At 62.4% G+C, this 168,396-nt stretch carries 149 protein-coding genes and 1 pseudogene (1 of these 150 running past the window's edge); 80 read left to right on the plus strand and 70 right to left on the minus strand.

The window, feature by feature from the left end:
• From ACYVNQ_RS34435 to ACYVNQ_RS34445, 3 genes are all read right to left on the minus strand, one after another.
• Positions 1-350, minus strand: the beginning of a protein-coding gene (locus ACYVNQ_RS34435; RefSeq protein WP_460909574.1) for a DUF2486 family protein. The gene continues 394 nt to the left of window position 1, outside the view; only the first 350 of its 744 coding nucleotides appear in the window; its start codon is at positions 348-350; the stop codon falls past the left edge of the window.
• Between the two features lie 90 nt (positions 351-440).
• Positions 441-857: a DNA polymerase III subunit chi gene (locus ACYVNQ_RS34440; protein WP_460909576.1), complete on the minus strand. Its 417-nt coding sequence runs from the start codon at positions 855-857 to the stop codon at positions 441-443.
• Positions 858-918: 61 nt separating this feature from the next.
• Positions 919-2,430, minus strand: a complete 1,512-nt coding sequence (locus ACYVNQ_RS34445; protein WP_460909578.1) for a leucyl aminopeptidase — start codon at positions 2,428-2,430, stop codon at positions 919-921.
• Between the two features lie 133 nt (positions 2,431-2,563).
• On the opposite strand from ACYVNQ_RS34445, the gene lptF reads away from it, so the two are divergent.
• The 3 genes from lptF to ACYVNQ_RS34460 all read left to right on the plus strand — a co-directional run bounded on the left by lptF (position 2,564) and on the right by ACYVNQ_RS34460 (position 5,284).
• Complete coding sequence (gene lptF / locus ACYVNQ_RS34450; RefSeq protein ID WP_460909580.1) at positions 2,564-3,685, plus strand: LPS export ABC transporter permease LptF; 1,122 nt, start codon at positions 2,564-2,566, stop codon at positions 3,683-3,685.
• Between the two features lie 3 nt (positions 3,686-3,688).
• Entirely contained in the window at positions 3,689-4,837 is a 1,149-nt protein-coding gene (lptG, locus tag ACYVNQ_RS34455; RefSeq protein ID WP_460909582.1) for an LPS export ABC transporter permease LptG, read from the plus strand.
• 72 nt (positions 4,838-4,909) lie between these two features.
• The gene (locus tag ACYVNQ_RS34460; protein WP_460909584.1) at positions 4,910-5,284 is read left to right on the plus strand and encodes a sirohydrochlorin chelatase; all 375 of its coding nucleotides are present in this window, start codon (positions 4,910-4,912) and stop codon (positions 5,282-5,284) included.
• A gap of 6 nt (positions 5,285-5,290) precedes the next feature.
• Here ACYVNQ_RS34460 and ACYVNQ_RS34465 read toward each other — a convergent pair whose 3' ends face one another.
• Positions 5,291-6,418: an aminotransferase class I/II-fold pyridoxal phosphate-dependent enzyme gene (locus tag ACYVNQ_RS34465; RefSeq protein ID WP_460909586.1), complete on the minus strand. Its 1,128-nt coding sequence runs from the start codon at positions 6,416-6,418 to the stop codon at positions 5,291-5,293.
• 200 nt (positions 6,419-6,618) lie between these two features.
• On the opposite strand from ACYVNQ_RS34465, the gene ACYVNQ_RS34470 reads away from it, so the two are divergent.
• The gene (locus tag ACYVNQ_RS34470; RefSeq protein WP_460909588.1) at positions 6,619-6,912 is read left to right on the plus strand and encodes a DUF4160 domain-containing protein; all 294 of its coding nucleotides are present in this window, start codon (positions 6,619-6,621) and stop codon (positions 6,910-6,912) included.
• Positions 6,899-7,330, plus strand: coding sequence for a DUF2442 domain-containing protein (locus tag ACYVNQ_RS34475; protein ID WP_460909590.1), 432 nt, complete (start codon positions 6,899-6,901; stop codon positions 7,328-7,330). The genes ACYVNQ_RS34470 and ACYVNQ_RS34475 overlap by 14 nt, the downstream gene beginning before the upstream one ends.
• Positions 7,331-7,407: 77 nt before the next feature.
• Here ACYVNQ_RS34475 and ACYVNQ_RS34480 read toward each other — a convergent pair whose 3' ends face one another.
• The gene (locus ACYVNQ_RS34480; RefSeq protein ID WP_460911213.1) at positions 7,408-8,163 is read right to left on the minus strand and encodes an SDR family NAD(P)-dependent oxidoreductase; all 756 of its coding nucleotides are present in this window, start codon (positions 8,161-8,163) and stop codon (positions 7,408-7,410) included.
• Positions 8,164-8,307: 144 nt separating this feature from the next.
• Between ACYVNQ_RS34480 and ACYVNQ_RS34485 the strand changes: the two genes are divergently transcribed.
• The 5 genes from ACYVNQ_RS34485 (at position 8,308) to ACYVNQ_RS34505 (ending at position 18,796) form a co-directional block, all read left to right on the plus strand.
• Positions 8,308-9,246, plus strand: a complete 939-nt coding sequence (locus tag ACYVNQ_RS34485) for a LysR substrate-binding domain-containing protein (RefSeq protein WP_460909592.1) — start codon at positions 8,308-8,310, stop codon at positions 9,244-9,246.
• Positions 9,247-9,558: 312 nt separating this feature from the next.
• Positions 9,559-10,797 (plus strand): efflux RND transporter periplasmic adaptor subunit, encoded by a 1,239-nt coding sequence (locus tag ACYVNQ_RS34490; RefSeq protein WP_460909594.1) that lies wholly within the window; start codon positions 9,559-9,561, stop codon positions 10,795-10,797.
• A gap of 30 nt (positions 10,798-10,827) precedes the next feature.
• The gene (locus ACYVNQ_RS34495) at positions 10,828-13,947 is read left to right on the plus strand and encodes an efflux RND transporter permease subunit (RefSeq protein ID WP_460909596.1); all 3,120 of its coding nucleotides are present in this window, start codon (positions 10,828-10,830) and stop codon (positions 13,945-13,947) included.
• Positions 13,944-17,321, plus strand: a complete 3,378-nt coding sequence (locus ACYVNQ_RS34500; RefSeq protein WP_460909598.1) for an efflux RND transporter permease subunit — start codon at positions 13,944-13,946, stop codon at positions 17,319-17,321. Before ACYVNQ_RS34495 ends, ACYVNQ_RS34500 begins: the two co-directional genes overlap by 4 nt.
• Positions 17,321-18,796: an efflux transporter outer membrane subunit gene (locus tag ACYVNQ_RS34505; RefSeq protein ID WP_460911215.1), complete on the plus strand. Its 1,476-nt coding sequence runs from the start codon at positions 17,321-17,323 to the stop codon at positions 18,794-18,796. Before ACYVNQ_RS34500 ends, ACYVNQ_RS34505 begins: the two co-directional genes overlap by 1 nt.
• Positions 18,797-18,862: 66 nt before the next feature.
• On the opposite strand, the gene ACYVNQ_RS34510 is transcribed toward ACYVNQ_RS34505, so the two are convergent.
• Positions 18,863-19,708, minus strand: coding sequence for a DUF3667 domain-containing protein (locus ACYVNQ_RS34510; RefSeq protein WP_460909600.1), 846 nt, complete (start codon positions 19,706-19,708; stop codon positions 18,863-18,865).
• A gap of 172 nt (positions 19,709-19,880) precedes the next feature.
• On the opposite strand from ACYVNQ_RS34510, the gene ACYVNQ_RS34515 reads away from it, so the two are divergent.
• Positions 19,881-20,687 (plus strand): alpha/beta hydrolase, encoded by an 807-nt coding sequence (locus ACYVNQ_RS34515; protein ID WP_460909602.1) that lies wholly within the window; start codon positions 19,881-19,883, stop codon positions 20,685-20,687.
• Between the two features lie 12 nt (positions 20,688-20,699).
• On the opposite strand, the gene ACYVNQ_RS34520 is transcribed toward ACYVNQ_RS34515, so the two are convergent.
• Positions 20,700-22,247: an MFS transporter gene (locus ACYVNQ_RS34520; protein ID WP_460909604.1), complete on the minus strand. Its 1,548-nt coding sequence runs from the start codon at positions 22,245-22,247 to the stop codon at positions 20,700-20,702.
• Positions 22,248-22,359: 112 nt separating this feature from the next.
• On the opposite strand from ACYVNQ_RS34520, the gene ACYVNQ_RS34525 reads away from it, so the two are divergent.
• Positions 22,360-23,265 carry a LysR family transcriptional regulator gene (locus ACYVNQ_RS34525; RefSeq protein WP_460909606.1) on the plus strand — a complete coding sequence of 302 codons (906 nt, stop codon included), beginning with the start codon at positions 22,360-22,362 and terminating at the stop codon, positions 23,263-23,265.
• A 58-nt stretch (positions 23,266-23,323) separates the two neighbouring features.
• Here the strand turns inward: ACYVNQ_RS34525 and ACYVNQ_RS34530 are convergent, their stop codons facing one another.
• Positions 23,324-24,646 carry a type II toxin-antitoxin system HipA family toxin gene (locus ACYVNQ_RS34530; RefSeq protein WP_460909608.1) on the minus strand — a complete coding sequence of 441 codons (1,323 nt, stop codon included), beginning with the start codon at positions 24,644-24,646 and terminating at the stop codon, positions 23,324-23,326.
• Positions 24,643-24,969: a helix-turn-helix transcriptional regulator gene (locus ACYVNQ_RS34535; protein ID WP_460909610.1), complete on the minus strand. Its 327-nt coding sequence runs from the start codon at positions 24,967-24,969 to the stop codon at positions 24,643-24,645. The genes ACYVNQ_RS34530 and ACYVNQ_RS34535 overlap by 4 nt, the downstream gene beginning before the upstream one ends.
• A gap of 270 nt (positions 24,970-25,239) precedes the next feature.
• Here ACYVNQ_RS34535 and ACYVNQ_RS34540 point away from each other — a divergent pair, with 270 nt between their 5' ends.
• Entirely contained in the window at positions 25,240-26,505 is a 1,266-nt protein-coding gene (locus ACYVNQ_RS34540; RefSeq protein ID WP_460909612.1) for a serine hydrolase domain-containing protein, read from the plus strand.
• Between the two features lie 369 nt (positions 26,506-26,874).
• Here the strand turns inward: ACYVNQ_RS34540 and ACYVNQ_RS34545 are convergent, their stop codons facing one another.
• Positions 26,875-27,348, minus strand: a complete 474-nt coding sequence (locus tag ACYVNQ_RS34545) for a hypothetical protein (protein ID WP_460909614.1) — start codon at positions 27,346-27,348, stop codon at positions 26,875-26,877.
• 797 nt (positions 27,349-28,145) lie between these two features.
• Here ACYVNQ_RS34545 and ACYVNQ_RS34550 point away from each other — a divergent pair.
• The 6 genes from ACYVNQ_RS34550 (at position 28,146) to ACYVNQ_RS34575 (ending at position 34,740) form a co-directional block, all read left to right on the plus strand.
• Positions 28,146-28,346 carry a copper chaperone gene (locus tag ACYVNQ_RS34550; RefSeq protein ID WP_460909616.1) on the plus strand — a complete coding sequence of 67 codons (201 nt, stop codon included), beginning with the start codon at positions 28,146-28,148 and terminating at the stop codon, positions 28,344-28,346.
• Between the two features lie 174 nt (positions 28,347-28,520).
• Positions 28,521-30,035, plus strand: a complete 1,515-nt coding sequence (locus ACYVNQ_RS34555; protein ID WP_460909618.1) for a CoA-acylating methylmalonate-semialdehyde dehydrogenase — start codon at positions 28,521-28,523, stop codon at positions 30,033-30,035.
• Between the two features lie 150 nt (positions 30,036-30,185).
• Positions 30,186-31,733 (plus strand): class I adenylate-forming enzyme family protein, encoded by a 1,548-nt coding sequence (locus tag ACYVNQ_RS34560; RefSeq protein WP_460909620.1) that lies wholly within the window; start codon positions 30,186-30,188, stop codon positions 31,731-31,733.
• A 230-nt stretch (positions 31,734-31,963) separates the two neighbouring features.
• The gene (locus tag ACYVNQ_RS34565; RefSeq protein ID WP_460909622.1) at positions 31,964-32,491 is read left to right on the plus strand and encodes an RNA polymerase sigma factor; all 528 of its coding nucleotides are present in this window, start codon (positions 31,964-31,966) and stop codon (positions 32,489-32,491) included.
• A 117-nt stretch (positions 32,492-32,608) separates the two neighbouring features.
• A complete protein-coding gene (locus ACYVNQ_RS34570; RefSeq protein ID WP_460909624.1) occupies positions 32,609-33,445 on the plus strand; it encodes a CmcJ/NvfI family oxidoreductase in 837 nt (278 codons plus the stop codon).
• 269 nt (positions 33,446-33,714) lie between these two features.
• The gene (locus ACYVNQ_RS34575; RefSeq protein ID WP_460909626.1) at positions 33,715-34,740 is read left to right on the plus strand and encodes a GlxA family transcriptional regulator; all 1,026 of its coding nucleotides are present in this window, start codon (positions 33,715-33,717) and stop codon (positions 34,738-34,740) included.
• Positions 34,741-34,764: 24 nt separating this feature from the next.
• On the opposite strand, the gene ACYVNQ_RS34580 is transcribed toward ACYVNQ_RS34575, so the two are convergent.
• Positions 34,765-35,601, minus strand: a complete 837-nt coding sequence (locus ACYVNQ_RS34580) for an alpha/beta hydrolase (protein ID WP_460909628.1) — start codon at positions 35,599-35,601, stop codon at positions 34,765-34,767.
• 47 nt (positions 35,602-35,648) lie between these two features.
• Between ACYVNQ_RS34580 and ACYVNQ_RS34585 the strand changes: the two genes are divergently transcribed.
• The gene (locus tag ACYVNQ_RS34585; RefSeq protein WP_460909630.1) at positions 35,649-35,882 is read left to right on the plus strand and encodes a hypothetical protein; all 234 of its coding nucleotides are present in this window, start codon (positions 35,649-35,651) and stop codon (positions 35,880-35,882) included.
• Positions 35,883-35,951: 69 nt separating this feature from the next.
• Here ACYVNQ_RS34585 and ACYVNQ_RS34590 read toward each other — a convergent pair whose 3' ends face one another.
• Both ACYVNQ_RS34590 and ACYVNQ_RS34595 read right to left on the minus strand, forming a co-directional pair.
• A complete protein-coding gene (locus tag ACYVNQ_RS34590; RefSeq protein WP_460909632.1) occupies positions 35,952-36,560 on the minus strand; it encodes a thioredoxin fold domain-containing protein in 609 nt (202 codons plus the stop codon).
• Between the two features lie 74 nt (positions 36,561-36,634).
• On the minus strand, positions 36,635-37,117 hold the full coding sequence (locus ACYVNQ_RS34595) for a YybH family protein (protein ID WP_460909634.1): 483 nt from the start codon (positions 37,115-37,117) through the stop codon (positions 36,635-36,637).
• A gap of 229 nt (positions 37,118-37,346) precedes the next feature.
• On the opposite strand from ACYVNQ_RS34595, the gene ACYVNQ_RS34600 reads away from it, so the two are divergent.
• Entirely contained in the window at positions 37,347-37,727 is a 381-nt protein-coding gene (locus tag ACYVNQ_RS34600; protein ID WP_460909635.1) for a DUF1090 domain-containing protein, read from the plus strand.
• A 55-nt stretch (positions 37,728-37,782) separates the two neighbouring features.
• Here ACYVNQ_RS34600 and ACYVNQ_RS34605 read toward each other — a convergent pair whose 3' ends face one another.
• The gene (locus ACYVNQ_RS34605) at positions 37,783-38,937 is read right to left on the minus strand and encodes an alkene reductase (RefSeq protein WP_460909638.1); all 1,155 of its coding nucleotides are present in this window, start codon (positions 38,935-38,937) and stop codon (positions 37,783-37,785) included.
• 83 nt (positions 38,938-39,020) lie between these two features.
• Here ACYVNQ_RS34605 and ACYVNQ_RS34610 point away from each other — a divergent pair, with 83 nt between their 5' ends.
• Together ACYVNQ_RS34610 and ACYVNQ_RS34615 are read left to right on the plus strand one after the other, a co-directional pair.
• Positions 39,021-39,398: a winged helix-turn-helix transcriptional regulator gene (locus ACYVNQ_RS34610; RefSeq protein ID WP_460909640.1), complete on the plus strand. Its 378-nt coding sequence runs from the start codon at positions 39,021-39,023 to the stop codon at positions 39,396-39,398.
• A gap of 81 nt (positions 39,399-39,479) precedes the next feature.
• Positions 39,480-39,953 carry a YybH family protein gene (locus ACYVNQ_RS34615; protein ID WP_460909642.1) on the plus strand — a complete coding sequence of 158 codons (474 nt, stop codon included), beginning with the start codon at positions 39,480-39,482 and terminating at the stop codon, positions 39,951-39,953.
• A 20-nt stretch (positions 39,954-39,973) separates the two neighbouring features.
• On the opposite strand, the gene ACYVNQ_RS34620 is transcribed toward ACYVNQ_RS34615, so the two are convergent.
• Positions 39,974-40,840 carry a helix-turn-helix domain-containing protein gene (locus tag ACYVNQ_RS34620; protein ID WP_460909644.1) on the minus strand — a complete coding sequence of 289 codons (867 nt, stop codon included), beginning with the start codon at positions 40,838-40,840 and terminating at the stop codon, positions 39,974-39,976.
• 113 nt (positions 40,841-40,953) lie between these two features.
• On the opposite strand from ACYVNQ_RS34620, the gene ACYVNQ_RS34625 reads away from it, so the two are divergent.
• Positions 40,954-41,844 (plus strand): DMT family transporter, encoded by an 891-nt coding sequence (locus ACYVNQ_RS34625; protein WP_460909646.1) that lies wholly within the window; start codon positions 40,954-40,956, stop codon positions 41,842-41,844.
• A gap of 57 nt (positions 41,845-41,901) precedes the next feature.
• On the opposite strand, the gene ACYVNQ_RS34630 is transcribed toward ACYVNQ_RS34625, so the two are convergent.
• Complete coding sequence (locus ACYVNQ_RS34630) at positions 41,902-42,666, minus strand: helix-turn-helix domain-containing protein (RefSeq protein ID WP_460909648.1); 765 nt, start codon at positions 42,664-42,666, stop codon at positions 41,902-41,904.
• A 102-nt stretch (positions 42,667-42,768) separates the two neighbouring features.
• On the opposite strand from ACYVNQ_RS34630, the gene ACYVNQ_RS34635 reads away from it, so the two are divergent.
• The 8 genes from ACYVNQ_RS34635 (at position 42,769) to ACYVNQ_RS34670 (ending at position 50,509) form a co-directional block, all read left to right on the plus strand.
• Entirely contained in the window at positions 42,769-42,924 is a 156-nt protein-coding gene (locus ACYVNQ_RS34635) for a hypothetical protein (RefSeq protein ID WP_460909651.1), read from the plus strand.
• A gap of 73 nt (positions 42,925-42,997) precedes the next feature.
• Positions 42,998-44,002, plus strand: coding sequence for a 3-oxoacyl-[acyl-carrier-protein] synthase III C-terminal domain-containing protein (locus tag ACYVNQ_RS34640; RefSeq protein WP_460909653.1), 1,005 nt, complete (start codon positions 42,998-43,000; stop codon positions 44,000-44,002).
• Between the two features lies 1 nt (position 44,003).
• The gene (locus ACYVNQ_RS34645; RefSeq protein ID WP_460909655.1) at positions 44,004-45,017 is read left to right on the plus strand and encodes an NAD-dependent epimerase/dehydratase family protein; all 1,014 of its coding nucleotides are present in this window, start codon (positions 44,004-44,006) and stop codon (positions 45,015-45,017) included.
• The gene (locus ACYVNQ_RS34650) at positions 45,014-45,865 is read left to right on the plus strand and encodes an MBL fold metallo-hydrolase (protein ID WP_460909657.1); all 852 of its coding nucleotides are present in this window, start codon (positions 45,014-45,016) and stop codon (positions 45,863-45,865) included. The genes ACYVNQ_RS34645 and ACYVNQ_RS34650 overlap by 4 nt, the downstream gene beginning before the upstream one ends.
• On the plus strand, positions 45,852-47,222 hold the full coding sequence (locus ACYVNQ_RS34655; RefSeq protein WP_460909659.1) for a F390 synthetase-related protein: 1,371 nt from the start codon (positions 45,852-45,854) through the stop codon (positions 47,220-47,222). Before ACYVNQ_RS34650 ends, ACYVNQ_RS34655 begins: the two co-directional genes overlap by 14 nt.
• The gene (locus ACYVNQ_RS34660) at positions 47,212-48,372 is read left to right on the plus strand and encodes an ATP-grasp domain-containing protein (protein ID WP_460909661.1); all 1,161 of its coding nucleotides are present in this window, start codon (positions 47,212-47,214) and stop codon (positions 48,370-48,372) included. The genes ACYVNQ_RS34655 and ACYVNQ_RS34660 overlap by 11 nt, the downstream gene beginning before the upstream one ends.
• Complete coding sequence (locus ACYVNQ_RS34665) at positions 48,369-49,484, plus strand: hypothetical protein (protein ID WP_460909664.1); 1,116 nt, start codon at positions 48,369-48,371, stop codon at positions 49,482-49,484. Before ACYVNQ_RS34660 ends, ACYVNQ_RS34665 begins: the two co-directional genes overlap by 4 nt.
• Entirely contained in the window at positions 49,481-50,509 is a 1,029-nt protein-coding gene (locus ACYVNQ_RS34670; protein ID WP_460909666.1) for a Rieske 2Fe-2S domain-containing protein, read from the plus strand. Before ACYVNQ_RS34665 ends, ACYVNQ_RS34670 begins: the two co-directional genes overlap by 4 nt.
• A 29-nt stretch (positions 50,510-50,538) precedes the next feature.
• Here ACYVNQ_RS34670 and ACYVNQ_RS34675 read toward each other — a convergent pair whose 3' ends face one another.
• From ACYVNQ_RS34675 to ACYVNQ_RS34705, 7 genes are all read right to left on the minus strand, one after another.
• Positions 50,539-51,429, minus strand: a complete 891-nt coding sequence (locus tag ACYVNQ_RS34675) for a YfaP family protein (protein ID WP_460909668.1) — start codon at positions 51,427-51,429, stop codon at positions 50,539-50,541.
• Between the two features lie 11 nt (positions 51,430-51,440).
• On the minus strand, positions 51,441-51,848 hold the full coding sequence (locus ACYVNQ_RS34680; RefSeq protein ID WP_460909670.1) for a DUF2300 domain-containing protein: 408 nt from the start codon (positions 51,846-51,848) through the stop codon (positions 51,441-51,443).
• Positions 51,833-56,674, minus strand: a complete 4,842-nt coding sequence (locus ACYVNQ_RS34685) for an alpha-2-macroglobulin family protein (protein WP_460909672.1) — start codon at positions 56,672-56,674, stop codon at positions 51,833-51,835. Before ACYVNQ_RS34685 ends, ACYVNQ_RS34680 begins: the two co-directional genes overlap by 16 nt.
• The gene (locus tag ACYVNQ_RS34690; RefSeq protein ID WP_460909674.1) at positions 56,608-57,294 is read right to left on the minus strand and encodes a DUF1175 family protein; all 687 of its coding nucleotides are present in this window, start codon (positions 57,292-57,294) and stop codon (positions 56,608-56,610) included. Before ACYVNQ_RS34690 ends, ACYVNQ_RS34685 begins: the two co-directional genes overlap by 67 nt.
• A complete protein-coding gene (locus tag ACYVNQ_RS34695; protein ID WP_460909677.1) occupies positions 57,267-58,952 on the minus strand; it encodes a DUF2138 family protein in 1,686 nt (561 codons plus the stop codon). Before ACYVNQ_RS34695 ends, ACYVNQ_RS34690 begins: the two co-directional genes overlap by 28 nt.
• A 248-nt stretch (positions 58,953-59,200) precedes the next feature.
• Positions 59,201-60,118 (minus strand): 2-dehydropantoate 2-reductase, encoded by a 918-nt coding sequence (locus ACYVNQ_RS34700; RefSeq protein WP_460909678.1) that lies wholly within the window; start codon positions 60,116-60,118, stop codon positions 59,201-59,203.
• On the minus strand, positions 60,119-60,385 hold the full coding sequence (locus ACYVNQ_RS34705) for a hypothetical protein (protein ID WP_460909681.1): 267 nt from the start codon (positions 60,383-60,385) through the stop codon (positions 60,119-60,121).
• 76 nt (positions 60,386-60,461) lie between these two features.
• Here ACYVNQ_RS34705 and ACYVNQ_RS34710 point away from each other — a divergent pair, with 76 nt between their 5' ends.
• Together ACYVNQ_RS34710 and ACYVNQ_RS34715 are read left to right on the plus strand one after the other, a co-directional pair.
• Complete coding sequence (locus ACYVNQ_RS34710) at positions 60,462-61,382, plus strand: LysR family transcriptional regulator (RefSeq protein ID WP_460911217.1); 921 nt, start codon at positions 60,462-60,464, stop codon at positions 61,380-61,382.
• A gap of 122 nt (positions 61,383-61,504) precedes the next feature.
• Complete coding sequence (locus tag ACYVNQ_RS34715) at positions 61,505-62,410, plus strand: alpha/beta fold hydrolase (protein ID WP_460909684.1); 906 nt, start codon at positions 61,505-61,507, stop codon at positions 62,408-62,410.
• Positions 62,411-62,873: 463 nt separating this feature from the next.
• Here the strand turns inward: ACYVNQ_RS34715 and ACYVNQ_RS34720 are convergent, their stop codons facing one another.
• Positions 62,874-63,101 carry a hypothetical protein gene (locus ACYVNQ_RS34720; RefSeq protein ID WP_460909687.1) on the minus strand — a complete coding sequence of 76 codons (228 nt, stop codon included), beginning with the start codon at positions 63,099-63,101 and terminating at the stop codon, positions 62,874-62,876.
• Positions 63,102-63,219: 118 nt separating this feature from the next.
• Between ACYVNQ_RS34720 and ACYVNQ_RS34725 the strand changes: the two genes are divergently transcribed.
• Together ACYVNQ_RS34725 and ACYVNQ_RS34730 are read left to right on the plus strand one after the other, a co-directional pair.
• The gene (locus ACYVNQ_RS34725) at positions 63,220-65,739 is read left to right on the plus strand and encodes an autotransporter family protein (protein WP_460909689.1); all 2,520 of its coding nucleotides are present in this window, start codon (positions 63,220-63,222) and stop codon (positions 65,737-65,739) included.
• A gap of 295 nt (positions 65,740-66,034) precedes the next feature.
• Positions 66,035-67,705: an ABC-F family ATP-binding cassette domain-containing protein gene (locus tag ACYVNQ_RS34730; RefSeq protein WP_460909691.1), complete on the plus strand. Its 1,671-nt coding sequence runs from the start codon at positions 66,035-66,037 to the stop codon at positions 67,703-67,705.
• 61 nt (positions 67,706-67,766) lie between these two features.
• On the opposite strand, the gene ACYVNQ_RS34735 is transcribed toward ACYVNQ_RS34730, so the two are convergent.
• Positions 67,767-69,476: a tannase/feruloyl esterase family alpha/beta hydrolase gene (locus tag ACYVNQ_RS34735; RefSeq protein WP_460909693.1), complete on the minus strand. Its 1,710-nt coding sequence runs from the start codon at positions 69,474-69,476 to the stop codon at positions 67,767-67,769.
• Positions 69,477-70,125: 649 nt separating this feature from the next.
• Here ACYVNQ_RS34735 and ACYVNQ_RS34740 point away from each other — a divergent pair.
• The 4 genes from ACYVNQ_RS34740 to ACYVNQ_RS34755 all read left to right on the plus strand — a co-directional run bounded on the left by ACYVNQ_RS34740 (position 70,126) and on the right by ACYVNQ_RS34755 (position 73,640).
• Entirely contained in the window at positions 70,126-71,751 is a 1,626-nt protein-coding gene (locus ACYVNQ_RS34740) for a tyrosinase family protein (RefSeq protein ID WP_460909695.1), read from the plus strand.
• A 65-nt stretch (positions 71,752-71,816) separates the two neighbouring features.
• The gene (locus tag ACYVNQ_RS34745; protein ID WP_460909696.1) at positions 71,817-72,563 is read left to right on the plus strand and encodes a copper chaperone; all 747 of its coding nucleotides are present in this window, start codon (positions 71,817-71,819) and stop codon (positions 72,561-72,563) included.
• Positions 72,560-73,063 (plus strand): DUF7868 domain-containing protein, encoded by a 504-nt coding sequence (locus tag ACYVNQ_RS34750; protein ID WP_460909699.1) that lies wholly within the window; start codon positions 72,560-72,562, stop codon positions 73,061-73,063. The genes ACYVNQ_RS34745 and ACYVNQ_RS34750 overlap by 4 nt, the downstream gene beginning before the upstream one ends.
• A gap of 199 nt (positions 73,064-73,262) precedes the next feature.
• Positions 73,263-73,640 carry a cupin domain-containing protein gene (locus tag ACYVNQ_RS34755; protein WP_460909702.1) on the plus strand — a complete coding sequence of 126 codons (378 nt, stop codon included), beginning with the start codon at positions 73,263-73,265 and terminating at the stop codon, positions 73,638-73,640.
• Positions 73,641-73,686: 46 nt separating this feature from the next.
• Here ACYVNQ_RS34755 and ACYVNQ_RS34760 read toward each other — a convergent pair whose 3' ends face one another.
• Positions 73,687-75,018 carry an alpha/beta hydrolase gene (locus ACYVNQ_RS34760; protein WP_460909704.1) on the minus strand — a complete coding sequence of 444 codons (1,332 nt, stop codon included), beginning with the start codon at positions 75,016-75,018 and terminating at the stop codon, positions 73,687-73,689.
• A 213-nt stretch (positions 75,019-75,231) separates the two neighbouring features.
• Between ACYVNQ_RS34760 and ACYVNQ_RS34765 the strand changes: the two genes are divergently transcribed.
• The 3 genes from ACYVNQ_RS34765 to ACYVNQ_RS34775 all read left to right on the plus strand — a co-directional run bounded on the left by ACYVNQ_RS34765 (position 75,232) and on the right by ACYVNQ_RS34775 (position 79,826).
• A complete protein-coding gene (locus ACYVNQ_RS34765; protein WP_460909706.1) occupies positions 75,232-77,901 on the plus strand; it encodes an excinuclease ABC subunit UvrA in 2,670 nt (889 codons plus the stop codon).
• 55 nt (positions 77,902-77,956) lie between these two features.
• Positions 77,957-78,589 carry a glutathione transferase gene (gene yfcF, locus ACYVNQ_RS34770; protein WP_460909708.1) on the plus strand — a complete coding sequence of 211 codons (633 nt, stop codon included), beginning with the start codon at positions 77,957-77,959 and terminating at the stop codon, positions 78,587-78,589.
• A gap of 484 nt (positions 78,590-79,073) precedes the next feature.
• The gene (locus tag ACYVNQ_RS34775) at positions 79,074-79,826 is read left to right on the plus strand and encodes a hypothetical protein (RefSeq protein ID WP_460909711.1); all 753 of its coding nucleotides are present in this window, start codon (positions 79,074-79,076) and stop codon (positions 79,824-79,826) included.
• A gap of 339 nt (positions 79,827-80,165) precedes the next feature.
• Here the strand turns inward: ACYVNQ_RS34775 and ACYVNQ_RS34780 are convergent, their stop codons facing one another.
• The 3 genes from ACYVNQ_RS34780 to ACYVNQ_RS34790 form a co-directional block, all read right to left on the minus strand.
• Positions 80,166-82,178 (minus strand): ATP-binding protein, encoded by a 2,013-nt coding sequence (locus tag ACYVNQ_RS34780; RefSeq protein ID WP_460909713.1) that lies wholly within the window; start codon positions 82,176-82,178, stop codon positions 80,166-80,168.
• A 239-nt stretch (positions 82,179-82,417) separates the two neighbouring features.
• Complete coding sequence (locus ACYVNQ_RS34785; RefSeq protein ID WP_460909715.1) at positions 82,418-82,780, minus strand: hypothetical protein; 363 nt, start codon at positions 82,778-82,780, stop codon at positions 82,418-82,420.
• 405 nt (positions 82,781-83,185) lie between these two features.
• Positions 83,186-84,139, minus strand: coding sequence for an AraC family transcriptional regulator (locus ACYVNQ_RS34790; RefSeq protein ID WP_460909718.1), 954 nt, complete (start codon positions 84,137-84,139; stop codon positions 83,186-83,188).
• 97 nt (positions 84,140-84,236) lie between these two features.
• Here ACYVNQ_RS34790 and ACYVNQ_RS34795 point away from each other — a divergent pair, with 97 nt between their 5' ends.
• Positions 84,237-84,542 carry a carboxymuconolactone decarboxylase family protein gene (locus ACYVNQ_RS34795; protein WP_460909720.1) on the plus strand — a complete coding sequence of 102 codons (306 nt, stop codon included), beginning with the start codon at positions 84,237-84,239 and terminating at the stop codon, positions 84,540-84,542.
• A gap of 118 nt (positions 84,543-84,660) precedes the next feature.
• Here the strand turns inward: ACYVNQ_RS34795 and ACYVNQ_RS34800 are convergent, their stop codons facing one another.
• Complete coding sequence (locus ACYVNQ_RS34800) at positions 84,661-85,191, minus strand: ATP-binding protein (RefSeq protein WP_460909722.1); 531 nt, start codon at positions 85,189-85,191, stop codon at positions 84,661-84,663.
• A gap of 127 nt (positions 85,192-85,318) precedes the next feature.
• Between ACYVNQ_RS34800 and ACYVNQ_RS34805 the strand changes: the two genes are divergently transcribed.
• Positions 85,319-85,654 carry an STAS domain-containing protein gene (locus ACYVNQ_RS34805; RefSeq protein ID WP_460909724.1) on the plus strand — a complete coding sequence of 112 codons (336 nt, stop codon included), beginning with the start codon at positions 85,319-85,321 and terminating at the stop codon, positions 85,652-85,654.
• A gap of 42 nt (positions 85,655-85,696) precedes the next feature.
• Here the strand turns inward: ACYVNQ_RS34805 and ACYVNQ_RS34810 are convergent, their stop codons facing one another.
• The 13 genes from ACYVNQ_RS34810 to ACYVNQ_RS34870 all read right to left on the minus strand — a co-directional run bounded on the left by ACYVNQ_RS34810 (position 85,697) and on the right by ACYVNQ_RS34870 (position 101,821).
• On the minus strand, positions 85,697-87,346 hold the full coding sequence (locus ACYVNQ_RS34810; RefSeq protein ID WP_460909727.1) for a Na/Pi symporter: 1,650 nt from the start codon (positions 87,344-87,346) through the stop codon (positions 85,697-85,699).
• A 151-nt stretch (positions 87,347-87,497) separates the two neighbouring features.
• Positions 87,498-87,887 (minus strand): response regulator, encoded by a 390-nt coding sequence (locus ACYVNQ_RS34815; RefSeq protein ID WP_460909730.1) that lies wholly within the window; start codon positions 87,885-87,887, stop codon positions 87,498-87,500.
• A complete protein-coding gene (locus ACYVNQ_RS34820; protein ID WP_460909733.1) occupies positions 87,884-90,382 on the minus strand; it encodes a response regulator in 2,499 nt (832 codons plus the stop codon). The genes ACYVNQ_RS34815 and ACYVNQ_RS34820 overlap by 4 nt, the downstream gene beginning before the upstream one ends.
• A gap of 10 nt (positions 90,383-90,392) precedes the next feature.
• Positions 90,393-91,598, minus strand: coding sequence for a PP2C family protein-serine/threonine phosphatase (locus ACYVNQ_RS34825; protein ID WP_460909736.1), 1,206 nt, complete (start codon positions 91,596-91,598; stop codon positions 90,393-90,395).
• A gap of 350 nt (positions 91,599-91,948) precedes the next feature.
• Positions 91,949-93,676: a flavin-containing monooxygenase gene (locus ACYVNQ_RS34830; protein ID WP_460909738.1), complete on the minus strand. Its 1,728-nt coding sequence runs from the start codon at positions 93,674-93,676 to the stop codon at positions 91,949-91,951.
• A 320-nt stretch (positions 93,677-93,996) separates the two neighbouring features.
• The gene (locus ACYVNQ_RS34835; protein ID WP_460909740.1) at positions 93,997-95,043 is read right to left on the minus strand and encodes a M29 family metallopeptidase; all 1,047 of its coding nucleotides are present in this window, start codon (positions 95,041-95,043) and stop codon (positions 93,997-93,999) included.
• Positions 95,044-95,168: 125 nt separating this feature from the next.
• Complete coding sequence (locus tag ACYVNQ_RS34840) at positions 95,169-95,348, minus strand: hypothetical protein (RefSeq protein ID WP_460909742.1); 180 nt, start codon at positions 95,346-95,348, stop codon at positions 95,169-95,171.
• 270 nt (positions 95,349-95,618) lie between these two features.
• Positions 95,619-96,398 carry a uroporphyrinogen-III C-methyltransferase gene (cobA, locus tag ACYVNQ_RS34845; RefSeq protein WP_460909744.1) on the minus strand — a complete coding sequence of 260 codons (780 nt, stop codon included), beginning with the start codon at positions 96,396-96,398 and terminating at the stop codon, positions 95,619-95,621.
• A 74-nt stretch (positions 96,399-96,472) separates the two neighbouring features.
• The gene (locus tag ACYVNQ_RS34850) at positions 96,473-97,786 is read right to left on the minus strand and encodes a sulfate adenylyltransferase subunit 1 (protein WP_460909747.1); all 1,314 of its coding nucleotides are present in this window, start codon (positions 97,784-97,786) and stop codon (positions 96,473-96,475) included.
• Positions 97,787-97,807: 21 nt separating this feature from the next.
• On the minus strand, positions 97,808-98,770 hold the full coding sequence (gene cysD, locus ACYVNQ_RS34855) for a sulfate adenylyltransferase subunit CysD (protein ID WP_460909750.1): 963 nt from the start codon (positions 98,768-98,770) through the stop codon (positions 97,808-97,810).
• 71 nt (positions 98,771-98,841) lie between these two features.
• On the minus strand, positions 98,842-99,582 hold the full coding sequence (locus ACYVNQ_RS34860) for a phosphoadenylyl-sulfate reductase (protein ID WP_460909753.1): 741 nt from the start codon (positions 99,580-99,582) through the stop codon (positions 98,842-98,844).
• The gene (locus ACYVNQ_RS34865; RefSeq protein ID WP_460909756.1) at positions 99,579-100,121 is read right to left on the minus strand and encodes a DUF934 domain-containing protein; all 543 of its coding nucleotides are present in this window, start codon (positions 100,119-100,121) and stop codon (positions 99,579-99,581) included. The genes ACYVNQ_RS34860 and ACYVNQ_RS34865 overlap by 4 nt, the downstream gene beginning before the upstream one ends.
• Positions 100,122-100,141: 20 nt before the next feature.
• Entirely contained in the window at positions 100,142-101,821 is a 1,680-nt protein-coding gene (locus tag ACYVNQ_RS34870) for a nitrite/sulfite reductase (RefSeq protein ID WP_460909762.1), read from the minus strand.
• Positions 101,822-102,058: 237 nt separating this feature from the next.
• On the opposite strand from ACYVNQ_RS34870, the gene ACYVNQ_RS34875 reads away from it, so the two are divergent.
• The 5 genes from ACYVNQ_RS34875 to ACYVNQ_RS34895 all read left to right on the plus strand — a co-directional run bounded on the left by ACYVNQ_RS34875 (position 102,059) and on the right by ACYVNQ_RS34895 (position 106,507).
• Positions 102,059-103,000 (plus strand): CysB family HTH-type transcriptional regulator, encoded by a 942-nt coding sequence (locus tag ACYVNQ_RS34875; protein ID WP_460909765.1) that lies wholly within the window; start codon positions 102,059-102,061, stop codon positions 102,998-103,000.
• A gap of 48 nt (positions 103,001-103,048) precedes the next feature.
• Positions 103,049-104,209, plus strand: a complete 1,161-nt coding sequence (locus ACYVNQ_RS34880; protein ID WP_460909768.1) for an ABC transporter substrate-binding protein — start codon at positions 103,049-103,051, stop codon at positions 104,207-104,209.
• Positions 104,210-104,289: 80 nt separating this feature from the next.
• Positions 104,290-105,588: an AAA family ATPase gene (locus ACYVNQ_RS34885; protein ID WP_460909770.1), complete on the plus strand. Its 1,299-nt coding sequence runs from the start codon at positions 104,290-104,292 to the stop codon at positions 105,586-105,588.
• Positions 105,585-106,244, plus strand: coding sequence for a retron system putative HNH endonuclease (locus ACYVNQ_RS34890; RefSeq protein WP_460909773.1), 660 nt, complete (start codon positions 105,585-105,587; stop codon positions 106,242-106,244). Before ACYVNQ_RS34885 ends, ACYVNQ_RS34890 begins: the two co-directional genes overlap by 4 nt.
• Positions 106,245-106,249: 5 nt before the next feature.
• Positions 106,250-106,507 carry a hypothetical protein gene (locus ACYVNQ_RS34895; RefSeq protein WP_460909776.1) on the plus strand — a complete coding sequence of 86 codons (258 nt, stop codon included), beginning with the start codon at positions 106,250-106,252 and terminating at the stop codon, positions 106,505-106,507.
• Between the two features lie 222 nt (positions 106,508-106,729).
• On the opposite strand, the gene ACYVNQ_RS34900 is transcribed toward ACYVNQ_RS34895, so the two are convergent.
• The 6 genes from ACYVNQ_RS34900 to ACYVNQ_RS34925 all read right to left on the minus strand — a co-directional run bounded on the left by ACYVNQ_RS34900 (position 106,730) and on the right by ACYVNQ_RS34925 (position 113,679).
• Positions 106,730-107,869: a Gfo/Idh/MocA family protein gene (locus tag ACYVNQ_RS34900; RefSeq protein ID WP_460909780.1), complete on the minus strand. Its 1,140-nt coding sequence runs from the start codon at positions 107,867-107,869 to the stop codon at positions 106,730-106,732.
• Between the two features lie 81 nt (positions 107,870-107,950).
• Entirely contained in the window at positions 107,951-109,000 is a 1,050-nt protein-coding gene (locus ACYVNQ_RS34905) for a sugar phosphate isomerase/epimerase family protein (protein WP_460909783.1), read from the minus strand.
• 76 nt (positions 109,001-109,076) lie between these two features.
• Positions 109,077-110,045: a substrate-binding domain-containing protein gene (locus ACYVNQ_RS34910; protein ID WP_460909786.1), complete on the minus strand. Its 969-nt coding sequence runs from the start codon at positions 110,043-110,045 to the stop codon at positions 109,077-109,079.
• Positions 110,046-110,188: 143 nt separating this feature from the next.
• Positions 110,189-111,205, minus strand: coding sequence for an ABC transporter permease (locus ACYVNQ_RS34915; RefSeq protein WP_460909789.1), 1,017 nt, complete (start codon positions 111,203-111,205; stop codon positions 110,189-110,191).
• The gene (locus tag ACYVNQ_RS34920) at positions 111,186-112,673 is read right to left on the minus strand and encodes a sugar ABC transporter ATP-binding protein (protein ID WP_460909792.1); all 1,488 of its coding nucleotides are present in this window, start codon (positions 112,671-112,673) and stop codon (positions 111,186-111,188) included. The genes ACYVNQ_RS34915 and ACYVNQ_RS34920 overlap by 20 nt, the downstream gene beginning before the upstream one ends.
• A gap of 13 nt (positions 112,674-112,686) precedes the next feature.
• Complete coding sequence (locus tag ACYVNQ_RS34925; RefSeq protein ID WP_460911219.1) at positions 112,687-113,679, minus strand: LacI family DNA-binding transcriptional regulator; 993 nt, start codon at positions 113,677-113,679, stop codon at positions 112,687-112,689.
• 396 nt (positions 113,680-114,075) lie between these two features.
• Here ACYVNQ_RS34925 and ACYVNQ_RS34930 point away from each other — a divergent pair, with 396 nt between their 5' ends.
• Positions 114,076-114,729, plus strand: a complete 654-nt coding sequence (locus ACYVNQ_RS34930) for a protein-L-isoaspartate O-methyltransferase family protein (RefSeq protein WP_460909795.1) — start codon at positions 114,076-114,078, stop codon at positions 114,727-114,729.
• Positions 114,730-114,779: 50 nt separating this feature from the next.
• A complete protein-coding gene (locus tag ACYVNQ_RS34935; protein ID WP_460909798.1) occupies positions 114,780-115,103 on the plus strand; it encodes a rhodanese-like domain-containing protein in 324 nt (107 codons plus the stop codon).
• Between the two features lie 169 nt (positions 115,104-115,272).
• Here ACYVNQ_RS34935 and ACYVNQ_RS34940 read toward each other — a convergent pair whose 3' ends face one another.
• Together ACYVNQ_RS34940 and aptA are read right to left on the minus strand one after the other, a co-directional pair.
• Complete coding sequence (locus ACYVNQ_RS34940; protein WP_460909801.1) at positions 115,273-115,872, minus strand: cysteine hydrolase family protein; 600 nt, start codon at positions 115,870-115,872, stop codon at positions 115,273-115,275.
• Positions 115,873-116,135: 263 nt separating this feature from the next.
• Positions 116,136-117,464: an omega-aminotransferase AptA gene (gene aptA, locus ACYVNQ_RS34945; RefSeq protein ID WP_460909804.1), complete on the minus strand. Its 1,329-nt coding sequence runs from the start codon at positions 117,462-117,464 to the stop codon at positions 116,136-116,138.
• Positions 117,465-117,898: 434 nt separating this feature from the next.
• Between aptA and urtA the strand changes: the two genes are divergently transcribed.
• From urtA to ACYVNQ_RS35015, 14 genes and pseudogenes are all read left to right on the plus strand, one after another.
• Positions 117,899-119,203 (plus strand): urea ABC transporter substrate-binding protein, encoded by a 1,305-nt coding sequence (gene urtA, locus ACYVNQ_RS34950; RefSeq protein ID WP_460909807.1) that lies wholly within the window; start codon positions 117,899-117,901, stop codon positions 119,201-119,203.
• A gap of 149 nt (positions 119,204-119,352) precedes the next feature.
• Entirely contained in the window at positions 119,353-121,011 is a 1,659-nt protein-coding gene (gene urtB, locus ACYVNQ_RS34955; protein ID WP_460909810.1) for an urea ABC transporter permease subunit UrtB, read from the plus strand.
• A gap of 1 nt (position 121,012) precedes the next feature.
• The gene (urtC, locus tag ACYVNQ_RS34960; RefSeq protein ID WP_460909813.1) at positions 121,013-122,224 is read left to right on the plus strand and encodes an urea ABC transporter permease subunit UrtC; all 1,212 of its coding nucleotides are present in this window, start codon (positions 121,013-121,015) and stop codon (positions 122,222-122,224) included.
• Positions 122,221-123,072 carry an urea ABC transporter ATP-binding protein UrtD gene (urtD, locus tag ACYVNQ_RS34965; protein ID WP_460909816.1) on the plus strand — a complete coding sequence of 284 codons (852 nt, stop codon included), beginning with the start codon at positions 122,221-122,223 and terminating at the stop codon, positions 123,070-123,072. The genes urtC and urtD overlap by 4 nt, the downstream gene beginning before the upstream one ends.
• 18 nt (positions 123,073-123,090) lie before the next feature.
• Positions 123,091-123,783, plus strand: a complete 693-nt coding sequence (gene urtE, locus ACYVNQ_RS34970; protein WP_460909819.1) for an urea ABC transporter ATP-binding subunit UrtE — start codon at positions 123,091-123,093, stop codon at positions 123,781-123,783.
• 83 nt (positions 123,784-123,866) lie between these two features.
• Positions 123,867-124,823 carry an urease accessory protein UreD gene (locus tag ACYVNQ_RS34975; protein WP_460909822.1) on the plus strand — a complete coding sequence of 319 codons (957 nt, stop codon included), beginning with the start codon at positions 123,867-123,869 and terminating at the stop codon, positions 124,821-124,823.
• A 212-nt stretch (positions 124,824-125,035) separates the two neighbouring features.
• Positions 125,036-125,872 (plus strand): transporter substrate-binding domain-containing protein, encoded by an 837-nt coding sequence (locus ACYVNQ_RS34980; protein ID WP_460909825.1) that lies wholly within the window; start codon positions 125,036-125,038, stop codon positions 125,870-125,872.
• Between the two features lie 222 nt (positions 125,873-126,094).
• Positions 126,095-126,397 (plus strand): urease subunit gamma, encoded by a 303-nt coding sequence (locus ACYVNQ_RS34985; RefSeq protein ID WP_460909828.1) that lies wholly within the window; start codon positions 126,095-126,097, stop codon positions 126,395-126,397.
• A gap of 34 nt (positions 126,398-126,431) precedes the next feature.
• Positions 126,432-126,779, plus strand: a complete 348-nt coding sequence (locus ACYVNQ_RS34990; RefSeq protein WP_460909831.1) for an urease subunit beta — start codon at positions 126,432-126,434, stop codon at positions 126,777-126,779.
• 53 nt (positions 126,780-126,832) lie between these two features.
• Positions 126,833-128,539 carry an urease subunit alpha gene (gene ureC / locus ACYVNQ_RS34995; RefSeq protein ID WP_460909834.1) on the plus strand — a complete coding sequence of 569 codons (1,707 nt, stop codon included), beginning with the start codon at positions 126,833-126,835 and terminating at the stop codon, positions 128,537-128,539.
• Position 128,540: 1 nt separating this feature from the next.
• Positions 128,541-129,161, plus strand: a pseudogene (gene ureE, locus ACYVNQ_RS35000) (urease accessory protein UreE); the annotation flags it as partial.
• 214 nt (positions 129,162-129,375) lie between these two features.
• Positions 129,376-130,056: an urease accessory protein UreF gene (locus ACYVNQ_RS35005; RefSeq protein WP_460909837.1), complete on the plus strand. Its 681-nt coding sequence runs from the start codon at positions 129,376-129,378 to the stop codon at positions 130,054-130,056.
• A gap of 83 nt (positions 130,057-130,139) precedes the next feature.
• On the plus strand, positions 130,140-130,775 hold the full coding sequence (gene ureG, locus ACYVNQ_RS35010; protein ID WP_460909840.1) for an urease accessory protein UreG: 636 nt from the start codon (positions 130,140-130,142) through the stop codon (positions 130,773-130,775).
• Between the two features lie 153 nt (positions 130,776-130,928).
• Entirely contained in the window at positions 130,929-132,158 is a 1,230-nt protein-coding gene (locus ACYVNQ_RS35015; protein WP_460909844.1) for a glycosyltransferase, read from the plus strand.
• Between the two features lie 28 nt (positions 132,159-132,186).
• On the opposite strand, the gene waaA is transcribed toward ACYVNQ_RS35015, so the two are convergent.
• From waaA to ACYVNQ_RS35035, 4 genes are all read right to left on the minus strand, one after another.
• Positions 132,187-133,521: a lipid IV(A) 3-deoxy-D-manno-octulosonic acid transferase gene (gene waaA, locus ACYVNQ_RS35020; RefSeq protein ID WP_460909847.1), complete on the minus strand. Its 1,335-nt coding sequence runs from the start codon at positions 133,519-133,521 to the stop codon at positions 132,187-132,189.
• 148 nt (positions 133,522-133,669) lie between these two features.
• A complete protein-coding gene (locus ACYVNQ_RS35025; protein WP_460909850.1) occupies positions 133,670-134,554 on the minus strand; it encodes a Kdo hydroxylase family protein in 885 nt (294 codons plus the stop codon).
• Between the two features lie 117 nt (positions 134,555-134,671).
• Positions 134,672-135,691: a lipopolysaccharide heptosyltransferase I gene (waaC, locus tag ACYVNQ_RS35030; RefSeq protein ID WP_460909853.1), complete on the minus strand. Its 1,020-nt coding sequence runs from the start codon at positions 135,689-135,691 to the stop codon at positions 134,672-134,674.
• Positions 135,692-135,904: 213 nt separating this feature from the next.
• On the minus strand, positions 135,905-137,299 hold the full coding sequence (locus ACYVNQ_RS35035; RefSeq protein ID WP_460909856.1) for a phosphomannomutase/phosphoglucomutase: 1,395 nt from the start codon (positions 137,297-137,299) through the stop codon (positions 135,905-135,907).
• 325 nt (positions 137,300-137,624) lie between these two features.
• Between ACYVNQ_RS35035 and ACYVNQ_RS35040 the strand changes: the two genes are divergently transcribed.
• From ACYVNQ_RS35040 to galE, 4 genes are all read left to right on the plus strand, one after another.
• On the plus strand, positions 137,625-138,899 hold the full coding sequence (locus tag ACYVNQ_RS35040; protein ID WP_460909859.1) for an oligosaccharide flippase family protein: 1,275 nt from the start codon (positions 137,625-137,627) through the stop codon (positions 138,897-138,899).
• 215 nt (positions 138,900-139,114) lie between these two features.
• The gene (locus ACYVNQ_RS35045) at positions 139,115-139,912 is read left to right on the plus strand and encodes a glycosyltransferase (RefSeq protein ID WP_460911221.1); all 798 of its coding nucleotides are present in this window, start codon (positions 139,115-139,117) and stop codon (positions 139,910-139,912) included.
• Between the two features lie 123 nt (positions 139,913-140,035).
• Positions 140,036-141,196, plus strand: a complete 1,161-nt coding sequence (locus ACYVNQ_RS35050) for a glycosyltransferase family 4 protein (RefSeq protein WP_460909862.1) — start codon at positions 140,036-140,038, stop codon at positions 141,194-141,196.
• Positions 141,197-141,207: 11 nt separating this feature from the next.
• The gene (gene galE / locus ACYVNQ_RS35055) at positions 141,208-142,230 is read left to right on the plus strand and encodes a UDP-glucose 4-epimerase GalE (RefSeq protein WP_460909865.1); all 1,023 of its coding nucleotides are present in this window, start codon (positions 141,208-141,210) and stop codon (positions 142,228-142,230) included.
• A 138-nt stretch (positions 142,231-142,368) separates the two neighbouring features.
• Here galE and ACYVNQ_RS35060 read toward each other — a convergent pair whose 3' ends face one another.
• The gene (locus ACYVNQ_RS35060; RefSeq protein ID WP_460909868.1) at positions 142,369-143,610 is read right to left on the minus strand and encodes an acyl-CoA dehydrogenase family protein; all 1,242 of its coding nucleotides are present in this window, start codon (positions 143,608-143,610) and stop codon (positions 142,369-142,371) included.
• Positions 143,611-143,945: 335 nt separating this feature from the next.
• On the opposite strand from ACYVNQ_RS35060, the gene ACYVNQ_RS35065 reads away from it, so the two are divergent.
• The 10 genes from ACYVNQ_RS35065 to ACYVNQ_RS35110 all read left to right on the plus strand — a co-directional run bounded on the left by ACYVNQ_RS35065 (position 143,946) and on the right by ACYVNQ_RS35110 (position 154,885).
• Positions 143,946-144,446: a DUF2165 family protein gene (locus tag ACYVNQ_RS35065; protein WP_460909871.1), complete on the plus strand. Its 501-nt coding sequence runs from the start codon at positions 143,946-143,948 to the stop codon at positions 144,444-144,446.
• 151 nt (positions 144,447-144,597) lie between these two features.
• Complete coding sequence (locus tag ACYVNQ_RS35070) at positions 144,598-144,918, plus strand: ArsR/SmtB family transcription factor (RefSeq protein WP_460909874.1); 321 nt, start codon at positions 144,598-144,600, stop codon at positions 144,916-144,918.
• A 344-nt stretch (positions 144,919-145,262) separates the two neighbouring features.
• The gene (locus ACYVNQ_RS35075; protein ID WP_460909877.1) at positions 145,263-146,657 is read left to right on the plus strand and encodes a cytochrome ubiquinol oxidase subunit I; all 1,395 of its coding nucleotides are present in this window, start codon (positions 145,263-145,265) and stop codon (positions 146,655-146,657) included.
• Between the two features lie 87 nt (positions 146,658-146,744).
• Positions 146,745-147,743 (plus strand): cytochrome d ubiquinol oxidase subunit II, encoded by a 999-nt coding sequence (gene cydB, locus ACYVNQ_RS35080; RefSeq protein ID WP_460909880.1) that lies wholly within the window; start codon positions 146,745-146,747, stop codon positions 147,741-147,743.
• Between the two features lie 39 nt (positions 147,744-147,782).
• A complete protein-coding gene (locus tag ACYVNQ_RS35085; RefSeq protein WP_460909883.1) occupies positions 147,783-147,938 on the plus strand; it encodes a hypothetical protein in 156 nt (51 codons plus the stop codon).
• Positions 147,939-148,079: 141 nt separating this feature from the next.
• On the plus strand, positions 148,080-150,413 hold the full coding sequence (locus ACYVNQ_RS35090; RefSeq protein WP_460909886.1) for an FdhF/YdeP family oxidoreductase: 2,334 nt from the start codon (positions 148,080-148,082) through the stop codon (positions 150,411-150,413).
• 394 nt (positions 150,414-150,807) lie between these two features.
• The gene (locus tag ACYVNQ_RS35095; RefSeq protein ID WP_460909889.1) at positions 150,808-150,954 is read left to right on the plus strand and encodes a DUF3563 family protein; all 147 of its coding nucleotides are present in this window, start codon (positions 150,808-150,810) and stop codon (positions 150,952-150,954) included.
• Positions 150,955-151,132: 178 nt separating this feature from the next.
• Positions 151,133-151,612, plus strand: coding sequence for a tellurite resistance TerB family protein (locus ACYVNQ_RS35100; protein WP_460909893.1), 480 nt, complete (start codon positions 151,133-151,135; stop codon positions 151,610-151,612).
• Positions 151,613-152,129: 517 nt separating this feature from the next.
• Positions 152,130-154,034 (plus strand): ATP-binding protein, encoded by a 1,905-nt coding sequence (locus ACYVNQ_RS35105; RefSeq protein ID WP_460909896.1) that lies wholly within the window; start codon positions 152,130-152,132, stop codon positions 154,032-154,034.
• A 188-nt stretch (positions 154,035-154,222) separates the two neighbouring features.
• A complete protein-coding gene (locus tag ACYVNQ_RS35110) occupies positions 154,223-154,885 on the plus strand; it encodes a response regulator transcription factor (RefSeq protein ID WP_460909899.1) in 663 nt (220 codons plus the stop codon).
• Positions 154,886-154,954: 69 nt separating this feature from the next.
• On the opposite strand, the gene ACYVNQ_RS35115 is transcribed toward ACYVNQ_RS35110, so the two are convergent.
• The 14 genes from ACYVNQ_RS35115 to ACYVNQ_RS35180 all read right to left on the minus strand — a co-directional run.
• Positions 154,955-155,326, minus strand: a complete 372-nt coding sequence (locus ACYVNQ_RS35115) for a response regulator transcription factor (protein WP_460909902.1) — start codon at positions 155,324-155,326, stop codon at positions 154,955-154,957.
• A gap of 227 nt (positions 155,327-155,553) precedes the next feature.
• Positions 155,554-155,910 (minus strand): BON domain-containing protein, encoded by a 357-nt coding sequence (locus ACYVNQ_RS35120; protein WP_460909905.1) that lies wholly within the window; start codon positions 155,908-155,910, stop codon positions 155,554-155,556.
• A gap of 152 nt (positions 155,911-156,062) precedes the next feature.
• Positions 156,063-156,476, minus strand: a complete 414-nt coding sequence (locus ACYVNQ_RS35125; RefSeq protein WP_460909908.1) for a DUF3331 domain-containing protein — start codon at positions 156,474-156,476, stop codon at positions 156,063-156,065.
• Between the two features lie 764 nt (positions 156,477-157,240).
• Entirely contained in the window at positions 157,241-157,555 is a 315-nt protein-coding gene (locus ACYVNQ_RS35130) for a hypothetical protein (RefSeq protein WP_460909911.1), read from the minus strand.
• 175 nt (positions 157,556-157,730) lie between these two features.
• Entirely contained in the window at positions 157,731-158,126 is a 396-nt protein-coding gene (locus ACYVNQ_RS35135) for a nuclear transport factor 2 family protein (protein WP_460911223.1), read from the minus strand.
• Between the two features lie 119 nt (positions 158,127-158,245).
• Positions 158,246-158,863: a tyrosine-type recombinase/integrase gene (locus ACYVNQ_RS35140; protein WP_460909914.1), complete on the minus strand. Its 618-nt coding sequence runs from the start codon at positions 158,861-158,863 to the stop codon at positions 158,246-158,248.
• Positions 158,864-159,021: 158 nt separating this feature from the next.
• The gene (locus ACYVNQ_RS35145) at positions 159,022-159,441 is read right to left on the minus strand and encodes a hypothetical protein (RefSeq protein WP_460909917.1); all 420 of its coding nucleotides are present in this window, start codon (positions 159,439-159,441) and stop codon (positions 159,022-159,024) included.
• Between the two features lie 462 nt (positions 159,442-159,903).
• The gene (locus ACYVNQ_RS35150; RefSeq protein ID WP_460909920.1) at positions 159,904-160,266 is read right to left on the minus strand and encodes a hypothetical protein; all 363 of its coding nucleotides are present in this window, start codon (positions 160,264-160,266) and stop codon (positions 159,904-159,906) included.
• Between the two features lie 185 nt (positions 160,267-160,451).
• Positions 160,452-161,168 carry a hypothetical protein gene (locus tag ACYVNQ_RS35155; RefSeq protein WP_460909923.1) on the minus strand — a complete coding sequence of 239 codons (717 nt, stop codon included), beginning with the start codon at positions 161,166-161,168 and terminating at the stop codon, positions 160,452-160,454.
• Between the two features lie 333 nt (positions 161,169-161,501).
• Positions 161,502-163,037: a PAS domain S-box protein gene (locus ACYVNQ_RS35160; RefSeq protein ID WP_460911225.1), complete on the minus strand. Its 1,536-nt coding sequence runs from the start codon at positions 163,035-163,037 to the stop codon at positions 161,502-161,504.
• Positions 163,038-163,118: 81 nt separating this feature from the next.
• Positions 163,119-163,583, minus strand: coding sequence for a response regulator (locus tag ACYVNQ_RS35165; protein WP_460909926.1), 465 nt, complete (start codon positions 163,581-163,583; stop codon positions 163,119-163,121).
• 665 nt (positions 163,584-164,248) lie between these two features.
• Entirely contained in the window at positions 164,249-164,557 is a 309-nt protein-coding gene (locus tag ACYVNQ_RS35170) for a hypothetical protein (protein WP_460909929.1), read from the minus strand.
• A gap of 1,531 nt (positions 164,558-166,088) precedes the next feature.
• The gene (locus ACYVNQ_RS35175; RefSeq protein WP_460911227.1) at positions 166,089-167,207 is read right to left on the minus strand and encodes a sensor histidine kinase; all 1,119 of its coding nucleotides are present in this window, start codon (positions 167,205-167,207) and stop codon (positions 166,089-166,091) included.
• 841 nt (positions 167,208-168,048) lie between these two features.
• Positions 168,049-168,396 (minus strand): hypothetical protein (locus tag ACYVNQ_RS35180; RefSeq protein WP_460909932.1); only part of this gene is annotated, 348 nt, incomplete at its 5' end.

Raw genomic sequence — 168,396 nt, forward strand, 5'->3', positions numbered from 1 at the left:
GCTGGTGCAGCGACAGGCGATTCAGCCGCGGGTGATCCGGCCTCTGGCGACGCAGCCGCAGCCTGCAAAGCCGCAGCCGTCGAGCCCACCACCGCCGCAGCCACCTCCGTCTGCACAGACTCCACCGCCTTCACATCACGCGCAGGCTTCGCCGACACAATCGCATCGCTCATCGGCAAATCGATCGGCGCGGCTGCCTCATCCTCCAGCAACGCGCCTTCGTCAGGCTCCGCGCCAAAGCCATCGGCAGGTTCGGGCGCGGTATCGCGCGCCTGTGCGGGGTCGCCCTGCACGAGCACTTCGTTCAGGACGGGAATCGCAGCATCTTGAGAATCGTTCGGATGAGGCACGGGAGCACTCCGTCAATAAGTCGGACGAACCGATGATCCGAAAAGATCTTGCACGCCACCGCATGCAAGACCCGCGAAGGCAAAGCGGTCTTAGCCGCCTTGCTTGTAGTTGTTCAGAGCATAGCCGCGATCGCGGTAAAAGCGATAGCGCTCTCGTCCCGCCACCAGTTCATCCGGTTCGTTGCCGACCACTTCGAGCAGCCGCTCGAAGCGCGCGAATTGCGCCGGCACCGCATCGCCCAGGTTCAGCAGGATCTGATGATGCGGCACGTCGTCGAGATTCGCGGCCAGCACCACCGGCGTTTGCGCAGCAAGCGGGCTGCCTGCCATGCAGTGCGGCACGAACTCGAGCGGCGCGAAGGTCCACAACTGCTCGTCGAACGCACGCAGCCGCGGCGGCTCAGCCAGCACGATCAGCGGCTGGCCGGCCAGATACGCCTTGCGCACGAGGCGGCAGGCGTACCCCAGCGAATCGCCGACGTTCGAATGGAAGTCGATGCGCGTCATCGCGAAGCCCGCCCGCGTGCAACGCAATCGCCTACACCGCTCACGCCGTTACCGCACCGCATCATTGGCCGGCGCGGTCGATCAGGAACTGCGACAGCAGCGGCACCGGACGGCCCGTCGCCCCCTTCGCCGCGCCGCTCTTCCACGCGGTGCCGGCGATATCGAGGTGCGCCCACGGATACGCGTCGGTAAAGCGCGCGAGGAAGCACGCGGCCGTCACGCTGCCCGCCGGGCGGCCGCCGATATTGGCGACGTCGGCGAAGTTCGACTTCAGCAGGTCCTGATACTCGTCGTCGAGCGGCAGGCGCCATGCCGGGTCCATCGCTTCCTTCGCGGCGTCGAGCAACTCGCCGGCGAGCGCGTCGTCTTTCGAGAACAGGCCGCTGTTGTGATGACCCAGCGCGATGATGCAGGCGCCCGTCAGCGTGGCGATGTCGACCACCGCAGCCGGCTTGAAGCGCTCGGCGTAAGTGAGCGCGTCGCACAGGATCAGGCGGCCTTCGGCGTCCGTGTTCAGCACTTCGATGGTGGTGCCCGACATGCTGGTGACGATGTCGCCCGGCTTCAGTGCATTGCCGGCCGGCATGTTCTCGCAGGTCGGGATGATGCCGACCACATTGAGCTTCAGGCCCATTTCCGCGACGGCGCGCAGCGTGCCGAGCACCGAGCCCGCGCCGCACATGTCGTACTTCATCTCGTCCATCGAGTCGCCCGGCTTCAGCGAGATGCCGCCGGTATCGAACGTGATGCCCTTGCCGACCAGCACCACCGGCGCGGCCTTGGCCGCACCGCCGTGGTACTGCAGCACGATGAACTGCGGCGGCTCGACCGAGCCCTTCGCAACCGCGAGGAACGAGCCCATCTTCAGCGCTTCGCATTGCTTCTGGCCGAGCACTTCGACTTTCAGTTTCCAGTCTTTAGCAAGCTTTTTGGCGGTGTTGGCCAGATAGGTCGGCGTGCAGACGTTGGGCGGCAGGTTACCGAGGTCGCGCGTCAGGTCCATGCCGTTAGCCAGCGCATTGCCCTGCTTCGCGGCCACCTTCGCAAGCTTCTCGTCATCCGGATCGACGCTGAACACAATGCGCTTCAACGCACGCGCGCCGTTGTCCGGCTTGCTCTTCATCTGGGTAAACTTGTACGTGAGCTCGCGCAGCCCGAGAATCGCGGCGCGCACCGCCCAATCCGACGAACGTTCCTTGATCGGCGCCTGAGCAAGCGTGAAGGTGACCTGCGCGATCTTGGTGGACAGGATCGCCCGCCATGCGGCGCGTACCGCGTCGCCGTACGCCTTTTGCGTGAAGCCATCTTGCTTGCCGAGACCCACCAGCAGCACGCGCGATGCGCCGATGCCCGACACCTCGTGCAGGAACAGCGTGCTGCCGTTCTTGCCGTCCATGTCGCCCGCCTTGATGATGCGCGTGAGCAGCCCCTTGGTGGCCGTGTCGATCTCCAGCGCAGCGCCGGACAAGGTCTGCGACTCGAAGACGCCGATCACGATGCAATCGGATTTTCCGGTGAGGAAGCCCTGGGTCGAGCCTTTGCTCCAATCACAGGCTTTTATGCTAAAGTCCATCGCGCTTGTCCTCGGATAAAATCTGGGCTTAGGATGAAAGCCGCAATTATCCGCTATTTTTCCTGTGGTCGCCGCATCGAGGCACGTACAACGCATACGGCGCCGCAGAAAGCGCGCCTTCTTCTCATCAACAATGATTTTTGAACGCTCCCTCCAGCGTGAACTGGCGTACACGGCTGGTGCCGTGTTCATGGTCCTGCTGACGCTCGTGCTGACCACGATGATGATCCGCATCGTCGGCTTCGCCGCGTCCGGCGAGATCGATCCGCGCGACGTGCTGGTGCTGATCGGCCTGACCGTGATCGGCTATCTCGCGATCATGCTGGTCGCCACGCTGTTCGTGTCGATCCTGTTCGTCCTCACACGCTGGTACCGCGATTCGGAAATGGTGGTGTGGCTGTCGTCGGGCGTCAGTCTCACGCAGTTCATCAAGCCGATCGCGGTGTTCTCCACACCGATCATCATCCTGATCGCGTTCTTCGTGTTCGTCGGCTGGCCGTGGTCGAACCAGCAGAACAAGCTGATCCGCGCGCGCTTCCAGCAACGCGACGAGGTGTCGCTGCTGGCCCCGGGGCAGTTCCGCGAATCGACGGTCAGCCACCGCGTGTTCTTCATCGAGAAGATGTCGCCCGACCAGTCGCACGTCGAGAACGTGTTCGTCACCAGCACCGAGAACGGCAAGGTGAACGTGGTGGTGTCGAAGAACGGCCACACCGAGACGCAGAAGAACGGCGACCGCTTCGTGGTGCTCGAAAACGGCCGGCGCTACGACGGCGAGCCCGGCCATCCCGATTTTCGCATCATGGAATTCGAACGCTACGGCGTGAAGATCCAGAGCCAGCCGGTGGTCAATACCCCCACTACCACCGGCACGCCGACCATCGAACTGCTGCGCAACCCGACCCGAGACAACCTCGCCGAATTCGCGTGGCGCGCCGGCCTGCCGCTGATCGGCATCAACCTGATGCTGCTGGCCATTCCGCTCGCGTACCAGAACCCGCGCCGCAGCCGCACGATCAACCTGGTGATGGCCGTGCTGATCTATCTGACCTATTCGAACGTGCTGAACGTCGTGCAATCGTGGATCCAGCAAGGCAAGATGTCGTTCCCGGTGGGGCTGGTCGGGCTGCATATCCTGGTCGCGCTGATCGTCGTATTCATTTTCTGGCTGCGGGTGCGCAACCGGCCGCTGTTCACGCGCGCGATGTTCAGCCGGCGCGGCACGCCCACGCCTTCGTCGTCGCAGGGAGCCTGACCGATGCGGATCTACGAGAAGTACTTCGCGCGCCAGGTGTATCTGACCTTCATCTTTATTCTGTTCGCGTTTTCGGGGCTGTTTTTCTTCTTCGACCTGATCAACGAACTGAATTCGGTCGGCCACGGCAACTACAAGTTCAGCTATGCGGTGCTGCGCGTCGCGTTGCAGACACCGTCGCGCTTCTACGAAATCATTCCGGTGGCGGCGCTGATCAGCTCGATCTACGTGTTCGCGCAGATGGCCGCGAACTCCGAATACACGATTTTCCGCGTGTCGGGTCTCGCGACCAATCAGGCACTGCGCTCGCTGCTGAAAATCGGCATTCCGCTGGTGATCCTCACGTATCTGATCGGCGAAGTGGTCGGGCCTTATACCGACCAGTTGTCCGAACGCGTGCGGCTCGAGGCGCTCGGCTCGTCGGTATCGAGCAACTTCGAATCGGGCGTGTGGGTGAAAGATACGCTGACCGCGCGCGCCGACGGCGAGCAGGTCACGCGCTTCGTCAACGTCGGCGAACTGAAGCCGGATGCGACGATCAGCAATGTGCGCATCTACGAATTCGACTCGAAGTTCCGGCTCTCCAACGTGCGCATCGCGAAGTCAGGTGTCTATCAGCCGCCCGGCCACTGGAAGCTGACCGACGTCACCGATACGCAGCTGATCGACGTGGTGCCGGCCGGCGCCAAGCCGACCGATGCGCTGAACCCGGTGTACCGCGCGCAGCAGGTCACGTTGCCCGAATACTCGCTGCGCTCGGAACTGACGCCGCAGATTCTGTCGGTGCTGCTGGTGTCGCCCGACCGGATGTCGATGTTCAATCTGTTCCGCTATATCCAGCATTTGACCGAGAACCACCAGGACACGCAGCGCTATGAAATCGCGCTGTGGCGCAAGCTGCTCTACCCGTTCGCGGTGTTCGTGATGCTGGTGCTGTCGCTGCCGTTTGCGTATCTGCATACGCGTGCCGGCGTGGTGGGTGTCAAGGTGTTCGGCGGCATCATGCTCGGCATGAGCTTCCAGTTGTTCAATACGCTGTTCTCGCACATCGGCAATCTGAATACGTGGCCGGCGCCGCTGACGGCGGCCACGCCCGCGCTGGTTTATCTGGTGCTGGGGCTGGGCGGGCTGAAGTGGGTCGACCGGCATTGAGCGGCACTAACCGGCATTGAGCCGGCGCCGGCGTACTGGCCGGCTGCGGGCGGCGCGTTGCGGAGATCGACGATGGCAACCCAGGGAATCGTGCTGTTTGCACACGGCGCGCGCGATGCGCGTTGGGCCGAGCCGTTCGAACGGCTCGCCGGGCGGCTGCGCGAATTGCGCGGTAGCGACGGCGGCCCTGTCACGCTGGCCTTTCTCGAGTTGATGTCGCCGGATCTGCCGGGCGCCGTAGCCGCGCAGGTGGCTGACGGTTGCACATCGGTGACCGTCGTGCCGGTGTTTTTCGGGCAAGGTGGGCATATCCGCAAGGACTTGCCCATCATCGTCGACACATGCCGCGCGGCTCATCCCGATGTCGAGATTCGCTGCGCGACGCCGGTCGGCGAAGACGACGCGGTGATCGAAGCGATCGCGCAGTATTGCCTGCGGCAGCCCTAGCCCACCTTATTGCGCATGGCCTTGGACGCTGCCTAGCCAGGCATCCACAATCGGCAGGATCTGCGACAGGTTTCTGCGACCGAAACCAATCCGGAAATTGCGGTTGCCGTAGTCGAGCAGCGTGCTCGGCAACAGCAGCACGCCGGTTTGGGCCAGCAGGCGTTCGCAAAAATCGTAAGCGTCATCGCTCTTCAGGCGCGGAAAGCCAATGGTTCCGGCAATCGGTCTGCGCCATTCGAAGCGCTTTGCATGCCGCGCGAAGAACTCATCCAGTAGCACGAGATTGGCCCGCGTGATGTCGGTCGCGCGGCGCGTCAACGCGTCGGTGTGACGCACGGCGATGGCCGCCAGATATTCGCTCGGCGCGCTATTGCTGATCGTCAGAAAATCCTTGAACACGCTGATGCGCTCGAGCACGTCGCGGTCTTGCGTCGCGATCCAGCCGACGCGCAAACCCGCGAGGCCATGCGACTTCGACAGCGCGCCGAGCGACACCGCCCTTTCATAGATATCGCACGCCGCAGGCAGGCGCTGCGCCGGATCGAGTTCGAGGCCGCGATAGACCTCGTCGCTGAACAGGATCAGCCCGTGGCGCCGCGCAAACTCGACGATCGCGTCGAACTGCGCGCGGGTCGGCAGAAAGCCGGTCGGGTTGTGCGGAAAGCAGATCACCAGCGCCTTCGTTTCGGGGCGCAGCAGCGTTTCCAGTTCTTCGATATCGAGCGACCACCCTTGCGCCTCGCGCGCCATCCACGGCGTGACGGCAATGCCGAGTGCGCTCGCCACCGAATAGTGCGACTGGTAGCCGGGCATATGCACGATCAGGTGGTCGCCCGCGTTGAACATCGTGTTCATGAACGAGAAGATCGCTTCCTGCGCGCCGGTGTGAACGACGATCTGGTCGGCTTGTGTGGCCGTGTAGAGCTGCTTCGCGAGTGCTTCCCGCAGCGCCGGCGCGCCAGGATATTCGGTGTAGCCGAGCCACGTCTGACCGAAGCCCTCCTTCGCGTCGGGCTCATAGGCGAGCAGTTCGTCGACCGTCATCGCCTCTGGATCGGAACTGCACAGCAGATATTGGGCAGTGAATTCGTGACGCGCAAAGTAGCGTTCGAGCTTGAAGGGAGGCAAGTGCATGGCGGGTTCGCGTAGGTGGGTCGATCGGATCGCGCCCGGCGCGACGCACCCCGCGACAACGCGGCGCGTCACACCCAGGCGGCAAGCTGAGACCCAGTTTGCGAAAAAAACGCTCGTAAGAGAAGCTACATTTCCTAATCTTACATTACACTTTCTAACTCACAAAATGCGCATCGCCCTGCGGCGGAAGCGTTGGGACGATGCATAGCCATAAACCGAACGTTAGGTTATCATCTCACTCGCATGCCAAGCTTTTTGAGACACACGGATACCGGGTCTACATCTACCGGAACGACCATCGGCCCGCGCACATTCACGTCCGCGAGCCAGATGGCACCGTCGTATTCATCCATAACTGCAAGACGAGCGGTCCCCTTGAAGTGCGCGAGCGTTGGGGAATCGCCGACGACATGGTCAGGAAACTTGCGCGGGCGATCACGCCGGAAATCAAGCGGCTTTGCGCCGCCTGGAGAAAAGACAATGGCAATTACTAAGCGCAGCCTGGACAAAGCGACCAAAGCGGAACAGGAGCTCGGCCCGCGCGTCACAGGTGCCCGCTACCTTCGCGCGACGAGCCGGATCGAGGTCACGTATGACAGTGGCGTAACGGTGACTGCACCAATCGCACTGATTCAGGATCTCGCGACGCTGCAGACGCCTGCAACTGCAGCCCAACTTGCAAAGATCGAAGTCTCGCCGGACGGGCGATACATCGACTGGCCAAAGATCGACGTATCGCTTTACGCGCCGGCGTTCATGAGACACATCCTCGGCAACCGCGCATGGATGGCAGAACACGCCCGCGGGATGGGTTCAGCGAAATCGGAAGCGAAGGCAGCTGCGGCGCGTGAAAACGGCAAGAAAGGCGGTCGGCCTCGTAAGACACAACCGCCTGCGCACGTGCCTGCATGATTCACATGGTCGATGGGCAAAGGCCACGACGCGACGACGAAAGCCCACAGCGGGCTTTCTGATTCACCGCACGCACGTCAAACCTGCGCCTGCGCACCGTCCGCAAAGATCTCCGTGCCGTCGATAAAGCTCGAATCGTCGGAAGCGAGGAACGTGACGACCCTGGCAATTTCCTCAGGCTGCGCGAGTCGGCCCATCGGGATGATCGAAGCCAGATAGGCCAGCAGCCCGTCCTGCCCTTCCTTCGTTTCTCCGCCAAGTTCCGCGAGCCCGACGGTCCTCGTCGAACCCGGGCTCACCACATTCACGCGGATCCCCCGGTCCTTCAGATCCATCACCCAACCACGCGCAAGGCTGCGCACCGCCGCCTTCGACGCGCTATAGATGCTGAACGCCGGCATCCCCTTCGATCCGGCAATCGAGCCGGCAAGAATGATCGAAGCGCCGCGTTGCATCAGCGGCAACGCCTTCTGAACCGTGAACACCAGCGCGCGCACATTGCGGTTGAAGGTGTCGTCGAAATGCTGCTCCGTGATGTTGCCCAGCGCCGCCATGGTGCCGCCGCCGGCATTCGCGAACAACACGTCGAGACGTCCTTCGCGCTCGCTGATGTGCTGCATCATTGCGTCGAGATCCGCCATGCGGGTGACGTCGCCCCGCACGCCTTGCGCACCGTATCCGATTGCTTCCACCGCGGCGTCCAGTTCTGCCTGACGGCGGCCGCTCACGTACACCCTCGCGCCCTCGCGCGCCAGATCCTGCGCCGCGGCAAGGCCAATGCCACTGGTGCCGCCGGTAACCAGCGCAATTTTGTGTTCGAGTCGCTTGCTCATCATGTACTCCGCTTCAAAGGATTGAATTGATGGAGTAACGATAGTTGTTTCCGCCAACGGAATAAACTGGCCTGAAGCTAAATGATTTTCTATACTGGTGAATAATAAAAATGGCAGCAAAACCCGCCGCAACGGAGAACGACGATGGACCAGTTGCTAGCCCTACGCGTGTTCGTGCGCATCGCCGAATCGGGCGGTTTCAGCAAAGCCGCCGACTCGCTGAACATGCCGAGAGCAACCGTCACCAAGCTGATCCAGGACCTCGAGGCGCATCTGCGGGTCAAGCTGTTTCAGCGCTCAACCCGCAAGGTGGCCGTGACCGAAGAAGGTCGCTCCTGCTACGAGCGCGCAACGCGAATCCTCGCCGACGTCGACGAAATGAACGCGCTGTTCGCCGATGCCCGCGGTGGCCCGCGCGGCCGCTTGCGGGTCGACATTGGTTCGTCGCTGGCCAATCTGATCTTGCTGCCGCACCTGCCCGAATTCCGGCGACGCTATCCCGACATTCAGCTTCAGCTTGGCGTAAGCGACCGCGAGATAGACTTGATCGGCGATGGTGTGGATTGTGTGATCCGGGGAGGCGAACTCACCGACACTTCGCTGATTGCAAGACGCATTGCAAGCCTCGATTGGGGGACTTACGCGTCCGCGTCCTATCTTGCCGCACGCACCACGCCGACACACCCTGACGCGTTGCGCGACGGGCACGATCTCGCCGGATACTTTTCGTCGCGGACCGGCCGCGTCTTCCCGATGTTGTACGAGCATGGCAAGCAGCGCATCCAGATCGACCCGAACGATAGCCTCGGTGTGTGTGTCAATGAAAGTACCGCGCATCTCACTGCACTCGTCAGTGGGCTGGGCATCGGGCAGACCTTTGCATTTATGGCGCGCCCGTGGCTGACAAGCGGCGATCTGGTTCAGTTGCTGCCGCAATGGACGCGGCCGCTGCACTCGCTGCACATCGTATTCGCGCGCTCGAAGCATGACAGCGCGCGCATGCGGGCCTTCGTCGATTGGGTGATCGAGGTGTTTCGACCTTACGATGATTTGCGCTTCGACAATGCAGCACGAGTCGCCTGATCGCACAGTGGCATCACACCGTCGCATTACATCGCGTTACGCAATTTCTGCGTCGGTCACACTCGACCGGTTAAAGTGATGGGTCACTACGGATACCACGTGAATTGCTAGCAAATCGTAAGGTATCCACGGCAAAGCAGCGTCGAAAGCTCGACTTGATTCTCGATCCTGGTTGGACGGGGCGCTCCTTCTCAACGGAGAACCAATCATGAGAATGTATATGCAACATGATTACGTGGTCGATATCGACCGATGCACTACAGCGTTCGCGCGCGGGCTTAAGCGGCCATCACTCTCACCTGCGAGGTCAGTGTGAGCACGGTGACGACCCCGCAAAACAAACCCCGCCGCCTCGGCCTCGTCGCGTTCATCGTGCTCGTGGTCGTGGTGGTGCTGATCACACTCGTCGTGCTGCATGTTCTGCACAGCAAGAAGCCGGCACGTGCGCCCGCCGCGCAAGTGGTGACGGTCGCGCCGGCCACGCTCGGCACGATGCCCGAAACGCTCAATGCGCTCGGCACGATCACGCCGATTGCCACTGTCACCGTGCTGCCGCAATTGAGCGGCTACCTGACCGCGGTCGGCTATCGCGAAGGCCAGGACGTCGAGAAAGGCCAGTTCCTCGCGCAGATCGATCCGCGTCAGTTTGAAATCAGCAAGCAGCAGGCGCAGGCGCAACTCGCCAAAGACAAGGCGTCGCTCGCCCAGGCGCGCGCCGATCTCGCGCGCTTCACGCAGTTGAACGAGCACAAGTCGATCGCCGAGCAAACCTACGTCGACCAGCAGTTCCTCGTGCAACAAGGCGAAGCGGCCGTGAAGGCCGACCTCGCGAATATCGCGCAGTTCGATCTCGACCTGGTCTACTGCCACATCACCGCGCCGGTCTCGGGCCGTATCGGGCTGCGGCTGATCGATCCAGGCAACTACGTGACCGCATCGAGCCAGCCCGGCATCGCGGTGATCACGCAGATGAAGCCGACCACCGTCGAATTCACGGTGCCGCAAAACGCACTGGAACAGGTGCTGCGCCGCTATAACACCGGCGCGAAGCTGCCGGTCACCGTCTATAGCAGCGACAACTCGAAGAAGCTCGCCACCGGCCAGCTCTACACGATCAACAACCAGATGGCGACCGCCACCGGCACCGTCACGCTGCGCGCGAGCCTGCCCAACGACGACGAAGCGCTGTTTCCGAACGAATTCGTCAACGTGACGCTACTGGTCGACACGCTGCAGAACGCGGTGCTGGTGCCGACCCCGGCGGTGCAGACAGGCGCGCCGGGCGACTACGTGTACATCGTGAATGCGAACAACACGGTATCGGTTCACAAGGTGACGACCGGACCGACCAACGGCTCGTACACGGCGATCGCGTCGGGCCTGAGCGCGGGCCAGCGGGTCGTCGTCGACGGCCTGGACCGCCTGTCGGATGGCGCGCACATCCGGCCGGCCGCCGCGCGGGCGACCCCCGCGAGCGGTGCCAGCGGTGCCGCCGCGCCCGCCGCATCCGATGTGCCGGCCGCGTCCGATGCTGCCGCGCAAGACTCGTAAGCCGTCTCCCAGCCGACCCGCACCGCGCCGATGAATTTTTCCCGCCTGTTTATCCTGCGACCGGTAGCGACCTCGCTGCTGATGATCGCGCTCGTGCTGGTCGGCCTGATCGCGATGAAGTTCCTGCCGGTGTCGTCGCTGCCGTCGGTCGACTATCCGACGATCCAGGTGCAGACCTTCTACCCGGGCGCGAGTCCGCACGTGATGGCAACCACCGTCACCGCCCCGCTCGAAGTGCAGCTCGGCGAGATCCCGGGCTTGCAGCAGATGGTCTCGTACAGCTCCGAAGGCGCGTCGATCATCACGCTGCAATTCGACCTGTCGCTGAATCTGGATGTCGCGCAGCAGAACGTGCAGCAGGCAATCAACGCGGCGAACAGCTTCCTGCCGGCCGGCCTGCCCGCGCCGCCGACCTATGCGAAGGTCAACCCCGCCGACCAGCCGATCCTGACGCTCGCGGTCACGTCGACCTCGATGTCGCTGACGCAATTGCAGGACGTCGCGAACAACCGGCTCGCCACCAAGATCTCCGAAGTACAGGGCGTCGGGCTGGTGGCGACCTCAGGCGGCAACGTGCCGGCCGTGCGCGTCGAAGCCGACCCGCAAAAGCTCGCCGCCTACGGCCTGAACATCGACGACCTGCGCACGCTGCTCGCCAACATCAACGTCAGCCAGCCGAAAGGCAATTTCGACGGTCCCGAGCTCGACTACACGATCAACGGCAACGACCAGATCGTCGATCCGGCCGACTACATGAACTCGGTGATCGCGTATCAGAACGGCGCGCCGGTGTACCTGCGCGACGTCGCGCACGCGAGCCAGGCGCCGCAGGACGTCGAACGCGGCGCGTGGTTCAACCGCACGCCGGCGATCGTGCTGAACGTGCAGCGCCAGCCCGGCGCGAACGTGATCCGCACCGTGAACCAGATCATGCAGCAACTGCCGAAGCTCGAATCGACGCTGCCGGCCGGCATGAAAGTGACGGTGGTCGCGGACAGTACCGGTGTGATCCGCTCGTCGGTGCGCGACGCGGCGTTCGAGCTGATTCTCGCGATCGTGCTGGTGGTCGGGGTGATCTTCGTGTTCCTGCGCAACGTGCCGGCCACGCTGATCCCGAGCATCTCGGTGCCGGTCTCGCTGATCGGCACGCTCGCGGTGATGTACCAGCTCAACTACTCGATCGACAACCTGTCGCTGATGGCGCTGATCATCGCGACCGGCTTCGTGGTGGACGATTCGATCGTGATGATCGAGAACATCGTGCGCTACCTCGAGGAAGGCCTGAGCCCGCTCGATGCGGCGCTCAAGGGCGCCGGCCAGATCGGCTTTACGATCCTGTCGCTGACCATCTCGCTGATCGCCGTGCTGATTCCGCTGCTGTTTATGGGCGGTGTGATCGGCCGCCTGTTCAGCGAGTTTGCGATCACGCTGGCGGTGACCATCGTGCTGTCGGCGGTCGTGTCGCTGACCGTCGTGCCGATGATGTGCGCGCGCATCTTGCGTGCGCAGGCCGAACGCCACCCTAGCCGCTTCGAGCGGATCAGCGAGGGCCTGTTCGACAAGACGCTCGCCGCCTACGAACGCGGGCTCAGATGGGTGCTCGACCATCAGACGCTGACGCTGTTCGTCGCGCTCGGCACCGTCGCGCTCACGTTGATCCTGTACATCGTGATCCCGAAAGGCCTGTTCCCGGTGCAGGACGTGGGCGTGCTGCAAGGCATCAGCGTGGCCGACAACTCGGTGTCGTACACGGCGATGGTCAAACGCCAGAACGAACTTGCACAAGCGATCCTGAAAGATCCGGATGTGACGTCGCTGACCTCGTACGTCGGCATCGACGGCACCAATACGACGCTGAACAACGGCCGCTTCCTGATCAACCTGCGCCCGCGCGACGACCGCTCGCTGTCCGCCGAGGAAATCGGCCGGCGCATCCAGCAGGAAGCCGACAAGGTGGCCGGCATCCGGCTGTACGTGCAGCCCGAGCAGGATCTGACGCTCGACACGACGGTCTCCAAGAACCAGTACAACTTCGTGCTGCGCGGCCCGAATCAGCAAGCGTTCCAGCAGTACGTGCCGGCCTTGATCGAACGGATGAAGCAGATCCCGTCGATCACCGACGTGGCCAGCGATCTGAATGTCGACGGCCTAGGCATCTACGTCGACGTGAACCGGCAGCTGGCCGCGCGTTACGGCATCACCGCGGCGACCATCGACAACGCGCTGTACGACGCGCTCGGCCAGCGCATCGTGTCGACCATCTTCCAGCAGTCGAACCAGTACCGCGTGATTCTGGTCGCGAAGCCCGGTTCGGTGCCGGACCTGCAGGGCCTCGGCAACCTGTATCTGCCGAGCCAGACCAGCAGCACCGGCCAGGTGCAGCTGTCGGGCATCGCGAAGCTGCGCATCGTGCGCACGCCGCTGGTGGAGAGCCACCTCGCGCAGTTCCCGTCGGTGACGATCTCGTTCAACCTCGCCAAGGATGCGTCGCTGAGCGCCGCGGTGCGTTCGATCCGCGACGCCGAGGCCGCGGTGAATCTGCCGCCGTCGATTACATCGACCTTCCAGGGCGCCGCGCAAGCGTTCGAAGATTCGCTGTCGAGCGAGGTGTATCTGCTGATCGCGGCGCTCGCTGCCGTGTATATCGTGCTCGGCGTGCTGTACGAGAGCTATATCCACCCGGTGACGATCCTGTCGACGCTGCCGTCGGCCGGCATCGGCGCGCTGCTCGCGCTGATGATCGCCGGCAGCGACCTGGACGTGATCGGCATTATCGGCATCGTGCTGCTGATCGGCATCGTGAAGAAGAACGCGATCATGATGGTCGACTTCGCGCTCGAGGCCGAGCGCGTGCACGGCAAGACGCCGCGCGACGCGATTTTCGAGGCATCGCTGCTGCGCTTCCGGCCGATCCTGATGACCACGCTCGCCGCGATGCTCGGCGCGCTGCCGATGCTGCTCGGCACCGGCACCGGTTCCGAGCTGCGCCGTCCGCTCGGTCTCGCGATTATCGGCGGCCTGACGCTGAGCCAGATCCTGACGCTGTTCACCACGCCGGTGATCTATCTGTTCTTCGATCGCCTCGCGCTGCGCTTCTCGCGCAAACGCCGTGAAGCAGCGCAGCAGAACGGCGAGCGGAGCGCGCCGTGAATATCTCGGCGCTGTTTATCCGGCGGCCTGTCGCGACCAGCCTGCTGGCGGTCGCAATTCTGCTGTCCGGGTTTCTGGCCTATTTCCAGTTGCCGGTCGCGCCGCTGCCGAACGTCGCCTATCCGGTGATCGTCGTACAGGCGCAGATGGCGGGCGCGAGCCCCGCGACGATGGCCGCGACCGTCGCGGAACCGCTCGAGCGGCGCCTGGGCACGATCGCCGACGTATCCGAGCTGACCTCGATCAGCTATGTCGGCCAGTCGATGGTCGTCGTCGTGTTCGGTTTGAACCACGATATCAACGGCGCCGCGCGCGACGTCGAAGCCGCGATCCAGGCGGCCCGCGCGGACCTGCCCACTACCCTGCGCGCCAATCCGACCTATCGCCAGTACAACCCGGCCAGCGCGCCGATCATGGTGCTCGCGCTGACGTCGGATACGCTGACCAAGGCGCAGTTGTACGACTCCGCGGATTCGGTGATCCAGCAGCAGTTGTCGCAGGTCGATGGTGTCGGCCAGATCACGCTCGGCGGCGGCGCGCTGCCGTCGGTACGCGTCGAGCTACAGCCCGGCAAGCTGAATAGCTACGGCATCGGCCTCGAAGACGTGCGCGCCGCGGTCGGCGCCGCCAACGCGGACAGCGCCAAAGGCCACATCGACACCCAGGCCCAGCGCTACGAGATCCTGTCGAACGATCAGATCAGCAACGCGGCGCCCTATCGCGACATCGTGATCGCTTATCGGGCGGGCGCGCCGGTGTTCCTGCGCGACGTCGCGAACGTGATCGACTCCAACGAGAACCTCCGCAACGCGGGCCTGTATAACGGCAAATCCGCGATTCTGGTGATCGTCTATCCGCTGCCGGGCAGCAATGTGGTGAAGTCGGTGGCGCAGATCCAGGCGCGTCTGCCCGCGATCGAGGCCGCGCTGCCGAAGGCAATTCACGTGAATGTCGCGGTCGACCGTTCGGAATCGGTTCGCGCGTCGACCGCCGACACCGAGCGCACGCTGTTTCTCGCGGTGCTGCTGGTGGTCGGCGTGGTATTCGTGTTTCTGCTGTCGCCGCGCGCGACGCTGATTCCAGCGGTCGCGCTGCCGCTATCGATTGTCGGCACCTTTGGGCCGATGTATCTGCTTGGCTACAGCATCGACAATCTATCGCTGATGGCGCTGACGATCGGTACCGGCTTCGTGGTCGACGATGCGGTGGTGGTGCTGGAAAACATCGTGCGCCATATCGAAGCCGGCCTCGACCCGAAGGAAGCCGCGATCCGCGGCGCCGGCGAAGTGGGCTTCACGGTGATCTCGATGAGCCTGTCGCTGATCGCCGTGTTTTTGCCGATCCTGCTGATGCCGGGCATCGTCGGCCTGCTGTTTCACGAGTTCGCCGTCACGCTGACCATTGCGATTCTGTTCTCGCTGGTCATTTCGCTGACGATCACGCCGGCGATGTGCGCGTATGTGCTGCGTCGCGAAGATAGCGAACGCCCGAAAGCGCGCATCGCACGCTGGATCGACAACGGCTTCAACCGCTTTCGCGATGCGTACAGCCGCTCGCTCGAGCGCGTGCTCGACCATGCATTGCTGATCTGCCTGTCGCTGATTGCGCTGCTGGTGGCCAACGTGTTCTTGCTGCGTTTCCTGTCGGCGACGTTTTTCCCCGAGCAGGACACCGGCATTCTGATCGGCCAGATCATCGCGGACCAGAGCATCTCGTTCAATGCGATGCAGAAGAAGCTCGCGCAGTTGCAGGCGATCGTGCAGAAAGACCCGGCTGTGGAGTCGGTGGCCGGCTTCACCGGCGGGCGCGCGCTGAACACCGCGAACGTGTTCATTGAACTGAAGCCGCTCGCGCAACGCCATCTGTCGGCGGAGCAGGTAGTGAACCGGCTGCGGCCGAAACTGAGCGGCGTGTCCGGCGCGCAGCTGTTCCTGCAGGCGCAGCAGGATCTGCGCATCGGCGGACGGCAGTCGGCTGCCGAGTATCAGTACACGCTGACCAGCGACGACCCCGATGCGCTGTTCAAATGGGTGCCGAAGCTGGTGGCCGAACTCGGCAAGCATCGCACCGAGATCACCGACGTCAATTCGGACCTGCAGCAAAACGGCTTGCAGGCGTACGTGAATATCAGCCGCAGCACCGCGATGCGTTACGGCTTCGTGGCGAACCAGATCGACAACGTGCTATATGACGCATTCGGCCAGCGTACGGTATCGACGATCTTCAATCCGCTGAACCAGTACTTTGTTGTAATGGAAGTCGCGCCCGAGTACTGGCAACATCCACAGTCGATCAACGGCCTTTATCTGAGCACCGCTGCCGGCAACCCGAGCGGCACGCAGCAGACGCAGATGTCGCGCGCCCTCGTTAGCGGCGTCACACAGCCGGTCGCGATAGCAGCGGCCGCGAGCGGCGCCGCTTCGACCAACTCGCTGAACGCCGATGCCGAAGCGAACTCGCAAACCAACAGCATCTCGAACAGCAAGGGCGGCAGCTCGAGCGGCAGCGCCGACAGCACGGCCGCCGAAACCATGGTGCCGCTGTCGACCATGATGACCTGGAGCAGCAGCCATACCGCGACGCAGGTGAACCACCAGGGCGGCCTCGTAGCGGGCACGATCTCGTTCAACCTGCCGCCGGGCGGCTCGCTCAGCGCGGCGGACGCGGCTATCGTGAAGGCGTCGAGCGACATCGGCATACCCGCGTCGGTGCACGGCGCGTTCGCCGGTGCCGCGCAGGCTTACGCGCAGTCGATGAGCACCGTGCCGCTGCTGGTGCTGGCAGCGCTGCTGGTGGTCTACATCGTGCTCGGCGTGCTGTACGAAAACACGATTCACCCGCTGACCATTCTGTCGACGCTGCCGTCCGCCGGCATCGGCGCGACGCTCGCGCTGCTGATCTTCGGCACGCCGTTTTCGGTGATCGCGATGATCGGCATCATCCTGCTGATCGGCATCGTGAAGAAGAACGGCATCATGATGGTGGACGTCGCGATCCAGTTGCAGCGCACCGAAAAAATGGATGCGCGCTCGGCGATTCATGCAGCGGCGGTAGTCCGTCTGCGCCCGATCATGATGACCACCGCGGCCGCCGTGCTCGGCGCGCTGCCGCTGGCAATCGGTATCGGCCAGGGCGCTTCGCTGCGGCAGCCGCTCGGCGTCACCGTGATGGGTGGGCTGCTGCTGAGCCAGGTGTTCACGCTGTACACGACACCGGTGATTTACCTGTATCTCGATCGCCTGCGTTCGAAGGTGGCGCGCTGGTCCGCGCGGCTGCCGTGGAACCGCGGGTCCGACACTCCGAACACCCCGAACCCGCCGGGAACACCGGGTAGCCCCGGCTCACCCGACGCACCGGACACGAGCGCACGATGATGAACACGACCCGCACGCTACTCGCGGTCTCGCTCGTCGCGTTGACGACGAGCGGCTGCATGGTCGGCCCCGACTATCAACGCCCCCAGGTAGCCGTGCCGGCCACCTGGCACGAGCTGCCGGGCTGGACCCAGGCACAGCCCGACGCGGCCGGCCCGAAAGGCGACTGGTGGACCGCGTTCGACGATCCGCTGCTCAACGAACTGGAACCGCAGGTCGCGGTGTCGAACCAGACGGTGCGCCAGAGCTATGCGAACTACCAGCAGGCGGTGGCCGAAGTGCGCATCGCGCGGGCCGGGCTGTTTCCGACCATCGGCGTGCAAGGATCGGCGACGCGCGAGCGCAGTCCGACCAGCACCTCCGGCAGTTCATCGTTTCTGCCGCAGGCAAGCGGCGCGCGGATCAACAACGGCGGCTCGCTGGAAGGCAGCGCGAGCTGGACCATCGACGTGTGGGGCCAGGTGCGCCGCACGATCGAAGAGAATGCTGCGACCGCGCAGGCGAGTGAAGCGACGCTGGCGAATGCGACCTTGTCGGAGCAGATTGCGCTGGCGAACGCGGTGATCGATCTGCGCATCACCGATGCGAATATCGACCTGCTCAACAAGACGGTCGAAGCGTTTCGCGAGTTTTTGCGCGTGGTGAGCGAGCAGGATCGGGCGGGCACGGTGCCGCCGTCGAACCTGGTGTCGGCGCGCACGCAGCTGGAAAGCGCGCAGGCTAGCCTGATTGCATTAGGCGTGTCGCGTGCGCAGTTTCAGCATGCGATTGCGGTGCTGGTTGGCAAGAACCCCGGAGAGGTGGTGGTTCCGCATAGCACTGCCCTGCCGACGCTGCCCGAGATTCCGGCCGGCGTGCCGTCGACCATACTGCAGCGGCGCCCGGATATCGCGACGGCCGAGCGGCAGATGGCGGCTGCGAATGCATCGATTGGCGTGGCGATTTCCGCTTACTACCCGACCATTTCGTTGTCCGCGCTCGATGGGTTTACGCAGTCGCCGTTGACCGGTTTGCTGAACGTCAGCAACTACGTGTGGTCGCTGGGCGCCAATGCGAGCGAGACGATTTTCGACGGCGGCCTGCGCAGCGGCCAGGTCGCGGCAGCGCGGGCTAGCTACGATGCGTCGGTGGCCAATTATCGGGGCACGGTGCTTAACGCGTTCGAGAATGTCGAGAACGATCTGTCGGGCTTGCGCATTCTTGCCCAGCAGGGGCAAGTGCTCGATGCCGCCGTGCAGGATGCGATTCGCGGTACCGAGATCGCGTTGAATGAATATCAGGCGGGTACGGTCGATTACACCACGGTAGCGACCGCGCAGGCGACGCAGTTGAACGACCAGCAGAGCGCGTTGAATGTGCAGCAGCAGAGACTGCTGGACGCGGCGGCATTGATCGGCGATCTGGGCGGCGGGTGGTCGGGCGAGCTGCATGATCCGCGGCATCCGCAGGCGGCGGCGGAGAATGTGGGCCGGTAAAGTGGCTTCCCAGGCTACGCGTCGGGGCGCGAGCTGTACGCGCGCTGCTCACGCATTATCTCGTCGTTACGCTGTGTACAACGTGATCAGAAAGACGGCGAACCGATAGCCTAGAACGATGAGGCCGGCCGCCAGCGCCATCGCTGCCGCCCTGACGACCCGCGTTATACCGTGAGAGCCGAAGACGGGTTTCAACGCGAGAAACACGTAGCCCGCACAACACCCAAGATTGACGATCGAAAGAAGCTTGTCGACGACAGGTGAAGCAAGTCCGAGGCCGCCCAGACGAATCTCGATGGCCGCAACGCCTAGCGCGAGCGAGAACAGCAGCAGCAGGAACACGTAGAGATGCAGCGAGAAATACACAAAGGTGACGAATGGCCTGCGCGCACGAAGGAAGGTCATCCACAGCAACACGGTGAACGGCATCACCATCAGAATGACGAGTGACTTAGCATTGAGCACCGCTGCGCGATCGAAAATGGATGTGTACTGCGGCAACTCCATCTTTAATCTCGCGACGCGTTCGGCCACCAACGACCGCGCGAACGGACTCCAGTCCTGATGATAAAGATGGGATTGCAGCGTCGAGCCGAAGACCTGGGTATCGGTCAGCGACTGCATCGCGAAGAAGAACGCGTTAGCGACAAGAAACAGCTGGAACGGCGGCACATAAGGCATGCGCTTTCCATTCAGATGCGCGACCGTCAGCTCGCCCGGATAACGTAGCAGAACCCAGAAGGTGCGAAGCAGGCGCCCGTCGATGCTCGTCGCCGCGTGCAGGAGCCTGGCTCCGATCGCGCGCAGCGTAAGGTCGGGCGGCCGAAGCGGGCTCTCGCCGCACATCGGGCAAAAAGGCGTGGTGACATGAATTGCACACGTCGGACAAACCCAGGGTTCGGTCGCAGACATGATTCCCTCCGTTGCACCGCTCGAGATCACAGTAGTACTTCATGAGGGCGGCCGCAGCCGGGTTTTACCTACGCCTTACCTGCACCGACAGCGCCGGTGACGCATCGCGCATGCGATTGTTATTTATACTTGCCCGAAAATTCTCCACCGTCGCCCCCGCGCGAGATACGGCATGCGCCTGCTTTCCTACGCTTTGGGCTTTGCCGTCGTCGCCTACCTGGGCGCGGCGCTGCTGCTGTATCTGATGCAGGACGGCATGCTGCTGCCCGGCGCGCCGAACGCGGCCGACTTGCGCACGCAGACGCACGCGGGCGACGCCATCGAAGTATGGAAAATCGGTAACGACTACGCGGGCTACGTAGTATCGCCGGCGGGGCGCCCCCCGCGCGGCACCTTCATCGTCTATCACGGCAACGCAGAATCGGCTGAAATGAAGCTGCCGCTCGCCGACGTATTCGTGCGTGCCGGCTATCGCGTCGCGATCGTCGAGTATCCGGGCTACGGCAGGCGCAACGGCACGCGCACGATGAAGACAACGCTCGACGCATCGCGCGAAGCACTGTCGGCCACGCTCGCGCAATGGCCTGGACCGGTGTACTTGGTCGGTGAATCGCTGGGCGCGGGCATGGCTTCGCAAGTCGTGCAAGGCAACGAACCGGCGATCGCAGGCGTCGTGCTGATTACGCCGTGGGATTCGCTTGCCAGCGTGGCCGCGGAGAAGTATCCGGTGTTCCCGGTGCGCTGGATGTTGCACGACGGGTTCGACTCCGTCGCGGCGGTGTCGCGCTATGGCGGGCCGCTCATCATCGTCGGCGCGCAGCAGGACACGCTGATTCCGGTCGAGCATGCCCGACGCTTCGCCGGTGAGCACGCTCACGCCCAGCTCATGGTATTGCCCGGCGCCGGTCACAACAGCTGGTTCAGCGCCATCACACCTCAAGACTGGCGGCAGATTCTGCAATGGCTTCGCGCTGAGTGACCGGGGCTCCTGTCACCCGGCGCAACTGCCCGTCGCCACGGCCCGCGTGCCCGGCCCAAACGCGACCACGCTGAGCAACGCCAGGATCCACGCTCCTGACGCGCCGTACAGCATTACATGCCCGAAGCCGTGCACCAGCGCTGCATGAACGATCACGCCTTGCGGATCGGCAGTTGCAAGTTCCGCACTGCGCTGCGTGAGATGCGCGGCCGTACCGGCGGCGACCTGCTCGGCGAGCAGGCGCAGCGACGAGGATTCGAAAGCGCCGGGTATGCGACGCGCCAGATACCCCAGCACGCCTTCGAGAAGAATGAAACCCATCAGCGCGATATTGACGGCGAGACTGATCAGTCTCGCGCTCATATCGATACCCGAAGCCATGCCGGCACGATTCGACGACACCGAGCCAGTGGCGGTATTGGTGACCGGCGTATTGGTGAGGCCAAGCCCCGTGCCGCACAGCAGGCAACCCGGCAGCACCGTCAGCCAGCTGGCGTGCTCGATGCCTGCGCCGAAGCGCATTAGCAGAAAGCCGAGACCGATGGTGAACATGCCGAGCGGAATGACCCTGCGTGCCTCGAACCTGAGCGCGAGCCGTTCGGCGAGCGGCGGCACGACGAGCGTCGGCAGCGTATAGGCCAGCAGCGACAATCCCGCGTTCACACTCGAGTATCCGAGCGCGCCCTGAAAGTAGATCGGCAGATAGATCATGAACGGCCAGTAGCTGAAATTCATGCCCATCGAGCCGAACATCGCCCCGGAAAACCTGCGGATCCGGAACACCGAGAAATCGAACATCGGCCGTGGACTGCGCTTCTCGACCCACAGGAACGCGACGAAACTCAGCACCGTCGCTGCAACGATGCTCAACGCGGCGGGACTGGAGAGGCCAAAATCCGGCCCTTGCGTAATGAAATAGACGAGGCCGAAGCACGACACCGAAAGCGTGACGATGCCTGGGATATCCAGGTGTTGCGCGTGCGGGTCGCGCGACTCCTGCACGCCGGCGAACGCGAGAGCCAGTGCCACGATCGAGATCAATACGTGGACCAGAAATACCCACTGCCAGTTGGCGACCGCGACGATCATGCCGCCGATGATCGGGCCGAAGCCCAGGCCGATACCGAAGATGATGCCCCACGCGCCAAACGCCCTGCTCCGCTCACGCCCTTGCTGAAACTGGTGCGAAAGCACTGCCACCTGGCAAATCAGCATCGCGCCGCCGCCCATCCCTTGAAGAAACCGGCTGACGATCAGCACCGACACGCTTTGTGCGAGCCCGCAGACCAGCGAGGTTATCGCGAACACCACAATGCTGGCGACGTAGATGCGTTTGCGACCGAACCGGTCGGCCAGCGCACCGGTAGCCATCAGCACGGTGGTACATGCAAGCGTGTACGCGTTCATGATCCATTGGATCTCCTTGAAGTCCGCGTGCAGCACGCTTTCAAGCGTTGGCAACACGGTCGGCACGCTGGATATTTCGAGGCCGAACATCAGCGAGGTCAGACAAACCGTCGCGAGTGCGACGGTGTTGTTGGGAGCGCGGGATAGCAACATGAATATCAGTCCAGGTGGCAGCGAGTGGCAACGAATTGGAATTACTATATCGGGAATTACTTTCCCTTTTGACGTGCGTTTTTCCCATTAATCGATCCCACAAGGACCCAATGTGACGGACAAACTCGATGGCGTAGCGGTCTTTGTTCAGGTGGTCGAAGCCGGCAGCTTTACGCTCGCGGCCGAGCGCATGCATCTGACGCGCTCGGCAGTCGGCAAGGTGATTGCGCGGCTGGAGAATCGTCTCGGCGCACGGTTGCTGCAACGCACGACACGCAGCCAGACGCTGACGGAGGCTGGGCAGGCCTATTACGACCGGTGCGTGCGCGCGCTAGCCGAACTCGACGCCGCCGAGGCCGAAGTCGAAAGCGGACACAGCGAGCCGCGCGGTCGTCTGCGAGTCAGCGCGCCGCTCGCGTTTGGTCACCTTTGCGTGGCGCCAGTGCTGTTCGGGCTCGCGCGCAAGCACGCAGAGCTTCAGATCGACATCTCGTTCACCGACCGCGCGGTGGATCTGGTCGAAGAGAATATCGACCTCGCGGTGCGCATCGGCGAGTTGCGCGACAGCGCGAGCCTCGCGGCACGGCGCCTGGGCATCCAACAGATGAGCATCGGAGCCGCGCCGTCGTATCTGGCCCGGCGCGGCACGCCTGTCGATAACGATGCGTTCGCAGGGCACGTGGGTATCGCTTACTCGCGCGCCGGCGTGGTGTCGCCCTGGCGTGTGCTCGACACGCACGGCGTCGAGTGCGAATTGCCGATCGTGTCTCAAGTGAGCCTCGACGATATTCAGGCGATTGCGGGCGCAGGCGTCGCAGGTTTGGGGCTGGTGCAGTTGCCGTGCTGGCTGCTGACGCGCTTTGTCGCGGCAGGACAACTCGCCTCGGTAAGGGAGCGTTGTGGCGTGCGGCCACAGGATATTCACGCGGTGTGGCCGAAGACGCCGTATCTGCCGTTGAAGACCCGTTGCGCGATCGATGCGCTGGTGACGGAAATTCGCGCGATGAACCTGGGGTGAAGGAAGCCTGCGTGGGTGGGTTTTTATCGCCGCCTCCCGTGGCGAGCGCAACCACGTGCTATCTGGACTTGTGGCTAAAAGCACCATCCGGGTTGGCGTAAGGGTTTACCTCCTTGCGCGCAGCAGCCGGATCAGGGGCTGACATGCCCACTTGCTCGCGCAGCGACGCCGGCTTGTATTTGCCAGGCCTGGCGTCAGGCTTGATGTCTTCGAGCCCGCAGGCCCAAGCGTTGAGCATGCGCTTGGCGACCTCGCGAAAAGCCGGGTATTGGTCAGCGAACTCCGACACCAAGGGTGTCACCTGATGTACCGCTGCGGTGACCTGCTCGAAAGCCGCCCCCATGTCCGTTTTGCTCAGGCCAAGCCGGGCGCCGCCATAGACCTGCAGCAATGCACCTGACGCCCACACTCTCTTGCCCTTCAGGGTTAGCGCAGGAATGGCCGTTTCGTACCTCGGATAGACCGTGTCGCTCAGCACGTCGTAGACAGGCGCGAGCCGCACGTCATCGCGATTGGTATAAGCGAGCGCGAAGTTCTTCAGGTGGGCATCCGGGTTGTGGACCGCATGGTTCAGCAACAACAGCGTAAAGAGACGCCGCGCATGCTCCTTGAAGGCCTCGCGCGGTATGTAGGTCGCCGTTAGCGTGGCGAGTTCCTCGAGCGAGCCTTTGTACTTGTTGACGGCGTCAAGGCCCTTTAGCGCGCAGTAGTCTTCCACCGCCAGCTTCCGACCATCGGCGGTGCGGTCAAAGCGTTGCACCGCCAGTACCTGGCCGTCGTCGGATAGCCGCGCACTGGGCACGTCGAGCCCGGCGTGACGCGCGACCTCGAGGCACAGGTATTCGTTGATCGCGAGACCCGGCAGGTCGTCGAAGCCGGTTTTGAGGATGAAGTCGTCGGTCCATATCGTGGCCTTGTCGCCCGACTGCATCAACGCCTTTGGCATCACCCCTGACACACCTTCTGCGATGCCCGTTTCGAGCAGACGCAGCAGGTTGTCGCGCGAGTCGGTCGAAGCCAGCAACTCCGCCATATTGGCGTTGCCGGCGGCGGCTTCGAGCGTCGTGCCGCGCGGTACCACCTGCACCCGCCCGATCGAGTTCGCACCCGTGAGCGCGAGCAAGCCGAAATCGCTGACGTCGGCGTGCGGGCCAAGGCGGCGAATCATGATGTCTTTCTTGACACCCTCGGGAAGATTCATCTGGAAGAACGGATGAAGATGCGGCCAGACATACGACTCGGCGCGTACGGGCATCAGCAGCGAAACCTGGTCTTCTTCCGCCACGTCGGGCAGATAGGTGAAGACGTACTGGCCAGCCTCTTGCGTGAGCGTGCCGACCGCTCGAGCATGAACATAGACGTCGAGCACAGGGTGGTTCATGGCTTGCCACCGGTTGCCTTGACGCGCCGCGCGACGCGCACCCTCACGTGGTGCACCGGGCGCGTGCCGCCCAGTTGTTCGCCGGGATCTACCCGCACGTCATCGAGCGTGCGCTGATGCCCACGGCGACGCGCAAGGATTTCCAGCCCGACGGCGTCGAACAGGCTAAGCATTTTCACTGCCCCTAGTTCGGGCAGCATGCCAGTTTCGAACATGCTGATGCGCCCGCGTGGCACGCCGCTCATCTCGGCGACCTGCTGTTGCGTGAGGTTTGCCGCGACGCGGGCTTGACGGAGCACTTCACCTAGTTCGGCAAGATTCATGTTCTGTATACGACACATAACGAGGTAGAACACGCTCAATGTAACGTATATCGAACATCGACGCCATAGAATAATGTCACGTATACGGAACATTATCTGTAAATTTCATCTTAATGTATCGTATACAGTACATTTCGACCGCCGTCGACGGCAAACTCCGCGCGTCGGGTTTCGTCGATCTAAAATCGCCGTCACTTGCCGGCTGGTCTGCCCCCGAACATTTGCCAGCCTGCAAGCCCCCCGAACGCACCATTCACCACAAGGTCCATCATGCCCGTGTCGCTCCACGCCGCCCGCCCGTCTCGTCCGAAGCACCTGCTCACCGTTGCGATCTGCTGTGCCGTTGCGCTGCTCGCCGGTTGCGCCAGCGATGCGAGCAAAACGGCTGACAGCTCCAACGACAACGAATCGATCGGCACCGTGCGCCAGATCTACGACGGCGCGCTCACGCCCGACATGGCCGTTCACACCTTCCGTCACATCGACAGGCTTTTCCCGACGCGCCGCATCGCGCGCGGCAACAGCGTGTCGCCGCTGCCTGAAGCGTCTCAACCCCTATCGCAGGTGCGATTCGTCTCGAACGGGAAGCACTACGACCTCGACGATTTCCTTGCGCTCGACCGCGTGTCCGGACTGCTGATCCTGAAGAACGATCAGATCGTCTACGAGACCTATCAGTACGGCAACACGCCTGCCACGCGCTGGATGTCGATGTCGCTGGCCAAATCGATCACGTCTACCCTGTTTGGCGCAGCTGTCAAAGATGGTTTGATCGGCAGCATCGACGATCCGGTCACCCGTTACGTGCCGCGGCTTGCCGGGTCCGCGTATGACGGTGTGACGATCCGCAACGTCCTGATGATGGCCTCGGGTGTGCGTTGGGACGAGACCTATACGAACCCGGCTTCAGACCGGCGCGCGCTGCTTGAAGTGCAACTGGCGCAGAAGCCGGGCGGAACCATCGACCTGATGAGCAAACTGCCGCGCGCAGCGCCGCCGGGCAGCCGTTTCAACTACAGCACGGGTGAGACGCAGGTCGCAGCCGAGATCCTGCACGGCGCGCTGAAAGGCAAGAGCATCTCGCAGTATCTGTCCGAGAAAGTGTGGAGCCCGGTTGGCATGCAGTCTGATGCGACGTGGTGGCTCGACTCACCGGATGGCATCGAGATCGGCGGCAGCGGTCTGAGCGCGACATTGCGCGATTGGGGGCGCTTCGGCGTGTTTATCGAGCACGGTGGCGTCGCCGGCGGCCAGCAGATCGTACCCGCGGGCTGGACAGCCGAAGCCGGTACGCCGAAGACGCTGACTACCGGCGCAGTCTCGCAGTATGGCTACTTCTGGTGGCCGGTAACGTCGGGACAATCGGTTCAGGATGGCGCGTACGCCGGACACGGCATAGAGGGGCAAGGGCTCTATATCAATCCCAAAGAGAAGGTGGTGATCGTGATGTGGGGCGCGCAGTCCAAGCCGAGCGGAATGGAAGTGGTCAACCGTGACGACTTTTTCAATGCGGTTTTAGCGGCGGTTAAACAATAAAAGTCATATACCCGGTGTTGAAGGGGCCCATCTTGCATCGCTATTGCTGCGCAGCCTGGGCCACACCGGGGAAATAGCGGGACAGGCATTTGTCCCGCCGTTTAGCCTTGCTATTGCGACACAGGCTCTGCCGGACTTACACCTAGCTCACGTCAAACTACTAAGTCCGGCTAGCGCCATTTCTATCTACCGCATCCATCGCCTCATATCGGCGATCGCCTTGCTTGATCAGGCTTTGCATTGGAAGTACGGGAATCACCGACCAAAGCTACGGGTCGGTCAAACATTGCGTAACGGCGGATCTTGCCGGGACGGGTGAATAGCGGCTCGCCGGAAGTGCACCGCACGGCGGCTGCGTGACGACTGCAACTACTTCGCAGCGCCCACCAGCGAAAACGCATCCCACTTCGGATCGACCGGTGTGCGCGGGTTATGCGACAGCGCCTCTGCGACGAGCGGCTCGCACGCGCCGTAGTCGGAACCGACGCTGTCGCTATGCGCTTGCGGGAAGTTGACGGCAAGCACCTTGCCGCCCCAGCGCTGGACCGTCGCCGTCATGCTGCATTTGCCTGCGCCGCCCACCTTCACGTCGAGCACAAGCGCGTTCACATCGAGCGCGGCGTCGGAGTTCGAAAAATTCCATTGCGTTTCCATCCGGTCATTCGCACCGCCGGTATCGACGAGTTTCATCGTCTTGTCGGGAATACCGACGGACTGCACCAGGTCGAGAATATTTGAACCGATCAACTGGCCTTGCGGATCGCGCGCTTCGTGAGTTCTAAACGCGCCGCACGCTGTTAGCGATGTCAAAAGAAAAGCAAAGGGAATTGTCAGGCGTCGCATGCATGCTCCCGTGTCGATGAGCGTATCGTTCAGTACGCGGTAAATAAGCAGCCCCGCTCTGGTGCGCAGTCATGCGAGAAAACACGGTGCGACCGGCGAAAACCGATAGTGCGACACGCACGTGTGGATGGGGTTCCGCGAATCGCGCGGGTACCGGGGCAAAACGCCCGGACAGGGAAAAAGAACGAAATCCTAACTAATTACTCGGGAAGGATTTTCCGATGCCGATGCAGACGGATGATGCAACCGGATGCCGACATCCGACAGCTCGCTGCTGAGTGCCCAGCAGGAGAAAAACGAGGCGGTAAACCGCCGCCATACGGCCCGATACCGCGGTTGATTAGTCGCGGCGAAACGTCTCTGCCAGTACGGCGCAATGCTGCAGGTGCAGATGCATCGCCTGGCTGGCCAGCGCGCGAAGCTTCGCGAAGAACCCGGGTTCCGAACGGACAGCTTGAGCAGGCAAGGTTTTCATGATGAGGTCTACGGTGACGTAAGGTGAATGATTAGGGGTTATTCCCTAAGGGATAACCCGTAGTTTATCAGAATTTCACCGCGCCAAAAAACAGAATATGCGGCGCCACGCGGCCGCGATGAAGCCACCGCGAGACGCAAACCGCCAGGTCCCCTCCTCCCGCCCCTTCACCCTGCCTCGATTAGTTCGCGTCACTCAATACTGTTTGTCCTGAGCGGGTATGCGAAACCCGGGTCGATGCGCCTACATTTGCTCCCATCGGACCAGCAGACCATCGAACCACCGGTCACCGGTCCCGCAACATGTACTGGAGAACTGAAAAATGAAATTCTCGGTGAAAAACGAAATGCGCCCCGACGATATCGGCCCTCTCGAACGCGCGATGAAAAGCGTCGATGGGGATGCGAAGGTCGCCGTGGACATCGATACGAAGACGATCAGCATCGATTCATGGCTGATGCCGGAAGAGTTTCTGGTCGCCTTCGCCGACGAAAACTACGACGTGACGATTGCCGAAGGGTAGCCAGACCCGAAACGCGCGCGAAATGTCCCCGAACCGATAAACATCGAGCTTCTGTCAGCAGTCGGGGAATCTAGACGGCTTTTCTGTCAGCGGTCAGTGGACCGATTTTTAACCTGGCGCGGGCCGCGGCGAGCCATGCCGCAGCCGCGCCCGCATTCCCTCCAGGAGGGACGTATGAGCGAAGCAGATCAAGGCGCTGCACGTGTGCGCGAGCTGAGTCATTTCATCGGTGGTCAACCTGTTGCCGGCACGAGCGGCCGCTTCAACGAAGTATTCGATCCGGCGCAAGGCCGACTGACGGCGCGCGTGCCGGTCGCGAGCACCACTGAAGTCGCCACCGCCGTCGCCGCTGCAAAAGCGGCCTTCCCGGCATGGAGCGAAACCCCGCCGCTCAGTCGCGCCCGTTTGATGTTCAGGTTCAAGGCGCTGCTCGATGAGCATTCGGACGAACTCGCCGAGCTGATCACACGCGATCACGGCAAGCTGTTTTCCGACGCAAAGGGCGAGGTACTGCGCGGCATCGAAATCGTCGAATTCGCGTGCGGCATTCCACAACTGCTCAAGACCGATTTCACCGACCAGACCGCAAGCGGCCTCGACAGCTGGAACTTGCGGCAGCCGGTCGGTGTAGCCGCAGGCGTTACGCCATTCAATTTCCCGATGGTGGTGCCGTGCTGGATGTTCGTGATGGCGGCTGCGACCGGGAACACCTTCATACTCAAGCCGTCCGAGCGCACCCCGTCGACCTCGATCCGGCTAGCCGAGCTGTTCATGGAAGCGGGCTTTCCCAAAGGGGTTTTCAATGTCGTGCACGGCGACAAGAGCGTGGTCGATGCGCTGATCGAACACCCCGATGTCGCCGCGATCTCGGTGGTCGGTTCGACGCCGGTCGCCGAATATATCTACAGCGAAAGCGCAAAACGCGGCAAGCGTGTACAGGCGCTGGGCAGCGCGAAGAACCATCTGATCGCAATGCCCGACGCGAATCTCGATCTGGTCGTCGATGCATTGATCAACTCGGCCTATGGCTCGGCCGGCGAACGTTGCATGGCAACCTCGGTCGCCGTCGCGGTTGGACGTGTCGCCGACCAACTCGTCGAGCGCCTCGTGCCGCGCGTGCGCGCGCTGCGGATCGGCGGTGGCATGGAGCCCGATCTGGACATGGGTCCGCTGATCTCCGCTGCGCATCGCACCAAGGTGACGGCTTATATCGAAGCGGGTGTCGTGCAAGGCGCGAAGCTGGTCGTCGATGGTCGTGGTCTCGTCGTGCCGGGCCATGAAGAAGGCTTCTTTCTCGGCGGCTCGCTGTTCGACGATGTAAAGCCCGATATGCGCATCTATCGCGAGGAGATTTTCGGGCCGGTGCTGTCGGTGGTTCGCGTGCCGGATCTGGCAAGCGCGATCGCGCTGGTCAACGCGCACGAACTGGGCAACTGTGTATCGCTTTTCACCACCGACGGCCCTTCCGCGCGCGCATTCACCCGGCAGATTCAGGTGGGCATGGTGGGCGTCAATGTGCCGGCTGCGGTGCCAGCTGCGTGGCATTCGTTCGGCGGCTGGAAGCGATCGCTGTTCGGCGACCAGCACGCTTACGGCGAGGAAGCCGTGCGCTTTTACACGCGCTACAAGAGCGTCATGCAGCGCTGGCCTGACAGCATCTCGAAAGGTGCGGAATTCGCGCTGAAGTAGCAGAGATACCGCGGCGCCGCTCGGGCATCCGATGACGTTCGACGTCAGCCATGCGAGCGGCGCGCGGTGTGGCGCCGCCCGCCGCTCATTCGCCCCTCATTCTGGGCGGGCACACTGCCTCCATGGATCATCAGGAACGAGAGGCAGATCATGGAAACGCATCGCAACGGCGCATTTCGCTCTTATGTCGAGCTCCTGCTCGAGCAGCTGGAACAACGCGCAGATCGCGCTGTGTTGCGCTACCTCGACGAGGATGTAAGCGGCCATGCGTTGCACGCTTCAATCTATCGTCACGCACACGCGCTCGCGACGCTCGGTATCGGGCGCGGTTCGCTGGTCGCGCAGTTCGCGCCGAATTGCCCGGATGCGCTCGCGATCCGTTACGCGGCAAACCTGCTTGGGGCGGCAACGATGTTCCTGCCCGCGATCGCGTCGGCGGCGCATCGCAAGGCATTTCTGGCCCGTATTCAGCCGACGCTGCTGGTCGCTTTCGCGCAGACCGCGTATCTCGTGCCTGACGGTGTCGACGCATGCGTCGTTTATGTCGACACGGGCCCCGCAGACGCGCGTCTGGACCTTCTCGTACGCCTGCAATCCGATCTCCCGATGCGAAGCTGCGCACAGCCCGACGATCTCGCCGTGATCGTCTCGTCGGGCGGCTCGACCGGCGTGCCGAAAGCGAGCCGGCGCAGCTTCGCCGCGTACTCGACGATGGTGAGTGCGCCAGGCGCGGCGGATCGTCGCCAGCTGGTCAACGGTGCGCTGGCGTATCTGTCGCAGGTGCTCGTCGACAACACGCTGCTGGGCGGCGGCACGGTCGTGCTGAAGCCTCGCTACGATCCCGCGGATACGCTCGCGACGATCGAAGCCGAGCGCATCACCGACTTGCTGCTGGTCGAGCCGCAGTTGTTCGAGACCATGGATCACCCGGACGTGCGCCGGCGCGACCTGACTTCGCTGCGTTCGATCGTGCATATCGGTGGCTCGGCGCCGGCGATCTTGCGACGCCGCGCGATCGCGCAGTTCGGCCCGGTGCTCACGCATCTATACGGTGCAAGCGAAGCGGGAGTCGTCAGCGTGCTGACACCATCGGCGTATCTGTCGGATCCGGCCTTGCTGGAAAGCGCGGGCCGCATCCGGCCAGGCGTCGACATGCGTATCCGTCGCGCGGACGGAACCTTCGCGCCCGAAGGTCAGGCCGGCGGCATCGAAGTGAAATCTGCCGCAGTGGCGCAGGGCTATCACCATCAACCCATCGAGGCGGCGCACAAGTTTCGCGACGGTTGGTGTGTGACCGGAGACGTCGGCCTGATCGATGCAGCGGGCAATCTGCATGTGCTCGGACGGGCCGCCGATGTCGCGCAGATCGACGGCATCGATATCGGTCCGGCGCAAATCGAGTCGCTGTTATGTGCGCTGCCGGAAGTGCGCTATGCCGTAGCCATCGCCACCGATGACATCGCGCGCGAACATGTATGGGATGTTGCGGTCGTGCCGTGGCGAGGCAAGCGGATCGATATCCGGCGCTGCACGCAAGCACTCGAATCCGCGTATAGCGTGAACGTCGCAAAAGCCGTACAGATGATCGCAACGCACCACGTCCCGCTCACCGAACAAGGCAAGGTAGACCGTGCCGCGATCGGGCGCATGTGTCGCGCTGCGAGCGCTGCGCCGCACGCCAGCCTGCTGACGCGATAGCACCGTTCCGTCCACTGCGCCGGCCCCGGCACCACAAGCGAACCGTTCCTCATACGCGCGAGCGCATTGTCTGAAAGTGTCGTGCACTTGGCTTTATTTCACATGCGTCAGCCGCGAGACAAATAAACCGGCCATATAGACTAAAGCGATGCAGTAAAGAATCGCTTTGTCTTCATTCCCCTATGGTCAGCGATGGTTACGACAATCGCTGTTTCTCGAGAAACGGTTCAATGACTGAAATTGATCTTCCCGGTCTGCTTCCTGGATTGTTGCCGCGGCTTCTGGTTTTCGCCAATCGTCTATCCACCAACCGGCACGACGCTGAAGATCTGGTCCAGCTCGCCTGTGTCCGCGCGCTCGAACGCAGCCACCAGCTAGACCGGGAATCCGGCGTGCTCAACTGGATGTACACGATCGTGCGTACCACATGGGTGAACGAAGTACGCACGAGGGCCGTACGCAAGCGCTCGGGCGTCGAATGGGACGATGAGTTACTCAACAACATAGCGGATCCCAACGCCGCACCACCCGAGCAAACCGTGTTTCTTCATCAGATGCTGGGCGCGGTACGGAGACTACCGGATTCTCAACGTATCGTGATGCAATTGATCGATGTAGAGGGATTCAGCTATCAGGAGGCGGCCAAAGCACTTGATGTTCGAACCGGCACGATTATGAGCCGGCTTTCCCGCGCCCGACAAAACATTCAGGAGAAGTTCAAGCTGCGAAAAATGCCGCCCGCAAATAGCCGCATCTGACATCCGGCCCGCGCATGCCACGCCGTTTAACGCGCGCTTGCGGAATAACGCACTGCTGCAGACGTTTTCTTCTCGTGTACTGGACGAATGCGCTTCATCTGCGAGGAGAAACAGTCAATGGGCAATCTGGTCGTCGGTCGACAAGCCGGAATGGTCGAAGCCGATCTCAACTATCTGGTCCCGACCGGTGAAAGACCTTCGCGTTACTCGAGTGAGCCATCGCTGGATGTGCCGCGGCAAGCCGGCACCTACAGCGCATACCGGATGCCGATCTTCGATGCACGTGTCACGCCGCCGCCCGGGGGCCTGTCGCTACACCGCAACGGCTTCGAACTGCATCACCATAGCAGCGCGCTTGAAGACTTCTCCGATCCGCTTGCGATCGAATCTGTCTACTATCCTGAGTCGGAACGCCTGCTCAAACGCCTGACCGGCGCGCGGCGTGTCGTCATTTTCGATCACCTGTTACGCGACGCCGATCCCGCGCGCACACGTGGCGCTCACGAGCCGGTCAAGGTGGTTCACAACGATCTGACCTTCGCATCCGGTCCTCGCCGCGTGCGCCAGCATGCGCCGGCCAGCGAAGTGGACGAATGGGTCAACGGCCGCACCGCATTCGTGAACCTGTGGCGCCCGATCGGCGCGCCGGTGGCATCGTTACCTCTTGCCTTATGCGATTCGCGCAGTATTGCGCCAAACGACGCTGTCGCGACGGATCTGATCCGGCAGCATGAGACGATCGAAGTGTTTACCTTTGCTTTCAATGCGGCGCACCGTTGGTACTATTTCCCGCATATGACGCCCAGCGAGGTACTGCTGCTGAAAATCCACGACTCGGCCAGCGAAGACGGCATCGCGCGGCTGACTCCGCATACGGCATTCGACGACCCCTCGTCGCCTTTCAATGCGGCTCCAAGGCGAAGCATCGAATTGCGCTCTGTGCTGCTGTTCTGACCGGTTCACGCACACGGTAAATGCGCAAGCGCCACCTTGCGCCACCGATGCGTGGAGAAGTCATGTCGGCCGCCCCGGCCGGCCTGCGTTCACCTGCGCAGCCAGGAATTCGTGCTGGGGCAAGCCCAATTCGCTTTTAGCGCAAGCTCAATTGTGCCTATCTTATCTGCCAGATAAACGGCAAATGCAGCCACTCACACAGGACGAACTTAATTTCAGGGCGCATTTCGATACTCTGTTGAATCCACTTGCACAGATCGATCGCTCCCATGAGAACCGTTGCGCTAGTCGTCTTTCCAGGCGTTCAGTCGCTGGACGTTTGCGGACCGCTTGATGTCTTCGCCGAAGCGAACAGGTTCCTGTTGCCTGACGCGTGCTACCGGCTTGAACTCATAGGGCTCGAGCACGGCGAGCTGCGATGCTCCAACGGCATACGAATGGTTGCCGACCGTCATTTCCGCGACGCCCATGCGATGTACGACCTGCTGCTTGTCGCAGGCGGCCCTGGGTTGATTCACCAGGAATTCTCCAGCGAGATCTACGCATGGCTGCGATACATCAGCCAGAGAGCACGGCGCTTTGGCTCTATATGCACGGGCGCTTTCATGCTGGCGCGCGCTGGCTTGCTGCATTATCGAAAAGTCACCACTCACTGGAGCCATGCCCATCAGCTTGCAGACCTGTGCCCGACCTCTCGCGTCGAGGCCGATCGGCTCTATGTCGAGGATGGCAGCCTCTATACGTCTGCAGGCGTCACCGCGGGAATCGACCTCTCGCTTTATCTGCTCACCCAGGATCAAGGTAGCGAAGTGGCGCTGAACGTAGCGAAACGGCTTGTTGTCTATGTCCAGCGCGCAGGGGGGCAGTCCCAGTACAGCCCCTACCTCACGCCACACGTGAAAGACACTTCACCCATTGCTCAGGTTCAGCAATATGTGCTGTCAAATTTGAGCGGCGACCTGTCGGTCGGTGTGCTGGCCAACGTCGCAAGTATGAGCGTTCGAACCTTTGCCCGCACGTTCACGCGAGATGCAAAAATTCCCCCTGGCGAGTTTGTCGAGCGTGCGCGTATAGATGCGGCTCGCGCGATGCTGGAGAACACCGCCATCCCTGTAAAGACGATTGCCTACGAATGCGGCTTTAAAGACGCTCATCGAATGTGGGCCAGCTTCAAAAGAAGGTTGGGCGTTTCGCCCCAGCAGTATCGCCGAAGCTTTTGCGCACCCACGGTGTACGCGCAGTCCGGCATTGCAGGGCACCCGCATGAAGCGCAGCCGGTGAAATGCCTCGACTGAACGACCCGCGCGTCACGCCCCGCACTACCCAGCAAACCAGCAACGCTCTCGCATCAGCGCGCTCATCAAGGTGCCCGCTGGTTGCGCAAGATCTTCGAGGATCGAAAAGTGCGTGCAGTTATCCACTGCGATGTACTGAGCCCGTTCTCCGGCTTCTCGCGCCGCGGCTGCGTAATCACCTGCATGCCGCACGAGTTCGGGCAGTTCAACCGCACCCACGGCGACGATCATCGGCACGCCTTTGCCGATGTGTCGCAACGGGCTGTATGTGCCGACTTCATCCGCTGTGAGCTGCAATTTTTCGTTTAGCCACGACAGGCTGATCGGTTCCAGATCGACCAGCGGGCTGATCGACATCACGTGCGTAACCAGCGGATGCGAACGATGCACGAGGCTCAGGTGCCCGCCTGCCGAATGCCCGCTCAGGCACACAGGCCCCTGCCCGATTCCCAGTTGATCGCGATGGGTCACAAGGTGATCGAGCAGATTGCCGATCTCATCGACGATCTGCGTCATCGACGACTGTGGCGCGAGCGTGTATTCAACCAGTACGACGTTGAACCCATGCGCAAGCGGACCCTCTGCAACAAACGAAAAATCTTCCTTGCTCAAGGTCTGCCAGTAGCCGCCGTGGATGAAGATCACGGTTGGCGCATTGGGCCTTCGGCTGCGGAACAGGTCGAAACGCTGTCGCGGGAGCGCGCCGTAACGGATATCTCTTTGACACGCTGCTGTCTCGTACAACCGCGCGCTGCGTGCCTGGAAACCGCTAAAGATGGCGGCAAAACCCGGTACCGCTTTCGTATTGTTGTAGGCTGCGTCCAGCGCGACGCGATCCATGCCACGATACAGCATCGTCATCTTCCGGTTTCCTGTTAGAGGCGGTGTTAAGCGCTGGCGCAGGTCTTATGATCGACGAGTCTTGCCACGGCCGCGGCGACATCATGCGGATTCGGCACAGCTTCCGCCGGAAACATCGCCACGAACTGCTTGAACATCGCGTCCGGAATCTGCCCAACCTCGCCGTATGCCTTTATACGCTCGCCGTCGGCGGGCAGTTGAATGTTCGAGTACATGTTTGTCGGATATGCACTCGGCTGAACCAGCGCAACGACGTGGACGATGTGGTTCTGGACGACTAGAGACAGCCGTTGAATGCAGCGCCATGCGAGGTCAGCGCCAGCGCCACCCTCGCACGACGCGCGGCGTTTTCAGCGGAACCGCTGAAGGGCGGGACTCTCTGGCTGTTCGGGCAGATTGAGCATTGCCGGCAGCCTTTTCAAACCCGGCATGCCACTCGTATCCGCCCAACGGCCATCGCTGGTCTTGTAGACGATCGTAGGCGTGCCGTCGAAGCCCATGTCCTTGAACAGGTTCGAGTTCTTGTTCAGCTTCGACTGGGCCGAGAACGAAACAGGATTCGCAGGCTTGATGCCGCCCGATTCGGTGGCTTCCGCGAACTTCGTTTCGTTCTCGCGCAATAGTGCAACAGCGTCCGCGGCATCGAGCAAGGCCGCGGCCTTGCCTTGCGAATCGGCTTTGAGGAAGCCCAAGGGGATCCAGCGCACTTGCAGCCCCACTGCCTCATAGGGCTGGAAGGCCTCCCATGCGTAGTGACAGAAAATGCAGTTGGGATCCATAAAGACATAGATCGTCGACTTCACCTTGTCACCGGTTGCACCCTCGACGATGACCGACGTCTTGTCCAGTTGCGCAACGGCGGAGGCGGGCAGATAGGTTTGCGCCGGCTGTGCGGCTGCGTGAGCGACGGGCGACATCGCCAGAAATGCCGCCAGAACGGCGGGTCCAAAAGCTTTCATTTGTCTACAACTCCACACGAATTCATGTCACCTGGTTTCCTTGATCTGTTTGCGCCCGACCGATACACACGCCGCTAGTCTTTGGCGACCGTGCTTGGCTCGACCACCCGGAAATGCCAACCGTCGCTCTCTTTTACGTACACCGCGACGATATGGCCGCCCTCTTGCCGGAATGTTCCATCGCCTTTCGGCACGTCGACGGAAAACTCCGCAATGCTGAATCCGCCGTCGCCTTGCGCGCGCGCATCGATGACGTGGATGTGATGCTGTTTCGCGCCCGAACTGAAGCGCTGCTCGTAGTACTGCTTGAGCGCCGCGCGCCCTTTGACGATCTTGCCGGCCGGCGATACCAGCGTACCGTCCTCGGCGTACAACTGCGCCATTGCATCGGCGTTCTTCGCAGCGTAGTTGCTGTCGTAGAGCTGGCCGAGTTTCGCAGCAGCGGATTGCGCTTCCTGCAGCGAAGGCTGGGAACCGCTTGCGTCAGGGGTTGCCGCACGGGCTAGCGGGCTTGCCGCCAACAGTGCGGCGAACAACAGCGGTAGGGTTCTTTTCACTTTCGAACTCCGGTGATCGAATGGCCTGGTGGTGCCTGTAAGGTCGGTCGCGTGCACGTATACATTGGATATCCGCGATGTGCTCCGGACGATAGCATGGACATGAGGCGCTAACATTTAGAATGGCTTTCGGCCCGGTCTGGCCAGGCTGGGCTTGAGCACACACATCTCCTTTCATCTGAAAGGAACCGCGATGGACAAACAGAAATCCACTCCCGTGAGGCTTCCAATGAACACGATGATCAAGGCAGCGATGCTCGTCGCAACGATCTATCCGATGCTTTGCCAGGCCCAAACCGGCGGTTGCGATACAAAGCGCATGTCGATAGAGAAAGAAATCACCTATGCGCAAGCACACAACAATGCGAGTCGCGTCGATGGCCTTGAAACCGCACTTGCCCAGATGAACGCGAACTGCACGGATGCCGCGCTACACAGTGCCGCGCAACGCAAGGTGGCTGCCGCACAAAAGAAGCTCGCCGAACGCGAGCACGACTTGCAGGACGCGAAGGCCAACGGCAAGAGCGGAAAGAAAATCGCCGAACGGCAACGCAAGGTCGAAGAGGCCCATGCGGACCTCGAAAAAGCGCTGGTGGAAGCGTCACAGTGATCGTCCCGGCGATAGTAAAGCGCCACGCGTGCTCTACAAGCCGGGACCCTGCAATTCAACGTTCTTCGACGCACTCGACCGAATAGGCCGGAAAGTCCGTATACCCGACCTCACCGCGGCGAGTGTAATAGGCCGATCGGTCCGCTTCCGCTAACGGCCAGCCGTGCTCGAGGCGCTCGGCAAGATCCGGGTTCGCGATATATGGTCTGCCCATCGCGATCAGGTCCACCAACCCGGTATCGAGCGCCACCTGCGCGCTCTCGCGATTCGTAAAACCTCCGCACCAGATGATGGCGCCAGAAAACGCCGCCCGGACCTTCGCCAGCAAAACGTGGTCGACATGGCGTTCCTTGAACTCGCTGTGCTCCACATTGCCCGCGGGCATCAGTTGATAGACCACATGTATGTACGCGACGCCGCGACGGCTCAGTTGCTCGCAGACGTACAGCAGGGTTTCCTCGACCAGCGGATCCACCGGCATCGAGCCGTACTTGCCGTATGGAGACAGGCGAACCCCGACGCGTCCCGGGCCCAGTTCGCTCATCGCCGCGTCGACGACCTCCATCAGGAAACGCGTACGGTCTTCTACGCGACGACCACCGTAGCGATCGATGCGAGTATTGAGCACCGAGTTCATGAACTGCTCGAACAGATAGCCGTTGGCTGCGTGAATTTCCACACCATCGAAGCCGGCCTCCCGGGCGCTGACGAAGGCCTCGGAAAACGTGTCGACCAGAGCCGACACTTCCTCGGTGTCGAGGCGCCTTGGCGTGCCCGCAGGAATAAAGGCCAACTTGCCCTCGGCGTCGTGATAAAACACATCGGAATGCTCAGCTCTTTTCCCGGTTACCCCCCAGGGGGCCTCGCCGTTCGGCATGGACGACGAATGCGCCATCCTGCCGACATGCCATATCTGGGAAAATATCGTACCGCCGTGGCGATGAACCTCATCGGTCACGAGGCGCCAGCCCTGCCGCTGGGCGTCCGTGTAGATTCCCGGCGTCAGCGCGTAGCCATTGCTGGAGGGTGCGACGTCGGTTGCCTCGGTTATGATCAGGCCAGCACCGGCCCGCTGCCCATAGTAGGTAGCCATCAGCGCATTAGGGACATCTCCGTCGGAGGTCCGCGTGCGGGTCATCGGCGCCATGACAAGGCGGTTTTTCAGCGGAACAATGCCGCCAAGCAGTTGATTTGCGAACAGGTCTACCATGTGTATTCCTCCGGTCGGGTATGATCGAAAGCTTACTTTTCGGTAATCTCCTCTTCTACACACCGTTTGGTCAGTCGTCGCAAATGAAGATCATCAACAGGCTACCGGGCTTGCCGGTCGAGCGAGCACTTGCAGTCCTTTCAGGGCGCTGGAAGGCGGTCATTCTTTATGCGCTGCTGGACGGCCCGCAACGCACGTGCGCGCTGGACAATCGCATTGCCGGCATCGCGCAGAAGGTATTGATCGAGCAGTTGCGGGCGCTAGAGGAACATGGCCTCGTGAGCCGGCAGCCCAGCGCCGAGGATAGCCAGGGAATCGAGTACCTGCTCACCCCGCTCGGCGAAAGCCTGCGGCCTATTCTGGATTCTCTGATCGAATGGGGAATCCATCATGCCAAAGAGCTCGACGAGGTCCAAAGGCTTGTGCCATGCAATGCCGTCGTTCGGGATCGTATTGTCTGACGCAAGGTGGCGGCCGCTGTGCTGGACGTGGTTTGAGGCAGTGATCTAAGCCAGCGGATCGAGGCGATTACGGGAGCTCAAATGAGACGACAGATACGCCTTATCTGCTGCGCATTGACCGCAATCGCCATCGCCGCACTCCCCAGTCTGTCGAGCGCGAAGACCGTGGCCGACGATCCCGCGGCGATCATTCGCACTGCGCTGGAACAATGGCGGGACGATTTCAATGCACGACGTGCCGCGCATATCTGCGACCTCTTCGCGCCGGACCTCCGCTACGATTTTCAAGGTTTGCCCGAGCAAACCTACCCGTTGCTTTGCGAACGCCTACATCGCGCGCTGGCCAACAAAGCGCAATCCATCCACTACGGCCTGAAAATCAAGGAGATCGTCGTCTCCGGGCGTCTCGCCATCGTCCGCCTCACGTGGATATCCACCGATACCGACGAGAGCGGCAAACAGGCGACCCATGACGAGACCGGGCTCGACGTGTTCGGCCGTCAACCTGACGGCAGCTGGAAGATCATCCGCTACATTGCGTATCCAGCAGACTAGATCTGCCGGCGTCATGTCGATCAAACGCGCCCGGTTGCCCGCGGGCCCGATGTATTCGTCGCAAGAACACGCCACTGCCCCGGCGTCACGCCGAACGCGCTTTTGAACTGACGCGTCATATGGCTCTGATCTGAAAATCCGCACTGCGCGGCCACGTCGATCAACTCGTGGCCGCTCGCAATCATGATCCTCGCACGCTCGAGACGGCGCGCCACCAGATAGCGGTACGGACTAATTCCGCAAAGCGCCCGGAAGTGTCGTGCGAGCGAGTAACGATCGAGGCCGGTCGCATTTTCGAGTGCCTCCGACGTTACGATGTCCGCCGAATGCGCGTCGAGAAGTTCTCGCGCACGGCCGACTGCGACCTTGCACACCGAGCGTCTGGAACGGGGCAACAAGCTCGGATCAAGCGACACGAGCGAGTCCGTCAGCATCAAGACGATCTGGTCGATGCGGAGATCTTCGAGCGGCGCGTCCAGTTCGCCCAGTGCTGCGACAAGCGCGGCATAAAGTCCTGGGGCCGCATGAATGGCCGAATGCGTCAAAGGAAGGCTTTGCCGGCCTGCGCCAAGCGCATCGAGAATGAAGCGCGGCTCGAGGTAGATCATCCGGTACAGAAAGCCCTCGTCGGTACCGGCGCAACCGTTGTGCGGCTCATCGGGGGCGATGATCATCACGTTGCCCGGCGTACTCACCGCCCGGCTTCCGCGATAGTCGAAGGTTTGAACGCCCGACAGCGTATAGCCCAGCGCATACGTATCGTGTCGGTGAGTATCGTATGCGTGCCCGCAGAAGAAAGCCTCGATGCGCTCGATTCCAGGGCGCCCGGATCCCACCCTCACCCAGTTTGCGCGCTGTTGCGTGCACGATCGTTCAAGACTCCGCATACCCACCCCGACGAGAATATCTGTGGACGCTTCGCTGCCAGGCGTCGAATCCGGCCTCGATTCTATGTCAAAGATGGGCAGTCTGTTTTTTCACGAAGTACACGGAGATTTGAATGCAAATGCAGGCAAGCGGCGCTGATCGACACACGCAACGCGGTGTCGCCGCGATTCTGCTGGTCGTGTTGATATGGTCTGGGTGGATCATCGTGTCCAGTTGGGGCGTCCACCAAACCCTCACCGCGTGGGACATCAGCTTTTTGCGGTTCACGTCGGCCGCCCTCGTTACGTTGCCGCTGTTGCTAGGAAAGAGGCATCAGCTTCGCGCGATTTTCAATTGGCGCACGCTGGTGTGCAGCCTCGGCTGCGGCTTCCCCTACACGATGTTGAGCTTTATCGGGCTTGAGCATTCGCCCGCCAGCAACGCGGGCGTGGTGGTCAACGGCCTGATTCCGATACTCGTCGCCTGCTTCTCGTTCGTCCTGCTCAGGCAACGCATCGCGCGCGCGAAACTGCTTGGCATTACGCTCATTGCCATCGCAAACGGCCTGATCCTTGTGGATGGAGGACTCCATCACCTGTTCGGCATGCTTTATTTCCTGCTCGCCGCGTTGTGCCTGGCGAGCTATGCAGTCTCTATGCGACTCTGGAACATTCCGACCGACGTCATGATCGTCTCCGTACCGTGGACGAATGCGATTGTGTTTTTTCCAATCTGGCTTTTTCTTGCGCCATCGGCACTTCACGATGCGGGCGCACCCGAAATCCTGCTGCAGGTGCTGTATCAAGGGGTACTGGTTAGCGTCGTCGCGCTCTATCTGATGACGCACGCAATCCATGCATTGGGATCGGTGACTGCTTCGACTTTCATGGGGCTGGTGCCGGTCGTGGCGGCAGGTCTCGCGTTCGTCATTCTGCACGAGCCGGTCAGTGCGTTGACCGCGATTGCGGTGATCACGTGCTCGGTAGGCATCGCTTTTTACAACCTGTGGGGCGCGCGGATATGAAGACCCTGCTGGTGATCTGTGCCGCCTCTGCAACGCAGTGACCGCAGGCATACGCCGCTAGCCGCTCTTCCTGGCAAGCGCGTCCCCCGCGGCACGTCTGAGCTTGCGGAACGCATGCGGCTCCCACACGCGCATTGCCAGCACCAGCGCAGTCCCTTTCCTGTCCGACAACGGTGCAGAGGACGATTGGTCGTGCAAAGCAGAAAACTTCGACCGAAGTCTGGACAACTCGTCGTTCAGCTGGTCGATTGCGCCTTTGGTCAACATGCCGTGAATGAAGCTCATCGATTCGTCCGGCGCGTCGAACCCGCTATCCATGAAGTCGGGCAAGCCGCGCTGCGAAAAGTATTGTCGAATCGGGCCGCCGGGCAACCAGTCGAACTCTCGCGCTACCAGCGGCTGAATCCGGTTCCCGGGTTTCAGCCTGATAAGACCCATGCGGTCGAGCACGAGCAGATACTTGATGCACTCCGCCGTGGTCATTCGATACGCGGTGACGATGTCATCCACCGACCAGTGGCTAAGCGCGCACACCGTCACCAGCAGAAACTTCTCGTCCGACACGAGCCTCGCCTCCTGCGCCGGCGTCAGCGTGTGCAAGCGAGACACCGACGCCTCGGCTTCATGCAGCAGTTCAGCCATCGTCAGGCCCAGCAATTCGCAGATCTGCGCGAGGCGCTCGACGCTAATGCGCCCGTTGCCCAACAGGCGCTTCACGCTGGGCTCGGACAGGTCTAGCGCGCGTGCAACCTCCCGATAGGTGAGACCGGCCGCTTTGAAGCGGCGCTTGAGCGTCGCGACCAGCTGGGTGATTTCGGTCATAAAAGTATCGAAATTCAGTACCCGATGGCGCATTCTAGGCCAAAAAAACTGCATCAGGTGCATATTGCGCGCCCTCGTGACATCCTGCACGCAACCACACCGATGAAAGAAATCGCGATGTTTTTCGTCTTCGATAGCGCGTGGAACCACGCTATCGAAGCGACCGACGCCATCGACGCGGATCGGGAAACAACACATCCGTTGCACATCGCAGACCTCGTGTCTGGGATGACAACAAGCAACGGCTCAAGGATATGATGCTCTACCGGGACTTAAATCACCGATAGACGGCCGATATCGAAAGCACGGCCCTCGATGCGGAGAAAGCACTATGACAAGACATCCGCGCAACATCCGGATTTGCGGCACCGGCATCTGCGTACCTGAGCAGGTTTTGACGAGCGACGAAATCGACCTTCGCTTCGGTCTGCCTGCCGGTACGATATTCAAGCGGTATGGCGTACGCACACGTCACCGCACGGTGCATGAAAACGCTGCGTCACTGGCCATTAAGGCCTGCGATGCGGCTCTGCTTCGGGCCGAAATGAGCTGGAGCGATATCGATTGCCTCGTTGCGGCCTCCGCGACGATGGACCAGGCCTTGCCCTACAATGCGGCGTTGATGCTCGCCGCGCTCGGCAAGCGTGCAAACACGATCACAGCCTTTGACGTCGGCGCGAGTTGCCTGTCATTTCTGGTCGCATTCGATACGCTGAGTTACCTCGTCGAAAGCGGCCGCTACCGAAACGTGATGATCGTGTCATCCGATATCGCCACCTTCTCGCTCGACTGGTCGACACTCGGTGAGGCCGCCATCTTCGGCGACGGTGCAGCCGCCGTCATCATCCGCAAGAGCGCACCGAGTGAGGCTTCGTCGATTCTGTCGTCGAGCGTCGAAACTTACGCGGAGGGCGCAGACTATTGCTCGATCAAGGCGGGCGGGTCGCGCTATCATCCGCGCCGGCTAAGCGAGAGCATCGACCCGTTGGCGCTGTTTCATATGGATGGGCCGCGCCTGTTCCGGCTCGTGTCGCGCCAACTGCCCAGCTTCGTGCAGAATCTGCTCGATGGCGCGGGGCTGACTTCGGAGCAGTTGCGCGTCGTCGTCCCGCATCAGGCCAGCCGTCTCGCGCTCGACCATCTCGCGAAGCGCTTGCGCATCGAACCGGCGCGCACCGTCGACATCCTCGCCAGCTTCGGCAATCAGGTCGCAGCGTCGCTACCCTCTGCACTGCATCATGCTATTGCGGGTGGGCGCGTCAATCGCGGCGACCCCATCATGCTGATCGGCTCCGGTGCGGGCGTGACGATCGGCGGCATGGTCATGGTCTACTGACATGCGCATACTCGTCACGGGCGGCACGGGTTTTCTGGGTCGGCATCTGGTATGGCGTCTCGTGCGCGCCGGACACGACGTCGTCTTTACCGGACGCAACCGCGATCAGGCATCGGAAGTCCTGATGCTGACGCACAGCGAATCCCTTGCGGGCAGCGCATCGTTCGTGGCGCTCGCCCATGGCGACCCGGGCAGCGCCCAGGCACTTTCCGCGGCCGCACGCGAGGCCGATGCCGTCATCCATTGCGCGGCATTGTCGTCGCCGTGGGGGCGCCGCGATGACTTCGAGCGCGCCAATATCGCGTCGGCACGCGAAGTGATCGCCGCATGCGCGACGCACAACATCGCGAGGCTCGTCCATATTTCGACGCCCAGCCTGTATTTCGACTTTCGCGACCGGCTCGACATCAGTGAAAACGAACCGTTGCCGTCGCCCGTCAATGAATACGCGCGCACCAAAGGGATCGCGGAACAACAGGTGATGCACTCGAAGATCGAATCGGTCATCGCGCTACGACCGCGCGCGATTTTCGGCCCGTGGGACAACACCTTGCTGCCACGCCTGCTGCGCGTCGCGCGCAAAACGCAGTTGCCGTTGATGCAAGGTGGCGCGGCACTGATCGATCTGACCTATGTCGATAACGTCGTTCATGCAGTCATGCTGGCGCTTGCCGCCGACCTTCGCCGCGCCACGTTCAATATCAGCAACGGCGAACCGATGCCGGTTATCGCGCTGTATAAGGCACTGGCTAGCGGATTCGGCTTCGACGCGCGCTTTCGCAGCGTGCCCTACCCGCTACTCGACGCCGTCGCGCGCACGCTCGAACTCGGAGCGAAGTTCGCACCGGGCTGGGAACCGCCGCTCACACGCTATTCCGCCGGTCTGTTGGCCTTTTCGCAAACGCTCGATCTGACGCAGGCGCGCGACGTGCTCGGCTACGAACCCAAGGTAGCGTTCTCCGATGGACTGCAACGCACCGCAACCTGGTTCGCGGCTCACAAGGACCGCGTATGAGCAGAATTGCGCTCGAATTTCATTTGCTGAAGGTGGGGCATTGCTCACACCCCGAGTGTGTCGCGCAGCGCGGCGGACGCCTGGCGTCGGTGCGCTTTCCTGCGCTGGCCGGTTTGCTGGTTCATCCGCAGCGCGGCCCGATGTTGTTCGACACGGGTTATAGCGACGCTTTTTTCGCGGCTACCACGCCGTTTCCGGAGCGCTTCTATCGCTGGGTGACCCCTGTGTCGCTTCGCGATGACGAAACTCTCGCCACGCAACTCGCGCAGCGCGGCTACCAGTTCGCCGATATCCGCCATCTGTTCATTTCGCATCTTCACGCCGACCATATCGCTGGACTTTCCGATTTCCCGCATGCCAGGCTCTTTGCGATGCGGGCGGAAGTGGATGCAATGCGCCGGCGTTCGCGGATCGGCGCATTGCGGCGCGGCTTCTTGCGCGCGCTGCTTCCCGTCGACTTCGATACCCGTTTGAGCTTTGCCGAAGACTTGCCGCGCGTGCCGCTGGCTGCGTCAATGCGGCCCTTCACGCAAGGCTTCGATCTGCTTGGCGACGGCAGCGTAGTTGGCGTCGCGCTGCCCGGACATTCCGCGGGGCAAATGGGCATCCTGTTTCGCGCGAGCGACGGCCGTGACGTGTTTCTGGTTGCCGACGCGTGCTGGTCGCTCGATGCCGTCCAACGCGACCGCCCGCCATCGTGGATCGCATCCCAGCTATTCGCGGACAAGCACGCTTATCTGGGCACGTTTGCCGGCTTGCGACAGTTGCTGTCTGCACGCAGCGATCTGCTGATCGTGCCGTCGCATTGCGAAGTAACCTGGGAACAGGTGCGCCATGAAACCGCTTGAAATGGCACGGCTCATCGTTGCGTTTATCCGCACGCGTTGGGGCTTGCGCTTTCGCGACCGCGAGTCGCTGGAACACTGGCAGTCGATGCAACTGGCCAGGTTTATTCGGACGTCACTACAGGAAGCACCGTTTTACCGGTCTTGCGCAGGCGGTGATCTTGCGTCGCTACCGATCGTGGACAAGGCGATCACGCTGGCCCAGTTCGAAGCGTTCAACACGCGTGGCATCTCGCTCGCCGACGCTACGTCCGCGGCGCTTGCCGCGGAACAATCACGTCGGCTCCCTGACGGGTTCGATCCCGCGCTGACCGCCGGTCTTTCGAGTGGCACGCAGGGCCCGCGTGGCGTATTTCTCGCGTCATCGCAAGAACGCGCGACATGGGCCGGCATTCTGCTTGCGCGCACGCTCGACCGCGCATTGCTGAAGGATCTGCTGATACGGCGGGCGCCGCTGCGCGTAGCGTTCTTTCTGCGCGCCAACAGTTCGCTCTATACGACGCTGAAAAGCCGCCGCATCGACTTCCGTTTTTTCGATCTGCAGTTGGGTGCGCATTCGCACATCGCAGCCTTGACGCAACTCAAGCCAGACGTACTGGTCGCGCCGGCCAGCGTACTCGCGTGGCTTGCCGCCGAATCGCTCGCCGGTCGAGCGCCGATCGCCCCACGTCGCGTGATCTCAGTCGCGGAAGTGCTCGAACCGGACGACGAACGGCTGATTCGCGATGCGTTCCGGACGACGGTTCACCAGCTCTATCAATGCACCGAAGGCTTTCTGGCTTATACGTGTGCGCATGGCGTCTTACATCTCAACGAAGAGTTCGTCCACGTCGAGCCCGAGTGGCTGGATGACCACCACACGCGGTTCGTGCCCATCGTCACGGATTTCACGCGGCGCACGCAAATGGTCGTGCGTTATCGGCTGAACGACATCCTGCGCATCCGCACCGAACCGTGCGAATGCGGCCGTGTCACGCGAATGCTCGCGGCTATCGATGGGCGTCTGGACGATGTTTTATGGCTGCCGTCGTTAGAGAATCCAACGCGGCTGATGCCGCTGTTTCCCGATGCACTGCGTCATCTGGTTGCGCGCGAGTTTGCCAGCGTAACGAATTACCGTGTCGAGCAGCACGGAGAGACCTTGCATTTTGCACTCGAAGGCGATGACGAAGCGCTCCGCACGCTACCGTCTGCGGTCGACCAGTTCATGCGTGCTCAACGGATGCAGCCGCTCGCATGGCAACGCATCGCGATGCCGGCACTCTCTCCCGCCGCCAAGCGCAGACGCATCGTTTGCGTGACGCGGCCGGCCGCATCTGAAGCCTTGTCGCCACCGGCCAGGATGCATCATGACGCGTAACGTGCTGATACTCGGTGGCCGCGCGCCCGTCGCGCTCGATCACGCTCGCCGCTTCGCGCACCAGGGGTGGAAAGTGTTCGTCGCGGATAGCATCCCTTGCCAGATCAGCGGTGCATCCCACGCGGTGACGCAGACATTGCGCATCGCCGCGCCGCGTCACGCCCCCACGCAATTCATCGACGATTTGCGTCGCGCGTCGCTGGCCCACGCCATCGACATGATCGTGCCCACTTGCGAGGAAGTATTCTTCGTTTCGCGTTATCGCGACCGGCTGCCCGCGCACGTTCGCGTGCTCGCCGACGACTTTGCCAAAATGCGCGACGTGCACAGCAAATGGCGCTTCCTGTCGCTCGCGCAGGATTGTGGCGTACAGGTTCCGCACTCCGCACGCGTGGTGTCGCTGGACGAAGCACGCGAATGGGCTGGCGCGCGGCCGGTGGTCCTGAAACCGGAGTTCTCGCGATTCGGCGTGCATGTGCGGATCTATAAGCGCGGCATTCCTGAGAACGCACCGCCTCTGGCATCGCTTGGCAACTGGGTCGTGCAGGCGTACGCCGAGGGTCGCGAGTTCTGTTCTTATAGCGTGGCGGATCGCGGCCGGCTGCTTGCGCACAGCCTCTATCATCCGAGCTGGCGCATGTCGACCAGTTCGAGCTTCTATTTCGAGGCCGCGCGCATCGACGGCATCCGTCGTTTTGTCGAACACTTTGCGCGCAAGCTGGACTTTACCGGGCAACTGTCCTTCGACTGGATCCAGCATGCGGACGGGCACGTGAGCGTGCTCGAATGCAACCCGCGCGCGACCAGCGGATGCCACCTGTTTGCACTCGACGATCCGCTGCCGGCTGCACTCGACGGTACGCTAGCCGCGCCGATCGAGCCGTCGTCGAGCCATCCACGTATGGTGAGCGCAGTGATGCTGAGCGCAGGGCTCGTCGACGCAATCGGGCGGCGCGACCTGCGACGCTGGTTGCACGATTATCGCGCCGCCTCCGATGTGATCGGCACGCCGGGCGACCGCGGGCCGATTGCCGGCGCGCTGCGCGATCTGGCTTCGTACGCGAGGCTTGCGCTCGCACAGCGCTGCAATATGCGAGAGGCCGCGACCCAGGATATCGAATGGGACGGCCAGGAGTTGCCCGAGCCATGAGTGAAGCGCTGCACGCGTCGCCGATGAGTTTCGCAGCCCGCGCTGACGCGTTTGCCGCATTGCATGCAGGCGTAGAAACGCGCGGCTTTGTCGCAAACATCGAAGCGCGTGTGGAGACCATCGAAGCGGGAAGCCTCGCGCTACCTGTCACGGTCAACGATGCGAACTCGCTCAACGCATGGGTCTGCTCGCCGTTGACGACGTATAGCCGCTATGCGCTCGAAGAAACCCGCCGGGTTGCGCCCCGTCTGATCGCGCCACCGCTAGCAGGCGTAATCGGTATCGCGGACCGGTGCTTGCGGCGAGCCGAGCTTGACAGTGCGGTGTCGATCAACAACTGGCTGATCAGCACGAATCTGTATCCCGCAGCGGACGGCATCGATTTCGACGCGCTGGCAAGGGCCTGTCAACATCGCTGGCCGCATCACGCGATATGGTTCCGTTCGTTGAACTTCGAGCAGCATGCGGACTGGTTGCATGCGCTCGTCGCAGCCGGTTTCGAACTGATTCCGACGCGACAGGTTTACCTCTTTCGCGACATGAAGCAAAAAGCGACCCGGCATCAAAACCTGCAGCGCGATCTGCAGCTTTTGCGCACGACGCCGCTGACACCGGTTGCGCACGACGCGTTCGCCGGCACCGACTTCGCGCGCGCCGAAACGCTCTACGCGCAGCTTTATATCGACAAGTATTCGCATCTCAATCCGCGCTACACCGCAGCATTCCTGCACGCGTGGCATGCCGCCGGTCTGCTCGAATTCGCGGGCTTCAAGGACCACACCGGAACGCTGCGCGCGGTAGTCGGGATGTTCGGGCAGGCATCGGTCTTGAGCGCGCCCATCGTCGGCTATGACACGAGTTGGCCGCAATCGGCCGGTTTATACCGCCTGCTGATGGCGCACGTACTGAAGACCACCATCGAGCGCGACGCCGAACTCAATCTGAGTGCGGGTGCCGCGCACTTCAAGCGGCTGCGCGGCGGTGAGCCCGCGATCGAATACAGTGCGGTGTTCAGTCGGCACCTGAGCGCGGCGACACGTCGCACGCTCAGCGGTCTGCGTATTCTGACGACCAGGCTCGGCGTACCCATCATGAGGCGCTTTCGGCTATGAGCACATGGAATCCGGCGCTGTACCGCAGCTGGTTCGTCGTCGCCGAGTCGCGGCGGGTTCAGCGCGCGCCATTGAGCGTCACCCTCCTCGATCGCAGATGGGTGATCGCACGGCTGCAGTCAGGCGAGCTGCTTGCGCTCGACGACTGTTGTCCGCACCGGCATGTTCCGTTGTCGATGGGACGCGTGACGCTTGCAGGGCTGCAGTGCTGTTATCACGGCTGGACCTTCGATGCGAACGGGCGTTGTACCGCCGTGCCGGGTCTGACGCCACAGGCTTGCATACCGACGATTCGCGTAGCGGCTGCACGGGTAATCGAGCGTGACGGCCTGATCTGGATAAAGACTGATGCGCAGGATGAAGCGGCAGCGTCGGCGCTTCCCGCGTTTGTCGGCGGTTTGCCGGTGGGCGGCCATCGGTTGACGTGGAGTTCAATATGGAATGCGCGAGCCGTCGATGCGCTGGAGAATTTCCTCGACCCCATGCACACGCACTTCATCCATCCGGGGCTGGTGCGCCGCGAAGGTGAGCGTCAATGCATCAAGGCAACTGTTACACGATTGGAAGGCGCGCTTCAGGTCGACTACGACGGGCAGCCACAGCAAAACGGCTTGTTATACCGATTGTTCGAATCGCCGCGCGACCGGGAGCGTGCGCATTTTTCGGCGGCGGCGGCAGGCTCGGCACAGCTCGAATACCGCTATAAAAACGGCAGTGCGCTGTTTTTCACCTTGCATTTCAGCCCCGAAAGCGAATCGGTGACGCGCGTGCACGGCACGTTTCACGTCGAGAATCGTTGGGCGCCGCGTTGGGCTGTGCGGATGTTGGCGTGGCCGTTCCTGCTTCGCGTCGTGCGTCAGGACCAGCGCGTGGTCGAAGCGCAGGCAGCAAACAGCGCGCACTTTCGTCGTAGTGCGGGCCTGTCGACCGAACTTGATCTGGTTCGGCCGAGCCTCGATCAAGTATGGTCGTCGCGTTCGCACCCGCTCGGCGATGAAAGCAAATGCATTGAAATCATGCTTTGAATAGCCCCGACTTGGTTAGCGTCGAGACTTCAATACACAAAGCTCGTCACAAGCGTCAATTCACCAGGCTTGCGCATCGGCACGACATAGCTCTGCTTCTTCTCGTTCACCGTGTTCTCGTTCTGGATCACGGTAATCGTCGCCACCGTGATCGTCGCGGGCTTGCCCCTGGCGCTCATCCCTTCGCCGCCGTAGTAATTCACATAGACGTAGTAACGCCCAGGCTCGGCAACCGGCGATTCAAAGATCTCAGGCCCGTAGCCGCTCGTCACATCGACATCGAGCGCAGCGCCATTGTCGAGCACGCGGTTGCCATAGAAACAATGCTGGCCGTCAGGCATCAGCACGTGCAGGTCGAGGTCGGTCTGGTCCGTGCTCCACGACAGCACGACGCGAAGCTTCGCGGGCAGCTGGTTCGGATTCGCCTCGTAGAATTGCGCGACCGCGCGGTGCGAACCGTCGGCGCTGCGCACCTCGACATTGTTCGCGCCTTTACCGAATGCGTAGGGACGCGAGAACCGGCCGTTTTCGTCGACCTTCAACGGCATCGCAACGCCGTTGACGATCAGCGTGTTGGGCGCGGTGCCGGGCGTATCGGCATCGCCCGATTCCGAAGCGGCCTTCGCGGGCTTTTTCTGTTTCGGCGCCTGTTTGACTTCGCCTGCGATCAGCGCGAACCGGCTCTGCCCTTCGCGCGTATTCACGTCCGATGCGGGATAGTGGACTTCCTGCACGAAGTCCTGCGGATCGGTATCGATCGAGCTGTTGCGCCAGCCTGATTCCGGCGCATCGAGATGGATCGCGCCAACTTCATTGGCGTCTGCAGCGTGAGCGAACTGCGGCAAGCCGGCCTGTGCCGCAAGCGCGGCAAGCAACGGCATCACCGGCAGCAACGCGCGAACAACGGATGATCGATGCATCAGGGATTCGCTCAAGGATAGTCGGCAATCAGCCGCCTCGCAGTCGTTTCAACGTAGTGTTCGTCGTGCCCGCTCGGATAGTGCTGGAACGCCAAATGCAGATACTCGTGCGCAAGCGTGATCTGGTCGTCGGTCGTCTCGAGACGGCGAACGAAAACGCGGTTCATATGGTTGTCGGCAAACGGCCAGCGTCCGTCGAGACGGCATACGTCGACGTGCGCGGGACGTTCGTAGCCAGGCTCCGCGCTCAGCACCGGATCCCAGCGCGCCTCGTGCAGCTTGAGCCATGACTCGAGCATCGGCAGGTGCTCGCAGCTGGCCGGGCCGATGCCTTCATGAGCGATCGATGCGGTCGCGAATATCAGGCTCGCGACGCCCGCGGCAAGCACGACAGCGCGGACCTTCACTGGATCGTCCATGTCGTCGGGCCTGCCGCATCGAACGCTTTCGACGACGGCTGGTACATCCGGTAGTAGCGCGCGGCCGGCAATACAAAGTGCCCGACCTGTCCGAGCCGGATCAGATGTCGTATCACCAGTTTGCCGTCGAGCTGCGCGACCGGCACCGCATAGTGGTTGCTGAACTGCTGGATCTTGTCCGCGCTCAGCACGCCTTCGCTGGTGAGCAGCGCATCGCCGTTTTCGGCTTGCGGCGCATCGGCGTCGCTGCTGTTGCCGTCGCTCGCGGCGCCTGAGTCTGATGCATTCGCGTCGCCCTTCCCCTTCGAGGGTTTCGCGAGCGCATCGAGGCCATCGATCTCGAAGCCGAACCGCTGCGACTCGATGTCGGCGCCCGCGGGCACCGGCACCTCGAGCAGGCCATAGCGATACGACTGCTTCGGACCGCGTGGCGCAAGTTCGACCTCGTCGACGTACAACGCATTCGCCGCCAACGTCCCGCCCTCCACCTTCGTTACGTTGAAAACACCGGCCTTCGCGGTCGGCGTCAAACGATAGAGGCGCCGTGTCACGCTGACCGGCAGATTCGGCGCAGACGCGTCCGTCGACTGATACGTGACGCGAAACGCCTGCGCAGCGGGCGGCGCCTTGGCGAACGGCAGCGGCGCGGGCACCGGCACGGGTGTCTGCAGGTTCCGGTAAGTCCAATACCCGCCGCCCGCCGAATCCACAAAGCGCCAGCTGTTTGCGAGCGCCCAGCTCCGCTTCGCGGCATCCGGCGCGACCGCATGGACACCGGCCTGCAGCCAGATCAACGCGAGTGCGCGATCCATCGTCGGTGACGAGTCGTCGAAGCGCGTGACGATATCCGCGATCGCGGGCGCATCGGATTTGCCGCTCAAGCCAACCGCCAGCGCCGCCATCGCCGGATTCGTGCTGGCCTGCAATTCGGTTTGCGCGGTAGCAGCCTTTGCCGTGAGCGCCGGATCGTCGGGCATCTTCTCGCGCCGTACGATGTCGCGCCACAGCAGCAGGCTCATCTGCCAGCGGATCCGCGGCCCCGGCGCACCCAGCACGATGCTCGAAGAATCGTCCGGCGCCGCTTGAGGCGATGGCTCCTTCTGTGCGTCAAGCACATGCTGGACACCGATGGCAAGCGTCTGCACAGGCAGATGCATGTCCTGCATCAACCACAACGTCAACGCACGCTCGAAGATCGACATCCGCGACGAGTAGCTTTGGTACGTATCGAACACATGCTGCCAGTGCTCGGGCGGCAAGCTGATGCCCAGGCGCTGCGTCGCGCGCCAGTCCGCGTAGTACGCATAGGTCGTCAGCAACGGATCGCCCGCCGTCTGATCGCCCCACCACGCGAAATCCGCCTTCGGCCCGGCCATCGCCATCAACCGGCCGCGCGCCGTTTCGAGACGCTGCTGCAGTGTGTCGCGCAGCGCGCGATTCGACGGATCGTCGGGGATCCCGTCGAGCGCCATCGTCAGTGGAATCATCTGGCTCGCGGTCTGCTCGACGCAACCGTACGGATAGTCGATCAGACTGTCGATGATCGAACCGAACGCCTGCTGCGAGCCGGTAGCCGGCTGCAGCCGGATCTCGCGCGCGTCGGCCGGCAATTGCAGCGTATCGGCCGCGTGCACGATCTGGCTCTGCGGCGCCGACCAGCCGGCGGCGTCGACCGTCAACGGCACGCGCAGATGATCGAGCGCGGCGCCGTCGCTGCCGTTGAGTTGCAGATCGAGCTCGGCATTTTGCGTGACGTTCAACGGCAGGCCGATGAAGTTATCGCCCCGCTTGAGCGTCAGATCGAGCGAAGACTTTTCGGGTTTATCGGTGGCAATACCGCCGACCTTCAGCGTGGCCAACACCGGCGTCGCGTTCTGGCTAAAGACGATCAAACCGATGGTCGGCGCATCGCCGGTGCGAAAATGCGTCGGACCGCTCCAGCGCAAATAGACCGGCTTGCTCGACGTAATCGACGCGCTGCGCTGACCGACCACGCCGTCGGCCGTCGTCGCGCGCACGGTAATCCGCCAGCGCGACAGCGAGTCCGGCATCGTAAAACTGAAGCTCACATGACCGTTCGCATCCGTCTTCAAGGTCGGCTGCCAGGCGGCGGTATCGATGTTCTCGCGACGCGGGCGCGTGAGGATCTTGAGCGCGCGCTGGTTGTAGTCGAACTTCGCCTCGCTGCCCGTATGCGGCGACCACGCGAGATCGTAACCATAGAAATTCAGGCTCGCCGTGGTCCGCACACTATCGCGCCGCGGGTGATAGAAGAAATCGAAGATCGACGGCGCGACCTCGGGCTGGAGCGTGTAGACCATATCGTCGACAACCCCCGCGCTCAACACCGCCTCGACCGGCTTGCCGGCAACCGTGCTGGTGAGATCGACGGTCACCTTGTCGCCGGGGCGGTAATCGCTCTTGTCCGTATGGATGGCGACATCGATTGCCGGCACCTTGACCTCGATCCCCGCGTTCTGGAAATTGAAGTCGCCGTTCTTCACGTAAAGCGCCGAGAACGTGATGTTCGGACCGTAGTCGTCCTTGACGGGGATATCGGCCTGCCACTGCGTCGGGCCCTGTTGCGTGAGCTTGACCCAGTCGTCGCCGTGACTCAGCAGCGCGCGATGCTCGACCTGATCGCGTTCGAGCGTGAACAACGCGTTCGCGATCGGCTCGGGAAACACCACCTTGACGTGCGCAACCTCGCCGGGTTGGTAGCGGGCCTTGTCGAGCGTGATTGCGATCGCGCCCGACAGCGCGCTGGCTGCGGGTGCGGCGATGCTGTAGTTCGCCTGGCCCAACAGGCTGCCATCTTTGCCGCGTACGAAGATGTTGTAGCCGCCGGGGCCCGGGAAAGCGATATCGAAGCTCGTTTTCCCGGCCGGCAGCGTGCCGTGCAGGCGTCGGCGGTCTTCGAGGCGGATCGCTTCCCAGCTGGCCGCGGCGTCGAACGAGGTCACGCCCTGGAACGCGAAGGTCACGCGTCTCGCCGCCGGCGCGGGTGAAGCGGATGAACCCGAGGCGGCGGACGCCGCAGAAGCCGCGGCGGCGCTGGGCGCCACGGCCTCATCCTTGACAGCCTTGAGAACGTACTTTGGCGGCGCCGGCTGAAGAATCAGCTCGCGATTCGCGCTGACCGGAAAAATCTCGTGCTCGCTCGCAACCGCCTGAATCAGGTAGCGGCTCGGCACCGCGGCCGACGGCAACGTGAAACGCGCGATGCCCTGCGCATTGACCGTCAGCGTGCTCTGTGCGAGCTTCTGCGGAAAGCGCGCGCCAAACTCCGGATCTCCGTTCGTCACCGAAAGCGTCTGCGACTTGAGATCGAGCGACACGCTCGCATCCTTGACCGGATTCCCGTTCGGATAGCGCAGCTCGACCTGGCCCGTCACCGGCTCGCCGACACGCAGGTCCTCGCGATCGAGATGGATCGACACATCGAAAGCCGGCTTTGCATAGTCGGCGACCCGGAACATCGCGCTATACGTCGCATCGCGGTAGTCGAAACGCAACTCATAGCCGCCCGGGTACGCGTTCGACGGCAGGCTGAGTTCGGTATCGCCACCGGTGTCCGCGCTGATCTGCAACGGTTGCGACAACAACGCCTGGCCCGACGGATCGACCAGCTTGAGCACCACCTTCGCCGGCTCGATCGGCTTCGACTCGCGTGCGCCGGTGAATTCACGGCCGTAGACTTTCAGATGGACGAGGTCGCCCGGCTTGTAGAGCGGCCGGTCCGTGAACAGATAGAGCTTGCTGTTGTAGATCTCGCTGTCGTAGTAGAAATTCTCCGAGACGAACACCCCGCCGTCCTTGTCCTGGCCGAGCGTGTAGCTTTTCTCGGGGACCTCGCGGCTGAAACTCGCGATACCGTCGTCGTCCGTGTGATCGCTTTTGAGCGTGCCGTTGCCGTCGGACCAGACCACGTCGACATCGCCGACCGGCTTGCCGGTCATGCGGTCGGTGGTCCAGACGAGCATCGACTTGCCGGCCGTCTTGGTAATCGCCACCGTGTTCGACACAAAGACCAAGGTCGTGGCGCGATGCGCGCCGACATACGCCTCGATGAAATAGAGCCCGGGCTTCAGCTTGCCGAGCGGCACATACACGTTGCCCTGCTGCGGCGAGATGAAATCGCTGCTGCTGCCCGCGAGCTTGACGTCCGCCGGCGGCGCGATCGGCGTGGCGTCGCCCACCGGATAACGGAACCGCTCGACCATGTCGAACTGCTTGAGAACACGGTACTGCGGCGGCGCGTGAAAGCGCGTCTGATAGCTGCCCGGCGCCGCCTGCGTCATCGACGGCGCCGCCGCCACCACCGATTGGCGCGCGGCGCCCGTGAAGATCTGCTGGAAGATCATCCGCGACTTCTTGAACCACTTGTCCCACAGGAAGCTGATCGTGTTGGCGAGGCCTTCGCCCGCATAGTCGCCGTTGACCTGAATCCGGTGCAGGTCTTTCTGCCCCTTCAGGAAATCGAGCGGCTTCGGCACGCGATACACGACGACATCGACGCCGCCGTAATCCTCGAACACAGCAGGATCGCCTTCGATCCGCACGCGCGCTTCGCTATCGCTGGTGAAACCGCTGTCGGCCAGCAGGAAGAATGGCGCGCCTTCGGTCCGATGGTAGCCGCTGGTTAGCGACGCGGGCTCGACCGGTGCCGACGCGGCGCTGGCGGTTTCGGCCGCAGACGGTTCAGACGAGGAGCCGCCGGGCGTCGAAGCACCCGATGCCGCCCACGGCGCGAACAGGCTCAGCGCGACAAGAAGCGCAGCCGGAACACGCCGATAAAGTTGGGATTGTCGCTGCGGGGTTGCCACCGGACATCGCTCCACGTCAGTAATTGTTGAACGCCCACCGCCCTGAGCCCCGTGTCGTCGCGGGTGCGTCGACCGTTGTGGTAGGCGATGTAGTTGCCCATCCAGATCATCAGATGCTGATCGTCGCCCTGGTCGAAGAACAGCAGATCGCCAGGCTCCGCGAGATTGATGTCGCGCGACACCAGCACACTGTTTTCCTGCACCAGCGAGAACGCCGTGACGAACGCGCCTTCGCTGCCGTCGATGCGGCGCCACCGCTGCGGCCACGACGCCTGCTGCGCCGCGGACAGTTCGAGCTCGGGCGGAAGACGGCGATTGTTCAGCCCGTTTTGCGCACGCCATTTCAGGTCGTGCGAACGCCAGGTTTCGCCGACAGCGAACCGGACGAGACCGGCGCAATCGCGGTGGTACCAGCGCGGGTTCGGGCCTCGGCGCAACTGCTCGGCGACCAGCAGCACGAACCACGCGCGAAAGCGGCGCGATTGTTCGGCGTCGAGTACCGGGGCTGCCGCCGTGTCGGCCCATACGGGCGCGCTGCGCGTCGCCGCGCCACCGAGCGCGGCGAACGTGACACCGGCACAAGCCGCGCGGATCACTTTGCGTCGCTGAGCGTTTGCCATTCGATCGGTTGCCACGCGCGTTGATCATCGTGCAGGGATTCAGGCAGGATCAGCGCCACCGGGGGGAACGCGGCCAACGCCTGCAAGCGCGGCGTCAAACGATTCTGCGCGGCTTCCCGCAGAATCGGCTCGGTCTGCTGCGGCAGCGAGCCGAGTGCAGCCTGCTCGAGCAAGGCCGACAAGGTACGCGGCGTGATCACCGTTTCGATCAGCGAGCGATCCGCCGGTAGCGAATCCGCCAGCGCCGGCCGCTGGTTCGTAAAGACCGCCAGCGCGTTCGTCACCAACTGTGCATTCGGAGAGAACACCAGCCAGTCGCCCTGCCGCGCCATCGTCACATCGAAACGGCCGAAGTCCGTCTTGACGAGCCGATGCCAGATCCGCGCGCCGCCCTGCGTGCTGACGTCGACATGCGAGACCGACGCGGACTTCGTCGCACCGCCCGCAGCGGCTTCGTCCTGCGATTTCGCGCTCAGGCTATTGCCGATCGACGCATCGAACAGCGCGTCGAGCGCGGCATCCGTCGTCGTGCGCGCATCGACGCGGCCAACCACGAGCGGACTATAGAGCCCGCCCGACGGATACCAGCAGATGGCGACCGGCGCGTGAATGCCGTCGAGCATGTCGGGGTCGCCAAGCGGCTCGACATCCTTTGTTCCTGCGAGAATCGGCGCGAGCCGGTGCGCTTCGAGCGGCATCGCCGTGCACAGCGACGCAGCCGTTGGCACGTGATGCCACAGATCCCGCGTGTCGAGCGTCGCGCGTGGCGCGCCACCGGCTACGCGGACATAGCTTGTCCAGTTCTGCCCATCGAAATCGAAACGCAACGCCTCGAGCGTCGGAAAGAACTGCTGATAGTTGAACGACAGATAGCCCGTCTCCGCGACCATCGTGTGCTTGCCCTTGAAATCCGCCAGACCGAAATGGCGGCGCAACGGACTGGCTTGCCAATGCGTATCGAGTAAGGCGGCCCAGACTTTCGCACGCTCCGCATCGGCGCCATAGCTGTCGCCTTCGATCATCGCCGGGTCGTCGAACACCACCATCTTGTCGCCGTTGCCCGCGAAGTACAGCACGTCCTGCGGCGTATATTGAAGCCGGTAGAGCGGCGTCGTTGCACCACCGCTGAGCGGCAACGTACCGACCTGAGCGAGTTGCCTGTCGCTCGCCGCGACCTTCGCTGCGAGTTCGAGCAACTGCGTCCAGCCGTTGCGATTCGCGTTGAGCAGCCAGTGCGTGAGCTTGCCGTCGGCCCCATGCCACAGCGCGACATCGGCGGGCTGGTCGAGCGCGAGCGCCACCACCTCATCGCCGATCGACAGCTTGTGCTCGTACGCGATACGCCGGATCGCGCCTTTCAGGCCGAGCACCGTATCGCGCTCCTCGTAATAGAAAACGAAGTCTTCGGTCAGCACCGACTTGAGCAGAGGCACATTGAGCATGTCGCGCGGCAGATCGCGCAGACGGCTCGAGACGACCATCGCGTCCGGCCGCGCCAGCCTGATTGGCGCAATGTCGAGCAAGCTTGCCGGGAACGGCACGCTCAGGCGCTGCCGATGCCGCCAGGCGGACCCGCCCAGGAAACCGGCAACCACGATGACAAGCACCACCAGCGAGAACAGCGCAATACGCAAAGGCCGGGATTCGGGCAGACGCATGGGCAGGCGTTGAGGCGTTGAGACGTTGGATAGGGGTCGGTCTATCGACTCTGGTCAAAAAACGGGCTGCGCTATATTAAGGCAAAGTTCTGGTTATCCGGATTCTGCGTGAGAAAAACCACAATCCCGTGAAAATGTTGACGACAACCGCGAGTTGCTATTGAGTAATCGAATTGCGGCGGCTGTTTTTTCAGTTTTAATATCGCCGCGGATGGAGCGGTTTTTTCAACGGTCTTCGCAATCGAAGCTCAAAGGTGTGAGCGTGCCGGAAAAGGCCTGACGTCCTGAGCTTGCAGCAGCGTCAACAGTGTCTGGTTGACAGGCGTCGGCACACCATACTGCTCGCCCATCCGGACAATAGACCCCGTTAGCGCATCTAGTTCAAGCGGGCGTCCTTCCATGCAATCGAAGTACATGGATGTCGTCTCGTTCGGAGGATAGGACAGCAGCCTGGCCATCACCCGTGATTGGATGTCCTCCCCCAGAACGACGCCGCTGGCGCGCGCAACCAGCACCCCTTCACGAATTATTTCCGACGCGAGCATGCAAATATCGGCGCGTTGCAGAACGACCAGACGTTGTCGTGTAAGCGCCGTAATCGGATTGGCCGCCGCATTGAGCAATAGCTTGGCCCAGAGCAACGCCTCGAAATCCGCACGAGGGGTCACCTTTAGCGAGGTCCCTTCGAACAGTTCTGCAAAGGCGTTTCCCGATGGCGTGTCGGGAATCGCGATATCTTCGCCCGCCGCATTGCGAAGGCGGAAATGATTCACGGCGCGTCGCTCCGCATTGAGGTAGACAACGGCTGGCACAACGGTTCGGTTCCCGACATAAGGCGCGACTCGCTGCTCGTGCCCAATGCCGTTTTGCATGACGGCGACGCGAGTCTTCGGGCCGCAGAGTCGTGCAAGCCAATCCGAAGCCGACGCGGTATCTTGCGCCTTCGTGCACACGAGGACCCAGTCGACAACACCAGCGTGCATGGGGTCTGTCAATACGTCGATGCACAGATTCTGTGTCCCCCCGGCCTGCTCCAGAACGACTTCGCGAAATCCTTTGCGCGCGCACGCGACGATTCGGTGACGCCCGGACAAACCAAGACAGCAAGCCACCACACCACCGATCCCACCCATTCCTATCACGGCTATTGACGCGCTTGCGGTCATTCAAAGCTCCTGCTTGGCCTGCCCCGCACAGCCAACATAGGCCAGACCTTCGGACGAGAAACGCATGCCACCCGAAGCGGCATCATGCGTATGGCATCGGAAATTCTCGCTGAATCGAGGACCGAAATGAAATGACATATACTCATCGAAGGCATAACGGATCGTTATAGCAATGAAGTGGCGCATCAAGATCGGCGGATCGTCGTGATAGAGCGCGACAGGACCATAATCAGCACCGATTTCACATGTATTTCCAACCCGACGCATGCCCAGGATCCGCCGTATCGCGCCACGGCTTACCATCCTTGCATATAGCTAACGCTTATAGGAGCGACACCTGGACATCCGCGCACTCCGCTATTTTGCCGAGGTCGTAAACTGCGGCGGCTTTAGCCGGGCGGCCGCGACCCTGCATGTCACCCAGCCTGCAATCAGCCGCGCGGTGCGGCTGCTGGAGGAGGAATTGGGCGCTGTGCTTTTGATCCGCGAGCCGAAGACCGTCAAACTCACTCGCGAAGGCGCGGTGCTCTATCGCCATGCCACCCGGGTGCTGCGTCAGGTACGCGAACTGAGCTCCGAGCTGGCGGACATGAAATCGGAGCTTAGAGGCGAACTCCGTGTTGGGTTGCCTCCATTGGTAGGGTCGACGTTTTTCTCCGATGTGATCGCCGGGTTTCGACGGCAATTTCCAGCCGTTGAACTCCACATCGCCGAGATTTTCTCTAGCCGCCTGGAGAGCGCGCTTCATGACGGAGAGATAGACATTGCAGCCGCGATGCTGCCAGTCGACACGGAACGCTTTGTAACGCAGCCGTTCGCGCAAGACAAATTAATGTTCGTTACAGTGCGCGAGCACAAGTTGGCTGCTCAGTCAGCGCTACGCATGCTGGCGCTGAAAACCGAACCGCTGGTGACGTTCACCGAAGAATTCAAGCTTTGTGGCCTGATCGAGGATGCATGCCGGGCACAAGGGTTCAAACCGATGATCGTGGGCCGCAGCGGCCATCTTGATCTGGTACTCGCGATGGTGGCTTCCGGAATGGGTATAACGATTCTGCCCAGTTCTGTTTTTGCGAAGGTTAGCGCAAGTCAGTTCGTCGCCATTCCGATTGTGAAACCTGCGATTCCGTTCGAGCTTGCACTAGTTCGAACCTGCGACGGACATCTTAGCCATGGATGTAAAGCATGGATCGAAGTTGCTGCGAGCGTGCTTGACTTCAAGGTTTCCCGCTCGTTTGTCTCGCAGACTGGCGGCCACACATAAGCTTGCCCGATCCGACGCGTGGCGAATGACGCAACGCGCGCCGCGGAATATGTCGTGACCTGAGGTGTTAGAGCACATGCAGCCCAACGTGACTGCAATGGAAAACACTCTGGGGTTACGGTATGAACGAAAGCAAAACCGAAGCTGAATTACGTTCCCAAGATTCGGACGTCAAACCGCGTGTGCCATTTGTGCTGGTTCACGGCGCATGGTGGGGAGCCTGGTCTTTCGAACGCCTGATCCCGTTGCTGGCGCGCCGTGGTCATGCGGCGATCGCACGCGACCTGCCGGGACACGGCCTCAATGCCCGGTTTCCCCGGGCTTATGCGCAGCGTCCGCTCGATAAGGCGGCATTCGGCACCGAGCCGTCACCATGCGCGCACATCACGCTCGACGACTACGTCGATTCGGTCATACAAACAATCGAAGACGCGCGTTCGCTCGGCGACGGCAAGGTCGTGCTGGTGGGTCACAGCATGGGCGGCATCGCGATAACGGCGGTTGCCGAACGTGTGCCGGAGTATATCGAGCACCTCGTGTATATCGCGGCGTTCATGCCCGCATCGGGCACATCGATGGGCGAATATCGAATCGCCCCGGAAAACGAGGGCTCGCTGCTGGCGAAGCAAGTGATGGCCGATCCAAAGGCGATTGGTGCGATACGGGCAGACCCTCGCTCGCCAGACCCGGATTACTGGGCCAATGGCTGGCGCGCGTTGTGCCATGACCTGAGCGAGGACGACTATCGCGCGGTAGCGAATCTGATGATATGCGACCAGCCCGCGGCACCGACGGCGACGCCTGTCATCACCACGCGCGAACGCTGGGGCAGCCTTCAACGCCATTACATCATGTGCCTGCAAGACCAGACGATGCGCCCGGCGCTACAGCAGCGTTTTATCGACCTGGCCGATGCGTTTGTGCCGCAGCGCCCTACCGTCGTACATCGGATCGACGCAAGCCATGCACCGTTGCTGTCGCAACCGGAAACGCTGGCCGACATGCTAGCCGGCATCGCCGCCTGCTGAGTGTCGTCGACGAGGACCGGCTGAGCTTCTCACGAGCCACCGGTCCTCGAGAGTCAGTTCTATCTTCTGATGCAAGGACTGCTGCGTGTGTCGAGCAGTCTTCACGCGTTGACGCATGCATGTCGCATTGCGAACCATCGTCGCCGTCACCAATCCGCGCCTGAATTAAATATTCGCCTAAAGTGCGATGCGCCGCAGCCGATATAACGACCATCTCAACAGTCGGGTGCGTAACGATGAAGAAAAACGAGTGGAGACTTGTTCGATCGGCTTCTCGCAGCAAGCGGCCTGGTGCTGGGCCGCTCAGGCTTTCCTGTCTGGCACTGGCCGCTATGGGTTTGTTCGCACGACCCGCGCTGGCCGACAACTTTACGGCGGCGAGTGGCGCGGATCTGATCGCCGCGATCAACAACGCCAACGCATCGTCCGACGCCAGTTCTACCATCACGCTGACACAGAGCTTTCAGGCTTCGAGTGCTTTACTGCCGGCGCCGACCAAAGCCCTCACGATCAACACGCAAGGTTTCACGTTGACGGGCAATGCGAGCATCGGCTGGTCAAATACGGCAGCAGGCTTTCCGCCCGTGACGCTTGTCGGGACATTCACAGGCACCACTACCGCAGGTATCACCGGCGCTATACAGATAATGAATGCCTCGGTCATCAATAACGGTTCGATCCTGGGGTTCACCAACTCCTCCACTGGGACCGCCGAAGGCGGTGTGGTGTTAAACGGGGCGAGCACGTTCGTGAATAACGGAACCATCGTTGGCGGAGATGCGCCAACGAGCGGGAGCGCAGGAACCGGAGTGAACTCGGCGATCCTCGGAGCTCGGGTCACGCTGACCAACAACGGAACAATTCAGGGCGGCAATACCAATGGGCGAGGCGGAGCCTTCGGTGCAATTCTGGGAACCGCGGGTGCCGGAGCGTCACTGATCAACACCGGCACGATTCGCGGCGGGTCCGATCTGACGGGCGCGACCACGGGCAACGCAGCGGTTGAAATGCGAAAGTCCGTGACCACCGTCACTTCTTCGATCGTCAACTCCGGCACGCTGATAGGCGGCAACGGCGCGGCTGCCGTCATCGGGCTTGGGCCGCTTAGTCTGACCAACAGCGGCACGATCCAGGCGGGCAACGGCGGAACGACGGCCATCCAGATGGGCGCCTCAGGCGATCCGCTTACGCTTGAACTCCAGGCAGGGTCCAATATCGTGGGCAATGTTGTTGCCGATGCCACGCAGTCCACCAACACCCTGATTGTGGGCGGCAGCGCAAACGATTCACTCGATGTATCGTCAATCGGCAGCACCGCGCAGTACCGCAACTTCAACCTCTTCCAGAAAACCGGCACGAGCACCTGGACGCTGACCAACACGACCACCGCGGTCACGCCGTGGACTTTGATGGGCGGCATTCTGCAGATTTCGAGCGATGGCAATCTCGGCGCTGCGTCCAGCGGCCTGACGTTCAACGGCGGCACGCTCGAGAACACCGCCGACATCACCAGCGCGCGAAGCGTCACGATCGCGTCGAACGGTACGCTGCTGACCGACGCCGGCACGACGCTCACGCTGAACGGCACGATCGCGGGCGCAGGCGCGCTAACCAAGGCCGGCACCGGCACGCTGCTCCTGAACGCAGGCAGCACGTACGCCGGCGGCACCACGATCGGCGCCGGCACGCTGGTGGTCGGCGATGCGGCTCATAACGTAGCGACTATCGGCGCGGGTCTCACCACCGTCGCGGCAGGCGCAACGCTCGGCGGTTACGGTTCGGTGCTCGGTTCGGTGAACAACAACGGCACGATCGCCGCTGCCAATGCGCTCGCCCAGTTCGCACCGGGCGGCACGGGTACGCTCAATATCGGCGGCGATCTGAACAACGCCGGCATCATCAACCTGGCCGCAGCGTCAGGGCAAGCCGGCAACGTGCTGAGTGTGGCCGGCAACTACACCGGTACGAACGGCCAGGTCGTGCTGAACACGGTGCTCAACCAGGGCGGCAGCGCCACGCAGAGCGACCGTCTCGTGGTCGGCGGCAATGCGAGCGGTAGCACCACACTCAGCCTGAATCGCTCGGGCTCCGGTGCGGCCACCACCGGCGACGGCATCCAGCTGGTGCAGGTCAACGGTACCTCGGCGGCGAACAGCTTCCATCTGGCCACGCCGGTTCAGGCCGGCGCGTATCAGTATCTGCTGTATCAGGGCGGCGCGGCCGACGCGGGCGGCTGGTATCTGCGCTCGGAGTTCGAACCGGCCGCCGCAACCGATACGTCGGCAGGTGCCGGCACGGGTACTTCGACGTCCGGCATAAGCAGCAACGCCGCGTCACGCGCGGCCGCGCAGATCGCGTATCGTCCCGCGGTGACCGGCTATGCGCTCACGCCGCTGCTCGTCACCGATTACGGCTTTACGATGCTCGGCCGGCTGCAGGAACGCGTCGGCGATCTGGCGAGCGTCGAAGCGGCGAACCAGTCCACAAGCAAGAACGGCGTGTGGGGGCGCATCGGTGGACAGAACCTCGATGCCGACGCCGGCGACCGCTTCTCGGCCGACGAGCGCACCTTCTTCGCGCAGTTCGGCAAGGACTGGACGCTGGCACGCGGGGCTAACGGCGGCAGTACGCACGCGGGCGCCACGCTGAGCTTCGGTTCGACGTCCGCATCGTTTGCCGACAGCGCGCGCGGCCTGACCGGGCAGCTATCCGATGCGACCGGCACGGTCGAGACGCAGGCGCAATCCGTGGGCGGCTACTGGACCAGGTACCTGCCCGACGGCACGTACTTCGACGGCGTCGGGCAGTTGACGCACTACCAGAACCAGTACGGCGACGTGTACGGCGGCAGTGGCCGGCAGAACGGTTTCGGTGCGGGTGTTTCCGGCGAAGCAGGCAAGCCGTTCTCGCTCGGCGTGGGCGGCATCGCCATCGAGCCGCAGGCGCAGCTGCTCTACCAGTACGTGCACCTGAACCACTTCGACGACGGTATCGCCGAGATCGGTTCGAACACCACCAATGCGCTGCGCGGCCGGCTCGGCTTCCGCCTGTTCAGGGCCAATCTGGACAACAGTGCGAAGAATTCGACGCTGACGCCGTATCTGACGGCCGACGTACTGCACGACTTCTTCTCGCCGGGGCAGACCAGCATCGGCGGCGCGACGCTGCAGAACGAACTGGGTAAAACCTGGTACGACGTCGGTGTCGGCGTGACGGGCAGCTTCGGTAAAAGCTCGGAGGTGTACGCGAACGTCACGTACGCGCACAGCATCAGCGGCGACTATCGACGCAACGTGTTCGGGCAGGCGGGGTATCGGTTTAGCTGGTAATGCAGTGATTCAGTGCCCCATGCTGCTTCGACGGCAGCATGGGGCTGACGTTCGTCGCGAAGGTTCTCGTCCCTCCCCCTGTTGGCCCCTTTCTCTCTTTGCGCTCGTACCTGCTGCACGACGCCGTGGTGGCATGCACATCGCCGGGCTCAATGCCTCAGTCTTCCCGCTTTGGCTGAAATATGCAGCCGGTGGACGCCGCAAAACGCAAGCGGCCCTTCACCCGTGCGGCCAGAAAAAAGACCGCCTTGCGTCCGGTCGGCTATCATGCCGGTCTCCCCCGAAGTAGCTTCCTATGATTTCCGTCCGTAATGTCACGCTGCGCCGCGGCGTCAATGTCGTACTCGATCACGCGTCCGTCACCTTCACCCCCGGCGAAAAGATTGGCCTGGTCGGCCGCAATGGCGCCGGCAAGTCGTCCTTTTTCGGCCTTCTCAACGGCACGCTGCACGAAGACGGCGGCGAGTTTTCGATTCCCGCTGCATGGAGAATGGGCCAGGTTGCGCAGGAGATGCCGGAAACCGACCAGAGCGCAACCGACTTCGTAGTCGAAGGCGACACCGTGCTGCTGGCCGCGCAGGCCGAAGTAGACGCCGCTGAGGCCAGCGACGATGGCATGCGCATGGCGCACGCCTACATGGCGCTGCACGACGCCGGCGCACACGATGCCCCGGCACGTGCCCAGGCGCTGATCCAGGGCCTCGGCTTCACCGCTGCGCAGCTGGCCCAGCCGGTCAACAGTTTCTCCGGCGGCTGGCGCATGCGGCTGCAACTGGCGCGCGCGCTGATGTGCCCGTCCGATTTATTGCTGCTCGACGAACCGACCAATCACCTCGACCTCGACGCGCTGGTCTGGCTGGAAGCGTGGCTCAAACGCTATCAGGGAACCCTGGTCGTGATCAGCCACGATCGCGAATTCCTCGACGCGGTGACGCAGGTGACGGTGCACGTCGACAACGCCAAGCTCGTGCGTTATGGCGGCAACTACAGCAAGTTCGAAGAGATGCGCGCCGAGCAGATGCTGTTGCAGCAGGCCGCGATGGCGAGGCAGGCGGACAAGATCGCCCACCTGCAGAAATTTATCGACCGTTTCAAGGCCAAGGCCTCGAAGGCGAAGCAGGCGCAGAGCCGCGTCAAGGCGCTCGAACGCATGGAGAAGATCGCCCCCGTGCTTGCCGACGCAGAGTTCACCTTCGAGTTCAAGGAGCCGCTCAACGTGCCGAACCCGCTGTTGTCGATGCTCGACACCAGCTTCGGCTACCCGGCACCGGCGGACGCCGCGCCGGGCACGCCACCCACCGTCATCGTGCGGGGCATCAACCGGTCGGTGCTGGCCGGGCAGCGCATCGGCATTCTCGGTGCCAACGGCCAGGGCAAGTCCACGCTGGTGAAGACGGTGGCGCACTCGCTGGCGCCGATTGCCGGCGAAATCAGCGAAGGCAAAGGCCTGAACATCGGCTACTTCGCGCAGCAGGAACTCGACGTGCTGCGTCCTCTCGACACGCCGATGGAACACATGATCCGCCTCGCCAGAGACACGCCGGCGCACATGCGCGCGCCCGGCCAGAGCGGCACCGAACAATCGCTTCGCACCTTCCTCGGCACCTTCAACTTCAGTGGCGACACGGTCCACCAGGCGGTCAGCACGATGAGCGGCGGCGAAAAGGCGCGCCTCGTGTTGTGCATGATCGTGTGGCAGCGCCCCAACCTGCTGCTGCTCGACGAGCCTACCAACCACCTCGACCTCGCCACGCGCGAAGCGCTAGGCATGGCACTCAACGAATTCGAAGGCACTGTGATGCTGGTCAGTCACGACCGGTCGCTGCTGCGCGCCGTATGTGACGAGTTCTGGCTCGTCACCAAGGGTGGCGTCGAGCCCTTCGACGGCGATCTGGACGACTACCAGCAGTTCCTGCGCGACGAAGCGCGCAGCATGCGCGAGCAGGCGGAGTTGGGCACCAGGTAAGCGCATCATCGAATAATCGACAGGCGGCCCTCGCCGCCTGCTCGCTCCGCCATCATTCCGCTCAGTCCACACACTGAAACGAAGCCGCCGAGTTGACGTCGCCGCCGCTATACATCGGCCATTTCGGGTAGTCGCACAACGGTCGCGTGCGGCCGGGCACGCCAACCGTATCGGTCGTTACCTGCCCGACCGGCGCGGTGCCAGCCTCGGCCCATTGCTCGAGTGCCGTCAGTGAATCCCACGTGGCATTGAACACGCTGCTGGTCGCATGGCCCATACCGGGAATCTCGTAGTAGCGTGCGAAGGTCTCGACCTGATCGACTCCCATCTGCGCTTGCAGCCGCTGAAAATATTGCTCGGTCGCGCGCGTGCTGACCAGTACATCGACCAATCCGTGGACCAGCAGCAGCTTGCCGCCACGCGCCTTGAACGCAGAGATGTCGGTACTCGTATCGAGTTGCGAACTTAGCGCGCTGATACGGTCAGCCCAGACGCCGGGTTGCTCCGGGTCGAGCGACAGCGAATCGAAGTTGACATCGCGCGTGACCGAGTACTTGAACCACTGGTCGGTCAGCACGCTGATATAGGGCGCCGTCACCGGCATCGGGTTGGCCGGCTGAGTGCTTCCGAATGCGAGGAACGTCACCACCGGCTGTACCGCCGACGTGCGGGTCGAGATGCCGAGATCGGCACCCCACACGTTGTAGCCCGGATATTGGGTCTCGCCGCTTGCCAGCGGAAAGCCGAAGTTGGTCGATGTATTGATCGTCTGCAACGCGTCGATTTGCGCATCGGACAGGCAGTTGTCGCCGGTGTCGGCGCCGTTGGGACAGCGCAGCGGTACACCCTTTAGCGTGGCTGTCGACGGATCGAACGTCGCATTGCATTCCTGCTGATTGCTGATCAGGCCATCTGCCACGCCGTCGAGGGTGTCGCACGCCTCGATCGCCGCGTCATACACGGCGGCTCGTTTTCCGACGCTCGGATAGGCGCCCGGCTGCGCCAATGCGCGGTTCATACGCTGACCGCCGAGCAATGCCGCCGCATCGTCCCATGCCGGATACCATGCGATCGCACCGTCCCAGTCCGCAGGCCAGCGCTGGATCGCCGCGAGGGCTTCGCGGCCGCCCGTCGACCCACCCGCAAAATAGGCTTTGACCGGCGCGCCTGCATAGCGGGCCTTGATGATCGCCAACGCCGCGTCGTGGGTTTTCTTCAACGCATCTCCGCCGAAATTTTGCACCGCCTCGTCGTTCAACCCAAAGCTTCCGTCTTCAGATGCCAGTGCGTTAGCCTGATGGCCCGAATCGCTGGCGAAAGTCGCATAGCCGCGACCGAGCGGCGTCGGTTTGTCGATCGGACCATTAGGCACATTGCCCGTCACATCAGGGATGCTGCCGTCGAAGCCGCCGCCGCCGAACATGACGACCTTCCGGTTCCATTGCGTAGGCAGCGCGACCTGGAACTGGATGTTGGGTGCCGATTGATCGACGGGGGAAATCTTGCCCGTGACCTGGCAGAATTCGGGTGACGCAGCCGCGCCGGTTCCGCTGGCAGCGACGGTTTTGGCCGCCGTCACACTTGCTCCCGAAGTGGGCAAGCCGATCGACGACGCGGGCACCGTCATCCCCGCCAGCTGTTCACAGGCGACGCCTTGCGCCACCGGTGCAGGTGAAGAAGAAGTGCCGCTGCTGCAAGCTGCGAGCGCCACGGTCACCACCAGGCTGGCCGCGCATGCGGCTTTCAGACCATAAAGATATGTCAATCTCATGTTGTCTCCGTTCTCTGTTTTGATGGCCACCGGTTTGTTGAAGGCATTTTCTCGAGACAAAGCCTCTCCATAACCCGGACAAATCAATCCGGGTAATCGACTTTCGACGTTTTCAGTTAAACCGCATTGGCACTGACAGCGACAAACCGCTTTTCAACCCGAATGGCCCTGGCAAATAGCGACCTTGCGATTTGTGTCGTTCATTTATCAATCCTGGCGGCGTGCTCCCGTCTCTTGTCTACCGATGAACCGATGATAGTGAGACACGATTGCCTTAGTAAGGTCTGTTTCGGACAGGGCGGTGTCCCCGGAGGACATTCGCAGGAGGTGCGGGGATCTCGAGTTTTTTGCGGTTGCTCACATCATGAATATGCGGTCAGGCATATAAAAACCGGCTATTCAATCCGGCTTATCTTGATTGCATAAATTCGATATGTCCATATGCAATCCGGCTCACCAAATTCCAATCCGCAATTAAAGAAGGAAAATAAAAGAGTAAATTTTATAAGACAAATCCCGTTATTACTGGCTTACTATCGCCTCCAGTGTTGTTCCCGAAGCCAAGAAGGTAAACCCATGCAGATCGCAAGATACTGCATCGACGTACTCGACTAGCGATTCGAGCAAATCCACACGGAGACCAAACCAGATGACAACCTATATTCGCAACGATGCCTGGAATTCGGACGGCACCTTCAACAACACCGATCTGCTCTGGTACGCCAGGGGTGTCGGCAAGATGATGACGCGAGCGTTGAATGACCCGGCCAGCTGGTGGTTCTTCGCTGCCATTCACGGTGAATATGTCAACCCGAACACCGGATGGTATCCGTCGCCGCCGAGCTTCCCGGGGTGGGGATTTGCGAAGAGCCCGCCGACGGTGCCGACCCAACCGCTGCCGAACCAGGCGACCATGGACAAGTACTGGAACCAGTGCCAGCACGGCAGCTGGTTTTTCCTGCCGTGGCACCGCGGCTACCTGCTCGCGCTCGAGGCCCAGTTGCGCGCGGACATCGTGAGCCTCGGTGGCCCCGCAAGCTGGGCACTGCCCTACTGGAATTACTTCGGCGGCCCGCAAGGCAGCCACGCACAAATGCCTCCCGCCTTTGCGCAGAAGACCTTGCCTGACAACACACCCAATCCGCTGTTCGTGACAATGCGCTACGGCCCGGACGCCGACGGCAACATCTATGTTCCGACCGATCTGTGGGCAGAGACCCATCCGAACGATCCCAACTGGAGCTACGGAGACGTCACGCAAACCTGCTTGACCAACAATATCTTCACCGGCTCGGACTCCGTCACGCCGCTGCCCGGCTTCGGCGGTCCTCAATCCGGGTTCTCCCACAACGGCGGCCCGCACGGCAACATAGAGAGCAATCCGCACGATCTGGTGCACGTGTACACCGGCGGCCAGATCACCGACACCAACTATGGGCTGATGGCCGACCCTGGCACCGCAGGCCTCGATCCGATCTTTTACCTGCATCACTGCAACATCGACCGCATGTGGGCGTCATGGAATGCGGCCGGCAACGTCAACCCCACCGATACCAGCTGGCTCAAAGGCCCCGCTCAACAATTCGTGATGCCAATGCCCGACGCTGAGAGCTGGGTGTACAAACCTGCCGACGTGAACAGCCTTTCGCAACTGAACTACTCGTACCAGGACGCCTCGGCACCGGCGAAGGCTACGCCGCTGCTGGCGCTGCGCTTGCAGAAGCTCGGCGCGCTCCAGCCGACTGAAGCCGCAGCGATTTCGCTTGCCCCGAAAGCGACGCAGGCGCCGGCCGAACTGCTGGGAGCGAGCGCCGATGCCGTCGAGGTCGCGGGCGCGGGAACCGCTCCAGTGAAGGTACGGATGGACGCGGACGTGCAACGGCGTGTGACCAGCAGCCTGAAACAGGCTTCGCGCGCGGCTTTGCCTGACCATGTGTACCTGAAGCTGGAGAACGTGCGCGGCACGCTGGATTCGACTGTGCTCGGTGTTTATGTCGATTTGCCCCCTGGCCCCTGCACGACCGACGTGCTGCGTGCACACCACGCGGGAGATGTCGGCCTGTTCGGGCTGCGGCTGGCAAGCGCGACGCACGGCGCGCACGGCGGAGCCGGGCTGACCTATGTGCTGGACATCTCGCACCTGGTCGACCAGCTGTATCTCGACGACAAGCTGTCGGGCGGCAACATCGACGTCACGCTGCGACCGCGCCGTCAGTTGCCGGCACAAGGTAAGATCGAAGTGGGTCGAGTCAGCGTCTACCGGCAACCCAACTGAGCGGATCGACAGGCATGATTCACAACAGACGCGAATTTGCGCGGTTGCAGTTCGGTGTTCTAGCTGTGAGCCTGGCGGCGTGGCTTGTGATCGCCGCCATGCCGCACTGGTTCGGGCAAGACCTGATGGCCTTTCTATGCAGCGCTTCGCCGGCGCCCTGGTTGACTACCAGCTGGTTCGTATCAGCCAGCGCCGGATGGCTGTTGATGATCGCCGCGATGATGGTGCCGATGACGATGCCCGCGCTGTCGCATATTCGTGTCAGCACGTTTTCCAGCCGGCGCTCGCGCGCCACCGCGCTGTTTCTGCTTGGCTTTGCCGCAACCTGGCTGATTCCCGGGCTTGCGATGAAGGCGCTGCAATCGGCGTTGACCGGTGCGGCTGCCAGCCCGTTCGGCACAGCCGCAGTGACAGCGCTGGTGGCCTGCATCTGGCAGGCGTCGCCGTTCAAGCAGCGTTGCCTGAACGGCTGCCACCGGCACAGTCCGTTGTCGGCGTTCGGACTACGGGCAGATCTGGACGCGCTGCGGCTCGGCGTAGCACACGGGCTGTCGTGCATCGGCACGTGCTGGGCCCTGATGCTGCTTACTCTGCTGCTGCCAGATTGGCATCTGTCAGCGATGGCCGCCGTCGCGGTGCTGGTGTTTTGTGAGCGGCTCGATGCACCCCGGCCTCCCACATGGGAGATCAGAGGTCTGCGAACAGCCTGCCAGTGGCTGCAGCGTGAGATCGCGCACGCACCCGCTTTCGGCTGGCTGCGTCAACGAAGGCCACGTGCCGAACCCATGGTTCGGGAGGACAGGTTCATATGAGCGCCCCGATCGACGCTGGAGGACCGCACCACGCGCCGCTTGTGATTGCGTCGAGCAACGCTCCCGCACTCGTGCAATCCGGCGGCGTCGCGGTGCCGCTCGCCGTCGAGCCTGGGACTACCGGCATACTGGCGGCCGCGCATGCGAGCAACCCGTCGTCGTTGCGCATCTACCTGATTCTCGAGCATATCCGCGGCATGCTCGACGCAACCGTATTGCGCGCGTTCCTGCACACGGCAAGTACAGGCAACGGCAGCCAGCCCCACGGCACATGGCTCGGCAGTGTCGGTTTATACGGGCTCAGGCGCGCCAGTTCAGGCGTGGCGGGCACGGGCATGCTGCATTACGTGGATGTCACGCCGCATGCCGCGCTGATACTCGGCATGGCTGCGAACGCACCGCAGTTGGTTGTCTCGCTACTTCCTCAGCCGACGCTCCCAGATAGCGTGTCGATCGAAGTCGGCCGCGTCGGCATTTGCGCCGAAAGACTCACGCATTGATCGTTTGCCTGCTTCTGCGCAATGGTCGACGTACCGGTCATCGCAGCCGGTAGTATCGACGAAGCAGCGCGCGTCAAGGTACGATTGAAACGAACACGTGAGGCTTCACGGTCGGCGGCGCGCCGTTCCCGCAGGCGTTCGTCGACCGCCGGCGGTCCGCCCAGATCGACACTATCGTCAAAATCGAAGGAGTTGCAGCATGATGCTCAGCAAGGTCAATATCCAGGCTGCGTTCGCCGGCATTTCCGAATACTGGTCGCCGAAGATCGGCGGCGACATCAACGACTCACAGATCAAATTCGCAAAGCTCAGTGGCCTGTTCAACTGGCACTATCACGAGAACGAGGACGAACTGTTTCTCGTGGTGAAAGGCACGCTGCGCATGAAACTACGCGCTGAAAACGGCGGTGACGTGTTGATCGAAGCGGGTGAATACATCATCGTGCCGAAGGGTATCGAGCATTGTCCCGAAGCCGTCACCGACGAAGTCCATTGCCTGCTGCTCGAACCGACGACAACGCTCAACACCGGTAACGTCGTCAACGAACGGACCCGTACGGATCTCGAAAGAATCTGACGGCAGCGGCCGGTAGTGCAAACACGCGACACCGGGCGCGACCCTTCTAGTGCACCGGCGCCGGATAGCCTTTCCAGATCCATTCAAGTGCCGAGGCCAGGGTTTGTGCTTCAGTGGCTTCGTCGACGTGCCCTGCGTTGCGGGCGAATATGAACTGGAAGTGGTAGCCCTTGGCGGCCAGCACGCGCGCCATGTCCTCGTTGGCTGCGGTCCAGTCATGCATGCCATCGGCAAGAGGACCGATCGGATAGAACAGATCGCGATCGCCCGCCTCGAACCAGAAACGGATCGGCTTGCGCGGCGCGTTCGGGATCAGCGGCGCGCCATTCGATTCGCTCGCGGGCGTCACCATCTTTCCCGACACGGTGAGATTCTGCTTGTTCGGCCCCGGCCAGGCGTCGTGGTATTGCCATGCGCCACCGGGAAGCGAAGTGTCGTGCGGCCATTGCTGGTTCACCATCGTCGGCGAGTAGCCAAGCACGCGGTGATAGAGATCGGGATGGAACCAGGCCATCGTGAAGGCGGCCGCGGCACTCGAACTGAAGCCCATCGTCGCGCGACGATCCGGGTCCTTCGTCAAGCGCACATGCGCCTGCCGTTCGACCCGCGGCAACACTTCCTGCTCGACCCATTCGGCGTACGTGCCGGACACGGCGTCGTATTCGCGGCCCCGCTCGCTGCCCTGCGCATCCTGCCCGCCGGCACCGATGCCAATGGCCACCATCGGCGGCAACCGGTGCGCGTGAATGAGGTTATCCAGCACGTTGAACAGCATCTGCTCGTTGAAGAAGCCCTGCTTGCCGCCATCGCCGAATACGATGAACGGCGCTGCTGTTCCCGCAACGTACCCGGGCGGCACATAGACATCGACGTCCCGGCTCCAGCTGCCTGCATGGCTTGCGGGTACCAGCAGATCGGAGCCATCGCCTGGCGCGGTCGAAGCCGAGTTCACCGCAGAATTGCCGCAGCCGGGCAGATCGTCGCGAATCATGCCGGGCCGATAGATGACGCTGTCCGCCGACGTCATCACGAACGTATGGACGGTGCCGTGCGGTACGTTCGCTTGCTCGACGGTCTCTGGCGACGGCCGGTGCGTTGGACCGATGATGAAGTTGCCGTCGCTATTGACCGATGGAATCTGGCCGTCTGGCAATTCCGTCGCGGATGGGTAGGCTGGGTTGTGTGGGTCGCGTGTGGGAGGTGTTGTCGTCAGATCGAGGCCGGCTGTATCGATGAAGAACGGTGCTTTGGCGTCGGTTGTATTTGCGCCGGCTGGCACTGCTGCATTGGGCGGCGCGCATGTGTTGTCGGCAGCGATGGCTGGTATGGCAGCGGCCATCAAGAGTAAGGTCACGAGAAGAACGTGGGATTGGGTCATCTGCGATTCCCTTTCTATTGGCTTGCCGATTTTTTGAATACGGTCCAGATAGCGCTTCATACAGTAGTAGAAGCAGCAATACGACGTCAACCCGGATATATGAGCGGTTGCGATCTGGCCGGATCGCATCGCGTTGGACCTGACATAGCCCTTGCATGCGCCTGTACTATTTGCACAGTCGCCACGCACTGCGCTCATCTACTATCGATCGACATGGACACCCACCGCAGGAAACCCCGCTCGGCCCCGCCGCCTTCCCGCGCTCGCACTGGCTTCGTCAGCGTGCGCGGAGCCCGCGAGCACAACCTGAAAAACGTCGACGTACAGATTCCGCGAGATGCTCTGGTGGTGTTCACCGGCGTTTCGGGCTCGGGCAAATCATCGCTGGCATTCGGTACGCTTTACGCCGAGGCGCAGCGGCGTTACTTCGAATCGGTCGCGCCGTATGCGAGGCGCCTGATCGAGCAGGTCGGCGTGCCCGAAGTCGATGCAATCGAAGGTTTGCCGCCCGCAGTTGCCTTGCAGCAGCAACGTGGCACACCGAGCGCGCGTTCATCGGTGGGCAGCGTAACCACGCTGTCGAGTCTCGTGCGCATGCTTTATTCGCGAACCGGTGACTACCCGCCCAAACAGCCGATGTTGTTCGCCGAGGATTTCTCGCCGAACACGGTGCAAGGCGCTTGCCCGACCTGCCATGGGCTGGGGCGTGTGTACGAGGTTACCGAGAAATCCATGGTGCCCGACGACTCGCTCACGATCCGCGAACGCGCAATCGCTGCGTGGCCGCCCGCGTGGCACGGACAGAATCTGCGCGATATCCTGGTGACGCTCGGCTACGACGTCGACACGCCATGGCGCGATCTACCGAAGAAGGCTCGCGACTGGATCCTCTTCACCGATGAACAGCCGACCGTGCCGGTCTATGCGGGTCTCACGCCGAAGGAGACCCGTGCAGCACTTAAACGCAAGGACGAGCCGAGCTATCAGGGGACGTTCACGGGCGCGCGTCGCTACGTGCTGCACACCTTCGCGAACACCCAGAGCGCGCTGATGAAAAAGCGCGTGTCGCAGTATATGGTCGGCAACGTGTGCCCGGCTTGCGATGGCAAACGGCTCAAGAAAGAAGCGCTATCGGTGACATTCGCGGGGCTCGATATTGGCGAGTTTTCACAGCTGCCGCTCGCCCGGCTCGCCGCGATTCTCGAGCCGATCGCGCGCGGCGAATGGCCGCAGCCCGGTACGGCAATGAGCGGCCATGGCAGCGTGCTCAGCAGAAGCGCGATGCGCGATGCCGTCGACAAACGGGTCGCTGCTGGAGGCTCCGCGCACAAGGCGTCGCCCGATGTCCGGCGCACGCCGAACCTGTCCGGGGAGAAACGCCTCGCGGCGCAGCGCATCGCGGCCGAACTGCTGGAACGCCTGGTCACGCTGATCGACCTCGGGCTGGGTTATCTCGCGCTCGAGCGCAGTACGCCTACGCTGTCGTCGGGTGAATTACAGCGCTTGAGACTGGCCACGCAATTGTCGTCGCAACTCTTCGGCGTGGTGTACGTGCTCGACGAGCCATCGGCCGGGTTACATCCCGCGGACGGCGAAGCGCTCTTCAGCGCGCTGCAGGAGCTCAAGGCAGCGGGCAATTCGCTGTTCGTCGTCGAACACGATCTGCAGATGATGCGGCGTGCCGACTGGCTGATCGATGTGGGTCCGGCGGCGGGTGAAGCGGGCGGTCATGTCGTTTATAGCGGGCCGCCCGCGGGCCTCGCGACGGTCGAGGCGTCGCAGACGCGGCGGCATCTGTTCGCTCCGCCTGCGCGCGTCGATCGCACTTTGCGCAAGGCAGCGGGCTGGCTGCGGCTTGCCAATATCACGCGCAACAATCTGCACGGGCTTAACGTCGCGTTACCGATCGGCTGCCTGACCACCGTGACGGGCGTGTCGGGTTCGGGCAAATCGAGCCTCGTGAGCCAGGCGCTGCCGGAACTGGTCGCGAAACGGCTGGGAAAGATCATCGACAGTCCGGACGACGATGAACAGGACCCACTGCTCGCCACATCGGCGGTGCCGACGAGTGGGCATATTGCAGATGGAATGGACGCGATCCGAAGGCTCGTGCGCGTCGATCAGAAACCGATCGGGCGCACACCGCGCTCCAACCTCGCCACGTATACGGGGCTTTTCGACCATGTGCGCAAGCTGTTTGCGGATACGCCTGGTGCCCGCAAGCGTCGCTATGGCGCGGGACGTTTTTCGTTCAACGTCGCGCAAGGCCGCTGCCCGACCTGCGAAGGCGAAGGGTTTGTCAGCGTGGAACTGCTCTTTTTGCCCAGCGTGTATGCGCCCTGCTCGACCTGTCATGGCACGCGCTATAACGCATCGACGCTGGAGATCACGTGGCATGGTAAAAACATTGCCGAGGTGCTGGACCTGACTGTCGATGCCGCGTGCAGTTTCTTTGCCGATGAGGCCGGCGTGATGCGTGCGCTTGACGCATTGCGCAATATCGGGCTTGGGTATCTGCGGCTCGGCCAGCCGGCTACCGAGCTGTCGGGCGGTGAGGCGCAACGCATCAAGCTCGCCACCGAACTACAACGGGCGCAGCACGGGCACACGTTGTACATTCTCGACGAACCGACCACCGGCCTCCATCCTGCTGATGTGGACCGGCTGATGGTGCAAATGCAGCGGCTCGCCGACGCGGGTAATACCGTGGTGATGGTCGAGCATGATATGCGGGTGGCGGCTCAAAGCGACTGGATCGTCGATGTCGGCCCGGGTGCGGGGGATGCGGGGGGTGCCATTGTGGCGAGTGGGACGCCGGCTGAAGTCGCGCACTGCAACGGGAGTCGGACGGCCGAGTATCTGCGGGAATATCTTGTGGCGTGAGTCCAGCCGCTACCATCGAACATCGCACACTAACGAATTCGTCCAGGGAAACACGATGCATGAAGACCGTCTCCATCTATACGTCGATGCGCAGTTTGCCAGCCCTTACGCGATGTCTGTGTTCGTGGCTCTTCAGGAAAAACAGCTGCCGTTCGAGCTTTCCACGATTGATCTCGGCAAGGATGCCAATCGTGAAGAGCGCTATGCAGCGAAATCGCTGACGCAGCGCGTACCGACGTTGGCGCATGGAGATTTCGCTCTATCCGAGTCGTCGGCAATTACCGAGTATCTCGACGATACGTTTCCGCAAACGCCTGTCTACCCTCAGGAAAAGCGCTTTCGCGCCCGAGCTCGACAACTTCAGGCGTGGTTACGAAGCGACCTGATGCCTATCCGCCATGAGCGCTCGACGGAGGTCGTGTTCTATGGCCGAATGGCGCCGCCACGTTCCCCGGCGGCGGAACTGGCCGCGCAGAAGTTGTATTTCGCGGCCGACGCACTTCTCTCGCAGGATGCGCCGCATCTTTTTGGCGAGTGGTGCATCGCCGATACAGACTTGGCCTTGATGCTGAATCGCCTTGTCATGAACGGAGATCCGGTACCCGCGAGGTTGGTTCACTACGCGGCGCGTCAATGGGAGCGGCCGTCCGTGCAGCAATGGGTTGCGCTGGATCGACCTTCGTTCTGATTGTCGGCGTGAACACGAGAGCTTAGCTACCCATGAGCCGTCTTGCTACTCCAGGCTCTGCAGTCATAGTAGCGATGCTCCTTTCGGCGTGCGCTCTAAACAACGTACAGCCCATGTTTAACGTGGAGATGACATCTACAGTGTTCTCAACGGCGCGGAGCCTCGCGATGCTTCTCTAACATCTCAAGCGTTCGCTGCTCCTGCCGGCGCAGTTGTTTATGTCGGAGACTTTATCCTTGTCGCGGACAGGAAGGTGGAGTTCCAACACAAGCCCCAATCCATCCCGCTAACTCCGGCAGGTCAGTCCGGGCTGATAGACAAGGTCAAGCTTGCGGAGTCGATAGAGGTTGAGAAGCCCAAGCCATTTCTATGCACACCCTAGATTGCGATGAGTTTGCGGGATTGCTGTGTCCTATACGTCTATGCTTATATACGGAACGGTTGCGCACCGCACCGATTTTTCGCCACTCTATTCGAGAATCAGATGAACAAGAAGTGTGCTGCTTGCTTTATCAATATTCTCTTGTTAGCGATACTTTTTGGATGCGCAAGCGCTCCCCCTGCGATCGTCAACCAGTCCGATCAGAGGCAAACTGGGATGGAGATTTCCAAGGATGACTTCCTTTTCGGCAGTCGCCCGGTGCAAATAGAAAAACTTAAGCGAAGCGACGTCTCTGTGTTTCTGGCTGATGATTGGGAAAAATTTGATAAACATGTCAAGAATGAACCGAACGTATTCACCGGAACGATTCAGTCAATTGATTGGTACCTGCAGATAACGCCTCCTTTCCCAACGTACTGGCCACCGCGGCAGACACGTAGCGTGGTCTACTACGCGTATGCTGAGTATCAGGAGTTGCTCAGGCATGGGCCGATGCTTAGCCGTTCTGCACCTTGGGCAAAAGTGGTGCTAAACGAAGGAAGACCTGCGGACAAGGTGATATTGGAAACCCGTATCGGTCCTGTGGTTCACGCAGAAGGTAGTGTTCCGATCAGCGGCGAACAGGCCCAGCGAAAAATCCAGATTATCAAGGATGGAGAGGCGCATTTGTCCAGCTTCGTGAGCTGGAAGTCTATTCCTGATGATGATGCTGAGGTGAATGCCATCAAGGATTACTACTGCCAATGGATACTGACCAATCGCACTGCCGATCTGATTAGAGATAGTCACCGCGCCTTTTTCGAATGGCTTTCTTGTCCGCCATCGACAACGGTCCCGGTTCTCTCGCCCCGTTAGCGGAGGGCGGTGCTGAAATGGCTCGCTACAATCCACGCTTGCCTGCGACCGATGTCGAATTCAGGCCCAAATAGCCAACGGGCTTGCGTGACCAACGGGCGCAGCGTACGCAATTTGTCCGTGGCCTCGTCTGCGCACAGCTTCTTTGGCCGCCAGCACGGCCAGGCGATGATCGATCTCATCGAGGACCGACAACGCCTCTCGGACGCTCCACTGACCCAGAAGGCGGTCGAGCCCAGCGATGTCCGACTCGTCAAGCAAGATAGTTCTCTTCAGTGATCTCATCGAGGCGTCCGCTTTCTGTTTTGGTCTTGCCATTTCAGTCCCGCCAGCAAATGCTCAGATCGATGTTGCATCAACCTCTGGCTCCGTACCAGTCGCGGTTTCCGCGTCCGAATCATCGACCTCGAACACGCCTTCCAAGTAGGCAGCATAGCGCTCTTTCAGATATTTAAGCGAGGCATCGCGATCGACCTGCACGTTCAAATGGTCTTGAAAGAATTTCAACCGCGCGCGGTTTTCCTCGAGCACCTGTGCCCACGTCTTCGCATAGATGTTGACGTTCGGCTTCTCAAGGATCAGGCCCGTCTCGTTCCTCACCAGTTGTTCGGTGTAGGGTGCGAGTTTGTCGCTGATCGCCCAAAAGTTCCACGTCACACCGACCTTGGAAAAGCGCGGGTCAGCCATGACCGAGAATGCATAGCCTTGGATCTGCGTCACTTCGTCGGAACCAATGTCGACCTTCGGTGCCTTGAGTTCTACGACGAGGTGAGACAACTGGTTGGCGCGGTACTGCTTCGTTGCCTTTGAAAGCATCAGATCGACGATGCCTCGGGTCTGCGAGATGTGCTTGACCGGTTCATCGATCACGATCTTTGGGTCCAGCGCCTTCTTGTGGGCCATCAACACCTGCGTCAGTGACTGATCGTCCACAGACAGGTTGAATTCTTCGCCGAAAAGCCAACAGTTTTGAGCGATTATTCTGTGCAGTTGCGACCGCTCCTTCAACCGCCTCCTCGGTTCGGGATCGAACAGCACTGCTTCCAGGCCGGCGAGAAACTTCAAGCGATCCGATACGACCTTGGCCGCGCCAATAATCGAGGACAAGGACGTGTCCCGCAGCAGTTGTGCCAGTTCCTCCCGCTGACGCTTTGGCAGGCGCAACACCTCATCCAGGATGACCTGCAGATCCTCGGGGCCGCGCTCGATGGCTTGCCGCAACATCCGGAGTTGGAACGCCCGGTTCTTCGGCTGAATAGTGCGAAAATCCGGCAGATGACGCGCAACGTTGACCGCAACAATGTCGAACACCTGCCGCTCGACCTTCTCGATTGACGTCACAGGATCACCCGAAAAGGGGTAAACCTCTTCATCCTTCCATTCCTCGACGACAGTGCGCGCTTCCTCGGCTGCGCGGTTCCGGAAGTGGTCTTTGATCGTCTGCTGCGCCTCAGTTATCGCGTCGATAATCGCTGGCTGCATTTCAGCCAGATCGACGGTGCCCTCTTTTTGCGCCAGATCGAAGTATGGTGAGTACAGGTAACCGGAGAACGTAAAGTTACCGATGTGAAAACGTCGGTCCACCTGCACAAGTGGGAAGCGTTGCTGATTGCACAGGTAAAGCGCGCGGTTGCCTGCGGTCCTCCATTCGACCACATGCAAACGCACCCAATGCGCCTGGCCGTCGATCTCCACATCCTCGAGGTTGAACGACTTCCGGTCGGCAATCGCGGAAGCGGGGTCGATGGCCTTGCCGTCCAGAATGATCTTGGCGCTCGTTTCGTAGTCGGCCAGGTAGAGAGCGAAGACCTCCGCCAACTCCTGACGGCCTTCATCCGATGTGAAGCTGCGAAACTCCTTGATGGGTTCGCGGATGGTGAGCGTTACGCCTGTCGTCGCTTCGCCCTCGATCTCGGTTTCGTGGCTGATGTTGACGTGCCGAATATCCAGCGCCGTCATGCGGATCGTGTACGACCAGAACTTGCTGTCCCGCTGGTAGACCACCGCCCATTCGGCGACATTGCCAAGTGCGAACGCCTTGAAGCGCCCACGCCCTTCCTGCCCATGGAGAAACCGCCCGGACGTGGTTTGCGACCTGGATTTTTTCCACGAACCGCCGAGGAATCGGAAAAAGCCAGCGGCATCCGTACGCGGAATTCCTTCGCCGTTGTCTTTCACGACGATCGCGTCCAGCGAATCGAGGTCGTTGTATTCGAACGAAACCGTCACGATTTTGGCGTCGGCGTCGAACGCATTCCAGACAAGTTCAGCCAACGCCGAAACAGGCCGCGCGCGCGTAATTTTCTCGAGATAGTCTGATTGAACCTCTACTGGATACTGCTCCGCCGCCATTGCCCCTTCTCCTGCCTTTCTTTAACGCTGCTGCTGTGATTTGAGCGCGACGCCCCTGTGCCGTCCGAGATTTGACTGGCGCTACCGATGATCGGCTTCCACCGAATTGGAGAGCAGGCGCAATGGTAAGTTTGGAAGTCCGGCCGTAGACCAACACCGGCGAGCCTTTCGGCTCCCTCACCATGGCCCGCTCGTAAGCCACAGACCCTACAAAAAGACAGCCCGCATTTTCAAGCCCTTCAATGCTTCGTCGACACCGCAGGCGCGCTGTTCAACTTCGAATCCATATCGTCCCACTCTTCCGGCGGGCAATCGCAAACCCAATCGATGCAATCCTTATCGAGCGTCGCTTCGACTTCCGCATGCGCGGCGATCTGTTCGACTGCTTCGACAAGCGCAATACGATCCGTCAGCGTCACCCCCGAACGCCGCACGGCGCGAGCCAGCGCAGCGATTCGTGCAACCTGTTTGCTGTACTGATCCGCGTTGTTCACGGCAGTGCGATTGATCCGCTCGAGCAACGTTATGCGCTTTTCCAATTGCTCGCGCGTGAGCGATTTCAGAGTATTCGTATTCGTGTTCGCCTGCGTTTCTTTAGTCATCTTCGGCCTCCGCTGATAAGCAAACCCGACTCGCCCTGATTCAAACACGGGTGAGCGGGCACGATAGCGAGGTTGACAGGCCGGACCGAAATCAAACCGGCGAACCTTGCGGCTCCCCCGCTACGGCCCGCCCATAGAATCACACGGACGCGTAGACGCAAACGCACGACCTGCGCGAGCAGGCGTGCGGATTTCGGTAGCAGGCTGTCAAACCCGACTGCCGATGTTTCGGCAGCCAGAAAATTATAAATTCGCCCATTTCTCGAAAACACCGAAAACCCCTTAAAACAAGCATTTTCAGAGTTTTCTCACGCCTTTCTGCCCACCAATCCGCACGCTTTCTCAAGCAAGCAATAACACCATAAGACCTATCTCTAAACAAGCATCCCGAATTAATCCTGATGCTCAAAATCGCTTGCCAGACCGCGACTGCTGTCGAAACGTCGTCGGGTCCACGCGATACAGTTCATGAAACGCAACCGAGAAATTGCTCCGACTCGACAAGCCCACCGCCCGGGCCACATCAGCAACCGGCAACGTCGTCGTCGCCAGCAACTCAGCCGCTCTACGCAACCTCACCGCCTTCAGCATCGCCATCGGCGGCTGCCCGAACGCCTTCATAAATTGCGCGGCAAACGCCGACCGGCTCATCACCGCAATCTCGGCAAGCCGCTCAACACTCAACGCATGCGCATAACGTTCAAAAATCGTCTCAAGCGCCGCAGCCAATCTCGGATTCGCCAGCCCTGCTGCCCACGGCAACTCCGCGCCACCATCGTCGATATGCCGCCTCAGTGCCATCACAAGGCACTGCTTGAGCAACGCCTCCACCAGCACCCTCGAACCCGGCCCCGGCCGCGCCGACTCCGCCAGCAACATCACAAACTGATCGCGCAAGCCAGACGCCGCATCGAAGCGCGTCACCAACGGCCGGCTCAGCGTGTTGAATGGATCGGTCGCAAGACTGAAGCCCAGATCCAGTTCTCCGCACGCCGTGACCACGCCCTCCCTACCGTCCCCCACCTGAACCGTCGGCACAGTCTCCCGTGCCAGCCCACCGCCAACCCGCGCCCGATCCACGCTACGCGCCTCCGAGCGCCCCGGCGCATCGATGCGGTAGACCACGCCCGGCGGCAGCAGCACAAAGCTGTGCGCATCGAGCGCGATGCGCTCGGCCTCGCCCATCACCAGCGCGCCGCCACCCGACAGGCAGTAATGCAGGCTTGCCGTGCTGCACGCTTCGAAGCGCACGCCCCAGCCGTTTCGGATGTCGCACATCGAGAAGTTCACCACGCCGAGATCGAGCGTCGCGAGCAGATGATCGAGGACAAGACTGCCGGAATACTCTGTTTCACTCATTGGATCACCCGTGGACGAATTGGAACCAAGTCGAGACCAATTAGAACATGCTCATCACTACCATAGCTGCTGAACTTACCTTTTTATGGAGAGAAACATGTTCGACTCGAAGAATCTTGCCAAGCTGAAGAACCTGGACAAAAACGCACCGGATACGATGAAGGCTTTCTGGGCCTTCGACAAGGCCGCGTTTGCGGAAGGCGTATTGAGCGTGCAGACGAAGCAGCTGATCGCAGTGGCCGTGGCGTTGACCACGCAATGCCCTTACTGCATCGACATCCACACGAAGGAAGCGCGTGCCGCGGGCGCGACTGACGCGCAACTGACGGAAGCCGCACTGGTGGCGGCAGCGATCCGGGCAGGCGGCGCGGTGACGCACGCGTCGCATCTGTTCACGGCGTAATCCGGCGCGCACACTGCGGCGCCGCATGTTCGCAATAGCGGAGAACGGCCGGGAGCACAGCAAGGCAAGCAGACGTGCTCCCGGCAGCAGCCAACCGTTGCACCGCACACCGGGCTAATTAATCTTCGTACGCCGCTACCAGCGTCAAACGATTGCGCCCTGCGTCATGCCGATAGGCGATGTGTTTCATATAATGCCGCATCAGCCGAACGCCCTGCCCGCCGATTTGCGCGTCATCGAGGCTCGCCGCCACCGGAGGCAACTCCGTAAGTGTCGGATCGTAAGGCCGCCCGTTGTCGACGATTTCAATCACCAGGTTTGCACCATCGCGTCTGAACGACACGACCACCTCCGGCACGGCGCCATGTGCGGTTCCTTCGGTGAATGCGTATGAAACGATATTGGTCAGCGCCTCATCCAGGCTCAGTTCCAGTGCAAAGCGCACCTTGAACGGCCATTGGTCGCGTTCGGCCATCTCCTCCAGCCATTGCATCGCCGTCGCAACCGCATTGCCGTCCGGCACGAGTTGCAGCGTACTGGCGCCGGAAGCAGAGTGAGCAGCAGGATCCATATCGCGTTGAGACATCGCAGACTTTGCGCCGACCTTTCGATGACAGGCGCCGTGATGCGCCATAAATGCAGCAAGCACGCGCTTGCCGGTTTTCCTGCAGAATTGCGTCGCGTATTATCACCGTACTTGTTGCGCTGCGAATAGCCCTGCGCTTTCCGGCGTCACTCGATCGTCACATAACAAGTCACACAGTGGAACGGGCGCGATGAATCTCGCATTTGAAAAAGTCGGGGAAACCTTGGTGGTCTCTCCAGAAGGTCAGCTTAACAGTTCCAATGCCGCGAGCGTCGGCGCCGATCTGCTTGCACAAGTCGAGCAAGGCGAACGCAAGGTCGTGCTCGATCTGTCGCGTCTCGCGTATATCTCGAGCGCTGGCTTGCGCGTGGTGCTGCAGCTTGCCAAGCAGATCAAGCAGCAGGCCGGCAATCTGGTGCTGTGCAGCCTGCAGCCGCATGTGCACGAAGTGTTCGAAATCAGCGGCTTTCTCGCCATTCTGACCGCCGTCGAATCGCGCGACGACGCGTTGGCCAAGGTTGCGTAAGCAAGCATGTAGGCAAGCGCGGGCGCAGGCACGCCGTATCGGTCAGTCGCGCACCGCTTCGAGCGGTGCGGCATCGTAGGCGGTTGCGCGGCTTTCGTCCGCTGCTTCGGGCGCCACGCCGCGGCGCGCAATCGCTACCCGGCGCATCAGCCACACCGCGCGCTCGAATAGCCGGGTCGCCATCAGCAGTTGCTGGATCTGCGCTTCTTCATGTCCACCCGACTTCATCAGCTGGCGGCGCAGCCGCTCCAGCATGTCGCCGCGATCGCCGGTCAATTCGATCAGCGTGTCCAGATCGTGCGGATCGCCCGACGTGTCTTGCGCGGCATCGGCGAGCAGCGTCGTCAGCGTGCGCAGCGCTTCCGACAGGTTGAACACCAGCGGCGAAACCTCCGGCATCGCGTCGACGATCGCACCGAATTCATGCAGCGTGTCTTGCAGTGCCTGCAGATTTTCCAGCGTCAACTGCTCGTGCAGCGCGCGATTCAGATCGGGCCGCGTGAGACCTTCGGCGAGCAGTGCGGCGAGAAACCCTGTGGTCTGGCTGATTACGCTGCGATGTCCTGCCCATAGCGCGCGCCGGCCGGCCGGCGAATCGATGTCGCGCTGGTCGAGGTCCGGCACCAGCGCGGGCAACGCAACCGTCAGCCGGTCGCGTTCCAGTTCCGCCAGATTCAGCGCGTTCACTGGGTCTTCAACCGCGCGGTCGTAGATGTAGTGCGGCATGCTCGCCTGTTCGACCGGATCGGCTGGCGTCACCTTTGCGGTCATCGCCAGCACGCTGTCGCGCAGCACGGTCACCGGCAGCGCGCCGGCCACCTGCATCGCGAGAAACAGCACCGCCAGCAGCGTGGCAGGATTGGACGCCGCATGCGCAATCGCCGCCGAAGCCGCCGCACCGCCCACACTGGTTATACCGATCCATGCGGCCGCCACCACCGCGGTGCCGACCACTTTGACCACCACGTGCACGAGGCACAACTGCCGCCCGCTGCCCTTCAGCCCGCTGCCGGACAACAGCACCGCAATGCCGCTGCCGACGTTCGCGCCGGTCATGATCCAGAACGCCGCGTCAAAGCTGATAAAGCCGCCATGCAGCGTCGCGACCGCCAGAATCGTCGCCGCCGACGACGATTGCGTGACCACCGCGACCACCAGCCCCACCAGCAGCGCAGCCCAATCCGACAAGCCATTGCCGAGCAACAGACGCCAGTCGTCGGGGGAGAGCCCGGACGGCGCATGCTTGACGAGGTCGAGCCCCATGAACAGTAGCGCGAGGCCGAGCGCGGCCCATAACCAGTCGCGCCGCACCGGGTGATTATCGAGTTTGAAATGCAGCGACAGCCCGACCATCGCCATCAGATACAGCACGACGAGGCGCATATCGAGCGTGGCGAGAAACACCAGCACCGCAGTGCCCGCATTCGCACCCGCCACCACCGGAATCGCCTCGCGCAGCGCGAGCACGCGGGCATGCACGAGGTTTGCGGTAATCAGCGTGACCGCATTGCTGGACTGCGTGATCGCGCCAGTCAGCGCGCCAGCGAACAGCGCGCTCCAACGCGACGCGGTGGCCATACGCAATGCGTTGCGCACGCGATGGCCCGCAGCCTGGCGCAAATGGTGGCCGATCAGCCGCAAGCCCACAAACAGCAAGCCCAGCCCGGCCAGAAGTTCCGCAAGCATCGTCATGGTGCAGCAAGGACTCCGTGCGATGTTGCCGATTTCAGAAGAGGCAACGCAAACCCATTAACATGCCTGATCTTTGTTTCAATATCGTGGCATTGCTTAAAACACACACCTCTGTACGACGCAGGATGCGCGACAGTCGTGTCAAACGTCTTTATGCGTCCGGCGGCGGCGCCTGCTTCGCGCCCAGCGCGTCGATCTTTGCGAGCAGCCGGTCGAGTTCGACGGGCTTCGTGTCGTAATCGTCGGCGCCTGCGGCGAGGGCCTTTTCGCGGTCGCCCGACATCGCATGCGCGGTCAGCGCGATGATCGGAATCGAGCGGGTTGCCGGGTCCGCCTTCAGCCGGCGGATCGCTTCCCAGCCGTCGATCACGGGCAAGCTCAGGTCCATCAGCACGATGTCGGGCAATTGCGCGGCGGTATGTTCAAGCGCCTCGGCGCCGTCCACCGCGAAGCTCACCTGATGGTTGCGTCGCGTCAGGCGCCGGCCGAGCATGTCGCGATTGTCGGCATTGTCTTCGACGAGCAGGATGCGCAGGCTCATATGCGTAAGGTCCTCAAGGCAGTGAGAAGCGCCGCGCGCGCATGCGGTCCCTTCGGGATCACCGTGCCGCCGCGTTCGAGCAGAAAGGTGGTTTCGTGCGACGTCAGGTCCTTCGCGGAGATCACGAGCACCTTGATGCCGCGCAACCGCTCGACGCTGCGGATGCGGTCGAGCAGCGCGAAGCCGTCCATGTCCGGCATCACGAGGTCGAGCAGCAGGATCGCCGGCGCGGGGTTGTTTTCGAGCCACGCCAGCGCCAGTGCGCCGGATGCGACGCTGACCGCGTCGTAGCCGCTCGCGCTCAGCGCGCGCACGGTGGCCGCGCGGTCGTCTTCGTTGTCGTCCACCACCAGCACGCGGCCGCCGGTGTTGCCCGCGAAGGTGCGCACCGTTTCGACGAGGCGCGTGCGGTCGACCGGTTTGGTCAGGAATTCGGCGGCGCCCAGCGACAGACCGAGCGGCCGCTCGTCGAGCAGGCTCACGATCACCACCGGGATATCCGCGAGTTCCGGGTCGTTTTTCAGCGTGCCGAGCACGGTCCAGCCATCCACTTGCGGCATCAGCACGTCGAGCAGGATCACCGCAGGCCGTAAGCTGCGTGCAAGCTCGGCGGCTTGCGCGCCGCTCGCTGCGTGTTCGACGTGATAGCCCTCGCGGCTCAGCATTGTGCCGATCAGCCGGTGGATCTGCGGATCGTCGTCGACCAGCAGCACGGTGGTCGCGTCGGTGGCCGGCATCTGCGCAGCGGTGGCAGGCACGGTCGACGACGGCACCGGCGCGTCGAGGGCAAGCGTGATCGTGAATACACTGCCGACGCCCGGCGTGCTCTCGACTGTGACATCGCCGCCCAGCAGCTGACACAGCTTGCGCGTAATCGCGAGGCCAAGACCCGTGCCGCCATATTCGCGCGTGGTGCTTGCATCGGCCTGGCTGAACGCGCGGAACAGCTTGCCGAGCTGGGCTTCGTTCATGCCGATACCGGTATCGCTGACGCGGAACACCGCCTTGCCCGGCGGCAGCATCACTTCCAGCCGCACCTGCCCGGCGTTGGTGAATTTGCACGCATTGCTGACGAGATTCAGCAAACTTTGCTTGAGCTTGGTGTAATCGGTTTGCAGCATCAGCTCGCCGGCCGGCAACACGAATTCCAGCTGGTTATTGCGCCTGGCCGCCAGCGGCGCCGCAAGCGAACGCAGTTCGTCGAGCAGACGATGCAGATCGACCTGCTCGAGATACACCTCCATCCGCCCTGCTTCGATCTTGCTGAGGTCGAGGATGTCGTTGATCAAACCCAGCAGATGCTTGCCCGCCGTTTCGATCCGCTTGAGGTCGGGCAGCGCTTCGTTTTGCCCTGCATCTTCCATGTCTTCCTGCAGGATCTGCGCATAGCCGATGATCGCGTTCAGCGGCGTGCGCAGCTCGTGGCTCATGTTCGCGAGAAACTCGGATTTCGTTTCGTTCGCGTGCTCGGCAAGGCGCTGCGCTTCGGCCATCGCCGCTTCGGCGGCCTTGCGCTCGCTGATGTCGTAAATCCACTTCACGATCGCCGGACGGTTGTCGTAAATCATGCGCCGCCACGTGACCAGCGCCCAGAACGTGTTGCCGTCAGCACGCCGGAATTGCGCTTCCACCTGGCGCAGCCGGCCGGTGCGCTGGAACGCCTCCATCATTCGCTGCGGTTGCTCGGGGTCCGCGTAGAGGTCGTCCGGGTTCAGCGCTTCGCTCGAGTCGCGCGGCAAGCCGAATAGCGCATAGGCCTTCTCGTTGCGGTACAGCAGCTTGCCTTCGTCGGTGGACAGCATCACCGCGAGCGGGCTGCTGTCGAGCAGCGTGCGCGCCTGGTCCACAAGACTGCGGCGGCCGAGCAGATAGTTCAGCGCCAGCGAAATCAGCGAAGCGATCAGCGTGGCGGCGATCACCGCCCACTCTGCCGTGTCGGCGATGTCGAGAAAGCTCGCCGGCCGGCCGACGTACAGCACGCCGATCACGTTGCCCGTGCCGTCGAGAATCGGATCGTACGCGGTCATGTAGCGGTGGCCGAGAATCATCGCGATGCCGCGATACGGCTGCTTGCTGCCGAACACCGTGTCGTACACGGGCCCGCGTGCGAGATGTGTGCCGATCGCGCGATGGCCGTCGGCAGTCGGCACGTTGGTCGTCACACGTGTGTCGCCCATGAAAACGGTCGCCGTGCCGCCCACCAGGTCGCGCACGGTATCGACCACTTCGTTGTTGCCGTTCAGCACGAAGTCGCCCGCTTTCATCACGCCATTGTCGACGCTGATCGGTTTGCCCTTTTGCTGCAACACGTTCCACGCAACCCGCATGTCGATACTGACGCGCTCGAGCGCCGCTTGCTGCGCGTTGCGGTGCAGGATGTAAGCCGTGATGCTGGTAACGGTCAGCCCCACCACGAGCACGCCGAGAAACGACAGCGTCATGCTTCTCACCAGCGTGCTGTGCCGCCACGCGGCGCGGATACGACTCAGGCTCATGCGGGACCCTTTAATTGTTCGATGTCGGGATCGTCAGTAGAAGTGCTGCGAGATCGTCGGACGCGGCTTCCCCTGCTTCGTGCGCGCGTACCGTTTGTACCAGTGTGGCCAGCTGCGGCGAACGCAGCGCGAGCCATTGTTCGACACCGGCGTCGCCTAACTGCAGGCCGTCGCTGCCCGGCGCCGCGGCTTCGGTTACGCCGTCGCTGAGCACCAGCAGGCGGTCGCCGGGCGCGAGTTCGATGCGGCTCGCCGTGAACGGCGCGCTATCGCTGACGCCAAGCGGCACGCCGCCGGCTGCGCCAAGCCGCTCGATGAGACCATTGGCGCGCTGTAAAAACGGCGGGACGTGGCCGCAGCGGATGTAGTCGAGACGCGCTCGCCCCGCGTCACCGGCCGGATCGCGGGTCGGCTCGAACACGCCGATAAACATCGTGACGAACATGCAGTTCTGGTTCCCGGCGAACAGCTCGCGGTTCAGCGCAGCTGCTACTGCGGCGAGGTCCGCGAACAGCGCGGCCGCGTCCGGGCGGCCCGCAAGGCCGCGCATCAGCGCATGGGTGCGCGCCATCATCAGCGCCGCGGCCGCGCCTTTGTCGGATACGTCGCCGACCACCAGCAGATGGCGCCCGGCGTCCAGCTGCACGTGGTCGATCAGGTCGCCCCCCACTTCGCGCGCGGGTTCGAGCACGACGTCGACGCTGAACTGCGCATCGCGATACGGCGGCGGCGTCAGCGACAGCTGCAGGCTACGCGCTTCCGCCAGTTCCGCCTGCTTGCGCGTGAGCTCGGCGCGCATGCGGTCGCGCAGTTGCTTCTTTTCCAGCGTCGGCAGGATGCGCGCGCGCAGCAGCACCGGGTCGAACGGCTTCGGCAGAAAGTCTTCGGCGCCGAGCGAGATCGCCCGTACGACCGCCTCCATCTCGTTCATCGCAGAGATGACGATTACCGGCAATTGCTCGATGCGGCCCTCGGCGGCCAGCGCCTCCAGCACGTCGAAGCCGGTCATCACCGGCATCATGATGTCGAGCAGCACGAGGTCGAAGCGCTCGCTGCGGATCGCGTCGAGCGCGGCGCGGCCGTCGTTGGCCTGCGCGACGCGTGTGATGCCGAGCCGCGCGAGACGGCGCACCAGCAGGTTCCGGTTGTCTTCGATGTCGTCCACCACGAGAACGCGGGCGTCGCTGGCGGCAGAGCGCGATGCAGGAGTGTTCATGCGTGTGAAGGGTGTGCTGGAAGGTGCCCCGCAGGCGGTTGCTTTCGTTTGGTTTTAATGCGTACCGCTTCAAAAGCGGCATTTATGTTTGACGCGAAGTATGTGCCACTTCAATGCCATCGGCAATGCGGAAAATTTGTCCTGCACAGGATTTTGCGGCGCTGTTGCGAAGCGTTGTCGTAATTTTTGAAAGCTCGCAGCGCGACACGCGCGACTTTACCAGTCTTGCAATGCAGAATCATGAATCGGCGCCATCGCGAGTGCGATTTTCTGAAGGCGGGCATGGCCCGCGGCGCCGTAAAGAGATAACAAGCCGGTTGGCAGGATTTAAAAGCGGTTTTAAAGCTGCGTTATCGCGGACGATAAACGCTGACCGGCAGGTCCTCAAAACGCGCTTTCAATTGCAACGCCAGCAGCAGCGAATTGCGCCGCGACCACTGGAAATTGCCGCCGTGGATCCACAAGCCTCGCTGCGGCGTCGGTTTCCACATATTGCGGAGCTCGCCCTCCCACGGGCCGGGATCGCCTTCGAGACCCGCACCGTAACCCCACACGCGCCCAACGCGTTGCGCCACTTCTGGCGAGATCAGTTTCGCGATGGTTTCGGTGAATGGCCTGAAGCCGGTTGCATAGACGATGCAATCGGCGTCCAGACGCGAGCCGTCGCTGAACACGACGCCCGTCCGGTCGAGGCGACTCACGTCGACGCCTGCTTTGAGCTTGATGCTACCGTTCGCAATCAGCGCCGATGCGCCGGTATCGATGTAGTAACCGCCGCCGTTGCGCATCGCCTTGCCGACGATACCGGTGCCGTCCGCGCCGAAATCGTTTTTGAAGCCTGCTGCGGCGAGCTGGTTATAGAACGCACTGTCTTCCAGGGCGACGCGCTCTATTGCGGGTCGCACGACAACAGGCATGACGCGCAGCGGTAACGCCGCGCGGAGCAGGTCCGCGCGCTCCGTGGTGATGCCGCGTGCGGACGCTTCTTCCGAGTAGAGCGGCTGCAGGAATTCGAGCACGCGTTGCAGGCGGACCACGTGTGTCGACGAGCGTTGCACCATCGTTACGTCCGCGCCGTGTTCGAATAGATCGGCGCAGATGTCATGCGCGGAATTGTTCGCACCGAGCACGACGACGTTGCGGCCCGCGAAGCCTTCACCTCCCCGGTGTGCCGCCGAATGATGCTGCTGGCCAGCGAATTCGCTGGCGCCGGGCAGCACAGGGACGTTGGGTTCGCCGCTCACACCGGTTGCCAACACAACATGTTTTGGCCGCAGCGTATGTTCGCGGCCTGCCTGCACGATGCGCACCTGCCATGCGTCGGCGGCATCGTCGTAAGTCGCGCTGACGCACTCCGCCGACGACGCGATGTCCAGCTCCATGATGCTTGCGTACGACTCCAGCCAGTCTCCGATCTGATCCTTCGACGGAAACACCGGCCAATGATCGGGAAACGGCAGATACGGCATATGATCGAACCACACCGGGTCGTGCAGGTGCAGCGATGCATAACGCGAGCGCCAGTTATCGCCGGGCCGCGGGTGACGGTCGATCACAACAGCGGGTACGCCGAGTATCTTGAGCCGTGCGGCAAGGCCTAGTCCACTGTGCCCACCACCGACGATCAATACGTACGGCTGTTCCGCTTGCGCGCTCGAGTTGCGTGAGCTGGATTCGAGGCCGGACACACGGCGCGGGCCGCGCGGCTCTTCAAAGCCTTTCAGTTCGCGCAGCGACGTCAGCAGCACCTGACAGCGGCCGTCGCTAGCCAGGCGCACATAGCCCTCGCCACGTCCGAGCGCGGTATCAAATGCGATAAAACCCTCGCTCGCATCGCGCTGCGCAGCGTCAGTGACGGTCCACGCCGAAGGCCGCACCGTAGCGAGCGTCGCTTCGAGCATCGCGTGAATCGAAGCGCGCCCTTCCAGCGTTTGCAGATCCCACGTGAACGCAAGCTGATCGCGCCAGAAGCATGGGGCACCGAACAGCGCGACAACCTGCGCGGTGTCGCCTGTGCCAAGCGCGTGCGAAAACGCATCCAGCCATGCGGCCAGCTTTACAGTTTGAGGGGTAGCCATGCTCATTCGACGGTGACTCCTTGTCTGCTGATCGTCGGGGTTCGCCGAACCGCGCATTAGCGCGGATTACCGTGGCGGCACTACAGCGCGCTTCAATTGCACAACATCCGCGCCGAACGTTTATTCCGCGCCGCCGCGGCTATCGATCGCGTAACGCGTAGCCACATCAAATCGCAACAGCGTCGCTGTCAAGCGGCAACGGCGCGCAGCGCAGCAGTCGAATCGACATGCATTGATCGTCGGCGCAGGAATACTACTGCTTCGCCATCATACGAGCCTTGCCCTTGCGGCCGATACCCCAGTTTGCCGGTGAGCCGCACTCAGATCGCGTCGGCATAGAGATCGGCCTCGCCCACCTGGTCGCCCGACAATTTCCAGTGACCATCGCTGAACACGAGTTCGTCGTCGAAATACACGTACGGGTGGGCAAGAATGAAATCGGTGTGCAGACTGCAGGTCCATTCCGGATAGCTGCCGTTCTTCACTGGCGCGCCGAAGCCGAGATGAAAACCCGGCATGCGTTCGTTGATCAGCGATCGGAACGGCACGAAGCGGTCGATGCCTTCGTTGGTGCCGAAGCCGATTTCGCCTACCCTGCCGGCGTTTTCGATAGCGAGCAGGTTCTTGCATAGTGCGTCGACGAGTGGATCGGCGGTGCAGTAGCGGATGATTCGCCCTTGCGCGATTTCAAGCTTGACCTCCCGTCCAGCGAGACGTGAATCATAGTCAAACGGATAGCTCATGTTCATCGCGCCATCGGCGACGAATACGCCGTCCACAGCACTCGAAAACGTACTTATTTCACCACATGGAAAGATGCCGGGGAACGGCGCGCGGAAATGCCCGTAGTTGCTGGTCCAATGTGCGAGCACATCGGGACGCACGGTGAGATTCGTTCCGGCGCTGCTGGTTACCGTGATGGTCGAAGCCGATTTTGCCTGCGCGAGAACGCGGCTGTTCAGCGTCATCAACTCCTGCTTGCCGATGCGAAAGCACAAGTCGAACAACGAGTAGCGAAAGTCGAACAACCGATACACGGCCGCTTTACCGGGACGATCGGCAAGGCTCTCGATCAACTGCTTGCGATGAATGCTTTTAGTCTTGCTGATGTACAGGATGACGTCGTATTCATCGAGCACATCTCTGCTGAAGGAGGATTGCTCATCCACCGGCTCCATCTCGACGTCGATGTGCTCTTCACAGCACACCGCTACGAAATCGGATAACGCAGCCTGCGCGGAGAAGTCGTTTGCGTCCAGATGCCAGCGCACCAGCAGCGACGAACCCTTGCCCAGTTGCAGATAACTTTTTAGAAGGACACGCATCCCTTCGGTTTCGCGTGGCCTGCATGCACGATCGTGTCGCATGATAGGTTCTCCATGCTATTCAAGCCGGAGGTTGAGACGCCGGACTACGATCCCTGCCGTTGCCACACGCTAAATGAATTGGACGGTGCGTTGGCGGGAAAGTCCGGCGCGTTCAACACAGCGCGTTACTTATCGTTGACGGATGCGAACAGCCATTCCGACGGGTATCCGCCTTTCGCGGCAGCGTTCATCGATGCCTGGATGTTGCGCACGGCGTCGTTGATGGACGGCACTTCGGAACCGACCGGCTGTTTCGTCGTGCTGGTCATGATGTAGTGTTGCTCGAGCTGAAAGTCTTTCCACATGATTGCACCTCTCCAAATCCACATGAATGAACGAACCTAGACTTCGTCAGCACCGTTGCGTTGCTGCGTGAGTCTGGTTACAAGCATGCGATGTGAGAGTTAGCTGTGAATTACGTGGGGGCGGGAGGAGTTCGGATGCGCAGAGGCGCGAGACTTTCAGGGGTATTCAGCGGAATGAAGCATGACGGCATGCTTCAAGGCGCTTCAAATGCAAAAAAAGAGCAGCGCGCCGTTGCGGCGCCGCTGCTCTCTTCTACCAGGGCGTGTGCGTCAGGCTACGCGCAGCAGGCCGCTTTTCGCCGCATCCTGCCCTGCTGGCTCGGCGGCATCCGTCGTACCAAGCTGCCGCTCGGCAAACGCCTCGCCGATCATCAACAGGCTCGGCTGCGCCGGGTCCAGCCACAGTTGTGCATCGCCGGCTGCGAGCCCTTCGAGCGTCAACGTCAGCATCCGCTCGCGCGGCGTGCTGCACGCTTCGACGATCGCCACCGGCGTGGCCGGTGCACGGCCTGCGTCGATCAGCTGCTGTGCGATTTCCGGCGCGCTGTCGCGGCCCATGTAGAACACCAGCGAATCCGCATTCACCTGCTCGCGAATCGCGGCGCTATCCGCCGCGCGGCTGTGGGTAGCGAGCGCCACGCTGCGCGACACACCGCGCAGCGTCAGCGAGCGCCGTAGCGTTGCGGCACTTGCCAGCGCCGCGGTAATGCCCGGCACGATCTCATACTCGATACCGGCCGCTTCCAGCGCGCGCATTTCTTCGTCGGCGCGCCCGAACAGCATCGGGTCGCCGCCCTTCAGCCGCACCACGACGTCATGTTCACGCGCTGCATCGACAATCTGCTTGTTGATAAAGTGCTGCGCAGTCGAGCGCTGACCGCAGCGCTTGCCCACCGCGATCTTGCGCGCATGCGGCGCGTAATCGAGCATCGCCGGCTCGATCAGCGCATCGTGCAGCACAACCTCGGCGATGCCCAACAAACGTGCGCCGCGCACCGTAATGAGGTCCGCCGCACCAGGCCCCGCACCGATCAGATACACCTTACCCATTTGCTACCGCTCCGTTGATCCGACTTCAGTGAAATACGCGACTCGCGCTATTTCACACCCCCGGCGCGAGCCTTTCAAGCAGAAAATGCACGAATCATGCCCGCAGCGACCGTATGGTGCGTCGCTTCGTCGATCAGCACAAACGCGCCGGTGCCCGGATGCGCATCGTATTCGTCGCACACCAGCGGCTTTTGCAGCGTCAGCGACACGCGGCCGATATCGTTCATCGTCAGTTCGTGGCGGTCGATCGCGTGCGACAGCGTATGCACGTCGAGCACTTCCTTGATCGCGCCGATCTTCGCGAACACCGTGTTGGTGGTCTGCTTCAGCAGGTACTTGCGTTGCGTCGACAGCGGCGTGTCGTCGAACCAGCACAGGTCCGCTTCGAGCTTCTTCGCGGGTTGCGGCGCGTCGGCGGCCAGCACGAAGGTGTCGCCGCGCGACACGTCCACATCCTGTTCGAGGCGAAGCGTCACGGTCTGCCCGGCGAACGCGCGGTCCACCTGCGCGGTGCCGCCCGGCACCGGCGCGATGATCTCGGCAACCGTCGCTTCACGGTTGGCCGGCAGCACGACGATCGTATCACCCACCTTCACTTCGCCCGATTCGACGCGGCCCATATAGCCACGGAAATCGTCGGCCTGGCTGCCGTCCTGACGCGCCACCCATTGCACCGGGAAGCGCAGCGCATCGCTCGACGAGATGTCGACCGGCAGCGCCTCGAGCACGTCGAGCAGCGGCTCGCCCGCGTACCACGGCATGCGCTCGCTGGCCGTCACGATGTTGTCGCCCTTCAGCGCCGACACCGGCACAAAGCGCACATTGTGCAGGCCCAGATGACGCGCGAGTTCGACATACGCATCGCGAATCTCGTTGAAGCGCGCTTCGCTGAAATCCACCAGGTCCATCTTGTTGATCGCAACGATTACATGCTGCAAGCCGAGCAGCTTGACGATCGCGCTATGACGTTTGGTTTGCGGCAGCAATTGCGTCACGCCGTCCGCCACCGTCACACGCGTCGCGTCGATCAGCACGATTGCCGCATGCGCGGTCGATGCGCCGGTCACCATATTGCGCGTGTATTGCTCGTGGCCCGGCGTATCCGCAATGATGAACTTGCGCTTGGCCGTAGCGAAATAGCGGTACGCGACGTCGATCGTGATGCCCTGCTCGCGCTCGGCTTCGAGGCCGTCGGTCAGCAGCGACAGATCGATTTCGTCACCGACGGTGCGCTTGTTCTTCGCACGCGACAGCGCGGACAACTGGTCCGACAGCACGGCCTTGCTGTCGTACAGCAGGCGGCCGATCAGCGTGCTCTTGCCGTCGTCGACACTGCCCGCCGTGATGAAACGCAGCACGCCGAGGTCTTGCGGTTGGTTGATGCTCATGACTGTGTTCCCTCGTGTGCCTTAGAAATACCCTTGCTTCTTGCGCTGTTCCATCGCGGCTTCCGACGTCTGGTCGTCCATCCGCGTCGCGCCGCGTTCCGTGATTTCGGTCACGGCCGTTTCCGCGATGATCTTCTCGAGATTGTCCGCGTCGCTTTCGACCGGGCACGTGCAGCTGATATCGCCGACGGTACGGAAGCGCACCAGCGCCTGTTCGCTGGTCTCGCCTTCGCGCATCGGCGTGAGCGGCGTGACCGGCACCAGCAGACCATTGCGGCGCACGATTTCGCGGTGATGCGCGTAGTAGATCGACGGCAGTTCGAGCTGTTCGCGCGCGATGTACTGCCACACGTCCAGTTCGGTCCAGTTCGAGATCGGGAACACGCGCAGGTGCTCGCCGTTATGCAGACGCGCGTTGAACAGGCTCCACAGTTCCGGGCGCTGTGCCTTCGGATCCCATTGGCCGAATTCGTCGCGGAACGAGAAGATGCGCTCTTTCGCGCGGGCCTTCTCTTCGTCGCGGCGCGCACCGCCGATCATCGCGGTGTAGCCGTACTGTTCGATCGTCTCGAGCAGCGTGACGGCCTGCACGGCGTTACGCGAATCCGTCTCGCGGCGCAGCCGCACGGTGCCGCGCTTGATCGAATCTTCCACGTGGCCAACCACCAGTTCCGCGCCGATTTCCTTCGCGCGACGGTCGCGGAAGTCGATCACTTCCTGATAGTTGTGGCCCGTATCGATGTGCACCAGCGGGAACGGCAGCGAGGTCTTGCGGTTCGCGCCGAGGCCGAACGCCTTCAATGCCAGATGCAGCACCACCACCGAATCCTTGCCGCCCGAAAACAGCAAAGCGGGCTTGCTGCACTCGGCCACCAGTTCGCGCAGGATGTGGATCGACTCTGCTTCGAGCCAGTCGAGATGGTCCATCCGGTTGCCCGTGATTGCGAGCGGAGCGTTGACAGTCGGTTCGAGCGTGGTGCTCATAGTCGGGTCCTTCGTTGATTCATCTGGCGAGCCGTGGCTCGCGGAATTCGTTTCGTGCTTCGTGTTTCGTGTCAGGCAGAAGCGCTTTCGGTGCTCACCGCGATCGGAATGGTGATGTGCAACCCGCATTCCTTGGTATCACGCGATTCCCACCACCAGCGCCCGGCGCGGCTGTCCTCGCCCGGCTTGATCGCGCGCGTACAAGGCTCGCAGCCGATGCTCGGATAGCCACGTGCATGCAGCGGATTCACCGGCACGTCGAACGCTTTCAGATACGCCCACACATCGGCCTCTGTCCAGTCCGCGAGCGGATTGAACTTGGCGATGTTGCGCGCGCCGTCATGCTCTTCTTCGTGCAGCTCTGCGCGTGTTACCGATTGCTCGCGGCGCTGGCCGGTCACCCATGCGCTGACGTCCGCCAGCGCACGGTTCAGCGGCTCGACCTTGCGGATCTCGCAGCAGCGCTTGCGCAGGTCGATGCTTTCGTAGAATGCATTCAGGCCGTGCTGTGCGACGTATTCGTCGACGGCAGCGGTTTGCGGATGAAGCTGTTCGATGTCGTAGCCGTAGCGCTCACGCACGCGGTCGATCATGCCGAGCGTTTCCGCATGCAGGCGGCCCGTGTTCAGCGAGAAGATGCCGATCTTCACGCCACGCGAAAGGATCGCGTGCGTGAGCAGCATATCTTCCGCCGCGAGGCTGCTCGCAAGCTTGACGCTTGCGTGGCGAGCCGCGATCGAATCGAGCAGCGTATCCAGACGCTCGATCTTCGCGGCCAGCTCCGGGGTCACGTCCTGCAGCGCTGCGCTCATGCCGTGGCCTTTTGCGCAGCGGCCGCTTCGCGACGGCGGAACAGCGGGTTCGGATCGTCGAACGCGCCCTGGTACTGCACCGTGAACTCGGTAAAAGCGTTCAGCGCCTTGTGAATGTCCTTGTCGGCGCGCAGTGCGTACGCGTTGAAGCCGCAACGCTCGTAAAAGCGCAGTTGATCGTACAGCACGTCGCCGATCGCGCGAATCTCGCCCTTGTAGCCATAACGCTCGCGCAACAGACGCGCGATGCTGTAGCCGCGGCCGTCGCGAAACACCGGGAAGTCGATCGCGATCAGCGCGACGTTGTCGAAATCCGCCACCAGATCTGCCGGTTCGCTGTCCGGCTCAAGCCACACGCCGATTTCGGCGGCGCCGCGCGCAGCGGTCAACGCTTCGCGCGAAGCCTGCCACAGCGCGAACGGCACAATGATCTTGCCGGCCGGCAATGCATCCACCGCCGGCAGCGTGCCGTCTTCCGCTGCGCGCACTACCGTGAAGCCGTCGTCGACGATTGCACGGTCCTTGATAATCGAAGCCATCTTGCTAGTTCCTTATCCGGTTACGCGTGGGCGGGTTGGCGCGAAGCGTACACACGCTCCTTGAACGGCGTGATGCCGATACGGTTGTACGTATCGATGAAACGCTCGCCGTCGTTGCGGTGTTCGACGAACGTGTCGATCACCTTCGCCACCACGTCGGGCATCTCTTCAGCCGAGAACGACGGGCCGATCACACGGCCCAGATGCGCGCCCGTTGCGCCGCTGCCCTGCTCGCCGCCAAGCGACACCTGGTACCACTCGGAGCCGTCCTTGTCGACGCCCAGCACGCCGATGTTGCCGACGTGATGATGGCCGCACGAGTTCATGCAACCGGAAATGTTCAGCGACAGTTCGCCGAGGTCGTACACGTAATCGAGATCGTCGAAGCGTTGCTGGATCGCCGCGGCGATCGGAATCGACTTCGCATTCGCGAGCGAGCAGAAATCGCCGCCCGGGCACGCGATGATGTCGGTCAGCAAGCCGATGTTCGGCGTCGCGAAGCCGACCGTCTTGGCCTTTTCCCACAGCGCGTACAGTTCGCGCTTTTGCACGTTGGCCAGGATCAGGTTCTGTTCGTGCGACACGCGCAGTTCGCCGAGCGAGAATTCATCGGCGAGATCGGCGACCGCGTCCATCTGCGCGTCGGTTGCGTCGCCGGGAGCCACGCCGTGCGGCTTCAGCGACAACGTGACCGCCGCATAGCCCGACACGCGGTGCGGGCGCACATTGCGCTCGACCCAGCGCGCGAAACCGCGGCTTTCCAGCAGATGCTTTTCGAACGATGCGTCGGTGTCCGCCAGTTTTTCGTACTGCGGCGGCACGAAGTATTGCGACACGCGGTCGAGTTCGGCTTGCGTCAGCGTCGAGGGGCCGTCCTTCAGGTGCTGCCACTCTTCTTCCACCTGCTGCGCGAACTTGGCCGGCGACAGCGCCTTCACCAGAATCTTGATGCGCGCCTTGTACAGGTTGTCGCGGCGGCCGTAGCGGTTGTACACACGCAGCACGGCTTCGCAATACGTGAGCAGGTGCTGCCACGGCAAATCTTCGCGAATGATCGAGCCGATGATCGGTGTACGGCCCAAGCCGCCGCCCGCCATGATGCTGGCCACCACTTCGCCCGCGTCGTTCTTCTTCAGATAGACGCCCAGGTCGTGGATCTGCACCGCGGCGCGGTCTTCCTTGGTACCGGATACAGCGATCTTGAACTTGCGCGGCAGCCACGCGAATTCGGGGTGGAACGTCGACCATTGACGCAGAATTTCTGCCCACGGGCGCGGATCGACGATCTCGTCGGCCGCGATGCCCGCGAATTGATCGGCGGTGATGTTACGGATGCAATTGCCCGACGTCTGGATGCCGTGCATCTGCACGGAAGCCAGCTTGCGCAGGATTTCCGGCGTTTCTTCGAGCTTGACCCAGTTGTACTGGATGTTGGTGCGCGTCGAGAAGTGGCCGTAGCCGCGGTCGTGCTCGCGCGCGATCGTGGCCAGCATGCGCAGCTGGTCGCTGCGCAGGTTGCCGTAAGGAATCGCGATGCGGTGCATGTACGCGTGGCGCTGCATGTACAGGCCATTCTGCAGACGCAGCGGGCGGAACTCTTCTTCGCTCAATTCGCCCGACAAGCGGCGACGAACCTGGTCGGCGTACTGCGCGACGCGTTCGTCAACGATGGTCTGGTCGTACTGATCGTATTGGTACATTCGGGGACCCCAGTTTTTCGTTTACCCACTCCCACGCGGCGTTCCGGTTACGCCGCGCGACAGACACCTCAGTTCGGTTCATTAGCGTCGCAAGTCAAGTGCTTGACCGCAGACCCCTTCGTGATTTGCTAATGACAAAAAGAGATATCCATATTGGAAAAGTTGGACAAATCGTAATAAACTCGCCTTATATTTCAAACGACTAAAAAATTCTTTTGATATGCGGAGAGGTTATATATGAACCTGCACCAGTTCCGCTTCGTCCGCGAGGCCGTCCGGCAGAACTTCAACCTCACCGAAGCCGCCAAGGCGCTGTATACAAGCCAGCCGGGCGTCTCGAAGGCGATCATCGAGCTGGAGGACGAGCTCGGCGTCGAGATCTTCACCCGGCACGGCAAGCGGGTGCGGTCGCTGACCGAGCCGGGCCGCATCATCCTGGCTTCGGTTGAAAAGATTCTGCAGGAAGTTGAAAGCCTGAAACGGATCGGTAAGGATTACGCCGCGCAAGACCAGGGCAACCTGGTGATCGCCGCGACCCATACGCAGGCGCGCTACTCGCTGCCGACCGCAATCGCCGAGTTCAAGAAGCGTTATCCGAAGGTTCACCTTTCTATTTTGCAAGGCAGCCCGAGCCAGGTGGCGGAGATGGTGCTGCAGGATCAGGCCGATGTTGCGGTCGCCACCGAGGGGTTGTCCAGCTATAAGGATCTGGTGGCGCTGCCGTGCTTTACGTGGCACCACGTCGCGGTGATGCAGGATGATCACCCGTTGCTCGAGCGAAAACAGTTATCGCTGGACGACTTGAGCCAGTTCCCGCTGATTACCTACGAGGCAGCGTTTGCCGGCCGCACCAAGATCAACGAGGCGTTCCGGCTGCGCGGCCTGCACCCGGACATCGTGCTCGAGGCGATCGACGCGGATGTGATCAAGACTTACGTCGAACTGGGGCTTGGCGTGGGCATCCTCGCCGACATCGCGTTCAACCCGGAGCGCGACCGCCATCTGCGCGCGATGCCGGTTGGGCATCTGTTCGGCAGCAATGTGACGCGCGTCGCACTGAAACAGGGGGCGTATCTGCGCAGCTATGTGTATACGCTGGTCGAGCTGCTGTCGCCGAGTTTGAATCGCAAGCTGATCGAACAGGCGCTGAAGGGCGAAAGCGAATCGTACGAGCTATGAGCCGCGCTACGGCTGCGTTGCTTTTATTGGGTTATGGAGTGTTTTTGCATGACGTCATATAAGAAGAACCTGTGCCGGCTTGCGGCGCTTGGCGTGTGGCTGTGTTCCGCGGCGGCGCATGCGGACCTGAAGGTCGGCATCGATTTGTCGAGCACCGGCCCGGCCGCTGCGATCGGCATTACCAGCAAGAACGCGATGCTGATGTGGCCGAAGACGATTGCCGGCCAGAACGCGCAATACATCGTGCTCGACGACGGCTCGGACCCGGGCGCCGCGGTGCGCAATATCCGCAAGCTGATCGACGAAGATCATGTCGATGTGATTGTTGGGCCGAATATCACGCCGGCTGCGCTGGCGGCGCTCGATCCGGTTGCCGATAGCCAGACGCCGATGGTGACGCTGATCGGCTCGGCAAGCGTGGTGGAGCCGCAGGAAGGCAAGCGCGTGTGGGCGTTCAAGATGGCGCAGACCGATAGCGCGATGGCCGATGTGATGACGCGTTATATGGCTAACCACAATGTGAAGACGGTGGGTTTTATCGGCTTTGCGGACAGTTACGGCGATAGCTGGCTTAATGAGTTCACGAAGTTTGCGACGCTGCGGCATATCCAGGTGGTGGCGACTGAGCGCTTTAACCGCACGGATGCGAGTGTGACGGGGCAAGTGCTGAAGCTGATCGCGGCGAAACCGGATGCGGTGCTGATTGCGGGCGCTGGTACGCCGACTGTGCTGCCGCAACGCACGCTGGTGGAGCGCGGTTATAAAGGCGCGATCTATCAGACGCACGGGATCGCGACGCCGGAGTTCATCAAGCTCGGCGGCAAGGACGTGGAAGGCACGTTGTTCCCGACGCAGCCGGTGGTGGTGGCGCGTACGCTGCCGGTTGATCATCCGGCGAAGAAGGCGGCGCTGGCGTTTGTCGATCAGTATGAGGCGAAGTATGGGCCGGGTACGGTGACGCAGTTTGCTGGCGATGCGGCGGGGGTTTATCCGCGGTTGCAGGATGCGGTGGCGCGCGCGTTGAAGACCGCGCAACCGGGGACGTTGGAGTTTCGCGTGGCGCTGCGTAATGAGTTAGAGCATGCGCATGAGCTTGTGGTGCCGAACGGCGTGGTGAATACCAGCGCGAAGGATCACGTTGGGTTGGATCAGCGGGCTAGCGTGATGGGGATGGTTAAGGGTGGGAAGTTTGTCTATTTGAGTCAGTGACGATTCTTGACACATCCGCGTGCGAAGCGCGCAAGCATTGGCTTTAAAATCGCTGAGAACCGACAAGCAGGAGCTTGATGATGAAAATCGAACAGGTACGTCTGGTGAACTACCGTGGTCACCGCGACCTGACGGTGAACTTTTCGTCGCGGTTCAATGTGCTCGTCGGAGTTAATGGTAGTGGGAAGACGTCGCTGCTGACCGCGATCGCGCAGTCTTTTGCGGGATTTACCTCATTCATGCGGAACGCGGTCAATCCGGAATGGCTCGACGGCCAGGTACGTCTCGAGCGCGTGAATGTGGACGGCCGCATCCGCTTCGACCGGCAATATCCAGTGATCGTGGAGTCGGCCGGGACACTGCTTGGCCAGTCCGTATCGTGGTCGGTTACGCGTTCGTCCGGGGTCAGCGCGGCCCAGATATCGGGGAATCCGCCGGGCCTGATGTGGCAACAAGGGATTGAAAACGCCAATCAATCGGGCACAACAATCCTGCAACCTCCACTGCCAGTGCTTGCGTTCTATCAGGCAAACCGACAATGGAACGAAGTGCACTCGGACGTCATCGCCGCAGCGACACACCAGAACGCACGTCTTGACGCGTATTTGAACTATTGGAACGCGTCCGCGGATTGGCGCGCGCTGCAGACCTGGACGATAGCCAAGTGCCTGGAGCGCTATCAAACATGCTCGGAAACAGGAAAGACGTTCGACGAAATTGAAGACGATGAACTCGCGCTGATCAACCAGGCACTGTCCAGTGCGATTGAGGACATAGCGGGCATCCGTTATGACATGCGTGAAAACAACTTGATGGTCGCGTGGAAGGGAAAATCGGCGCCCGATCTGCTCGAGAACCTGAGTGACGGCCAGAAGACGATCATCGGACTGGTCGGTGACATCGCGCGACGCATTTGCCTGCTCAATCCGCGTCTTGGCCAACAGGTCATGGAAGCCACGCCTGGCATCGTACTGATCGACGAACTAGATATGCATTTGCATCCCAAGTGGCAACGGGCGCTCACGCTTGGGTTGCAGGCCGCATTCCCGTCCGTGCAATTCATTGTGGCAAGCCACTCGCCGCAAGTACTCAGCGAGATGCGTCCGGAGCAGATCATCGTGCTGTCGGGAAATGGCTCGTCCCATCCTCAAATCAGCTACGGGCTCGACTCCAGTTCGGTCCTGCAGGAAGTGATGGATGCTCCCGCTCGCCCTGTTGATGTACAGAACGCCGTCTCGAGTCTGTTTGCGTCTCTGGAGAGAAACCAGTTAGACAACGCGCGAGCACAACTGGCCGAGCTTGAGAAGTTGGCGCCAGGGATCGCTGATCTGACACGAGCGCGAGCGTTGCTGAAACGAAAAGAGGTAGTGGGCCGATGAGATACGTTGAAAAAGGGGAATCGCCAGCACTATTCGAAGAGTGGAAAGCTTGCACGAATGAAAACTGGGTACCCACCTATAGCAGCCTGCGCAACCCGCAAAAGCAGGCGGTCCACGAAGCGCTGCTAGCAGAACAAGGCTCCACCTGTTGCTATTGTGGCCGTCGCATCGGTTTAGACAATAGCCATATCGAACACTTCGTACCGCAAGAGCAATCGGAGGCGCTGGCGCTCGAGTATCGCAATCTGCTCGCATCTTGCATGCGGCTGCCGGCACCTCCACTTCACTGCGGACACGCAAAGGACCGGCATTTCGATCAGGATCTTTGCGTGTCGCCGTTCGACGTGCAATGCGAGCGGCGCTTTCTATACGCGTTCGACGGAGGTATTGCGGCACGCGATGAGAACGATCGCGGTGCGACTTATATGCTCGATCTTCTCAAGCTCGATACGCCGACGTTGCGCAATCATCGCGAAGCGGCACTTCTTGGGGCATTCTTCGATGATGAGTTCCTGTCTGACGCAAGCTCGGACGAACTGCAACGTATTCGGGACGAACACCGGTTCCGCAGCGATGACGGAAAATTTGCCGACTTTGCACACGTGATTGCCCTGTACGCAGAGCAATTGATCGGCCTGTCCAACGATTCGAACTGACTGCCATGCGCACCACCCGAGCCATCCACGCCGTCGAACGGCTGAAAACCCGCAGCGGTAATACGCGCTACGCGGCGATCAGCCTGTCGGGCGGCGTCTTTTATCTGGTCGATCGTTCGAGCGGCGCGGATCAGAAATTGTGCGATCCGCTACCGCTTGATGAGTTCGTCAAGTTCGTCGATGACTTCGGGCCGAAGAAACCACGCAAGGCAAGCAAGCTCGATCTGGCGTTTGAAGAGCAGATCAGGAAGAGCAAGGGCTGATCGACGAGGCCGGGCCATTTTGCAATGTGCTGACCGAAAAATGTATGCAAACTTCGGACAAACTCACTTCCGGCGTACCTGCTTTCATCGGGGCAAAAAAGCAGGCTTGCTATTACGCCGCTCGTGCCTAGCCGGAAGTTGATGCTTTATTTCTGTGATGCAGCCTCTTAGCGACTCCCCGCAAAGCTTGCCATTGCGAGGCTTAAATCGCTCATCCGCCGCTCAAACCTCGCGCCACTGCCCACCCGCCGCACTGCTCGCCAGCATCGCTTCAACAAACCGCAAGCCCGCGACCCCGTCATCGACCGTCGTCAAAAAGCGGCTTTCCGCCGGCACAGGCCGCCCCGCATCCAGCGCCTCGATCTGCAGTGCCGCATCCTTGTAAAGCTGCGCGAACGCCTCAAGGTACCCCTCCGGATGCCCCGCCGGCACACGCGTCGCATGCGCGGCCGCCGCGCTGTTCACCCGCCCGCGCGTCAAGCGCTGCGCAGCGCCGCCCAACGGCGTGAACCACAGCTCGTTCGGCTGCTCCTGATCGAACGCGATACCACCCTTCGTGCCATACACCCGCAGCCGCAACGCGTTCTCCGCACCGCCCGCCACCTGGCTCGCCATCAGCATTCCACGTGCGCCATTCGCATAGCGCAACATCGCCTGCGCATGATCATCCAGACGCCGCCCCGGCACGAACGTATGCACGTCCGCCGAAAGCGCCGCCGGCAGCATCCCCGTAATGAACCCAGCAAGGTGATAAGCATGCGTCCCGATATCGCCAAGACACCCAGCCGGCCCCGACTGCGCCGGGTCCGTGCGCCACACAGCCTGCTTGTTCGTACCGCTCTGTTCAACCGGCAGCGCCAACCAGTCCTGCGCATACTCGACCTGCACGACGCGCACTTCACCAAGCTCGCCCGCTTCAACCAGCTCGCGCGCATAGCGAACCATCGGATAACCCGAATACGTATGCGTCAGCGCAAACAGCCTGCGCTTGTCCCGCGCCAGCTTCGCCAGCGCCTCCCCTTCTGCCAGCGACACCGCCAACGGCTTGTCGCAAATCACATGAATGCCCGCTTCGAGAAACGCAGTCGCGACCGGCGCATGCAAATGATTCGGCGTGACGATCGCGACCGCATCGATACCGTCGTCGCGCGCGCTTTCGGCGCGGGCCATCTCGCGCCAGTCGGAGTAGCTACGCGCGATATGCGCGTCGTCCGCACTGGCCTGCGCGCGTTGCGCATCCGAAGACAACGCGCCCGCCACCATTTCGAAGCAGTCATCTAGCCGCGCGGCCATCCGGTGCACTGCGCCGATGAATGCACCTTGCCCACCACCGACCATCCCAAGCCTTAGTCTTCGCGCCATCGTCGATCTCCGTTCGGGTCGCGCACGCACGCTGCACATCGCACACTGCAAGTCGCACATTGCGCGCGCAACGCCCGCTCATCAAATACCCAACACCCGCCGCAACTGCGCCTGATCAACGCCACTGCCCGCGAAGTCGTCAAACGCACGCTCCGCCACGCGAATGATGTGCCGCTTGATAAACTCCGCGCCTTCACGCGCGCCATCCTGCGGATGCTTCAACGCGCACTCCCACTCAAGCACCGCCCAGCCGGGGAAATCGTACTGCGCCATCTTCGAGAAGATCGCGCCGAAATCCACCTGCCCATCGCCCAGCGACCGAAAGCGCCCCGCCCGTTCAAGCCACCCGCTGTACCCGCCATACACACCCTGCCGGCCATTCGGACGAAACTCCGCGTCCTTCACGTGAAAGGCCTTGATACGTTCGTGATAAATATCGATGAACTCGAGGTAATCGAGTTGCTGCAGCACGTAGTGGCTCGGATCGAACAGAATGTTCGCGCGCGGATGGTCATGCACGGCTGCGAGGAAACGCTCGAAGCTCACGCCATCGTGCAGGTCTTCTCCCGGATGCAACTCGTAGCAAACATCGACACCTGCTTCATCGAACGCATCGAGAATCGGCTTCCAGCGGCGCGCAAGTTCGTCGAAAGCCGCTTCGACGAGCCCCGCCGGCCGCTGTGGCCACGGATAGACATACGGCCACGCCAGCGCGCCCGAAAACGACACATGGCTGTTCAACCCAAGCCGTTGCGACGCCTTGGCCGCCAGTTTCATCTGCTCGATAGCCCATTCGGTGCGCGCCTGCGGATTACCCCGCACATGCGGCGCGGCAAAGCCGTCGAATAGCAGGTCATACGCCGGATGCACAGCCACCAGTTGCCCTTGCAAATGCGTCGCCAGCTCCGTGATCGTCACACCCGCATCCGCCACCACACCCAGCAATTCATCGCAGTAAGTCTGGCTGCTCGCCGCCTGCTCAATATCGATCAGCTGTGGCGCAACCGGCAGCTGGATACCCTTGAAACCAAGCCCCGCCGCCCATTGCACCAGATGCCCAAGCGTATCGAACGGCGGGTCTTCGCCAAGGAACTGCGCGAGAAAGATCGCGGGCCCTTTGATCGTTTTCATCGTGCGTCTCCGTCAATGATTGAACGCGCGGCGGCGGTGCGCCCCTGCGCACCGCACGCACCGCGCACTCGAAACCTCAGAACGGCGAATCCGGGAAGTAGAACTGTTTGGCGTTTTCCTTCGTGATCAGCACCGACGGAATGATCGTCGTCGGCGGCAGCTTGTCGCCTTTCAGACGCGCTTCGGCCGTCAGCTTGATCGCGTCGTAGATGAACTTCGGCGAGTACGACACGTCCGCCTTGATCATCGGCGCACCATCCATCACGTTCTTCACCATGCCCTTCGAGCCCGCGCCGCCGAACACGATCTTGATGTCGGTGCGCTTGGCCTGGTCGATCGCCTTGATCACGCCGACCGCCATGTCGTCGTCGGAAGCCCAGACGGCGTCGATATGCTTGAAGCGCGTCAGGTAGTCCTGCATCACCTTGAACGCGTCGTCGCGGTTCCAGTTCGCGTACTTCGCATCGAGAATCTTGATGTTCGGATACTGCTTCATCACGCCGGTGAACGCGGTCCAGCGCTCGTTATCGAGCGTGGTCGGAATGCCGCGCAGCGCGACGATGTCGCCCTTGCCGTCGAGTGCCTTCGCGAGATATTCGGCCGGGATCTTGCCGAATGCGGTGTTGTCGCCGGCCACGTACGCGTCCTGCGCGCTGGGATCGGTCAGGCCACGGTCCACCACCGTCACGTACACGCCCTTCTTCTTCACCTGCGCGACCGGCTGCGTCAGCGATGCCGATTCTTGCGGGAAAATCACCAACGCGTTGATCTTGTTGACGGTGACCAGATCCTGTATCTGGTTCGCCTGTTCGGGCGCACTCGCGGCAGTCTTCACGATCACCTTTAGATCCGGGTGCTCCTTTTCCAGATCGGTTTTCGCCTTGTTCGCCCACCACACGATGCCGCCGGTAAAGCCGTGGTCCGCCGTCGGAATCGACACGCCCAGTACGACCTTCTCGTCGGCGCGCGCGACGCCCGTCGCCGTGAGGCCCAGCATCCCTAGCGCCAGCATGCTGGCGCCGACCGCTCGTATCACGTGTTTCATCGCTGTCTCCTGATTGTGGGACGCATCGCGCGCCCGGATTCGTTATCGAACCGCTGCTACTGTGCTGCGGTTTACCACCTTGCCCACCGACTGCCGAAACGCACGAACGAATTGCCCACCCAACTTGCCGCTTGATTTGCTGCTCAACGCCGCCCGCGCTGCAAAAACGCGACGACGATAATCACGACGCCCTGCACCGCCGCGTTCAGATACACGCTGATGATGCTGGTCAGATTCAGAATATTGGCGATCACCGACAGCAACACCGCTCCGATCACAGTACCGATCACGCGGCCCTCGCCGCCCTTCAACGCGGTGCCGCCCACCACCACGGCCGCGATCGCTTCGAGCTCCCACAACAGGCCGGTGGTCGGCGTCGCAGAACCGAGTCGCGGCACGTAGAGGACAGTGGCCACACCAACGCAAACACCGAGCAGAACATACGTGACGATCTTCACCGTATCGACGCGAATCGCCGCATAACGCGCAACCTGTTCATTCGAGCCGATCGCCTGCACATGCCGTCCAAACGCGGTGCGATTCAGAATCAGCGTGCCGCCCGCCGCCACCACCAGAAACACCCAGATCGGCACCGGCATGCCGAGAAAGCTTGCGTAATAGACCGGTCCGTACAAATCGGAGAGATTGTTGTCGAGCGTCAGCGCGCCGCCGTCGGCAAGCCACGTCAGCACCGCGCGAAAAATGCCGAGCGTGCCCAGCGTGACGATAAACGGCTCGATGCGCCCCTTCGTGATCAGCAGACCGTGCGCGCAGCCGAACAACGCACCCAGCACCAACGCACACGCGATACCGATCGCAACGATCGCGAGCGGCGCGAACGTATGCCCGCCGATACCCGCGCCCAGCGCATTCATCAGCCAGATCATGACCCCGGCGATCAGCGCCGCCATCGAACCCACCGACAGATCGATGCCGCCCGAAATGATCACGAAGGTCATGCCGACCGCGATGATGCCGATGAACGACGTGCGCGTCAGCACGTTCATCAGGTTGTCGACGGTGGCGAAATCGCGATTCAGCGCCGTGCCTGCCACGCACAGCACGATCAGGCCCAGCAGCGGCCCGAAGCCATACAGCACGTGTGCGAGACGCGCCCTGCGCGGGGTCGGCGCGGCGGTGTCAGTGGGTGCCGGTCGCATGAGCGATCAACTCCTCTTCGGTCAGGTGGGCCAAGCCGAGCACTGCCTGCAACCGCCCCGCGCGCATCACGGCGACGCGGTGGCACAGGCCGATCAGTTCGATCAGCTCGGACGAAATCACGATCACCGCGCGCCCTTCGGACGCAAGCCGGTGAATCAGAAAATAGATGTCGCGCTTCGCGCCGATGTCGACGCCACGCGTCGGTTCATCGAGCACGATCACGTTCGGGTTCGGCTGCAGGAACTTGGCGAGCGCGAGCTTCTGCTGGTTGCCGCCCGACAGCATGCGCGCGCGGCTGCCTAGGTCGCCGGTGCGGATGCCGAACTCGCGCACGGCGGTGGCGAGTGCCGCGCGGCCCGCTTTCAGATCGAGCAGTGGGTGCGTGTAGCGCTCAAGCGTCATCAGGTTCAGGTTGTCCTGCAGGTTCAGGTTGACGTGCAGGCCTTTGCCTTTGCGGTCTTCGCTCAGATAGGTGAGGCCGTGGCGCATCGCGTTGCGCGGGCTTTTCAGATCCACGCGACGCCCGCCGATTTCGATCGTACCGGCGCTGCGGGGCCGCAAGCCGATGATCGCTTCGAACGCTTCGGTGCGGCCCGCGCCGACCAGCCCCGCAAAACCGAATACCTCGCCCGCACGCACGTCGAAACTCAGATCGTCGACCCAGTCAGGCACCTGCAAGCGGTCGACGCGTAACGCGACCGGCGCATTGGCGGCCACCGGCGTCTTGTCCGGAAACATATCTGACAACTCGCGCCCGACCATCAGGTTCGCCATCTGCTGCCGCGCGAGCGACGCAGTATCGTTACGCGCGACAAAGCGGCCGTCGCGCATCACGATCACCTCGTCGGTGATGCGCTCGACTTCGTCGAGCTTGTGCGAGATATAGACGATCGTCACGCCGTCGGCCTTCAGCTTCGCCATCAGCGCAAACAGTCGCTCTGTTTCGGAGGGCGTCAGCGTCGCGGTGGGTTCGTCCATGATCAAGAGACGCGCGTGCCGCGACAGCGCCTTGGCGATCTCGACCATCTGCTTTTCCGCGACGATCAGATCGCGCACCTTCGTATCCGGGTGTTTCGCGAGGCCGACTTGCGCGAGGTAGCGCTTCGCTTCGGCGCGCATCGCCGCGTCGTCGAGCAGCATCCCGCGACGCTTCTCGTGGCCGAGATACATGTTCTGCGCGATCGTCAGATGCTCGGCCAGGTTGAATTCCTGGTGGATCAGCACGATGCCCGCCGCTTCGGCGGCGCGCGAACCGTCGAACTGCCGCGGCGCGCCGTCGACCAGCACGGTGCCGGAGGTCGGCTGTTCGTAGCCGGCGAGAATTTTCATCAACGTCGATTTGCCCGCGCCGTTTTCGCCGAGCAGCCCGTAGATGCGCCCTGGCGCCAGCTCGAAGCTCACGCCGTGCAGCACGCGCACCGGGCCGAATTCCTTGCGGATGTCGTCGAAGCGGATCGCGAGGCTCATCGTTGTGCCCTCTCTATGCGCTGCCGCGCACGACAAGCCGGTGCGGCAACAGCACGCCCGGCACCTGCGCGGCGCGGTTCGCGAGACGCTGCAGCAGTAGCCGCGCAGCGGTTTCGCCAAGTTCACGCATCGGTTGAGCGATCGTCGTCAACGGTGGATCGATCTGCGCGGAGAGCGAAATATCGTCGAAGCCGACCACCGCGACATCGTCGGGCACGCGCTTGCCGACGCTGCGCAAACCCTTGATCACGCCGATCGCGAGCGTGTCCGATACGGCAAAGATCGCAGTAGGCGCATCGGTGCCCATGCGGCTCATCAGCGTAGCGGCCGCGGATGCGCCCGCTTCGTAATCGAGGCTATTCAGATGCACCAGCCAATGCTCGAGCGGCACGATACCTGCCTCACGTAGCGCGTCGAGATAACCTTGCTCGCGCTGACGCGCATACAGATAGCCATCGCCGGAATTGATCAGCGCGATGCGCCGATGGCCGCGCGACAACAGATGCCGCACCGCATCGCCGGCCGCGCGATAGTTGTCGATGCCCACATAGGGCACGCCCACCGACGTATCGAACTCACAGCATGCGACCCACGGCAGCGCAATCGATTCTTCGGCCAGCGCCTGCTGCACGGTGGCTGGATCGAGGCAGATCGCGCCGTCCGCGCGGCGCCGCCGCAGCATGTCGAAGTAACTGCGCTCGCGGCCGGGATCGGCGCCGGTATCGCACAACAACATGAAATAGCCGTGCTGGCGCGCGACGCTATCGATGCCGCGCACAATCTCCGCGTAAAAGGGATTGCCGACGTCCGGCACCATGGTCAGCAGCAGGCGGCTCTCGGCGGTGCGCAGGTTGCGCGCGAGTTCGTTGACGCGGTAACCGCTCGCAGCCACGGCAGCCAGCACCTTGTCGCGCGTTTCCGCGCGCACGTTCGGATGGCCGTTCAGCACGCGCGACACGGTGGCGACCGACACGCCCGCCTGCTCGGCGACGTTGCCGATCGACATCTCCTTGCCCGCCGGCAAAGCCGCGCGCTCCCGGCTGGTTGAAACCGCGCGCGGGCCGCCGGGATCGTGCGCTGACGGTCTGGACATGCGGGAGGTCTCCTCGCGAGGTCTGCTCGCGGAATTTTTTGTTGGCGGAGCGGCTGCGTACAGGCGCTGTTGCTCCGTCGTAGATGTAATCGATTACATTCTCGTTCTACATTCTTGCTTGCGCGCAGGCAAACTGCAAGGACGAGCATGTAGGGATTTACACCGAGCGGCCGGGACCACACCGCTGCAAGCCCGCTGCAATACGGCGGGAACGTCCGGTTTGGTACAATCGCAAGGTTCTCCCGCGGGGGTCCGCGCGCTGCGCGCGGCCTTGCCGGCATTCCAACCACATCGCAGAACGAACCCACCATGAATATCGAGCAAGCGCGCTTCAACATGATCGAACAGCAGATTCGCCCCTGGGACGTGCTCGACCAGGACGTGCTGAACCTGCTGTCGATCGTCAAGCGCGAGAACTTCGTGCCCGCCGCGTACCGCGAGCTGGCGTTCGTCGATTTCGAAGTGCCGCTGCCGGCCGGCCAGCACATGCTCGCGCCGCGCGTCGAAGCGCGCGTGCTGCAGGAACTGGCGGTGAAGAAGCACGAAAGCGTGCTGGAAATCGGCGCCGGCTCCGGCTATATGGCCGCGCTGCTCGCAAACCGCGCGCACCACGTGCTCACCGTCGATATCGAGCCGGAACTGGTCGAACTCGCCAAAGCGAATTTCGCGGCGAACGGCGTGCTGAACGCGGAAGTCGCGAGCGGCGACGCCGCGCGCGGCTGGGCCGTGGCGCAGCCGTACGACGTGATCTGCGTGTCGGGTGGTCTGCCGGTGCTGCCGCAAGACCTGCTCGAGCATCTGAAGATCGGCGGCCGTCTGGCGGCATTCGTCGGCACCGCGCCGGTGATGAAAGCGCAAATCATCACGCGCGTCGACGAAAAGCAGTTCCGCGTGGCCGACGTGTTCGAAACCTATGTCGAGCCGCTGGTCAACGCGGTGCAGCCGCCGCGCTTCAAGTTCTAAGGCCGCGAGCCGCTCGCTTAGGATTTTTTCGAACCCAACCGGATTTATCGATGCAAAACCTGACCGCCCCTGCTCTCGCCGAATGGCTCGCCGATCAATCGCGTGCCAAACCGGTGCTGCTCGACGTACGCGAGCCGTGGGAAATCGAAACGGCCAAGATCGCCGGCACCACGTTGATCCCGATGCGCGAGATTCCCGCGCGCAGCGAAGAACTCGATGATGAAGCGCCGGTGGTCTGCATCTGTCATCACGGTGCACGCAGCGCGCAGGTCGCGATGTTCCTCGAATCGCGCGGGCACAAGAACGTGTACAACCTGCAAGGCGGGATCGATGCGTGGTCGCGGCAAGTCGATCCTGCGGTGCCGACTTATTGATTGGGCTCGGGTTGATTGAGCCGATACAAAAAAACGCCGGAATGTCCGGCGTTTTTTATTGCGGCGGAGCGCGCGCGGTAAGCTGTGCATCAGGCTCGAGCCGCCGCGCACACGCAGACGGCAGCACTACAGCAAAGCAACGCTACCGCGGCAAGCCCCTTCGTCTATCTCAACGCCACACCGACGCATCCGGCACGACCGTCGCAAAGCGGTCATGCAAAGCCGCGAGCGTGATGCGATGCAAGGTCTGCGCATCGACCGTTGCGCCGCCAAGCGGATCCGGCAGATCGCGCGTCGCGCAGGCATCGGCCACCAGCGTCACGCGATAGCCGTGATCCAGCGCGGAACGCACCGTCGCGCTGATGCACATATGCGTCTGGAAGCCGCCCACGATCAGTTCTTTACGCCCCACGGCCGTGAGCCGGTCCGCGAGATCGGTACCGGCGAAGCTGTTCGGCAGTTTCTTCGCGACGCTCGCCTCGCCGCTTGCCGGTTCGAGCCCTTCGATAAAGGCCGCGTGCGGGCTAGCCGGATCGAACGCGCCGCCGGCACCGCCAACGTGCTTCACATGGATCACCGGCGTACCATGCTGCCGCGCGAGCGCGAGCAGCCTGGCGCAGCCGGCCACCGCCTGCGGCATGCCGGTAAGCGGCAGCTTGCCGTCGACATATTCGCGCTGGTGATCGACGAGGATCAGCACGGCGTCTTGCCACGCAGACGGCGTGCGGCTGGCGCCGACGGCATCGAGTAGCGTAAAGGGAGCGGGCATCGGGAGAAATCTCCGTTCGAGAGAAGGCGGGTGAACGCAAATGAATGAGCGGTGCGCCCATGCTAGCGCAAGCGGCAGTGCGCCGTGCGCTGGCGGGCAGGCGCGGGCAGGCTTGCAAACGCCGCCGTCGCGCGGTGCCCAGGCGAGCACCGTGCGCATCACGCCCCTGCGTCCACACAGTATTGAGCCGCATGCAGGCGACATTCGAACGCGCTATACGTCGTCAAGGCGCGCATCCGCACGCCCCAACGCTAGCAGCTAGCTCAATCCACTTCCTTCAACACTTCGCCGACAGTCTTGAACAGCTCGACAACCTGCTCTTCCTCGATGATCAGCGGCGGCGAGAACGCGAGAATGTCCCCCGCCATGCGCACCATCACCCCCTTCTGGAAGCACCGGACGAATGTATCGTAAGCGCGCGCGCCCACCGCGCCATCGCGCGACGCCAGTTCCACGCCGCCGATCAGCCCGATATTGCGCACGTCGATCACATGTTTCGTGCCGCGCAGCTTGTGGATTTCCGCTTCAAAGAACGGCGCCATCTTCGCGGCACGCGCGAACAGCTGCTCGCGCTCATACAGATCGATCGTCGCGCAAGCCGCCGCGGTCGCAATCGGATGCCCCGAATACGTATAACCGTGGAACAGCTCGATGCCCGCCGCCGTGCCGTTGACGATCGTGTCGTGAATCCGTTCGCTCGCAGCCACCGCGCCGAGCGGCGCGGCGGCGTTGTTGGTGCCCTTGGCCATCGTCAGCAGATCGGGCGTCACATTGAAGAACTGCGCGGCGAACGGTGTGCCCAGACGCCCCCAACCGGTGATCACTTCATCGAAAATCAGCAGGATGCCGTGCTTGTCGCAGATCTCGCGCAAGCGCTGCAGGTAGCCTTGCGGCGGCACGATCACACCGGTCGAACCGGCCACCGGCTCGACGATCACCGCAGCGATCGTCGAAGCGTCATGCAGCGTGACGAGACGCTCGAGTTCGTCGGCCAGATGCGCGCCCCACGTCGGCTGCCCTTTCGAAAACGCCGCTTCCTTGATGTTCAGCGTATGCGGCAGATGGTCGACCGCCGGCAGCATCGCGCCTGAATACGCCTTGCGGTTGGCCGGAATGCCGCCCACCGACGTGCCGCCGAAACCCACGCCGTGATACGCGCGCTCGCGGCTGATAAAACGGGTGCGCTGCCCTTCGCCGCGCACGCGGTGGTAAGCCAGCGCGATCTTCAGCGCGGTATCGACCGCTTCCGAGCCGGAGTTCGTGAAGAAGATGCGCTTCAGGTCGCCGGGCGTGTGCTTCGCGATCTTCGTCGCGGCTTCAAACGCTACCGGGTGGCCCATCTGGAAGGTCGGCGCGAAATCCATTTCCGCTGCCTGCGCCTGCACCGCAGCGACGATCTCGTCGCGGCAATGGCCGGCGTTCACGCACCACAGGCCCGCGGTGCCGTCGAGGATCCGGCGGCCGTCGTGCGACGTGTAGTACATCCCTTTGGCGCTCGACAGCAGCCGCGGCGCGCTCTTGAACTGGCGGTTCGCGGTGAACGGCATCCAGAACGCGGACATGTCGGGCGGATTGACTGCACGGTCATTCATCTCTTGTCTCCTCGGTGCCTCGGTTGAGGCGATGGGTCGGTTTGCAACTGGGGTCCTCCAGTGTATGCAGCAGCACGCCCGTGCACAACCGGATGGCTGTACTGCACCGATCGGGCGCGTGGACCAAACACGCACTGGTTCACATGCTTCGTCGCGGCGCGTCACGCACCGCAACGAGGCGCGCGACGCACGGTTGCACCGCTTTGGCCCCCATCCAGGCTGGCCCGACGCATCGAGCATCGCAAGCGGCACGGCCAGCAAAGCATATCGCAGCGCGCGCACGGCCGTTTGGGCGCTGCGCTGCAACGTTGGCATATGCCTTGCAGTAACAGGCGCGGCCAGTCATGCGATTCATGCAGCAAACAGCTTCGACCAAGGTCGCGGCAGCCAGCCGCCGCGGCATCCAATAACTCACCAATGGCAAGGGGTAGCACATGAAACGTCGCAGTCTTCTGAAGCTCGGTTCGATGTCGGGCGCACTCGCACTCGCGAGCAAGATTCCTTTCGCCAACGCACAGGACAGCGGTCCGATCAAGGTCGGCATCCTGCATTCGCTGTCGGGCACGATGGCCATTTCGGAGACGTCGCTGAAAGACACCGCGTTGATGACCATCGCGGACATCAACAAGAACGGCGGCGTGATGGGCCGCCAGATCCAGCCGGTGGTGGTGGACCCGGCATCGAACTGGCCGCTGTTCGCCGAAAAGGCGCGTGGCCTGCTGACCCAGGACAAGGTGGCCTGCGTGTTCGGCTGCTGGACCTCGGTGTCGCGCAAGTCGGTGCTGCCGGTGTTCGAAGAACTGAACGGCCTGCTCTACTACCCGGTGCAGTACGAAGGCGAAGAGATGTCGCGCAACGTGTTCTACACGGGCGCGGCGCCGAACCAGCAGGCGATTCCCGCGGTCGAGTATCTGATGGGCAGCGAAGGCGGCGGCGCGAAGCGCTTCTTCCTGCTGGGCACCGACTATGTGTACCCGCGCACCACCAACAAGATCCTGCGCGCGTACCTGCATTCGAAGGGCGTGCAGGACAGCGATATCCAGGAGGTCTACACGCCGTTCGGTCATAGCGACTATCAGACCATCGTCGCGAACATCAAGACCTTCTCGCAAGGCGGCAAGACCACGGTCGTGTCGACCATCAACGGCGATTCGAATGTGCCGTTCTACAAGGAACTCGGCAACCAGGGGCTGAAGGCAACCGATGTGCCGGTGGTCGCGTTCTCGGTGGGCGAAGAAGAACTGCGCGGTATCGATACGAAGCCGCTGGTCGGCCACCTGGCCGCGTGGAACTACTTCATGTCGGTGAAAGGCCCGAACAACACGAAGTTCAAGGAACAGTGGGCCGAGTATGTGAAGGCGCAAAACCTGCCGGGCGGCTCGAAGCGCGTGACCAACGACCCGATGGAAGCCACGTTTGTCGGTATCCATATGTGGAAGCAGGCCGTCGAAAAAGCGAAGAGCACCGACGTCGACAAGGTTCGCATCGCGATGATCGGCCAGACCGTCGCTGCGCCTTCGGGCTTCACGCTGTCGATGGACGGCAACCACCATCTGCACAAGCCGGTGATGATCGGCGAAATTCGCGGCGACGGACAGTTCAACGTCGTGTGGAAGACCAAGACCGCGATTCGCGCGCAACCGTGGAGCCCGTTTATCGCCGGTAACCAGAGCAAGCCGGATGTGGTCAGCTCGATTCCCGAGTTCCTGCGTCGCAAGCGTGCTTTTGCCGTCGCATAAGGTTTTGCTTGATGCGCTCGTGCGGCGCGGCTGAGTCGTTGCACAGCACGCTGCACTTGTCACACCGTCACGTGTGGCGGCAGGTTCGTTCGCATGAGCCTGCTGCCACATACGTGGCGGTGCCTGCCGGTTTCTCATCAAAGGCCATCATGGCGTTCTCCGGGTTTTCCACATTTTCCATTCGCGCTCTGGCGCGGCGCGGCGTTGGCGCGGCGCGTGCCGCGAGCGTCGGCGTTGCGCTGGCGCTGCTCGTCCCGCTGCATGCGTTCGCGCTGACCGCCGCCGATGTCGCGCCGCTCGCCGGCGACGATTTCGACGCGAAATCCGCGGCGATCGACAAGCTGATCGCCAATCACGATACGCAATCGCTGGCGGTGTTAAAGGCGCTTTCCGAAGACAGCGCGCTCGCCACCGATGCCGGCGCCGTGCTACTTCAGGACGGCGACACCGCACACGATGCGGTGACCGGCAAGACCGTCGCCGCCGGCGACGCGCAGCCGATCACGCTGAACAACCAGTTGCGCTCGAAAGTCGCGGGCGCGCTGTCGGGCCTGCAACTCGCCGCGCCGGACATCGAAACGCGGCGCGCGGCGATCGCCGAGTTGCTGAAGAGTCCCGATGCATCGATGAAGCCGATGATCGATGCGGCCCGCGCGAAGGAAACCGACCCTACGCTGAAGCGCCGCCTCGACGTGCTGTGGGCGATGACCGCGCTGCACGACGCAGACGCGAGCAAGCGTCTCGAAGCGGTGCAACTGGTCGCCGCACGGCGCGACCTCGAAATGAACGAACTGCTGCGCCCGCTAGTCGCGAAAAAGCCCGACGGCAGCTTCGCGGAAAGCGACGAGCGCGTGCGCGCCGCCGCGCAAACCGGCATCGATGCACTCGATTCGATCCAGCGCCGCAGCGAGATCGTCGGCACGATCTTCGCGGGCCTGTCGCTCGGCAGCGTGCTGCTGCTCGCCGCGCTGGGCCTTGCGATCACGTACGGGCTGATCGGCGTGATCAACATGGCGCACGGCGAATTCCTGATGATCGGTGCGTATGCAACCTATGTGGTGCAGAACCTGGTGCAGCGCTTTGTGCCCGGCGCGTTCGACTGGTACCCGCTGTTTGCGATTCCGGCTTCGTTCGTGGCTGCCGCGATAGTCGGCATGGTGCTCGAACGGCTGGTGCTGAAGCACCTCTATGGCCGCCCGCTCGAAACACTGCTGACCACCTTCGGTGTCAGCCTGATCCTGATCCAGGCCACGCGGATGATCTTCGGCGCGCAGAACGTGCAGGTGGTGAACCCGTCGTGGATGAGCGGCGGCGTCACGGTGATGCAGAACCTGATCCTGCCGTACAACCGTCTCGCGATTCTGGCGTTCTCGCTGATCGTCGTCGGTATCGCGTGGGCCGTGCTGACGAAGACGCGCCTCGGCCTGTTCGTGCGCGCCGTTACGCAGAACCGTCGGATGGCGGCCTGTGTCGGTGTGAAGACCGCGCGCGTCGACTCGTACGCGTTTGCATTCGGCGCAGGTATCGCGGGTCTCGGCGGCTGTGCGCTGTCGCAGATCGGCAATGTCGGCCCGGATCTCGGCCAGAGCTACATCATCGATTCGTTTATGGCGGTCGTGCTGGGCGGCGTCGGCCAGCTGGCCGGCACGATTCTCGGCGGCTTCGGCCTTGGCCTTGTCAGCAAGGCAATCGAACCGTTCTGGGGCGCCGTGCTCGCGAAGATCGCCGTGCTCGTGCTGATCGTGCTGTTTATCCAGAAGCGCCCGCAGGGCATGTTCGCCCTCAAGGGCCGCAGCGCGGAGGCCTGATATGACGTCCGTTACTTCTCCCGGTTCTCATGGCGCTAACGCGTCGGCCTCCGGCGTCGACGCACGCACCGCTGCCAGCGACGAGCAACGCGCCGAGCTGTCCGGCTTCGCACTCGGCTTACCGCCGCGCCCCGCGCTGCTGTCGCGCCGTGCGTGGCAGGCGCTGATCGCGCTGATCCTCGTGATCGGCATCGGCGTGCCGCTGTCCGCGCTGGTGCTGCCCGAAACCAGCACGTTCCATCTGTCCGCGTATGCGATGACGATCGCCGGCAAGTTCATGTGCTATGCGATCGCCGCGCTCGCGCTCGACCTCGTGTGGGGCTACTGCGGCATTCTGAGCCTCGGGCATGGCCTGTTCTTCGCGCTCGGCGGCTACGCGATCGGCATGTACCTGATGCGTTCGATCGGCCACGAAGGCAAGTACGGCAGCGACCTGCCCGACTTCATGGTGTTTCTCGACTGGCATCGATTGCCGTGGTACTGGCAAGGCACGCAGCATCTCGGCTATGCGCTGCTGCTGGTGGTGCTGGTGCCGGCCGTGATCGCGTGGGTGTTCGGCTTCTTCACGTTCCGCTCGCGCGTCAAAGGCGTGTACCTGTCGATCATCACGCAAGCGATGACGTTTGCCGCGATGCTGCTGTTCTTTCGCAATGAAACCGGCTTCGGCGGCAACAACGGCTTTACGGACTTCAAGCGCATTGCCGGTTTTCCGGTCGCGCATCCGGGCACGCGCACCGTCCTGTTTCTGCTGACCTTCGCGGTGCTGGTGGTGTCGTTTATCGCCGCGCGCGCAATCGTCACATCGAAGCTCGGCCGGGTGGTCACCGCAGTGCGCGATGGCGAAACCCGGCTGATGTTCCTCGGCTACAGCCCGCTCGCGTACAAGCTGTTTATCTGGACCGTGTCCGCAATTCTGTGCGGTATCGCCGGCGCGTTGTACGTGCCGCAGGTCGGCATCATCAACCCTGGCGAAATGTCGCCGGGCAACTCGATCGAAATGGCGATCTGGGTCGCCGTAGGCGGCCGCGGCACGCTGATCGGCCCGATCATCGGCGCGTTCGCGGTGAACGGCGCAAAGAGCTTCTTTACCGCGTACTTCGCCGAATACTGGCTGTTCTTCCTCGGCCTGATTTTCGTGCTGGTGCCGCTGTTGCTGCCCAACGGCATCATGGGCCTGATCGAACTCGCAATGCGCAAAAGGAACCGCACATGAGCGACCCCATCAGCAGCGTGGCGGAACACGCAGATAACCGGGCCTTGTCCGGCGTCGCCGGCATGGGCCACGTCGCCACGCCCGGCGAAATCGATACGTCGCACGGCACGATCCTGTATCTGGAAGACGTGACGGTCAGCTTCGACGGCTTTCGCGCGCTGAACAAGCTGTCGCTGTCGATCGACGCCGGCGAACTGCGCTGCATCATCGGCCCGAATGGCGCCGGCAAGACGACGATGATGGACGTGATCACCGGCAAGACCTCGCCCGATTCGGGCAAGGTCTTCCTCGGCCAGACCATCGACCTGACGCGCATGAACGAACCGGCGATCGCGCGCACCGGCATCGGCCGCAAATTCCAGAAGCCGACTGTGTTCGAGCAGCATCCGGTGTGGGAAAACCTCGAACTCGCGATGAAGACCGACAAGGGCTGGCTCGCTTCGCTGCGCGCGCGTCTGGACCGCGCCGCGCAGGCGCGCATCGAGGAAACGCTCGAGCTGATCCACCTCGAAAGCGAAGCGCGGCGGCCGGCCGGCGAGTTGTCGCACGGGCAAAAGCAGCGGCTCGAAATCGGCATGTTGCTGATGCAACAACCGGCGCTGCTGCTGCTCGACGAACCCGCCGCCGGCATGACCGACGACGAGACGATGCAGCTTGCCGAACTGCTGAATCACCTGCGCGGCACGTGTTCGATGATGGTGGTCGAACACGATATGGAATTCGTTGCCGCACTGGCCGGCGAAAAAGGAACGGTCACCGTGATGGCCGAAGGCAGCGTGCTGGCGCAAGGCACGCTCGATACCGTGAAAAACGACGCGAACGTGATCGAGTCGTATCTTGGCCGCTGAACTGGAGCTGCAAACATCATGCTGGAAGTGACCAATCTGAACCAGTATTACGGCGGTAGCCACATTTTGCGCAATGTGAAGCTCGAGGTGCCGGACGGCAAGCTGACGGTGCTGCTGGGCCGCAATGGTGTGGGCAAGACCACGTTGCTGCGCTGTCTGATGGGCGTGGTGGCGCCGAAGAGCGGCACCATCGCGTGGCGCGGCGAGCAGATCACCAAACTGGCGCCGCATGCGCGCGTGGCGCAAGGGCTTGCGTATGTGCCGCAAGGCCGCGATATTTTTCCGCGCCTGACCGTCGAAGAAAATCTGCTGGTGGGCGCGGCAAGCCGCAAGGCGCCGAAGAAAATCCCCGATCGCATCTATGAGCTGTTCCCGGTGCTGAAGGACATGCGCGCACGGCGCGGCGGCGATCTTTCCGGCGGCCAGCAACAGCAACTCGCGATCGGCCGCGCGTTGATGAGCGAACCGCAATTGCTGATTCTCGACGAACCGACCGAAGGCATCCAGCCGTCGATCATTCAGGACATCGGCCGCACGCTGCGGCAGCTGGTCGAGGAAATGGGGCTGACGGTGCTGCTGGTCGAGCAGTACTACGACTTCGCGAAAGCGATTGCGGATCGCTACTGGGTGATGAGCCGCGGCGAGATTATCGCGGGCGGCGCAGGCGCCAATATGGACGACGACGGCGTACGCTCGCTGATCGCGGTTTAAGTTTCGAGCCGCCTCCTTTAAACCGATTCACACGCCGCTCGCGCCACGTTTCGTGCTGCGAGCGGCGTGCTATCCTCGCCCGCATGTCGCTGCACGAACCACCCGCTACCCTCTCCTCCGCCGCCGCCGATGCACACGCTCAATGGCGCGCGCGGCTCGAACTCGGTTTTACGCTGCAAGGCGCTCCGCGTGAGCACGGGCATACGCCTGCGCTGCCTGATGCGCGCACGGCGCTCACCCATCGCAAGCACGAAGGTCCGTTGCGCGTGCAACGTCCGCTCTACCCGGAAGGCAACGCGATCTGCCATGCGGTGATCGTGCATCCACCGGGCGGTGTCGCGGGCGGCGATCAGCTCGAAATCGACGTTGCATTGGCCGACCACACGCATGCGGTGCTCACCACGCCGGGCGCGACCAAGTGGTACAAATCGAACGGCCGCATCGCGCAGCAGCGCATCGAAATTCACGTCGGCGCGCATGCCAAACTCGACTGGCTGCCGCAGAACAACATCGTGTTCGACCATGCGCATGCGTCGCTCGATTTCACGCTGAGCATTGCGGAAGGTGCGAGCGTGCTGGGTTGGGAGGCAACCCAACTCGGGCGCCAGGCCGCCGGTGAACGCTGGTCGGCGGGCACGTTGCGCGCGGTATCGCGGATCGTCGGCGCCGATGGTCAACCGCTGTGGTTCGAACGCGCCTTGCTGGGTGCGCTCGATCCGCTGCGCGATGCCGCGCAAGGGCTTGCAGGCTTTCCCGCGTACGGCACGCTTTGGGCTGTGGGTGCCGCCTGCGACGAGACGCTAGCCGAGTCGTTAACCGAGCAACTTCCATTCGACGACACGCTGCGTGCGGCTGCCTCGTGCATCAGCTACGAAGCAGGGGCGGCGGGTGCAACGGGTGCAGGCCAACGCGTGCTGCTGGTACGCGCCGTCGCCCGCTCGATGGAGCCGCTGCAGCGCGCGCTCACGCAATGCTGGACTACGCTGCGCCCGCTGGTGCATGGCGTCGACGCGGCGCCGCTGCGTTTGTGGTCCACCTGATTCCCCGCGCATCGACATCGCTGCGGGCTGCACGCACCACAATCGGGCGCGATTACGCGCGACTGTGGTGCATCGCATTGCCTTTTCCCTTGTAAGCCCACGCGCACCGCGCATGGCATAACGCTTGCTGAATAAGGCGTCTGGTATTTGCCGCGAAGCCCGGCAAACTCATTCCGATAAAAACCACCGCCCATTCGCTCATCATGACCGAGATGCTTTCCCGCTCCATCCGCCGCGCAGCCCATGGCCTTAAAGCAAGTCCGCCTGGTGTGCGCCGCGCGTGGCTCGCCGCGCTGCTGGCCGCACCGTTGGTCATGTTCGCCGCGCCCGCTGCGCACGCCGATGCGCTCGACAACATCGCCAAAAGCGGCGTATTGAAAGTTGCCGTGCCGGAAGACTATCCGCCGTTCGGCTCCGTCGGCCCGGACCTCAAACCGCAAGGCTACGACATCGATACCGCCGCGTTGCTCGCCAAAGCCCTGCACGCGAAGCTCGAACTGGTGCCGGTAAACAGCGCGAACCGCATTCCGTACCTGCAGACCAACAAGGTCGACCTGGTGATCTCGTCGCTCGGCAAGACGCCGGAGCGCGAAAAAGTGCTGGATTTCTCGACCGCTTATGCGCCGTACTACCAGGGCGTGTTCGGCCCCGCCGACCTCAAGGTGACCACTCCCGCCGACCTGACCGGCAAGACCGTCGGCGCCACCCGCGGCGCGCTCGAAGAAATCGCATTGACGCAGATGGCGCCGAACGCAACCATCAAGCGCTTCGAGGACAACAACGCGACAATCTCCGCGTTCCTGTCCGGCCAGGTGCAGCTGATCGCCGCCGGCAATATCGTCGCGGCCGCGATCATCGCGAAGAATCCGCCGCGCCGCCCGGAGCCGAAGTTCGTGATCAAGGACTCGCCGTGCTTTGTCGGCCTGAACAAGAACGAGCCGCGCCTGCGCCAGAAAGTCGATGCAGCGCTCAAACAGGCGCGCCAGGACGGCACGCTCGATACGATGTCGAAGAAGTGGTTCGGCGCGCCGCTGCCGGCCAATCTGTAAGCGCATCGACAGATGGCTTCGCTACTGTCCGCTGTATCGATCGACTCAGGCGTTGCGTTGCGCACGAACCGCTATGAGCGGACGCGGCAAAGCAACGCCGTGAAAAGACACTGTGAAGCGACGCTACAAATCGGCGCAGCACGCGACGCTGCCACGCACGCGGCACGCTAGAATGACGCCCTGCCGCCTGCACTCCACGCAGGCACACCACGACAAGCCCTCATGAAGCTGACACCACGCGAACGAGACAAGCTTTTGATTTTCACCGCCGCGCTGCTTGCCGAGCGGCGCCGCGCCCGCGGCCTGAAGCTGAATTATCCGGAGGCGGTTGCCTTCATCACAGCCGCGCTGATGGAAGCGGCACGCGATGGCCGCACGGTTGCCGAGGTGATGCACTACGGCACCACGCTGCTGACGCGCGACGACGTGATGGAAGGCATACCCGAGATGATTCCCGATATCCAGGTCGAAGCCACTTTCCCGGACGGCACGAAGCTCGTGACGGTCCACCATCCGATTCCGTGAAGTTTCCCGAAATTTTCCCTGACAGGAGCACCCGATGATCCCCGGCGAACTGATCACCGACGACGGCGAGCACGAGCTGAACGCAGGCCGCACGACGATCACGCTGACCGTGTCGAATACCGGCGACCGCCCGGTGCAGGTCGGCTCGCACTACCACTTTCATGAAGTGAACGCGGCGCTCGCGTTCGATCGCGCGGCCGCGCGCGGCTACCGGCTGAATATCGCGGCCAGCACCGCGGTGCGCTTCGAGCCGGGCCAGGAACGCACGGTCGAGCTGGTCGAACTGGTGGGCGAGCGCGTCGTGTACGGCTTCCAGGGCAAGGTGATGGGGCGCCTCGACGAAGCGCTCGATTTGCCCGTGCATAGTGCCGTTCCCGCGTGATCGTTGACGTTGAAGTCGATACCCGCTGCCCTTCCCTTCGGACTTAAACAACCATGACACTCCGCATTGGCCGCCGCGCGTACGCCGAAATGTTCGGCCCCACCACCGGCGATCGTCTGCGCCTTGCCGATACCGAACTCGTGATCGAAGTCGAGCGCGACCTCACCGTGTACGGCGAAGAAGTGAAGTTCGGCGGCGGCAAGGTGATCCGCGACGGCATGGGCCAGTCGCAGCGCCTCGCGGCTGACGTCGTCGATACGGTGATCACGAATGCGGTGATTCTCGATCACTGGGGCATCGTGAAGGCCGATATCGGCCTGAAGAACGGCCGCATTGCGGCGATCGGAAAAGCAGGCAATCCGGATATCCAGCCCGGCGTGACGATTCCGCTGGGCGCGGCCACCGAAGTGATTGCCGGCGAAGGGATGATCGTTACCGCAGGCGGCATCGATACGCACATTCACTTCATCAGCCCGCAGCAGATCGACGAAGCGCTCGCGAGCGGTGTGACGACCATGCTGGGCGGCGGCACTGGCCCGGCAACCGGCACCAACGCGACCACCGTGACGCCCGGGCCGTGGCATCTCGAACGGATGCTGCAGGCGGCCGACGGCTATCCGATGAATCTCGGCTTTCTCGGCAAGGGCAACGTGAGCCTGCCGGAGCCCGCGCTCGAGCAAATCGCCGCAGGCGCGATCGGTTTGAAGCTGCACGAAGACTGGGGCACGACGCCGGCGGCGATCGACAACGCGCTGTCGGTAGCCGACGATACCGATACGCAGATCGCGATCCACACCGATACGCTGAACGAAGCGGGCTTCGTCGAAGCGACCGTCGCCGCGTTCAAGGGCCGCACGATCCACACGTATCACACCGAAGGCGCCGGCGGCGGCCACGCGCCGGACATCATCAAGGTGTGCGGCGAGATGAACGTGCTGCCTTCGTCGACCAATCCGACGCGGCCGTATACGGTCAACACGCTCGACGAACATCTCGACATGCTGATGGTGTGCCACCACCTGGACCCGTCGATTGCCGAAGACATCGCGTTTGCCGAATCGCGAATCCGCCGCGAGACGATCGCCGCCGAAGACATCCTGCACGATCTGGGCGCGCTGTCGATGCTGTCGTCCGATTCGCAGGCGATGGGCCGGGTCGGCGAGGTGATCATCCGCACGTGGCAAACTGCGCACAAGATGAAAGTGCAGCGTGGGTCGCTTTCGGAAGACAACGCGCGCCACGACAATTTTCGCGTGAAGCGCTATGTCGCGAAGTACACGATCAACCCGGCGTTGACGCACGGTATTGCGCATGAAGTCGGCTCGGTCGAGCCGGGCAAATGGGCTGATCTGGTGCTGTGGGAACCGGCGTTTTTCGGCATCAAGCCTTCGCTGATCCTGAAGGGTGGCATGATTGCGCTGGCGCAGATGGGAGACCCGAACGCCTCGATTCCGACTCCGCAGCCGGTGCATTACCGCGAAATGTTCGCCACGCGCGGCGGCGCACTGGGCCGCACGTCTTTGACATTTGTGTCGCAGATGGCCGAAGCGGCTGGGGTTGCAGAGCGCTATGGTCTGAGCAAACGCGTAGTGGCTGTGAAAAACTGCCGTACAGTGACGAAGGCCGACATGATTCACAATGCATGGCGCCCGAACATTACCGTCGATCCGGAAACCTACCAGGTGATCGCGAACGGCGAACTGTTGACCTGCGAACCCGCCAAGGTATTGCCGATGGCGCAACGCTATTTCCTGTTCTGACATGAGAACCATCGATAAACGGCTGGACCCGCATCTGAAGATCGCACGCGTGCTGGTGGCGCGTGCGCCGGGTTTGACGCTGCCGTTCGACTCGCGCTGCAAGAGCCGCCTCGCGGCCACGCTCGACACCGGTGAAGAAGTCGCGCTGGTGCTGCCGCGCGGTACGGTGCTGCGCGATGGCGACGTGCTGGTGGCCGATGACGGCGCGCTGGTGCGGGTAGCCGCAGCGGCTGAAGCGGTGCTGCTGGTGCGCGCGCCGGATGGATTGACGCTGACGCGCGCGGCGTATCACCTGGGTAATCGGCATACGCCGGTCGAGGTAGGTGTCGATTATCTGAAGCTCGAATTCGATCCGGTGCTGGCGGATATGCTGGAGCGGCTTGGTGCGTCGGTGGAACAGGCTTCGTTGCCGTTCCAGCCGGAGACGGGTGCGTACGGCGGCGGCCATAAGCATGGTCACGATGAGACCTTCGCCGAAGACTATGCGCTCGCGCAGCAGGTTTATGGCGAGCATCATGGGCATGATCACGCGCATGGGCATTCGCATGAACATGACCACGCGCACGGGCATGACCACAAGCACGGGCATGCTCATTCGCATGATCACGGCCACGATCATTCGCACGGCGACAAGCACGCGCACGGCAGCGATCACGATCACGAACACAAGCAGGGTCACGCGCATGCGCACAGCCATGGCGACGGCGATTCGCATGCGCACAGCCACGGCGGCGATCACGCGCATTCGCACGATCACGGCCATGCGCACGACCACCAGCACGATCACGACCACGATCACTGCGGCGACGCATCCTGCACGCACGGCGATCACGGCCATGCGCATCGCTGAACTCACCGCGCTGCTGCACCTCGCGTCGCCGGCTTTGCCGATCGGCGCGTTTAGTTACTCGCAAGGCCTCGAAGCCGCGATCGAAGCGCAACTGGTGCACGACGCCGACAGCGCGCGCGACTGGATCGCAAGCGGCCTCGCCAACGTGCTCGCCTATGGCGAGCTGCCGTTTCTTGCGCATCAGTTCGAACGCTGGCGTACACACGACGCCGCTGCGCTTGCGCAAGCCAACGCCGAATTCCTCGCCAGCCGCGAATCCGCCGAACTGCGCCGCGAAACCGAACAGATGGGCTGGTCGCTGCGCCAGCTGTGCGCATCGCTCGAATGGGGCGACGCCGCGCGGCGCGCGACGCTCGCGGCGATGACGCCGGTCGCGCAACCCACCGCGTTCGCATTGGCCGCGCTCGCGCACGACGCCGCCGCCGATGCCGCGCTCGCTGCTTATGCGTTCAGCTGGGTCGAAAACCAGGCAGCCGCCGCGCTGAAAGCGGTGCCGCTCGGCCAGCTCGCCGGGCAGCGGATCATCGTCGCGCTGCGCCCGGCGATCGAAGCGGCAGTGGCCCGCGCGCTCGCCACACCGCCCGACGACATCAACACCTTCGCACCGCAGCTGGGCATTCTGTCGGCGCGCCACGAGTCGCAGTATTCGCGGCTGTTCCGCTCCTAGGTACACGCTTCCAGGTACATGCTTTCAAGTACCCGCTTCTACGTATCCGCTTTTACGCATCGTCACGCACAGGTATCACGAACATGAACGCACAGACTCAACGCACCAAGAAACTGCCGCCGCTGCGGGTGGGCGTCGGCGGCCCGGTCGGCTCCGGCAAGACGACGCTGCTCGAAATGCTGTGCAAGGCCATGCGCGAGCGCTACGACCTCGTCGCGATCACCAACGACATCTACACGAAAGAAGACCAGCGCCTGCTGACGGTAGCAGGCGCCCTGCCCGCCGAACGCATCATGGGCGTCGAGACCGGCGGCTGCCCGCACACCGCGATTCGCGAAGACGCGTCGATCAACCTCGAAGCAGTCGACCGCATGCTGTCGCGCTTTCCCGATGCGGACATCGTGTTTATCGAATCGGGCGGCGACAATCTCGCCGCCACCTTTAGCCCCGAGTTGTCGGACCTGACGATCTACGTGATCGACGTGGCCGGCGGTGAGAAGATTCCGCGTAAGGGCGGCCCGGGCATCACGAAGTCGGATCTGCTGGTGATCAACAAGACCGATCTCGCGCCGATGGTGGGCGCGAATCTCGACGTGATGGCCGCCGATGCGACGAAGATGCGCGGCGAGCGGCCATTCGTGATGAGCAATCTGAAGGCGCTCGACGGGCTGGACCAGGTGATCGCGTTTATCGAAAAGAAGGGCTTGCTGACGGTTTGACGGTTTGATGCCTGCGGCGCGCGTGACCAGCGCGAGGGTCAACGCGACGACCCACGCAGGCGCCAACGCAGATGCGGATGATAAGATGCGAACAAATCAACAGCGCGGCGCACTTGCTTCACCCCCACCGCCGCAACACGCCCCGTCACCCGCATGCCTTCATCGACCCAGCGTATATCGCTGCTATTTCACATCGTCGACTTTATCGACGGCGGCATCGAATCGTCGTTGATTCAATGGCTGCGCGTCTTCGACCGCAGCCGCTTCACGGCGACCTTGTCGGTGATGTTTGCTTCGCCCGAATTCGAAAAACGCTACCGCAAGCTGATCCCGCCGGACGTCAAGATCGAGGTTCTGGCCGACAAGCCGTGGCTCAACTATTTCCAGACGCGCCGTTATGCACGCCGGCTGAGCAAGCTCGGCCGCGTCGGGCGCGACGTGTTCAATACGCTCGCCGTGCGGCCGTATGTGCGTACGCGCCTTGCTGGCCTCGCGCGCCAGCACGACGTGATCGTCGACTTCGATATGTCGTTGCGGCGCTGGGCGGCACAATTCAATGTCGCGTGGTTGGGCGTCAATCATTTCAGCTTCAATGCGCGGCTCGGCGGACGGCGCCGTAAAGCGCAGCGGCTCGCCGCGCAATACGGTCGCTACGACAGCCTGATCGCGCTGAACCAGCATATGGCCGACGAGGCCACCGCGATGTTCGGCGAGCAACTGCGCAAGCTGATCGTGTTGCCCAATGCGATCGACATCGACGCGATTCGCGCCTCTGCGGCCGTGCCGGGCGTCTGCACCGCACCGGGCGATGCGCCGTATATCGTCTCGGTTGCACGGCTCGACGAGATCCAGAAGGATCACCGGACGCTACTGCATGCGTATGCGAAGTTGATCGCGCAACGGCAGGTGGCGGAAGACCTCGTGATTGTCGGCGATGGCGCGTTCCGCCAGGAGCTTGAAGCTTGCGCGCAGCAACTCGGCATTGCGCCGCGCGTGCATTTTCTCGGTCATCAGAACAACCCGCATGCGCTGCTTGCGAATGCGAGCGCTGTGGTGCTGAGTTCGCGCTACGAAGGCATGCCGATGGTGCTGCTCGAAGCGCTCGCGCACGGCAAACCGATCGTCGCAACCGATTGCCCGACGGGGCCGCGCGAAATTCTCGACGAAGGCCGTGCTGGCTTGCTGGTGCCGATCGGCGAAGCGGAGCGCATGGCCGATGCGCTCGGGCGAATTGTGAGCGATGCGGCACTGCGCGACACGATGAGTGTGAGCGCGGCGCAGCGCGCGCAGCACTATGGGATCGAGCAGAGCAACCGGCGTCTGGCGGATTGCGTGACCGATATTCTGGCGGCGCGCGGTAGGCGGGATGAGGTTGTGGCGTAGTGCGTTAGCAGATTGCGTCGCGCACACGTCAGTTGGAATCGGCGGCAGTACCCAACGAGTGCGACTCCGGCAACAACGTCATCAACACCTCCACCGTCCGCGCCGTCGCCCCGCGATGCCGCGCCGCGAACGCCGACGCCGCCCCGCCCATCGCGATACGGCGCGGCTTGTCCTCGAACAGTTCGCGCAGCACGCGCGCCAGATCCGCCGGATCCTGCACCTGAATCGCCGCGCCCGCGGCCACCGCATCGGCGGTCGCCTGCGTGAAATTGAACACGTGCGGCCCGATCAGTACCGGCACACCCACCGCGCACGCTTCGATCAGATTCTGCCCGCCAAGCGGCAGCAGGCTCCCACCGATAAACGCGATATCCGAAGCCGCGTAGTACGCGCCAAGCTCGCCCATCGAATCGCCGAGCAGCACCGTCACGTCGCGCGGCAACGCAGGCTGTGCGCCTTGCGCCGCAGCCGCCGTGCCGGCCGGCGCCCACACCGAGCGCCGCTGGCAACGCAAGCCGTTACGCTCGACCAGCGCCGCCACTTCGTCGAAGCGCTGCGGATGGCGCGGCACCAGCACCAGCAACGCATCTTCGACAGCAAGCGCAGCAAACGCCTGCAGCACCAGCTCTTCTTCGCCCTCGCGCGTACTCGCCGCGACCCACACCGGCCGCGTGCCGATCGCCGTACGCCATGCATGGCCGCGCGCCGTCAGTTCGGGCGGCGTGTGCATGTCGAACTTCAGATTGCCAAGCACCGCGACATTGCGCGCGCCAAGCGATGTCAAACGCTGCGCATCCGCCGGGCTTTGCGCCAGCACCCGCGAAAAACCGCCGAACACACCACGTGTGGCGTTGCCGAAGCGCGAAGCGCGCCGGAACGAACGCTCCGACATCCGCGCGTTGGTCAGCACCAGCGGCACATCCGCGCGCCGGCATTCGTCGATTAGCGTCGGCCACACTTCGGTCTCCATCACGAGACCCACCGAAGGCCGCCATGCACGCAGAAAACGTCGTACCGCATGCGGCATGTCGTACGGCAGATAGCAGCGCAACACGCGCTCGCCGAAAATCTGTTCGCCGGTCGCGCGGCCGCTCGGCGTCATGTGCGTGAGCAACAGACGCGCGTCGGGGCGCGCCTTCAGCAACGCATCGATCAACGGCTGCGCCGCGCGCGTTTCGCCGACCGACACCGCATGCACCCAGATCAGCGGCGAGCTGTCCTCCGGCAAGCGGCCGCGCCCGCGGCCGAAACGCTCGCCGATGTATTGCCGGTAGCCGGGCTCCTTGCGCGAGCGGATCATCAGGCGTGCCACCGCGACGGGCGCCGCGATCCACCATAGCGCGTTATAAACGGCCCTCAGCATCGCGCCTCCGCGGCCTGCCGGGAAAGCCAAACGCCACGCATAGCCATGCATCGAAGCGTCACCGCCGATATCACCGTCGATCGTCCGCGAGCATCGCACGCCACATCGCGTACCTTGCGCGCCCTGGCGCCTACCGTATCGCGCGCGCTCAAACCAGCGCCCTGCCCTTGAGCCGTTCGAGAATGCCGAGCGGCGCGCATTCGGGTTGCGCCATCGCCTTCACCGGCAAGAAGAACGTCTGCTCGAGCATGAACTGCCCGGACATCACCGCATGCGAGGTCTGATCCGAGAAGCACACCCACACACTGCCCGGCGGAAACGGCATGGTTTCTTGCGGCGAGCTCTTCTGATACTCAAGGTCCGCCTTCATGCCGTCGTGCAGGTTCAGCATCAGATGGTCGTATTCGCTGCGCGTCGATTTGGTCACGTGCAGCAGGTTCAACAGCCATGCAGAGCCCGGCATCTGCGGCTTGATACGCGGCAGGAAGCGTTTGGCCATCTGTTCGAACGGCTCGCCGACGCGCCATACGCGCGGCGTGCCTTGCGGGTTGACGTTGGTAAACACGCGCAGAATCCGCTCGCCGTAATTCGGCCGCGACGGGAACGCATCGACGTGCAGGCGGCTATCGTCCTTGCGCCACGAAGTCTGGCGGGTTTCGACCTGATGCAGCCGCAGGCTGGTCGGCGCGACGCGCAGCGTGCCGTGATACTCCGGAAAGAGACCATCGACCAGCGAACGCGCATTCGACTGGTAACGCGCGATCAGCGCGCGCACCGCCGACTGCTGCACCGTATCGCCGAGCACGCCGTGCAAGGCGCCGCCGTTCGGCTCGAGACTGATGTTCTTGCGCTGCGGGTCGGCGATGGCCGGATCGAGCAGCGCCAGTTCGCCGCCTTCGATCGCAAAACGCAGGTTCGGGAAATACAGCACCTTGCCGCGTTCGACGCCGGCCAGCAGCGTCTCGCGTGGCACCGACAGGTCTTGTCCGTGCCAGTCGGCGCTCGTTACTTCGATGATCTGGGATTCGTTCATGGTCGCCTTTTATTGCAGCGAGTGATTGCAGCGGATCGAGCATCGCGCGAGGCCTACGCGCGGCTCATCCGCCGTTGTCTACCGCCAGGCCGCAGCGCACCGGCGGTGGCTGCCGCGCTACAGCAGCCCGAAGCCGGCCAGCGCGGCCTTCACCTGTTGCAGCGTGGGTGGCTGGCCCGCGGTGCCGAGATTGGTCACGTTCGGCGACCAGTAGCCGCCGGTACGCCACGCAGTGGCGAAATTGTACAACTCGACCGTCGGCCGTTTGAGTGCTGCGGCAATATGCACGAGGCCTGTGTCGACGCCGACGGTCGCCGCCGCCCCGTCGATCAGACCGACCACAGCCGGCAGCGACAGCTTGGGCGGCACCACCGCAGCCGCGCCGAACTCCTTCGCGAGCTGCTCGCTGGTCGCGCGTTCTGCTTCGCTGCCCCAAGGCAACACCAGCGATGCGCCGCGCCGCACCAACGCCTGGCCCAGTTCGATCCATGCGGCCGCAGGCCACTGCTTGTCGGCACGCGAAGTGGCATGCACGAACACCACGTACGGCACCGGCAAGTTCAGCTGCGCCTGCGACAACGCCAGCGCAGCGCGATTCGTATCGATGCCGAAGTCGATCTCGTCGGTGGGCTGAGGCGGCGGGTCGCCAAGCGCAGCCGCCACCAGTTGACGCGTACGCTCGACCACATGAGTACGCGGCGCGATCGGCACGCGCTTGCCGTAGAAGAAACGCACCGGCCATTCGTAGCCGGCGCCGTCGGTCCGGTTGCCCAGGCCCACCAGCGGCCCGCGCGCCATGCTCGCCACCCACGCGGTCTTGATCAGCCCCTGGCAGTCGATCACGAGGTCGTAGTGCTCGGCGGCCAGCGCGCGGCGAAACGCGCCGATCTCACGCCAGTTGCCCACCGACAGCAGCCGCTTGCGCCAGCGCCGCAGCGACACCGGAATCGCGCGGTGCACGCCATACACGAGCTCGACGAGCCCCATAAAGCTTTCTTCGACCAACCAGTCGATCTGCGCATCGGGATGGCGCCGGCGAATATCGGCGATCACCGGCATGTTGTGCACGACGTCGCCCAGCGACGAAACCCGCACGATCAGTATCTTTTGCGCGCTCAAGGATCGGAAGCCGGTCATTCCGGCCGAAAAATGCGTTGAAAGAGCGCAATTCTAGCGCGCCATGCGCTAAAACCATGAAAAAACGCGGCGCGGGTCTCAGGCGACCCGCGCCGCGTTGGTGTGACGTGCTGCGTTTGCGTGATTAAACGGCTATCAGGCTGCGTATCACGTGCTGTCTCAAGCGGTGTATCAAGCGATCACCCGGCGATCGCCCGGTGATTCGCCGGGCGCTCAGAACGGCAGCTTCGCATCCGCCTTTTCCGCGAGGATCACGCGGCGGAAATCTTCCTGAATCCGCTTGAGCGCAGCATCGTTATCGGCCTCGAAGCGCATCACGACGACCGGCGTGGTGTTCGACGAACGTGCCAGCCCGAAGCCATCCGGATACTCGACACGCAAGCCGTCGATCGTGATCACCTCGTTCGCATCCGGGAACGTCGCGCTCTTCTGCAGCCGCCCGATCAGTTCGAAGTTCTCGCCTTCCTGCAGCTTCAATTGCAGTTCGGGCGTCGAATGCGAATTAGGCAGGCTGTTGAGCAACGCGCTCGGGTCGGCCACGCGCGACAGAATTTCCAGCAGCCGCGCGCCCGTGTACAGGCCGTCGTCGAAGCCATACCAGCGGTCTTTGAAGAACACGTGGCCGCTCATCTCGCCGGCCAGCGGCGCGCCGGTTTCACGCAGCTTCGCCTTCACCAGCGAGTGGCCGGTTTTCCACATCAGCGGCTCGCCGCCCTTGGCGCGCACCCAGGTGGCCAGATTGCGCGTGCACTTCACGTCGTAAATGATCTGCGCGCCCTTGTTGCGCGACAGCACTTCTTCGGCGAACAGCATCAGCTGACGGTCCGGATAGATGATCTCGCCATCTTTCGTGACCACGCCGAGACGGTCGCCGTCGCCGTCGAACGCGAAGCCGATTTCGGCATCGGTTTCCTTCAGCGCGCGGATCACGTCCTGCAGGTTCTCCGGGTGAGCCGGGTCGGGATGGTGGTTCGGGAAGTTGCCGTCGATCTCGGTGAACAGTTCGACCAGTTCGCAGCCAAGCGCCTTGAACAGACGCGGTGCGAGCCCGCCCGCCACGCCGTTGCCGGTATCGACCACCAGCTTCAGCGGCCGCGCCAGCTTGATGTCGCTGACGATGCGCTCGAGATACGCGTCGGCGATGTCGTAATCGGCATAGGTGCCGTTACCGCTTTCGAACTTGTTGCCGACGATGCGTTGATACAGCGCCTGGATCTGCTCGCCGTAAATCGCCGCGCCGCGCAGCACCATCTTGAAACCGTTGTAGTCCGGCGGATTGTGGCTGCCGGTGACGACGATGCATGAGTCGACGCGCCGCTCGCCGCCGGCCAGCTTGAGCGGCACGCTGGCCGCGAAATAGCCGACCGGCGTCGGCACCATGCCGACATTGACCACGTCGACGCCGGCTGCGCGCAGCCCTTCGGATAGCGCGGCGATCAGCTCGGGGCCCGACAGGCGCCCGTCGCGTGCGACCACTACCGCGTCGCCACCCTGGGCGCGCACTTCGCTGCCGAATGCACGGCCGATCGAGCGGGCCACATCGGCATCCAGCGTCTTGCCGATTACGCCGCGAATGTCATACGCCTTGAAAATCGATTGGGAGATCATGGATAGGCTCACTTACGTGCAATGGGAAATGTGTGCGGCGCAGCGCGTGGTCTCGCCTGCGCCGTTGCCGGAAGCGATCCGGTTCCAACTTATAATTGCGCTTTTCAGCGAATGCCTGACGTGCGCTTATTCTAATGCCTCAACGCCCTCCGAATGCAAAATTGCTGCCATGTCTGGCCGCCCGCGCTGTCATGTTGGTGCAATCGGCAACGCGTATTGCCGCAGCGCGAATGGGCAGAACAGGCATGACGGGCCGCGGCTGCCGTGCGTTGCAGCGTGCCACTGCCACCGAGCGCGCGGCGCGCGATGCCCGGGCGGACGCCCGATGCTGAGCTGGAAGCGCCACGCCAACCCGGACGTCACCCGCGCTTTTACCAACCTCGTCTGGCTCGGCCTCGAGCGGCTCACGCAGATTGCCGTAGCGATTGCGATAAGCGGCGTGCTCGCGCGTTACTTCGGCCCGGACGTATTCGGCAAGTGGCAATACGCGAACACCTTGCTGCTGGTGCTGTCGCCGCTCACGTGGGTGTGCGGCGCCGAGATCCTGGTACCGACCATCGTGCGCCGCCCCGCCGCCGAGTTAGGCACCGTGCTCGGCAGTGCGTTCACGTTGCGCGTCACCGTGTCGGCTGCGGCGTTGCTGCTTACGTGGGTGGCGATCTTCGCGAACTCGGCGGTGCACTTCACCGATCCGCTGGTGGGCACGATGCTCGCCGGGCTCGCGGTGACGATGCTGTTTCGCGAGCCGTTCGTCGGCGTGATCAACGCGTGGCTGCAGAGCATGACCTATAGCAAGCCGCAGCTCGTCACCAGCATGAGCACCGCGGTGGCCAAGGCCTTGCTGGTGTGGCTGCTGGTGCGCGCGGCGGCGCCCGCGGGTAGCTTCGGCTGGCTGTGGGCGCTCGAATCGGCGGCGATCGGCGCGGTGCTGGTGGGCTATTACATCAAGCGGCATGGCGGCACGCTCGGCTGGCATGTCGAGCGGCCGCTGGTGCGCCACTTCGCGAGCGCCGGCACGGTGTTCTGGCTCGGCCTGATCTGCATGTACCTGTTCCTGAAGCTCGACCGGCTGATGCTCGAGCGCGCGATCTCGTTTGCCGATCTCGGCCGTTACTCGGCGGCGCAGCAGCTGAACGAAAACTGGATCACGCTTGCGCTGATGCTTGCGCAAACTATCGCGCCGGCGTTCGTGTATCGCGTGCAGGAAGCCGCGCAACTGCGCCGCAATGTGTGGCGGCTCAGCGCGCTGACCTGCGCGGTGATGGCGGCCGGCGCGCTGGTGCTCGACCTGCTCGCCGGGTTCATCATTCGCCATGTGTTCGGGCCGGCCTACGAAGGCGCCATCGACATCTTCCGCTGGGCCGTGTGGTTGTCGGTGCCGGCCGGCATCGAGGCGATCGGCAACCTCGTCGTGCTCAAATACCAGGCCAAGTTCGTGCTGCTGGCCAAATGGCTGCTGGCGCTGGCGGTCGCGGCCGTGGTCAATTTGCTGGCGATTCCGCGTCTCGGCGCATACGGCGCGCTGGTTGGGCTGGCCGCCGGGTATCTGGTCGCCGCCTGCGTCAACCTTTACTACATTCGCTACAAGCTGCGCTCATGACGCTTTCCACTGCTTTTGCACGCCGTTCGCCGCAGGCCGCACACGCGGCGGCGTCCGCGCCTTCGGGCTCTGGCGGCCCGGGCTCTGGTGGCCCGAGCTCTAGCGGCCTCGGCTCTGGTGGCCTGAGCTCTGGTGGCCTGAGCTCTGGTGGCCTGGGCTCTGGTGGCCTCGGCGCCGCGGCCTCGCGCGCGGCACTCGACGATGTCGCGGTGCTGATGCCCGCCTTCAACGGCCAGGCCGACGTCGAGCGCACGCTCGCGTCGTTCAACGAAGAAGCCCCCGTACACGTATTGATCGTCGATGACGGCAGCACGCCGCCGCTGGTCGCGCCCGCCCTGCCCGGACTGTGCATCGAGATCCTGCGCATGCCGCAAAACGTCGGCATCGAGCGCGCGCTGAAGGCGGGCATCGAAGCGCTTGCCGCGCGCGGCTTCCGCTATGCCGCGCGCATCGATGCCGGCGATCTGACGGTGCCTCGGCGGCTGGCGAAGCAGCGCGCGCATCTCGAAGCACACCCGCAGGTCGCGGGGCTCGGCATGTGGACCCAGGTGGTCTCGCGCGATGGCGCGCCACTGTTCATGCTGAGCCCGCCCACCGAGCCGCAGGCGATCCGCCGCGTGCGTTTCATGCGCGCCTGCTTCGTGCATCCGTCGATGATGCTGCGCGTCGACGCCGTGCTGGCGGCCGGCAACTATCGCGCCACGTACCGCGCGGCCGAAGACCTCGATCTGTTCCTGCGGCTGATGGAGCGCCACGACTGCGCGAACCTGCCGGAACTCGGCCTCTACTACGAACTGAACGAAGGCGGCATCAGCGCAACGAAGCGTCGCCGGCAGATCGCGTCGACGCTGCGGCTGCAGTTACGCTACTTCAACGTGACGAACCCGTACGACTGGCTCGGCCTCGCGAAGAACCTGCTGCACTTCGTGACGCCGTATCGCGCGCTGCAGCGGTTGAAGCGCCGTGTGTATGCACCGGGCGATCGCAGCGACACGGGCGGCGCGGCGCGCTGAAGCGTCCGCATGGTCCGCGCCCGTTCGCCCCGGTTGCCATCTCAGTTGCCATACTCAGTTGCCACACTTGTCGCCACCCCTGCCGCACTTCGTTACCCATACATCGATCTCACCCACACCTTGATGAAACCCCGCATCGCGCGCCCCACCGAGCTACGTGTCAGCCTTGTCTGCAACACGTCGTTTGCCATCTACACGTATCGCCAGGGGCTGATCCGTGAGCTCGTCGCATGCGGCGTCGCCGTGACGGTAATCGCGCCGCGCGACCGCACCACCGATCTGCTGATCGCGATGGGCTGCCGCTGGATCGAGCTGGCCATCGCGTCCAAAGGCACCAACCCGCGCGACGATCTGCGCACGCTGTGGCAGCTGTACCGGCTGTACAAAAGCACGCGCCCGCACGTCGTGTTTCACTACACGATCAAGCCGAACATCTATGGTTCGGTTGCGGCACGGCTGGCCGGTGTCGACTCAGTAGCCGTGACAACTGGCCTCGGCTATGTTTTCATCCAGCAAAGCCGCGCGGCGCAGGTCGCCAAACGGCTCTATCGCTTCGCGTTCCGCTTTCCGCGCGAAGTATGGTTTTTGAATCGCGACGATCAAGCCGCGTTTACCGGTCAGAATCTGCTGGTGCACCCTGAGCGGGCCCGGCTGCTGCACGGCGAAGGCGTCGATCTCGGGCAGTTCGCGCCGGTGCCGTTGCCGCGGCATGACGCGGCGGGCAGCACGTACACCTTCGTGCTGATCGGCCGCTTGCTGTGGGACAAAGGCGTCGGCGAATATGTCGAGGCCGCGCGGCAGCTGCGCGCGCGGTATCCTCACGCGCGCTTCCAGTTGCTGGGTCCGGCGGGCGTCGACAACCCGAGCGCGATCACGCTCAAAGAAATCGATGCGTGGCAGCGCGAAGGCGTAATCGAATATCTGGGCGAAGCGCACGACGTGCGCCCGGTAATCGCCGCGGCAGACTGCGTGGTGCTGCCGTCGTACCGCGAAGGGGTGCCGCGCACGCTGATGGAAGCGGCGGCGATGGGCCGGCCGGTGGTCGCGACCGATGTGCCGGGCTGCCGCGAAGTGGTCGAACACGGTGTCAACGGCTTGTTATGCGAAGCGCGTAATGTGGCCAGTCTCGCCGCGCAGCTCGCGCGTATGCTCGACCTGAGCGACGGCGAGCGGCAGCAGATGGGGCAACGCGGCCGACAGAAAGTCGCGGCCGAATTCGACGAACGGGCCGTCGTCGAGCGATACAAGGACCTGCTGAATAATCTGACGGGCGTCTCACTTTAATGGAGCAAAGCATGGCGATGAAGGGCACGATTCTGGTAACGGGCGGCGCGGGCTATATCGGCTCGCATACATGCGTGGAGTTGCTGAACGACGGTTACGACGTCGTCGTCATCGACAATCTCGTGAACAGCAATCGCAAGTCGCTCGAGCGCGTCGAACAGATCACCGGCAAGAAGCTCGCGTTCCACGACGCGGACGTGCGCGACGCCGCGGCGCTGAACCGCATCTTCGACAGCCATCCGATCACTGGCGCGATTCATTTCGCTGCGCTGAAGGCGGTCGGCGAATCGGTTTCGAAACCGGTCGAGTACTACCAGAACAACATCGGCAGCCTGCTGACGCTGCTCGACGTGATGCGCAAACGCAATATCAAGCAGTTCGTGTTCAGCTCGTCGGCCACCGTGTATGGCGTGCCGCAAAGCTCGCCGATCGACGAATCGTTTCCGCTGTCGGCCACCAACCCGTACGGCCAGACCAAGCTGATGGCCGAACAGATCCTGCGCGACGTCGAACTGTCCGATCCGACGTGGCGGATTGCGACGCTGCGTTATTTCAACCCGGTCGGCGCGCACGACAGCGGGCTGATCGGCGAAGCGCCGGGCGGCATTCCGAACAACCTGATGCCGTATGTCGCGCAGGTGGCGGTCGGCAAGCGCGAGAAGCTGAGCGTGTTCGGCGGCGATTACGACACGCCGGACGGCACGGGCGTGCGCGACTACATTCACGTGGTCGATCTGGCGCGCGGCCATATCAAGGCGCTCGATGCGCTCGTCAAACGCGATGCGAGCTTTATCGTGAACCTCGGCACGGGCCAGGGCTATAGCGTGCTCGATGTGGTGAAGTCGTTCGAGAAGGCGTCGGGACGGCCGGTGCCGTATCAGATCGTCGAGCGCCGGCCGGGCGATATCGGCGAGTGCTTTGCGAACCCGGCGGCTGCCGAGTCGATCATCGGCTGGCGGGCGGAGTTCGGCATCGAGCGGATGTGCGTCGATCACTGGCGCTGGCAGGAACGTAACCCGAACGGGTTCGCTTAAGCGGGACGCGGCGCGGCGCGGGCATCACTCGCCCGCTTTTAGCCGCGCTTTCAGCCACGCTTCCCACCGCCGCTCCAGCGGCGCCTGCCGCTTTGCTCGCCCGCGTGCGCCGCGGGCGCATCACAACACTGCGCCTGTCTAGCCGGTCAGCTCCGGCAGCAGGTGCGTGTTGACCGGCACGCCCGCGGCTATCCGTCCATAGAACTCGATGCAGGTGTCACGCAGCAGCGCGCCATGCATGCTGGCCACGCGCACGTCGTGCCACACGCGGCTCAACGGCGTATCGCGATTGATAAACGCAGTGCCCGACGCGCTCGCAATCTGGTCCACGCCTTCCCAGATCATCTGGCTTGCATAGCCCGCGTCGCGCCAGATGCGCGCGCGCTGCGGCACGCTCATCCGCTCGCCGCTCGCGGCCGTCTGGTCGAGCACGCGAACCATGTTTCTGACAACCGACTCGGCAGCATCGAGTTTGGCCGTCGCCTCGCCGATCTGCAGATGCGTGACCGATGCCTCCGACTGCTTGCCATAAGTCGTGAACGCAATGCCGCGCGTGTCGATTTTCTCCATCAGCAGTTCGACCGCCGCTTTCGCCATGCCAACCATCGGGCACACCAGCCGCGTCGCAAGGATGGGTATCAGCGGGAACCGGTACGCGTGCTCGCCGCGCAAATGGGTGCTCGCGTAATCGTCCTGCAGATTGCGGTTCATCGGGACCACGCGTTCGTCGGGCACGAACACGTCCTTGACGGCCACGCTCGTGCTGCCGCTGCCGCGCAGGCCAACCGGATCCCAATCGTCGAGTGAAATCACGTCTGAGATCGGCAGCAGCGCCGATCCACGCCCGGTCACCTCGCCGGCTTCATTGACAAGCGGAATGCCCAGTTGATCCCAATGCGCGTGGTGAAAACCGCTGTTATACATCCACAAGCCATCTTCGATCACGTAGCCACCGGCGACGCGCCTCACCGTCGCCTTGCGCGGATTGAGCGTGGTGGCGGTGCGGAACTTGCCGCCCGACGCGAACACCTGGTCGGTCACCTGCTGCGGGTACATTGCCGCAGCCATCCACGTGCCGGTGGAAAGCAGGCCCAGCGCCCACGCGGCGGAGCCGTCGCCGCGCCCGACTTCGATCAGCGTGTCGAGATAGGTTTCGAGCGGCGTCTGCAAGCCGCCGTACATCTTCGGCATGGCCATTTCGAACAGACGTGCGTTCTCGAAGTCGGCGATCGTTTCGTCCGGCAGTCGCAACAACGCGTCGCCCTGCTTTGCGCGCGCCCTTAGCGTGGGCACGAGCGCAGTGGCGGCCGCGACGACGTCAGTGGACGCGGCATGCGCCGTTTTGGGTCGTTCCAGGCTATCAGCCAGCGTGTTCATCATGGTTGCTCCAGGTAGCGTGCCGCCTCATCGAGCCCGTGAGCGTGCCCGTGAGCGCGCCCGTGAGGCAGATAACGTAGATGCGATTGCCGGAATGCGCACTGGCATGCGCGTGCGAAGCCACGGCGCAGCAACGGCAGTTGGTAATCGATAAACAGCCGAGCCCACGTTATATTCCGCGAACGCCGCATCGCGCCGCACCGCGCACCGCTTTCGATCCGCTAGCCGTTCATCTGGCGGCAGGCGCATGCCCGCGCCATGTGGCTGGCCTGAGCCCACTAAACTGAGCCGGGTGTGACAACCCGTCACCTCGATCCTCAATCACCGGAACCCTGCCGATGACCGTTCGCCTTGCAAAGATCCTGATGTCCGTCGTGCTTGCCGCTTTCGCCGGCGTCGTGACGTTCGACAATCTCGCCGACTACGGCTCGAACTACCTGTTCGTGCAGCACGTCCTGAGCATGGACACCACCTTTCCGCATAACGCGCTGCTGTATCGCGCGACGTCCAATCCGCTGTGGTGGCAACTGGGCTACTGGGTGATCATCGCCGCCGAAGGCGTGACCTGCGTGCTGCTCGGGCTCGGCGCGCTGATGCTGTGGCGTGCGCGGCGCGCGAGCGGTGCCGCCTTCAACCGCGCCAAGGCTTGTGCGAGCGCCGGCTGCGCGGTCGGCTTTCTGGTGTGGTTCTTCGGCTTTATGGTGATCGGCGGCGAATGGTTCGCGATGTGGCAATCGAAAATCTGGAACGGGCAGGAAGGCGCTTTCCGCTTCTACATGGCGATTCTCGGTGTGCTGATTTTCATCAATCAGCGCGATGAAGATCTGTTGTCGAGCTAAGCAGCACTCTCTTCGGAATCCAATCCATCGGCGCCGCGCGTTCGCACCGGCACACACCGCCCGGCCTGTACCGGTACGGAATAAAGCTTCCTGGCAGCGTGTTTTGCAATCCATAGCGGTATGCAAGCACCCTGAATCCGGGAGACAACCTATGAACCGCGCGATCACCGCACTGAAGGCGCTGTCGCAGGAATCGCGGCTGACGCTGTTCCGCACGCTGGTGTGCTTCGGCCCCGCGGGGCTTTCGGCGGACCGGCTGGCTGCCACCATCGACGCAAGCACGACGACGCTCGTGCCGCATCTCGAGCCACTGGTCGCGGCGCAACTCGTGGCGCGGCAGCAGCATGGCCGTCAGGTGGTCTATACGGCACGTTACGATCAGATCAACGCGCTGCTCGCGTATCTGATGGGCGCTTCCCGTAACGGCGAAGCGCATGCCGACGCCGAACCCACGCCGCGCAAACCCCATTGATCGATGTGCGGCATTTCCCCGCAGTCTATCGGCTGCCGGTCGCTGCCCGCAGCGGCTGCGGGCATCGGCTGCAGGCTCCTCTGCTGCAAGCCCCCGCTGCCGGCCCATGCGGCCGGCTCGGGTGACGAAAACCGCGCCCTCCCCACACATCCGGCTCGCAACTTCGGCCCCACCTACCTAAACTTTCGTTTAGCCCAGCGCTACGCCCGTAGACTATCGCTAGTCTCGCTGCGCATATATCGTTCGTAACATCCCGGGGAAACGCACCAGCCGACGGTCTGCCAACCGGCGCGCCGCTGCGCTTCCTGACCTTACGACGTAGCCAAGATAGCCAAGGCCAGCCGATGAACCCCAGCGCGTTAGACCTTTCCCGCATCCAGTTTGCGTTCACGGTCGCGGTGCATATCATCTTCCCGGCGCTGAGCATCGGCCTCGCGAGCTTTCTGGCGGTGCTCGAGGGCGCCTGGCTGCGCACCGGCAAGCCACATTACAAGGAACTGTGCCACTACTGGGCCAAGATCTTCGCGGTCGGCTTCGGCATGGGCGTGGTGTCCGGCGTCGTGATGGCTTACGAATTCGGCACCAACTGGTCGGGCTTTGCGCGCTTTGCCGGACCGATCACCGGCCCGCTGCTCACCTACGAGGTGATGACCGCGTTCTTCCTCGAAGCGGGCTTTCTCGGCGTGATGCTGTTCGGCTGGGAAAAGGTCGGCCCGAAGCTGCACTACGGTGCAACCCTGCTGGTCGCGCTCGGCACGCTGATCTCCACCTTCTGGATTCTCGCGTCCAATAGCTGGATGCAGACCCCGCAGGGCTTCTCGATCGAAAACGGCCACGTGGTGCCGCTCGACTGGTTCGAAATTATCTTCAATCCGTCGTTTCCGTACCGCCTCGCACACATGACGATCGCCGCCTTTATCGTCGCTGCGCTGGTGGTGGCCGCGACCGGCGGCTGGCATCTGCTCAAGGGGCGGCGCGACCCCGCGGTCAAGACCACCTATTCGATGGCGCTGTGGCTGCTGCTGGTGCTCGCGCCCGTGCAGGCGCTGGTCGGCGACCAGCACGGGCTGAACACCCGCAAGTACCAGCCCGCCAAGATCGCCGCGATCGAAGGCCTGTGGGAAACGGAAAAAGGCGGCACCGCGCTGAATCTGATCGGCTTTCCCGACATGAACGCCGAAGTCACCCGCTATGCGATACAGATTCCGCATCTGGGCAGCCTGATCCTCACGCACTCGTGGGATGGCGAGATCCGGGGCTTGAAGGAGTTTCCGAAGGAAGACCGTCCCAACTCGTCGATCATCTTCTGGACTTTTCGCATCATGGCCGGCCTCGGCATGCTGATGATCCTGACCGCGCTGATCGGGCTGGTGCTGCGCCGCGGCGGCAAGCTCTACGAGGCGCGCTGGTTCAACTGGCTGACGGTGCTGATGGGGCCGGCCGGCTTCGTGTCGCTGATCACCGGCTGGATCACCACCGAAGTGGGCCGCCAGCCGTGGGTGGTCTACGGCCAGATGCGCACCGCCGATGCGGTGTCGCCGATCACGCCGCAGGCCGCGGGCATCTCGCTGCTGATCTTCGTGATGGTCTATTTCCTCGTGTTCGGCACCGGCGCTTATTACATCCTGAAGCTGATCCGCAGCGGTCCGCGCGCAGACGGCGAGCCGACGCCCGCCGAAACCGCCAGCGCGCACGACGAGCCGGCCACCGGCCGCCGGCCGCTTGCGGCAGCCGACTGATGGCCGGGCGAGGCGGCCGGACCACTCAGCCGGCCATTGCAGCCCAATGAAGCAGCGCATGCATTTCACGACTTTCAGGAGCCACAAATGGTCATCACCACGATCTGGGCTGCGATCATCGCGCTTGGACTGTTCATGTACATCGCGCTCGACGGCTTCGATCTGGGCATCGGCATCATCTTCCCGTTCTTCCCCGACGAAGGCGAACGCGACCTGATGATGCACACGATCGCCCCCGTCTGGGACGGCAACGAGACCTGGCTCGTGCTCGGCGGCGCGGCGCTGCTCGCGGTGTTTCCCGCGGTGTACTCGATCGTGCTGTCGGCGTTGTATCTGCCGATCATTTTCATGCTGATCTGCCTGATCTTTCGTGGCGTGTCGTTCGAGATCCGCGGCAAGGCGACGCGCACGAAGAACCTGTGGAACCTTGCATTCATCCTCGGTTCGGCCGGTGCGACGTTCTTCCAGGGCGTGATTCTGGGTGCGTACCTGCACGGCATTCCGGTCACCGACGGCGTGTTCTCCGGCGATCCGTTCTTCTGGGTCACGCCGTTCAGCTTCTTCACCGGCATGGGGCTGATGATGACCTATGCGCTGCTCGGCGCATGCTTTCTGGTGCTGAAGACCGAGGGCGACCTGCAACAACGCATGCATGGCCTGGTATTGCCGCTGACTGCGGTGCTGCTCGGCTTCATGCTGGTGGTATCCGTGTGGACGCCGCTCACCGACCCGCACATTGCGGCGCGCTGGTTCGACTCGTCGTTCCGCTACCGGCTCTATCTGGCGCCGGTCCTGGTGCTGCTCGCCGCCGCGTGGATGGTCATCTCGGTGCGCCGGCAAAGCGATGCAATGCCGTTCCTGCTCGCGCTGGTGCTGGTGCTGCTCGGCTATATCGGGCTGCTGGTCAGCGTCTGGCCGTATGCGATACCCAGCACACTGCTGCTCTCCGAAGCCGCTGCGCCGCGTTCGAGCCAGGTGTTCACGTTGGTCGGCGCGGCCGTCATCATTCCGATCATCACGGCGTACACCACGGCCGGCTACTGGGTGTTCCGCGGCAAGACCCAGCCCGGCTCGCATTACGAATAAACGCATTGCGGCTTACCTCGTCGTCGAAGGAGTTCGCTCATGACGCAACCGTCCCAACCGCCGGCGAACCCCGCGCCGCGCAGCCTCGGCTACCGGATGAAATGGCTCGCGATCCTGTGGTGCGCGGGCTTCGGCGCCACCTTTCTGCTGGTGCTGCCGTTCCATCTGCTGGTGCAATGGGCGATCCATCGCTAGCCGTCGATTTTCACGCAGGCACGTCGGCTGCTGCCCCATGGCTTCGCCTTCGTGCCATTTGAAAAGTGCTTCGCCGATGTGAAAGACGACGCGCTTGGCTCTCCGTAACATCCCCACACACCGTGTACTCAAGAGGGCATCATGGCAGACAGGAAAACGATCCGCGTGTATCGCAAACCGGCTGGCGGCTGGGGCGCACTGAAGGCAACCGGCCGGGCGCTCGCGCTGCAAGGCATCCCCGTGTCCGGCGCGCGCACGCTGCTGCGCATGAACCAGCCGGAAGGCTTCGACTGCCCGGGCTGCGCATGGCCCGATCCGAAGCACACGTCGTCGTTCGAATTCTGCGAGAACGGCGCGAAAGCCGTGGCATGGGAAGCGACCGCCGAGCGCTGCACGCCGGATTTCTTCGCCAATCACAGCGTCACCGAACTGAGCGCGTGGGAAGACTACGACCTCGAAATGGCGGGACGCATCACGCATCCGATGCTGTACAACCCGGCCTGCGACCGCTATCAGCCGATCTCGTGGGACGCGGCCTTCGAGCTGATCGGCAAGCATCTGAACGCGCTCGACACGCCGAATCAGGCCGACTTCTACACATCGGGCCGCGCGTCGAATGAAGCGGCGTTTCTGTACCAGGTGTTTGCGCGCGAGTACGGCAGCGGCAACTTTCCCGACTGCTCGAACATGTGCCATGAAGCGACCAGCGTCGGCTTGCCGGAATCGATCGGGGTCGGCAAGGGCACCGTGCTGCTCGAAGACTTCGACCAGGCCGATGCGATCTTTATCTTCGGCCAGAATCCCGGCACCAATAGCCCGCGAATGATGACGAGCCTGCACGACGCCGCGCGGCGCGGCGCGCGCATCATTTCGTTCAATCCGTTTCGCGAACGCGCGCTCGAACGTTTTCAGGCGCCGCAAAACCCGCTCGAGATGGCCACGCTGTCGTGGACCTCGATCAGCAATCCGCTGTACCAGGTGCGGGTAGGCGGCGATGTCGCAGCGTTGAAGGGCATCATGAAGGCGATCGTCGAAGCCGATGATGCCGCGCTCGCAAGCGATCAGCCGCGCAAGATCGACGTCGAGTTCATCGAGGGGCACACGGTGAACTTCGACAAGCTTGTCGAAGATCTGCGCAACACCGGATGGGACGCAATCGAGCATATGTCGGGGCTGAGCCGCGCGGACCTGACTGCGGTCGCCGGCGTCTACATGGAAGCGAAGAGCGTGATCCTGGTCTATGGGATGGGCTTGACGCAGCATCATCGCGGCACCGAAAACGTGCAGCAGATGGCCAACCTCGCGCTGATGCGCGGCAATATCGGCCGCCCGGGCGCGGGCGTGTGCCCGGTGCGCGGGCACTCGAACGTGCAGGGCAACCGGACTGTCGGCATCACCGAAAAACCCGCGAAAGACTGGCTCGATCGCATCGAGCAAACCTTCGGCTTCAAGCCGTCGCCGCAGCATGGACGCGATACGGTCGCGACGCTCGAGGCGATGCTGAGCGGCGATTGCAAGGTGTTCGTCGCGCTTGGCGGCAACTTCGCCGCGGCGATTCCCGACTGGCCGCGCCTGCAACAGGCCATGCACAAGCTGTCGCTGACCGTGCACGTCTCCACCAAGCTGAACCGCAGCCATCTGGTGCACGGCAAGGAAGCGCTGATTCTGCCCTGCCTCGGCCGCACCGAAGTCGATATTCAGGAAACCGGGCCGCAGTCGATCACCGTCGAAGATTCGATGTCGATGGTGCATGCTTCGGCCGGCATCAACGAGCCGGCCTCGGAATTCCTGATGAGCGAGCCGGCGATCGTCGCCGGCATTGCGCGCGCAACGCTCGGCGCGCGCTCGACGGTGCCGTGGGAAGCGCTGGTGGCCGACTACGACCGCATCCGCGACGCCATCGAAGGCGTGTTCCCGATCTTCGAGGCCTACAACGCGCGCATCCGCGTGCCGGGCGGCTTTCATCTCGGCTCGACCGCGCGCGAGCGGATCTGGGCGACGCCGTCGGGCAAGGCGAATTTCGCCGTGTTCGAAGGACTCGACGAAGACCCGTGGCACGGCGACGAAGACGGCCTGTGGCTCACGACGATGCGCAGCCACGATCAGTACAACACGACGATCTATTCGCTTTCAGACCGCTATCGCGGTGTGTTCGGGCAGCGCGACGTGGTGTTCCTGAATGCGCAGGAGATCGCCCGGCGCGGGCTGCATCCGGGCGACCTGGTGGATATTTTCGCGCTGTCCACGGATGGCATCGAGCGCGTGGTGCGTCATATGAAAGTGGTCGAGTATCAGCTGCCCGACGGCTGCTGTGGCGCGTACTACCCGGAAGCGAATCCGCTCGTGCCGCTGTACGCGTTCGACGCGCGCAGCCGGACGCCTTCGTACAAGTCGGTGCCGGTGCGGCTCGTCAAATCGGCGCGCAACATCGGCGCGCAGATGGCTAGTCAGTCGGCGGCTCAGGCGAGCGCCTGACTGGCTGCCTGGCTTGCTGGCCGTCCGGCCAGCAAGCTTGATTGGTTGCACGAGCCATGCATCGGGCCGCTACGCGACAAGCGTATGCGGCCCGATGCACGGCCGCCGCGTGCCTCGCCGCGTGCCTCACCGTGTCAGCCACGCGTCGTTGCACCACGGCTTGATGTGATGTCCCCACCGCTTCATTCCCCGTTCGCCGCGGCAATAAAGCAGCCTGCGCCGCGCATGCTTGCCCTCCTCACTCAGCGCTCATTCTGCGTCTCTACGATTGCCTGCATCGACGCGCTGCACGGCCCCGCTTCATCGCCCAGCCGATAGCAGCGCAGGTCGATCTGGTTGCGGCCGCATCGATTGCGATGCACCGCGCACTTTCACGAGTGATCTGGAGAACATCATGTTTGCTTATTTCCTCGAAAAGCTGGGCCAATGGTTCGAACGCGCGGAACACGAACGCCGCGCCGAATTCCTCGGACAATCCGCCGACCTCGCCGACCTCGAACGGCGTATGCGCTACGCCGAGCGCTCCGGCTATCCGTTCTGACGCACGCCGCGCGAGGACCCCGCATTACAGCGTTCCCGTTCTCGCGCAGGCGTCGCCCCGCGCGCGGCGCAAGCAGCCCACGCCGCGCCGTGACGGACAACCGCAAGCGCCGGCCCCCGGCATCGCCCGCCATGGGCGTCGCACCTCGTTCGGTGCATTGCTTCACAGGAGAATCACCATGCGTACCTACCAACCCAACAGCCCACAAGCGGCGGCGCGTCTGATCGCGCTGGCGCTGCTGGCGGACGGCCATGTCGGCAGCAGCGAACTCGACGCGCTCGACGAAGCGCGTCTGTCGCACCGCATCGGCCTTGGCCCCGGCGAATTCAGGACCATCATGCGCGACCTGTGCGAGGACCTGATGGCCACCTCGCATCTGAACTGGGGCAACCTGTGCCGCCCCGAGTCGGACGTAATGCTGCAACTGATCGTCGAACTGCGCGATCCGCGCATGCAAACCGAAGTCATCGACCTGTGCAAGACCGCGATGCTCGCGGACAACCACGTATCCGAGCACGAATACGCGCTGCTACATGCGTTTGCACAGGCGTGGCGGATGCCGTGCAAGTGGAGCGGCGACGCTTGCCGGGACTGCGAACGACCCGGCTTGCCGGCGATGTCGGCGGCGGCAGCGTCCGCGGCGCGGACCTTGAATTGATCGCCGCCTGACGCATCCGCGGCAGCAAGGCCGGCTGCACCGTTAGCGGCCGCACTTGCGGCCGCGGCGTCGTTCAACCCGCACGGGTATTCGTCGCATCAAACGTGCGCGTGCCGCACGACTTTTACGCCGCGTCCATGCGCTGCATGCCCGTTTACGCGTGTACCCGTCGATTCCCCGGATGCGTTTCATCCACACGCGGGCGAATCCGATACATCGATCGCGCAGCCGTGCCACTATGCATGCTGAGCCACGCGCCGCACGGTCCGCACGCCGCGCATAGCTGCGACCCGCCACTTTCTGCAGACGATTCCCCCGCAAAATTGCAGCACTTTTTGCGTTTTCGACTCGCAACTTTTTTCACCCCGGTATAAATCACACGGCGCCACGGGTAAGATTGGAACGCGGCCAGACTTTGACCCCGACACTCTTGCACGCAATGAACACCGACCAGCCAACGGAAAACGGGAAGCGGCAGGTTTTGCATGCGTGACCCCGCGACCCCGCCGGACATCAAATGATCCCGCTCTTCGAAACTGCCGATGGCAGTGGCCGATTGCGGGCCACGTGGGTGCGCTGGTTGCGCACCGACCTGCACGACCACTCTCCCGGCGCGCGTCGTCGTATTCTCGCGTTCGCCTTTACGGTGAGCAGCATGGCGCTGGTGCTGGCCAGCGTGATCTGCTACGAACTCGGGCTCGACACGCTCGCCGCCGAATCGATCTTCCTGATCGTGATCGTGTTGACCTCGATGATGGGCAATTTCGCGCTGTCGATCGCGGTGTGCGTGGTGGCGGTGCTGTGTGCCGATTACTTTTTCATCAAGCCGATTTTCAGTTTCACGATCCAGTACAAGCAGGATTTCCCGGCGCTGGTCACGTTCCTGATCGCGTCGCTGGCAATTACATGGCTGATCCGGCACGTGCGTGCGCTCGGCGATATCCAGCGCGAGCAGGCGCGCCTGCTCGACCTGACGCACGACACCGTGATCGTGCGCGACATGGCCGGCGTGATCCTGTTCTGGAACTACGGCGCCGAGGAAATGTACGGCTGGCGAAAACGCGAAGCGATCGGCAAGGTGATCCATAGCCTGCTGAAAACCCGCTTTCCCGAATCGCTCGAAGCGACCACCGCAACACTGTTACGCACCGGCCGCTGGGACGGCGAGCTGATTCACACGCGCCGCGACGGCACCGAACTGGTGATCGCCAGCCGCTGGTCGATCCAGCGCAACGGCAGCGGGCGCGTGCTCGCCACGCTCGAGACCGGCAACGACGTGACCGCGCGCAAGCGCGCCGAAGAGGCGCTGCGACGCAGCGAGGCGGTCTTTCTCGACGAAGCGCAACGGCTGTCGCGCACTGGCAGCTTCGGCTGGAACGTGTGGAGCGGCGAGGTGGTGTGGTCCGAGCAGACCTTTCGCATCTTCGACTACGACACGCACGTGGTCCCGACACTGGAACTGGCGCTGCAGCGCGTGCATCCGGAAGACGCCGCGCACTTTCGCGACATGATCGGCCATGCGTCGAAGTACAAGCACGATTTCGAGTTCGAATTCCGCCTGATCATGCCGGGCGGCGCGATCAAATATCTGCACGTGGTCGCGCATGTGACACAGGACGAGCCCGAACGGCTACATTACGCGGGGGCGGTGATGGACGTCACCGCGGCGCGCGAGGCCGAGCAGCAGTTGCACCACGCGCAAAGCGAACTGGCGCGCGTCACGCGGGTGACGACGCTCGGCGAAATGAGCGCTTCGATTGCGCATGAGGTCGGCCAGCCGCTCGCGGCGATCGTCACGAACGGCGAAGCGTGCCTGCGCTGGCTCGAGCATCGGCCGCCGCAGCCCGAAGAAGTACGCTCGAGCGTCGTGCGGATGATCGCCGAAGGCCGGCGCGCAACCGAAATCGTGCGCCGTATCCGCACGCTGGCGAAAAAGGATACCGGCCAGAAGACGCCGCTCGACCTGAATGACGTGGTCAACGACGTCGTGTCGCTGACGCAGCGCGAGGTGCTGAACCACCAGGTGACGCTGCGCGTGCGGCTCGCGCCGCTGTTGCCGCCGGTGCTGGGCGACCGCGTGCAATTGCAGCAGGTGCTGATCAATCTCGTGATGAACGGCATGCAGTCGATGGAATATGTGACAGGCTGGTCGCGCGAACTGTCGATCGAGACCAGCCAGACGCCGGAGGGCCACCTGCAGCTTGCGGTGCGCGACTGCGGCAGCGGCCTCGATGTGCAGCACGCGGACCGGCTGTTCGACGCGTTCTTCAGCACCAAACCGCACGGCATGGGCATGGGATTGTCGATCTGCCGCTCGATCGTCGAGGCGCATGGCGGCAGAATTCGCGCGCTCAACAACGACTCGGGGCACGGCGCGACGTTCCTGTGCACGTTGCCGCCGGTGGTCGTGGCGACGACCTGAGCGGGCGAGCCGAGCCGCGATCCGGCCGCCGCCGGCACGCCACGAGGGTGGGTTTTTCCGTGCGCGGAAGGCCTTTTACCGTAAAAGCGAAACATCTAGTATCTATACTGCATTCGACAAAACCAACCATCAGGACGGAGAAACACCCGCTGCACCGTACCAGGCGACCCGTCCTACCGGAGAGACACATGGAATTCCAGCTGGCTTCCGCCACCGCCGTGGGGGCGGCACAGAGCCCATCGTCGGTGGTCTACGTGGTCGACGACGACGAGGCCATGCGCATGGCCCTCGCCGGCCTGCTACGTTCGGTCGGCTTGCGCGTCGAAACCTTCGCTTCTTCGCGTGCGTTTCTCGATTACCCGCGGCCGCCGGCGCCGGGTTGCCTCGTACTCGATGTGCGGCTGCGCGGCGAAAGCGGCCTTGCGTTCCAGGAAGAAATCGCCAAGACCGACCTGCGCATTCCGATCGTCTTCATGACCGGACACGGCGACATCGAGATGTCGGTCAGAGCGATGAAAGCCGGTGCGCTCGATTTCTTCACCAAGCCGTTTCGCGATCAGGACATGCTCGATGCGGTCGCCCATGCGCTGGCGCAAGATGCAAAGCGCATCGATGCCGAACTGGCGGTGGCCTCCGTGCGTTCCTGCTATGACACGCTGACGCCACGCGAACAGCAGGTGATGGAGCACGTGGTGATCGGCTTGATGAACAAGCAGATCGCCGCGGAGATGAAGCTCAGCGAGATCACCGTGAAGATCCATCGCGGCCAGGTGATGAAAAAGATGGCGGCACGCTCGGTAGCGGATCTGGTCAGAAAGGCCGAGGCGATCGGCGTAGGCACGCGCAGCTGAAGTCCTACGCGATGTGAACCGCTCAGGATTCACGCGTGAGCATCTCGATACGGCCGATGCAGCGCGTTTCTATGGCGCCCCGAGCGCCATCGTCAGCCAGTGCGCAATAGCGTTCGCATCGACCGGTTTTTCCAGCAGCGCGAGCGCACCCTGCGCCTGAGTCTGCGCATGCAGTACGGCGGTTGGAAACGCCGTGATGAAAATAGTCGGCGGTGCATGGCCCTGCTTGAGCAGACAGGCATGCAATTCGATGCCGGACATGCCGGGCATGCGGATATCGGAGATCAGAAACGAGGTTTGGGCGATGCGCCCTGAACTGAGATAGTCTTCCGCGGAGGCGAAATCGTTGACGTCCCAACCGAATGAACGAATCAGGCTCGCGGTCGCCATGCGCACCGCGTCATCGTCGTCGACAATGCTAACAATTTGGGACGTATCCACGCGGCGGACCCTGAGGTTCGAGAATAACTCCGCAAAATTACGGATCCAGGCCGGGCCGTTTTCTCTTTACTTGTGAAGAGAATAGATCGCGCGCTCCACCCCGCAAATCATACAAACGTATAGCGCCCCTGCACCTCGATCGCAATCTGACGCGCATTGCAGCCAATAAGCATAAGCCCCGTCCACGCAAGGCCTGGACGGGGCTCATCTGGCAATGCTAGATGCGATCAGTTGCCGGCTTCGTGCTTCGTCAGGTTGTTCTTCACGTGCTTGACGCCTGCGACGCCTTGAGCAGCCGAAGTAGCCGTCGGGATCTGCGATTCGTCTGCGACAGTACCGTCGAGCGTGACGTTGCCGCCACGGGCCACGACGCGGATATCCGACGATTCAACCTTGGCCACCGTCAGTGCGTGACGCACTTTCGCTTCGAGCTGGTGGTTGGCCTTCCATGCAGCCCGCTTGCTGGGCTTGGCAGCCGGAGCGGCGGCCGAAGCTGCGTCGTCTTGCGCGTAGGCGGCGTTGAAGCCAACCGATAACATCAGAGCAATACTGGTTCCAACCAACATCTTTAACGGCTTGTTCACATGAACCTCCATCGTTGCCAAGGGTGAGTAGTTTTACAAGCGTCTGCGACGCTCATTTCTATACTGCCGGTCTGCAGTCATTCTTGTCGAGTTGCTTGTTGTCTTTTCCTTATTCGCTGCGCCGGAAAGCATGGGCATGGCGCCTGCACCGCTCAATGATCGATCGGCGCGACGAGCACGCACTGCGCGAGCATCATCGAGCTGGCATTGGCCGGCGCCGGGCGATAGTGCGACGGCCGGTACACCACGTCGCCGCGATGAATCTGCTGGCCGCTCAATGCGCATAAGCCGTCACGCGCGGCGCGCGCCACGCGCCACACCTGGTCGCCATAATGGCACGACGTAGGGTCACCCCATGTGACAATTGCGGTTCGGCTGGTCGGCCGGTCGAGCACGCGGATATTCGCTTCGCGTTTCGGCCCATCATCGTCGTCGAACGGACGCAGACGCGGCCTTATCGAGCCGCGCTCGCCCGCATCGCGGCCGGTCTTGCCGGCCTTCGACAATGCATCGAGCAAAAAAAGCGTCTGCGACCACGGATCGCTTCGTATCTGTTTCGCAAGCATCGAGCACTCCCCGGGGCAATGAAGATGGAGGCCTTCGCGCCGCGCAGGCCACTGCCGTCAGGCGGTGCCGCTACCTTAACGCGATAGCGGGCTTGCGACCATTCCACCAACGTTTTACCCAGGGGTACTCCAACGTTGGGCAAGATGATACGAAAGTTTAGTTCGCAGGGGTCGCCACTATACGAGCGCATCGAAATGATGCCGACGGCATGCGGTGTGCCGCAGGCGAGCGCGCGTGGCGCGGTGGGGGAAACAGCTGAAGCAGGCTGAAGGGCGCCGTGCAGTTGAACCGATGATGCATGGTCGCGAACATTCTTGCAGGGAAGGATGTAACGGGCCCAGTGCACGGGGCCGCGGCAAACTTGCGTCACTTCACGTCGCACAGGTCTGAAATTGCCAATAACACCATGATTTTTGCGAACTTCAGTCGCGTGGCGCCTGCGATTCGCGCCGCATGGCGCTTGGTCGATCGGTCAATCAGTCCCCATGTGATCTAAGGCGACTTACGGGTCGAAATTCGGCTGTTGTCAGCAAGGGATTGTTCGTCGGAGGTCGCGAGCGGCAGGGCGAGGCGCGTTTGCTGTAGGACGACTTTAGGCCAGGAAAGTTGGTGCTAAGATAAGAACAGTTATCACAATGGTGCGTTGTGCCCGGCACCGCGGTCTGCGGCATTTCCGAATGACCGTTGTCGGGCAAAGCGACGGGCGCTTGTCGACCCTGGGTGGCCGTTCAATATCGCCGACACCGGACATTCAGAGGGTTGACTACTTCAACGCCCAGTGCCAATTGCCCGCGCAGTCTCGCTCCACAGTTTCCTGTGACTGGAACGTGAACGTTAAACCCTGAACGATTTCGTCAGGGCACTCGCGCGCCCGAAACACCGCCTTGAATTCTTTCAGAAGCCCCTCGTTTCCTGTAAGCAGGTCACGCTCCACATCTGTTTTTGTTTCGACCAGAAACCATGGCCGGGTCGGCTCAAGGTCGAGCGCCGATACGGCGCAATCTGCTACGTAGCGTCTAGCAAGCGAGCGTATTTCAGCTTCGGCATATATTGCTATCAAGCGAAAACTGGCTGTCATTGATATTTGGCTTTGTCGGGAAGCGGAACTGCGCCGGAGTATTCCGGATCGATGCCCGGAACTTGTCGTGACGATGACCGCATTGTTAATGATTTGGTCGCCTACGTCGAATGACCACTTCTGGCCGGTTCACGGCAGTGATCTAGCCGGCATAACACGGTCGATACACGGTCACCTACTCGATGCGCTCGACAAGATGCGTGCGATTGGCAGGGGCAGCATATGACTCCGGCCAATATTCAACTATGCGAGTGATCTTGCCGGCTTCGACTGAAAAAAACGATATGGCTCGCGCGGTCATAGATCCATCGGTAACCGTCACATCGGACACTGCTTCACTCATCGTGTCAGCCACGACCCTGTTCACTGCGAAGCGCCACGGACCCTGCGCCGGGTACTCCGCGTTCACCTGTGCGAACCGCGCGGCACCACGGATGCGTTCGTTCGACTGGGGCCATTCAAGGATGAATTGCTCACCTAACACTGCCTGCACGAATGCAAAGTCGTTTGAACCCATGAGCCTCCAAAACTCACGGATGAGCACCGAGATATCGTTAGTGTCTTCTGTCATCTTGCTGCATTCGGCAAATTGATGGAGGTGTGGTTTGAGATTGTCAGCGATTCCGCCACCCGTGTCGAACGTCTCCTGTTGGCCGGACAACGCCCGACTACGGCCCGGCCATTTGCCGCTCAGACCTCGGTCTGCTCAGCCATCTCGAGCGCGTCGTCGACCTCGATGCCGAGGTACCGGACGGTACTTTCAAGCTTGGTATGACCGAGCAGTAGTTGTACCGCACGGAGGTTCTTCGTCCGGCGGTAGATCAGTGATGCTTTGGTCCGGCGCATCGTGTGCGTTCCATACGCGGTGTCGTCAAGGCCGATCGAACGGACCCAGCCATGCACGAGTCGCGCGTACTGACGCCTCGAGAGATGCGGCGACGCATGGATCCGCCCCGGAAACAGGAAGTCCGCCGGTGTCAGCGCCGCTGCCTTGATCCAGGTTTCCACGCTATCCCGCGTCTGCTCCGTGATCTCGAACTGAACCGGCCGCTGCGTCTTCTGCTGCATGACCGTCGCTCGGGGCACTACATGTGAGCCAAGGCACACGTCGCGCACCCGCAATTTCGTCAGGTCACAAGCGCGCAGCTTGCTGTCGATGGCGAGATTAAACATCGCAAGATCGCGAGTTTTCGCCCCCAGTTGCAGGCGAATCCGGATTGCCCAGATTTCCCTGAGTTTCAGCGGCGGCTTCTGCCCGGTTAGCTTGCCCTTGTTCCACGGCACGCGGTTTTCCGCAATCGTTTCCATGATGATTCTCCTTCAAGGGAAGGGAAAATCAGTCTGCGCCTCAGCCGATGGACGATACCCGACCCTCAACGGTCCTTCACAATTCTCCGGAACGGACGTTCACGCGCTGCAGGTTGGCATGCCGAATCTCCCCACTGAAAATGGGCAAACGTCAGCATTTACGCATCGCCACCTGGAAGAGCATTCAACTCGTCCGAAGTAGGGTATGCCGAGACGTTCAGACTTAGAGCTAGACTGCCCATCATTGACAAGTCATCACGCGTCAGTTCGATCGAGGCTACGAACTGCGCTGAGTCACCGACGGTAACGGCGACAGAGAGTTCGGCAGTTAATCCGTGGTCAGGGAAAGACACGACCTGCGCACAACACTCCGTTAAGAATCGGCGAACCGCAGTCACCATATCGCGCGGCGTGGTCGCCTCCGCAATCAGTGAAGTAAAACCAGACTTTCCATGCTTCCCCCCGCGATGCTTCGATTCGCCTTTTTTCCACGTAGTGTCAGGCTTGCAGCGTAGTACGTCGAGAACACTCTTCAGTGCCTCGTCTTTCCCCTCAACGCGAAGTACCGCGAGATTCATACCGCCTCCCTTTTATTGGATTCTTGATGCCGGGCAATTTTCAACGTTTTCTGAGCCGGCGTCGAATGACTCAAACTGCCTTCCCGCTCCGCGAATCGGCTTGAGCGCGCTGAATCATGCGAGGTTTGGATAGACAGCACGCGGCCCAGGGCAGATCGGCGCCGGCCGCAGGAACCGGCCACTCAAAAGTGCACAGGATCGAAGAAACCGTCGTTTCCGGGAAGAACAGCGAGGCCGTCACGAAAACATTGGCCGTGACACAACCAAACTTGCCAGGTATTCCCGCCAACTGAGGTGGTGACTTTGACTTCACAGGGATCGGTCTCACTCTTTTCGATTTGCTGACCGCAAAAACAGCAAGGTCCCCAGACGATCTGCACGATGCGCTCCTTTCCCGAAAAATGCTGTCGTTTCCTCCAAACTTCCATTCCGCCACCCCCGGACGGCTACTTCGGAAGAAGGCTACTCAGAGTTTTCCTCTGATAGCCGATCGCTCTGACTTCGAGTCAAGCATCGTGGCCAAGTCGCCGCCACACCGTTCGGCGCGATGATGACGACGTTGGTGAAGGTGCGGTCGGCGACTCGAACGTAGGTCCCGCCGATATTCTCGCTGATAAAAACGTGGGCTTCTTCCACGGGCAAAAAATCACCTAGCTTTCGATGGACGTGGATGATGAGATCCTCGGCGTCGATCACGCAGAGCATTTTCCGAAGCAGGTCGCGATCGAGAACACCATCTCTAAAGAGATGTATCCATTCGCACTTTACGTAGTCGACTTCGGGACAGCGCTTGAGGAATAGGGAGTGAACGCGCCTCGGATTCATTTTTTTATGTCCTCGCGACTCATTCTCGGATTTCCCAGTTCATCTGAAAATCCTCACGCGTTCACACGACATGCCTAGTGGATCTGACTCCCGCTGGTGAGTTGATTGTGAACAATTCTCGCCGCGATGTCCAACGGACGGCTATGGCCGACCTCTTCAATGAGAAATCGGTGGCGCTCGGGCCCTCAGTCGCCGGCCGAATCCGGGTACGGCACATTTGATGTGCACACAGGGGAAGAACTTGGCGATGTACTTCCGCCAGCAATCATGGGAACATGTTCCACGGCTTGTGACTTGACCGCACGAAGGTATGCGTCCGTTTGCCACTCCTCGTAACCGAGAAGGTACCCCTCCATGCGTTCAAGTGATTCGTTCCAGCCGGTCACTTCTGCGGTATGCCAGAGAAGTATATAGGCGTCGATCCGCCACGCATCGTCCAGTCGCGCATACAAAATGCGTCTTGTGCGACAACCGCTGATCACTTTGACTCCAACGTACTCCCTCTTCACAAGTCGCCCACTCGTCACGTGATAATCGAATAGCAGCTCAGGAAACTGACTGTTGTCAGTCGGAGAAGGGTACTCCTCAGCGAAAGCTGCAAAGGGCTTTGCGCCGTCAAGCATCAGCGCAAGCTCTCGATTTGTGTGGACCAGGTACGGCAAGTCATCTTGCCAGTGGCGTGGCCTCAGAGTCGCTGACGTGGCTCCCTCAGTCTTAAACCCAAAATGCGATGCGATCAGAGCTGCGTCGTGCGCGTCTAGCTCATAGGAGCAACGCGCGTCGAACTCTCTGTCTTCTAGTAACGTGGAAATGATCGATGAATCTGACAGATCGATCGCAAAGCTCTTTGCCGGGCAAGCAGTGGCTGGATCGATGATTTCGAAGATGAATTTATCGTCCATATCGGTACCTCATGCGGGCCGAGGAATCGCGAAGGGTATCCACAATTGTCGACGATCCAGACATTGTTGTCGACCGACCGTTCATGGCCGCCAGTTGCTGCCGGCGGACACCGCAAGCGACTCTCTTTAACGATTGCAACGTCCGGATCCCTTGCTTCACCCGCGCACGGTACCGGCTAAACCGGTGCCTCGCGTGTTCAGCGCAGCAGAAGCATCGGTATCGGAACCACTGTGCACCCAACGAGATTTTGCTAGCTTCGGTGTGCTGCCAACTCCGGGTCCCGGCCGATAGACGGGATTGTCGCACGAAGCTCGTCCCGTTCGGTGTTTCCATCAGGCTCTCAGCGCTTTGGCGAGATCAGCGAGCCGGTACGGTTTGTAGACAAATGGGAATTCGTGCAGGGCAACATGCTCGTTTTTCAAGCTGACAAGCGGGTAGCCGGATGTCAGCACAACCTTGACCGCCGGATATTCCCGACGAACATGACGGGCGAGTTCCATACCACTCATGCCATCAGGCATGGTGATGTCGGTGAACACGACGTCTACATCATTGCGCTCCTTCAGAATTGCTGCTGCCTCAGAAGCATTGCCCGCCACTACCACCTTGTATCCGATGCTGCGGAACAGTTCTGTTGCAAGCTCCAGAACGTCCGGTTCGTCTTCGACGAGCAAAACCGTTTCGGCTTTTACCAGCGAGGGAGCACTAGCAGATGCATCCGGTCGAACGATCGGTAGATAGAGATCAATGGTCGTGCCTTCCCCCTCAACGCTCGAAATGACCACATCCCCCTCCGACTGGGTAATGAACCCATACACCTGGCTCAGGCCCAGGCCGGTCCCCTTGCCAGCCGTCTTGGTCGTGAAGAACGGCTCGAGCGCCCGGTCTATAACCTTTTGAGGCATGCCAGCGCCTGTATCGGATACGGAAATTCGTGCGTAGCGCCCACCTGTCAGCAGCGTAGTCACTGCGGCATCCATTTCGATCGGGCTGGTCGCCACCGTTACCGTCCCGCCGTCGGGCATGGCGTCTATTGAGTTTGCGACGAGATTAAGGAGCGCCGCCTCGAACAGGCCCGCGTCAACGAGCGCAAACACCGGCTGGCCGCACAGCTGGAGCTCGCATTTGGCCGACCGGTTATTGCCGCGTACCTTTGCGAGCATCGGCTCGAAATCCTGGATAAGGACATTAATGTCGTGCACCTCAGCCTGCAACGGCTGCTGTCGCGCGAAAGACAGCAGCTGTTGCGTGAGCGACGCGCCCCGGTCTACTGCACGGCGCATTCCACCAAGCATTTTCAGGTCGAGATGCGTGCGTGACTGGGCGGCCAGCACCTGCAGACCATTGGAGAGAACCGCGAGCAGGTTGTTGAAGTCGTGCGCGATGCCCCCTGTTAGCTGGCCAATGGCCTCCATTTTCTGCGATTGAAACAGGGCCGCGTTCGCCTTCTCAAGCGCCGCTGCCGCCTGTTTGCGCTCGGTAATGTCCCGGGTAACCTTGGCAAAGCCAACCAGCTCGCCCCGGCTATCGTGAATGGCATCGACCACCACATGAGCCCAGAAGCAGCTACCGTCTTTTCGCACACGCCAACCCTCGCGCTCCGCGCGCCCCTCCCTCGCAGCGGTCGCCAGAATCATGGTGGGAGCCCCGGAGGTCCTGTCCTCATCGGTGTAAAAACACGAGAAATGCCGGCCAAGAATTTCGGTATCGCTATAGCCCTTGATCCGCTCCGCACCGATGTTCCAGCTAGTCACGATGCCCGCGGGGGACAACATATAGATCGCATAGTCGGTGACCCCCTGAACGAGAATACGGAACTGCTCGGCCGTCTCACGAGCTGCATGTTGCGCCTTCTCTATGTCACTCATGTCAGTTTTTCCCATTCAGTGCGCTGCATTTACCATCCACGCACTTATGACCTCCGCAATCACGCGGTTCGTCACCTTCGCTCACGGCCAGCAATCGGCATTCAGAGGTTGCCAGCGTGATGCCGCAGGAAGCTGGCATCGAAGGACGGCGCGCACGGAGATGCCCCGAGAAGGATGCTTGCCACGAGTCACCCGTCGCTCGACACCGGCGTGGATGGCTGCTGCCAGTTCCTCGAACCGAGCCGGCTTGCGCAAAAACCGCGTCCATGATGTCGACGGACCGTTTGGTTCCGGCGCCGCCGACAGCATCAGGATAGGCAATGCCGAGTATGCGTGCTGGGCATGGACCAAACGGCAAAGCTCAGCACCGTTGATGTCCGGCATCTCATAATCTGTGATCATGAACTGGATGGACTCACGGTGTAAAATAGCCAGAGCACGCCGGCCGTCGCTGGCGACGCTAACCTGATGACCGTCACTTTCCAGCGCCGACTGTAGCGAAGAGAGATTCTCGGCATCGTCATCAACCAGCAGTACGTTCGCCACATTTGGCTCAAGAAGTGCTCATTCGGGATGGGCGGCGGGGGCGAAGCTGCTCGTACTACCCTGCGCCGGTCACCATACGTTCCCGCAATCGACGTGCCGCAATGTCGGCTCCTCTTTATTGACCATTTGCTTCGGCGGCACACCTGAGCACGAGCTGTTCGATAACGTGAAGTCCATAGTTGTCAGGCGCGACGCGTCAGGTGCACGTCAGGGCGAGATAATCGCACTTGACTTTCCAGATCGTGCCGAGTGTCAGCACCTGCCAACATTAGTAAGTGGTGCCGTTGACCTCAAGAGTCGAGGCATTTTCTCAGCGAAGGTGGCCGCGCTCCCATCAAAACCCAATTGTGTTTAGCTCGACCGTACCAGGTCTGGTTTCTCGCGCTCGAACGCGAACGATTCAGCCTTTTCTTACGTAGCGCAACCGAGGCGGTGCGTACCCGGGTCAAGGGAGAGTCGCATGTTCGCCGCTTTGTCGGAATTTCCCTTGAATGACCCGCAGGATCTAGCACGGCGGCTAGCAACAATCAGGCGGCGAATGCAAGCGCGGCGCCTCTCAATCGCTCCAGTGATTGTTCATCGTTCATTCGATGAGACGGGTGCATGCCCGTGTACGTTGCGCATCGGCGCAAGCGGTGGAGCAAAGCGACACCGAATGGAGAGGTTCACGTCCGGCGCGTGGCGCCCGGCGGTGGCTGCGGCACCCCAGGTGCTTGCGGGTCCGGTTGCAAAGCCGGATCTAGCTGGTCATGATCCGGTGTAGACGGGGCCTTCTCAGGCCGGTCCTCGCCACGAGGGGGCAACGTTTCGTCCGTGCCGTCATGCAGTTTCTGCTCAACCGTCCCGTTTCGCTCATTCGAGCCCTCGTGGTTGTGCTGCGACTCCGGGCACCGGTTCGCGCGTTCGATCGGATTGGTGGAATGCCGGTCGTACGGATCGTGCGTTGGGACGTCTTGTTTCGTGGAGGTAATCATGGCGGGGCTCCTTCACATTTGGATCCACATAGGGTGCAGATGAACACTGTGCATCGCGCGTACCCGGTTGTCGTCCGCCGCAAGGTCGGCTGTATCGCCCATACGAGGGGAACTACGGCCTGCGCATGGAATGATGAGGCGACAGAAAGCTACCAGGGTGTGCGGAGCTCAATCCGACCAGCGGCGAGCCCATCTCAACCGGGGCGAACTGGGATGCGACGACGAAGCCGGCCAGGCCCTTGTTCAGTGTCTGAGGCTAAACCGCGACCACACTGACACGGTGCACCACCTCCAGCGCGTCATGAACAGATTGAGCGGCGAGGACCGGAGGATCATCCACCATCTATGCGCGTTGCAGCGATTGGGGAGTCACACAGAGTCGTCACGGGAACGCGCTAGTGCGTCCTTTATGTGCTGGAGCAACCAGAACGCTCACGCCTTTTACCGATGCCGCTTTCCAGGCCAATCGCGCCGAAAGCGCTCCATCGCGACTTCGCCTCACAGCTGTCAGTGCCCAGCACGTCGTTTACCCAACGAGGCGCTGGACGCGAGTTCACACGGCCGAAACAGTTCGGTTACCAGGTCAGACCTTCCTCTCTGGCTAAGCCTATCCTTCAGCAGCACAGTAAATAGTTCGATATTGTGCGGACCGTGCGCCACCGTGAATGACGACAAGACTTCGCGCAGGGCGGCCTCTCCAGTTTTGCGCGATAAGGTGCTCGCGATGATTGACGAACCACGACTTAGCTCTACGTGGTAAAGCGTCTCTGCCAGGAAGCGCTCAGACGCGCTGACTTTCCGCGCTGGTTTCATACGGAAAATTCGAATGTACGTCTCGCATGTTTAACTCCATGAGAGGTCAGTGAACGCACGTAAAATTCGCGTGCCGCGTCGACAAGCGCAAGTACGGTGCCCGCGTCTCGGTGCATGACGTGATGGACGGCGAAGGTCAGCGCCTTCACCTGAGATACGATGTCCCGGGCCCGACTAGATGCAGCGCGCCGCGATTAACTTGTAAGAAAGGGAAAATCTTCTACCAGGCGGCACCAAACACAAACACATCGGGCGTCAGCACCGAAAACGTGCGGTGCGTCGCGCTCGAAACGCGTTCGACTAATGCGCGCACGGCACGTCGGAAAGTTCAAGGTCATTGCTTTCGATTTAGCGAAGGGTGGAGTAACCGGGTACACCCTGAATGCAATTCGCTATTGCCGCTGTCGCTCACGCAAAGCAGGGCAAGGTGCCAGTGACGAACTCGATTCCAGTGCGACTCGTGGTGATGCGACGGCGGACGCTGGCTTTATAGTGGCTGCCCGCCCTCTCTTCCCGCGCTCCGCGATGAGAATCGCTGGCTAATGGCACTGCGGCAAGATTAACCTGGTCAAGCGACCGGACAGATCTGCACGACCACTATATCCGTGTTCATCGTCGGTCGGCACGCGCCGCGTCACAGTTGCGCCAGCAAGATACATCTCCGACGCATCGTCGGACGCGGTCGCTTCTGCAAACCTGGAAAAGAAGGTTATCCGCGCTATTTGCCCCGAGGCAGGAGTACGGAGAACACTGTTTCCGTCTCGTCGGATCGTGCGACGATCTCGCCCCCATGGGCTTTGGCAATCTCGCGCGCGATATACAGTCCAAGCCCGAGACTACCGTTCGCATCTCCCCCCTGATGATTCGGGCCGCGTTGTAGTGGATCAAAGATCCGATCGAGGGTCGAGCGCTCGATGGCATCCCCAACATTCCCTACCTCCAGCAGCAGTTCCGCATTCGTGCTGGCGACTGTCACCCGCACCGATGCGTCTTGCGCCCCGTACTTGATCGCATTCAGAACCAGATTGCCGAGCAGCTGTTGCAGGCGTCTGCCATCCCACACACCACCGCAGTCACCAACCACATCCAGATCGATCTGACGGTCCGGATGCACGACGCGCAACTGGTCAAGCTCATCGGCAAAGAGTTGGGCAAGATCGGCGCGGGCAGGCGCGATACTGATACCAAGACCTAGCCTGGTGCGGTTGTAGTCAACCATATCGTCGAGCAGCGCCTGCATGCGCAAGCCGCTTCTGTTCAGACGGGACGCGGCGCCCGACACCTTTTCACCGACATCAAGCGCCGCCAGATACGACGCCGTTACCCGAATGGTCTGTAACGGGCTGCGCATGTCGTGCGCCAGCATTCCAAGCAACAGATTCCGGGCGTCGTCGACGTGCGTGCTGAACGATTTTACCGACTCGGCGATGGCCTGATCGATGGCCTCATTGAACCGGATAACGTCATCCAGGTGATGACCGTCGGGCTCAAATCCGTCCATCCATAGTCGGAGCACGCTCGCGCGCAAGGCGCGATATTCGGCAACCAGCTGGTTGATGTCAAAGCCACTTCGCGCGCGCAGGACGGCGTGCGTTTGTGCCGCTGTGTCCGGGACACCGGCCGACGTCGGCGCCCGCCCCATGGACTTCTCGCGCTGGCGAACCTCGCTCTGGGGCGTCGACAGGTCTTTTGCGATGGCCAACAGAAGCGGCTGCGCGTGGTCGCGCAAGGCCAACGGTTGCATGCCGGTCGCGGCCGGCAATAGCGTGCCCGCAAACGCCTCCCAGCGCAGAAGGATGGCCTCCATATGGTCAAGGATGAAGTTGGCTAATCGCATGTCTTTCCCGGAGACGGATCGAACTAACTCGATCTCGTAGGAGGCATTTTTGCGGAATCCGCAGCTATTAGCAAACCGACGCTGCCAGGGGCTCCGGGTCCATCCATTGCTCGCTATATTCCAAAAGGAGAATTCCATGCCGACCCGAAGCGCGGTGCGTCTGCTCATCGCCGACGACGATCCGAACACGCTGTCGGCATACGCCCTGTTTCTTCGACACGCAGGAATGCCACACTCGCGCGCTGGCAGACGGTGCACAAGCCTTGGCAGAGTACAGTGTGTGGCATCCATACGCTGTCGTGCTCAACATCCAGATGCCGGGCTAGCGGTCGCGCGCGAGATTCGCTACCTGCAATTCACACCGCCCCCCTCTACTGGTTGCTGTTACCGCGCTAACTTCGCAAGCCGAACAGGCAAAATTACTGAGTGCAGGATTCAACCTACCATTTTTGCAAAACCTGCAGCCCCCCGGTCAACGCACCGCTTCACCGGCCATCGTCGCAAGGAAGACAGCCGTCACCGTCGAGGCAGAATGTGGCGGGCCATCTCGCAGTTTATGTTGCGGTGCAGCAATTCTCGACCTATGCTGGTTCACGAGGCACTGTTGCATCTGGCCGGTACGCGTCACATCCTGCGGAGGTACCTATGAACGATCCGCACTCGTTTCACGAACGGACGCATCATTGTTCGAACAGGACGGTGGCTGGCTGCCGGATGCAAAGAAGCGGAATGATTTGCTCAAGATGCCCGGGCACCCCGATAGACCGGTGCACCTCCGGCAAACTGCGGTCCATTGTCCCGTTGCCCGAACCCGGCGGAGCTGGACCCGGGCGCCCCGATCTCATCCTGCCGGCCCCTGCTGTTTAGCCTTGCACGCACTAAAGCCGACGTTCCAGCCCTGGACATATTGTGTGTCGTAGTTAAAACGTGTCGCGTCCCTCACGAGCTTGAACTTCGGATCGCCCGCGGCGAAGTATCCGCTTTGGCAGCCATCCTGGTAGCCCTCGACATACGCGGGCGACCGGCCTTCTTTCCGCAACTGTGCGGTCGCCGGGTCTGGGTCGGTCTGACAGCCCGACAATGCTGTCGACATCACGACTCCAGACAAAACCAGATGTCGCCGCTTCATGATGGCCCCCCATCGATTCAGGACAATGATCGGCTGAGGCCAGCATGAGCCCTCAGCCGG

Source organism: Paraburkholderia jirisanensis (assembly GCF_054782355.1).

Bases quoted from the DNA above. Each gene is read 5' to 3' on its own strand.
- ACYVNQ_RS34440 (WP_460909576.1), bottom strand. From the start codon at position 857: ATGACGCGCATCGACTTCCATTCGAACGTCGGCGATTCGCTGGGGTAC.
- ACYVNQ_RS34445 (WP_460909578.1), bottom strand. From the start codon at position 2,430: ATGGACTTTAGCATAAAAGCCTGTGATTGGAGCAAAGGCTCGACCCAG.
- lptF (WP_460909580.1), top strand. From the start codon at position 2,564: ATGATTTTTGAACGCTCCCTCCAGCGTGAACTGGCGTACACGGCTGGT.
- lptG (WP_460909582.1), top strand. From the start codon at position 3,689: ATGCGGATCTACGAGAAGTACTTCGCGCGCCAGGTGTATCTGACCTTC.
- ACYVNQ_RS34460 (WP_460909584.1), top strand. From the start codon at position 4,910: ATGGCAACCCAGGGAATCGTGCTGTTTGCACACGGCGCGCGCGATGCG.
- ACYVNQ_RS34465 (WP_460909586.1), bottom strand. From the start codon at position 6,418: ATGCACTTGCCTCCCTTCAAGCTCGAACGCTACTTTGCGCGTCACGAA.
- ACYVNQ_RS34470 (WP_460909588.1), top strand. From the start codon at position 6,619: ATGCATAGCCATAAACCGAACGTTAGGTTATCATCTCACTCGCATGCC.
- ACYVNQ_RS34475 (WP_460909590.1), top strand. From the start codon at position 6,899: ATGGCAATTACTAAGCGCAGCCTGGACAAAGCGACCAAAGCGGAACAG.
- ACYVNQ_RS34480 (WP_460911213.1), bottom strand. From the start codon at position 8,163: ATGAGCAAGCGACTCGAACACAAAATTGCGCTGGTTACCGGCGGCACC.
- ACYVNQ_RS34485 (WP_460909592.1), top strand. From the start codon at position 8,308: ATGGACCAGTTGCTAGCCCTACGCGTGTTCGTGCGCATCGCCGAATCG.
- ACYVNQ_RS34495 (WP_460909596.1), top strand. From the start codon at position 10,828: ATGAATTTTTCCCGCCTGTTTATCCTGCGACCGGTAGCGACCTCGCTG.
- ACYVNQ_RS34505 (WP_460911215.1), top strand. From the start codon at position 17,321: ATGAACACGACCCGCACGCTACTCGCGGTCTCGCTCGTCGCGTTGACG.
- ACYVNQ_RS34510 (WP_460909600.1), bottom strand. From the start codon at position 19,708: ATGTCTGCGACCGAACCCTGGGTTTGTCCGACGTGTGCAATTCATGTC.
- ACYVNQ_RS34515 (WP_460909602.1), top strand. From the start codon at position 19,881: ATGCGCCTGCTTTCCTACGCTTTGGGCTTTGCCGTCGTCGCCTACCTG.
- ACYVNQ_RS34520 (WP_460909604.1), bottom strand. From the start codon at position 22,247: ATGTTGCTATCCCGCGCTCCCAACAACACCGTCGCACTCGCGACGGTT.
- ACYVNQ_RS34530 (WP_460909608.1), bottom strand. From the start codon at position 24,646: ATGAACCACCCTGTGCTCGACGTCTATGTTCATGCTCGAGCGGTCGGC.
- ACYVNQ_RS34535 (WP_460909610.1), bottom strand. From the start codon at position 24,969: ATGAATCTTGCCGAACTAGGTGAAGTGCTCCGTCAAGCCCGCGTCGCG.
- ACYVNQ_RS34540 (WP_460909612.1), top strand. From the start codon at position 25,240: ATGCCCGTGTCGCTCCACGCCGCCCGCCCGTCTCGTCCGAAGCACCTG.
- ACYVNQ_RS34545 (WP_460909614.1), bottom strand. From the start codon at position 27,348: ATGCGACGCCTGACAATTCCCTTTGCTTTTCTTTTGACATCGCTAACA.
- ACYVNQ_RS34550 (WP_460909616.1), top strand. From the start codon at position 28,146: ATGAAATTCTCGGTGAAAAACGAAATGCGCCCCGACGATATCGGCCCT.
- ACYVNQ_RS34555 (WP_460909618.1), top strand. From the start codon at position 28,521: ATGAGCGAAGCAGATCAAGGCGCTGCACGTGTGCGCGAGCTGAGTCAT.
- ACYVNQ_RS34560 (WP_460909620.1), top strand. From the start codon at position 30,186: ATGGAAACGCATCGCAACGGCGCATTTCGCTCTTATGTCGAGCTCCTG.
- ACYVNQ_RS34565 (WP_460909622.1), top strand. From the start codon at position 31,964: ATGACTGAAATTGATCTTCCCGGTCTGCTTCCTGGATTGTTGCCGCGG.
- ACYVNQ_RS34570 (WP_460909624.1), top strand. From the start codon at position 32,609: ATGGGCAATCTGGTCGTCGGTCGACAAGCCGGAATGGTCGAAGCCGAT.
- ACYVNQ_RS34575 (WP_460909626.1), top strand. From the start codon at position 33,715: ATGAGAACCGTTGCGCTAGTCGTCTTTCCAGGCGTTCAGTCGCTGGAC.
- ACYVNQ_RS34580 (WP_460909628.1), bottom strand. From the start codon at position 35,601: ATGACGATGCTGTATCGTGGCATGGATCGCGTCGCGCTGGACGCAGCC.
- ACYVNQ_RS34585 (WP_460909630.1), top strand. From the start codon at position 35,649: ATGATCGACGAGTCTTGCCACGGCCGCGGCGACATCATGCGGATTCGG.
- ACYVNQ_RS34590 (WP_460909632.1), bottom strand. From the start codon at position 36,560: ATGAAAGCTTTTGGACCCGCCGTTCTGGCGGCATTTCTGGCGATGTCG.
- ACYVNQ_RS34600 (WP_460909635.1), top strand. From the start codon at position 37,347: ATGAACACGATGATCAAGGCAGCGATGCTCGTCGCAACGATCTATCCG.
- ACYVNQ_RS34605 (WP_460909638.1), bottom strand. From the start codon at position 38,937: ATGGTAGACCTGTTCGCAAATCAACTGCTTGGCGGCATTGTTCCGCTG.
- ACYVNQ_RS34610 (WP_460909640.1), top strand. From the start codon at position 39,021: ATGAAGATCATCAACAGGCTACCGGGCTTGCCGGTCGAGCGAGCACTT.
- ACYVNQ_RS34615 (WP_460909642.1), top strand. From the start codon at position 39,480: ATGAGACGACAGATACGCCTTATCTGCTGCGCATTGACCGCAATCGCC.
- ACYVNQ_RS34620 (WP_460909644.1), bottom strand. From the start codon at position 40,840: ATGCGGAGTCTTGAACGATCGTGCACGCAACAGCGCGCAAACTGGGTG.
- ACYVNQ_RS34625 (WP_460909646.1), top strand. From the start codon at position 40,954: ATGCAAATGCAGGCAAGCGGCGCTGATCGACACACGCAACGCGGTGTC.
- ACYVNQ_RS34630 (WP_460909648.1), bottom strand. From the start codon at position 42,666: ATGACCGAAATCACCCAGCTGGTCGCGACGCTCAAGCGCCGCTTCAAA.
- ACYVNQ_RS34635 (WP_460909651.1), top strand. From the start codon at position 42,769: ATGAAAGAAATCGCGATGTTTTTCGTCTTCGATAGCGCGTGGAACCAC.
- ACYVNQ_RS34640 (WP_460909653.1), top strand. From the start codon at position 42,998: ATGACAAGACATCCGCGCAACATCCGGATTTGCGGCACCGGCATCTGC.
- ACYVNQ_RS34645 (WP_460909655.1), top strand. From the start codon at position 44,004: ATGCGCATACTCGTCACGGGCGGCACGGGTTTTCTGGGTCGGCATCTG.
- ACYVNQ_RS34650 (WP_460909657.1), top strand. From the start codon at position 45,014: ATGAGCAGAATTGCGCTCGAATTTCATTTGCTGAAGGTGGGGCATTGC.
- ACYVNQ_RS34655 (WP_460909659.1), top strand. From the start codon at position 45,852: ATGAAACCGCTTGAAATGGCACGGCTCATCGTTGCGTTTATCCGCACG.
- ACYVNQ_RS34660 (WP_460909661.1), top strand. From the start codon at position 47,212: ATGACGCGTAACGTGCTGATACTCGGTGGCCGCGCGCCCGTCGCGCTC.
- ACYVNQ_RS34665 (WP_460909664.1), top strand. From the start codon at position 48,369: ATGAGTGAAGCGCTGCACGCGTCGCCGATGAGTTTCGCAGCCCGCGCT.
- ACYVNQ_RS34670 (WP_460909666.1), top strand. From the start codon at position 49,481: ATGAGCACATGGAATCCGGCGCTGTACCGCAGCTGGTTCGTCGTCGCC.
- ACYVNQ_RS34675 (WP_460909668.1), bottom strand. From the start codon at position 51,429: ATGCATCGATCATCCGTTGTTCGCGCGTTGCTGCCGGTGATGCCGTTG.
- ACYVNQ_RS34680 (WP_460909670.1), bottom strand. From the start codon at position 51,848: ATGGACGATCCAGTGAAGGTCCGCGCTGTCGTGCTTGCCGCGGGCGTC.
- ACYVNQ_RS34690 (WP_460909674.1), bottom strand. From the start codon at position 57,294: ATGGCAAACGCTCAGCGACGCAAAGTGATCCGCGCGGCTTGTGCCGGT.
- ACYVNQ_RS34695 (WP_460909677.1), bottom strand. From the start codon at position 58,952: ATGCGTCTGCCCGAATCCCGGCCTTTGCGTATTGCGCTGTTCTCGCTG.
- ACYVNQ_RS34700 (WP_460909678.1), bottom strand. From the start codon at position 60,118: ATGACCGCAAGCGCGTCAATAGCCGTGATAGGAATGGGTGGGATCGGT.
- ACYVNQ_RS34705 (WP_460909681.1), bottom strand. From the start codon at position 60,385: ATGCGTCGGGTTGGAAATACATGTGAAATCGGTGCTGATTATGGTCCT.
- ACYVNQ_RS34715 (WP_460909684.1), top strand. From the start codon at position 61,505: ATGAACGAAAGCAAAACCGAAGCTGAATTACGTTCCCAAGATTCGGAC.
- ACYVNQ_RS34730 (WP_460909691.1), top strand. From the start codon at position 66,035: ATGATTTCCGTCCGTAATGTCACGCTGCGCCGCGGCGTCAATGTCGTA.
- ACYVNQ_RS34735 (WP_460909693.1), bottom strand. From the start codon at position 69,476: ATGAGATTGACATATCTTTATGGTCTGAAAGCCGCATGCGCGGCCAGC.
- ACYVNQ_RS34740 (WP_460909695.1), top strand. From the start codon at position 70,126: ATGACAACCTATATTCGCAACGATGCCTGGAATTCGGACGGCACCTTC.
- ACYVNQ_RS34750 (WP_460909699.1), top strand. From the start codon at position 72,560: ATGAGCGCCCCGATCGACGCTGGAGGACCGCACCACGCGCCGCTTGTG.
- ACYVNQ_RS34755 (WP_460909702.1), top strand. From the start codon at position 73,263: ATGATGCTCAGCAAGGTCAATATCCAGGCTGCGTTCGCCGGCATTTCC.
- ACYVNQ_RS34760 (WP_460909704.1), bottom strand. From the start codon at position 75,018: ATGACCCAATCCCACGTTCTTCTCGTGACCTTACTCTTGATGGCCGCT.
- ACYVNQ_RS34765 (WP_460909706.1), top strand. From the start codon at position 75,232: ATGGACACCCACCGCAGGAAACCCCGCTCGGCCCCGCCGCCTTCCCGC.
- yfcF (WP_460909708.1), top strand. From the start codon at position 77,957: ATGCATGAAGACCGTCTCCATCTATACGTCGATGCGCAGTTTGCCAGC.
- ACYVNQ_RS34775 (WP_460909711.1), top strand. From the start codon at position 79,074: ATGAACAAGAAGTGTGCTGCTTGCTTTATCAATATTCTCTTGTTAGCG.
- ACYVNQ_RS34780 (WP_460909713.1), bottom strand. From the start codon at position 82,178: ATGGCGGCGGAGCAGTATCCAGTAGAGGTTCAATCAGACTATCTCGAG.
- ACYVNQ_RS34785 (WP_460909715.1), bottom strand. From the start codon at position 82,780: ATGACTAAAGAAACGCAGGCGAACACGAATACGAATACTCTGAAATCG.
- ACYVNQ_RS34790 (WP_460909718.1), bottom strand. From the start codon at position 84,139: ATGAGTGAAACAGAGTATTCCGGCAGTCTTGTCCTCGATCATCTGCTC.
- ACYVNQ_RS34795 (WP_460909720.1), top strand. From the start codon at position 84,237: ATGTTCGACTCGAAGAATCTTGCCAAGCTGAAGAACCTGGACAAAAAC.
- ACYVNQ_RS34805 (WP_460909724.1), top strand. From the start codon at position 85,319: ATGAATCTCGCATTTGAAAAAGTCGGGGAAACCTTGGTGGTCTCTCCA.
- ACYVNQ_RS34810 (WP_460909727.1), bottom strand. From the start codon at position 87,346: ATGACGATGCTTGCGGAACTTCTGGCCGGGCTGGGCTTGCTGTTTGTG.
- ACYVNQ_RS34815 (WP_460909730.1), bottom strand. From the start codon at position 87,887: ATGAGCCTGCGCATCCTGCTCGTCGAAGACAATGCCGACAATCGCGAC.
- ACYVNQ_RS34820 (WP_460909733.1), bottom strand. From the start codon at position 90,382: ATGAGCCTGAGTCGTATCCGCGCCGCGTGGCGGCACAGCACGCTGGTG.
- ACYVNQ_RS34825 (WP_460909736.1), bottom strand. From the start codon at position 91,598: ATGAACACTCCTGCATCGCGCTCTGCCGCCAGCGACGCCCGCGTTCTC.
- ACYVNQ_RS34830 (WP_460909738.1), bottom strand. From the start codon at position 93,676: ATGGCTACCCCTCAAACTGTAAAGCTGGCCGCATGGCTGGATGCGTTT.
- ACYVNQ_RS34835 (WP_460909740.1), bottom strand. From the start codon at position 95,043: ATGCGACACGATCGTGCATGCAGGCCACGCGAAACCGAAGGGATGCGT.
- ACYVNQ_RS34840 (WP_460909742.1), bottom strand. From the start codon at position 95,348: ATGTGGAAAGACTTTCAGCTCGAGCAACACTACATCATGACCAGCACG.
- cobA (WP_460909744.1), bottom strand. From the start codon at position 96,398: ATGGGTAAGGTGTATCTGATCGGTGCGGGGCCTGGTGCGGCGGACCTC.
- ACYVNQ_RS34850 (WP_460909747.1), bottom strand. From the start codon at position 97,786: ATGAGCATCAACCAACCGCAAGACCTCGGCGTGCTGCGTTTCATCACG.
- cysD (WP_460909750.1), bottom strand. From the start codon at position 98,770: ATGAGCACCACGCTCGAACCGACTGTCAACGCTCCGCTCGCAATCACG.
- ACYVNQ_RS34860 (WP_460909753.1), bottom strand. From the start codon at position 99,582: ATGAGCGCAGCGCTGCAGGACGTGACCCCGGAGCTGGCCGCGAAGATC.
- ACYVNQ_RS34865 (WP_460909756.1), bottom strand. From the start codon at position 100,121: ATGGCTTCGATTATCAAGGACCGTGCAATCGTCGACGACGGCTTCACG.
- ACYVNQ_RS34870 (WP_460909762.1), bottom strand. From the start codon at position 101,821: ATGTACCAATACGATCAGTACGACCAGACCATCGTTGACGAACGCGTC.
- ACYVNQ_RS34875 (WP_460909765.1), top strand. From the start codon at position 102,059: ATGAACCTGCACCAGTTCCGCTTCGTCCGCGAGGCCGTCCGGCAGAAC.
- ACYVNQ_RS34880 (WP_460909768.1), top strand. From the start codon at position 103,049: ATGACGTCATATAAGAAGAACCTGTGCCGGCTTGCGGCGCTTGGCGTG.
- ACYVNQ_RS34885 (WP_460909770.1), top strand. From the start codon at position 104,290: ATGAAAATCGAACAGGTACGTCTGGTGAACTACCGTGGTCACCGCGAC.
- ACYVNQ_RS34890 (WP_460909773.1), top strand. From the start codon at position 105,585: ATGAGATACGTTGAAAAAGGGGAATCGCCAGCACTATTCGAAGAGTGG.
- ACYVNQ_RS34895 (WP_460909776.1), top strand. From the start codon at position 106,250: ATGCGCACCACCCGAGCCATCCACGCCGTCGAACGGCTGAAAACCCGC.
- ACYVNQ_RS34900 (WP_460909780.1), bottom strand. From the start codon at position 107,869: ATGGCGCGAAGACTAAGGCTTGGGATGGTCGGTGGTGGGCAAGGTGCA.
- ACYVNQ_RS34905 (WP_460909783.1), bottom strand. From the start codon at position 109,000: ATGAAAACGATCAAAGGGCCCGCGATCTTTCTCGCGCAGTTCCTTGGC.
- ACYVNQ_RS34910 (WP_460909786.1), bottom strand. From the start codon at position 110,045: ATGAAACACGTGATACGAGCGGTCGGCGCCAGCATGCTGGCGCTAGGG.
- ACYVNQ_RS34915 (WP_460909789.1), bottom strand. From the start codon at position 111,205: ATGCGACCGGCACCCACTGACACCGCCGCGCCGACCCCGCGCAGGGCG.
- ACYVNQ_RS34920 (WP_460909792.1), bottom strand. From the start codon at position 112,673: ATGAGCCTCGCGATCCGCTTCGACGACATCCGCAAGGAATTCGGCCCG.
- ACYVNQ_RS34925 (WP_460911219.1), bottom strand. From the start codon at position 113,679: ATGTCGATCGGCAACGTCGCCGAGCAGGCGGGCGTGTCGGTCGCCACC.
- ACYVNQ_RS34930 (WP_460909795.1), top strand. From the start codon at position 114,076: ATGAATATCGAGCAAGCGCGCTTCAACATGATCGAACAGCAGATTCGC.
- ACYVNQ_RS34935 (WP_460909798.1), top strand. From the start codon at position 114,780: ATGCAAAACCTGACCGCCCCTGCTCTCGCCGAATGGCTCGCCGATCAA.
- ACYVNQ_RS34940 (WP_460909801.1), bottom strand. From the start codon at position 115,872: ATGCCCGCTCCCTTTACGCTACTCGATGCCGTCGGCGCCAGCCGCACG.
- aptA (WP_460909804.1), bottom strand. From the start codon at position 117,464: ATGAATGACCGTGCAGTCAATCCGCCCGACATGTCCGCGTTCTGGATG.
- urtA (WP_460909807.1), top strand. From the start codon at position 117,899: ATGAAACGTCGCAGTCTTCTGAAGCTCGGTTCGATGTCGGGCGCACTC.
- urtB (WP_460909810.1), top strand. From the start codon at position 119,353: ATGGCGTTCTCCGGGTTTTCCACATTTTCCATTCGCGCTCTGGCGCGG.
- urtC (WP_460909813.1), top strand. From the start codon at position 121,013: ATGACGTCCGTTACTTCTCCCGGTTCTCATGGCGCTAACGCGTCGGCC.
- urtD (WP_460909816.1), top strand. From the start codon at position 122,221: ATGAGCGACCCCATCAGCAGCGTGGCGGAACACGCAGATAACCGGGCC.
- urtE (WP_460909819.1), top strand. From the start codon at position 123,091: ATGCTGGAAGTGACCAATCTGAACCAGTATTACGGCGGTAGCCACATT.
- ACYVNQ_RS34975 (WP_460909822.1), top strand. From the start codon at position 123,867: ATGTCGCTGCACGAACCACCCGCTACCCTCTCCTCCGCCGCCGCCGAT.
- ACYVNQ_RS34980 (WP_460909825.1), top strand. From the start codon at position 125,036: ATGCTTTCCCGCTCCATCCGCCGCGCAGCCCATGGCCTTAAAGCAAGT.
- ACYVNQ_RS34985 (WP_460909828.1), top strand. From the start codon at position 126,095: ATGAAGCTGACACCACGCGAACGAGACAAGCTTTTGATTTTCACCGCC.
- ACYVNQ_RS34990 (WP_460909831.1), top strand. From the start codon at position 126,432: ATGATCCCCGGCGAACTGATCACCGACGACGGCGAGCACGAGCTGAAC.
- ureC (WP_460909834.1), top strand. From the start codon at position 126,833: ATGACACTCCGCATTGGCCGCCGCGCGTACGCCGAAATGTTCGGCCCC.
- ACYVNQ_RS35005 (WP_460909837.1), top strand. From the start codon at position 129,376: ATGCGCATCGCTGAACTCACCGCGCTGCTGCACCTCGCGTCGCCGGCT.
- ureG (WP_460909840.1), top strand. From the start codon at position 130,140: ATGAACGCACAGACTCAACGCACCAAGAAACTGCCGCCGCTGCGGGTG.
- ACYVNQ_RS35015 (WP_460909844.1), top strand. From the start codon at position 130,929: ATGCCTTCATCGACCCAGCGTATATCGCTGCTATTTCACATCGTCGAC.
- waaA (WP_460909847.1), bottom strand. From the start codon at position 133,521: ATGCTGAGGGCCGTTTATAACGCGCTATGGTGGATCGCGGCGCCCGTC.
- ACYVNQ_RS35025 (WP_460909850.1), bottom strand. From the start codon at position 134,554: ATGAACGAATCCCAGATCATCGAAGTAACGAGCGCCGACTGGCACGGA.
- waaC (WP_460909853.1), bottom strand. From the start codon at position 135,691: ATGACCGGCTTCCGATCCTTGAGCGCGCAAAAGATACTGATCGTGCGG.
- ACYVNQ_RS35035 (WP_460909856.1), bottom strand. From the start codon at position 137,299: ATGATCTCCCAATCGATTTTCAAGGCGTATGACATTCGCGGCGTAATC.
- ACYVNQ_RS35040 (WP_460909859.1), top strand. From the start codon at position 137,625: ATGCTGAGCTGGAAGCGCCACGCCAACCCGGACGTCACCCGCGCTTTT.
- ACYVNQ_RS35045 (WP_460911221.1), top strand. From the start codon at position 139,115: ATGCCCGCCTTCAACGGCCAGGCCGACGTCGAGCGCACGCTCGCGTCG.
- ACYVNQ_RS35050 (WP_460909862.1), top strand. From the start codon at position 140,036: ATGAAACCCCGCATCGCGCGCCCCACCGAGCTACGTGTCAGCCTTGTC.
- galE (WP_460909865.1), top strand. From the start codon at position 141,208: ATGGCGATGAAGGGCACGATTCTGGTAACGGGCGGCGCGGGCTATATC.
- ACYVNQ_RS35060 (WP_460909868.1), bottom strand. From the start codon at position 143,610: ATGATGAACACGCTGGCTGATAGCCTGGAACGACCCAAAACGGCGCAT.
- ACYVNQ_RS35065 (WP_460909871.1), top strand. From the start codon at position 143,946: ATGACCGTTCGCCTTGCAAAGATCCTGATGTCCGTCGTGCTTGCCGCT.
- ACYVNQ_RS35070 (WP_460909874.1), top strand. From the start codon at position 144,598: ATGAACCGCGCGATCACCGCACTGAAGGCGCTGTCGCAGGAATCGCGG.
- ACYVNQ_RS35075 (WP_460909877.1), top strand. From the start codon at position 145,263: ATGAACCCCAGCGCGTTAGACCTTTCCCGCATCCAGTTTGCGTTCACG.
- cydB (WP_460909880.1), top strand. From the start codon at position 146,745: ATGGTCATCACCACGATCTGGGCTGCGATCATCGCGCTTGGACTGTTC.
- ACYVNQ_RS35085 (WP_460909883.1), top strand. From the start codon at position 147,783: ATGACGCAACCGTCCCAACCGCCGGCGAACCCCGCGCCGCGCAGCCTC.
- ACYVNQ_RS35090 (WP_460909886.1), top strand. From the start codon at position 148,080: ATGGCAGACAGGAAAACGATCCGCGTGTATCGCAAACCGGCTGGCGGC.
- ACYVNQ_RS35095 (WP_460909889.1), top strand. From the start codon at position 150,808: ATGTTTGCTTATTTCCTCGAAAAGCTGGGCCAATGGTTCGAACGCGCG.
- ACYVNQ_RS35100 (WP_460909893.1), top strand. From the start codon at position 151,133: ATGCGTACCTACCAACCCAACAGCCCACAAGCGGCGGCGCGTCTGATC.
- ACYVNQ_RS35105 (WP_460909896.1), top strand. From the start codon at position 152,130: ATGATCCCGCTCTTCGAAACTGCCGATGGCAGTGGCCGATTGCGGGCC.
- ACYVNQ_RS35110 (WP_460909899.1), top strand. From the start codon at position 154,223: ATGGAATTCCAGCTGGCTTCCGCCACCGCCGTGGGGGCGGCACAGAGC.
- ACYVNQ_RS35125 (WP_460909908.1), bottom strand. From the start codon at position 156,476: ATGCTTGCGAAACAGATACGAAGCGATCCGTGGTCGCAGACGCTTTTT.
- ACYVNQ_RS35130 (WP_460909911.1), bottom strand. From the start codon at position 157,555: ATGACAGCCAGTTTTCGCTTGATAGCAATATATGCCGAAGCTGAAATA.
- ACYVNQ_RS35135 (WP_460911223.1), bottom strand. From the start codon at position 158,126: ATGACAGAAGACACTAACGATATCTCGGTGCTCATCCGTGAGTTTTGG.
- ACYVNQ_RS35140 (WP_460909914.1), bottom strand. From the start codon at position 158,863: ATGGAAACGATTGCGGAAAACCGCGTGCCGTGGAACAAGGGCAAGCTA.
- ACYVNQ_RS35145 (WP_460909917.1), bottom strand. From the start codon at position 159,441: ATGAATCTCGCGGTACTTCGCGTTGAGGGGAAAGACGAGGCACTGAAG.
- ACYVNQ_RS35150 (WP_460909920.1), bottom strand. From the start codon at position 160,266: ATGAATCCGAGGCGCGTTCACTCCCTATTCCTCAAGCGCTGTCCCGAA.
- ACYVNQ_RS35155 (WP_460909923.1), bottom strand. From the start codon at position 161,168: ATGGACGATAAATTCATCTTCGAAATCATCGATCCAGCCACTGCTTGC.
- ACYVNQ_RS35160 (WP_460911225.1), bottom strand. From the start codon at position 163,037: ATGAGTGACATAGAGAAGGCGCAACATGCAGCTCGTGAGACGGCCGAG.
- ACYVNQ_RS35170 (WP_460909929.1), bottom strand. From the start codon at position 164,557: ATGATTACCTCCACGAAACAAGACGTCCCAACGCACGATCCGTACGAC.
- ACYVNQ_RS35175 (WP_460911227.1), bottom strand. From the start codon at position 167,207: ATGCGATTAGCCAACTTCATCCTTGACCATATGGAGGCCATCCTTCTG.